This is a genomic window from Limoniibacter endophyticus (assembly GCF_014652835.1).
In the GTDB taxonomy this organism is placed as follows: Bacteria; Pseudomonadota; Alphaproteobacteria; order Rhizobiales; family Rhizobiaceae; genus Limoniibacter; species Limoniibacter endophyticus.
Map to the genome: position 1 here is coordinate 1 of NZ_BMZO01000011.1, position 177,199 is coordinate 177,199.

Below are 177,199 nucleotides of genomic sequence, written 5' to 3' on the forward strand. Positions count from 1 at the left end.
AACGTGACCGATCGTGCCGATGTTAACGTGAGGCTTAGTGCGCTCAAATTTAGCCTTAGCCATTGCTTATTCCCTTGGGCGGCATAGTTGCGATAGAGTCCAGATGCGGCGCGCTTACCCATTCGGGCGGAAAAAAACAAGCTCTTTCGCTAGCTAGCCAGCCAAAAGCCTATTTTTGCACCGATACGGACACGAGTTCCGGCGGAAGCGACGGCCCAAAACCGCCGGTCCGGCAACACTACCTATAGAGACAAGGCTCTGATAACAAGGCCCGAATGCGCACGACATGCGAATTTGCCGGCTCGCGAGCCGAACTCGATGCATTCATGCGGCTTGCCGCGGTTACAAACTTGCGTTATCGGATTAGCCATTCACCGGACCCGACCCTGATCGGGTGGCTCGACCCGGCGCCTATCCCCGGGACAACCCAAGCATCCTGCATCTTTCAGACCCACCCGAGCGGGGGCCGCCGATGCACTGTGAAACGGTTCAAATGTCATCCTTCCATTCCATCCGTCGCGATTGGTTCTCCAATCCACGTGGCGACATCCTCTCAGGTATCCTCGTGGCACTCGCCCTGATTCCGGAGGCCATCGGCTTTTCGATCATCGCGGGTGTCGATCCGCGCGTCGGCCTTTATGCATCCTTCTCGATTGCCGTAATTATTGCGCTCGTCGGTGGACGTCCCGCGATGATCTCGGCCGCCACGGCTGCCATCGCCGTTCTCGTCGTACCGCTGGTTCGTGATCATGGCATCGACTACCTTTTTGCCGCTACCATCCTTATGGGCATATTGCAGGTCGTTGCCGGTTTCCTGCGGCTCGATCTGCTGATGCAGTATGTCTCGCGCTCGGTCATCACAGGTTTCGTCAACGCGTTGGCCATCCTCATCTTTATGGCGCAACTACCGCAACTCATCGACGTGACGCCCATCACCTATGTACTGGTGGCGGTTGCCCTGGCTATCATCTACATCCTGCCGCGCTTTACGCGGGTCGTTCCCTCGCCGTTGATCGCAATCATCGTGCTGACGGCATTCACGATTAGCCAGGGCACCGATGTGAACACGGTCGGCGATATGGGTGCGCTGCCCGACTCTTTGCCTGCCTTCCTTCTTCCAGACGTGCCGCTGACGCTAGAAACCTTGCAGATTATCTTCCCTTATTCACTGGCCATGGCGGCGGTCGGTCTTCTGGAATCCATGCTGACGGCGCAGATCGTCGACGAGATGACAGATACGCCCTCCGGCAAGCGTCGCGAGATTCGCGGGCAAGGCATCGCCAATTTCATCACCGGTTTTTTCGGCGGCATGGGCGGTTGCGCCATGATCGGTCAGTCGGTCATCAATGTGAAAGCCGGCGGACGCACACGCCTCTCAACGATGATCGCCGGCCTGTTTCTGCTCTTTCTTCTCGTGGTGCTCGGTCCTCTGGTTGCGCAGATTCCCATGCCTAGTCTCGTGGCTGTGATGATCATGGTTTCGATCGGCACGTTCAACTGGCGCTCAGTCGGCGAAATCAGGACCAACCCCTGGCAATCATCGGTTGTCATGCTGACGACTGTCGCCATCGTTGTGTGGACGCATAATCTGGCCGCTGGCGTTATCGCTGGTGTGCTGCTGTCGGGAATTTTCTTCGCCTCGAAGGTGAAACGCATGTTTGCCGTCGATTCCGAAAAGAAAGCCGATGGTACACGGGTCTACACCGTTTCGGGGGCAATCTTCTTTGCCTCCTCGGAACGCTTTGTGGCCGCATTCGATTTCCAGGAAAGCGTTTCCAGGGTCATTATCGACGTAACACACGCGCATTTTTGGGATATCACCAGTATCGGCGTACTGGACAAGGTCGTCGCGAAATTCCGCAATGGAGGCATATCGATCGAAATCGTTGGCCTGAACGAAGCAAGCGCGATGATGGTCGAGCGCTTTGCCACCTATGACAAGCCGGGAACTATGCCCCTCCCAATTCATTGATCAACCTGATGAAGAAGGCGATGAACAAAAGCGCCGCCACCTTCTTTCGCTCTACGAACTTTGTCCGCAACGATTAAGCCGCTATGAGACTGAAAAGGCATCGTCTTCAGGAAGATTTGCGCAGGGCATCGCGGAGACTTCTCACTTTCCTTGCCGCGTCTTCTATTTTCTCACGGATCATCAGCCCCTCCTTGGCTTCAATAGCGAAGGCTATTGATTTTGCCGTGGCAAGAAGGGCCTCGATCTCGTTCAGGCGTATTTCATCCGAGCGCATGTTTGTGTCCTTACCACGGAGTAGAAATTCCGTTCCGACAGCTATCGCGACGCTCTTTCTTGATCGCGCGCGTGGCTATGTTACCTTTCGATTTTCTTATAGGGGAGAAATGCCGTGCAAATTCATTTGAGAGGTATTGAGCTTGTCACCGAGCTCGCTGATGCGGCAGACCACCCCGATCATTTTTCAGAAGCCGATATGGCGAAGCTCCTGAAGGAGGCTTCCGAAGTGATCGCAGTATTGCTGGAACGCGATATCGTTAAACTCCAGGCATCTGGGGACACCCGAATATCTGGCTAGTCCTCCATAGTGGACCTGAGGGCGGTCTCGTACAGAACCACCCTGCTCCCAGCCAGTTCAGATTTTAGAAGCGATTTTCTTTTGTCCCGTCACGATAGAATCCAGCCTTGGCATGAAAGGTTCAGACGCTCCTTCCGGTGATTCCTCCCGAGTTTTCTGACCTATGAGACGTTCATACTCATTTTCCGGGACACCATAGGCATTTCCCGCAATGCGCTCGAGCTTGGCCCTGTCTCTTACGGTTATGAGACTGCGCTCTGCCTTGATGGCGCCAACTCCTTCCAGATGATGGGTCGAAACCGTCACGCTTGCCCGCCTCACCCCCAGCATCAATGCCAGAAACGCATGGGTAAGCGGAAGTTCATCTCCCAGTCGATCGCTGCACATCAACAACCAGCGCGCCAGGCGCTGATTGACTGGGTAGCGGCTATCGGCCAATGCCGTCGCGGCTATCTGAATCATGAAAACATGCGTGTAAAGCAAAAGCACGCGGTGAAATGCCGGACTGAGGCTGCAAGCTGCCTTCAGCTCTGCGGCAGATATGCGAAACGCTGCGCCGCCGGCCTGCATGAACGCCCGGTGAGGCGTTCTGTCTACGCCGAGTACAAGCGGAACTCCCGAAAACCCCTCCCATCCAGTGCATCCCACTTCCGTCTTCTTGCCGTCCCGGTTGGATACAATTTCCGACGAAAGGCCTTGAAGGAAAAAGTATGCGTAGGGGATCGGATGATCCGCTTCAAACAGTACCTGTCCCTGACGCAGAACGACCCGTTGAAAAAACGGATCTACAATCGCCCGGTCTTCGGGAGAGAGGGAGGATAGAAGTCCATTGTCTCTAACCAACATGGTCGCGTCACGCTCTCGCAAGATTTCCGTCTTAAAGGCACGAATGCGAACGGAACTTGTGAGGCGATCCAAGGTTCCGAGACCTGAACGGAGACAGACCGATGCCTCGCTACTTTTTTCACATCCGGGACGGCGACACGCTGCAATACGACCTTGAAGGCGCCGACGCGCATACGCTCGACGAGGCTGAACAAGAGGCACGACTGGCTGCGCGGGAAATTCTGGCTGAGAAAATTCTGGCTGGCGACGTGATTGAGGGACAAAGCTTCGAGATCACGAATGAACACGGCACGGTATTGCGAACCGTCAAATTCCTCTCGGAGATGCGTCTATCATAATCAGTGAAGCCCTTGGCATTCGGTCGAATCGCCGATCCGCAGGAAGCACGGCTCTCCAGGCTTCGATGCGCCAGAATCTCATCAATTTTGGGGAAAGTGCTGGAGCGGGTAGCGGGAATCGAACCCGCGTATTCAGCTTGGAAGGCTGCTGCTCTACCATTGAGCTATACCCGCGCTCGCCTTGCACACTATCGGAGAAAGGCAGATGGTGGAAGAGGTTGGATTCGAACCAACGTAGACTGAGTCAACGGATTTACAGTCCGTCCCCTTTAACCACTCGGGCACTCTTCCGCCTGCCGTTCCTGCTTTACTTGCCGCCGTTTAAGGCAGCCCGTTGCAAGTCCGTGGGGGGCCTTATGGCGATATGCGCTGCTCGTGTCAACTGTCCGGCAAAGGGATTTTTGGGAAAATCGCAGAAAAGAAAATCCCCATGTGCAAAAGCCCGTTCTGGCGCTATGTAACAGCATCATGACCGACAAATTCAAAAAACAACGCAAGGACTTCGCGCCGAAGTCAGACCGCACCGCCCGCCCGCCCCGTCATGCGAGCAAGCCCGGCTTTCGCGGTGGATACGGCCGTGAGGACAATGACGGCCCTGTACGGATCTACGGCTTGCATAGCGTTCGCGCCGTGCTCGACAATCCGCGCCGCAAGATCAAGCGCCTGCTCGTGACGCGCAATGCCATGGCCCGGCTTGAAATCGCCGAAGGCCAGAAATTCAAGTTCCCTGTCGAAATGGTCGAGCCTCGTGCGCTTGATAAATTGCTTGGCTCGGAGGCGGTTCATCAGGGCGCCATGGTCGAGGCTGAGCCGCTGGTTCCCAAGCCGCTCAAATCCCTCGGCGATACGAGAATCGTTGTCGTGCTGGACGAGGTTACAGATCCGCACAATGTCGGCGCCGTCATGCGTTCGGCCGTCGCGTTCAATGCAGGCGCACTGATTACTACCAGCCGCAACAGCCCCAATGAAACCGGCGTACTCGCGAAATCGGCTTCCGGTGCGCTTGAATTTATCGACCTGATCGAGGTGCGAAATCTTGCTCAGGCACTGGAGGAACTCACCTTTCAGGGTTTTCAGACCGTCGGGCTGGATTCGGAAGGTCCCGCTATCCTCGAGGAAACTTACAAGGGCGACAAGATCGCGCTCGTCCTCGGTTCCGAAGGCAAGGGGCTACGCCAGAAGACGCGCCAAACGGTCGGTGCGCTCGCACGTCTCGATATGCCGGGAGAGATTCGTTCCCTCAACGTTTCCAACGCAGCTGCGCTGGCGCTGTATACAGCGCATGTGCATCTGACACGATGATCGCAACCCGGAGCAGTCCGAGGACACGCTCCGGGCCGCGTCAGACTATTTCTCTTCTTCAAAAGTGACGGCGACGTCACCATTGGCAGATAGTCGTACCTTGTCGCCCTCGATATCAGCGACCAGACCGAGCGAAATATAATGGTGGTGGCCCTTGTGGCTGCCTTCGCCGCTGTCCTTCTTGGTCAGCTTGATGCGGTCGCCCTCGACACGATCGACTGTCCCCACATGCACGCCGTCTGCACCGATAACTTCCGCATGCTCCTTGATCGCAGCTTTGTCCACCATTGCTCGTCTCCTTGTTGATCGAGTTACAGTAACGCATAACCTATGCTTTGGATGCACTGTGTAAAATGGCGATGGGAACGCGCCTCGAGCCCTCTCCCACATTGAAGAAACTCGCCATTCATGCGTTTATTTCTTCTGATATTCGAGCAGTAGATCGATACTCGAATTTGAATCAGAGAGGGAAAATCATGGGCATAGGCTGGATTGCAGCAATCATCATTGGCGGGCTTGCAGGCTGGATCGCCTCGAATTTCATGAAGAGCGATACCGGCGTCATCGTAAATATTATTCTGGGTATCGTCGGCGCGTCAATTGCCAGCTTCCTGTTTGGCCTTTTGGGCGTTAGCTTCGCCGGATGGCTCGGCTATCTCGTTGCGGGCTTCCTCGGTGCCTGTATCCTGATCTGGCTTGGGCGAGCCATTCGGCGATAGACTTGGGGACGGTGCGCTGGCGGGAACAACAGCATTCCGCTGGTCAAGCAATCATGATCAAGCGATCAGCTATTTGTGCTATTCACTGTTCCCAAAATCAAAACGGGGGCCTTGAGACCCCCGTTTTGTATTGCTTTACCGGCCTGCTTTCGCTGCCTTCTTCTTCGCCAGATCGGGAGGCGTTGCCTCGTCCTTCAGCATAGCGATCGCGTCGGCAAGACCCATGGAAGCCTGATCGCGCGAGCCGAAGCGACGCAGATTGACTGTTTCCTCTTCCGCCTCACGCTTGCCGCAGACGAGAATGACCGGCACCTTGGTCAGCGAATGTTCGCGGACCTTGTAATTGATCTTCTCGTTACGCAGATCGAGATCGACGGTAAGTCCCGCTTCCTTCAACTCGGCTGCGACCCGGCGCGCATAATCGTCGGCATCAGACGTAATAGTCGCCACGACCACTTGCATAGGTGCGAACCAGAGCGGGAAGCTGCCTGCGAAGTTCTCGATCAGAATGCCAAGGAAGCGCTCCATGGAGCCACAAATGGCACGATGGATCATCACCGGCTGCTTCTTTTCGGAGTCGCTGTCGATATAGAAGGCACCGAACCGTTCCGGCAGGTTGAAATCAACCTGCGTGGTACCGCACTGCCATTCGCGGCCGATTGCATCACGCAGCGTATATTCGAACTTCGGACCGTAGAAAGCGCCCTCGCCCGGCAGAATGTCTATCTTGATGCGACCGCCCGACTGAGCCTCGATCTTCTTCAAGACCTCCATCATCACGCTTTCGGCACGATCCCAAAGCGCATCGTCGCCAACGCGCTTTTCGGGACGGGTGGAGAGCTTGACGACAATTTCTTTGAAACCGAAATCCTCATAGACGGAGAGGATCAAGTCGTTGATCTTCAGGCACTCGGCTTCCATCTGCTCGTCGGTGCAGAAGATGTGTGCGTCGTCCTGAGTGAAACCGCGCACCCGCATCAGGCCATGCAAGGCACCTGACGGCTCGTAACGATGCACATTGCCGAACTCGGCAAGGCGGATCGGCAAATCACGATAGCTCTTCAGGCCATGCTTGAAGATTTGCACGTGGCCCGGGCAATTCATCGGCTTGAGCGCAAAGACGCGCTTGTCTTCAGCGTCCTTGTCCGCGCATTGGACCGAGAACATGTTCTCCTTGTACCAGTCCCAGTGGCCGGAGGTTTGCCACAGTGAGGAGTCCAGCACCTGCGGCGCATTCACTTCCTCATAGTCGCCATCAAGGCGGCGACGCATATAGGAGGTCAGGTTCTGGAACATCTTCCAGCCCTTGGAGTGCCAGAAGACGACCCCCGGTCCCTCTTCCTGGAAATGGAACAGATCCATCTCCCGACCGAGCTTGCGATGATCGCGCTTCTCCGCCTCTTCCAGCATATGAAGATAGTCGTCAAGCTGAGCCTGATCGGCAAAGGCCGTTCCGTAGATGCGCGTCAGCATCGGGTTGTTCGCGTCGCCGCGCCAGTATGCGCCGGCAACCTTCATCAGCTTGAATGCGTTGCCGATCTGGCCGGTCGAAGCCATATGCGGACCACGGCAGAGATCGAACCAGTCGCCCTGATAATAGATCTTCAGGTCCTGATCGGCCGGAATCGCATCGATCAGTTCGACCTTGTAGGCTTCGCCCTTATCCGAAAATACCTGCTTGGCCTGATCGCGTGGCCAGACCTGCTTGGTGAACGGAGCATTGCGGGCGATGATCTCGCGCATCTTCTTTTCAATGACCGGCAGATCATCGAGGGTGAAAGGCGTTTCGCGGGCGAAATCATAGTAGAAACCGTTCTCGATAACGGGACCGATAGTCACCTGCGTATCCGGCCAAAGTTCCTGCACGGCTTCTGCAAGGACATGGGCGGTGTCGTGGCGGATAAGTTCCAGCGCGCGCGGATCATCACGCGTCATGATCTCGACACGCCCGGACGCACCGAGCGTATCGGAAAGATCACGCACAGTACCATCCATGACATAAGCCACGGCCTTCTTGGCCAGCGACTTCGAAATGGAAGCGGCAAGTTCGGCACCGGTCATGTTCGCGTCATACTCGCGAATGGACCCATCCGGAAATGTAAGGGAAACGGCTTCAGACATTGTGTTCATCCTATCCAATCCCGCCAACGAGCGCGGGTGGTTCTTCTGGGTATATTGGGACTAAGCAAGCGCTTACTTACTCCGGGGTTGGTTAAGACGTTTGGATCACGATGTAAAGTACGCGCTGAGCCAGCGCTTCCCTGCTTCAGATATCTGGAAATCTTACGGTATCGTCGCTGGCAAATGCGTTCCAAAGTAACCGGATATTCTATCGTGCCTTGCCGGGTTTCTTCTTTGCGACATTCAGCGCGATCGCCGCCCGGACCAGCGCGACCAGCGCGTCCTCCTCGATCACGGTGCCTTCGTGCAGGTCGATCGCGCGCCGGACATTGCCTTCAAGGCTCGAATTGAAGAGTTTTTGCGGATCAGGCAAGGACGCCCCCTTTGGGAAGGTCATCTTTACCGCCGTCTTATAGACCTCACCCGTGCAGATAATCCCATTGTGCTCCCACACAGGTACGCCGCGCCATTTCACCGCCTCGACTATGTCCGGATCGGCGCTCTTGATGATCCGCCGGATGACCGCCAAGGTCTCGCGTCGCCAGTCGCCCAGCGCTGCAATCTTCTCGTCGATCAGATCTGCGGCAACTTTTTCTTGGGCCATCACATTTTTTCGCCGGGTAGCTTGCTGGCCTGCGATATCCAGTCCTTGAACTGGCCCTCGTCAAACACCTCACCTTCGTAGATATGCAGATAACGGACTTTCGCCTGCTTGGAAGGAACCGGCGGTTCAGGAACGAGCGCAGCACCATTATGAAAGGCAATTTTCAGATATTTGGTGAAGCAGTGGAAGCTCGCAAACCACGTCTTTCCATCCATTCCATAGAGCGGTGAGTTCCATTTCACCGCCTTTTGCACATCCGGCACAGTCTGGGAAATCAGCGTATCGACCTTGCGCGCCACATCCCTTTTCCAGCCCGGGATCGCCTGGATATAGAACTGTACGGGAGCGTCTCCCTCACCTTTTGGAATCTGCGGATTGTCGCCTGCAAGAAGTTTAGGCTTGTCGGCCATCGATCTCCCTCCCAATTCAGTGACAAGATTAGCCGATTTTCAGAAACGGTACAGATCGTCCTTCACATAGCGATTCACGTTTCTCATAAAAAGAATCATGATCTTTATGCAAGTTGTTGAAATTATTATTTCAATGGCCTCCAGTATCGCCATGGTGCCCACCATTTCAGCCGCTGCGGAAGGACTTCCGGCACCGGATCGTGACCATGACTGCCGAACGGACCGCAACGCATGACGCGAAAGCCTCCCATGAAACCGCCTGCCCATAGGCCATGGCGAGCGATCGCTTCATAGGCATATTCCGAGCAGGTTGGCAGGTGGCGGCAGGAATTGCCAACGAAGCCGGAGAGTGTCAATTGATAGAACCGGACAAAACCGGTGCCCAGTATACGTCCCGGCGTCTTTTTCCATTGTCCTTCAAAATTGCGGCTGCGTTTTATCATATCAGGCCGGGGCAAGAGGTGCCTGCTCGAGATCGTCAAGCGCCTGGTTTACGGCGTCGAAAGTAAGCATAACCGAAGGGTGACGCGCACGGTGTTCCCGAACAGGCAACAGGCATTCAAGATCGGCAAAGCGGCCGGTGGGCGGCTCCCCCGCGCCACTCAACATGTTCCGCATTTCGATTTGCACCCGGCGTAACTCCGTCACCGTTGCTCCCATGATCTGGCGCGCCATGATAGACGACGAAGCCTGACCTAATGCACAGGCTTTCACCTCATGCGCGAAATCAACAACGCGATCACCGTCCATCTTCAGATAAATCGTCACCGTCGAGCCGCAGACCCGTGAGTAGGCCTTTGCGCTTGCATCGGCAGGTTCGAGGACACCGATACGTTCTATATTACCTGCGAAGAACAGGATTTTACGATTGTAGATCTCGTCGATCATTTTTTGCCCTGCGAAGGAACAAGTCGATTGAGCTTCACCTTTTCTTGGCGCTGCCGGCGTATTATATAGGCGCATGCGTGGCTTCCTAACAGGTTTGGCCGCGTATCAAAATCACCGATTACAATTTGGGTTGGTATCGTCAAACATACCCTTCCAGGCCGTGATCCGTTCAACTCGTCGCGCCATCGAGCGGGACTACGGGAGACGCCTCAATATGGACGACATCGTCAAGAACCTTCTTCTCCGCAACGCGCCCTCCGCTCAGGCCGAGCAGCCAAGCCAGACAGAAGTCGAAGCCGCCGTGCGCACACTCTTGCGCTGGGTCGGCGAGAATCCGGACCGCGAAGGCCTGATGCAGACGCCGGAGCGTGTCGCCAAAGCCTACAAGGAAATGTTTCGCGGCTATACGCAGGATGCAAGCGAAGAGCTTGGCCGCGTTTTCGAAGAAGTGGCTGGCTATAACGATATCGTCCTGATGAACGACATTTCCTTCCATTCGCATTGCGAGCACCATATGGTACCCATCATCGGCAAGGCGCATGTCGCTTATCTGCCGGACGGCAAGGTCGTTGGCCTATCAAAAATCGCCCGTGTGGTGGATATTTTCGCGCAGCGCCTGCAAACCCAGGAAGCGATGACCGCACAGATCGCGGACGCAATCCAAAGCACCTTGAAGCCGCGCGGCGTTGCCGTGGTCATCGAGGCCGAGCACATGTGCATGGCAATGCGCGGCATTCGCAAGCAGGGTTCGACCACGACAACCTGCACCTATACGGGTATATTCAAGACAGACCGCGACGAGCAGACACGCGTCATGTCACTGCTCAATGCGAAACGGTAGAATTCATGAAAAATATAACATTTCCACCTGCCCCGCAGAGCAAGGCCGAACTCGAAGAAGGAGCAGTTTTCTCGCCGAAATTCGATGCACACGGTCTTGTAACGGCAGTGGTTACCGATGCCGATGACGGTATGATGCTGATGGTCGCGCATATGAACGAAGAAGCGTTGGCGCTCACGCTGACTACCGGCATTGCACATTACTGGTCCCGTTCGCGCCAGAAAATCTGGAAAAAGGGCGAGACCTCCGGCAATCTGCAGAATGTTATCGAAATACGTACCGACTGCGATCAGGATGCCATCTGGATTCGCGTACGTGTGGCAGGAGACAATGCCACATGCCACACAGGTCGCCGCTCCTGCTTCTACCGCTCCGTGGCGCTGGAAAATGGCGTTCCGGCGCTCTCCAAACTGTAGAGACCTACTCATTCCTCATTCTTCGTCACGCAAATTTCACATCGCGAATTAAAGTTTTCCCACAGAAGTCTGGACAAGAATTGCAAGTCCGTGATGATCTTCTGGAGGGCTTCAATGGTCCGCCGACGCAAGATGAAAGGATCACGCCGCATGATGCTTCCCTGGCCGCCGATCCCTGGACGGGGCGCAAGACGCAACGCGGCGATCGATGTCGATCAGCCTGAAATGGAAACGCCGCAGCATCCGGGCATCGCGCTGGCACTGGGCGGCGGCGCGGCGCGTGGCTGGTCGCATATCGGCGTTCTGCGAGCACTGGACGAGGCTGGCATCCGCATCGGCATGATTGCTGGAACCTCGATCGGCGCGCTCGTCGGTGGTTGCTATCTGGCGGGAAAACTAGATGAGCTGGAGGAATTTGCGCGCTCGCTCACTCGCCGCCGCTTCCTCGGCCTGCTCGATCTGCGCATCGCAGCCGGCGGCCTGTTCGGCGGAATGAAGCTGACGGCACGCATGACGGAGCACATAGGGGCGCTCAACATCGAAGATCTGCCGAAGCCATTCGTCGCTGTTGCCGCCGAGATAGGAACCGGCCATGAAATCTGGCTCACCAGCGGCTCGCTGATCACGGCGATGCGCGCGTCCTATGCGCTGCCCGGCGTTTTCGAGCCGGTGCGCTGCAACGGCCGTATCCTGGTGGATGGCGCACTCGTCAACCCGGTGCCGGTGTCCGTATGCCGTGCCATGGAGCAGCGCGTCGTCATGGCCGTCAATCTGCATTATGACGCCTTTGGCCGCTCGTCGGTTCTCAAGCATGACGCCGGGCCGCTTGTCGTCGACCAGCCGACCCCAAATCGCTTTGGCCGCAGCCAGCAGCAACAGGTCGAACAGCGCATCGGCATTACCGGCGTCATGGTCGAAGGCTACAATATCATTCAGGATCGCATTTCGCGCTCACGGATGGCAGGCGACCCCCCGGATCTGTCGATCCAGCCACGCCTCGCGCATATTGGCCTTGCCGATTTCCATCGTGCCGACGAAGCTATCACGCTGGGCTATGAAGCCGCAAAGGCGCGTCTGCACGAGGTAGAGCGTTTGCAGGCAGTGCTGGGCTAAATTCCACAAAGCGTAACGCCAGGTATGGCGCGCACAGCTGCGCGCCGGTCGGGCATGATCCCGCCGGTTTTCCGCTCCAATTTTTTGCGCCGCCGCCCGCTCCACGAGGCAAATCGGCTTTAGAGAAATGAGGGGATGGAAGCATGCGCTCCAGTCTCAATTCTAAACTCGTCATGCTCGCGCATGCTTCCAGGCAATCGCTACGGATTTTCCGAAAACAGGGATGCCACCCCCTGCTCGTACGATCTGTCACCGAGGCTCTGACCTCCCGGTGTTGCCATCGCCGCGGGTTTGTCAGACCCATCAGCGACAATGGCAAAACGCACTGCCATCGCGCTTCGCGAAAAGACTGGTGGCCAACCACGTCCCCTCAAGCGCGACGAAAACAGGATAGAGGCAGCCGTCGGGGGTGTGGACGGATCGAGCGGTTTCAGCCATCATCTTTTTCGCAAGCGCCGATTTTCATTCGGAGAAAAAGATCAGGTACAGGAAATTTTATCCACGAAAAGGGCAGTGCGAACCGCCCTTTTCGTTGGCGCGCAGGCACAAATATCAATCCTCTTCGACAAAGACCTGATCCCGCTTCCTGCGTATCGAGGGCAACAGCGCGACGATGATGGCGAGAGCCGCGAGAGCAAGCAGTGTCGCCGAGATCGGGCGCTCGATGAAGATGAGCGGATCGCCACGCGAAATAATCATTGCACGACGCAAATGCTCTTCCAGCAACGGCCCCAGCACGAAGCCAAGGAGCATCGGCGCCGGTTCGCAACCGAAGCGGATCAGCACGTAACCGAGCAGACCGAAGAACGCGATCGCATAGATATCATACACATTCTGGTTGATAGAATAGCAGCCAATACAAGCAAAAATCACAATGGCTGGAAACAATGCACGATAGGGAATCGTCAACATTTTCACCCAAAGGCCGATTAGCGGCAGGTTGAGCAGAACGAGCAAAACGTTCCCGACCCACATCGAAGCGATGATCCCCCAGAAAAGCGCCGGTTGCTCCGAGATGACATTGGGACCTGGCGTGATGCCTTGAAGGATGAAGGCCCCAACCATCAACGCCATTACCGGATGGGCAGGAATACCAAGGGTCAGCAGCGGGATGAACGAGGTTTGCGCCGCGGCATTATTGGCTGATTCCGGCCCTGCAACACCTTCGATAGCTCCATGGCCGAACTCTTCCGGATGCTTCGAGAGATTTTTCTCCGCCGAGTAGGAAGCGAAGGACGAGAGGATGTGGCCCCCGCCAGGCAAAATGCCGAGGAGCGAGCCAAGCGCCGTTCCGCGCAGCACCGGACCGACAACACGTTTGAAATCTTCCTTGGTGAGCCAGAGGTTCTTGACCGTCTTGACCATGACTTCGCGTGTGCGCTCGTTTTCCAGATTACGCAGGATTTCCGCCACGCCGAAAACGCCAACCGCCACCGACACAAAATTGAGGCCGGAATAGAGCTCAGGAATACTAAAGGTAAAGCGGGGCGTACCCGTATAAATATCCTGTCCCACCATGCCGAGCAGGAGGCCAAGCACGATCATGGCCAGCGCCTTGATAATCGACCCGTGGGCAAGCGCGATAGAAACGAGCAAGCCAAGCACAATGAGCGCGAAATATTCCGGCGCGCCGAAATTAAGGGCTGCCCGCGCCAGTGGCGGCGCGAAGAAAGCCAGCAGGAGCGTCGCCACCGATCCGGCAAAGAAGGAACCGAGAGCCGCGGTTGCGAGGGCGGGTCCGGCCCTGCCCTGCCTGGCCATCTGGTAGCCGTCGATGGCCGTCACTGCCGAGGAACTTTCGCCAGGCAGATTGATGAGGATTGCCGTCGTCGAGCCGCCATATTGCGCACCGTAGTAGATACCCGCAAGCATGATGAGCGCCGTGGTCGGCGACAGGGAAAAGGTAATCGGCAGAAGCATCGCGATCGTCGCAGTCGGCCCTATGCCCGGAAGAACGCCGACCAGCGTCCCCAACAAAACCCCGATGAAGCAGTAGAGGATGTTATAGGGATCGAGCGCAACGGAAAATCCGAGGCCGAGCGAAGCAATGATATCCATGATCTCAAGCTTTCCTAGAACGGCATCCACGGTCCGAAGACCGGAATGGTTGCGCCAAGACCGATGATGAAGACAACAAGGCAGATCAATGTCACGACGATCGCCAGCAGGATCGAGAAAAGCAGCGAGTTGAGCTTGCTTGCCATGGCCACGGCGAAGGACGAGATCAGCACGACCGGAACGAAACCGAGGCCGCGAATGGTGAGTCCGAAGAACAAGATGACGCCGCAGATAATAAGGATAGGAAGCCAGGCCGGCGGATTATCCTCCACCACTTCGGCACCTTGCATCGTCTTTGCAACACCGGACCCGGCGACAAGCAGCCCGAGAATCGCCAAGACAATGCCGAGGACGACCGGCATGTAACCCGGCCCCATGCGGAAGGCCGTGCCAAGCTCGTAACGCATGGCTTCAAGTGCGAAGTAGGCGCCGAAGGCTACGAAGATCGCTCCGGCGTAGAGATTGTGTCTTGGTGCGGATGCAGACATGATCCGTCTCTTTCCAATGTAATTGCCCCGGCCTGCTCGGTGCGATTCCCCAGCTTTTCCCGGCGCATTCAGGCGGCACGCGACGCAACCACTTGAGGTGCCCGCTGCCGCCTGTCACGAAAACCAAAGGCAGGGCGTATTTTTCCTGCCTTTCATGCGATCTGCCCTATTTCGCCAGAGGCTCGAGGATCGGCTTCCAGACGCCGATCTGCTCCTGCACGAGTGCTTGCAGCGATTCCGGCGACACGTCTTCCTGTGGGACCGGTGCAGTGCCAAGATCGGCAAACCGCTGGACCACCGTTTCGTTTTGCAGCGCCTTCTTCAGCGATTCCTGCAAACGAGCGACGATTGCCGGATCGGTGCCGGCCGGAGCGTAAAGCCCGTGCCAGACTGTGACGTTGACGTTTTCAAGGCCCGCTTCCTTGGTGGTCGGCAGATCGGGTAACGCTTCCAGACGCTCCGGCGTGGTGACGGCATAAGCCTTCACTTCGCCAGCCTTGATCTGGTTCGTTGTGTTGGTGGTTTGGTCGCAAATCATGTCGATCTGACCGCCGATAATATCGGTCATGGCCGGGCCTGCACCCTGATACGGAACTTCCGTCATCTTTACGCCGAGCGCGTTCATCAGGAGCGTGCCGCACAAATGGCTGGCGGAGCCGATGCCGGCCTGCGCATAGGTGACGTTTTCACCCTCTGCCTTGATATGCTCCCACAAAGCGGCAGCATCGGCAGGTTCGAAGTCCTTGCGTGCAACGATGGTCATCGGAACCTTGGTGATCTGACCGATCGGTGCAAAATCCTCCAGAGAATCGAATGTCAGATTCTTGTACAGGCTCGGCGCAGTTGCCATGCCGATGTGATGCAAAAGCAGTGTGTAGCCGTCATTCGAGGCCTTTGCCACCTGACCGGCGCCAAGCGTACCGCCCGCACCACCGACATTCTGCACCAGGACCTGTTTGCCGAGGTCTTCGCTCATGATCTGAGCAACGAGACGCGCAACGGTATCGGTCGGGCCGCCAGCCGAGAACGGCACGACGACGGTGATTTCTTTTGCCGGGTATTCCTGCGCCTGCAGGGGCGACGCGAACACGGCAGCAGAAAGCGCCAGGCCCAGGCCCAGCTTCATTAAAGTTTTCATAAGTTTCCTCCCAGTAGTTCCAACATCTGTGCAAACTTTCGTCACAAATGCAATCATTCCAAGGTCTGAGTTGTCACCGCACCCGGAATCATTCAGCGGCCTGCTTTTCATAAGCCTGACGCAGGTTCCGCTTGAGAATCTTGCCGCTCGGATTGCGCGGCAGATTGTCGGCGAAGATCACGCGCTTCGGCACCTTGTATCCCGCCATCCGCTCCTTGCAATGTGCCAGCACTGCCGCCTCATCGATGATGGCATCCGGCTTGCGCACGATGATCGCAGTAACAGCCTCGACCCAATATGGATCGGACAGGCCGATGACGGCGACCTCGGAAATACCGTCGAGGGTATAGATGGTTTCCTCGACTTCACGGCTGGCGACGTTTTCGCCTCCGGTCTTGATCATATCCTTCTTGCGATCGACGACGGTGATATAGCCGTCCTCGTCCATGATCCCCAGGTCGCCCGAATGGAACCAGCCTCCGGCGAAAGCGGCCGCGGTCTTTTCCGGATCGTTGTAATAGCCGGACATAAGCTGCGGCGAACGCGAGACGATCTCGCCGATCTCGCCGGTCGGCACGTCGTTGCCATCATCATCCACCAGACGCAGTTCGACATTGAGCGCAGCCTTGCCGGCCGAACCGGCCTTGCGTATCTGATCTTCCGGCATGAGCATGGAGGCAACGGGGGCGATTTCCGTCTGGCCATAGAAGTTCCAGAGCAGAAAGCCATCAAGCCGCTGCTGGATTTCCTTCAACACCGGCACCGGCATGATGGATGCGCCGTAAAAGCCTTTTTTCAGAGTGGCAAGACGTCCGGCATCGAAGGCAGGCGAACGCAACAGCGAAATCCAGATGGTGGGCGGCGCGAAGAAAGATGTTACGCCGTGCTCCTCCACCTTGGCCACGACGACATCCGGTGCCGGCGCGCCGATGATGACATTAGTGCTCCCGAGATAGACACAGGGACCGAAGAAGGCGTCGAGTTGCGCCGTATGGAAAAGCGGCAGCGCATGCAGCACGACATCGGCCGCCTCGAAGCCCCCGGATGCGATACAACTGACATACTCGGCAATGATAGCGTCATGGGTCAGCATCGCGCCTTTCGGCGCAGACTCGGTACCGCTGGTATAGAGAATCTGCAAGGTGTCGGAGCCTTGCAGGCTTTCATCCTCGGAGAAATCGCCGCTCCAGGCAGCCAGCTCGTCGAAGGTGATCATGCCCGCAGCCGGTTCGGAATGGGCTTCGCCGGGAAGCCAGATCAATGTGTCGACCGCCACTCCGTCTCCTGCCGCTGCCGCCGTTGCGGCCTCCAGCATGCTTGTATCGGTGCAGAAAAAACGAGCGCCGGAATGGCGCAGGATGAACGCGATCTCATCGGGTTTCAGCATGAAATTGATCGGCACGATGATCGCGCCCATGCGCGCCGCAGCGAAGCGCAGGGCGACGAAAGCGTGCGAATTTCGCGCCAGTATGGCGATACGCTCCCCCTTCTTCAGTCCCCTTTCGACGAGCGCGCCGGCAACGCGATCGCTGATCTCGTCGAATTCGCGATAAGTCCAGGTGGTCTCGCCGCATATGACTGCGGGTTTATCGGGGTAGCGGCGGGCAGTACGGGCTAGAAGAAGTCCAAGCGTCTGGCGTCTCGCAATAGATACGTCTGTCAAAACATCCTCCCTGTTTTGGCGCACTGATCGAAAGCAGAACAAGAAGGATGACACGAAATTTCAAGCTTGGGTAGCGCGCCGCGAACAGGTGGCGATTTGCCGCCTATCTCAGGGCTTTTGCTTCCAGGGCCGCGTCGCTAATCCGGAACTGGACCTTGCGACTGCCGTTCCAGTGATTGACTGAAAGCCCCCCCGCCAGGTGCACCTGCCGATCGCGATTGCCTATCAGGAAATCCCCCAACGGGCTACCAATGGCGCGGAACGCGATCGCTTCCAGGCGTCCGCCGGAAAGGCTTTCGAGATCGACGCGCAAATGGCCGGTGCCGACCTCCATGACGCGGGCGATCTTGTGGCGCGGCAGAACCAGTACGGGGCTCACATGCCCCTGCCCAAAGGGCCCGGCCTTTTCGAGTATGTCCATCAGAGAAAGTGTCGCGCCTTCGGAGGAAAGCGCTGCATCAATGGACAAGGAGTCTTCAGCCCGGAGCCTGGAGATGGCAGATGCGGAATTTTCCTCGAAGAATGCGCGCAGCTCACCTAATTTGGCTTTCTCGACCGTTATGCCGGCTGCCATGGCGTGCCCGCCACCCTTGGCTAACAGGCCCGCCTCAAGCGCCTTGCGTACCAGAAGACCAAGATCAAACCCGGCAATCGACCGGCCGGAGCCTGTACCCATGCCATTCTTGTTGAAGGCGATCGCGAAGGCCGGACGACGTGCATGATCTTTCAGGCGCGAGGCGAGCAGACCAACGATGCCCGGATGCCATTCTTCGCTCGCGGTCACCAGAACCGCGGGCCCGACTTTGCCCATCAACTCGGCATCCGCCTCGGCCTTGGCTTGCGCAAGCATGATCTGCTCCAGCGCTTGACGCTCCTGGTTGAGCCGATCGAGCGTTGCTGCGATCTCTTCGGCCTCGACCGGATCCTCCGTCGAAAGCAGACGCGAACCCAGTGCCGCATCCCCGATACGCCCGCCTGCATTGATGCGGGGGCCAAGCAGGAAACCGAGATGAAAGCCGTTGATAGGCTCGCCGATGCGCGCATGCTTTGCCAGCGCCGCCAGCCCGGGATTTTGCAGCTTGCGCAACTGCTCAAGCCCTTTGACGACAAAGGCGCGGTTGACGCCGACGAGCGGCACGACATCGCAGATTGTTGCGAGCGCGACGAGATCGAGCATCTCCATAAGTTTTGGCCCTTCGAGGCCGTGCTCGTCGCGCAGCACGCGCGAGACCTGAACCAGAGTGAGAAAAACGACCCCCGCGGCGCATAAATGGCCCTGCCCCGACAGATCGTCCTCGCGGTTCGGGTTGACGGTCGCAACAGCGTTCGGAAGCGGCCCGCCTTGCTGGTGATGGTCGAGGACGACGACGTGCGCACCAGCTTCGCTCGCCGCGTCTATGGAGACGGCACTGTTGGTGCCGCAATCGACGGTGACGATGAGCTTTGCACCGCGTTCGACGAGATCGCGCATGGCATCGGGGTTAGGACCGTAACCTTCGAAGATGCGGTCGGGAATATAGATTTCAGAGGAAACGCCGAAATGATCGAGATAACGCTTCATAAGCGCGGAAGAGGAAGCGCCATCGACGTCATAATCGCCGAAGATCGCCACCCGTTCACGGCGTAAGATTGCCTCGACGATCCGCGCGGCGGCGCGCTCCATTCCGGTCAGGGTCAGAGGGTCAGGCAAAAGATCGCGGATCGTCGGGGCCATGAATTGCGTTACCGTTTCAAGCCCCACGCCACGTCCTGCCAGAATGCGGGCGACCAGATCAGGCACGCCGTGCGATTGCGCAATGGCAAGCGCAACCGCCTCCTGCCGCTCATCCAGCCGGTGGTGCCACGCAATACCGTTGGCGGAGCTGCGAATGTCGAGGAAGAGGCGTTTTTGAATAGTCATGAATTTCCGGATGCCTGGCCATTGATGGCGGTACCGCCCGATTATATGCTCCCGCCGTCCATTGACAGGAGGCCGGTCCGAGGTCGGGGTGACTTTTCGTGTCGCGCGATCGCGCACCGTTCACCCCCACCCCGGGCTTTGCCAAGACCTGCCCGATCGAGAAGGAGGCGAGAGCGTCACAACCGGATGTGCACGCATATTATCCCTACATAGGGCTTGCTATCAGAACTTGTCCATATCCTGATGGCGGGCAATGATCTCGCGCACTGTCTGAGAAGACGAGCGCATGACAATCGTGTGCGTCTGCACATGCTCACGGGTGAATTTCACGCCGGAAAGCATGTTGCCATCCGTCACGCCGGTTGCCGCAAAGAGCACGTCACCCGACGCCATTTCCTCCGCGGAATAAATCTTGCGCGGGTCGGTAACGCCCATCTTCCGCGCGCGCTTGATCTGCTCCTCCGAATTGAGTTGCAAGCGTCCCTGCATCTGGCCGCCGATACAGCGAAGCGCCGCCGCTGCAAGAACACCTTCGGGGGCACCGCCTATGCCGAGATAGATGTCGATACCTGTCTCATCCGGGTCCGTCGTATGAATGACACCGGCGACATCGCCATCACCAATCAGGCGGATGGAGGCGCCGGTTGCGCGCACCTCTTCGATTAGCCGGGCATGGCGCGGCCGATCGAGAATGCAGGCAGTGACTTCGGAAACCTGAACGTTCTTGGCCCTGGCAAGTGCCTCAATGTTTTCGCGCGGCGAGAGATCCAGGCTGATGATGCCTTCAGGATAGCCTGGTCCAATGGCGATCTTTTCCATGTAGACATCCGGCGCATAGAGAAGATTCCCGCGCTCCGCAATTGCGATCACCGCCATGGAATTAGGCAGGTTCTTAGCACAGATCGTCGTCCCTTCGAGCGGATCGAGCGCGATATCAACCTCGGTACCGTCCCCTTGCCCCACCTCTTCGCCGATATAGAGCATCGGCGCTTCGTCACGCTCTCCTTCGCCGATTACGACGCGGCCGCGGATCGGCAGACGATTGAGTTCGGAGCGCATGGCATCGACGGCAGCCTGATCCGCCGCTTTCTCATCACCCCGTCCGCGCAGGCGTGCGGCAGCTACGGCCGCGCGCTCCGTAACGCGAACAAGCTCAAGAGCAAGGATGCGATCCAGACCAGATGATGCAACTTTCGACATGTGAAACCCGCCAAACAAGAGTGGCGCAGGGCATCCGGCGCCGCTCCCGTTTTGTCAAAGCATGCCGCCAGTTACAAGGCCAATTCGTCCACCTTCTGTCGCGTCTGGCGGATTAATCGTTTCATGTCAGGCCGCGCGTTCGATGCGGATAACCTGGGGCTTGTCAGTCAGGTGGCCATCCGCCGTGATATCTTCCACGGCCTTGCGAACAGCCGCCTCCGTGGTTTCATGCGTGACGAGAATGATGGTTTTCTGGCCCTCCCCCGCATGGTTCGAGGCGTGCTGAACGATCGATTCCAGAGAAATCCGGTTATCGGCCATGCGCGTCGCAATTGCTGCAAAGACGCCGAGGCGATCATCCACCGTGAGACGAATGAAATAGCCGCCTTCGTGGCTGCGCATACGGGCGCGCTGATAAGGCGTCAGTTCCCTGGCCGGACGACCGAAGACAGGACCGTGCTGGAAGCCAGGACGGCTTTTGGCTATATCGGCAATATCGCCGATGACGGCGGATGCCGTCGCATTGCCGCCAGCCCCCGGGCCGGAAAGGAGCAATTCGCCCAGAATATCGGTTTCCACCGTGACGGCATTCGTAACGCCATGCACCTGCGCGATGACGGAAGCGGTCGGCACCATGGTCGGATGCACGCGCTGTTCGATGCCGCTTTCAGTACGTACCGCAACGCCCAGAAGCTTGATGCGATAGCCCAGTTCGGAGGCTGCCTGAATATCGGCCTGCGTAATATTCGAAATGCCCTCGAGATAGATGTCGTCGGGCGAGATTTGTGTTCCAAAGGCAAGGCTCGTCAGGATCGACAGTTTGTGCGCCGTATCATTGCCTTCAATGTCGAAAGTCGGATCGGCCTCGGCATAGCCAAGACGCTGCGCATCGGCCAGGCAATCCTCGAAGGAAAGCTTTTCCTGCTCCATGCGCGTAAGGATATAATTTGCAGTACCGTTGAGAATGCCGAACACACGATTGATGGTATTGCCGGCCAACGATTCGCGCATTGTCTTGATGATAGGGATGCCGCCCGCAACCGCTGCTTCATAATTGAGAAGAACGCCTTTTTCTTCCGCAATTTCAGCCAACGCCAAGCCCTGCTGCGACAGAAGAGCCTTGTTCGCCGTAACAACGTGATGACCGGCATGCAGCGCCGCTTCCACCGCTTCCCTGGCAACGCCGTTCGCCCCGCCTATCAACTCGACGAATACGTCGATTTTACCGGAGGCAGCCAGCGCCCTGGCATCATCGAACCATTCGACCCCCGAAAGATCGATGCCGCGATCGCGGTTCTTGTCCCGCGCGGCGACGGCCGTCACGGTGATGGAGCGTCCGCATTGACGGGTAAGCTCTGCTTCTTTTTCCTTCAGCACCCGAACGACGGATGCTCCTACTGTTCCCAGGCCGGCGATACCGACGCGCAAAGTTTCGGCCATGAAATGGCACCTTTCAAATTTTGGTCTGAATAGCGGACTTCGGGAGGTGAAGGCCGCTCGATCAATTCCGCAACGCCGGAGGTAGAGTCGTTTCCAGCTCTACCGGAATTGCGACGATCAGCGATGCGCCTGCAAATTGACAACGTTGTCGGCGTTATGGCCGAGCGAGCCCATGAAGCGCTTGATGGCCCGCGCGGCCTGTCTAATTCGCTGTTCGTTTTCGACCAGTGCAATCCGAACATATTCATCGCCGCGTTCGCCGAAGCCGACGCCCGGTGCAACCGCAACATCCGCCTTCTCGATCAGGAGCTTGGAAAATTCGAGCGAACCTAGATGGCGGAAGGGTTCCGGAATCGGCGCCCAGGCAAACATTGTAGCGGCCGGCGGAGGAACCGGGAAGCCTGCCCGGCCGAAAGCCTCGACCATGACATCGCGACGGCGCGCATAGACATTGCGAATCTGCTCGATTTCCGAGCCGTCTCCGTTCAATGCAGCAGTCGCTGCAACCTGGATTGGCGTGAAGGCTCCGTAATCCAGATAGGATTTCACACGCGTCAGGGCCGAGATGAGCCGCTCGTTACCCACAGCAAACCCCATGCGCCAGCCCGGCATCGAGAATGTCTTGGACATGGAGGTGAACTCGACTGTGCAATCCATGGCACCCGGCACTTCAAGCACCGATGGCGGCGGGTTTCCGTCGAAGTAGATCTCCGCATAAGCCAGATCGGAGAGAATGATGAGATCGTTCTTTTTCGCGAAGGCAACAACGTCCTTGTAGAAGTCGAGCGTAGCGACATAGGCCGTCGGGTTGGACGGGTAGTTCAGGATCAGCGCGGTCGGCTTGGGGGTCGAGTGGCGAATGGCTCGCTCGAGTGCCGGAATGAACTGCTCGTCCGGCGCAACCGGCATGGAACGCAGCACACCGCCCGACATGATGAAGCCGAACGCGTGAATCGGATAGGTCGGATCGGGACAGAGAATCACGTCGCCCGGGGCGGTGATTGCCTGCGCCATATTGGCAAAACCTTCCTTGGACCCCAGCGTCGCGACGATCTGCGTGTCCGGGTTGAGCTTTACGTTGAAGCGGCGCGCATAATAGGCGGCCTGCGCCTTGCGCAGCCCCGGAATGCCCTTGGATGATGAATAACGATGCGTCGTCGGATCGCGCACGACTTCGACCAGCTTGTCGATCACCCTGTCCGAGGTGGGAAGATCAGGGTTACCCATCCCTAGATCCACAATATCAGCACCCCGCGCTCGGGCGGCGGCCTTCAGCCTGTTCACCTGCTCGAACACATAAGGGGGTAACCTGCGGATCTTGTGGAACTCTTCCATTGTCTTTGCCTAATCATAAATTCTGGCCATACGGCGCGCGGATTTATACATGATTGCGCCAGCAGGTCGATAGCGCAAACAAAATTGCCCGGCATTTGGTTTTATTGCGCGGAAGATATATGACAGAGCATTCAGGTGTGCAGGGTCGAAAGCTGCGCCGCCGTCTCCGATGCAGCAATCAGCCACCAATCCAGATACGCGGTTTCTCTTCTATTGGCGGACCGGAATCGCAGGGCATAACAAGAATAATGTCGTCGAAGTCATTGTCGCCGTAACGCTGCCCGTTCAGCATGTATGGCCGATCCTCCCAGCCATAGTAAAAATATTTGCCGGGTGCGCAGGCCATCTTGTCCTGCCGTGGCGTCCGGTTCGTACCTTCAGGAATAATACCGCCCTGCGACTTCGGCTTGCACTTCTCCAGGCTTGGACACATGACAGTCTCGAGTTGAGGCTGCGGCTGGTATTGTCCGTTCTCGTCCTTGCCCCCCGAAATCTGGATGGCGCCATCTTCGTCGATCCAGGTGTCGGCATATCGGATTCTGGGATTACGTTCCCAGTTCCTGCTATTGTATCGAGCATTCTCCACGCTATGCAATTTATAACTCAGAAACTCGCCATTGCCGCAGACCGGATACTCATACCGATCCTCGTAGTTCGTGTTGGCATTATCCATCACAGGTGTCTCCTGCGTTCGCGCGCCCGTCGCAGGCTTGTAACAATATGCATAGATCCGGTTATAATCCACGGCGCTACCTTCCCAGATGATCTTCTCGGGCTTCGCAGGTTCACTGAAGCGCCGTTCGAGATTGACGAGCGAGGTCACCGCAACCTTTGTCTCCCTATGAGATGGGGACACGACATGCATGATCATGCTGGAAACAGTCGCCGACACGTCGACCTGAACCTGGGTTTTGCCGATCCATACGGCTGTTGCCGAAACTGCTCCGACTAACTGGTTGTCCAGCTTCTCGGTGATCGCCATCTTGAGATCGCGCACATACTTGTCCGGTTTTTCCGTTGGATCGCTTGTTGCGGCAATCGCCACGCCGATCGCATCGGCCTCGTCCTGAAAGAAGCTCTTTGCGCTTGTCAGCCGGACATAGTCGACAGCTAAGCCGACCATTCCGAATAAAACCACCGAACAGAGCGCCGTGATAACCGCGAAGTTGCCGCGTCTATCCTTCACAAAGCGGGAAAACATGAGGAGCCCTTGAGTAAGTAAATGCGCATGACGCTACGGAAGCGGATGCACATATACCTTCAAACGCTGAAACCACGAAGATTTAAAATGTATTGATAAGCGAAATTTCGAATTATGATAAATTCGAAAATAATAAAATAAGACGATTCCAGTTCATTCGCCGCGAGTGGCGCCCCGGATCATTACTGCGCCGGCGTCTGAATTACCTTCAACGTCTCATCGCCATGAGAACGCGCAAGTGAACGAAGCTCTTCCGTCGATGCCGGGCTGGCGTCTGCGCCAGCCGCCGCGCGTGCGCCGTCCCGTGTCGCCGCAAGTTCGGCCTTGGACGCTGCCACCTGCTCCGGTGTCAGTTGCGGGGCTGCGGTCTGCGGCTTGATATTCAAATTCGGATAAGTACCAGTATTGACGACGGTTCCCGAAGTCGCACCGTCTACCCCGGATCGCGCCTGCTGGCCCGCGCAACCCGATAGTAGAATCAGCCCCGTCACCACAGCCAAACCGCTCTTGATCATCTTCCGGCCCTCTCGGTTCACAAAGCCGCCACATGTATGTGCGCTCTGGACCCATCTACTCAACAGATTATATTCGTTTCAAATTCTAAAGTTTCGGGGAACTGACCAAGCTCATGGTCGAGTCATCATCGCCAGTCGATAAAGCACGCCAGAGCGGCAATGAAAAGAGTTCGAAAGGCGATCCCTTCAGTCTCGACCCGCACACTATTCGCGACCCCGAGCGGCTTGCCGCCAATATCACGCGTCTGATGGAAGAAGCGCAGCGTGCTGCGGAAATGATTGCAGAGCGCGGTGACGCTCCATCGCGGGGCGACCTGCGTATAGAACAATTCGACGCCCTGGCGCGAATTTGGAGCTACTGGTTTGCTGACCCCGCGCGCGCCATGCAGGCGCAGGCCTCACTCTTTGCCGAACTGGCGAGACTTCTCCTGAGCCTTTCTCCCGGTGCCGATGCAGACGCCCCGCGGCAGCCGCTCTTATCCGACAAACGCTTTCGTCATGCCGACTGGAGCCGCCCGCCCTTTGACTTCCTGCGCCGCGCCTATCTGATCCTGTGCCGTTGGTCGGAAGGCCTGGTCACGCGCATGGAGGATCTCGACGAAGAGACGCGAGAGAAGCTGCATTTTCATCTGTCGCAACTGCTTGCCAGCCTTTCCCCATCCAACTTCCTGCTGACCAACCCGGAAGTGCTGCGTGAAACCCTTCTCAGTTCCGGAGATAATCTCGTCCAGGGCATGACGATGTTCAACGAAGATCTGGCGCGCGGCAACGGCCTTCTTCGCATTCGGCAGACGGACGAAAGCCAGTTCGAACTGGGACGTAACCTTGCCAACACGCCCGGCAAGGTGGTTGCGCGTAGCCCGCTTGCCGAAATCATCCAGTACGAACCGCAGACGAAGACAGTCCTGAAGCGCCCGCTCATCATCTGCCCGCCATGGATCAACAAATTCTACATTCTCGACCTCTCTCCAGAGAAGTCCTTCGTGCGCTGGGCGCTCGATCAGGGCCACACGGTCTTCATTATTTCCTGGGTCAATCCGGACGAACGACTGCGCGACAAAGGCTGGGAGGCGTATATTGCGGAAGGACTCGATCTCGCACTTGATACTGCGCAAGAGGCGACCGGTGAGGATCGGTTTAACCTGATCGGCTATTGCGTTGGCGGGACGCTCCTTGCCTCCGCCCTGGCGTACAAGGCGAAGAGCGGCGACGATCGGGTCGCGACTGCAAGCCTGTTCGCGGCAATGGTTGATTTTTCCCACCCCGGAGATCTTCGACATTTCGTCAGCCCGCCACAGGTCGAATGGCTGGAACGCGAGATGAGCGAACGCGGTCACCTGGAATCGACGCGAATGGCAGCAGCATTCAACATGCTGCGTTCCGAGGACCTGATCTGGCCCTATTGCGTGAACACTTACTTGCGCGGGCGCATGCCGCGGGCTTTCGACCTGCTTTACTGGAACAGCGACGCCACATGCATGACACCGGCCAATCACAATTTCTACCTGCGTAATTTCTACCTGGAGAACCGTTTGGCGCGCGGTGAACTGCGCCTTTTCGGCGAAAAACTGTCGCTCTCAGAGGTCGAAATTCCGATATTCTGTCTTGCAGCAAAAGAGGATCACATCGCGCCGGCACGCTCGGTTTATGCAGGCTGCGGCTATTTCGGACGAGAACCAACCTTCGTCCTTACAGGCTCAGGACATATAGCCGGCGTCATAAACCCGCCGAAGCCGCGCAAATATCGGTATTGGAGCGGGAGCCATCGCGCTACCAGCTATGAAAACTGGACTGCAGCAGCAACGGAAGAACCAGGGTCCTGGTGGCCGGTCTGGCAGAGCTGGGTCGAGACACAGGACAATGCGCGGACCGATGCGCGCAGCGTGAATTCATGCGCTGCTCTCGCCGATGCACCCGGCATCTATGTTCGATAAGTTTCGTTACAAAGCGTAATTTCCGGTGAATTGACGATTCGCTAACCATCATGATCTATGCGGGTAGCGAATCCAGTCTATTCGTTTTTTCGCACATATTGCGAAAAACCGGGAGAGACCGAGTTTTCGCGAGCATGTCGGCTTTTAACCAGGCCAACCCGAGGAAACTTAAGTGTCGCCCGACACGAACGCCAACAAGGGGGAACAGGGGTGAAATCCAGAGTGCGCACATCCGGCGTTGTACGGTCTTTGCTGTCTTCCGCCGCGATCAGCCTGTTCCTTGCAGGATGCGCCGCGACTTCCGATCCCTCCCTTTCCCTCGTTCCTTCGGCCGATCTCGGCGTTTCCTCGCCAGCTCTCGCAATGAACCGCGGTTCTGACACCATGCAGACAGAAAATGTCAGCCCGGGCGAAACCGGCGGCGCGCAAGGGTCGGAAATTGCTCAGATGGCCGCCGCGGATGCCACTGCATCGCAAGCTGTTCTGGGTACACACCAGGATGCCAGTCAGAACACGCTTCAGGCACAACAGCAGCAATTGGTAGCGAGCAATCCGCATCTTGCCCCTGTTGAAGGCGAATCGCAGATAGATCTTCCAGATACGGTGGCCTATTTGCCAACAGCCAAGCCGCAGCAGACTCCGTTCGCGCAAGGCTTGGAAAATCCTCTTCTCCAGCAAACGGCACAGCCCCCGGTTCAAACTGCCGCAGTGCAGCAGACGCAAGCGCCGACGAACGGTATTTATGGCGCGGCAAGTACAACGAAGCCCGCCGATACCAAGGCAGACGCATCCTCCTTCACATCGCTCTACGGCTCGCAGAATGGCTCGCCGCGCGCAGCCAAGGAAGCATCGAAACGTCCGACCGTTGCCGTCCCGCAGAAAAACCGGAAGCAACTTGCGAGCGCAGGTGGCGCCCTTCCCGGCGTCAGCGAAAGGAACATGTTCGAGATCACCAAGAGAGCATCGTGGGATCCGAACAGCGATATCGACATGCACGAGGAAGAGGAAGAAGCTCCGGTTCGCGTGGCATCGGCCGCAGGCCTCGCCCGACTGGTTCCCAACGGGCTTGTACGTCAGACAGACAATGTAGACATCTCCTGCCTCAAGCCCGCCCTCGTCAACACGCTGGGTATCATTGAGCGCCATTATGGCAAAAAGGTCGTCGTAACTTCCGGCTTCCGAGACGAACAGCGCAACCGTCGCGCACGTGGCGCCAGCAAATCGCTGCATATGTTCTGCGCCGCAGCCGATATTCAAGTCGAAGGCGTAAGCAAGTGGGAGCTTGCCTCCTTCATCCGCTCCATGCCGGGGCGCGGCGGTGTCGGTACCTATTGCCACACGGAGTCGGTTCACGTGGACATCGGCCCTGAGCGGGACTGGAACGCGCGCTGCCGTCGCCGATAGATTATTCTGCACGCGCGCTCTTAAGCCTCTGTCAAATCGCCTGCGGCAGTCCCCGCATCTCGCCTTCTGGAACTAAGCAGAAGGCCTGCCTTGGTTGCGCTCGAAGCCAGGGGCTCGACCTAGCAAGACATCCCCTTCCCTGCGCCTTCGCAATGTGTCCGTCCATAATTGATATGGGCGGCTTTCGCATGCACAGCAAAAATGACGGGAAAACGCAAAAAACCAGATGTGATCTCTTGCCGACTCAAAATCCCGCATCTATAAGGCCCACATCTTGAACGCGCCCATCGTCTAGCGGTTAGGACGGCGCCCTTTCACGGCGCAAACAGGGGTTCGATTCCCCTTGGGCGTACCATTTCCGTTCAAAATTATGAACAGAACGGCAAGGTATTTTCTCTTTTCTCAAAGCGTTCTCGATCCCTGCATTTAGGCCGATGATCCTCACCTCATCACTGGCACCTCGATGCGAGAAACGATGGATCGAATTAAGCCCTCCGAAGCGACATCTCGCCACTCTCGATATTTCGACGTATTGCTTGACTTAAACACGGGACCCTCCTCGGATCATTTGGCGAGAATGTCGCCCTCAGTGGTCATTTGCGTTTTCGGCCACGCACGCGCTTCGCCGAATTCTTCTTTCGTAGCGGACGCAGCACCTGGTCGAGTACGCGAAGAAGGAAGTGCTCGACCGTGGCGATTTCACCGCTCTCGACGGGGACGATCTCTGCCCAGTCGTCTGTCACCACAATCATTCGCGTAGCCAGGCCTGAGCCGACATTTGGCAAGCGAACAGCGCTGCCCCCAAGCCCCTGCGCGTGACCTCCTTATGTTTACGCCTCTACATCCAACACCTACGCGCACACTATAAAGAGCGGGCAGAACATTCTTCATGAGCACTTTTTGGGTACGCAGAACTGAGGACATAGAAGACCTGCCGCTGAATCGTGATCCATCGTCATGCCGTACCAACTCGTCGTTCTAAGCCGCATGTCGCCCGCCATGGCACATGCGCACGCGAATTGGATCACCCAATTTCAACGGTGGTCAAGTCATGTTGGAGGAACGAAACCGGAGAGACGATCTCATCGTACGCAGCTTGGAGACCTCGTTGTCGTTGCTCACATTATATGAACGAAATTTTCGGCACCAAACCTGACAATACCAATCCATACCTTATTAGAATCGACAATTTTAGAAGTAGCAAAAAATGACACGGAAAATAAACTCCAGCAAAGACGCACATACAAAGCCAGAGGAAAAATGCTGCACAATAGAAGTTGGCTTTCTTGGAGGCGGTCGTGGGCATGGCATAATATTTTAGAACGAAAAACGCCTTCTCACACCTCCCCGAATTTGTCTACGCCCCGAGGCAGGAGGATTTCCAGTTCTGAAAGAAAAACCCCTTCTTCGATATGATCGCCGAAAAGGCGATATGCCAAAGGACTTGGACGGGCCGATTAGTCATTATTGGCAGGTGTCAGAACGCCTGAAAAAAGCTTTTAAGGAAATAGACCCAGAAGGTTTTTCGTCTGTAGAATGTGACTTTTTTCGGACAATGTTAGAGGTGAGACTCATTACTTATACGAAGTAAATCTCTTGATGGACGCATTCGACGAGAATAATCTACAATAAAAATCGAATATGGCGGCTGGCCAGAAGAAAAGCACTATGATTTTTTGTTTGGTACAAAACTCATTTTGAAAGAAAATTTTCCTGATGATATGATTTTTTAGGAAAAAATTCACATTATATATTTTCTTTCGAATGCCATAGGCAAAATTTCTAATGGAGGTTAATTTTACGAAAATATTGATTAGATATCAAAAAAAAATATGATCTGATTTTCATAAAAACTAATTCAGGAATCTTCGGTGCCAACGCTATTTCAATCCCGTCATATTATTGATCAAGACATGTTTTCAAGATCACTGCTTTTAAAAAACCTGTTAAAAGCGACCTTTTGGAAAAGAACAGTGCCCGCAATTTAATTAATCTACCCTCAGACGTCGATTTGGCACAATCGCTTTCCGTGTCCCACATAACGGCGGTCCGCTTGGGACATATCCGAGCTTCATAAACGATTACCATCCAGCAGATCATTAAAGGCCAGCATACTCAGCTTCAAAGCGACAAGTGTAGTCGATATGCATCGCCAAAGCTGGCACCATAGATGCGACAACGCATGATAGTATCAGTTTTGAAAAGATCGGCCAAACCGGATTCAGAGACAGATTTGCATAGTGCGTAAATACCATCAAGCAATGGATCGAAAAGCATATCCTCATTGGCGGACAAAATATCAGGATAGTCTGTCGGCCGTTATGACGAATACTTTGCAGCAATTTCCGACATAACTCACAGACATAGCCATCTCACTCGCTGATTTTTACGTGTAGAATCCATTATTTATCTTGGTTCATGGTTTATGCGTGTTGGCGCACCATTTCCGAACAAGAGAGAGAGCGGCGGATGGGCCTTGCCAAGGCCTTGCGATTGCAGTCTTGGCCAGGATCAATTTCGACCCGCTGATCCTGATTTTCCTCATCGTTCACTCCCCGCTTCACCCATGATCATACGGGCACAGGACTGACGCAACTCCGGCGTACCGTGGCGGAGCTTGTCGCGCAGGAGATTGGCAAATCTTTCGAGCTTCTCCGGCTCGCAGGAGGGACAAGCGTTCCTTCAGCGCCTGATCGCCGGCTTCCATCAGCTCCTTTTCGACGAGCGACAACAGTCGGGTAAGAGCAGCCAGTGTGTCGCGCTGAGCCACATACCCGTCAGGAGCCAAAGGTCGCGGAGAAGCTGATCCAAGCTTGACCGATACCGCCCTGGCGCCCGCTATATCGAACGGATGCAGGTAGGAGATCTGTGCCGAGGGCTCTTCAGCCGCGACGGGCTTCGGGAGCCTCGTAGGCATTGGCGGTGTCGCGCGGTAGCCTCCCCTTAGAGATCCGCTGGGTAGGGGTCTTGTCGAAAGCCTCAATGAACTCCAGATAGCGTGGCACTTGAAAGTAAGGCATGCGTGCATGCGCCCAATCCAGAAGCTCCGCCGCGCTGGTGCGATCGCCCTCAACGCGTTTGACGAAAAGCTTCAGATCGTCGTCGCCCATCTCACCCGCAACGCCGATCAGCGCGCATTCCTCGACACCAGAATGACCTTGGAATACGCGTTCGACCTCCCAGGCGGAGATGTTGACGCCACGCCTGCGCACGCAATCCTTCAAGCGTCCTGCATAGAAATAATTGCCGCTCGCGTCGCGGCGCATCAAATCACCGGTCGAGAACCAGCCGTTGACGACCAGCTCGGCAACCGCCTCGGGTCGACCGAAATAACCGCGGAAGGCAAGACCGGGATCCAGCGACTTGGCCAGACATTCGCCGAAATCACCGTCTTGGACGCCATCGATGGGCCGCAGCCGGACTTCGTAGAAGGGCAGCGGCTTGCCGCAAGCGCCCATTGGGCTCTTGGCATCACTGACGGTGACGAAGGTGGTCAGTTCGGACATGCCGAATCCCTCTCGCATCGGAATGCCGAAACGCTCGGAGAAACGCTGAGAAACCTCGATAGAGGCCCCGCCTCCCCAGGCAAGGCGGGCACTGTGCGAGCGGTCGTCGTCGCGTTCCGGCTGCGCCAACAGGATCGGCAAGACACCACCGAGATAATGGATTAGGGTGATGCCTTCGCGATCGACATTGCTCCAGAACTGCGAGGCGCTGAAGCGCGGCACCATCACCAGAGTCAACGGACGCATCACCGCAGCGATCAGAACCGCCACTCCGGCCCCGTGGTAGAGTGGTTCCCAATGCAGAAGGACGTCCCCGCGTGTGGCTCCTGTGAGCGCGAAGATTCCCAACGGTCCGCTGCGTAGGCTTTGATCGGTCTTGAGCACCCCCTTCGGTTCCCCGGTGGTGCCCGAGCTAGGAGTGATCGCGATGACGTCGTCCGAGGCGGTAACATTGGAGCAGTCGTCCGCGGATGCCTCCGCCAGGAGACGCGAAAGCGAACAGTCAGATGCTCCCTCATGGCGCCAGATCACCACTAGCTCGGGATTCATCTCGAGGACCGGCCGCAAAACGTCGGCATAAGCCCGTTCGGCAATGAGGACCGTAGGAGCAAATCGTTCGAAGACGAAGGCGAGCGACGCGCCAATCAGGTTGACGTTAACCGGAACCCGCACAAGGCCTGCCTTCACGAGGCCGAAGATGGCGGCGGCGTGGTCGGGGTGGTTTCCCAGCATCAGCGCAACTCGGCTGCCGCGTGGGCAGAGACCGCCTAAGGCATGGGCCATACGGTTCGACCATCGGTGCATCCGGTTGATGGTCCATACCTCCTGCCCGAAGCGACAGTAGACGTGTTCGGGATCTGTCGCCGCGCGCGCAGACCAATGCTGAGCGATGGTCAATCCCGGATCAGTTGCGTCATGATCAGGCACGATAGCGGAAGAGCTTGGCATGGAACGTCTCTTGTTTGGTTTTCAATTATTATAATTAATATTCGATTGACGAAAGTGGTCAATAGCTCTGACGCTTCTCCTAGGTGGTATTGACAGCTCATGTCATTTTTATACAATTATCTCAATTGTTATTCAATCACTCTGTCGCCTGTGCGATGCTCAACGGGAAAGATCTCAATGTCTGACTTCATCCGGATCGACCGCCCAGAGCCTGGCTGCGCCCGCGTCACCATCGACCGCCCGCAGAAACGCAATGCACTGAACGAAGAAGGCTGGCGCGGTATCGGCGACGCTTTCGAGCAGTTATCGGTCGATCTCTCAATCCGCGTCATCATTCTAACCGGCGTACCCGGGGTATTTTGCGCGGGCGATGACATCCTCGCTTTTGCCGCCGTCCGCGACGACCCAGCCGCGCGCCAGCGCTATTGGGACACGATTATGCGCGCTTATGCGATGGTCAGCGCGGCGAAGGTGCCGGTGATTGCCGCGATCGACGGGCCTTCGATCGGAGGGGGATGCACGCTGGCGCTGCGGGCTGATTTCCGCATTGCGGGGCCGGGCGCGGTCTTTTCTGTACCCCCTGCCCGTCTGGGCTTGGTCTACCCGGCCGACAGCACTGCTCTTCTGGTCAATGCGGTGGGCGCAGGGCTCGCGAAATACATGCTTTTCACCGGAAACACGGTTGATGCCAAACATGCGGTGGCCTCCGGCCTGGCACTGGCCGCCAGCTCTCAGGGCGCGGTGGCGTCAGCACTGGAGCTTGCACGCGAGATGAGCGCCAGTGCGCCGCTCTCGATACAGGCAGCGAAAATCGCCGTCGACGGGATCGCGATGGGCAGGCTGGCCGAAGTGACGCCCGAAGTACGGCGCCTATCGGATCTGGCGGATGCAAGCGAGGATTACCGCGAAGGCACCGCGGCCTTCGCCACCAAGCGCCGCCCTATCTTCCAGGGCAAATGACGATGGAAAGACAGCAGATCATGAGCGCTAACCTTTATGGCAGTTTCCGGGCCGGCTTTCCCGCGCTGGAGCGCATCTTCTTGCGCCGACCCGACGGCGTCAGCGTCAGCTACGGCGAACTTGAGACCCGCACCGCGCGCCTGGCCGGCGCGTTACGGGCTGCAGACGTTGGCCAGGGTGACATCGTGGCGCTCTTGGTCGACAAGTCGCCGACCGCTATGTTGATCTATCTGGCGATGGCCCGGATCGGAGCGGTGTTTCTGCCCATCCACACAGGTCTTGCCGCGGTAGAGATCACCCATATCCTCAATGATGCAGCACCGCGGCTTGTGATCTGCGATCCGCGCTTCTCCGATCTGGTTGTCGAGGCGGGTCGGACTTGTCTGACACTGACGGCACGCGAAGAGGGCGGATTTGCCGATCTAGCCGCCGCCAGCACCTCGATTGAAGCGTTGGCCGTTGTCGCAGCTTCGGCACCCAATGCGTTGGTCTATACTTCGGGCACCACGGGACGGCCAAAAGGAGCTTGGATCACTACCGCGCAGGTGCGCTGGAACGTCGAGGCGATTCGAGAGATGTGGGCGATCGGACCCGACGACGTGCTGCTGCACATCAATCTGATTGCCTATGGCGTCTTCGCCACGATGCTGCCCATGCTGTCGGCGGGGGCTGGGCTGTTCCTCGTCGAAGATGCTGGAGTCGACACCATCCTCGATGGGCTGCCGCATGCAACGATGATGGCCTCAGTGCCCACGGTATATCAGCGTCTACTGAGCGAGCCGCGCTTTACCCGCGAGCTTTGCAGCCGGATAAGGCTCTTCATCACTGGCTCGGCCCCGATGCGTGAGGATCTGTTCGAGGCCTTCGCCGCCCACACCGGGCACCGCCTTCTCGATCGTTACGGCATGACCGAGGCGCTGCTCATCACCTCGAACCGAGCGGACCATTCGCGCGAGGCGGGCAACAGCGGTTATCCACTGCCTAAAAGCACTCTGCGCATTATCGGCTCTGACGGGCGGCCGCTACCTGCTGGAGAGGTGGGGCAGATCCAGATACTGCAGCCCGCTCCGTTCACCGGCTATCTCAACGCACCCGAAAAGACTGCGGAGAGTCTGACCGACGACGGCTGGCTGCGCACGGGGGATTTCGGATCGCTGGATCCCGAGGGGCGATTGTCGGTCATTGGGCGTGGGACGGATCTCATCATCACCGGGGGCCTCAATGTGTATCCGAAGGAAGTCGAACAGGTTCTGAACGCACAGCCGCAGATCGCCGAAAGCGCCGTGATCGGCGTTCCGCATCCCGAATATGGCGAGGCCGTCTTCGCAGCGATCGAACTGCAACCCGACGCCGCTTCTACGCTCGACACCGCGGCGCTGCGACAGTTGCTTCGTGGCGCGATTGCTGGCTATAAGGTGCCCAAACATATCGAGATCGTTCGAAAACTGCCACGCAACGCTCTGGGCAAGATCAAGAAGCAGGAGTTGCGCACTAGCTTTGCCGAGTTCTTCCGCCAAACCAGCGGGACACGGGCGGAGCCTTCGGTTCCGTGACGATGTCGACCGAGCCAGACCAGGATCGTATTTGATGAACAAACCCATTCCAAGCGACGACGGCGGCATCGATCCACGGCTTTTCGTAAGCTCCGTGCAAAAGGCCATGCTGGTGATGGAAGCCTTCACCCGTGAGGATCGCGCGATGTCGATCGCCAGGATTTCCGACAAGACCGGGATGGGCCGCAGCGCCGCACAACGTTTCGTCTATACGCTGGAGAAGATAGGTTACATCCAGCGCAACCCGGACACGCGGGAGTATCGGCTGTCTAACCGCTCCTTCCGCTTCGTACAAAGCATCCTGTCGTCCAATACGACACTCGACGCCTCGTTCCATCTACTGACTCGGCTCGCCGAGCAAATCGAAGAGACTGTCTCTTGGGTCGAGCTGAGCGATCAGGAGATCGTGGTGATCGCCAACGTACCCAGCCCTAATGTCTCGGCAGTGAATCTGCCGGTAGGCTCGCGCTTCCTTGCCCTCACGGCATCATCGGGTCTTATGTATCTGGCCGACATGCCGCCAGAGACGGTACGCCAGTATTTCGACGCCGCTGACGAGGCTGCCCATGCCCGGCTGGGCGGAGTGGATTTCGAAGGCTACCTCGCCCGGCTCGCCCATGCACGAGAGGCGGGCTATGCCATGACCGAAAAGGACGTCGATTTCAGCTCGCTCTCAGTCTCGGCGCCGGTGCGTGACTATCGCGGCAAAGTGATCGCGGCGATCAACATTTCGATCCTGCGCGCCCGGATGCAGCCTGATGAGGTACGCGCCCGGGTCGTGCCGCTGCTGCTAGACGCTGCACGGATAGCCGGAAACGCCGCTATCGGCTGATGGGGCGACGACTTTGGGATACGTGGTGATCAGGTAGTAGTCGACCACCACTCGCGCTACATCGGCGATCACCGAATTGCGGGTCGCCATGTCGGCACGTGAGGATTTGACGAAGAGCGCGAGTGCGAGAGTGCCGCGTCCCTCGGGCAACGTGACGAGGCCAGAATTGGTCGCTGTTCCGGCACCGCTGCCGGTCTTGCCCGCAAGCTTTACCCCGTGCGGCAGGCGTGCGCGCGCCCGCAGATCGGAATGGACCTCGCGCTCCATGATGTCGAGCATCGTCCGTCGCCCCAGCTTGCTCACCCCATCCGAGGCCTCGGCGATCCGGCGCATTACCTCGATCATCGCGCTTGGGCGGCAATGGTCGCGTTCTTCATGACGGAAGCGGGCATTGGGATTATTGCGCGCGTCGAGAATCTCCGGCGTAGCGTTTTGCAGCACCTCTTGCATCGAAACGCCTTCGGGCGGCAGAGGGAGGTCATGCATCACCGCCAGCGCGTAGCGCATGGTACGACTGACCTGGAAGTCGACGAGACCGATCCCGGCCATCCAAGCAGCGATCCGGTCCGCGCCGCCGGCGATACGGAAGCAGACGTCGGTCGAGGTGTTGCAACTGCGGGTGATCATCCCTTCGATGTGGTTGTAGACCGACAGCGCGATGCCGGGACGCACGAATTGCTCTCCCAGCCCCCCGGGAGCCATGGGGTTCATTTCCATTGGCAGAACCTCGACCATGTCGTCAAGGCTGATCTCGCCCCGATCGACCCGGTCGAGCACGGCCAAGGCCAGCGGCACCTTTACCGCACTACCTGGAGGGAACATCTGATCGTCGTTTACCGTGAAGCCGCGACGGCTTTCAAGATGCAGCGCGCCCACGCCAATCTCCCCCTTCGCGATGGCGGCGATGCGACGAATCTCGGCGATGAGGTTGGGAAGGTGCGGCTCGATCATAGCTGAAAATGATCCCAGGCAAGCCGCGACAGGGCGGCGATAATGGTATCGGCAATGGCGTGGCCCGAGCGGCCGTCGGGCAGCGTGACGGGCAGTTCCGAGGCATAAACAGCGATGGCATAGAGGGGAATGCCATCGCTGTAGACGATGCCCACATCCATCGCACCCTGGCGCCCTGTCCCGGTTTTGCCCGCAAAAAAGGTGGTGCGCGGCAGAAGAGCGGGGATTCGCGTACGGTATTGTTGCTGCCCGAGGACCTTGATCGCATAGGCGCAAAGATCGGGAGTAAGACCGATGCGGGCGGCCGCATCGGCATCGGCGGTCCCATCGAGGATCGCCTGCAGCAGCGTGATCTGGTCATTCGGCGTCGTCTGGCCCACGAAATCGAAATCGGAGGTGATGGGCATATGTCGCGGGGGCACGATTTCGCGGATCGTGGTGCCCTTCATGCCCAACCGCGCGGCATAGGAACTGATCGCTGGCAGCCCGACGCGCTCTCCGACCAGACTGGTGCAGACATTGTCGCTGAGGATGATCATCAGCACGATCGCGTCGCGCAAAGGAAACTTCAATCCCGGCGTCAGGAAATAGAGGATTCCGGAAACCGGCCCCTCCATCAGGTCGGGGGTGAGGGTCAGTTCTTCATCGAGCGAGAGCTTACCCTCGTTTACGGCTGCGAGCGCCGCGGCCATGAAAAGTATCTTGCGCGTGCTTGCCGAAGCTGTGACGACTTCGGCATCTCGGCCGATCTCGCTGCCCGTGGGCAGGTGACGCAGCGCGAAGGATGTCGTGAAATGCTGCGCGTCGCAGAGCGCGTTAAGCTCTTCGGCCAACGGTTCCAGCCCAGGGCTGGTAATCAAGGATGGGGTCATCTGGGGCGGGTCTCCTGCAAAATCTTCAGCACTTCCGCAGCGGGGGTCGCCGACGGCATCGCGGCGACCAATTCCCAAAGGCACGCGGCCTCCGGCCCGCCAACCATGCGGTGCAGCTTGTCAGCAATGCCCGCGTCATCGCAAGGCTCGCGGGGAAGGCTCAACGCCGCAACCGAAGTCTGCGCACGGCGGACCACTCCGTCGATCTCAATCACCACCTCGGCCGCGATCCCAGCCTCGCGATGCTCTGGCGTCAGCGCGTGAACCTGCACGCGCTCGCGCAGGGCTGTGATCGCTACTTGCGCGGCAATGCCTGGATCAAGCCAGAGCGGACCGCTTTCCACCCCGAAAAGCAGCATCGCCATCGCATGAGGCAGACTGAACTGGCGGCTTGCGAAGGTTCTGGGCGCGGGATTGGTGAACCTCGGGAGCGCAGTGTTCTCAGGGACCCAGACCTCGACCGCGCCAATGTCGCCCGGGTGCTCCGCCACGATCGCGCGGGCAGCCCACAGCGCGCCGAACAACATCCCGCAGCAGGGCCATTCCTTGTAGCGGATACCCGAGAGGCCCCAGTCTTCGCCAAGCGCAAGTGCAAGTTCATCGGGCGCGGCATTCGAAGCGGAAAGCATGGTGAAAAGACCGCCGTCGGGTTCCAGCAGGTTGGTAAGTCCGGTAGTTCCGGTCTGCGCGAGCAACACGCCCGAGACCCCCGCCGCCGCCGCCCAGCCGGTGTCGCAATATTTAGTGTCGGGCAGATCGATCATCGCCGACCATTTCGCCCCCACCGGGATCGGTGCGAAAGCCCCTGCCAGCGACAGCGCCTGCAGCGCGGTCTGCGCTGGAAGGCGCAGAAGGCGCGTGGCGGCCATTGCGGCGGCATAGACGATCGGTGTCGAAATGCCCCAGACCGGCAAGAAGCGGTCCACCCCATCAATGCGGTTGAAATAGGACCCAGTGGCGCGATGGATGCGCCCGCCTGCCTCAAAGCCCGCGATGATCGCCGTCAGAAGCTCGGCCCCATCCGCGCCTGCCGTAGGGGCGAGCGCAAGCGCCGCAGCCACCGCACCGCAGCCGAAATGGGCGCCGGCGGCGCCGTCGTCGAAATCCATCGCATCGCCTAGACGCGCCAGCCGATAGGCCGTCGCGACCGCGCCGCCACCGGGCCAGATCGCCTGCGCGCCCTCCTCGACCACTGGGCCGATCTCCGTCGCACGGGCGGCCACCACACAGGCAAGCTGATCCGCCAGCAGCCGCCGCGCCTCGGCTTGGATGCGGGGCGGCACGTCGGAAAGCGCAAGTGTAGCGAAATAGTGGATAAAATCGCCGCCGGCGATGGAGCCTTGCGCGCTCATCACGAAGTCTCGTTCAGATGGCAGGCGCTGCGGTGGCCGGGGGCGATCTGGCGCAGCACTGGCATCTCGCTACGGCAACGCGCGGTCGCAAGGGGGCAGCGCGGATGGAAGTGACACCCCGACGGAGGGTTCAGCGGGCTGGGCAGCTCTCCCTTGATGGCGACGAAGCTGCGCTTCTCCGTGTTGATCTCGGGGATCTCCTCCAGAAGGCTGCGAGTGTACGGGTGGTTCGCCCGCGCGAAGATCTCGTCCGTAGGCGCCTCTTCGACGACCTGGCCCAGATACATCACCACCACCCGATCAGAGAGATGCTTGATGACGCCCAGATCGTGGCTGATGAAGAGATAGGTGAGGTTCAGCGTCTCGCGCAGATCAGCGAGCAGGTTGATCACCTGCGCCTGAATCGAGACGTCGAGTGCGGCAACCGCTTCGTCGCAGACCAGAAATTCCGGATTGACAGCAAGGGCGCGGGCGATGCCGACGCGCTGGCGCTGACCGCCGGAGAATTCATGCGGAAGCCGGGTCTTGAGCTGTGGATCGAGACCCACACGCTGCATCTGGGCATCGATGAAATCGGCGCTTGACCCGGACACCAGCCTGTGAACCTGCGGCGCTTCGGCGATGATGTCGCCGATCGTCATCCGAGGGTTCAGCGACGCCATCGGATTTTGAAACACCATCTGCACGTTGAGCTTAGCCTGCACCCGCTCGCGGCCGCGCAGGCTGGTGCTGTCGCGCCCCTCCCAGTTCAGCCTGCCGCTGCTGGGCGGCAGAAGCCCTGCGACGATGCGGCCGAAGGTCGATTTGCCACAGCCAGATTCACCGACCAGCCCCACCACCTCGCCCCGGCGGATCGCTAGATCGACCGAATTGACTGCGCGGACCGTCGGATTGGGCTTCGACAGTCCCAGACGCTGGAAGCCGCGCTGCAGCAGATCAGCATGGTGACCGAATTCCTTGCCCACCCCTATCGCCTCGACGATGGGGGTCTGCGGCGCGAGGGCGGCTGCATTGCGGAACTCAAGCAGGCTCATGCGCTGATCCTTTGCTGATACCGGTCCCGAGGGGGTAATGGCAGCGGAACTGATGGCTATCCTCGTTCGATACGTCGGGGGCGATCTCGGAGCAGAGGCCTTGGCGAAGGGGGCAGCGCGGCGAAAAGGCGCATCCCGGAGGCGGGAACAGCATGTTGGGGGGAGTGCCCGAAATCTGACGCAGACGCTCGCCGCGCTTGGCGCCGCCCGGAAGCGATTCGATCAGGCCCCGCGTATAGGGATGGCGAGGTGCGTGGATCACCTCGCGCACCTCGCCCGCCTCGACGATGCGCCCGCCATACATCACCGCCACACGATCTGCGAGGCGCGAGACCACCGACAGGTCATGGCTGATCCAGATCAGCGCGATGTTGCGCTCGCGAGACAGACGCAATATCTCGGACAGGATCTGCGCCTGGATCGTGACGTCGAGCGCCGTCGTCGGTTCGTCCGCGATAATCAGATCGGGCTCGTTCAGAAGGGCGATGGCGATCGCCACGCGCTGGCGCATGCCCCCGGAGAACTGGTGCGGATAGCTGCGCAGCCGCTCTTCAGGAGAAGGAATGCCGACCATGGCCAGCGCGTCGCGGGCCCGCGCCAGTGCTTCGGCGTGCGACACCCTCGCATGAGCCTGGATCGCTTCGACCATCTGCACGTCGATGCGCAGCACCGGATTCAGCGTCATCATCGGATCCTGGAAGATCATCGCGATGCGCTTGCCGCGCAACTCGCGCATCTGCCTCTGTGACAGGTTGGTAAGCTCTTGCCCGTCGAACTTGATCGACCCGCCGGTGATCCGCCCGGGCGCGACAAGCTGGTTCATCACCGAAAAGCCAAGGATCGACTTGCCCGAGCCGCTTTCGCCTACGAGACCTAGGATTTCGCCGCGGTTGAGCTCAATCGTCACGTCATTTACCGCTCGCAGCATGCCATGCGGCAGGGGAAAGCTGGTTTCGAGGTTGCGTATCTGCAGAAGAGGCGGGCCGCTCATTTGATCCTCCGGGGGTTCAGGATCTCGCGCATACGGTCTCCGATGACGTTGATGATGACGACCACCAGCACTAGGGCAATGCCGGGATAGAACGAAATCCAGTACTGGCCCGACAGCATGTACTGATAGCCGTTGGCGATCAGCAGCCCCAAGCTGGGCTCGGTCACCGGAACGCCGAGCCCAAGGAAGGACAGCGTTGCCTCCAACGTGATCGCGCGCGCGACCTGTAGCGTGGCGATTACGATGAGCGACGGGATGACGTTGGGCAACAGATGTCGGAAGATGATGCGCCAGGTGGGCAACGCCAGACATTGTGCGGCCTCGACGTATTCCTTGCTGCGCTCGACCAGCGTGGCCCCGCGCGACATCCGCGCATAGGTCGCCCATTCGACGATGATGATGGCGAGGACGACATTGACGATGCCCTTGCCGAGGAAAGCAAGGATCATGAGCGCGACAAGGACCGTAGGGAACGACAGCTGCAAATCAACGAGGCGCATCACGAAGCCCTCGGTCTTGCCGCCACGGTAGGCGACGTAAAGGCCGATGCTGCCGCCGATGGCAGCCGCGAGCAACGCAGAGACCACTCCCACGCTGAGCGAGATCCGTAGACCGTAGAGGATGGCCGACAGCATGTCGCGGCCCTGATTATCAGTGCCGAACTGATAGGTCATGCCAGTGGCCGATTGCGTCCCGGGCGGCAGCCGCCCGTCGAGGAAATCGATCGCCGTGAGGTCGTAGGGGTTCTGCGGAGCGATCCAAGGGGCCAGGATCGCCGTGCCGACCACGAGCGTCAGCAGGACCGTGCATAAAACCGTACTGGGCGCCCCGAAGAACTGGCGCGCGAAGCGCCGCAGCCGGCCTTGTGGGCGCTGAGGCGCGGTGGTGGCTGGAATGGAGCCGCCGGTCATACCGAACCTCCGATGCGGATGCGCGGATCGAGAAGCGTGTAGAGAATGTCGACCAGCAGATTCACGGTGACGAAGAGCACGACCACGATCATCAGATAGGCCACAATTACGGGGCGATCGAGCTTCTCGATGCTCTCGATAATTAATTTGCCCATGCCGGGCCAAGCAAAGATCGTCTCAGTCACAACGGTGAAGGCAATCAGGGTCGCGAACTCCAGGCCGATGACAGTCACGAGGGTGATCATGATGTTGCGCAGCACATGGACCCTCAAGATCCGGCTTTCGCGCAGGCCCTTGGCGCGGGCGAATTGCACGTATTCTTGCGGCACCACCTCTTCCACCCCGGCGCGGGTAAGCCGCATCACGAAGGTGCTCATGTAGATCGAAAGGGTCGCGACCGGCAGTGCCAGATGCGATAGCCCATCCCGCGTCAGGAAGGACCACCCTATTCCCATGATTTCTATCGTCTCCCCGCGTCCAGTCGCAGGCAGCCAGCGCAGATAGACGGCGAAGACCATGATGAGCAGAAGCCCGGTCCAGAACGACGGCAGCGAAAAACCCAAGATGCTGCCGCCCATGATGACCCGGCTGCCAAGGGCATTCGGGCGAAGCCCCGAGTAAAGGCCCAGTGGCACCCCGAGCAGTACTGACAGCACCATGGTGCTGGTCGCAAGCTCCAGCGTGGCAGGCATGCGCGACAAGATTACCTTGATCGCGGATTCACCATAGACGTAGCTGGTACCGAGATCGCCCTGGAGCACGCCCTTCACAAAAGCCACATATTGCAGCGGAAGAGGCTGATCGAGACCGTAGAATTCAATCAAGCGTTGGCGCTCGGCTTGGGTGGCCTCCGGGTTGACCAACGTCTCAACGGGATCCCCGATGACGTTCACGGCGAGAAAGATGATTGCAGTCATCGCAATCAGGATAAAGATCGACTGTATAATGCGGCGTGCGATCCAGACGGTCATAGGCGCTATTCCTCCTGCCGCCAACCAGGCCGCACGGACCCAGTTCAGCGGTTCGGTCGAGGGTTAGCGGGGCGGGCTCGGACATCCGCCCCGAAAAGGTCATTTGGAAACGGGCAGGACGCGCCAGGCGATCGTCATGGCATCGGGGCGGGTATCGAGGGTCAATCCTTCGCGCGCGGCCCAGATGTTCGTAATGTGATAGAGCGGGATCACCCCGAAATCTTTCAGCATCACTCCCGTCGCCTGCCGCAACAGCTCCTCACGCTCGGCAGTGTCCATCGCTGTCATTGCGGCCGAGAGGATTTTGTCGAATTCGGCGTTGGAATAGCGACTCCAGTTGTACGATCCGGTAGCCTTTTCCTTGTCGTAGGTCTGCAGCAACGAGACAAGCGTCGCGCCCACCTCGCCGCTCGAATTACCCATGCTACCTAGATAGACAGGGATCTTCTGGCCTGCTCCCACATTGCTGTAGACGGCGGTCGGCACCGCGTTGACAGTGGCATTCACGCCGATCCTGCTCCACATCTGGACGATGGCCTGCGCCACGTCGACGTTGAGCGGTACCCGATCGCTGGCGACCGTCAGAGACAGCGAGAAGCCGTCGGGATAGCCCGCCTCGGCCAGCAGGGCCTTGGCCTTTTGGGGATCATAGCCCAGCTCGGGCAAGCCCGGGATGAAGCCATACCCCCCGGGAGGCATCATCTGACTGGTCGCCGCGCCAGTTCCGAGCATAATGCGGTCCACGAGACCCTCACGATTGATCGCAAGGGACAGCGCTTCGCGCACGCGCAAATCTTCCAGCGGCGATGGGTCCAGAACCTTGCCATCCGGTCCAGTGATCCCCTCCCCATCGGCGGCGATGGCGCGGATCGGGTTGACGTAGGCCACCCGTAATGCCGGCCCCTTGATTATTTTGTAGTTCGGATCGGCATCGATGCGCGAAAGATCGGTGGCTGGCGGCATCTGCACCACGTCAAAGTCGCCGGACAACAGCGCAGTGGTGCGCACGGCAGGGTTCGTCACCAAGGTGAACTCAACTTCAGACCAAGGCAGATCGCCGCCCCACCAATCGGGATTGGCAGCCAGCTTCACGCCGGTGCCGGGGACATAACTTGCGAATTTGTAGGGGCCGGTGCCGATCATCGCGGTACCGCTGTTATAGTCAGGGGTGGCCTTGCCTTCGTTGGCGGCTGGCACAATTGCAATCAGAGCCAAAGCCCGCGGAATGTTTGGCGCCGGGCTGGAGGTCGTGATGCGCACGGTCAAGTCATCGATCTTCTCTACGTCGGTCATGGTGTTGAGAAGGCTTGCAAAGCCGCCGGCTCCCTCGACCGTGCTCAACCGCTTCAAGCTGTAAACCACGTCGTCAGCGGTGAAAGCAGAGCCGTCATGCCATTTGACGTCTGGGCGTAGGGTGATCTGCCATTCGGTGTCGGTCACCGCCTTCCATCCGGTGGCGAGGCGACCGACCATCTCGCCCGAAGTCTCGACCCAAGTGAGGGTGTCGAAGACGTGAAAGGCGATCTCGTTATTAGGGGTGGCATTGTAGAAATGCGGGTCCATTGAGGTGACGTCCGCCGACACTCCGATGCGCAACTGCTCTGCTCCGGCGGTGCCGACGAGGCCGAGCGCAAGCACCGCGGCACCCATGAGCAGCATAATGCTGGTCCTTTTATACATTGTAACAACCCTGTTGTTGGCGTGACCGATCGACGGGTCCCCGAAGGTGGGCAGGCGTCTTTTGTAATTGATCTTCAATTGACCCAATTGAATATTGAACCGACCTATTCCGCCCTGTCAAGTCGTCCCGGACGTGCTCGCTTTGAATCGGGCTGTTTCTGGGTGAATTGTCATCAGATATGAACTATACGCCGCCGTAATCTTGATGATACAATGTTGCTCCGACGATACGCATGTCGCCAGCCAATCGGATTTCCCCCGCTGCTACATTGGACGCTGGATGAGTTTCAGCCGGGTGATCTGGTCCTCTGTCTGCCGTTTGACCAGATTGAGGCAATCGCATTCTGAGCCGTTGCTCTGTTGCAGATAACGCGGTTGGCGAATGATGCGACCAAGCTTATCGCTGGTCGGTTTATTCAAGCGTCGAGATCATCTTCAAATCTATGCCGCAGCATATCGTGAAAGCTCTCAACGACATTTCTGACCTCGACAAGGTTTGAATCAAAATCTCTGTTATTCTGCTTCCGTCAAAAGACGGCTCTGCAAACGCGATATGACGAGATCGTCTCGCCAGTCCATACCGACGGACTGGCCGACCCATTCACTTGGCCCTGCGAGCATACGCAGCGAGCAGGCATAGTATCGGTATACAGCACCCGTGCGATGTCCCCGCTCGCAATGACAACACATCGCGGCCGCGACCAACGAAACCATGTTCGCCGTCCTGAAAGATCGCTTGCCAGATACTGAAGATCTTCTTTTGCAAGACACTTCCCGGTGTGGAAATCGCCTCGGAAAATTTGCTGGCACTCTTACGCCAAGAAGCAGAGAGTACCCAAAGCGCTCGGGGGTGGCGCCTCGCATAGTAGGTACTCCTGCCGACTTACGCCCTCGGCCTCAGACGGAGAAATTGAAGTAGCGTCTAGAAGGGATCGGTATTTTCCACCGATCCCTCCCAAGTTTTCTACGCGACAATCCAGTCCAGCGATGCCTGATGCCCGAGGATTTTCACGGAGAAATCGACGTTGAGACCGCGGATGTAGCTGTCAGCACCATCGGCACCAATTGTTACGCCTGCACGACCAATCCCCAAGGGGCGAATGTCGATAGCATCCTGTCCGGGCGTGAAATCAGCGATGACGTCGAAGGCATCCATCGTGCTATCGGTCGTGACATCGAACCGAAACGTATCTCTACCAGCACCGCCAACGAGATAGTCAGCACCTGCCTGACCAACGATAATATCATTACCAGCACCACCCGTGATGCGGTCAGCACCGTAACCACCCATCACGACGTCATCGCCATTGCCGCCGTCTAGAACGTCGTTGCCAGCGCCGCCTTCAATGCGGTCATTGCCATCATCGCCCCAGATTCCATCATTGCCGTTATCGCCATAGAGCGTATCATTATCAGCGCCGCCTGAAATCCAATCGTCACCATCAGCACCATTGATCGTGTCGGCACCTGCATCTCCAGATAGACGATCGTTACCAGCTCCACCGTTGAGGATATCGCTGTTCAGGCCACCTAGAAGATAATCGCTACCTGCATCGCCGATGAGTACGTCGCACCCCGGACCACCGAAGATGAAATCGTCATCGCCGCCGCCATGGATGACATCATTGCCTTGACCACCATGAAGAAGATCTTTTCCGCCTTCGCCATAAATCAGATCATCGCCATTATTGCCTTCGATATGATCTTGTCCAGCGCCACCTTTGACGAGATCGTTGCCTACGCCACCATACATGCGATCATTACCGTCTTCGCCAAGAAGGCGGTCATTTCCGTCATCGCCATAAATTGCGTCATGGCCAGCACCACCAAGCAGATAATCGTTGCCGGCGCCACCTTTCAGGTGATCATCACCGTCGTCGCCTTGCAGTGTATCATTACCATTGCCACCATCGAGCGTGTCATTGCCAGCGCCACCTTTCAGGATGTCAGCACCATCTTCGCCGTGGAGAACATCATTGCCAACTTCGCCATGAATGGCATCGTTGCCACTATTTCCATTCAGATGATCGTTGCCGTTACCGCCCGTGATTGTGTCATTGCCTGCGCCACCAAGAACGGTATCATTCCCATTTTCGCCGTGAAGAATGTCATTGCCGCCAAGACCGCTGACGCTATCATTTCCTTCACCGCCGTAGATAAGGTCTGATCCTTCACCACCATTGAGCGTGTCATTGCCAGCTTCGCCACGGAGCGTGTCATTGCCAGCGTCACCCCACAGTTTATCGTTTCCAGGACCTCCCGACAGGTGATCATTACCATCATTGCCATGAATCGTGTCGTGACCTTCACCGCCATAAATCTCATCATCACCTGGACCGCCGTGAAGCGCATCATCCCCTAAGTGACCCCATAAAATGTCATTACCGTTTCCACCTTCGATATGATCATTTCCGGTTTGCCCCAACAGCTGATCGTTGCCATCCTCGCCATAGATGACGTCGTTGCCAGTACCGCCATCGACGTAATCATTACCCGTGCCAGCCCATACGTAGTCATCACCCTCATTTGCGAAAACGGCGTCGTGCCCTGTGAGGCTACGGATTTTCTCGTTCCAGGCGGCACCAAAAATTTTATTATTCATCGTTGGCTTTACACCAGCCATACCTCGAGCGTGAAATTGAGCTGTATGCCAGTCCATTCCACGCATTGCGTACTGTAGGGGGCCTGCAATAGCATCGATTTTTTCTTGATCACTGGGGGTGAATGCTCCCGACCAGTCACCATTGACCTCCGTTATCTCTGTATAACGCTTGCCCGTTGTAAAAAATAAAAATTTTTTCTTTTTCTGTTGTGTCGTATTTGTAGTAACAAATATTGGGACATTAGTATAATTCTCGCCCGTATTGAAATTTAGGGTTATTGGAGGTGCGCCAGCGCCAGCTGAGCCGACAGCTACCAGGTTCGTGCCGTAGTGAAAATTGGTATTGTTGTTAGCACGATAGAATTGCTTGTCTTCCGCTCCCGCAACGAGGTCCGATGCCCAGTCGTATTGCGTCGCGCCTTCAAAGCGCTTTGCTTCCATGGTCTTGTCGACGAAGGTATCAAAAATGATATCGGCGTTACTCAAAGCGGATTTACTGACATTTTCAAGCAAAAGCTTTTGCCCAACGCGAAGATGGATTAGCGTATCGCTGCCGCGTTGTTCCATGCGCAATTGCTGAACATCGATAATGTCGGCGCATTGAGACAGATTTAGCTTGTCGACGCCCGGCGTGTAGTCCGTAATCGTATCGAATGAACCTTTGTCAGCGCCGACGACGAAAAGATCCTTCCCAGCACCACCCGTTACACGATCAAAGCCCTTTCCGTCTCTGATCGTATCGTCGCCTTTTGTGCCTGTTATAATGTCGTTGCCAGCCGTGCCAGTTAGGCCTGCGACTTTTGTCAGCTGAAATTCAAAATGCTTTTCAGTAAGCTGATTGGACTTCATGCCATCAAGTGTGACTTGTTGACCACTGGCAAGGCGGATTGTTGTTCCATTTGCACTATCCTGGAAAGAAGCGCCCTGAATATGCATTTGCTTGAGTGAGACGAAATCGCGGCTAAAGGCAGTCAGGTCGATCTTATCTACAGAGCCTTTAAAATCTGCGATCGTATCGCGGTCCTTAGCATTCTTTCCGATGACGAACTTGTCGGCACCAGCACCCCCAATCATCATGTCATTGCCTGCACCACCGACGATCTGGTCGTTTCCAGCGTCGCCGACCAGAAGATCATCTTCCGACGAGCCATGCAGCACGTCGTTTCCGTCGCCACCGTAGATCGCGTCCTTGCCGGGGCCACCATCGATGAAATCATCGCCGCCTTGCCCAAGCACCGTGTCATTCCCAGCAAGCGCCAGAATGCCGTCCGACCCGTCAGTGCCGACAAGACGATCATCGCCCGCCGAACCGATGATAAGTTTGTCGAGTTGGATAGAAAAGCCATCTGAAAATTGAATTTTTTCGAGGCTCGATGTCGAAAAATGATTTTCGATAACGATGCGGGCAGCTGGCACAGCTACACTGTAGACGACGAGATTGTTACCTTCCTTGGTAAGGCTGGCATTCTTCACCGAGTGGTTTGAGGCAATGTATAGCGTATCAATGCCAGAGATATCGCTGATAACAGTATTTCCCGGCGCAAGGTGAGCGGCATACTGATCATTGCCAGTTCCCCCTTCCAATCGATTACCAGCAACGGTCGTCGTGAGAATGTCATTTCCTGCATCGCCCCGCAATGTCGTCCAGGCATAACGTGCTTCCAGGCGATCATCACCGTTGCCGCCGGACAATGTATTTTTTCCCGCCGCACCGTTTAGAACGTCGTTCCCATCACCACCCTCGAGAACATCGTCACCTGTGCCGCCAAGCAGCGTGTCGTTGCCCGCGCCGCCGCGCAAGATGTCGTTTTGTGACCCACCATTCAGCGTATCGTCACCATGTCCGCCCTCCAGCGTGTCATCGCCAATCTCACCCAGCAATCGGTCATTGCCAGCACCACCATGCAATATGTCATTGCCAGTACCGCCGAACAGAGCATCATCGCCGTCGTCACCATGCAGTGTATCGGGACCGCCTTCGCCGAATAACTGGTCGTTACCCATGCCGCCATGAAGCGCGTCATTACCTTCGCCGCCGTTCAAGGTGTCGGTACCTTCGCCGCCGCGCAGCACATCGTGACCCTCGTCGCCGAGCAAAGTGTCAGCGCCTGCGCCGCCATCAAGTGTGTCGGCACCTTCGCCACCACTAAGTGCGTCACTACCTTCGCCACCATGCAAGGTGTCATTGCCGGCACTACCGTTCAGCGTATCGGTTCCTGCGCCGCCATGAATCGTGTCATCACCATCCATGCCATCCAGCGTATCGTTGCCTTCGTCACCATACATGATGTCATTGCCGCCGCCACCATGCATGATGTCGTCACCAGTTCCACCATGCATCAGGTCATTGCCTGTTCCGGTCAGACGGACCGCGCCTTTGCCCTTTTCGGCCATGACGAAGCTGTCGCCATACAGGCGATCATCACCTTCACCACCGTAAATAGTATCGTCACCATCGCCGCCGAAGATCGTATCGTTACCCGCATCGCCATTCAGCGTGTCGGCTTCCGAGCCGGTTAAAACAAGATCATCGCCCTGCTCAACGAGTGCCCCGCCATAGAGCATATCGTTGCCTTCACCGCCATGGATGTCATCGGCACCGCCGCCACCAATAACAACATCGTCGCCGAGATTACCCTTGAGAACGTCATCACCGTCATCGCCTGAAATATTGTCGTTACCACCGCCGCCATCGACTGTATCATTGCCAGGACCCGCGGAAACTCTGTCCGCACCGCCATCAGCGCGTGCAGACTGCGCATTCGCGCCAGCATGAATAAGTTCGTCGCCGAAAATCGTGTCGTCGCCTTCGCCGCCGACAATGGTATCAACCCCAGCGCCACCGATCAGTGTGTCGAGACCTTCGCCGCCGACAAGAGTATCATTGCCCGCATTACCGAGCAGGCGGTCATTACCCCTATTACCGTGCAGCTCATTATCGGCATCTGAGCCTATCAGCACATCACTCTTGTCATGACCGATCAGCTTGTCCGCCCGGCCCGCACGCGCCTCGACAATGTGACCGTTTGGAATATTCGTGACGAAAATCTTCTGGCTGCCGTCGGGTAGATTCTCGATCTGAATGAGCGGTGGCAACTTGTTTGCCATGAAGATTTTGGTAAGCAGCTTGCCAAAAACCGCACCGAAAATGATATTCAGTCCCGGGATTGGGATTGCCGCGCTTAACAGTGCCGCGACTTTTCCTCCGAGATAACTTGAAGCAGCTGCAATCGCCGTCGACTTGACCGTATTACCAAAATCCTTGAAACCGTGATCGATAATGTTCGCAAAGAATGCGATAGCGGCGGCAGCAGCAGCCTGGCCTTCGATGGAAAGAGGCGCGGGACGCTGGAGAATTGTCAGCTTATTGCCCGCAATGCCCCACGTATTTGCAAGCTCACCGCTGGTTGCCCAGGAAAACCCGGAATTTGCCAGACTATATTGGACAACCTCTGCAACACTGACATTGGCAGCGAGCTTAAGATAGTCTTTGCTATCCATCTTGTCGCCGTTGAGCGCAGCGCCAATAGCAAAGCTGATAATGGCATTCTTGCAGGCCTCACCCGCAGGTGTGTTCAAGAACGTCGCGTCATTGAGGATAGGCGTGCCATTAGCGTGCCGTTCAACGACCGTTCCTTCGAAACCCAGCAGTTTCGACAGGCCATCAACACCGACTTTTACACCAAGCTGGATCGCATATTTCTTGGCAACGTCTTCCAGGCTATCGCCGCGAACGAGATCGGCGATGATGGACGGAGCCATATGGTTCAGGTAGCCGGGGACCTTGCTGAACGTGTCGTTCATCACCTCTTCGATGGTCACGACACGCGTTTCCATCATTTTGGCGAGGTCAGCATAGGTTGAAACCGTGCCGTCCTTCAGCGTGATGGTTTTGTTCGGATCGAAAATGTATACAAATTTGCCCTGTTCGCTTGAAGGCACGCTGATCAGATCGTCACCAAACAGACCTTTCAAAGCCGTCATCTGGCTTTCAGAAACCGTATGGTCCTGCAAGGTCGACAAGTTGTGAACACGCACGCCGCCAGCGACATAGGTGTGCAGCCCTTCGACCTCGAAATTATAGGTCTTCCATCCATTAGCAATATCTGACGCAGCGTCATTTGTTTCTGTTTTGTTCTTATTTAAAATAATCTCAAAACGGTCTGCGGTTTCCTCGCTAAAGGAAATGCGGACAACGTCCACTCGGGTCAGAGACCCATCCTCCAGCACGATCTGCGCTTTGCCGTCTGCATCAACCAGCTCATGCAATTGCTTGAACTCGCCTTCCGACGTGAAGAAGACGTGGCCCGGCGTGGCAATCAGCGGTTCGCGGTTCAAATCATCTGCAAAGCGCAGTTCCAGCCATTCGTCAGTGACGTTATTGAACGGTTTCGTGACCTTGCGTGGCTGCAAAGCCCCGAACCCGTCGAAGGCCAGCACCTCGTCACCAACCGCAATCTGCTCGATGGGTTTGCGGGAGCCATCCGCCATGGAGATAAGCGTGCCAGCGGGAAAGCAGCGAATATGCGCTTCAAGATCATTCACCGTCGGCGGATTATCATTTTGCCACTTGTGATTGATGCCCTTTTCGATCCGGATGTCACGTCTCTCGTTAAGTTCAGCTATTTTACCCGTATCCTCCAAATCGACCTGATTCAGACTTTTGTCGTGCTTGTACCAGGTCACGCTACCATCTGGGCTTACACGGGCCTTATAGCCATCGATAATATTCGGATTTCCTGCCAAACCGTTTCCCGATCCATCAAGATAGTCCAGTACACGGTTGATAATTTCAGCTTTGAGAGAATCCGAAGTCTGCGCGCCCATACCCGTCAGCACCTGCTCGATGCTGACCCCGTGTTTGGCAACCGTTTCCAGCGTTGCTTTCGCCACAACGGATACGAATTTCTCGTGTTCTCTAGGATTGCTCAACAGGCGGCTATTCACCGTATCGCCAAGTCTGGGTGTGAGCTGCAACTCGCCATAAGCAAAGCTGCCTCCCCAGCCTGCAAGCGTTTGTCCCCCTTGATCAAGAGCAGAATTAACGTCCCGCGAGAGCAAATGGCTGACGGCTGGCATTTTCTTAAGATTCAAAACATCTTTCATAACCGACTTGCCAATTAAGTCCGAATTGCCTTGAACTCTTGCTGGGTCGGAATGTTCGTTATCGTATAACCAGCCATTGTGAGTAACCGACCTGATAAACGTGTTCGCAGCGCTGTTAGGATCGTTCCGATTGATTTCAGCCGCCTTTTGCAACCAGTATGTTGCACCTTGAAGAGAAGGACGTTCCGCGCTTGTCATTGCTGAAGAAGGAATGGTGATCTGTTCTCGCATGTAATCATAAGCAGCGGCGAAATTGCCTTTGCTATTATTTGTGATGCGATTGAGTTCTTCGACTTGCGCATCAGAAAATGAAAAATGATCTGACATAAATAATCTCCCAAAATATATCTAAAATTATTGACTATTTTTCATTCCACGCAGTGAGTAAGGTATGTGTCGCATTTTTAATTTCGAACCATTGCGGCAAGGAATCGTTCGGAATGCGAAATACGATTTCTAAGCCCAAATCGCGAAGGTATAGGTTTCCATCGCAAAGAGGATTAACCACCTTGAATTGCGGGTGTGTACATCTCAAAAAAATACTGAATCGTTCATCTGATAACTGAGCATAAAAATCGAATGCCTCACGAGGATCGTATACATCCGGGACAATTCTTTTCAGACTATACTTTTCTTCAATACTATATCGAGAATCAGAAATTCTGCTGGAAACGTTTTTAAACCAAAACTCGTATTTCCCCGCATGATTTTCAGGTGAAATCGATTTAACCTCTATAACCTTGACGACATACTCGTTTTCTTGCGGAGGTTCTCTGCCCTTTTCTTGTGGCCGAAATGTCCATGGCAGCCACACATCTTCCTGCGGCGCGCGCAAGTCTGGCATCCAGAACGCAAACTCGATCTCCTCCGTTATAGGGTGGCAGTTTACGCGTTCGGGCGTTTGGCGGCCCATAAAATACGCCCATGGGATATAAAAGGTGTGAGGTCCAAGTTCTTTTCTGATCAGATACTTGCGATCCATGCTTTGCATTCGTGCCCACCGAAACCTTTCTTCGGATTCCGGCTTGCAGGGATATTTCTCTTCCGCAAAAGCATTCCCGCCAATGCACGAGGTTGCCATAAAACTGGCCAGTGCCATCAAAACAAAGCTACGCATAGCAAGCACCATCCATCTCAAAGGCGCTGCGGGTCAAAACGCCTGTTACTATGCTCCGCGCAGAAACTGAAAACGTCATCAAAAGCCTCATACAAAATGGAACGGTACGAAAAAACAGGGTTCAAAGAGCGTATTTACCCTGAGCAAATGAAGAGGCGCGATCAACTTTTACCCGGCTCAAACGTGCTTCCGTTGTGCGAGGCTTCCGGGAAGGCATAAGACGATACTGAAGCAAGCCACCTGTGCGCCAGTATCGCCAGAGCATGCTATTTCAACACGATGATTGCAGGATTGGGCTTGTGATCCTTATTGGCTCCTGTTGCAGCATCAACGCCCAAGCCGATAACGCCGCCTGCAACCACATTGCCTGCCAGGGCGACATTGCCGTTACCAGTCGCAACCGTCTCGACGCGAACCGAACCCGTCTTGTCACCCAATTTTCCTGTCGCGGTGAATGCCTTGTTTCGTGGAACTTTAAGAACACACGGCGTTTTCGGGCAGGACAACCCGATATCGGTCGTGACGCGTGCGCCACTTGGCTCGGACTCGATGCGAACAGGTTCGTTGGCACCACGGGTGATTGTGCCGCAGCCTGTAAGAGCAAGCAGGCTAACCGAAAAGAAGATTATTTTATGCATCAATTTACTCAAATAGAAATTATTAACCTAGTAATTTTCACCAGTAACTCTCTCCAATCTTGGCAAAAAACACCCGAGGCTTTGGGAGGTATGGTTACGTAGCGACTTGAATGACTATCGGAAAAGACAAGCTTGAAAAGGGCGTATTTATACGGACGGGGAGCCCAAGCCAGGCCCCCTCCTTACTCACTCTGCTCTTAAAGTGCTGACGATCAACACCGCGTCATATGCACGCGTCATGTTTCAAAAAACTTCTTAGCACACGCCTCCAACCGCCAAGCGACCTACCTCGCCAGACAAAAGATACAGCCGAGATCTCCATCCAATCGCGTGGCCTATACTGCATGTCTCGAGAAAGCATAAAAAGCTGACGTGTCAGGATGGAGCATTGCTGTCAGAGAAAATCAGGATGACCTTCCGCTTAGCCAATGAGCATGGCACACGCGAGAGGACACTCATCGACGGTGCAAGGCAGGCGCATCATTGGGAGTGAACCGGAGAATCAGATCCGGGCCTTTCCAAATAAGGGTTTGTTCTGAAAATTTGATGAAATGAACAAGTATTCTGTTCGGCACCTTGAGGGGGCTGACGGTCACTATCCACATCCCGCTGAGGCTCATGCGATTTGTCCAAACTCCTTGCCTACCCATTGCGTTTGACGCGGAATATAAAGATATGCGCGGAGAGCAACGATCAGCACTACGGGTAGCCGCCCTCATTATTCGAGAGCTGCGCATTCGCCAATTTTTACGTTTAGAAGCCAATATTTATGTGATTCATGACTATGCGTATTGGCGCAACAGGATATTTTTCCTTCATTCAAACTTATATCGTCGGAACGCGGATTTGCGGCGTTTTCCTCACAGTGGCAACTTTGCTCGTGGCCTCGATTTTCCTCTCTTTGGGTCAGCGCATTTTTCTGGCCATCGCATGATTTTCCTTCTTGCCGACGAAGAATAAGCCCTCTATAAGGCCCACATCTTGAGCGCGCCCATCGTCTAGCGGTTAGGACGGCGCCCTTTCACGGCGCAAACAGGGGTTCGATTCCCCTTGGGCGTACCATTTCCAAACAAAAGAGAGAAATGCAGGTGGGTCTTGCCAAGGCCTTGCGATTGCAACCTTCGCCAGGATCGATTCGACCCGCTGATCCTGTTTTGCCTCATTGTTCACTCCCGCTTCACTCATGATCATACGGGCACCGGCCCGACCCAGCTCCGTCGCGCAGCAGATTGGCAAATCGTTGGAGCTTCTCCGGCGTGATCTGTGTGTAGAGATGGGCCCAGCGAACCGCAGCAGCGACAGCCCCCCTGCCCGCATTCAGGTCCATCCTGGCCACAGTAATCGCAGCGCGCAACGCCGGCCAGCAGCGTCGGCATATTGTCAATGCACGAACCACCCGCCGGGGCCTCGGTCGAGGCCGTTGTCATAGGAGTCGCCAATGCTGCCCCTGACGGCACCATACCGGCCTCTACCAATTGTTCAATGTACGTGGTGAGTACCCGTTGGCTGCCTCTATCGCTGTGATGCTTCCCCATGAGCGGTTCGCGATGCACCCCATCCGGCGATTGCGGCATCGATGACGAAGTCTGTAGACCAAGCCAGCCCAGCTTGCGGATAAGGTCCGAAAGCCAAACCCTGCGGATGCCATAGACCGAGAAGGTCTCGGCAAATAGTGAACGTCCCCTATAGTGCCGAAGATGCCGAGTGCTGAAATTGCGAGGCAACGGGGAGTGAACATCGAAACAGTCAGACAAGGCCCTAAGGCACTTGTTTGTGCACAGCACTCGTGCGTTACAAAGCTTTAGGGTTCAGAGCGTCGTTTAGTCCATCGCCGACCAGATTCAGGCTTAACGTCGTCAAAAACAAAGCTAAACCAGGAAAAGCCGCCATCCACCAAGCCCTACTGAAATAGTCCTGCGCTGTGTGCAGCATTGTACCCCAGCTGATTGCATTGGGATCACCCAAACCTAAAAAAGCCAAACTGGTTTGAAGCAGGATCGCGCTTGAAATCTGAAGCGTACAATTAACGATGATCGGTGGCAGTGCGTTAGGCATTATCTCTCTGAAGACAATGTCGAAATGCGACATGCCAAGATTTCGTGCTGCATCGACATAATCTCGTTTGCGCAGGGTAAGGAACTCAGCCCTGAGAAGGCGTGCGGTAACAGGCCAGGTGAGCACGCCTATAACCAGTACGACGTTCCAAATACTGGCACCAAATAGAGCGACAATGACGATAGCAAGAAAGAATTGCGGCATTATCTGAAACATTTCGGCCAGACGCATCAGACCTGTGTCGGTATTTCCACCGAAGTATCCGGACGCAGCTCCGATTGTCACGCCGATGATCGTTGACGTGATGACTGCGCAAAGCCCGACGATAAGAGAAACACGAGCGCCATGTATGACGTTGGAAAAGACGTCCGCTCCAAGAGCGTCCGTTCCCATAGGGTGTTGGAGCGAAGGAGGAAGGAAGGAAGTCGTCAGCTGTAATGGATCGTAAATCGGAAGAGAGGGCGCCAAAATTGCCAGAACGACGATAATTCCAACAATCGTGATACCAATCATGGCGCCGACATTTACACTGAACCGTGACCAGGCCCGCGAACCGTGTGCCTGACGCAACATTGCAATAACCATCGGACAACCTACTGGTAACGAATACGTGGATCGAGAACCGCGTAGAGCAGATCAACAATCAGATTGATGATGATGACGAAAACGCTGATCGCGAGAAACATTCCCATAAGCAGCGAGTAGTCACGGGCATTGATTGCATCAAGAGTTAAGCGACCTAATCCCGGCCAACCGAATACCGTTTCCACGATCACGGCCCCCGCAATGAGGCCTGGCAAGGTATCCCCGATAACGGTAATGACGGGTAGAAGACTATTTCGAAGCGCATGTCGCGTTAACACAACTCTTTCGCTCAAGCCTTTTGCACGCGCAACCTTCACGTAGTCCTGCTCAAGGACCCCAATCATACTGCTTCGTGTTAGCCGAGTGATTAAGCCTATATTGGAAAGCGCTAGCGTCGCCGCGGGAAGAACCATGTGGTACGCTACATCAAGAACATAATCCATACCCGTGTAGCCACGACGTAGATTTGCCATTCCCTGAATCGGAAACCAGTTGAAATGGTAGGCAAGCACAAGAATCATCATCTGTCCTAACCAGAAGACTGGTATCGCGAAACTCGCCAATGAAACGAAGGTAATTACGTTGTCGGCCCTCGATCTCGGCTTGCGCGCAGCAATCACGCCCAAGGTGATACCCACGATGGCCGCCAATGCATATTGTGTAGCCATCAGTAAGATCGTTGCCGGAAATCTCTCGATGATGAGCGCGAGCACGGGCGCACCGGATGAGTATGAGAAACCCAGATTTCCGCGAAGGATCTCAAGAATGTAGGCGCCCAGCCGTACAATGAGCGGCTGATCAAGACCCAGTTGAGCGCGTAGTCGATCTATGACTGCTTGGTCGGCACCCGCTTCACCAACCATGAAATCGACCGGATCGCCCGGCGCGGCATTTATAAGAATAAAGATAATGACGATAACCGCCAGAAGCAAAGGGACGGTGTAGAACAATCGTCTGATAAGATACCCAAACAAGGTCATAACCTACCCCTGCCTTTTCGAGAACGGATTGTTAGCTCACTCAGTCCATTTGACGACATCCATTGTGCCGTATCCTGTGATGTCCTGAGTTATCCCGTCGAGGCCGGAGCGAAATGCGATTGGATAGTATCGATCCCAAAACCACCAGTGCGGAACATCTTCAGCAAGTATGGCAGCAGCCTGGTGGTAGAGATTTATCCGGTTGGCTTCGTTTAGCTCTTTCCCAGCCGCCTCGAACAGCTTGTCGAGCTCTGGGTTGCAGTAGCCGGAGGCGTTGAAACCAGATCGCGGCACAATCCGATCGCAGGTATAAAATCCAGCCGCACCCGTTGCTGGGTCTGGGCCGCTTGCATATGATCCCATCGTCACATCGAAGTCCCACTTCACATACGCTTTTTCCCGCCACGCAGACATCTCCATGCCCTCGTCGATTACCTCGACACCGACTTTGGCGAATTGCGCGCGAAGAAGTTTTGAGACATTCGCCATCGGACCTTCAGATAACGAGTAGCTCACTCGAAGTGAGAAGCGTTTCCCATCCTGCCCTCGCGGGTATCCCGCTTCGTCCAGCATCTCGTTCGCGCGAGCGACATCGTGCTGATATTGGGGAACCTGATCGGTATAAAAGATCGGCAGCTCGGACGATAAGCCGCCACCTTTTGATACAACGCCATGGCCGAAACCTGCCTTTTCAAGCAGCTCTTGACGATCCATCGCGAAATACAGCGCTTGACGGACTCGCTTGTGGGATAGCGGACCGCTTCGTGTATTCAGGAAAGCCTGATATTGTCCCGCAATCGACCGCTTTTGAAATGCAACGGTTATATCCCGTGCTTTGCTCAACCGATCAACTTCGCCCAGTGGCATAACGTGATACGGAATATAGTCGATATCCCCCTTCTCGAGCGCCAGACCTCGCGCCGCATCATTTGGAATGATCTGATAGACAAGCCTGTCCACCCACGGACCCTCCAGATGGTAATCGGGATTTCTTTCCAGGGTGATATGACTACCTTTCTTAAACTCCTTGAAAATGAATGGCCCGGTTCCGACAGGCGCGAGATTTGCTGGATTTTCCTGCGGTGCCGATCCATTATCAAAAATGTGCTTGGGGAGGATCATCGCGCTATTGAAATATGCCAACCCGCGCAAAAGCGGCGGATACGGTTGTGAGAGTTCAAAAACGACGGTCAGCGGGTCGATGACCTTCATTTCTTGAACTGCCTCCAACAGACCGCCAGCAGGCCCGTTGAATTTGCGATTCAGGTTCTGAAGACTCCAGGCAACATCCTCCGCGGTGAAGGGTGTGCCATCATGCCATTTGATCCCCTCGAAGAAACGAAATGTGTAGGTTTTTCCGTCAGGAGATATTTCCCATGATTTCGCCAAAGACGGAATTGGCTCGCCTTTGTAATTCAGTCGAACAATAGTACTGTAGACTTGGGCACCTACAACGCTGGAATTTATCTCGGTGGTAATAGCTGAGTTTATCAATGTTGGATCCCCAGCCAGACCAACTATGATGCTATTCTCCTGCGAGGAGACCGGAATTGCTGTGGACATTAGCAGAAGAGGCAAGAATGCGTATTTGTAAGCCTTCATCTTGAAATATGTCATGATCGTTCCCCATTATTTTTATGATTTTGGTATCATTGCTTCCAGCGAACGGTTTCCAACGCTCCGTAGCCCGTCAGGTCATCCACGATACCTTCAAGCTCGGAGTTGTAAGCAATCGGGTAAAGCCGATCCCACAGCCACCAGTGAGGTGCGTTTTCCGCGAGTATCCCTTGCACTTGCTGATAAAGTTCAACCCTCCGCGCCTCGTTGCTTTCCTTGCTGGCTTCTTCAAAGATTTTGTCGAGTTCGGGGTTGCAATAACCAGAAGCGTTTCTGGCCATCAGTGGCTCGATCATTCGGCACACGTACAGCCTCTCCACCCCTACCGCAGGGTCCGGCCCAGTCGAAAAGCTACCCATGGTTATGTCGAAGTTCCACTTTGTAAAAGCCGAGTCGCGCCAGGCAGCGCTCTCCATACCCTGGATTTGCAAATCGACACCGACGGCATTGAGATAGGACCGCATCAGTTGTGCGGCATTGTTCATCGGTCCTTCTTTGAGATCGTAACTCACCCGCAACTGAAGTCGCTTGCCGTCGCTCCCGCGTGGATAGCCGGCAGCATCCAGCATGGCCTCTGCCTTCGCAGGGTCATAATCATATTGCTTTACGGAATCGGTGTAGAAGATTTGTTGCTCAGACGATATCGGTCCCGCCGATACCTTGCCATAGCCGAAACCGGCCTTCTCCAGCATCTCGTCACGGTTCAATGCGTGATAAAGCGCCTGTCTAACTTCTTTTTTTCCTAAGGCCTCATGCCGGGTGTTCAAAAATGCCATATAGATTCCGGCAATCATTCTCTTGGCAAACGTGACTTCAACTTCCGGCGCTTCTCGCAACATTTCCACTTCACCCAAGGGCATAGCGTAATATGGAATGAAATCGACCTGCCCTGACTGAAGGGCCAAAGCTCGCGTGGTATCGTTTGGAATAATCTGAAAGATCACTTGATCAGCAAAGGGTAATTTATCGAGGTGATAATCTGGATTGCGATCGAACGTTATATGACTTCCTCTCACGTATTCCTTGAACTTAAAGGGCCCTGTTCCGACTGGAGCTAAGTTCGCCGGGTTCTCCAAAGGTGTCACATCGGCATCATAGAGATGTTTTGGGAGAATTGCCGAGCTGTTGAAGTATGCAAGCCCACGCAACAAAGGCGGATATGGATATTTAAGCTTGAAAACGACGGTATTTTTGTCAAGCGCTTCAATTGACTCAACTGCTGCCAAAAGCCCCGATGACGGACCATTGAACTCTTTGTTCACGTTCCACAAACTCCAGGCGACATCTTCCGCGCTGAATTCAGTACCATCATGCCACTTTACGTTGTCAAAGAGATTGAAGGTGTAATTCAACCCGTCATCGGAGATGTTCCAGCTTTCGGCGAGTGAAGGAATGACATCACCTGCTGGAGAAAGGCGCACAAGCGTACTATAGACTTGCCCAGACATGTGACTGGAAGCGATATCGGTAGTTATACCGGAGTTGATAACGGGAACGTCTCCCGGTATCGCAACAACCAGTACGTTTTTCGTCTGCGCATGCGCGCCAAATGAAAGACCAATCAGCAATAAGAATGTTGTCAGGGTCCGACTGCCCTTCCAACGATACTTTTTATGAATGGGAATTTGATCCTGCATGACTAATTCCTCTCTCATGATTTATCGTAAAGTGAGAACGTTACGCGGCGTTGATAACCGCACTTGGTTTGTCTTCTAAAGGATGATGACAAGCGATTTTGCGTTGCGCTTCAATTTCGCGCATCTCCGGTACAGCAGATACGCAGAGGTCACTCTTGAGTGGGCAGCGTGGATGAAATGTGCAACCGGACGGCGGGTTCAACGGAGACGGCAGTTCCCCTTGGAGGAACTCCCTATCGGGGTTGCTGCGCCGACCCATTTTAGGGACTGCGGATAGCAGAGACCGGGTGTACGGGTGCCGGGGTGCTCTAAACAGATCCCTCGTGTTTGCACTTTCAACGATACGCCCCAAATACATCACGCCGACGCGATCGCTAATATGTTGTACTACACCCAGATCATGCGAGATGAAGAGGTAGGCCATCCCGTGGTCTTTCTGCAGCCTCACCATCAAATTGAGAATTTGAGATTGTACAGATACATCAAGTGCGGAAACGGCCTCATCTGACACTATCAATTTGGGCTTTAGCGTGAGCGCTCGCGCGATTGAGATGCGTTGCCTTTGACCGCCGCTAAATTCGTGAGGGTGTCGCTGCGCGTGTACAGGCAAAAGGCCAACCTCGGCTAACACCTGCCCCACCTGATCCGCCCAGGCTGAGCGTGGATAGAGACTGTGAATACGCATAGGCTCTGACAAAATAGAACCAACGGTTTTACGCGGATTGAGAGAACCGTAGGGGTCCTGAAAGATCATCTGAAGATCGCGCCGTATACGACGGAGTCCTTCATTCGGTATTTTTGTAAGGTCTTGACCTTGGAAATTGATCTCACCTTCAGACGGTGTCTCCAGCATGGTAACACATCGTCCGAGAGTACTCTTTCCGCATCCGGATTCGCCGACCAGAGCGTAAGTCTCACCTTTTGCAATATCGAAGGACACATTGTTGACGGCACGCACTCCGCCGACAGGAGGACCGAAGATCTTGGAGAGATTACGTACCGAGAGAATTGGCAGATCAGACATGAAGCCAGCACCTCACTTGTCGTGTGGAAGAATGAGCCGTAAATGGGGGGTCGCTCTCCCGGCACCGCGAGAACACATTTTGGCAACGATCTTGAAAAACGCAGCCTGAAGGCAGATTAGCAAGATCAGGAACTGTTCCGGGAATTGTAGGCAGTTCCGAGACCATGCTATGGTCGGCGTCCACCTGTGGAACACAGTTCATCAATGCCACAGAATACGGGTGCAACGGCTTTTCAAAAAACTCTGTAACATCAGCGCTTTCCACGATTTGGCCAGCATACATGACCGCGACACGATCCGCCGTCTCAGAGACTACGCCCAAATCATGCGTTATCAGCAGAAGCGAGGACCCAGAACCGACCACCAGACTGCGCAAGAGGTCCAGGACCTGTGCCTGAATGGTAACATCAAGCGCCGTGGTAGGCTCATCCGCTATGATTAAGTGTGGCTTACAGGCCAGCGCCATCGCAATCATGACACGCTGCCTCATTCCTCCACTCATCTCATGGGGATAGGCATCATATCGCTTTTCCGCAGCCGGTATCCCAACATCCCGAAAGAGCTGAACAACGCGATCCTTGGCAGCTTTGACCGAAATTTTTTCATGAAGTCTGATGACCTCGGATACCTGTCTACCTACCCGTAAGACCGGGTTTAACGACGTCATCGGCTCCTGAAAAATCATCGAGATATCATTGCCACGTATCTTGCGCATGGCGGCTTCAGAGGCTTTGACTATATCCAGATTGGAGAACCGTATTTCACCTTCGGCAATACCTCCAGCTCGTGGGAGAAGACGCATAATCGAATGTGCTGTAACGCTTTTACCCGAGCCGGACTCACCGACGAGGCAAACGATTTCACTAGCGCCAATTCTAAGATCCACACCGCGCACGGATTTCACTACCCCGCGCGGTGTGTTGAAGTAGGTATGCAGCCCTTTGACTTCTAAAACGTCTTCCATGGTTGCATCCCTTAACAGACGTTACTTTTGGTCGATTGTTTTGTAGTCGACACGTTTTTCGTCGCTCAGCTGCAACCGCCAGCCGTCGGGATCGCGAAACAGGGCATTTTTACGCCCGGTAGAAGGTGACGCGTGAACGTCCTTGTAAAACCCAATTCCCTTGGACACGAGATCAGCGTGGGTGGCTTCGATATCTCGAACCTTGAAAGAAATATGATTTACGCCTGGATTTTCCTCAGCGAGAAGCTCGTGGATCTCGATGATGGGCTGGTTTTCACCGGGGAGCTGCAGCTCTGCTGAGCCGCCATGGTGCTCCGTCCAGGTTAATAGCTCAAATCCCATGTTCTGATAGAACTCAACGTGTTTCTTCACATCACGTACAATGATTTCGATGTGGTCTATACCTACGATCATCGGGTCTCTCCATTGATCAGTTTACAAAAGTCAAACGACACGAACCTCAAGAGTGCCCACACCATCAACATGCGCAACCATGATATCGCCCTGCGTTACCGCCCCTACCCCAGCTGGCGTACCCGAATAGATCAAGTCCCCTGCTGCCAGCGTGAAAAGACCGGAGAGATAGGAGATGGTTTCTGGCACTTTCCAGATCATTTGGTTCAGGTTTCCCGTCTGACGGCGAGCGCCGTTAACTTCGAGCCAGATTTCACCTTGGTCCGGGTGGCCTATCTTACTGGCCGGAACGATGACACTGCACGGCGCAGAACTTTCAAACGCCTTCCCGATTTCCCAAGGTCTCTGGAGCTTCTTTGCTTCTGCCTGAAGATCACGGCGGGTCATGTCGATGCCAACACCGTAGCCGTAGACACACTCCAATGCGGAGCCGACAGGAATATCCGCGCCGCCCTTAGCAAGAGCAACGACAAGCTCAACCTCGAAATGCACGTCTTGCGATGCCGCAGGATACGGAAAGTCAGATCCCGCAGGCAGGATGTTATCCGGGTTCTTTTGGAAGAAGAACGGGGGCTCTCTATCTGGGTCGTGCCCCATTTCGATAGCGTGCGCTGCGTAGTTGCGACCCACGCAATAGATACGTCGCACGGGAAAAGCTGCGTCCGTATCTGCAACTGATATCGTCGTTAACCTGGGAACAGGAACGACGTACTCGCTTGAAACGACTGATATGGCTGACATGTCCTACCCTGGCTATGAGTGATGCGATCAATCGTTATCTATTAAATCAATACGGTCAATATAGAAAATTGGTTATGATTGATTTTTAATCAATTGTAACTCATAGCTATGGCGGCGATAGATGAGTTCTGGTATCAGGCGCGAACGCACACCTATGACAAGGAGGATTGGAATGAGTGTGGATACTGACACCGCTGCTGTTTCAAGCCAGTTCACCGTTGATGAAGGTCGGGCCGCGTACACCCAGCTGATCGCTTACATGGGGCAAAATGATTTAGGTGACCAAACTCGGCTGCCACCAGAGAGAGAGCTGGTAGATATTTTGGGCGTCACGCGCGGTGCGTTAAGAAAGGCACTTGCTCTTGCTGAATCCGAAGGTCGAATTTGGCGGCATGTCGGGAAAGGCACATTTATTGGTTCCAAACCCACTATCTTGGAAAACCCAAAGAGCGACTTCATCAGGCAGATGAGTCCGATTGAGGTTATAAGGGCCAGATTGACACTAGAACCAGCATTAGCCAGGGAAGCGGCGTTGAACGCTTCAAAGGCTGATCTTGAAGAACTGAGCCTTTGCGCGCGCAGATGTCGCGAAGCCAAAACCTGGAGAAAGTATGAAAATTGGGATAACCAGCTCCACATCGCCGTGGCAGGAGCAACCCAAAACCGTCTGCTCGTTATTCTGTTTGATCACCTGAACACAGTTCGTCGAACCGTGGTGTGGGGTCGCACTCGCGACGATAGTTCCGGCCCACCACCTGCGCACCACTCTTTCAACGAACACGACGCAATTGTGGCTGCAATTCATGAACGTGATCCACTAACGGCTGAAGCCGCCATGCGAACGCATATTGAATCTGTTTCTGGTAAGCTTCTGCGCCACGGATAGAATTTGGATAATGACGTCACCAGAGGATTCCTGCTGCGCCTCTCGCGTTCGACAAGCTGCATGCTTATTCGACAACGTGACCTGCCACCGAATTTCATCCGACTGCAATTAAAGCTTTAGCATTATTGAGCTGCTCCCGGATTTTGGCTGACCTGCTGTCCTCGTTTTGGACCATTCCGAGCGGGAGTTTTTCCCTTATGATCCCGTGGCCGGGAACGGCCATGAAGAAGCCCAGGTTCATTAGGTGCAGATCGCCCTCTTGCTCAAGCACGCTAAAGGTCGATGAGTCGCTCTACCACTACGAATACAGGCGCGGCGAGCAGGCTGAAGCTGTTGAAGGCTTTGCGCATGAAAAGGGCGGCACGGAGCCGCCCTTCGATTGTTGCATCTAATGTCATCTCAGTAAGGCGAATTGCACTGCCGGCGGGGCCCGTTATAGGGCTGATAGGTATTATCCGACGCGCGGTAGGACCGATAGCGATTGGCACACCAGTTAACGTGAGCGCTACCGCCCGAACCTGCGCTGCTGTTGCCGACAGCCGCACCGATCGCCGCGCCGGCAGCAAACGCTGCGAGCGGGTACCAGAAGCCATCCGAGTGACGGCGATAGCCACGGCGATAATCGCGATAACCACGGTGCCCGCGCCATTCGCGGGAATCGCGACGAGTCTCGCGCCAATCACGGCGGTCTCGCCTCACATCGCGGAAATCACGGCGCGCATCGCGAAAATCACGGCGGTTGACACGTGGAATGCGGCGATCAGGAGCATCGCTGTACTGAGCGAGCTGGATTGCATCCGATATTGATGCAGCAACCGCTGGTTTCGGGGCAACAGGACCAGCAGCTGCGACCGGCACCACGCCTGACATACCCATCGCCAAACTCAAAGTGCCGGCACAGAGTACCGAAAAGAGCTTCTTCATGAATTTTCCTCCAGGGAATGAACGAAATCAATGAGCAATAACGCACGCAGGTTACAATAGTTGCGAACCTGACATTCAACTGGCGATTACGGTTACGCATACCTGCGAAATTTTGGCGCAAAACGACAGATCCGAGGCAAAAGACTTGAAGGAAAGCGTCTGTAATGTCACATCATGTCAAACACCATTTCCAAGACATGACAGGGAGCACTTCTCATGGTCACCTATATGGAAGCCGAGACAGGCCCCTTGCGAAACACCGGCCACATACGTCTCTATAATGAAGAAGGCTTTGCCGGAATGCGCAAGGCGTGTGATTTGACCACACGCTGCCTCGACGCACTGGCCGATATCGTCAAGCCGGGCGTCACCACCAATATGATCGACCGCTTCGTTTTCGAGTTCGGCATGGATCAGGGCGGCATTCCCGCGACGCTGAACTATCGCGGCTACACGAAATCGACCTGCACCTCGATCAACCACGTGGTGTGCCACGGCATTCCAGACGAAAAACCCCTCAAGGAAGGTGACATCGTCAATATCGACGTGACCTATGTCGTCGATGGCTGGTATGGCGATTCCAGCCGCATGTATACTGTTGGTACGATCCGTCGCGCATCCGAGCGCCTGCTCGAAGTGACCTATGAAAGTCTCCTGCGCGGCATCGCCGCGGTCAAGCCCGGCCACAAAACAGGTGCCATCGGTGCGGCCATCCAGCAATATGCCGAAGCGGAGCGCTGCTCGGTCGTGCGTGATTTCTGCGGCCATGGCGTTGGACGTCTGTTCCACGATGCGCCGAACATCCTGCACTATGGCACGCCGCGCGACGGAGTGGAGATGCGGCCCGGCATGATCTTCACGATCGAGCCGATGATCAATCTTGGCAAGCCGCATGTAAAGGTCCTCGCGGATGGCTGGACTGCCGTGACACGCGACCGCTCGCTCTCGGCACAATATGAACATACGGTCGGCGTGACCGAAGATGGTTGCGAAGTCTTCACGTTTTCACGCAATGGCCAGGACCGTCCGGGACTGCCGCCGCTCACTTGAGACGAGTGGTTGACAGATAGGAATAGGGTCCAGACTGCGTTTTGAGGGATTTTGGGGGGCGCATGAGCGGGCAGAGCGAAAAGCAGATTGCGGCCAATGAAATTGCGGAGGAACGCAGTTTCTTCGATCTTCCCGCACCTGATCGGGTGGAGGCCCTGCTGGAAGGTTCCGCTCCTGCCCCTCACCCTGAGCGCTCCGAGACGCCATCCCGGCGACGCACAAAAGCAGGCGAGAAGCCGCACTATCTCGGCCATCGCGAACGACTGCGCGAACGCTTCCGCGAACAAGGCGCCGCCGCGCTCGCAGATTACGAGATACTTGAAATTATCCTGTTCCGCTCCATCCCCCGCGCTGACACAAAGCAGCCTGCCAAAGCGTTGCTCAAACGCTTCGGCAGCCTTGCAGAGGTCTTCGGAGCTCCCGAGCGCCTGCTCCGCGAAGTTCCAGGAATTGGCGAAGCCGCTGCCTTCGATCTCAAGATGGTCGCGGCTGCCGCCCAGCACATGACGCGCGGCGCAGTACAAAAACGCGAACTGCTTTCTTCATGGGCACAGGTCCTGGATTATTGTCGGGCTGCAATGGCCTTTGAGCCGAAAGAGCATTTTCGCGTGCTCTTTCTCGACAAGAAAAATTATCTCATTGCCGACGAATTGCAGCAGTCAGGAACGGTCGATCATACGCCGGTCTATCCACGCGAGGTTGTGAAGCGAGCGCTCGAACTTTCCGCAAGTGCCCTGCTTCTGGTCCACAACCACCCTTCAGGCGATCCTGCTCCCTCGCGTGCCGATGTCGACATGACCCGTCAGATCGTCGACATTGCCAAGCCGCTGGGCGTAGTGGTGCACGACCACATCATCATAGGCAAGCAAGGCCACGCAAGCTTGCGTGGCCTTAATATGATGTGAGACTTTATGCGAAGAGATCGATAGCCGTTTCTGGAAAAGCCTGAATGGAATTATCCGTCAGATTATAATCATCATAAGGACTTTCCAGCAGAGCCAGCATCTTCGCGTAATAGTCGATCAGGATTTCCTCCCGTTCTTCACGCGTCGCCGCGTCCTGCGTCTCATATGAGCCGTGAACGGCATCAAACGCCGCCAACTGCGCGTCCGTCCTGCTACTCATGGCACTTATCTCGGCTTCAAATGTGGTCATCCATAGCCCCTGCTTGGTCGCTGCCGGGGATGGATCGCGAGGTGTCGCCGGTTGATAATCGGTCATGTATTGCCTCCTTGTTTGCATCCGATAATTAAAAGGGGTGCAGGAGAGCGACAATCCGGACTTATACGGGGACCCAGACAAAAAAGCCGGACATTGCTGTCCGGCTTTTCAGATGCGTGCATTATCTAAGAGCGTTATTCGGCGTCGGCCTTCTTGGCAGCAGCCTTCTTCTTTGGCGCTGGCTTTTCAGCGGCTTCTTCGCCCTCGGCAGCAACCTTCTTCTTCGGAGCCGCTTTCTTCTTTGCAGGCTTTTCGGCAGCTTCAGCTTCGTCGTCAGCCAACAGCTCTTCCTTCGAAACCTTCTGATCGGTAACCGAAACCTGCGTCAGCAGATGATCGACAACCTTTTCTTCGAAGATCGGCGCACGCAGGCTGGTAACGGCTTGCGGGTTCGAACGGTAGAACTCGAAGACCTGCTGCTGCTGGGCCGGCGGGTAGCGACGAACGACGTCGAACAGAGCGCGCTGCAGCTCTTCTTCCGAAACCTGAACATTGGCCTTTTCGCCAATATCGGCCAGAACCAGACCAAGACGAACGCGGCGTTCTGCAAGGCGCTGATATTCGGCGCGTGCTTCGTCCTCGGTCGTTTCTTCATCTTCGAAAGTGCGGTCGGCGGCAGCAAGATCAGCGGTGACCTGACCCCAGATATTGTTGAACTCGCTCTCGACCAGCTTGGATGGGGTTTCGAGCTGGTATTCACCATCAAGCGCGTCAAGAAGCTGACGCTTGATCTTCTGGCGGGTAATCTGGCTGAATTCGCCTTCGATCTGCGTACGGACGAGTTCACGCAGCTTTTCGGCGCTTTCGACGCCCAGCTTGGAAGCGGTTTCGTCGTCGATTTCAGTCGACTTCGGTGCCAGGACGTCCTTGACCTTGATTTCGAAGATCGCTTCCTTGCCCGCCAGATGCGCAGCCTGGTAATTCTCCGGGAAAGTCACTTTGATCGGCTTTTCGTCGCCGGCCTTGAAGCCAACGAGTTCTTCCTCGAAGCCGGGAATGAACTGACCCGATCCGAGGATCAGCTCGGAATCCTCAGCAGCGCCGCCGTCAAAGGGCTCGCCGTCGATCTTGCCGAGATAGTCGAGGACAACCTTATCCCAGAGCGCGGCCTTGCCCTTCTTGGTTTCGTATTCACGCGCCGAAGCGGTGATCTTGCGGGCCTGTTCTTCAATCTCTTCGGCCGGCACTTCGTAGACCGGACGATTGATCTTGATGCCGGAAACATCCTTCAGTTCGATGTTCGGCAAAACCTCATAGACCAGTTCGAACTGGAAGTCGGCATTGCCGGACAGAACCTTGTCGGCCTCTGCTTCGTCTTCCGTCATCTTAACTTCCGGCTGCATGGCGGACTTTTCGCCACGCTCTGCCAGAATGTCGCGAACCGAGTTGTTGAGGATTTCGTTGACGACTTCGGCCATGAAGGACTTGCCGTACATCTTGCGCAGATGGCCAGCCGGCACCTTGCCGGGACGGAAGCCCTTGAGCTGAACCTTGTCCTTGGCGTCGTTCAGACGCTCCTGAAGGCGCGCTTCCATGTCGGAAGCCGGAACAACAATCTTGAGCTCGCGCTTCAGACCGGAATTGAGGGTCTCAGTAACCTGCATCATCAAACCTTTGTCTCGTTATGGCAGCCACAAGAACCCTTCGTCCTGCGTCCGCCCGGATGCTTTTCCGAATTGCGCCAGAACCTCTTGTTTGGCAGCAAATACGGTTATTTTGGGCACAACCGGCGCAAATCCGGAGGATTGCGCACAGCCGAACACTCTCGGATCGCCTTTTCGTGATTACGGCAGCGATTGCAACCGCGGCGATGGATAAAGCCCGATCCTTTCACAAGAACCATAAGCTCGCCTGAAAACCTTCCGCTCGCCTTGAAGCCGCGATGCGACCGCGTGGCAAACAGGAAAGCTTCGTCACCGCCTCGTCATCGGAAGAAATCACTGACGTGCGCTTCCCGACGAAAATCACGCTCCGAACCTTCGTTTTCGCTTGGCCTTGTGTCACACGCGGTTCTTTTTTTCAACTGCATTCACAGCCATTACCTATGCAGGCCAATGATTAGCCACGCCAGTTGCCCGCCAATGCTCATACGCATGGACGTCCCTGTGCCCCGACAGCCGACAGCCGGAGGTCTATTCAGACAGCAAAATCATCGCGATAGCAGATTCGCAGCGCGGAAAATCGAGGATCACGGCGCCGTTTCATTTGTCCGGTCAAACAAGGAGCTCTGTCCCGCACTTGAAGAATGGCCTTCCAGTTGGCGTAACAAATCGGCCTTCGCCCTGATCCCATGCTGATAGGCGGAGATGAGAACGCTGGCTATTGCACTTGCCTGGACAGAATTCGGGTCGATTTTCGCCCTGTCGCAATGATGGTTGAAGACCCGATTGAGATGCGCCAGTTCCTCAGGCTCGAGAGGACGTCCCGACGATATTGCGCTCGACCCAATCATGATACACCCCGCAACGCTTTGCACCCGCAGATGCCGACCAACGCCATCAACGCCTTGTCGATTCCGGCATGCGACAACCCGCACAAACCGGCACGATCTTTAGTATTTCATGAGAATGCGACAACTATATTAGCACTTGTTGCATTTTGCGCAATTAGGCCGGTTCGGGTAATTTTACGGGGTTTCGGCCATAAACCGACGGACGGCTGGCGACATAAACTGGGCGGCCATTTGAGGCGCAGCCGGTGACCAGATCGCTTTCCCATGTGCACAAGATGAAAGAGCCCACTTGAATTGCATCAGCGAAGTGTGACATAGACTTGCCGGTCACGAACGGGCGGATGTGGCGGAACTGGTAGACGCACTGGATTTAGGTTCCAGCGCCGCAAGGCGTGGAGGTTCGATTCCTCTCATCCGCACCAAAATAAAATGCTCAGCGATTTTCTGTAAAATTCAAACTACCTGAACATTCGTGGACATTAGGAACCGAACGTCTCGGCACCTGCTAGTTTTGGACGGCTCGACGCCCTACCCTCCAGGAAACTACCAACGACGGTCTGGCAGTACGGGGATATGCATGAATTTGTGGCGATTGATGCTGAGACGGCGAATGCGAGAATGCGGCGCATCTGCCAAATCGGAATAGCGGTTTTGAAAACGGCAAAGAGGTTCGCTCCGAAAGCATCCTTGTCGATCCGCAGGAAGAGTTCGATTTCGTAAACACTAGCATCCGAGCTTGAAAAGCCCGCCGCTGCCGAAGACATGACGGGCTCTATGGGCTACGCTGCCCAAGCCTCACGCTCTTTGCGAAGCGACTTTATGTGTCGGGATTGTCAACGAGGCAGCCTACACCGTGGCAACCTTGGTAGTTCCCCTCAGTATCGAAATTCGGGTTGCCGTCCTTGTCAAACTGCGGCCTGGTATCAATATCGCGATCTCTTTGGGCATTCTTCCTGTCGCGATCACGCTGCTCATCCGCCTGCATTCTATCGAGGAAACGACGCTCATCATCCGCCCGCTGCGTATTCTGGTTCATCATGCAATTCGAAAAAGCATCCGTTCCCGGTCTGAAGCCGAATGACGAGCATTTATCCTGATCTATTTCCTGATCACTTACACACGCGGCAAGTAACAGCGATAATGACGCGACCATGCCAAAGCCAATAATCTTCATCTGATCCTGAACCCCGTAGCGAAACCTGCGCTCGAAATGACTAAAATTTGCTCGCGCCATCAACAGGAAACATATCGGATGGTTAATATCGGCAGCTCAACGGCATCTCATCCGCACCACTCATCAAGATCGGGTTGGCTTTTCCGACATCCGTATGGGGAACGAGCCGGTCGCGCAACTTCGGCATCTATAGATAAATCAGTGCGAACCTTCGCGCTTTTAATGTGTTAGCGCCCCATAGGAGGCACTAATGAAAACACCGCAATGGACGCAGCGCGCTTTTATCTTCACTGGCTCCAATCTCGAACTTCTCAGCCGGCAGACTGATTTCCTGAACGCCGATAGACGCATCCTTCAGAGCAAGGATCTGCTTGTTTACTGTCTCGATCACGGTGGCATACATATTATCGCAGGCGAATTACCGGACAATGAGACCCCCTCAGCCACACGCTCACGGTTCTGGTCGGACGCTAACCCGGAATTCGAGGCGATCATTGTCGACGAAAACGGCAAGATCAGGCGAACCTTCGAGGCGCCGGTAACCGCTGCCGAACTGGATGCATTCCTTGGTCATACCGGTTCCGACGACCAGGAAATGAGTTGATTGCGCCCGAAAGCCAGGCAAGATGGGCAACCCTGCGAGCTGCCCATCGCTTTGTTGCCTTCAGAGACTACTGGCGCAATGCGCGGCACAGCGCAGTCAGATCGCGGTCGTAACCGGAAGCAAGAGCCGCACCCGCGGCACATGTCCTAAATCCAGCTGCTAGAATACGCATGCCGGCCTCCCATAATGGATCGGACCATTCTCTATTTAGCTAATACTAATATTAATAAGAGCAACAAGTTCCGCTTGAACCTGAACCGGCTCGAACGGCATTTGGAGACGCGTATCGAACATCGTGAGCATTGCCCGCTTAGCCGTGGGCAGTGCTCCTCTCATTATTGACGGCTTTTTGCCATCCTGGTCTTGCAGCCTTGCCCGCTTGCCGCCATCACGACAGCGTGTCCGCTTATTCGCTCCGCCGTGACGGATAATCGCGTGTGTAGTATGAAGATAATACCTGCACGCGATTTCTCTGGTCTAGGCTCTGATCAACATAGCATTACAGGAGGAACTGCATGGCAAAGTTCGTGCACAGCATGATCCGCGTTCTTGACGAAAAACGTTCGGTCGATTTCTACGAGAAAGCGTTCGGCCTCAAAATTGCCGAACGTCTTGATTTTGAAGGTTTCACGCTGATCTACCTCGCCAATGCCGAGAATACATTTGAACTCGAGCTTACGGTGAACAAGGATCGTGACCAGCCCTACGATCTGGGCGACGGTTACGGTCACTCAGCCTTCGTGGTCGATGATGTCGATGCTGAGCACGCACGCTTCGAGAAGGAAGGTTTTTCACCGCGCAAGCTCGTGGATTTCCAGCACAACGGAAAGACCTTGACGCGCTTCTTCTTCGTTCAGGATCCCGACGGCTATCAGATCGAAGTCATCCAGAAGGGAGGCCGATACGTCTAACTGAACGACAGATCATATCAGTCAGCTGACTTTGGGAGGAGACACGCATGACAACAGCAACCAAGGGGCTCGTATCGCCGAGCTCCACCTCACCGACCGCCGTCGCAAAGACGGATCCGGGAGGCTTCCCGCTCGATCCTGCCAAGGACTCAGCGAGTTGCAAGCTCCTGGTGCGGATGGTTCGGGCAATGTACCCGCACAAACGTTTCGGTGATGCGCCCTACGAACGTACCGCCAACGCCATCTTCAAAGCCGCAGAAGCATCCCCCGCCCAGAAGGTCGCCTTCGCCAGCGCCCTGTATGATCTGGCCGCCGCCGGCTTCGCCGACCTCGATGAAGAGGCCGCCTATAACCATCTGAAATCCATCGAGTCTACCGCCTTCTTCAAGCTCGTGCGCAGCACTGCGGTTGTCACGCTCTATGACGATCCGGAGGTCTGGGAGTTGCTGGGCTATGAAGGCCCGAGCTTCGACAAGGGAGGCTATGTAAATCGCGGCTTCAACGATCTCGACTGGTTGCCTGAGCCACGCATCGAAGAATATCAGGGAGGTGACCAATGAAGCCGATTTCACGCGATGATGAAGCTGTGGTGATTGTTGGATCAGGTGCCGGTGGCGGTACGCTTGCCTACGAGCTCACGAAGGCTGGAATTCCTGTCGTTCTCCTGGAAGCCGGCCCCTTCCTGAAGAACGAGGATTATGAGAACAATGAATGGGAAGCCTTTCGCCAGATGGCCTGGCTCGACACCCGCACGACAAGTGGCTCCTGGCGTATCACAAAGGATTTTCCGGAATTACCCGCCTGGATCGTCAAGGCTGTGGGCGGCACGACCACCCACTGGTCTGGGGCCACGCCACGTTTTCAGGAATATGAATTCCGGGCTCTTTCCACCTACGGCAAGGTGAAAGGTGCGGCGCTTCTCGACTGGCCAATCACGCTCGAAGAGCTTTCCCCGTATTACGACAAGGCCGAGATCGCCATGGGTTCGACCCATCGTCATGGCAGAAAACCCCTGCCGGCCAATAATAATTACAAGGTTTTCGCCAATGGCGCGGAACGTGTCGGCTACAAGATGTATGCGACCGGTCCTTACGCCACCAATGCCGAGCCTTATGACGGGCGACCGGCTTCCATTCAGGACGGCTTCAATTTTCAGGGCGACAAGAACAAGTCGAAATGGTCGATCCTTGTCCGCGAAATCCCGCGCGCGCTGGAAACCGGCTTGCTCGATCTGCGGCCAGAAAGCCATGTCGTGCGCATCACGCATGACAGGACCGGCAAGGTCGATGCCGTGCTTTACGTCGACAAGAACGGTGATCTGCATCGACAGGCTGCAAAGATCGTCTGCGTCGCAGGTAATTCCATCGAGACACCACGTCTTCTTCTGATGAGCGAAAGCGGTCAATTCCCCAACGGTCTGGCCAACAGTTCCGACCAAGTGGGCCGGAACTACATGCGTCATCTCACCGGCTCCGTATATGCGCGCTTTGACAAGCCCGTGCGCATGTACCGCGGCGAGACGATGGCCGGAATTATAGCCGACGAGGCAAAGCACGATCCCGCGCGCGGTTTCGTCGGCGGCTATTACATGGAGACGCTGGCACTCGGCCCTGCATTTCTCGCTGCCTTCGCCGAACCCGGCGGCTGGGGACCGGAGTTCGCCGAGATCATGGAATCTTATGCCAATACTGCGGGCATGTGGATCGTCGGCGAGGACATGCCTCAGGCCACCAACCGCGTCACGCTTTCCGACAGCGTGAAGGATCAATGGGGCCTGCCCGCACCGAATGTGCATTTCGATGACCACGAAAATGACATCGCCATGCGTACCTATGCCTACGAGCATGCGGAGAAGCTCTACGAGGCGGTCGGGGCGACAGGTTCGCACCGCACCCCGCCCTACCCGTCCACGCATAATCTCGGCACGTGCCGCATGAGCGAGAAGGCGGAAGATGGTGTGGTCGACAAGTGGGGTCGCGCGCATGACGTGCCGAACCTGTTCGTCTCAGATGGGTCGGTCATGACGACCGGTGCGGCGGCCAATCCAACGCTGACCATTGTTGCGCTGGCGATCCGGCAGGCCGAATATATTGCCGGGCAACTGAAGCGCGGAGATTTGTAGAAGACAGCTCCCACCCGTCCGGTACTGGAAGGTGGGAGCGCAGTCGCCACGACGACGCAGGAGGAATGCATGTGCAGATTGTTTGTCGGGGCCGATTGCGCCCTGTGGGAGAGCCAGACGCGCTCGATCCGTATGGACGGCATGGTCACCAGCGTACGGCTGGAGAAGATGTTCTGGATGGTTCTGGAAGAAATTGCAGCGCGGGACGACATGAACGTGCCGCAGCTTCTGCACCAGCTCTATAATGAGTCCATCGACGAGGGCCATGACCTCGGTAATTTCACCTCTTTCCTCCGCGTCTGCTGCATGCGCTTTATCGATTTACAGCTACAAGGCATGCTCCTGCCGGGTGGGCGAGAAAGCCTCTACACGACCGAGGAAATCCTGACGATGGAAGCGAAACGTCACCGTGAAAGTGGCGCCGCCGTCCGTAGTATCCGTACCAACTAGACTTTCGCCAAAGACCTTTCGATCGGGTTTTCAGGTCGCGTGCATGCGCACGCGGCAATGGCCCTTTGCAACTTGAGTGGAGGAATGCATGAGCAAGAACGAAGACACACGTAATATTATCGTCACCGGCGCGGCACGGGGTATCGGCAAAGCCATTGCTCTGCGGCTGGCGCAGGATGGGCATAATGTCTCGGTCAATGATATTGATGCAAACCGGGATGAAGTCGAAGCCGTCAAGAGCGAAATCGAGAAGATCGGCCGAAAGAGCCATGCGGTGACGGGCGACGTCTCGGTCGAATCCGACGTACGGAAAGTGATAGACGAGAGCGTGAGCGCGCTCGGCAGCCTCGACGTAATGGTCGCCAATGCCGGCATTGCGCAGGTCAAGCCGCTTCTGGAAGTCACGCAGGAGGATTGGGATCGCATGATGGCGATCAACCTGCGCGGCGTCTTTCTTTCCTACCAGCTTGCGGCCAAGCAGATGATAAGCCAGGGCAAAGGTGGCAAGATCATCGGTGCCGCATCCATCGTCGCCTATCGACCCTTCGCGCTTCTTTCGCCCTACTCTGCTTCAAAATGGGCGGTGCGTGGCCTTACCCAGGGAGCCGCTATGGAATGGGCGCAGTATGGCATCACCGTCAATGCCTACTGCCCGGGCATTGTCGGCACGGCGATGTGGGATCTGATCGACGAGAAGTTGGCGCAGAACGAAGGGCTCAAGAAGGGGCAGGCCATTGAGAAATATTCCGATCTCATCCATCTCGGGCGCGTATCCGTGCCGGAAGACGTGGCGAATTTCGTTTCCTACCTCGCTTCCTCCGATTCCGATTACATGACCGGCCAATCCGTCATGATCGATGGAGGTATCCAGTTCTCATAAATCCGTCCACAACCGATAAAATAGTGGACCCAAAACGTCGGCCTCACCATAAATCTGTTCCCAAACAAACGGGCGCGCGAATATGGTGGGGCTAATCGATTGCCTCATGGACTGACGAAATGACCCAGACGCTGCTCGACGATTTGCGAGCCATTGTCGGAACAAGACATCTCCTGACCACACCTTCGCAGATGCGGCGTTTCACCCACGGCTACCGATGGGGTGAAGGCAATGCACTCGCCGTGGCCCAGCCGGGAACGCTTGTTGAGATGTGGAAGGTCATCGAGGCAAGTATCGCAGCCGATGCAGCGGTGATCGCCCAAGCCGCCAATACAGGGCTTACCGGCGGATCTACGCCCTTTGGCAATGATTATGATCGCCCGGTCGTGCTGGTAAACACAATGCGCATCAAGTCGCTGCACATGCTGGGCGGTGGGCGACAGGTATTGGCCTTTCCCGGCACGACGCTGGACGAGCTGGAAACCGCCCTCCAGCCGCTCGGCCGCGAGCCGCATTCGGTTATCGGCTCATCCTGCCTTGGCGCGTCGGTCATTGGCGGCATCTGCAATAATTCGGGCGGTTCGCTGATACGGCGCGGCCCGGCCTATACGGAGCTGGCCCTTTATGCTCGTGTCACCGATAACGGACGCCTCGAGCTCGTCAATAATCTGGGCATTTCGCTCGGCAACGACCCGGCCGATATTCTCCGACGCATCGAGACGAAAGCTTATTCCGAGAACGACATCGACTGGAGCGATGATAAAGCGGCCTCCGATCCGGATTACGTGCGTTATGTGCGTGAGATCGATGCGGCGACGCCTGCGCGCTACAATGCAGATCAGCGGTGCCTGCATGAGGCATCCGGCTCCGCCGGCAAGGTCATAGTCTTCGCCGTGCGTCTCGACACGTTTGAAGCCGAAAAGGAAACCGAGGTCTTCTATATCGGAACCAACGACCCGAACGATCTGACCGAAATCAGACGCGGCATGCTGGCCGACGGCGCCTCATTGCCGATAGCCGCCGAATATATCCACCGCGAAGCCTTCGATATTTCCGCCCGCTATGGCAAGGACACCTATTACCTCGTGCAGAGGCTCGGCACGCGCAGGCTGCCGAAGCTCTTTAGCCTGAAAAGCCGGATCGAAGCCTTTTTCGACCGCATGCCCTTTACCTCCGCCAGCCAGGTCGATCGCATCATGCAGAAGATCGCCGATCTCCTGCCCTCTCCGCTACCCGAACGCCTGAAGCAATTTCGCGACCGCTTCGAGCATCACCTGATGATCAAGGTCTCGGCGGCTGATGCGCCTGCCTTGCAGACCCTGCTATCGCAACTTTATCCGAAAGTGTCTGGCGACTGGTTCGAGTGCACCAAAGCCGAAGGTGCTGCGGCCTTCCTGCACCGCTTCGCCACGGCCGGTGCTGCCGTGCGCTACGATTCCGTGCATGGCAAAAGGACCGGCGGCGTTATCGCGCTCGATATCGCCCTTGCCCGCAACGATCGCGAGTGGATGGAGAAACTCCCGGCTGAAATCGATAGCCGCTTCATCCACAAGCTCTATTACGGGCACTTCTTCTGTCACGTCTTTCACCAGGATTATCTCCTGAAGCCCGGTTTTGACTGGATGGCGACGAAGAATGCAATGTTGGAACTCCTGGAAAAGCGCAATGCGCGCTATCCCGCCGAACATAATGTCGGTCACCTCTACAAGGCGGAAGAGACGCTCACCGCGCATTATCGCGCTCTCGACCCCTGCAACTGCTTCAATCCAGGTATCGGCAAGACATCCAAGCTAAAATACTGGAAATAGGTCACTCGCGCAGTTCCGGCTGGCGACAGCCGTTCTGCGAGAACCGGACCTAGATGCAGAGGCGAGCCTGGAAAAGCACGTTCTGCCATCGCTCCCACATGTCCGACCGTTCCAGCATTGCCCGGTTATTATCCCTTACTCGTCATGGCTGCCCGTCCGCTAGACTATCGCGGATTTCCTTTATTTCGATGACGGACATGTCGAGCAGATAGCCGAGCATGGGGAACCCATTGGTGCGCGCGTTACGGCGCATCTCCATCAGCAAGGACTGCATATGCTCGAGCGAGCTCAATTTTAGCTCATCATCAAGCGGAAAGCGCTCGACACGAGGCCGGCCTCTCTTCTCCGTCGACGACAATGCCGCCTCGCGATAAAATCTAGTCATTTTCCCCTCATCCCAGTTTCCCTCTAATATAACGAAGGTAAACCTGTTCCTACCGCAGAATCTTCTTATTGATTTTGTCTATTTCTCGGTAATGCGGTGTGCGATGATAGAAATGTTTCTGTAATTCCTGCATCTTGCGACAAACGCTTCGTATCGAGAAATATCTCGCCCAAGGAAATCTTCTGCGCGACTATTTGATGCACTGCCGCGTCAGCGCCGGTGCATCAAACGAGATGCGATTGCCCCCGTGCCCACGCGATCACGGCCTGATATCACCCGACAGGATCGCGTGCGCGACAGCTTGCGTCGTCGTGGTTACCTCCATCTTTCGACGGATATTGCATAGATGGTTCTGAACCGTTCCTTCGGCGATCGAAAGGATTTCCGAGGTTTCCCAGGCGGTCTTGCCGGAGGCCGCCCAGTGAAGAACTTCCCGCTCACGATTGGTCAGCGGTGCTTTCCCATCGCACCCCAGTCGGTCGAGGGCCATGTTCAGATAGGCGGTCATCATGACAAGGCCAAGTTCGGTTCGCGGACTGAAGTCGATCTTGTGCCGACTTGATACGGAGATCACGTGACGGGATCCGACGTAAGGGATGACAGCACCATCCACCAGACCGTGTTCTCGGGCTTCTCCATTCAGACGGTGAACTGTCTTCGAGAAAGAACTCGCCCGACGGGCCACCTCCCATTCGAAAGGACGCGAGCGTAGAACAGCCCATTGTGCAACCGGGTCATGAAGGACATAACGCTGCGAAAGATAGCGTGCCTTCCACTCTTCCGGCCAGTTCGTCGCTATGATCAAGGGTTGCGCGGCGGTTCCGCACGTCTTGAGGCTAGAGATAATGTAGTGCTCGAAACCAAACCTGCGAATACCGGCGCCGAATTCCGATATGGCCTGCTCTCGCGAGCTGAATGTGTTACTGCCGTCGATGAAATCGACTATATTTTTAATACCATGCAGTCCCATGTTGCCCCCAGTGCTGCGTGACGATATTAGATATAGCTACTCCGACAAGACGTTAATACTATAATATTACTTTCGTACTTATTCTTTATGCGTAACCAATATGGCTTAAGACACACATAAAGTCATCTATAGATTTTTCCCTCTACTTTTCGAACCTGCTACTAAATTGAACTCTCAAGCAGCCCGAACAGAGCCAGTATATACGATTTTTCCTGCGTTGTTTATTACGCGATCGCGTACCATGATTTGGGTGTTTTTAGTGCCTGAATTCATGTTCTTCAGCGCGAACTATCTAATGTTTTCAGACAGTTCCAATTAACACACTGGGCCAAAACAGGGCAATGTCGCAAATGCGCCATGTTGCGTTGCACAATCAGCAAGGCTGCCATGCATTCTTATGTGTTTTTGACTAGGCCCGGCGTAGCTATATAGCGGCCATACAAAGAATAGAGCGAATAAAACGCACAAACGAGAGCCATACACGATGAACCTGATCCGCAACTACCGTAATTGGCGCCGTTATCGCGACACCGTTAACGAGCTGAACCGTCTTTCGAACCGCGAGCTGAGCGACATCGGCATTGCCCGCAGCGATATTCCTTTCGTCGCACGCCGTTCGGTCTAAGAAATTTCGCGGAGCCGTTCCTCCTCCCCAGGCTCTGTGAATACGACCAGTATCTCCTCCTCCCGATCGCTGGTCGGACCCAAACGATACCCGCCGGACCTCCTCCCCCGGCGGGTATTGTTTTATGAAGATTTCACTCCCGCAACCCCGCAAACGGCAAAGCCGCCACACCCTACGATGCAGCGGCTCAAAGCATGCGATCCTCCCCAGAATCAGTCGGTCAGCGCCTGATCGATGTCGGCCTTCAGATCGGCCACATCCTCGATCCCTACCGAAAGACGAATGACGTCCGGACCTGCGCCTGCAGCGACTTTCTGCTCATCCGTCAACTGACGGTGCGTGGTCGATGCCGGATGAATGACGAGTGAGCGCGTGTCTCCAATGTTGGCGAGGTGCGAGAAAAGCTTGAGTTTTTCGACGAATTTCACACCAGCCTCAAATCCGCCCTTCACGCCGAATGTGAAGACGGCGCCCGCGCCCTTGGGCGAGTAGCGCTGTTGGAGCGCGTGGTTCGGATCATCCGGAAGTCCCGGATAGGAGACCCAGCTCACCTTCTCATGCGCTTTCAGATGTTGTGCGACGCCAAGCGCATTATCGCTATGGCGCTGAACACGTAGGCCGAGCGTTTCCACGCCGTTGAGGATCAGGAAGGCGTTGAACGGCGAAATTGCAGGTCCGAAATCACGCAAACCGACCACGCGTGCGGCATAAGCAAACGCGGCATTGCCAAATGCCTTGTGCAGGATGACGCCGCCATAATCCGGGCGCGGCTCGGAAAGGATCGGATAATTGTCGCTTTTCGACCAGTTGAAGGTCCCGGCATCGATGATGATGCCGCCCATCGAATTGCCATGGCCACCGATGAACTTGGTAAGCGAATGCAAAACAATATCCGCCCCATACTCGATGGGACGCAGGAGGTAAGGCGTGGCCAGCGTATTATCGACGATGAAGGGGAGGTCATGCTTGCGGGCAATGGCCGAAATTGCTTCAAGATCGACGAATTCGCCATTCGGATTGGCAAGGCTCTCTACATAGATGGCGCGCGTGCGCTCGTCGATCTGACTTTCAAATTCCTCGGGATTGCGCGGCTCTGCCCATCGCACATGCCAGTCGAAACTCTTGAAGGCGTTGTTGAACTGATTGATGCTGCCGCCATAGAGCCGCCTCGAAGCAATGAAATTGTCGCCAGGCCGCAGGATCGTGTGAAACGTCAGAAGCTGCGCGGCATGTCCGGAAGCAACAGCCACCGCCGCCGTGCCGCCTTCCAGTCCCGCAATACGTTCTTCGAGCACGCCCTGGGTTGGATTCATGATGCGAGTGTAGATATTGCCCGCCTCCTGAAGGCCAAACAGATTGCCCGCATGCTCCGTGTCGCGAAATACATAGGCCGTCGTCTGATAGATCGGCGTCGCGCGCGCGCCCGTTGCGGGATCAGGCTTTGCGCCTGCATGAATGGCCAATGTATCGAAGCCCGGGATTTTTTCTGACATGCTCTCTCCTCACCTTACTCTTGGCGCACAAGCGCCGGGATCCTGAACAGGCGCAAGATGCCCCGCCCCTGAACGCTTGATAAGAAATTTTGTTCTCCGCAACGGCGTATTTGCGAACGGGATTACCCTATTCGATCAAGACCAAGGCGCGGCGTCTCGATTGCCGGGCAGCGGTTCATCACCACCTTGATCCCGGCCCTTTCCGCCGCGCTTGCAGCCGCGTCGTCACGCACGCCAAGCTGCGTCCAGATCACCTTCGGCCTGGTTCCAAGTGCCAAGGCTTCATCGACGACGCTCTGCATGGCAGCCGACTCGCGAAACACGTCGATCATGTCAATCGGCACGGGTACATCAGCCAGGGAGGCGATGATCGTTCTGCCCGCGATTTCCTTGCCGGCCTGCCCCGGATTGATCGGATAGACCTCGTAACCACGCGATACGAGAAAGCGTGTCACGCCGTGGCTGGGGCGTTCCGGCTTGATCGAGGCGCCGACGACGGCAATTGTGCGCGCGGAGCGGAGAATGTCACGGATATACTCGTCGGAATAATTATCGTGGTTCATGGCTCATGAATCCTTCCAATGCGGATGACGCTTTTCGATGAAGGCTGAAATTCCTTCGCACGCATCGTCGTAGAGCATATTCTCCACCATGATCCCGGCAGTATAATCATATGCCTCCGCCAGGCCCATCTCTGCCTGGAGATAGAAGGCTTCCTTGCCGGTCTTCAGTGTGCGCGCGGATTTCGAAGCGATCCTGACGGCAAGAGCGCTCGCCTCGGCACGCAGCTTATCAAGCGGCACGACTCTGTTGACGAGGCCGATACGCAGGGCATCCTGGGCCGAAACCGTATCTCCGGTCACAAGCATCTCCATCGCGTGCTTGCGTCCGACATTGCGCGAAAGCGCCACCATCGGCGTCGAGCAGAAAAGCCCTATATTCACACCCGGTGTGCAGAAGCCGGCATTATCCGCGGCGACGGCGAGATCGCAGCTCGCTACAAGCTGGCATCCGGCAGCCGTGGCCAGCGCATGGACCTCTGCGATGATGATTTTCGGATGACGGATGATCTGCTGCATGAGTGTTGCGCAATATCCCATTGTCTTTGAAAAGAAATCGCGTCCACCGTCTTCATCGCTCCGATGTGCCGTCATCTCCTTCAGATCATGTCCCGCGCAGAAGACCTTGCCTTCCGCCGCGAGAATAATGACACGCACCTCGGCACTTTCGGCCGCCGCAACCAGCGCATCCGAAAGCTCGGCCATCATGGCGATGGAAAGCGCATTGGCTGGCGGCGCGGCGAGTTTCAAGCGCAGAACGCCGTTTTCCAGCTCCTGCTTGACCCGCGTGCCAACCACCGTCTCGACCGGACTATCCATGCCAACTCCTCCCTTTCGATAAAAGAAGACTAGCACCGGAAAGAAACAGATCAACGATCACGGTCTTCAACGCCGACCTATCCAATGCTACGCATGCAAGGATATGTAAGGATATGTAAGGGGGGACCTATGCCGCATCATACCGACTTGCAGCCGCGACTTTCGATCGCAGACGTAAATTTGCTGCTCCATCGCGAATATCCGCAACTTGCGAACGGCTTTGAAAGCTTGCGCGCCGAAACGCTGGGCGACGGCACCGCGCTCGTGACCATGGAGGCGGATGAGCGCCACCTGCGCCCCGGCAATACGATTTCCGGCCCGACTCTGTTTACGCTTGCCGATGTGGCGGCTTATATCTGTATCCTGGCCTTCGGTGGACCGGATACGCTATCGGTAACCACCAATCTCAATATCAATTTCATGCGCAAGGCCGCAGCCGGAAAATTGTGCGCGCATACGCGCATCCTGAAGCTCGGGAAGAGCCTCATGGTCTTTGACTGCGATCTCGTCGGACCGGATGGGAAGACCGCTGCCCACGCCACGGGCACCTATTCAATCCCGCCAACGCCTGCTCTCCCCGCGTCATCACGCTAGATCTGGCCTCTCTGGCGATAAGATTCGATAAAGCGCTTCATTTGCTGCTTGCGAAAGGACTTTTCATGGTTCGTTTTATCGATCTTTCCGTTGCCATAGATAACGACACCCCTGCCGATCCGCCTATCCAGAAACCTGTGATCGAATATTTCGATCACAGCCAGAGTCTTGGCCAGCTCCTGCCCTTCTTTCCCGGACTTGATGCGGCACACCTGCCGGATGGAAAGGGCTGGGCTGTCGAGAAAATTATGTTAACGACGCATAATGGGACGCATCTGGACGCGCCCTGGCATTACCATCCCACCATGGAGGACGGTATGCGGGCGACAACAATCGATGAAATACCGCTTGAGTGGTGCTTTCAGAAGGGTGTGAAGCTGGATTTCCGCCACCTGGAAGACGGCTATGTGGTTACGGCACAGGACGTCGAAAACGAGCTGCGACGGATCGGACACATGCTCTCACCACTCGACATCGTGCTCATCAACACTGCCGCAGCGGCACATTACGGCGAGCCAGACTATATTCACCGCGGATGTGGCATGGGGCGTGAGGCAACGCTCTATCTGCTGAATCGCGGTGTCCGGGTGGCCGGCACCGATGCGTGGAGCTGGGACGCTCCATTCCTGCACACGGCACGCCGGTTCGCGGAAACAAACGACGCCTCGATTATCTGGGAAGGACACAAGGCCGGTCGCTTCAAGGCCTATTGCCACATGGAGAAATTGTGCAATCTCGACCTGCTCCCCAGCGCAGGTTTTACCGTTTCGTGCTTTCCGGTGAAGATAAAGGCTGCTTCGGCTGGATGGATTCGCGCCGTCGCTATCCTCGATGATCAATAATAATTGCGGTATTCCTATACCATATTATCAAGCCGTTGATTTCATTGATTTATTTTATAACTAGATAGTTTCAAGCGCTTGACGCCCTGTTTCTTTTTATCTATAGACTGCGCCGGACGCTGGAATGATATCCGTCGTTCTTTTTGTTGGCGCGAAAGCTGCCAATACAAGCAACAAGAAATGCCTTCCATCGAGGAAGGTCTTTTGAAAGAGCACGAACCATGAAAACTTTTTCGCAGAAGCCTGCAGAAGTTGAGAAGAAGTGGGTGCTGATCGACGCCGAAGGTCTCGTCGTTGGTCGTCTAGCAACCCTCGTCGCCAACCGTCTGCGCGGCAAGCATAAGCCGACCTTCACCCCCCACGTCGACGATGGCGACAATGTCATCATCATCAACGCCGACAAGGTCGAGCTGACCGGCAAGAAGTACACCGACAAGGTTTACTACTGGCACACCGGCCACCCGGGCGGCATCAAGGAGCGCACCGCTCGCCAGATTCTCGAGGGTCGCTTCCCGGAGCGTGTTCTTGAAAAGGCTATCGAGCGCATGATCCCGCGCGGTCCTCTCGGCCGTCGCCAGATGAAGAACCTCCGCGTCTATGCCGGCGCAGAGCATCCGCATGAAGCACAGCAGCCTACGACGCTTGATGTCGGCGCGCTGAACGCCAAGAACAAGAGGGTCAAATAATCATGGCTGAGCTCAACTCGCTCGCAGATCTCGGCTCCGCAGTCGAAGCCAAGGAAGTCGAAGCCGCTCCGGTTCACGTCCAGAAGCTCGACAAGCAGGGCCGCGCCTATGCTACCGGCAAGCGCAAGGACGCCATTGCACGCGTCTGGGTCAAGCCGGGCTCCGGCAAGATCATCATCAACAAGAAGGAATACAACGCCTACTTCGCGCGTCCGGTCCTTCAGATGATCCTGCAGCAGCCGCTGGTCGCTGCCAACCGCTCCGGCCAGTTCGACATCATCGCCACTGTTGCTGGCGGCGGTCTCTCGGGCCAGGCTGGTGCCGTTCGTCACGGTATCTCCAAGGCGCTGACCTATTATGAACCCGCTCTGCGCGGCGTTCTCAAGAAGGGCGGCTTCCTGACCCGCGACAGCCGTGTCGTTGAACGTAAGAAGTACGGTAAAGCCAAGGCTCGCCGCTCCTTCCAGTTCTCGAAGCGCTAATCGCTTCTGTCACACTCTTCGAAAAGGCGGGCTTCGGTCCGCCTTTTTCGTTATTGTATCCCGCAGCATTTGCTTTACCGCTGTAAAACCTGCGGGAGAAAAGAAATGCCATCGACCTCGATCGACAATGCCTTCGTCCCCGGCCCGATTACCGGCGCCGCCAGTGATCCGACCTACGCGGGCGCACTGTCCTTCATGCGACGCAAGTTTTCGAAGCGCGTCGCAGGCGCCGACGTCATCATCTGGGGCATCCCATTCGACAGCGCCGTCTCCAACCGACCCGGCGCGCGTTTCGGCCCTCAAGCCATGCGGCGCGCCTCCACAATCTTCGACAATGATCCGCAATATCCGTTCGAGCGGGATCTGTTCGACAAGCTAGCCGTGATCGATTATGGCGACTTTCTCCATGATTACGGCTATCCCAACCGCGTGCCTCGCCTGGTCGAGAAGGAAGCAGCAAAGCTGCTGCGCACCGACGCTCTTCTCATCTCCCTCGGCGGCGACCATTCCGTCACATATCCCCTTCTCAAGGCGCATGCCGCGCGCCACGGGCCGTTGGCACTGGTGCATTTCGATGCGCATCAGGATACATGGCCTGACGATGGCAAGCGTGTCGATCATGGTTCCTTTGTCACGCGTGCCGTACGCGAAGGGCTGATCGTCCCGGATTACTCGATCCAGATCGGCATTCGTACCCACGCGCCGGAAAGCCACGGAATCAGGATCGTGCACGGCTACGAGTTGGAAGACATGACGGTTGCCGAGATTGCCACGGCGATTGAACGGCGCGTCGATGGTCGTCAGGCCTATATCACCTTCGACATAGATTGCCTCGATCCTGCATTTGCACCAGGCACAGGCACGCCGGTTGCAGGCGGCCCCTCCAGCGCAAAGATGCTTGGCGTGTTGCGCAGGCTCACCCATCTGCATATTGTCGGCGCGGACATTGTCGAGGTCTCACCGCCCTACGACCACGCCGATATCACGGCAATCGCCGGTGCAACGGTTGCAATGCATTATCTGGGTCTGGCCGCAGAACGAAAGGTACGCAGGAAGCCCTGATTGCCGCTGGAAATTGCGCAGCTTCCCCAGTATGACCTGTTAACGGTTCAGAGAAATATAGGACAAGACATGAGCGCGAAAATTTTCATCGACGGCGAACACGGAACCACGGGCCTGCAGATTCGCACACGTCTTGCCGCGCGCGATGATATCGAAGTCCTGTCCATTCCTCATGCCGAACGTCATAACAGGGCCATGCGCGAAGATCTGCTGAATTCAGCGGACGTCGCCATTCTCTGTCTGCCGGACGATGCCTCGCGCGAGGCGGTCGGCATGCTTTCCGGCAACAGCCGTACCAAAGTGATCGACACCTCGACCGCCTATCGTATCAATGCAGATTGGGTCTATGGGTTTGCCGAAATGGAAAGGTCGCAGGCCGGGCGCATTGCAGACGCCCGCTACGTGTCCAATCCCGGTTGCTACCCGACCGGCGCAATCGCTTTGCTGCGCCCGCTGGTACTGGCGGATATTCTGAATGCCGACTATCCGGTCAGCGTCAATGCCGTCTCAGGCTATACCGGAGGAGGCAAGCAGATGATCGCGCAGATGGAAGATACGACCCGCGAGGACGCAATCAGCGCCCCGCATTTTCTGTATGGCCTGACGCTCAAGCACAAGCACGTGCCGGAAATGCGTCAGCATGGCCTGCTGGCAAAAGATCCGATCTTCGCGCCCAGTGTTGGAAGGTTCGACCAGGGTATGCTGGTCCAGGTGCCGCTGCATCTCGACGCCCTGTCCGGTCGCCCCTCGCTTGCGAAGGTGCATGAAGCGCTCACCGCCCATTATGCTGGACAGGACATCGTCGAAGTCGTTCCGCTTGAAACCAGCTCCACCCTGGCGCGCGTCGACCCTACTGAGTTGCGCAATTCCAACCGCCTGAAGATTTACGTTTTCGGCACGGAGGGCACCGGGCTCGTCAATCTCGTCGCCTCCCTCGACAATCTGGGCAAAGGCGCTTCGGGTGCCGCCGTGCAGAACATGGATCTGATGATCGGTCGTACCAAGGGGTGAAGCCGCGGATAGCCGCGACAGGAGCGCCATTCCCACTTATCCCCGCATGCATACGTGCCTCTCCGCGAGCTGGCATACCGGGGATGTACATGCCGGAAGAGGAACGCAAGCCTGCGCGTCGCGCAGACAATCCCCCTCTTCCGCTCGGCCTTTATCGCGCCAGCTTGATCTGCGTTTCCAGCGGATAAGGCCCCTTGGTACCGCGCCAGTGCGCCACTGCGAAGGCCAGCACGACAAGCGCCATTGCCTGATGAGCCAGGGCCGTATGGATTTGCACGTGTGTGAGCAGCGTCGCAATTCCAACAATCGCCTGGATCAACACCAGGTGGAAAAGCAGCAGCGCGCGACGTGCATGCGTCGAACCTGGATCGGCGCGGCGAGCGGCGACCATGTGCCAAAGCGCGACGAAGAAGATCAGATAGGCACCGGTGCGGTGCACGAACTGCACCGTCTTCACATTCTCAAAGAAATTCACCCACCAGGGACTCTGGATCAGCAGATCCGAAGGAATGAGCGCACTGTCCATCAACGGCCAGGTATTGAAGGTGTAGCCTGCATTCAGACCGGCAACTAGTCCGCCCAGGTAGATCTGAAAGAGCACGAGCGCGACCAGCCAACCAGCCGCCTTGCGCGTCTGCGCTGATGCGGGATCAGCATGGTGCGGAGCAATGCCGCGCGCCACATACATGATCGCCGCAAAGATGACGCAGGCGAGCGTCAGATGCGTGGCCAGACGGTACTGCGATACGTCCGTGCGCTCAACGAGCCCAGACGCCACCATCCACCAGCCAACGGCACCTTGCAGCCCGCCAAGGGCCAGAAGCACCAAAAGCCGTGGTTTCAACGCTTTTTCGATACGGCCGGTGAACCAGAACCAGGCGAGCGGAAGCGCGAAGAGAACGCCGAGTGCTCGCGCCAGGAAGCGATGTGCCCATTCCCACCAGAAGATAGTTTTGAACTCTTCGAGGGACATGCCCTTGTTGATCTGCTGATACTGCGGGATCTGGCGATATTTTTCGAATTCTTCCTGCCATTCCGCGCCATTGAGTGGCGGGACGACGCCATGGATGGGTTTCCATTCCGTGATTGAAAGACCCGATTCGGTAAGGCGCGTAGCGCCGCCGACGACGACAAGCGAGAAAAGAACGAGAAGGACGAGATAGAGCCACCAGCGCAGCGCCGTTCGATTTTTCTCTTCTCTCCTCTGCAGGGAGATCGGGTCGATCGTGCTATCTTCTGCCAAAATGCTCATATTTGCTTCATCCCACTCGGTTCGCTTCCCCATCATACGTTTTGGGAAACGGCCTCGTCCGTGCATATGCTGATCGGACAACGGTGCTTCAAGCGCTGCCCCCGCGTTCGCATGCGCAGTCAATGATACAAATGCGGCATGGGTGCAAGCGTGCAACAGTAGCGACATGCCGTCGCGGTTGACGCCCCGCTGCAGATCGTCTTCAATCGATCATCTTTGCAGGAGGGAAGTCCGCCGATGAATATACGTATAAAAAAACTGATCGGAACGGTGCTTCTCGTCGCCTTGGTTGTGATCTATGCGATCATGGCAACTGCAATTGCCGTCGCACAGCTGGCCGAATCCGGTCCCGTCGCGCATATGCTCTATTTCCTGACCACCGGGCTGCTCTGGGTCCTTCCCGCCATGGGAATCATCAAATGGATGGCAAGCGATCGGCGCGGGCTGAAGAAGGCGTCAGCCATTTCCGATCGCTAGGCCGATGAATCAAATTTCGGCCCAGACAAGATAAGGCGTCGGATAACCCAGCTGGACCATCGAGTATTTCAATTCCATTGCGCGTTTGCGGTCCCGCACGACCGAGATGCAAATCGAACAGCTTTTGTCTGCCAGCCGATGCAAGCCTTCCGCAGATGATGCGCCACATTCGATCACAACGACGTCATAAGCGACTGCCAGTGCATTCAGAATGATCGGCAGACGGTCTGCATCCCGCATCGCACGCTCGGGATCGACGCGGCCCAGCGGCACAATATGGGTATCCGAGTAGAGATCGGCATGGATTGCGTCAGCATAACGCGCGCTGCCGGACAGGAGGTCGGTGATGCCGGCCTTCACGCTACCTTCCAGGGTCGGACGTGCAATGACGCCTTCAGTGGTCATGTCTACGAGAACAACGCGGCCGCCCTTGTCTGCCCGTTCACGCGCATAGCGGATGGAAGCGGCGGAACCGCCCTCGCCATCGGGCGAAACAAAAAGGATGCGCTTTGTCTCTTCGTCCTCGAGCTTCCTGGCCGCCTCGGAAAGCTTGAGGACCGGATCAAGCTCTTCTGTAACAAGGTTGTCTCGTTTTATTTGAAGGGACTGAGTTACAGGACGCGGCTCCACCTTTTCAGCCGCTGGAATGTGGAGCTGAGTTTCTCCTCCGAATTCCTTGGGTTCATCCCGCGCCCTTAGACGGCGACTGCGCATCGCAACCAGAGCCGCCATCAGGAGCGCAAACAGCGCAATGGCCGCTTCGACTAAAAGACCTTTCGTGAAAAGCCAGCCGATCACCGCCAATGCCACGATTGCCAGGATAAGAAAGATCGCAAAGACCAACGTCCTCAGCGAAGATGCAGCGCTCCCCTTTGGACTTTCGTCGTTCATTGCATTCTGCGCGCCCATTCGTCGCTCCCGCCAATCATCGTGCGACTCGCTATGGCTTACAATTCTTTAAGAAACTCGAAAAATCCAGTGCGGCCACGTCTCACGGGGTTTCATAGGGCACCACGCCGACGGCCATATGCAACAGGCTGTGTGAAAACAGCCTGTTTTCCGGGCCCGCCCGGAAGAGGCCTATCTTTTGGCGATCTGACTTATAAACAGATGAAGCGCTTGATGCATTGCCTCGGATGAAGGCTCGGTAACATTCCACTCTGGAAAATGTCCGTCGATTGCCATACGGGCCAAACCATAGACCAGAGCACGGGCGCCGAGGACGAGGTCATCGAAATCCAGATCACCGACGATCTGGCCCCGCTCTCTGGCGTCGGTCAACAGATCGATCATCTGGCGACGAATGGCCTCGTTCTGGTTCCTCAGGATCTCGGACGAATTGAAGTCGATCAGCGTTCGCGAACTGATGATCTCGAAATGCGTCGGGTTGGCAATGGCCCAACGCAGGTAACCATGGCCAATGGTCTCGAAGATCGCCAGTGGATCGGAACTGTCCGCGTTCGTGTGCGCCAGTGCGACGGCTTCGGTTAACCGGGTCATCGCTTGCTCCGCGACGGCGGTCATCAAAGCCGTTTTGGAGCGGAAATGCCGAAACGGTGCACCGGGCGAAACACCGGCTCGCTTGGCGGCTTCACGCACGGAGACATGCTCGACGCCGCGTTCCTCTATGATCTCTATTGTCGCAGCGACGAGCGCCTCGACGAGGTTCCCGTGGTGGTAGCGCTTGGCATGCGGGTCATTTGTGGGCTGGTCTGTATCCATGTCTGACGCTTAGCATGAAGGAGGCATGTAATCATCGATTATTTTATTGCATATAGGCCGATTTCTGTGTAATCGTTGATTACATCATCAGGAGGTTTTGCATGCTCCGTTCTATCCTCGCAATCGGCCTGACATGTGCCGCCCTCTCGCTCTCCGCCGCGCAGGCTCAGGATAATCCGACACTTGAAATCGTCTGGCCCAAAGCTGGAACCACCGTTGCATTAGGTGACGATACGGAACGTGCGATCGGTGTTGTCGTCAGGAGCAACTTCAAGCTGCTTCCCGCCGGGCAATGCGGGGAAGACCGTCGATGTGGGCACGTCCATATGAAGATCGATCCCGACGGTGATACGTGCAATATTCCGGGTCGCCCCTATAACAGCATGAACAGCGACTTCGGCGGCGATCTGATCAGGGCGCGCTTCGGCCACTGCCCCAGTGCGACCGGACGCCACGTCATCGGCATTCTGCTGGCCGACGACCACCACCGGCCCATTCTTGTGAGCGGCAAGCCGGTGACGGCTCTGGTCGAGGTGACGACGAAATAACTATCGGAGCGGGCGGATGCGCTATGTTGCCGGGATGATCGCCATCAATCCATGCTTTTACCCGCCCAATCGATGATTATGTCGACGCGAATGCTCCAGTCAGGGTCATTAGACGCCTTCGTTGGCAATCTGGACTTTGCGGCTCTCGGGTTTGATCGGGCCGTTCCTGCGAATATACGCCGGCCCAGCTATGATCCGCGCGACATGCTGCGCCCTTATATTTTCGGTTATGTCAATGAACTGCGTTCATCGTGGAAACTCGAGCGGGAGTGCCACCGTAACCTCGAACTGATGTGGTTGCTACGCAGGCTTGCGCCGACTTCAAAACCATCGCCGACTTTCGCCGTGACAACGGACCTGCCATCATTGCGGCGTGCCGGGCACTTGTCCTGCTATGCCGTGGCCAGGACCTGTTCCAGGGTAAACCGGTCGCGATCGACGGCTCGAAGTTCCGCGCGGCGGCAAGCTACAAGAAAGTACTTGGCAGAAAGTCGATCTGGATCGGCGAATTACTGCTTACCTTTCCAACCTTGATGAGGCCGATACGGCAGAAGCGGACGATCGTCCGGAGGCGACTGCGAAGTTGCTGCTTGACCTGCAATCACGAAAGAAGGAACTCAACGCCCGGCGATCCGTCTTGGCGTTGAGGAACGCAGTTATGTAGGCGAAGACGATGCCCGCCCGACGGGAGTCAGGCATGGAAAGAAGCCGCCATCCGTCAAAGTACAGACAGCAGTCGATACCGAAACGGGCCTCATTTTGCATCGTGAAGTGACGACGGAATTCAATGATACCCGGATGCTGCATCCCGTCGCCTTTGCTGCAAAAGAGGTTCTTGCGGGGAATTTGCTGACCTACGAGTCCCCGACAAAGAAAGGACTCCGGTTGGTTTACGAGGCGCAGGCACAGTCCTGCGCAAACTGCCCACTGGAAAGCAGATGCACCGCCAGTCGTCGCCGTACCATCGCACGGCAGTCATGAGGACGCCCTCGAACGGATGAACCAACGCGTTGAAGCCGACCGTGATCTCATGCGGCAGCGGCGATGCTCGGTCGAACACCCTTTCGGTACGATCAAGCGTATGACGGCGGCGGACGCTTCCTCACACGTAACCTCAAGGGCACAAAGACCGAAATGGCGCTCTCGGTCATCGCCTATAATCTGCTGCGCCGCATCAACATCCAGGCAGCGGCCAGCTGATCTTCAGCGCAAGAGACGCTTCGTTCGGAAACGGAACCTCTCTATTCTCACGCAGCCTGGCGATCGGGGCCGCTGCGTCAGCTTCCCCGCAATTCTACCTGTTACGCGCTCCCCTGCTCCATGCTTAGCTTGATAACGTAAAGTCACTTTCAGGTTCATCTTGATTGCGAAGGAGAGAACATGCCGCTTGAGCAGATTATCCTCAGGAACGTGGATTACACGCCGCTGCACCTCGTCATCGTTGAAGACAACGGACGTCATCACACGCTGAGCCTGATGAAAGGGCAACAATTCATTATCAATGTCATCGAGACGCTCCACGGCTACAATTTTGAGGCGCAGCAAAGGCTCGAAGGTCGCAGCATTCCAGTCTCCAAGCTTGATCTGAACGCGGGCGACAAGGCAGATGATCTCATTTTCGGAAGCAGCGGCTCAATCCACTATTACGAGCGTTCCACCCTCTTCGGACGAAATTGGCTCGCCTCTGTGGATACGGGGGAATTCCGATCCCATATCACCGATGATGACGGGATCAACAAAAGCGGTTCCGCCTATCTCACCCAGCGCCCGCAGGACAATGGTCTCGTCATCAATGTTCACAGCACGGAGAGCGGCAATCTGTCGGCGCTTCTAGAAGCGCCCACAGCGCCACCGGAATATGAGATAGCCGCCTAGAGCTATCGCCGTATCTTTCTGCGGCCTGCCCGCGATCAGGGAGCGCAGGTTTATATTTCTACGCCGCCGAAATTCTCCAGAAGAACCGCTGAATTTACCCGGCATTAACCTTGATAGACGAAATCTATGACAAATAACTGTTCAAGTTTCGTCTATCAAAGGTAGCGCGTTTCTCATGAAATTCCCGGTAGCTCTCAGTCTGGCAATTGGCGTTTCCATCGCCCTTTCCGCCTGTTCAAGCTATCGCCCGGCACCTCCTGCCTTCCATGAGGCACTTAATGCTCCGTATCGCCTCGGCGCAGGCGATCGAATCCGCGTTACGGTTTTCGAACAGGACAGCCTCACCAACACCTACGTCGTCGATCAGGGCGGCTATATCGCCTTCCCGTTGGTTGGCGCCATTGCAGCCCGGGGAAAGACGGTCAAGCAGATCGAGCAAGGCCTCGCTTTTTCGCTTGCAAACGGCTTTTTACGTAATCCGGACGTCTCAGTCGAGATAGATACATACCGTCCCGTCTTCGTCATGGGCGAAGTCGGTTCGTCCGGCCAATACTCCTACGTTCCCGGCATGACCGCGCAAAAGGCCATTGCATCGGCTGGCGGGTTCTCGCCACGCGCCAATCAGACGGATGTCGATATCACCCGCGATATAAATGGCGAGGTAATGACCGGACGGGTGCGGATCACTGATCCGCTGCTTCCCGGCGATACTGTCTATGTTCGTGAAAGGCTCTTCTGATCGTTGAGAGACAAGGCCGTCCTCCACGGCTCCAGTTGCGGGATCCCAGGTAGTGCGTGGCCCGCCCCCTAACGACCCGGCAAGCGTGGCTTTCCGGGTCGTTTCTTTCGCTCTAGCATTCACCAAACCGCCAGTTTCATCTTTCCTTGCGTCAGGTTTCGACGCATTGTGACGTCACGGTCGTACATTGCAGGGGAACAGATTGGTACGCGAAGAGAATTTCCGTCGGTTCATCAGTCATGGCGATGCAGCCAGACCCAGGGCGGAAGAGGTTCAACTCAACGAAATCGCCAAACAGGTCGCCGCGCAATATCGCAATGACACGCTTTCACCATCCATGGTCAGCGGTCTCCTGCGCATCTATGAATTCCTGTTGATCGCAGCCTCCGGCTTCCTCGTCTTCTACCATTATGTCGGGGTTCCTGGACCTCTGACCGCTTATTATTTCGGTGCGATACTATGCTGCGCATCTCTCAGCGTTGCATTGCTCGAATTCGCAAGGTGCTATTCCGTGCACTCCCTGTTTCACCCCTTCAGGCGGATTGGCCTGGTGGCGGGCCTGCTTGCGCTTTCCTTCGCCCTGCTTGCTGTAATCGGCTTCTTTCTAAAGATTTCCGACGTTTTCTCGCGTGTCTGGCTTGCGGGATGGTTCGCCATGTCGCTCATCAGCGTAGGTACAAGCCGGATCATCCTTTCCCGCCTTTTTCAACGCTGGGCGCGCAACGGGCGCATTGAGCGCCGCGCCGTCATCGTCGGAGGCGGCAAGAATGCGGAAACTCTCATCAGGGCGCTTGAGGAACAGCCCTACAACGACATCCGCATATGCGGCATGTTCGACGATCGCGATGACCGACGCTCTCCGCCACTTGTCGCTGGCTATCCGAAGCTGGGGACGGTTTCGGAATTGATCGAATTCGCCCGCATCGCCCATATCGACCTGCTGATCGTGGCGATCCCAATCACGGCAGAAGAGCGCGTGCTGACAATGCTGAAGAAGCTCTGGGTGCTGCCGGTGGACATTCGGCTTTCGGCCCATTCGACCGAGCTGACCTTCCGCCCCCGTGCATATTCCTATATTGGCGCCGTACCGATGCTCGATGTCATGGACAAGCCAATCAACGACTGGGATTCAGTTGCCAAGCGCATCTTCGATATTGTCTTCTCGCTGATCGGCATCATCCTTTTCTCACCGATCATGGTCGCCACGGCAATTGCCATCAAGCTCGACAGCAAGGGGCCGATCCTCTTCAAACAGAAGCGCCACGGCTTCAACAATGAAGAGATCGACGTCTATAAGTTCCGCTCCATGTACACGGAGATGAGCGATCCGACCGCCAAGAAGGCTGTGACCAGGAACGATCCGCGCGTGACGCGTGTTGGACGCATCATTCGCAAGACGTCGATCGACGAGCTGCCGCAATTCTTCAATGCTCTGCTGGGCTCGCTTTCATTGGTCGGCCCACGCCCACATGCAGTCAGCGCGCAGACGCACAACCTGCTCTATAACGAGGTTATCGACGGCTATTTCGCCCGCCACCGCGTCAAACCAGGTGTGACTGGCTGGGCGCAGATCAATGGCTTCCGCGGTGAAATGGACACTAATGAGAAGATCCGTCTGCGCACCGAATACGACCTGTTCTATATCGAGAACTGGTCGCTCTGGTTCGATTTGAAGATTCTCGTTCTCACACCGGTTCGCCTTTTGAACACGGAAAATGCCTACTGATTGCATATGTTTACAGCAATTGACTGAGACTCATATTCATCTAATCGATTTGCACGCGCAAACAGCGTTGCGCGCTCTTGCGAAGTTTTCACGCGAGTGTAATCGAAGTGCGAAATAGCTTCCAATGATGGTAATCGCGGAGAATATTGCATGCGCACGACCCTAAGCCAGTTTCTCATCGAGCAGCAGCGCAAGGAGGGCGTCATTCCACCGGAACTGCGCCTGCTGATCGAAATCGTGGCGCGTGCCTGCAAGGTGATCGCCCACAATGTCAACAAAGGTGCAATTTCCGGTACGCTTGGCTCGCTCGGCACGGAGAATGTTCAGGGCGAAGTACAGAAGAAGCTTGACGTTATCGCCAACGAGATTCTCATCCAGACCAATGAATGGGGCGGGCATCTCGCGGCGCTCGCTTCAGAGGAAATGGAAGCCATACATCCGATCCCGAATCGCTATCCGAAGGGCGAATATCTGCTGGTCTATGATCCGATCGACGGCTCCAGCAATATCGATGTGAATGGCTGCGTCGGAACGATCTTTTCGGTCCTGAAAGCTCCCGCTGATTCCACCGGGCGCGAGATGCAGGAGAAAGATTTCCTCCAGGCCGGCTCCAGGCAGGTCGCTGCCGGCTATACGATCTATGGCCCGCAAACGCTGCTCATCCTCACTGTCGGCACCGGTGTCTATGTCTTCGCGCTCGATCGCGAACTCGGTTCCTGGATCATGGTGGAGGAAAAGCTCACCATTCCGGAAGACACAAATGAATTCTCGATCAATATGTCGAACCAGCGCCATTGGCACGCGCCGGTTGCGAAATATATCGACGAATGCCTCGCCGGCAGGGAAGGCCCTCGCGGCCGTGATTTCAACATGCGCTGGTGCGCCTCGATGGTGGCGGACGTGCATCGCATTCTGACGCGCGGTGGTATCTTCATGTATCCGGCTGATCGCCGGGAGAAGGTCAAGAGCGGCAAGCTGCGCCTCATGTATGAGGCCAATCCGATGGCCTTCATCATCGAGCAGGCGGGTGGCGTCGCCACCGACGGAACCAATCGCATCCTCGAAATCGCTCCCGTCGGCCTGCATCAGCGCACAGGCGTAGTGCTTGGCTCGAGGAACGAAGTCGAGCGCGTCCGCGATCTGCACCGCGAACTGGTCTAAACCCGGGAGTTGTCGCAACAAAGCGGCTCTTTACGGCACGATACCGGAGATGAGGGGCGGGTGAGCACCCGCCTCATCTGTCTTTAAGACCGGCAGTAATCTGTCCGCGGAATGACCGGTTTGTCGGGTTTTCTTCCTCCTAAAAATACACGAACAGGCAAACCACCGACCTTCTCCAGGTTGGACGACGAGGTTGTCGCCGCAACTCCTGGCTCGCGTTTTTTGAGTACCTGGCACAGACAATCCGTAACTTTCCTACCGTCACGGTTTTCATCAACGTCCATGTGTGATTGAAGACACCGTCCTTACGCACATAAATCACTCCACCCGACCGGACTTTTCGCCCATGACTTACGCCGTCAAAGAACTATTCAAGACATTGCAGGGCGAAGGCGCGCAGGCCGGGCGCACCTCCGTCTTCTGCCGCTTTGCTGGCTGCAATCTGTGGAGCGGACGCGAACAGGATCGCGACAACGCCGTCTGCACCTTCTGCGACACTGATTTCGTCGGTACGGACGGTCCCGGCGGAGGCAAGTTCAAGACGGCGGAGCAACTCGCGCAAAGAATCTCCGATTGCTGGGGCGAGAGCAAGCATCGGCGTTATGTCGTGTTCACCGGAGGCGAGCCGCTATTGCAGCTGGACGGAGCCTTGATCAACGCTGTGCACGCGCACGGCTTTGAAATTGCCGTTGAAACCAACGGCACTATTCCGGCACCTGACGGAATAGACTGGATCTGCGTCAGTCCGAAAGCGGATAGCAAGATCGTGCAGCGCAAGGGCGACGAATTGAAGCTCGTCTTTCCGCAAACGGGCGTCGACCCGAAGCGCTTTGTCGATTTCGACTTTCAACACCACTTCCTGCAACCACTGGACGGTCCCGACCTGGCGGGGAATACTATTGCCACCACCGAATATTGTCTGGCACACCCGCAGTGGCGTTTGAGCCTGCAAACCCATAAACTAATTGGAATCCCATGAAGATCACGCAATCCTTTACGTTCGAGGCAGCCCATCATCTGCCCAATGTGCCCCAAACGCATCGCTGCCATCGGATGCATGGTCACTCCTATCGGGTCGAGCTGCAACTTGAGGGCCCCGTCGATCCGCAGAGTGGCTTCGTTGTGGATTTTTTTGACGTGGAGAAAGCATTCGGTCCTCTTCTTTCGCAGCTCGATCATCATACGCTGAATGACATCGAAGGGCTGAAGAACCCTACTGCCGAAAACATTTCGATCTGGATATGGGAGCGTACCAAACCGCTCCTGCCGCAACTCGTCCAGGTCAGGGTCTTTGAAACGTCGATGTGCTGGGCCGAATATGATGGCCAATAAGGTCGATCCCAATGGAGCGCTGGTTCTCTTCTCCGGGGGCCAGGACTCGACGACGTGCCTGGCGTGGGCACTGGCGCGCTACGAGAGGGTCGAGACGCTTGGATTTGACTATGGCCAGCGGCATCGCATCGAACTCGATTGCCGTCAGAACCTGCGCGACAAGATGCTCGCGATCAAACCGGAATGGCGCGGACGTCTGGGCGATGATCACACCGTGGATCTGGCTTCGCTTGGCGCTATTTCGGACACTGCGCTCACAAGCAACGTGGCCATCGAAATGCAGGCAAACGGTCTTCCGAACACATTCGTGCCAGGTCGCAACATCATCTTCCTGACATTTGCGGCTGCCCTCGCCTATCGGCGAGGCCTGAAGCATCTTGTCGGCGGAATGTGCGAGACGGACTTCTCGGGATATCCGGATTGCCGCGACGACACGATCAAAGCGCTGCAAGTCGCGCTTAATCTAGGTATGGACAGTCGCTTCGTCCTTGAGACGCCGCTCATGTGGATTGACAAGGCGCAGACATGGGAGCTGGCAGAGGAAACAGGCGGTCAGGCATTGATCGACCTCATCATCGAAGACAGCCACACCTGCTATCTCGGCGAACGTGGCGGCCGGCATGAATGGGGGCACGGCTGCGGCACCTGTCCTGCCTGTGAGTTGCGGGCTGCGGGATATCGTCGCTACCGCTCAAGAAAGACAGTATAGAGAAAAGAGGCCCGGCGTAGGCATGTCGGGCCTCTGGAACAAGAGCCTGCGAATTAGGCTCTATATTGCTCCTCATCCAACAAGAGTCTTTTATCCTTCAGTCTTGCCGTTATGGACTTGGCCTCCTGCAACCCCATCGCCAGGCAATACGCCAAGCTGAAATGCCCGGATTGCAACATCTTGAAATTTATCTTTTCAAGATAAATGATTAGGTCGTTCAGCTCCTTGCCGTGTTCCACCGCATCCCCCTTCGAGATTAAGAAAGCGCGAGATATATATACGCAAATATATTTTACTATTATAAGATACGCATATTGAAATATAAGAGAAACGTGCAAATATCGAAGTTTTGATTTATGAAATCCTTCATCCTCAACGCTTCAAAGAATTGTCACGTAAGTGTCACGTGAGGAGAGTAATCGGGCTGCAACTATAGCCTGAGGCACTTCCCTTCATGATGATCGCATCCCCGTCCCTGCCAACCATCCGTGCCAGCGCGGTCAAATTCCGCTATGGCGATGCGACGATTCTGGACGGGATCGATTTTGAGCTGATGCGCGGCAAGACTTTATCCCTGCTCGGCCCTTCCGGCTGCGGCAAGACGACTTTGCTGCGTCTCATTGCAGGTCTGTTGGCTCCCAGCGAAGGCTCTCTATCCATCGGCGGCGAGATTGTTGCGGATGCGGCGCAAAACAAGTTTCTTCCGCCCGAGAAGCGCAATCTCGGCATGGTCTTTCAGGATTACGCGCTGTGGCCGCATTTAAGTGTCGCGGAAAATGTATCCTTCCCGCTTGAAATGCGCGGCGGCATAGGCAAGGCCGAGCGCGAGACGCGCACGCTTTCGGCCTTGCAGCGTGTCGGGCTTGAGGCCATGCGTGATCGGCGTCCAAGCGATCTTTCCGGTGGTCAGCAGCAACGTGTGGCTATTGCGCGTGCACTCGTAGCGGAACCCCAGATCATCCTGTTTGACGAGCCACTCTCCAATCTCGACCGCGAACTACGCGAAAGCATGGTTGGCGAACTCGCACATCTGATCGCTTCGCTCGATCTGACTGCCGTCTATGTCACTCATGACCATTCGGAAGCCATGACGCTTGCTGACGAAATTGCTGTCATGCGCGGTGGCCAAATCGTTCAACTCGCCTCACCCGACACGCTGATCGAGCGCCCCGCGACGCCCGAAATCGCAGAATTCCTTCGTCTAGGCACAATTGTCGACCTGGAGTGGCGCTCCAGCCATTGGTACCTTATTGGCGGCGAGGAAGCGCTGTGGCCAGGCGGGCCGCGCCATTCGGCAAAGGCGAAGGTGCTTCTGCCGTTGCGCAGTGTCACTTTGCGCGAAATCTCTGCAGGCGGCCTCCCCGCCATCGTTCTTCGATCTCATTTTCGCGGCGACGCGCATCTCGTCACGGTACAGCCCACGAATGCGCAAGGAATAGAGTTGCAACTCTTGAGTCCAACGCGCCTGAAGCCCGGCGATATGATCGGCGTTTCGATCGATCCTCAATCCGTTCTCTGGTTTGACGGCGGCGTCCCGGCATCGAGATCGAGCCGCACGCCTGCTCTCGAACCAGTTTGAACACCTGAAAAATCATCCGCCAACGAGAGGGAAAACCATGGTTGGATTTTTGAAGAGCGCGGCACTTGCCACGCTGACCAGCGTCCTGATGGCAACGGCCGCACACGCCGATGTCACCGTCTACACGGCAGGTCCGAAAGGCCTCATCGACAAGCTGTCTGCCGGCTTTACGGAGAAGACAGGTGTCAAGGTCAATGTGTTTCAGGCGACGACCGGCAAGGTCATGGCCCGCATCGAAGCCGAAGCCGCTAATCCGTCTGTTGACGTTGTTATTTCGGCATCCTGGGACACCGCACAAGACTTCGCCGAACGCGACTGGCTCCTTTCCTACACGAGTCCGAACGCTGAAAATGTGCCGGCAATGCTGAAAACCGACATGGCCGTCGCCCAAGGTGTTTCCGCCCTTGGTATTGTCTGGAACACCAAGAGCGGTACTCCCAAACCGAATGACTGGGCAGATCTGGCCAAGCCGGAGTTCAAGGGGCTGGTCAACATACCGGATCCGGCGCAGTCCGGCTCCTCCTTCGAGCTGAGCGCCGCGCTCGGGGAGAAGGACGATTTTGCCCTGTTCACGCAGCTTCAGCAAAACGGCGCGATCATCGCCGGTGCAAACGCAGAAGCGCTCAATCCTGTTCTTCAGGGAGCCAAGGCGGCCGTGTTCGGCGCAGTCGATTACATCGCGCTCGGCAACAAGGCAAAGGGCGAAAGCATCGAAGTGATCTTTCCTGCATCCGGAACCGTCGTTGCGCCGCGCCCGGCAATGATCATGAACTGGTCCAAAAATCAGGAAGAGGCCAAGCAGTTCATCGATTATATGCTGTCGGACGAAGGTCAGAAGATGGTCGCAGCCACCTATCTCATGCCTGCTCGTAGCGATATTGCTGCGGAACGTCCGCTCATGAGCGATCTAAAACTGCTCGACTACAATTCGGCAGAAGTCTATGGCAAGCGCAAGGAGATCCTTTCGCAGGTCGGCTCCATCTTCGGCACCAACTGAGGACGGATCGACATGAACGCGAAGGGCATGGCCGGCGCATCCGGCACCGCCTGGGCAGCAATTGCCGGGCTTCTTCTGATCGTCGCCGTGCCCTTCGCGGCTATTTTGCTACAGGCAAGCTTTCCGCAACTCAGCCAGGGGAATTTCGGGGAATTCCTGACGCCTGTCGTCTCGGCCTTTTCTGACACGTCGCTGCTGCGCATGGGGCGCAACACCGTCATCCTCGGCCTGCTCGTGGTTCTCGCCTCGGCCATCCTCGCCGTTCCCCTCGGCGTAATCCGTGCGCTCTATCGCGTGCCTTTTGCCCGGGTCTGGGATGTGCTGCTGCTCGTTCCCTTCATGATCCCGCCCTATATCGCCACACTCGGCTGGATCATGACATTGCAGCCGCGCGGTTATGCTCAGCAACTCTTCGGCTTCAATCTGGCGCCTGTCCTCTTTTCCGTGTTCGGCATGACCATCATCATGACCTTCAACACGTTTCCGGTTGTCTATTTTGCCGTGTCGCGCACAGTCGAGGCCGTGGGCGCGCGCTACGCGGATGTCGGGCGCGTCTTCGGTGCATCACCGCGGCGTGCGTTCTGGCGTATAACCCTGCCTCTTTCCGCGCCTGGCCTGACTGCGAGTCTCCTGCTTGTCTTCGCCTCATCCATTGAGGAATACGGCACACCGGCGGCGCTGGGCGGACGTGCGGGCTTTCCGGTCCTGGTCAACGGCATAGATACGCGCGTGAGCGATTGGCCGATCGACCTTGCGGGAGCCGCGGCACTGTCCCTCGCCCTGGTGGCGCTTTCGCTTGTGGCCTTCCTTGTTCAGCGCTGGATCATAAATCGCCGTTCCTACCAGACCGTCAGCGGCAAGCCACAGAGCAAGGACAAGCGCGAGCTTGGCCGTGCCAGGCTCCCGGTTCTCCTGATTTTCGGAGCGATTGCCTTTCTTGCAACCGGCGTGCCGATGCTGGCAATTCTGGCGACGGCGCTCTCCAGAACAATCTCCGGTGGTCTGGCCCTCGATAATATGGGCCTGCAGAATTTTGTCGCCGTTTTCTCCAATTCGGCCGGTGCGCTTGGAGCGCTGGGTAACAGCCTGTCGCTTGGCATCGGGGCAGCTCTTGTCACCGGACTTGTCGGTGTCGTCGCGGCCTATACGGTGGTCAAGACCAAGACGCGCGGACGCAATGTCGTCGATGTCATGACGGTGCTTCCCAACGCATTGCCCGGAATCGTGGTTGCCGTCGGGCTGATCCTTGCCTGGAACATGCCTGCCTTGCCTTTCACGGCCTATAATACGCCACTGATCCTCCTCCTCGCCTATTGCTGCATCCTTCTGCCGCAAACCTCGCGCTACGCGACTGCCGCCTTCCAGCAGGTTGGCGACAATCTGGAAGCGGCAGCGCGCGTCTGCGGGGCGTCTGCTTCCACCGCGTTCCGCCGCATCATGCTACCGCTGGTCATGCCAAGCCTGGCCTCGGCAATGCTTCTTGTCTTCGCGCTCGCCTCCCGCGAACTCGTCGCATCGATCATTCTGGCGCCTGTCGGCATGCAAACCATCGCGACCTTTATCTGGCGCCAGTTCGAGCAGGGCTCCATGGGTCTTGGAATGGCAATGGCCTTCGTCACCATCATCCTGACGACACTCATCCCGCTCGTCCTGCTCAAACTTCTTCAGCGCACAGGCCTCGTCGCGGAATGACCGCCGCTACTCATCGATGAAGCGATAGCGCGCGTGGGCGGGCGGCACGAAGCAGGCTTGTTTGCGGTCAAACCAGCGATAGCGATTCCGGGCGATTCGCTCATATATTCCATCCCGAATAAAAAGAGGAACAAGACGGAGGCTGCCAAGAAACGACCAGGGAAATTTCAGATGCGACACAAGCGCCAGAACGGCATCGGAGCGCATCAGCGCCTGCCCGTTCTTAATGAGCAGAAACGTGTTTTGCAGATCGGATCTATCCAAGCCACGTTTCTCGGCCTGATCGAGACCCGTTTTGGACAACGCACTGACGAAAGAGATCGATGCGTCCCGTTCATGACGCAGGATGAAATGTATCCAACTGCTACACAGGACGCACTCAGCGTCAAAGATCAATACGCTATTCATTGGCCTGCCCGAGCCGTCGGTTTGTAGCAGTTCTATTCTCAATACACGCCTTTTCTATGTTTAGGGCTTGCGTGCAGTGCGCGGGCATTATAAACGCAACCTCGGTCGCGGAATGTAGCGCAGCCCGGTAGCGCACTTGACTGGGGGAAATGATCCCCAATTTTCATTCCACTATAATAATCATGTACTTGTCGGAATTTGCAAATAGTCCGTGGGACTTTTCGTGGTGATCTTTGTCACGTGGTATTTTGCGCGCACGCTACACGACTCCAAACGTGAACAAAAAAAGAACATTTAGGATTGAGCGGCGGTAATGAGTCATGCAATCAGTCTCCGAAAAGGAGATGGATCATGGCACGTCGAAAACCGATTGAGGCACCCGAAGCCGTTCAGAAGCTTCTTGATCAGTATGAAGGTAATCACGTTCGGGCGATTGAGGATCTGATCGCGCACGTTGAGCATCTTGAACGCGAAATCACGTTTGCCAGTCTGGCTATGAGCTATGGTTTCTCCCGCGGCTGGAAGCCCGATGTCGGCGCGCGGTGAAGATCTTCACATTTCCGAAGGCAATTATCGTATTGAACTTTGGAAACAAGATCGGTCGGAGATGATTGCCAATGTAAACACAGCGGCCAATCACGCGATCCATACTGCTGCATGGCAAGAAGCGATCCATGAATTTCCCGGATTTCTCCTGATTGCCTATAATGGACGCTTCAAGACTGATGAATTTGAAACACCAACGCGTCCAGCGGGTCGCCGTGAAGCCACGTTTGGTGATTTAAGCCGCTTTCATTTAGTTCAGACTTGGTGCGGTATCTGCAAGCGAAGCAATATGTTTGAAGCAGGCAACTTCGCTGAGCGCTTTGGAAAGGACACTACCATTAAGTCCGTTGAAGGTAGGTTGAAATGCAAGCAGTGTGGTTCACGCGAGCACGTGTCGCTCCGCATATTCAAGAAGCCAAGGTGATAAATGAAACGACCCATAAGCCCGCCGCATGATCGCGAGTACCAGGACGAATGCCGCGACATGCTCCGCGAAGAGCTGGAACAGCTGCGCGACACAGCCATACAGAACGGCTGGGACGAAGATCATGTCGCAGAGGCAATGGTAGAAATCGCCGGTGAGATGTTTCGCAACCGGGTGATGCAGATAATTCCGAAAAACTGAAAATAACTGTTGCATTATGTACCGATTTTCGGTACAAATAAGTCATCAACAACGCGGGGCGGTTCGCCACCTGCAAGAGGCAAGAAAGGCCTAAGACCATGACTAACGCAATCATCCGCAATCGCCATATCGTCTTCATCTCCGAGGGCGGATCGGAAACATCGACCACCCGTGCACAGCTTGAAAAAGACACGGCTGAGCTGGTTCATCGCATCGAAACCAAGATCAAGTCAGAAAGCCAGTTGGCCATTGCACGCGAAACCCTGGCTCTTTATGGTCGCGCTCTTGAACTCGCAAAGGCAAACGGACTGTGACCAGCTTCAAAACAGCGATTGCTATCTGCGGCCTCTCTCAAAAGGAGGCCGCAGAGTTTTTCGATGTCAGCCATGAAACCGTGGCTAGTTGGTGCAAAGGTCGGCGCGCCGTCTCAAACGGCGTTTGGAACATGCTGGCAGAGCTTTACGAGCAAATCCAAGACGCCGCCGACATGGCTGCCGATCATATGGCTGAAAACGGCATTCTGCCTGATGCGCTTTTGAGCATTGAGGCGGAAACACGCGGCAATGACATTCCTCAGCCTGCGGCAAAAGCCGCTGGGGTTGCAGGTCTGCTAATGGCCATCAAAGATCAAGGTGGCCTGCAATGAGCGACGAACCAAACGCAGCGCAGAAGACACCTACCAGCTTGCTTGGGAACAAAACGGGTCAAAAAAAGTATGTAAAGACAATTTTAGTCTAATTGATGCTCGCCACAGGCTGTGCATTCATTAAGCTTCTACTTGGGGGCAGAGCATTGAGTGATTCTTCAGATTTAACCGCGTCGAACAACTATATCGACAGTGAACTCGTTGAACGATTAAAAAAGGTAGAAGACTGCTTTGAAGCTGATCTTATAACCTGCATTCATCCGATTTTTGCGCCATTTGACGATATCATAAGGCAGCAGATGGATGACCTGAAGGACAAGCGTGATAACCTTCTCGTTCTCTTAGAAACCGAAGGCGGATCGATCGAAACAGCCGAACGAATTGTAACAATTTTGCGCCATCACTATTCTGGCGAGATATCTTTCATTATTCCAAATCACGCCATGTCAGCCGGAACGATATTGGTGATGTCGGGTGACAGAATCCTGATGGACTATTACAGCATTTTGGGTCCCATTGACCCTCAAATTCAGAACCGAAATGGCGACTGGGTTCCAGGTCTGGGCTACTTAGAAAAGTACAATCAAATCATTGCAAAATCTAAACGAGGCGAATTGTCTCATGCAGAATTAGCATTTCTCTTGGACAAGTTTGACCCGGCTCACCTCCATTGGCTTGAGCAAGCACGCGAGCACAGCGTTGATTTGTTGAAAGAATGGCTCGTTAATTTTAAATTCAAAAATTGGAATGTAACCAAAGATCGGCAACTTACGGTCACGCAAGAAATGAGAGTATCTCGAGCAGAAGAGATCGCCAACGCTCTAAATGAAACTACGCGATGGAGATCGCATGGTCGAGGCCTGTCGATCATGACCGTGAGAAATGATTTGAAGCTTGAGGTCGAGGATTTTGGATCAGACGCGGACCTGTCTGACCTGAACAAAAAAGTTTCGGGATACTATCGCCTTTTGAAGGATTATATGGGAAGACGCGGCTGGCAGTATGCGGTTCAAACGCGCGATAGCCGTGCCGTTTACTAGGAGGTCATATGGTCAATCTAACTGAAATATTGCGCACGAACCCCGGCGCGGCAGATGGTTACGATGCTGTCCGGCAGGTTCTTGATGACATGAAGGCGCTGCGAGAAGGTGGGGTCGTTCGTGAGAATGATTTGATCCGCCCGGCAAGTGAACGACAGTCTCTCAGTGACATAAAGTCCGGATTCAGATATCCGTCGATGCCAAGAATTTCTGTAAGATAAAAACAACCCCGCTTCGGCGGGGTTTTTCATTGCCGCGAACAAAAAGCCCGCCACCTCCGGAGAGATGACGGGCTGATAATGGCGATGGAACAAAGCGCAGTGGCAGAAGGCTATCAAGGCTGCCGCGGCGAGGACTTCGCTACAGAGTGATCACCTCGCGGAGGGTTAACCCAAGTGGTAATTAACGTTTCGTTGGACACTTTAGGCGGATGAGCCTAACCTCACGTAGAGCTTAGTTGAGCAGCTCATGCAAGTGATTTGTATCTACCTCTTGCATAGATCCGACCAAGTCTTTCGCGGTAAACAATAGCGCTTCCGCATCTGAGAGTCGATTTTCCGTGTTCTGCAATAAATGAGACATTCGGTACTTCTAGCCGCAATAATCAATCTTAGATTACCAATTGTTTGTGTCATTACCAGACACAATTTTCCGACTGTGAGGAACCAAGGGGACGGCCGATGCATATCCCAGAGCGTGCCTTTGAATTAGTTAGCGAATTGGCAGATGCCTCAGACTTTCTTGACGACTATCACCCTGTGGAAATCGCTTCCCTTCTAAAAGAAGCGTCTAATGTACTCGCCAAACTTATCGAGAACCAACTTGAATACCGAAAATTGCCAGAGAGCAGGTGACAATACAGGGACGTCTGCCTAACGCTGACGGAAGCGCGTTAGCGCATCCTTGCCTTGCGGTGTGAGGCGATAGGTCGGCTGACCAAAACGAACCTCATCCATCCTCTCAATGAGGCCCTTTTCCAGAAGCTTAGCGACGGTGGTTCTTGCTATACCGGGGATGTTCTCCCTATCCGCAGTTCCCACCGCGATGGTATGAAGTGCAACTAATTCATATCGGCTGATCTGAACGCCAGTTGAACTGTCTTTCATGGCTCCCTCTCCCTGGGAAAAATCAATCGCTAGCAGGAAGACATGTCAAGGCGAAGTCAGACACTAAAGCCCCCGCGCATGATAAACGCCACCATGCCCGTGATGATGCCGCCGATGATCAGCCACATAATCTTTGCTAACGTCTGGCTGATCTTCTCAAGATCCCCTTCGATCCGCGAGAAGCGATCATCCATGGCCTTGAATTGTTCGGACTTCCGCGCCTCGGCAATATCTGCCATCCGTTGCCAGTTCTCGACATTGACCAAGCGTTGTTCTCTCGCCTGGCCCTGTTGTTCGAGAGCGACCACGCGAGATCGTAGATCAGCAGCGGTTTCCATCGTTTCAGTCCTATCGTTCAATGTCCCGCCCTCTTATTTCCAGCATCCCCGCGATGCCCCAAACCTGTTATGTGCTGCGACCTGATTGGCAAATGGCCGATCATCGCGAACTATATTCACGCTCGTCTCAAGGTTCGGGCTGAGCTTCTGCCAGCCGTCGCATACACTCGCTGAGTTCGTCGCTGAGCAAGCCGAGATCGTCACAAAGAGCACCGGCATCAGAAGCATTGACTTGCGCATCGATCTTTCCCCTTTCGCGGAGAACTTGAACTGAGGTTTCCAGAGCGGAGGTGGCGGCATTACGCCTGCCCTCCACCTTCCCAAGATGATAAGACCCGACAACGGCCAGCAGGCCGACGACAGATGCACCGGCCCAAATCTTCAACGACCCGAACATCACGAACGGACCTTGCGATAGATGCCATAAAGCGTCAGAGCGAGGATGAAAGCAGCTATGGTAATGCGCGTCCAATCTCCGCTCGTAAGCTCACGCTGTTGACTGGAGACCGCATCCACCAAATCTGGAACGATCGGCGCAATTGCGGTACCGGCACCAGCCGCACCAGTGCCACCAATGACTGCAACGTCGGTAGATGGCACTTTCGTTGAAGCCTCGACCGTATTCGAAGACACGAATTCGCCTTTGGCCCACAGGCCTGCTTCGGACGCGCGGCGATTGACCAAACCCTGCACGCGCTTCCCGCCCGCATTCACCCACTTCATCAGCTCGACGGGCACAGCGTCATAGTCGCCTGCATTGAGCTTCTTGAGCAGCGTTGATTTGTGCAGCGCGCCGGTATTGAAGTCGAAGCTCACCAGAGCGGCGAATTGATTATCGTTCAACGGCACTTTGACCAGCTCGGATACGCGCTTTTCGAACTTACGAAGATCAGTTTGAAGAATGCGCTCAGCTTCAGCCTCTGTAATCTTCATGCCTGGCGTGACCTTGGGTGCACCAGCGTTCGACGTGTGCCCATACCCAATAGTGAGAACACCGGCCACATCGCGATAGGCGACGAGACGCACACCCTCCCATCGCTTTATGTGGTCCAAGCCTTCACGATTGATCTGGCGGTCACGCAAAAGCGCGCCACCGGTTACGGTTGCGTTCATGTGATTTTCCTTACCTGTGGGAAGCGGGTTGCGGTGCTTGCACATTTGCTTGCAAGCAATCATGCTTGCTTCTGGTTATTGCAAGCAAAGGACTTGATATGAAAGACCCAAAGAAGAGCGCTGGAGGGAAGGCCCGCGCCGAAAAACTTTCGCCTTCCAAGCGCAGCGAGATAGCAAGGCACGCTGCGAATGCCCGCCACATGCGCGGCCTGCCTAAAGCAATTTATGGTGACGACGACAGCCCGCTGAAAATTGGCGACATGGAAATCCCCTGTTTCGTCTTGGATGACGAACGTCGCGTCCTCATCACTGGCGGGATGCAGGATGCGCTTCAGATGGCCCGTGGCGGCAGCATGGTGCCGGGCATGAATCGTTTTGAACTTTTTGCCAGCCGCGAGCGCATAAACCCGTATATTTCCAATGAGTTAATGGATCGAATCCGGTCGCCTATTATCTTCCTCACACCGCGCGGACAGAAGGCGCATGGCTATGAGGCTGAAGTTCTGGTTGAGCTATGCGAAGCAATCCTTGCCGCACGAGCAGACGGGAAGCTTCAAAAGCAACAGCTCGGGTTTGCGAAGCAGGCTGAACTGATAATGCGCGGCCTCGCACGCGTAGGTATTGTCGCGCTTGTTGATGAGGCAACAGGCTTCCAGGAAGTTCGTAGGCGGGACGCTCTTCACAAGATTCTGGAAGCGTACATCTCACCCGAGTTGATGAAGTGGGCGAAGCGGTTCCCCGATTCATTCTATGAAGAGATGTTCCGACTGCACGGATGGGAGTACGACCCAGAATCGGTGAAGCGCCCAGGCGTCGTCGGGAAGTTCACCAACACATACATCTATGAGCAACTACCGCCCGGCGTCGTTGAAGAACTCCAGACTGTGAACCCAAAGGATGAACATGGTCGCCGCAAAAACCGACACCATCAGTTTTTAACCGCAGAAGTCGGCAATCCACATTTGGAGCGCCAGATTGCTGCTACGACAACTATCATGAGGGTTTCTGACGACTGGCCCACTTTCAAGCGCCTTTTCGCCAAAGCATTCCCGCGCAATGGCGACCAGATGGAACTCCTGCCTGATTGATGAGAAAAGGCCCGAACGAGCCGAGTTACACATGCGCGCGGTACGCGATGGCGACAGGCCACTCAAAGGCTGGCAGCTCAGCTATAAATTCTTCGATTGTTGGAATTTCGCGCTCACCCGCCTCCACCTTCGAAAGCTCCGTCAGCGCATGAGACCAGACCTGATCTCGCCAAGCGACGAAGGTTTGCGCCTCTTGCGCCCATTGAGGAATCGTCGAGTTGACGTAACTGGCAAGCGTTGCGCCGCTATCGTACTGTCGCTCATTGGCTTTCTCATCCAGCATTGCCTGCGTGGCTACACGATAGGAATCAACTGACGGCGCTACAGGTGGCGGGACGTATTCAACAAACTTCTTCAGGTTTGCGTCCCACTGACGCTGCCCCTGATTGTCAAGGAAATCGCAATATTCCTCGTCGCTGATCTCTATTGCGGTTTCAGGAATAGCCGGATTGCGTTCGTAGCCGTCAATTACCTCAACCTCGCCGATTTGTACCGGATCGCCATCTTCGCCAATAAGTAAGGAACCGTCTTCTTTTACATGATAGACGGGTTCTTTTCGCATAATTGGGATGGGCGGGTAGATTGCGTCGTTCGTAAAGCCAACGAAATCGCCTAGATCATCTACAAGAACGAAATTTTGCATCACGCGGCCCCCACAGCTAGCCAGTTTATACGGATGTTGACAGCGCCGGGGCTTGGTCGCACTGACACGTTAAAGCTTGTTGTCGTCAACTCACCAAGGTTGAACATACCAACAATTCTACCAGACGAAGATGTTCCCATGTCACCATCAAGTGCCTGAACTATAGGCACGGCGGCGAACGCTGTTGGGAATGGAATTACAACATTGCCGCCTGCTGAAAGCGTCATCACAGAACTGCCCATCTGGACCAACATATTGTTAGGCAATTTCCACCATCGTTGTGATCCGCTGCCGCCAGCCGACGCACGGGCATCCGTCCATGCCCCGCTAAGTGCAGTCTGTAATGGTACGACTGTGCCGTCAGTATGTCGCGTGTAAGGCGAAGCCTTATTACCTGAAATAAACCCATGCGTAACCGCTTGGTCTGCGCCAATAGTGTTTATCGCACTACGTGCGTCTGCTGTACTTGCAGCAGTAAATACGTTTCTACCTGCCGCACCCCCGCCTAGAGCTGACTGAGCCGCACCCGCCGTACTAGCCGTAAGGAAGGTATTCATGAACGCCTGTATCTGACGTTGCGTGGGCTGGCCCGCAGCGTCAAAGCCCAGCAGTGATGAAGCGGCAGGCGGCAATGTTGCAAGCCCAGGCAAGACACCAGCGCGCAAAAGCCGGATCATCTCGCGCACATCTTGATCAAGCGTCACATTGTATGGCGTGAAACCGATAATATAAGCGGCGGCTGTCTGCGCAGGACCCTTATATTGCGTCTCAAGCGTCAACTGGGTTGGCGCAACAGTTTTGATGATCGTCGGAAAGCCGGAGTGCATGCCGAACACGTCGCCTGGCCGGATCGGACCATTGATGCCGTCGCCCCATGCGGTGCCTTGTCCGGTAACGACAGTGCCGTTGGCGGCAACGGTGGCGGTGCCAGTATTATAGAAGCTATTCGCCATTTTCAGCCTCGACTATTTCTTGCGGCTTAAGCTCGGCTAGCTCAGCTTCCAGCTCCTTCACACGCGCCTCGAGCGCCATGTTGAGCTGTGATAGCTGCGAGCACCGCATGCTTTTGACCTGATAATCGATCTGCAATTCGCGCAGTTGTGCCTCAGCCGACACCATGAAAGGTGCCGGCTGTTGTGCCTGATTTGCCATGTGATGATTTCCCTTGACGCGCGATCAGCGTTTCCAGAGGAGGTTTTTGAAGGTGGGACCTGTGAAGGAGAATCTTAACTCATAACCGACAAGCACTTCTGTCTCGACGTACAACTGGTATGTGTTATTCGCCGCAGACGAGAGCGAAGGATCGATTTGATAAGTATCGATAGGGCTGGTGGCCGTTTCAGCGGTGCCTCCGGTCCCTCCGGGTGGAGAAAGATCTATGTAAGAACTACGATAAACCAAAACACCCGTTGTTGCGTTTCGAATGACAAGTGAAACTCTTCCTCGCGATCCGGCCCCGACGTACAACTGTAACGTTCCAGTAGTCGAGAGCTGAGAGCCAACGCCTGGCGGAACCGTAATTGTGGAAACGGGCCATGTCTGGACAGGCGCTCCACCCGAGCCAGCTGGGACAGTCCATTGCTGCGAATACGCCGTACAAACACCCGTTGTCGTCTGTGTTACTGCATTAAAATCCAGGTTGGAGGTTCCGACTGTCAGATTGGCAATCTGCGCATTGGTAATCTGAACATCGGTGATTTTTGCCCAAGCAACCCGCAAATTGTCAGCGATAACGACCCCATCCTGAATTATGAATGGCCGCAGGAGCTGGTTGGCCGCCGAGTAGACATAGAACTGCGAAGCAAGGATACCGACGCGGTTTTGACCATTCGAAAGCGCCTCAAGAAAGATCGCCGCGGTTGCACTATTCGCGCCTGCACTGGCCTCTGCCGCAAGCACGACACGCGAAACAGCACCAGATCCCGATGCCTCGGACGATGCTCTGAACAAGCCACTTGCAGAGAAGCGGCCCAATTGCACGTTGGTCTGCGTCAATGCGTTGGCGACAGCCGTAACATCTTCACCAAGCACCGTGACTTGCGTTTGCAGTAACTGCACAACGTCAGCATTGGCTTTGCCGTCCAGCTCGACAGTTAGCCTTGTCAGCTCCTGCACAATGGCGGAATCTGGCCCGACAGCGGCGTCAATGGCCTTTATATAGCTTGCTGTTAAACCGCCTGCTGTCACCTTGAGTTCAGTTCGCATCCCGTCACGCTCAATGAAATTGCCTGCGTCCTGATCCGACAACGAGTTCATCAACCGATAGGCTTCTTCCAGAAGTGAGCGCGTATCGATGAACTCCACCGCATCACGCACCGATTCCGTCACCTCTTCGACCAGGCCGGGGAGATAGATGTTCACCGGGTTCGTCGTAGAAGTGGTCGAGGACCACGGGGTCCAAGTTTTGAATCGATCTGGTCGCGTCGTGATCGTTGCGCGAGCGCTGTAGAATAGCCCCGGCGCGACGTTCTTGCTGGTGATGTATTCGCCCCGCTCAACGTCCTCGGTAGCGTCTACATAGACTGGTCCGTTTGCGGGGTTAACATCTCCCACATATTCGAAGCGAACGCTTGTGATAGTGGGATCGGCTGGGGGCGTCCACGTGAAGCGAAGCGATGGAACCTGGTAGCCATCAGGACCTTCGATCAGCCCAACCTCAACCGCAAAATTCTGGACCGTCGAGAGAAGGAGAGGATTAACAGGCGGCGGGCTTGGGATGATGATCGGGCCGGGTTCGATCCCTGCTTCCGAATATACATCCGCACCCGTCTCAGCTAATGAGAGGGTAACTTCGAAAGCTTCGCTGAGGCTCCATCGTTTGATGAGCCAGGTGACCCCTTCGAACGTAATCCATTCACCCTCGGAAACCTTCAACCCAAGACGGCGCGACACAGGCACAGTAGCCTGCCCGCCCTTGCGGTTCTGGCGATAGCGAATGTTAAGAAGGTATTGCGCGATGTCCGGGTCAGTTACTTGCAGGAAGTCGTTCGCGGTTTGCCTCGTCTTTCCATCGGCTGCGATATCCGCATTGACATAAATCGGCTTGAGGCTTGCCGGGTTCCACTGATCCTCCTTCGAGGTGAACTGGCCAGACATATGATTGTAGAGATCAAACGATGACTTACGGCGCTGCAAGTCCTGAGCGCGTGCAAGAGGAATATCAGCCGCAGTGATATTTGCTACCGGTATCTGTGGCGCACCAACGAGGAGCCCCGAAAGCCCACGCCGATTGAGGCCATAGCCGGCAACCGCATCGTCAAACTCTTTCAGCACTTCCGTATGATCATCGTCGCCAGTGACGTAGATTGCAGCCTGGTAGGTCGGCTTTCCGTTGCGCAGTGTGTCGGCAACGTTCATAGCTGCAAAGTATGTACCTAGATCAAGCTGCCCGAGGCTCTTTCCTTCGCCTATCAGCGTACGGTTCGAAATGCGCCCACGCAGACCCAGCTGATAGTTTAAGCGCTGCAAAGCCGGGTTCTGGCTGAACTGCCATGTAGCTGGATCAGACCAGCGATGCGTACCAGAGCCTCCTACAACCGTGCTATCTTTGCGGGGATCATAAAGACGAAGACCACGAAGAATGAAACCAATATCCGGCACGCCCTGCTCAAACAGATTGCCATCGTACTCGCGCTCGACAATTGCATACGCATAGCCGGTTAGCCGCGATGTCACTTTCCACGGTGTGCCGCTGTTTGCCGAAACCTCGACCAGACGCATGTCTACCTGTTGGCCCGGTCGGCCATCGTAGAACCGGATCGTGAGCTTGTTGCCGAAGCCTTCCACCTGATACCGAGCGGCCTCATTTGAGATCGTCGCAACCGGTACGAGGACATGCTTCTTGCCCCAGAAGTAGACCTCTGGCTCCAGCCCATCGCACCATCCGTTCGACAGCAGGAATAGCTCGGCATTGAACTTGTTGCCACCGCCCCACTTTGCGTAGAAAGCGCGCTGCCCCTTCACCAAGCCGATGCCGAACATCGAGCCTACAGCAACATTGCCGCCGAACTGCACTTCACCTTGAACAGCCGTGTATGCACGCTGCTTCTTGCGGTTCAGATAGTAGTTCAGACCTGCTTGCGCGCCGTATGCCAATGCGCCGCCAATAAGCGCAGCTGCAAGCGCAGAGCCGCCGAAGAGCGCGCCAGCAATGGCGGCTCCTATAGCAGTGAAAATTGCCATGCTTGATTATCCAGCGAGAAAGGCGGCTTTGACGCGGGACACGTCATGAAAGCTTGCGCCGGTTTCTGTCTTGGTCAGGAATTTGCTGCCGACGCACACGCCGACATGCTCGGCATCGCCAAGCTGAATGATAGCGATATCACCTAGCCGCGCAGCAGCCGGTGCGCATGGCTCCAGATGGGCTGAAAAGAACGTTACGAGAGAAGTATGTCCCTCGCGCCGCAAAGTGCGCTGTGCGCCCGCCAGCGTGCGATAGCGACCTTTGTATGTCTCGCACATGGAGGTACCTGACAGCGTGTCTGCTACGCGGCAACCGAGAAAGAAGCAGTCCGAGACGCCATAGGAGTAGACCTTGGCAAGCTCCGCTTCGATCACGGGCTGCACGATCTCATAGCGTGATTTCATCAGCGCTGCCCCCACTCAAGCGTCCAATTGGCATTGACTGCCACGTACTCCAAACCCGTATCGGTCGCGTCGTTGTCGAAGTTCTGCTCCGCCGGCGAACGCTTCACTAGCGTTGCACCGCGCGCTGAGCGCCCTGGCGGCTGAAGATCAATCGTAATCGATAGAGTTCGAATACCCTTGGCGTCGGCAGCGCCTTTCGAATACCGTACCTGATCAATCTCGTAGATTGAGGATGCGAGTATGCCGATTGGCTCGTCGGTGACTGGATCACCGGCCAAATGAGCTATAATCACCGGTGCGTTTTGATACGCGTAGCTTTCAATCTGTGCGATGGCATCATCAGGATCAGCCGTTGGAATGTTTGAGAACCCAATAGTGCGGGTAGTGACAGCTACGCCCAAGTCAGAAGACATCTCGCCAGTCTGGAGCCAACGGTTCGGCTTATAGACCAGTCCATTGTAAGTGAACGGTCTGCCGCCTCGATGGTAACCCACGGTTTTGCCCGGTAAATCGAAGCGGATCAGGTCAAGACGTCTGATCTGCCCACTTTCAAGTTGTGATTCAACGGCAGGGCCTAAGCTCATGAAAAAAATACCTCTTGCGCACTGAACGATGGGGATCGATCAGACCAAGACTTGCGTGCGCTGTATGATCCGGGGTCAATCTGCATCAGACAGGACGGCTTTTCGAAATTAGCAACAAGCGGGAGCGTGAATACGCCGATATCGAGATTGTGCCGTATCGATAGAGTGACGATCCCGGCTGTGCTGGCTGCCACATCGACCAGGATCCGGTGAAGCGAAACTACAGACGCCGACTGACGCACCTCGACATAATCACCAGCACGGAACTGAAACAGCGCAGGAAGGCCAGAGACGATTAGGGAGTTTGCAGATCGGCTGGTGATCGTCGCCGTGCCATCGAACGCGCCACCGCCTGCCCTAGCGCCAGACAGGGGCCGGTTGCCATTCGCCTCGCTCCAGGCAATTGGACGCATGCGGAAAGGGTCATAGGCCCGAAACACTTCAAGCCCATCGCCTGCCCTCATCATGAAAGCGTCCATCTTGCCGAAGTCGCGCTCATCAAGCCAACCGGGCGTGTACTGCGCCACCCAATAGTGAGTGCCGTAGATTTGCACCTCTGTGCGACGCCCTTCCATGCGATCAACGTTGCGAGGTTGGATCGGGTCGAAATCCACCGCCTGCCAACCGCGAATGGCCGGAAGCTCGATTACTGTCGCCATCAACCGAACTCCGCGCCGTTTTGATATCGCACCTGGCGTGCAGCTTCATTCGCCTGCACGATCTTGACTGACTGCTGCCCGGACTGCTCAAGAATGCGCGCTTCCAGATCAGGAGAGAGGCGAACCTCAACCGTCGAGCTTCCGCCATTTTGATTTGCGGCAGCCGGCTGATTGTTGTTCGCGCCGATCGCCCGTCCAGCATTCATTGCCTCAAGCATCTGGCGATGCTGTGCCGCTGGACCAGCCCGGACAACAAACTCCTGACCGTGGGTATAATGGCCCGACATTTGGTTAGCAGCCATGTTGCCGGTCCAACCGCCCGACGACATACCGCGCATGCCAGCCCACGGGTCATTTTTGACGCCAAACAAACCGCCAACAGCACCGAGCAAACCGCCAAGGAAGCCGCCACCGCTCGAACCCGATGTGAAGAAGTTGTCGATTGCTAAATCCATCATCTTGTCGATGATCTTGTTTAGTGCGTTCAAAGCCGCATCCGCAAACGATTGAAAGAAGCCCTTGCCCTGCTCCAAACCAGAGCGAAGGTCGGTCATAAAGCCCTTGGTCGTATCTTTTGCGAAATCGAAAGCATCGCGCAGGCGGTTCGTCCGGTCCTCCGTGTTCGCCATCGAAACAGCCAAACCCTCAAGCTCCTGGCGTTGCTTTGGCGTCAGCTTGATATTGTCGTTTGCTGCCTGATTTAGGAGGTCTTGGGTATAGCGAAGTCGGTTTGCCTCACGTTCGGTCATGCCAAGGACACGGGCCTCAAGCTCTTGTTGTGCGATGAACTGCTGAGCATCCTGCACAAGCCTCTGATATGCCTTGGCAGCACGCTGCGCAGCTTTATCGACCTTATCCAGTTCCGAGCCGAACTGACGGCTAGGCAAAGCTGCCTTGGTCATTCCTGCATCAACTTTGGCGAGTTGATCTTCAAGCCGACCAAGAGCGAAATCGAGAGCGTTCACTTCCTTGAGGGAAGCATCGGCGCTGTATTCGAATGGTGCGAAGCTCATTCCGGTAGCGCCTCGGAACGCATCACGCCGACCGACCGCGCTTTCCCACTGTGCATTTGCGGTGATCAACGCAGTGCGCGCCGCTTCAACCTGCATGGCTATCTGGTCACGCAACGCGGCGGTGTAGGTTCGGGACGCGCTTGTGCTGTTGCCAAGAGCCTGCTCGTTCGTGCGATACGCCTGATTTGCAATCTGCGCAGCACTCGCCGCCTCAGAAGTGTTATTGCGCAAGACGAGGTAAGCGGCAGCAACGGCCATGACAGCGGCACCGATCGGGCCACCAAGAAACGCCATAGCTACGGACAACGCACGTGCTGAAACGGTTGCCAAATTCATCGCCCCGTTCATCGCGAAGATGGAGGCCGTAATGCTCGTAATGCCAGAGATGATATGCCCAGCAGCGAAAATACCAAGCGCTGTGGTGATCCCGCCAATGTTATCAGTCAACAGCCGTGAGATGGTTGCGATTGCGTTGAGAGTGCCGATGATGGCATCGCCAGCCCCCTTACTCGAGACAAGCGCCTGGAAGAAATCTTCAACAGACTTGCGGGCAGCATCTTGAGCGCGCTGGAGCGGCGTGTAACCAGCCTCTGCGATGCCCTTCACCTGGCTCTCAAGGGCCTCGAAAACTACGCCCTGCGCTTCAAGTCCGCGGTTCGTCTCCATCAGCGATTTAACAAGCTTCTTCTGGTCCGCATCAAGCTGGATGCCGCGCTGAGAAAGCATGGCAAAGCCTTTCACCGGATCTGCTAGAGCGCGTGCGAGGCCTTCGAAGTTCTGCTGCAGATTGCCGCCCCATGCTGCGCTCATGTCATCGGCAAGCTGGATCGACCGAAGCGCTACCTGCTCGGTGAACTGGAAGCTGGCAAGGTTCGGAGCCAGATCGAGAATTTCCTGTGCCGAACGCCCCGTAAGCTTCTCCTGCGCAGATGCGAAGTCGAGTATTTTTCGCGTCGTCAAATCCCATGTGTAGCCATTCAGCTTCAAGGCCGCGTCAATCTTCCGCGTCGATGCGGCGACCGCATCAAGACGTGTCTGAGCATTCATTGCGGCATTGACAAAGGCACCTATGCCAAATGCCGCACCAAGCCCTGTAGCAAGCGCGGCGAACGCACCACGCATGCCGACAGCGGCTAGCTCAAGACGACGCGACCGCGCTTCTGCTCTATCCGCAGCGCCTGAAAACTGGTCAAGGTTCTTTTCAGCACGGGCGACTTCTGCCGAATCCACACGCAAGCCTAAGGTCGCGATATCCATCGGCGTTGATCCTTCTGAAACTGTGAGGTAAGTTCGCGCCCAGATTTTCGGGGGCATGAATGATCATCAAACAGCGCTGGACACTATTCGGATATCTCGGAATAGTTTTCGTATTCGCTGGCCCGGCCCTTGCAGGGTATGGCTATTTGCAGATCGCCGATGCCGTCAGCGCCACATTAACCAACCCCTATTCCGCGCAATATCTAAACGTGAGAACCAGCTACTGGATGATTGGAGCCGGCGGGATAATGTCTTTGGCGTCACTGCCTATGATGCTGATTGGCCGATCACTGGAAACAGAGCCTGACGAGTTCACAACTCACGCTCCAGGGGGGCGCGATCCGAACTTCTAAGCCTTTCGGATAACTGGACTCAGCCGTATCCCTCTGTTTCATGCATCATGTAGTAGGGGGCATCATGAAACATTTCTATATCGCGCTAGCCGCAGGGCTGGCGTTAACTGGTTGCCAATACAAGGCCGAACCAGTCGCAATCGGCGCATTTAACGTCTACTCGTCTTACGAGAACAAATTGCCGGGAAAGTATCTTCTCTACGTTGATGCTTCTGCGCTCAATCAGAACGTCAAGCCATCGGATATGAACTGCGCCGCCCATTCGTATCCGCTTGAGCTTGCAGCGAGTTTCAAATCTTCGACGCGTCAGACACTCTCCAACCTTGTGGGCGAGTTAGAGTTGGTTGACACCCCACTTGATCGGTCAAAGCTTGCAGAACGCAACGCTCGCGGGATGATCATAGTCAAAGGCGAACAAACGATAGCTCGCATCCGTGTGATGCCGGGCTTCTGGTCGGCTACGCTTGAGGCAGACGTTGAAATTGTCTCATCCATCACCGTCGACGGGAAGAATGGACGCTTACTTGGCAATACCGTGTCGGGGCGCGGTGTTGCACAAGCTGATGCTGGAGCGTTCTGCGAAGGCGGTGCGAAGTCACTCTCGCAAGCCGCAAGCGATGCAGCACGCCAGGCACTTACAAGACTTGGAGAGGCGCTCAATAATTCTGATCGTGTCAGAACAGGCATGTAGAACGCACTTCCCGATGAGGAAAGACGATAGTGAGAAAGCTTATATTCCTTCTATGCTTAGTAGGGTGCGGTACCAATCAAGCGCCAGTAGCGGCCCCTGTTCATGTGCAACGCTTCACCGTGACAAGTGATGACGAGAAACTTGCCTGTCACGGAATATACATGCTCTTTGAAAGACAACATGAAATAGTCGCCGGGGTAACATGCGCTGATGGACGACAAGGCCGTCTAGCAATCTTTATCCACCCTGATGGGCATCCAACGACTGCCACTATGTCTTTGAGCGACGGATCAACGTCACATGCGACGTTTCAACCCGTCTCAAGAGGCGAAATCGCATACGGCAAGTCTACGAACCTGCGTGCCGCAGTGAAACCAGCATTTACAAGGGCGAGCACCCAAAACGATTATAAGCCAAAGCCTCGACAATTTACGAGCCGCAGCTACATACGGGGCCCCCGAGGCGGATGCTACTACTGGAACTCTAACGGCAACAAAACTTATGCAGACCGAAATCTCTGTCGCTAACCGAATATCGCATCGAACAACTCCGGCGTTAGAGGCCTGCTAGAAACAGTTGGCCGCTGATCCTCTGGTTTGTTCGCATACTCAAGATAGGCTTTATCCATCTCTCGGACGGCGTATTTGAAACACTCGCCGTCCACTTCATCCAGATCGTTGTGGCCTATCCAATTATCGATGGACGCTAGGGGTATAGGCCCAACACCCATCGATAATTGTCTGTCAGTCGATAGCTCCCAGAACGCAGACAGCCATCCGTATGTCCCAGGCATCAGATCTCCGTCGAGGATCAGATCATCGCCCGCGAGCGAGCGAGCTACGACTTCTTTGAGCCGTTTCCCACCATCTCCTTGTCAGCAGCGCGGCTATTATCAACGATGCGGGCTGCATAGATAACGGCATCCTGAACCACACCGAAATCAGGATCAGTGAGCCACTTCCTTGCCAGTTCGGCATCGTAAGCGATCAGCTTGCCACCTTCCGTGAACCCGTTCCAGTCCAAAAGTACAGCTTCGTAGAGGGTTTCACCCAAGACACGTAGCGAAGCTTCCTGTTTCAACGTGCCGTCTGGTTCGCGCTCATCACGTGTGATCTTCCGTTCCTTGCGAGAACGGATGGCGGAGACAGTCGGGCTGGACATGCCGCGCACGCGAAGACGCACGTCCCCCATACCGGGAATGTCGCCCACCCACTCGCCTGCCTCGACCTTCTTGCTGTCACGCTTAAGACCACCGATATCCATTATGCGCCTCCGATTGGGCCACCAGTTTCCGAAGCTGGCAAGCGAACCGTATTGCGATATTTGACGAGAGGGATTTCCACCATGCCGGTGGTATTGGCCTCACCGCCCTGCTCGACAGGCTCCTTCACGTAAGCCGCAAAGAGGCGGATAGAACCGTGAGCGTTGGCACCGACCGGAGCATCGGGAAACACGATCATGAACTCGCGCAGCCGCTTGTCACCAGCCGCGGCATAGCACTTGATCTGACCCGGATCCTCAGCGATCACACCAAAGGTATTTGACATTGTGCCAGGGTTCTTCGTTCCCATCTGCACGTCTTCATAGTCTTCATTGATATAGGGCTGAGTGATGGTTTGCTGGTCACCACCTAACGCGCCAGTGGAGGCCCATTTCGCGATAGGTGTCCAGTCACCAGATGTAACGTCGGAGAAGTCGTCAGCGGTGAGAAGCCCCATTGCTGGTGGAACGAAGAGGCCGCCCATGAAAATAAGCCTACCCGCCACAGGATACGTCTGAGCCATCGTACTGTCCTTTGATTGAGAGCTTGCCTAAGGCTCGGTCAGGCGAAGGCCTCGTATGAGACCGAGACGGGAACGAGCCACGATGGATCGTCCCTGATTGCTGTCGCGATATCCGGCTCTTTGGTGACACGAACGATCCTGCCGCCCGCCGTCATGCGGAAATCCATCGGAAAGTGTTCAGCGACTTTGCCGGCCAGCCTCGTTGCAGCTGATGCGCCACCATTCAGAGGCGTTGCTATCGTGATCTGGAGAATGCCCGGACGCCGATGCGTCGGATTGTTGATGAATAAGCGCTGCGATACATTCGGGAGATGATTGATCCGCAGATAGCTTGGAGGCTTCGGAAATTCCTTGCCTGTGGCGTCCTTGCCGGGAAAAGCGACGTTCGGCCATGCAATCGTCAGCCCGGTTACCTGTGCCAGCCCGGCAGCCCTTGCAAAAAGCGCTGTGTCGATATCTTCCGCAATGCTCGGCATGATGCTACCTGTCGATAATGGATAATCAGACCGCCCTTGACGATCATGAAGTCGCAGACCGCCTCCACCGGATGGCGTTCGAGCTTGAGGGTTTGCGTGGTCAGACGACGCGGGGCGATACCGCTCTCAAGACGAGTAAAGCGGCTCTGCTACTGACGATGGCTGGCCTTATCCACGCGAGCGAACAGCACTCTTCGCCTCCGCAGTCGCGCGATTGACATGGCTTTGCCAGTTCTGAACCGATAGGCGAACCATCCCGGCCCCTTGCCGCCCTTGCGCGCCGTATTCGACGGCAGCGGCATAGTTGGCAACGAACGAGGCGTAGATCGTGTCTCCGAGGTCAGCACCAGCGATAACCGCGGCATAGGGTGGCGCTTGGTAGCCATCACCCTCTGAACCTCGCATCGGAAGCGGACCATCCAGTGAGAGCGTCAAAGAGTTTCGAAGATAGCCGGTATCGATAGGCGTCCGCTCTCGCACGTCCTCGACGACATATTGCGCAGCGGTCTTGAATACAGCGATCATGCGCGTCTGAGTTTTGGCTACCCAATCATCAATCGTTGCTGAAAAGTTTTGCTGTACCATGGCGTTACGCCAGGTTGGTAAAGTATTCGATCCGGTAGTCTACGGCGCAACGGCAGTTGATCACTTCCCGCGCCGATCCGCTTGGATCACATGGGTACTGCAAGCCATTCGAGAACAGCTCATTGATGCCGACGCTTTCGCTATCAAGGTTGCGGTGGCTGTCTCTGGTACGATTGTCCTTCGTAGCGCGCCATATCTTCCGCACTTGGTTCGCCTGAACATTGCCTGAGGCGACAAGCTGATCGAACGTATCGCGATGCGAGGCATTGAGCGCGCCGATGGTTTCGGTTCTGGTAATCGTCTCACCACGCAGAAGCAGATAGCTATCGGACAGCTTGCCAATCATTCTGTCGATCAAATGAAGAGGAATTGGCTTGGCGTCACGGATGGCATCCTCAACAGCCTTTTCGAACTGTCTGCGACGATCCCTTCGCTTGAGTGTCAGATAATGCCGCAGCCGATCTGGATCACCAGACAGCAAGTCTTGTCGCGCCGTGGTAACGTATTCCTCTTGCTTTGACGTAAGGCCCAGTATACCGCCCGTACGCCGCCCAGTGGAGCGATCCACGCGTCCTACTATGTCGAGCGCCACCGAGCGAGGGTTTCGCCCGTATATGAGTCCCTGTGTCATGTGCTGGCGCGCAGCGAGAAGAACATCCTCGACAACCTGTACATTGCGACCAGATAGCTCGCGCATGAATTGCTCCGCACCCGGCGAACGGGCATCAAACCTCGCCACCAATCGAGCGCCATTCGGCTCACGCAGTATCGGCAACGCAGCAGTGGCAGCGATCCCGCCACCCACGAAAGCCTCTCTGACACCTTCCTCAAATAGCCGGAAAGCAACCGCATCAACATTCAGCGCGCGCAAGGCACCGTCGATATCACCACGCTCCAAGCGTTCAGCAATCCGTGTGATCTGCGCATTGCTTCGAAGATCATCAATAGCCGCGAGGAATGCAGCCTGTAGCAACGGCTCGAACTTCTCCGACAACAGACGCAAGCGCTGCCGCGCGTTGGGTTTACGAGCCATTTCAGTTCCTATGCTGCGACGAAAGCGATGTATGCGACGGGCAAACCAGCACCGGGTAGTGGTCGGAGGTCTTTGAGCACCCTCACCTTGCCGTCGACGGTGAACTCGTCAGACAGGGACGGCTCAAAGCTTGGGACCGCGAAGGTGATCTGATCCTCGGTGCCGACGATTAGCGTGCCGTCGATGAATTTCTGCTCGACGCGCTTCACCGTGGCTTGCAGCGTCTCTGTGGTGATAGTCGGTTCGCCTGGCACCCAAGGCGTTGTAGGATCAGGCTCACCCTGCACAATGCGAGATATCGTCACCATGCCCTGATTGAACCGGGTAAGCAGACGCGCGGCAGAGCCAGCCATTTTCGCATAGTCGAAGCCAGTCATCACACCACCATGATTGCCGGAACGTGCGTGTCTGTTTTCAGGAACGGTGCAACGAGTCCTTCGATGACGGTCAGTACTGGTTTTGCGTCCGCTACAGCATCGCCACCGGGGTTTGCGTATTGAACCTCGATCTCGCCAACCTTTTCACGAACGACCCGCCCTGCTCCGGTCACGATGATTGACAGCGAACCGGGCGTACGTAGCTCAGCCAGCGCGGCTTCGTACGCCGCATATTCGATGCGAGGCGGCACTTGATCCACGGCGATGCCCGGAACGCCTGTACGCGGCCAAGCGCGATCCTGAGTGGGGTCCGCAGGCTGACCTACGAACTTTGAGCCATAGGTGCCGTCAACGTACACGGAGCCGCGCATGAGCGCAGGAGCAACCGCACCAACTGGCACGTCATAGCCCATCGCCTCGGCATAGGCTGAAAATCCGTCTAGCGAACCATAGGGCGTCATATAAGCCTCGCAAATTCAGTGAGTTGTTCTTAAATCCAGCACAAACACTGGCTCACTTTTAAGGAACCGATTATGTCGCTAATGACGCTGATTGTTGCAGACCACAGTTCTCACACCTTCTCAGTCGAAGGGCCTATGAGTGATGATACAACTTGGACAGCCGCCGTTGCAGCCGCGATACACGAAGCCAAAAACGTAAGCTGCACCACGGGCTCAGAAAACCCGCGGAACGAAGCCGATGAATATATGAAACTGATGAGATACACTCAGGTAGCCAAGGGATCGATTGTAGCTAGACCGCTTTGAATAGAGTCTCGTTGGGAGCCACCCCTTTTGGCAATCCGCTACGCCGGGGACACAACCCCCATAGGTTTGTACTCATTATTTTCGATTTTATACCAAATGACCGACTGCGGAGGCATCACTTCAGCGATTTTGCGCGATATCTTTGAGAAATTCATCGCTTCGTCAGCTATTAGAATTGAAGCTACTGCCTCCCCTTCTGTACTCAGCACGTATGTCGGTATCGCCGCATTATTGCCAGTAATTCTGATAGGATCGGTATTTTCGAAAGAATTAGTATCTTTAATCTTGGTCCGCAGGATACCTATTGCCCAAATCCCTATATGTCGAAGAAACAGCCCTTCGCCATTTTGCATTTCCTCCTCGGAAAAGGGCAAAGACTGCCCCAAAGAAGCGGGCACTATCAAACCTGAAGCGCTCAACTCCTCTAGCTGCATTGTTGGTATTTCTTCCACTAAACATTTTGGGATGAATTTACCTATCCGCCTTTGAACCAACCCTTCGAATAGTTGAGCAACGTCTGGAGATAGTTCGTCAACGATGCGCATAACTTTACCAGTGAAAGTACCCGGCCTTTTAGCCTCGGCTGCTAGCACCTTACCCCAGCGCTGGCGAAGCTCCTCGGTCGAAGCGTTTTCACTGTAAGTCTCAAGCTTGTCCAAAAACTCTGACGAGAGAGGAACATCCGTTTCCGGTCCTCCGTCATCGGGATTGGCTTTCAATTCCAAGAAAGCTTCGAGTGCAACGGCGTCTTTGTTCTCTTGCTGTCTAGCAATTTTGTTCAGATGAGTTTCAAGAGCACGGTCTGCGAAAGCCTTGTCCTTCCCCATCCGCGAGACGAACTCGCCCAATAGGACTTCGCTCAGCATCTTCTCCCCTTCTATACGTAACCTGCGTCGTTGATTGCGCTCTTCCATGGGAAGGTTGACCATGTCGACAAAATTTCCAAGAAGACGATCTAGGCCCGCAACGGATCGGCTATTTGTAGTAGCCTTCACACCATTTTCTGTAAGCTCAGCCGATATTGAAGTTTCGCGATTAAGCGGATCATTAGACATACTGGTTTCCCCCATAGACATTGGGAGAAAAGAGAGATTCGCGTACGCCGTCGAGTCAACAATTCGGATTATCCCGAACGAGTGATGGGAAGGGGCGGTTCATCACCGCCCCCTCTTTCATTCAGGCTTGGTCAGTTCCACGACTTTGGCAGCTTTAGCTTCGTCATCGAGAGCGTTGAAGGCGTCGGCTTCATCCGTGCGGAAGTTCTTGCCGATTGACTGTCCGTTCGTGTCGACAATGCCCCACCAGCCGCCGCCCTTATCATGGGCAGTGAATGGGGGAACCGGCTCAGATGGAGGCGTCTGCTCTTTCTCAGGCTTACCCTTCGAAATCAGCTTCACCTTCACGCCATCACGCGCGAAGGTATCGATCTGGGCCTCCGAAAGCTCGCGTGCGTTGAGCACGTCCGCTTCCTTGCCAGCCGCGACGACCTGATGACCGCCCCGAACCTTGAAGGCCTTATGAACGGGGCTGGTGTTGTTGACGTGGTAGGATTTCGTCATCACTTGACCCCTTTGCGCAGCACGTCAGGACGCTGGCAGAAATAGAGCGGGTAGCTGTAAAGCTCACCACGCGTCCACGCCTGCCGGTCGCGATCTGGGATGTTCATGGCATAGGTATCCTGACCCAAGGTGTTGACATATGGCCCGAACTCAGCCGGTGCCATCGCCTTCTTGAAGATGTCGCGCGCGCCGACCGGGAAGAACTTCGCTTCTTCCGGATCGATTGCCACGGTCGAATTATCATCCGTGCCACGATAATTGTGCCAGGTGATGCCGCCGAAGGTGAATGCTTCGAACGAACGATCCTGACGCAAATCGGCAGCAGCAGACCAGTTGAGATAGGTCTTCTCGACTTCGGCATGACTGATGAGCGCATCGTAGAAGTCGTCACCTGCCAGAGCATGCACGGTCGTACCCGGAGTGAACGCACCACCTGCGGATCGCGCCATTCCGCGGATAACCTCGGCACACTTGGCACGAAGCGCACCACGGCCCGGATTGGCATTATCCAGATCGAAGTCGATTGCAGCAGGCTCGGTGACGCCGAACTCGTTGAAGTAGTTGTAGATCACCGAAGTACCGTCTGCATCGAGCAGCAAGCCTTGCAGAGCGCCTAGGCGATGATACTCATGCGTCAGGTCCATGTCGTCACGAACCGATGCCATGCGGCGGAGATATTCAGTCTGCACCTGCGCAAACTCTGTTTCCGAGCCGAATGCACGAATGCCCTGAATTTCTTCCGCATAGAGCGTGAAGCCTTCCGCAAGACGAACGGTCTTGAGCGGCACGGCGTTGCGGGGATCAACGACCAGTTCCTTAGGCGGTGCGCCGATGGGGCTGGAAGGGATCAGCGTCAGCTTGCCGTCGCGACGATCAACGAAGACCGTGCGCGTGCGGACAGGCATCGGCTCAAAGATGTTGAGTGAGCCGAGCAGCTGCGCTTTATAGCCGACCTTGTTGACCGCGCCGGTAAGCGAAGTCATCGAGAAGGCCGAGCCGTTGAAGATATCCATAGATGCCATGGTAGTGGCCTCCTTTAGCGAACGATGATGCCGAGCGCAGCAAGCGCAGCGTTGGCGGTGGCCTTCGCAGCGTCGTCAGCGCCTTCGGGATAGATGAGATGCGCGCCGTTCACTTCGCAGTCGCGGGTGACGATGGTGCGTTTGACTGTGCCGATAGCAGCCTCGAACAGGATGCCTGCGACTTCCTCCGCGCCGGTCGACGCCGCAGCGTTGTATCGGACGAAGTTGCCGCCTGCCGTGAGCTTGCCGAGGATCGTGCCAGCGAGAAGACCAGGAGCCGCACCAGCAGCCACGGTGGCCTCATCGCGGGAGCGATACATGCCGTTGGCTTCCGACACGAGGAAGGTCGCCGTGCCGCGATTTTCGTTGAGCTGTGCCATGGGTTAGGCTCCCTTTTTTAGGTTCACGCCAGCAGCAGCGAACACGTTCTCGTTCCACGCATCACCGGTGACCACGGAGTGATCTTGCGTGCGCAGCGCTTCGCGTACGTTGTCGTTTGGCTGGGCGTCGTTGGTGAGCGCCTTGAACATGCCGGAGATTTCGGCTTCGGACGCATCCTTGACCGCTGCATCACCGAGGCGCGCCGTGACGGCTGCCTTGCGGATATCCGCATCGGACTTACCATCCGTGACGATGTTGCTGTCCAACGCCTTTGCGGAGGTCACCAGAGAGGCACGACCCGTCACCAGACGATCAATGTCTTCTGGCTTGAGGGCAGCATCTTCCAGCTTCTTCTTGTCGGCTTTGAGGGTGCCGATTTCTTCGTCCTTCTTGTCGAGATCGGTTTTGGCTTTGGTTTCCGCGTCAGCCAGCTTCTTGACGGCATCAGCGACAGCCTTTTGAAGCTTATCGATGGCCTGAGCGCCTTGATCGGTGGTCTGCACCGACAAGCCGTCCACGACCACAGTGCGAAGTGCATCACTCATCGTGATGGTCTCCTTATCGATGGTTGCAGGGATCGGGGCAGCGCCCCAGGTATTCGCGCTGTCGCCAACGCGAGCTTGAGACCCGGCACGGGCCTTTGTGACCAGCGCCAAGTGATTGATGCGGATAGACCGCTGAGACGCGTCGTAGGCCTCGCCAGCAGGCGTGACACCGGGCGTGAAATCGAACTCAGCGACATAACCGGCTGAAAGCTCACGCTTGCCGGCCTCGATTTGAGTGATTGCCGCAGCGTCCTTGAAAATTAGTGGAAGCTCTATCCAGTCATCCACCTGCTTTGCAGCAGTGCTGACCTCGCCTACCGAAAGCTCTTTCCAGTTATCAGCAGTCACCTGATCCTTCGGATGGTCGATGGTGATCGGCGTGTGACTGAAGCTTTGCAAGCTGTCCTTGGCGAAGACTTCCTCTGGCGCACGATAAACGCGCACCAGCTTCATTTCGGGCTTGCCAAGCTCATCGCCGGTGTACATCTGAATGCCGGTTCGAACGCATTTGGCAGTGACGATCAAATAGCCGTCATCAGTCCGGCGCGGCTTCCCCGCGACAGTGACACTATCCGTAAACTTCATTTAAACTGCTCCAGCAGGTAACAAGGCGAGGAGGATTAATGGAACCGCCAGTTAAGAGAACAAAAGAGGATTTTGCTGTTGCCGTGGCACGCGGAACGATAGCGTCCATTCCTATAGTTGGAGGTGGCGCTGTTGAATTCTTCAACCTCGTCGTTGGAGACCCTGCGCAGAAGCGTAGAGACGAATTCTATGAGAAACTTGTAACGCGACTTGGAGAGATTGAGGGGTCAATTGACGCCATCTCTCCTGAGAAACTTGCTAGTAACGAGCAGTTTCAAGCTACATTCATCGAATGCGCGCAAATATCTGCTCGGACAGTACACGAGTCGAAAAAGGAACTCTTACGAAACGCGATAATCAATTCGGCTATCGCGACGAATATGAACGAAACAGTCCGCGCATTGTTCGTGCAATTCACAGACCGGTTCACAGTTGATCACATCCGGTTGCTACGCATTTACAATGACCCCAAATCTGTCCCAGCGGCGGCGAAGCGGCTTGAAACATTAGGCATGGGTTCGACATTCGAAATTATCCGAGCAGCAGCTCCCGACCTAGCAAGAAACCAAGCAATATGCGAAATACTACTTAAAGACTTACAAGGGGCTGGCCTCATGGATGACGCGGGCTTACACACAACGATGAGCAGAGATGGCGTTGCAAGTTCGAGGACAACCGCGTTAGGAAAACTCTACATTGAGTTCCTCAGCGATCCAGAAACTAACAAGTTACCCAGTGGCATAGAATCCACTCCTTCTTAATCGCGAAGATCTTCGAAAATCTCCGGCCCAAGAATGATGCGACCCTGATATGGCTTGACCGTAGACAGGTCGATATCGCCGCCGATCTGGATTGAGATATGGGGCTGGTAATCAGGCCAGTCCCACGATGCCCCGGCCTCGATCATCGCCTTGTGTCGCCAGACAAGCTCGTTGGCCGTGATCAGCAGGGCTTTGTATTCCCCTTCCCGTCCCAAAGCCTCCACCTGACGCGGACCGCCTGCACTGATCTCCAAACGTGGCGACCAGCTTTCACCCATCTTGAACCAGTCAACGGCCTCGCGTGAGTAGGCAATGGTGACGTGCAGGTCTGGCACGATATCCGTGAAGCCCTGCTCCTTCGCCCACCGGACAATCTCGTCACGGTTCAGAACATCACGACGAACATAGAGTGTGCGTGGCGCGGCATCGTTGGCAGCTAGCCGTAGCTGTTGATCGCCATTGGCAGGAGTTGGAGTAATTGCAGCCGCTGCATCCTCACTGTCTTCATCTTCCTTGCTCTGCTTCGAGAGAGAGCCGTATTCGTCGATGGCCTTATCCAGACCGGGTAATGAGGCATCCTCCACGATCGCATTGACCAGACCATCGCTGAGAGCTTCGATAGGCATCAGTGCTGGCGACAGACCACCAGTACCGGCGATAGATCGTGCAGCGTCCGCCTTGTTCTTGAAGATTTCCGCCTTTTCCTTTTCGCTCATCTGCCAGAGCGGCGACCACGTGTAATAGATTTCGGCATCACGCTGGCCGAGAGCCGAGCGAATGATTGCTTCATCCAGATTGAACATGGCTGGCTGCATCTCCAGCGACTGCGACGAGGCGATACGATCATAGTAATTCTTCAGGTCGCTTTCGCCACTGGCGTTCAATCCACCTGGAGACTGACCAAATAGGCGCGTCATCGGGATATCAGCTGCACCAGACACATTCTGGAAGAATCGATCCATCAAATCAGGCAGTGATGCGAAACTCGCACTCTTGCGCTCATACGTCTCCTTGCCATCCAGAATGAGCATGCGGTTGATGCCCTTGGCCGTGGCAGCAAGGCGATAGCGCTCCGTTACCTTCCTCTCACCATCAGGCGTACCGACATAGGCCATGAGGCCTTCCATCGTGACCACGTCCACGTTCGCCTCAAAGATCAGGCTGGCGATATTGGCATTGGTGGCATCGGCCTGCTTCACAGCTTCGAATACTGAGGTCAGGACGCTATCACCCCAGGCAAACGATGCGCCGTTGGTGAAATCCTCGTCTGGCATCTCATTGCCATAGAAGATCACCAGTCGCGATGGATGGATGCGCGTGGCAGCACGATTGCCCGACACCACGACATAATCCTTTGGACGGCCATGCTCTGGCTGCAAGGGATCTGTTTCGATCTCGCCGGGCTGCAACTGCCGTGCCGACAGCACAGTGACAAACCGAATGCCGCGCTGCTTCACCTTCTCCAGATTAACCGGCTGGCTGGCATCGTCTCCAAGGTCGAAATACAGCGCAGCGCCGCCGAATAAGCGTGCCTTCTTGCGCGCCTTCAAAACCTTCGACTGGATACCGAGGCGCTTCTCTTCTGCCTCAATCTTTTCGATCTGCTCCTTGCCAGCCTGCCAAGCGCGCCATGCACGACAGCTATCAAGTGCCGGAATATCCACGATCTTGCGCGGCAGCCATGATCCACGGTAAGCGGCCACCAGTTGACGCTCATCATGTAGCGGGTCAGCATAGTATACAGACGCGGCTTTATCGCGCTCAGTACCCAAACCAGCCATAGCGTTTGCAAGTCCATCACCGACACGCCGAAGCACACCGCCATCTGGGCCATAGATCACAGGTGCCGACATGCGGGCCTCATAGGTTGTCTAGGTTCATGCCGAGGAACCCGCAGATATCCATCGCGGCATCAATGAATGGGTCCACCTGATCGTCAAACTGACCATCGGGAAACGCCGCTAGCTCGTTCTCGAACTCTTCCAGCCATGGAGCCGACTTTGGAAGAACGATCAAACCGGCAGCAGCGGCAGGCACAACGTCGAGCGCTCTGGTGTATTTGTCCCTGTCACGCTGGATCGCGATAACCGGGATTGCCTTACGACCAAGCGACTGGATCAAACCGGTGCCGGACACCTTGTCTTCGATCATCATCTTGCGAAGATGCCCGTAGCGATTGGCATCCATGTCTTTGCAACGCGACCACAGCGCATAGGCCGTCTTTTCAAGCTCCGGCGCTTCAAACCGACCGCGAACAACCTCCAGAAGATACGCGCGGTTATCGACGCCAGCCCCCCAATGCTCGAATACCGTAAAGTCGTTCCGTTCTTTGGTCTTTTGAGCCGTATCGGCATAGATCGCACGCCATGACAGGCGCGGGATTTCCTCGTAGCGCGGCATCAGCATGGGCTTGAACAGGTTCCCGCCTTCTACGGTCGGCTCCTGTGCGTATTGCCCTGAATAGACGTGCGGTGCAGCCTTGAGCGTATCGATCTGTGCAAGTGTGTGCTTCTGGTCCCATAGCGGGCCATTAGGCAGCCCATGCGGGATCATGGTCACCTCACCGGCAGGCGCTTGGCACTCCCCATCAATCAGGACAGGAAGCTTAAGCAGATGCCAGTGCTCGCCGGAATTCTTCAGCAGGTGCGCCACGAAGTCATCGATGTGCAGGCGCTGCATAATTACGATGACCGGCACATCCTCATGCGCAAGACGCGACTTGAAGGTGTTCTCCCATCGCGCATTGATGAACTTGCGCTTGGCATCCGAACTGGCGTCGTCTGGCTTTAGCGGGTCGTCGATGACCAGCGCGCCAGTGAAACCCGGCTCTGCAAGAATGCCAGCACGGAAACCAGTGATAGGCTCACCCGATGCAGCGGCGCGTAGATGCCCACCGTCAGTTGTGCGCCATAGGCCTTTCGCATCCGTGTCCGAACGCATTGAGACAGGCCAGTGAGCCTGGTAGCCCGGCAGGTTGATGACGTCCTTCGCTTTGCTCGAATTGTCGAGTGCCAGCGTCTGGGCGTAGCTCGCATGGATGAAGCGAGAGCGCGGGTTGATGGCAAAGCCGCGTGCGATGAAGTTGATAACCGCAAGCTCTGTCTTACCGTAGCCAGGCGGCACGTTGATGATCAGGCGCTTTATCTCACCGGAGAAAACCCGATCGAGTGTGTTGCAGATGACGCCATGGAACGGCGCTACCGAGAATGCCTGCCCCTCTTTTTCCAAAAAAAACTTCTTGGTAAAGTGGGCATGCGAACCGAGCAGCCCTTCCCGCTCAGCTTTACGATCCTCCTCAGACCGCCTCGCCTCCTTCTCCTGGCGTATCGCCGTCAACAAGGCCAATCTGGACAAGTGCACGTTCAAGAAGGTCTAGCTCCTCGTTGCTCATGCCCTTGAGCTTGGTTACGTCGACAGACGCAATGTGGCCGGAGTGCTGGTGCTTGGCAGGCGCATGACTGCCCTGCATCTTATTTGCCTCGCTGATGGCAGAGACAGCCACACGAGGGTCGTCTTTCTCCGCGGCATCAGTGATGCGCTTTAGGGCAGCAAGCCTGTCAGCGGCGTTCCATTCGGCTTTCTCGGACATCCTATTTCGTATCTCGTCAATCCTGCGAATGATGTTGACATTTGTTGACAACCTAGACGCTGCGGTCCTGTCCCCCTTGTAGCCTGCTTGAGCATAAGCTTCTGTCGCAGAAGCGCCCGCTGCAACTGCCTGAGCAAACTTCTCGTGACGTGTATTCGCAAGGACAGCCATGATCGATCCGTATGTCGCATTGGACAGAGAGACAGCACTCGCCTACTTAGATTTGGCAGCCCAACAAACCATGGCAAAGTGGGCCATGTGGACAGTAATTGTTTCAGGTGCGAGCGCATTGGTCAGCGCAGGGGCGCTGCTTGGACTCTTTCTATCTCTTCGCCAAACCCGACGTGCTATGCTGGAAGCTCGTTTCGCAAACGAAATACAAAGCCAGGCGTATGCGTTTGTCGAAGCCATCGAGCATGGGACTACAACCCCGTTTACAGCCCGCGTTACCAATACCGGTGCCACCCCGGCAACTCACTTTTTGATTGGCGCAAAGGCAGAAATTATCAAACGTGGATCGAAGCCCGCATCTGTGAAGGTTGACGAAATAAAGTTGAACATATGGACGCGTCTAGGAGCGCAAGAAAAAACTACTGTAGGCCTCGATGTTGAGGACCGGACGGATATCGAAGCGTTTAACCGCAACCATGTCGGAGACGACGAAATCTTATTAGTTTCAGGTCGATTGATTTACACGACGGTCCATAACCACGATCACCAAAGCCATTTCATGTTTTACGCCGATCGACAAAACAGTTCTGTCTTCAGGCGTCCAAATTCGAATCTTCCTACTTTCGAGCGGATGAAACTATCCAAAGCCGACAAGCAGAAGTTTCGGACCATTTGGGATGACGCAGTCTAGATAATCGGTGACGAGACCAGGCGACCGCCGGGCCGCTTATAAGTGTGTGGTTGACAGCGATGGCTGCTATCTCCGGTACAGCCCCGCACACTATCGCCTGAGTTTCCGCTGTTGCAGGATATGCAACACGCCGAAATGTAAATTGAAACTAGCGTTCACACTGAACCGTCTAGCGATGGTGTACTCCTGTTCCGTCACTAACAGGTCAATGAGGAATACACCTATGAAAGCTTATCTTTTGACTGCTGCTCTCGTTCTCGCCGCAACTCCTGCTGCCTTTGCTTGCACCGCAGAAGAAGCGACCGCTAAAGCTACGGAGGTATCTCAGAAGATGCAGGAGCTGGCTGCGAAGGACCCGCAGAAAGCAAGTGAAGTCGCTCAGAAGATGGCATCCGCCCAATCTCAGACCGCTACCGACCTAGCCGGTGCGTGCAAGGTTTACGACGATCTCCTTGCCGAGCTTAACTAAGCCTTTCGGAATTGGCGGCGCGATCGAGGCGCGCCGCCATCACATTAGTGATTTCACATACGTCGAATGTAGCACGAACGCCTCCTGAACAAGCAGAGAATATCGGGAGGAACCTTACAAGAACTTCTTTCGATAAAACATGCGTAAATTTAATCGAACTAAAGTTCTTAAGTTACTACGCGATGTTTTCATCAATTTTATCGGCAGCATTTCTATATTTCTTCACGCTGCTCTGGCAAAGTGATCATGACCACGATCCATTCAAGCCGCAGTCTTTCGTTGCCTATACTGCTCTCGACGTTTGGCGTTTCGAGCCTCAGCCCAGTCAAAATCGTGAAGACCATCATCGAAGTGCAAGGGCTTAGCATCAGGTGCCATCCAGTGCCGCTCAGTCCGCCTTTCGTCCGGCGCACCTTCGCCTAGTGTAATTGCTTTATGCTCGAAATCAGCCTCGTCCTGCAAGGTGCAGGTTTCATGATTTCCTTTATGCTGCAATGGCTTACAATCAACAAAGAGTAAAATTTCCTCGACTGCACGGTCAGCACACGCTTTTCCGTAATTTCGATGGATACCTTCATCCTTCTTGCACCAGGCACTGAATGAGCGAGGTCGTTCCATCTTGGACCGGGCATAGGCCCAGAGGCATCGGCGATCACGCTCCCGCCTCACCTGCTTCATCAGATCGTTGCAAAGCTCCCATGACGACACATCCTCCGCGCTCACACGACCGTTCATGCCTGTCCAGAACGCCCGTCGATGCTCTTCAAGACGCTCTGTTCCCCATTGACGCATGTCCTCAAAGCTATGGACATAGCCAAAGCTTTGCGACTTGACCTTCTTCGGTCGTTCACCGTTGGCCGGCATCTTCGCTTCCGTTTCAGCACCTTTGATGAAGAGTTCCAGAATGAAGCCGGCGTCCATCATAGTCTCCTGTCATCCAAAAGATCGGGCTGAGCCGATAAGGCGCTGAATTTACGAACCATTCTTTCAAATATCATACCGCCAAGGGCGTGTCTTTTAGAGATCACCCCCTCAAGCCCGAGACACCAATATTGTAGCTGTCCTAGCGGCAAACTATCGAAGAACGCATACCACTGCTCCACATCGTTCTGAATGATCGAAGGGAAGTTGCGCTCCGCTGCAATAAGCATGTCCGATACGCACCAAAGCGCCGTCTCATCGAGCTGCGCCTTATTGTTAGCTGTTTCTGCCAGAGTGCCTAACACCATCCGAGCATGGGGTTCACCCCTTCGCTTTATGATGCGCTCGATTGTTGTAGGTGCACGTGTTTCTCCTACCCCCGGCACCACGTTCGCCGGGATGATGCGGATGCCAAACTCCTCACAAATATCCGGCGCAGAGATCATGCGGCGCTCGCGTGGGAACGTTCGACGGTTACCTCGGTTGATTTCGACAGGAGGTAACCATGCAATCTAACCAAAACACACCGCCCACCCGTGGCCCCGGCGCTGCCGGCGTACCAGAAAGCGATGAACGCGATACCACGGATACCGAGCGCGCCGAGGATAGCCCGGCACCGAAAACGAGCGGTGCTGCTCCGCAAGGTAAAGAACCGCTCCCGAATCCAATAGCCGACCGCAACCCGCAAGGCCCGCGGGAGGCAGGCATAACCCCTCGGCCAACTGACAAGCCAGTTATTGGCGGCGACAACGTTCCGGAGGAGGCTGATCCAAGGGATGTTTGAATTTTGTGAGGGCATCATGGCGGTGCCCTCTTCAACTTTTGCTCGGCCGATCATCGGGCATTCCTTAAACGACGGCCCATTGCTGCACGTCGCTCCTGGTGAGCGCGTATGCCGTGTAGGATGGTCGTGTGATCACGATCCATTCGCCTCCCAATTTCTGGCTTTGAAAGGGTCGTTAGTCGAACAGTCCAGTACATGACGAATTGTCGTGCCTGGACGATCCGAACCTCACGTCCACGTGCATGAAGCTGCACGCGAGTTAGCCCGAAGAGCTTACAAGCGCGGGCTTCGATGCGCGCATAGGTCGGGCGATACGTCTTTCTCGGCTTATGTGGACGAAGATCAACCTCGATTATCCTAAAACTCGCCACAGCGGCCTTGATACGCAATGCCCTCTGCTTACGATCATCTTCCAGTCGCGATGTCTCTCTCTGCGCTGCAAGGGCTGCCTGATGGCGCTCAAGAGCTTTACGGCGGATGCCTGCCTCTGTGTGGCTGTAGGATAGCGCGCGGGTCATCTCCGCTTCCTCCGCATTTCTACCTCAACCTGACGACCACCCTTTGCGAATACCGTTTTGGATGGCGCCGAAAACACACGCTGGCGCTCTGCTAAAGCTTCCTGCTCCCGCCGTTCACGCCAGCCGATGATTTCAGCGGCCAATACGTTGCTTTCATCGGTCGCCATTTGTTCAGAGCGGATTTGAGGATTGAGCAATGCTGTCAGGTGGCGCTTTGCCTCTTCGCGCGCTGCGTGGGCTGTGTCGAACTCGACAGGCACTTTGTTCCGGATGATGAAGCGCCAGCGCTCACCTACGAATAAGCGATACAATGGCCGGTACTTCGACCCGTATGGCATCTGCGAATGTTCGGGCATGAATTCTTTGGTCATAGGAAGCCCTCGAATGCTTCATCCAACTGTTCGGACGTGGAAAGGAATTGCGTGTATTCGCCGTCGAACCTGATCTCAGGCGATTTGCCTGGCTCGCCTCTTCGGCGCTTGTGATTGATGATCCATGCTCGGCTTCGGCACTGCTCGAGCTTGCCAAGCATGACCTGCTTCTTTGTGAGTTCGCCTTCCCTGACGCGCTCGGGCGGCATGGTCGGTATAAGCTCCTGATAAAGAGGTTCAGGTCGATACAATGAGAACCAAACATCCAGGTTCTGCTTCACAGAGCTGCCGCCGTAGGCATCGCCCATGATCGGACGGATTGAGCCGCCAGCCTTCCAACGGCCTTTCCATTCGTCGTTACGCTGAATGAGGATGACGATCGCCACGTTCAGATTTTTGGCGATGGCTTTGAGGCCGCGATAGAGCGCGTTGACACGCTCCGCGAACATATCCTTTGGGTTTGGCAGGCTGATCATCTTGGCATGATCGATAACGATCAGATCCAATCCGTGGCTCTTCACCATCGCTTCCGCTTTGATGCGGATGTCCGACAATGAACACTCACCAAAGCCGACGATGTAAAAGGGCAGATCGGTTGATGATGCGATTTCGCGCTCAAGGTTCGCAGTTTCCTGAGTATCGAGCGTGTAGTTGTCGATCCTCGAAAGTGAGATGCGCGTGCTTTGTGCCGCGGCCTGCAGAGCTGCTTCTTCCTCAGTAACTTCGATCGAGAACAGTGCCGATTTGAAGCCGCGTTCCGCCGCAAAACGGCATTGCTGCAAGCTCAAAGAAGTCTTGCCGCCGCCACTATCAGACATGAACCCGATCAGGTTGCCGCGGCGGATATCGCCAAGCGCACCAGACATTTCCGGAAGAACCCAAGGAATGCGCGCGGCGGTATTGTCGCTGTCCTGCGCTGCCTTCGTTACCGCTGCTGGTAGCAAAACCCCGTACTTTGTCGATCCGGCGCGCTCGTTGCCTTCCTGCGCAATCCTTGTCAGTTCCCCGGCGGCGTGCGCGATGATCTTTTCCGGTGTCATGTCGATCGGCATGGTGCGCGCCATTTGGATAATATCTTCCATCTGGCTGATGATCTGGCTTCGCGCCCACACCTCGATGATTGCACGGCCATAGTCATATGCATTGATGACCGTCACGGCCTCCGCCACGAGCTGCACGAGATACTGCGCAACGGTAATGCCACCGATCATTTCAGATGCAGGAAGATATGGCTTGAGCGTGATCGGGTTAGCTGATCGACCTTGTGAAACCATCGTGCCGATCGTCTCATAGATACGCTTGTGAATGTCTTCCATGAAGTGGATCGGCTTGAGAAAAGCAGCCACGCGCCAGTAAGCGTCCGAGTTCTGCATCAGTGCGCCCAACAGGGCCTGTTCAGCCTCAAGTGCGTCGGGTAGAGCTGGTTTCACATTACCGGAATAGGCGTTCATAAAGCCTGCCCTTCCCGCAAAAGTGTTGATCGAGGGATAATATGTTTGGTCACAAGTTCAGCGTAGCGGCCTTTTGGGCCCTCGCATTGCTCGGAATCATTTTGATTGGCCACACATGGTTTGGACTGTACGGCTATAAGCCGTCTTGGTGCCTCGAAGGTGAAACTCCGACGCTTTGTACGAGAGAATGGCTTTCTGCTTTTAGTGGATGGGCAGCAGCGATCGTAGCAGGAGCATCGATAATTGCGATTATTGGCCAGCTCGATCAACAGCGCAAACAGACCGCCTATCTTCTTGGCGAAGCAGAACCTTCGATAGATATCGAGCGCCTCGCGCCTCTCAGCCTGAGCATCAGGGTAGTAAACTGGAACCGACGCAAACTGACATTTAGATTTGATGTCTCTAACGAGAGTGAAAAAATCGAACTTCGAAGCATGAAGAAAAAGACGGAAACAGAGCCTAGTTTTCGTGACGCTTCCTTCCTTTACCCCACCCTCCTTCCAGGGTGGGAGGACAAGCAGCAAAGGCCTTCGTTTGCTGAGCTCCAGATTGAATTGGAGGACCCAATTGACGACAATTTGGTGGACGTCGAGCTTAGGATAGAAACTAAGTGCGAGTTCAGTGGTCGCAGCCTGGCGAAAATTAGCCAATCCCACGCCATCCCACCCTGGGGAAATAAAGAGTGACACTACGCCGCCCTCCTCTCGACTTCGAGCATCTTGGCTGCTTGAAGCTGGGAGCCTGCGAAAGCCACGCCCACGGCATCAGCCATGTCGTCATTCGTGACGATGATTTTCAGTTGTGAGCACCGGTCGCGAACGGCTTTCTTCCAGTCCGTCCGCTGCCAGCCCCTGCGGGTACCAAACCCTAGGAACTGCTTTCGCCAAGAGACTGATGGGATTGTGGCAAATGGCAGATTGTAGGCACCAATGATTGCAGACACAGCCCCAACCATCTGATTGCTCGAGATCACTGCGTTTAGGCCTGATCCTGCCGCTTCCTCGACTGTCTCCTCGCCCATGAACTTCATGCTGCGTTTTTGTTTCGTAGGCTGCGTGCGGATTGGCATTTCGATCACTACGAAGTCGGGGCGCTTCTCTTTTATGAGCTTCACCAAGCCACGGCCGAGCGTGGCAGCCTTGTGCTCGTAATCATCGCCAGTCGCCTTGATGGTACCGGCGCGGATTGCGCTCAATGATGCTTGAGTGTCGTAATACGCCCAGCCAGTGGCTTGAGCAGCGTCAAGGCCCAGAATGATCATGCTGCAGCCTTCTCTACGTCCAGAGCATCGAACAGGCTTGGCGTGGTGACATGCCGGGCAGCGGCTTCGACGTATTTCACGCCGTCGAGGAAGTAGCCCTTGTTCAACTCGACGCCGACGCCCTTGCGGCCGAGCTTCACGGCACGGAACGGTACCGTCATCAGTCCGCCAAATGGATCGAAGACGGTTTCGCCCTTCTCGGTGTATTGCGCGATTGCTCGGTCTACGATGTCGTATTGAAGCGGACAGAGATGCATTTCCTGCCCCTTGCGCGCCTGCTCTGCGTTGATCGTGAGCATTCGTGCAACATCGGTCCAAATCTCAGGGTGAACACTATGCGGCGGGAGAAGCATGAAAGTTGGCGGAAGCCGCCCGCTCATCTCGAGGTTTTCGGCAATCGTCACATGATGCTCGAAATCGTAGACTGCGGTTAGGTTATAGGCCTTCCAGACCTTGTAGACCTGATCGGCTTCGAGGCCATCCATGTCGCCAGGAAGAAGAGACCGATCACCACTCGAGCGCATGTAGCCGTGAGCATCGATCTGCCAGCGCGCGCGGCTGTAACCAAGCTCGTTCTTCCAATCCTTGGCTTCTGGGTCCCATTCCTTCTTTGGCTTGCGCACCTGGTTGTCGGCATAGCCATTGCTCCGATCCGTAGGAGGTTTGCGGAAGATCAGAAGATACTCCGGCACTCCACAGCCCATACGTGAGCCATCCTTGCACTGTTCAGACCAACCCAGACGATAGGTCTGGTTGTTCTCGCGCACCACGTCTGTCGTGATGGTCTTCATGCCGAGATATGCGAAGCCATGGCGCTGAAACTCGCGGATGCAATCGCAGTGGAGTGTCGAAAGCGTCTGGAAGCCGAAACCGTTGATGCCGCCCGGCACGATGCGATCTTTCACATGAATTGCAGCTATGCGACCAGGCTCAAGCACGCGAAGCAGTTCAGGGATAAGAAAACCCATCTGGTGCCAGAAATGCGGATCATCGTCGGTATGGCCGAAGTCTGCATAGTTCGGGCTGTATTCGTACTGCGTGGAGAACGGGATCGACGTTACGATGAGCTGCACCGATCCATCAGCCATACGTCGCGTTTCGTCTACGCAGTCATTATGCACGATCCGGTACTGACCGCCTTTCACTTCGATCCGTTCGACGCCCAGTGCACGAACAAGCGCCTGCTGCATTGCGATCTCTGACAGACCGTATTGCTTCACGATGTCGATCATCTTTTGAACCATCTCGTTGTGCTGACGCCATTTACGCTCAAGCGACCGTCGAACTTCGCGCTCTGCCTCGGTGTAGATGAGGTCCAAGCGAACAGCGGCCGATGCCTGGCCAAACCTGCGCAGGCGGTGAACTGCCTGAATGAAGTCGTTGAATTTGAAGCCGATGCCGAGGAACACGGACCATGCGCAGTGACGCTGCAGATTCGTACCCGACCCGAGCATGACCGGCTTTGCCCCTAGCTCTGCGATATAACCGTCAGCGAACTTACCGATCAGATCTTCTCGTTCGTCCAAGTCCTGCGAGCCGTAGACCGTGGCGAGGTTCGGAATGGAGCGCTCGAGGGCGTTTCTCTCAGCTTCCAGATCGTGCCAGATGAGACGATGTGCACCGGGTTCTTCCGCGCGCAATTCCATCAGCTTGTTAATTCGATCCGGCAGGCTGTCCCGTTTTTCACGCGCCATTGTCGAGAGATCGATCGTAGCTGTGCGGAACATACGCCCCTGCCCGTCACGCTCGTTTCCAGCACCGGCCAGATGATCAACGGGAAGCTCATGCCATCGGACATCAAGAGGTGGAAGATCGTAGCCTTCATCCGAGAAGGTCGGATCGAGGTCTGAGGGCTTGGTGACGAACAAGGCCCAGGATGCGACCCACAGCCAGAACTCTCGTTCCTTGTGCTGCATCAGGGTCAGATTGTCGGCCTTCTCGCTGTTCCGCTTGAAGAATCGTGTCTTCGCCTGACCAATATCCATCACATCGAGGAACCCGGCATAGCTAAGAAGCTCGATGTAATCATTCGGGCTTGGGGTGGCCGTCGCGACGAAGCGATACGGCACGTCCATGAATGTCCGAATAAACGTGCGGAACGTTTTTGTCCCTCCCATGCCACGCAGCACGGCCGCTTCATCCAAAGAAACACCCTCGAACTGCTCCGGGCTGATCTTGGCGTCTCGCACGCTCTCGTAGTTGGTCAGATAGACCGCAGGCCCGTCGATTTCGGCATCGGACTTGATAAACCGGAGGTCGATCGAGAATTTACCAGTGAAGCGCGTTGCTGCCTCGGTGATGAACTCCCGGCGAACACCGAGAGGAATAACGATCAGTACCGGCTTGTTTGTCTTGCGCCAGATGACACGCATTGCCTCGAGTTGCGTTGAGGTCTTGTGAAGACCAAAGCTTGCAAACCAAGCGCGACGGCCACCATTCAAACCCCAGGCCACCATGCGGCGCGTGTGAGGCTTGAGCGCGGGGTTCAATTCGCGCTCATCAATATCAAGCCCCCCAAACTTGGGAGCAATCGCCGCCTTAGCCTGTAGGAACTCATTATATCCCATGATCAGGCTGCCTCGTCTTCGACCGGGAAAGGCTCTTCGCCACCGCTGATCAGCTCGTCACCATCAACTGCCGTGTTTCGCTTTTCCATGGCGGATGCGAGATCGCGCAGCATCTGGCCCTGCGCATCGTGCCAGCCGGCAATCCATGCCTCACGGGCCTCGCCATCGTAATCAGTGGCGCAATCCTTGGCGGCATAACCGGCGGCTTCACCTTCGCGACGTGCGCGGTCCACCAGTGGTTCACGATCAGTGCCGCCGAACATATCGGACTGGAAATGAACTGGGAGGGCAAACCAAGACATGATCTCGGCTTCGCGTCGGGCCTTGTCGGTGATGACCGCATCATCTTCAACCGCAGCGCATTTCATCATGAAATCCAGATCGGAAAGTATGATGGTGTCAGCCTTTGCGAGCTTACGGAGACGCTTGTATTCTGCCTGCTCCGCTTCAACCTTCGCCTTCTGAGCAGAAATCGCCTTGTAATGGTGAAACTTGAGCGCCTTCAGTTCGGCTGGCGTCAGGTCTGAGTTATGGCCTGCGTTCATTGCTGCGTTCTCCTCTGTTTACCAAGCGACGGGGTTGGCGAGATGTGTTCGGGCTGGTCGGGCGATCAGGCCCATTTCGGCGGACGCGCTGTAGGCGACGGTCAAAGCGATGGCAGCGACGCAGGCAGCCAAGGCAAAGGCAAAGCGACGGCTATGCTTCGGGCTGGCGAGAAGGTTTCCCAGCGATAAAATCAGCGAGGCCAGCCAGTACCGGATGGGCTTGAGTATCATTTCGCTTTTCCTCGTAATTGGCTTCGGCTCGGTTGCCGAACTCCTGCAAATGCGCGCGAAAGACTGCCATCCAGCGCGAAACCTTCATTTCGCGCGGTGGTCTGTTCCAGCATTGGAGGATGATTGCTGATGGAACCCGGAGACGGGTTTGAAGACGATCCGCAGCTGCTTCGATGGTGTCACCGGGTCCGCGATGCTCCTTGCGAAGCAGTTCCGCAGACATCCGTTTTGCCTCTTCACCGAGCCACGTAGGGTCTTCGATACGCGTTACTGACATTTTGACGCCCCTGTCGGAGAACTTGTCACGCATGACATTTCCTTCTCGCTATCTCTGTCCTCGTCAGAGGCAGGGGCCACGAAGCGGGTCATGTCGTAAGTGAGAAAAGGGATCGAGAATGTGCCGACCTGAGAACCGCAAATTTCGTAGATCGGTGCAGTTGGAACTTGATTTGGGAGGGTCATTAGCGCCCTCCCCAATACGTGGTGAACTCGGAAGGCCCAGACTGGTCGTTGACAACACCGGTCTGAGCTTTGCCGACCTTTTGGCTAGATGCCCGCCCTACCGCGATCCCGACGACGAATGAGAGAAGCGCCCAGATCATGCCGCCAACTCCTCGATATCGACGCGAACGTCATCGACGTAGACGACATCAATCAGGAACCGTCGAAGATCGACCACATCCTTCCAGATCGCTTCTTCTGCCTCGTCATTCGATGCGCCACCGAAACAATCACAGTGGCGGATGTCGATCCGATAGGCAGCTTGCAGCTTCTGCCGGTCGAGAATGAGCACGGCACCACGTTCGTCTTCGTCATCGCGTGGCAGGGATGCGAAATAGATAGCGGTTTCAGGCCTACGGGTGAGAGACACGCAGGTGTCTCCATAGGGTGCGCAGAGGATCGAATTGCTTTCGACAATGGCGTCTATGTAGCGCGTGCCATGGTAGAGAACTGGTCGATTGCGCACCCACCTATCACGAAGGCGGATTGCCGTGTCTGTAGCGATGCTGAGTAACTTGCTCATGCCGCTGCCCTCAAAACCGTGAGGGAGCGCGCTCTGTTCGAGAGCTTGAGCAGACACCCACGCTCGATCAACGCATCAACGAGACGGGAAACGCCGCTGCGTGAATGCAGACCTAGCCCATGCTGGATATCTTCGAACGAAGGAGAGACGCCATTCTTCGCTGCGTAATCCGATATGAATTTCAGAGCGTCACGCTGGCGTGGGGTCAGTCCGGTCTTAGGCGCAAGCTGACGCGCCACCTCGTTCGCGAGTGCTGGGTCAGTCTTGATGAAATCACAGGCGATTTCAGAGAGGCTGGACATTCAAGCCGCCTCCCCCGTCGCCGTAGAGCGTTTGCACTCCACACAGTGGTTCTTGCCATAACCGCCACAGGTTACTTCTCCTGGACGTTTGCAGTTTGGACGCACAGCGAGAATTGCATCAGCTTTGGATTTGTGTTGCTGACCAGACTTGATGATCTGGTGCGCAGCACGCTCCGGAAGATTGGGGGTGGCCAGCGCGACAGGGAGGCCGTCAGCCGCACTGGCCTGTTCGTCTGCAACGGGGGCAACAGACGAAACTTCGCCGTGAACTGGTCGAAGGACTACCGGGTCAGCGGCGTCTACCTCGGCCTTCTGCGGCACTGCGAACGTGACAGGTGGACGAAACCCGTCGTGTCGCTTTTCTTGTGCCATTTCTGGCGAATTGAAATCCAAGCGCAAGTTATCGCCGCTCACAACGAAATCAGACTGGCCTGGAATGGAGATGATGATCGAAGACATTACGCAGCCTCCATCAAAGCTGGACTCTCACTGCTGAGCGGTTCATCGTTTTTTGCTAATGGAAGGGGTGGGAAATGGTACAGTTTGCAGTCACTGAGGGCTTCGCTCCCGTTCTGGTTTGGACCGAACAGAATTACGAAAGAGCACGTCAAATCAGCGAGGATTACATGCCGCAAACCTACACTGGCTGGCAGATCATCTTTGCAATCGCAAAAGCGCGGATCCCGAAGAACCTCGAGATCGTCTGTGTGTACGCTGACCCCGATGATGTCGCTCGCTGGTGCCGTTCCAATAATCGCAAGGTCACGATCGGAAACCGAGCCGCTTACGCTCTGGCTCACTATCAGCGACAGAAACTGCAATGAGTTGATCATGCTGCCTCTCCCCTAACGTCGGGGCGCACAACATCGACAGGCCAATCAATACCCTCTGGCCAATTGGCAGAGAGCCACTGCATAGCAGCCTCATACCGACTGGTCGTCAGGTCTGAGTTGCCTTCCAGACGAGACAGAACCTTCCCGTCGCCGAATACGATAGTCGAAACACGCGAAAGGCTAAGCTTCCGTGCATCTGCGTATGCGGTACACACCGCTATGAGGCGCTCTTTAAGGGTCATACCGCACTAATGGGATATCTTTACCGCAGTGTCAACGATAAATTTACCGCTATGCGGTATTCACGCAGTGCGGTTAATTAACCGCATGAAGATGGACCTTAAAACGCGAATCCAGCGTCGGCTTGACGCGACTAGAAAGACAGCCCGTGGCGCTTCGCTCGAAGCTGGTCTCAGCGATGCGTTCATCCGAAACATTCTCACGGACAAATCAGAGAACCCGCGTTCGGACACGCTTGCACGATTAGCCCCTGTTCTTCGAACAACGGAGGCTTGGCTGCTTCGCGGCGAAGGCCCAGAAGAAAACGGTAAGTCGTCGGTTATCGACTCCTTCGACCCCGATCACCACGACGACCATCCGCACGATGACCACATGTCCATTGGCAGTGAAACTGGCGTGCGCGGTATACCAGAAGGCACTTCGCCTCAGGTCGATATCGTTGGCGGAATGGGTGGCGGCGGTCTGTCAGTTATCAATGACGGCGTGCCGGGCAAGCATGGCATGACGTTTGCCGCTGAAAGTATCCGCGACTATTGGCGGTTGCCTCCAATGATGCTGGTCACGCTTGGCCTCGCAGCTCAGGACGTCGCCATCGTGCCGGTGCAAGGCGATTCAATGCATCCAACACTGAATGAAGGCGACGTGGTATTCATCGACACGCGCCATCGCACTCCCTCGCCCGCCGGCATATATGCAATCATCGATGAAATCGGCGGTTTGGTGATCAAACGCCTCGAAGTTCTGAGCCCCCCAGGATCAGAGGAAGTTCGTGTCAAAGTGATCTCGGACAATCCGAGACATGGGCCGAAAGAATGGAACATTGACGATCTACGTGTCGTCGGTCGCGTGCTGAGGAAATTCAGCACAGTATCATAGTCGTAGAAAGGTTTTTGGGGGCAATGTCACTATCTACTCAGCAACAAATTCTGATCGAGCAGCGAGTATCTAACGAAGCGAAATCTGTAGGCGCCGCCTATCTTCTTTGGTTCTTTCTTTGGTTCGTATCAGGTCACCGATTTTACCTCGGTCGTCCCGGCACTGCGGTACTTCAAATCCTCTCATACTTCATCCTCGTCGGCTTCATATGGCTGATCGTTGATGCGTTTTTAATTCCCGGCATGGTCCAGAAGCAAAAGGACAAAGTCCGCAGAGATCTCTCACATCAAGCGATGATGATGTCCGGATCGCGTGACTAACAAGTGCCGGTGGGATACTAAAATTCGTGATCTTTGGGGGCAAAGAAATGAAAATGAAACTCATAGCAATACTGGCTGCAACTCTAGCCATAAGTGGTTGCGGGGCGGAGATCGCCGCAATGCACGGTATTGCCATTATCCAGCCTACCGATTTCACAAAGGTGTATGAAGCTACGAAAGTAAGTAGCGATGCTCATACAGGGTCAACGACGGTCGAAGGACCGACGATCTTTCACGACAACCACCTACTCAAAAACACTTATGCGGTTCGCAGTTGGATAAACAAAAACAACAGTCTGCTTAACGATCGCTTCCAAGTTTATGTGGTAGGAAATTTCAACGAGTGGGCCTTCCTAAACCAAGCGTATTCCAACGGACAGATGTTGGACACCACCCTCATTTCCAGAAAAGTCGGGCACTGCTCTTCATCTGGATGCAGCGTTAGTGAGACTGTTGGCGTGAACCTTTCGCGTGAACGGGTGAAGGAACTCGCTGGAACCGGCTTGTCGTTCAAAATAGCTGGGCAGCGCGGCGATGTTACCATGCTCATCCCCGCAACCTACTTCGGCGCTATCCAGAAAAGGCACGAAGAAGCACGCGGCACCCCTAACGAAGCAGTTGTGCCAACTACGGGTAAGATTCAGGGGGATTTTCCAACAGCACCTAGAAGCTAAACACGTCGCGTTTCAGCACGGTATCGCAATTGACATCGATGCGCATGCGGCTGCGCATAAAGGGGCAGGAATTGGCTTGAGAGACCCGACATCAATTTCAGAATGGCTTGCGCTTGTCTCTCACAGCTCAAAGCTATTTGACTTCTCAACTTTCGCTTGCGGCTCTCGAGACACCGAAGAAATCGGATGCACTCTCGGGTTCTTTTCGTAGAGCCTTCTGAAAACTCGACCAATCACCTTCATGCGTATCTCCTACCTATCTTCTCTTGCTCTGAACCTATCCTGTTATCCTCCAGAACCTTGGTTTGAACCCGAGTGGAGGGAGTGAGCGGTAAAGACCCCCCTACCCCCAGAAGCCAAATAGCTCCCAAGAGTAGGGAGATCAGTACCAGGCGTGAACCGTCGTTTCGGTCGTTCGCATGGCAGGACGCCTCTCGACTATCCGTCCTCTGTTTCTGGCAGCACCGTAGGACTTTCGACCCCCGCGCTTGTGGTTCGACCAGCAAAGGGAATTGCACCCTCGTCACCACGACTGGAACCACTACACGGTTCAAATACCGCATACAAGGTATTTTTATCGCATAATGTATTGACGCGGTATTTTTATCGCGGTATATCTGCATCCATCAATGATCACGAAGAAGCCCCGGCCGATCTGATCGAACAACTGATGGAGAGGCACATGCGCATTTCCCAACAACCCAAATCTGATCGCTACGATTGGACATACACGCACATCTGCAAGCTTTCCGGTGCGCAGCCTGTCGTCGATCTTGATGTCGAACTCTCTATCGACGTTGAGCTTTCGGGCGGCGAACTGACCATTGATGTGCGGTCGGTCTATGTCGAAGGCGTGAACCTTGCGACTGGCGACATCATCTGCCGTCAGCTTGGTGCTGCGATAATCGAAGCCGCTGACAAGGAAATCGCTGACGGCGGTTGGCTGTTTGGTGAGATTTCGGAGCGTGAAGGTTATAGCCTGCGTGGCCACCCGTCTGACCCTGACGCTTATGTGGTGAGGGCCGCGTGATGAACCTGTCGAACATCAAGGCACTGGCAGAGCAGCTTATCCGAGACGTTGAAGGCGTAGAGGCCAGCAATCCAACATCGTTCAAACGCGTCGATTGCCAACTTGGCATTCACAAGGGGTTTGGCCGTCTTTCGCGTGAGCTTGGCTATCGCGTCGAACGTATCGAGCCTGAGAAGGAGGCAGCGTGATGGTTACTCCTCTCGAAGATGTAGAACGCCTATTCAACGCAGTGAAAAACCTCCGTAACGAGCGCCGCAAGATGCAGAAACTCTCACAAAGGGCGCTTCACGCAAACGGTCCAAAGGCATCTCAAAAAGCGAACGTGGATCTGAACTGGCAAGCATTTCACATCAACAAGATTGAGCATTTGGTCCATGCGGTTGCTGTAGATTGTGGGTTTGCAGACCTACGAGAGCCTAATCATTACAAACCGTATTCAGTGAAGCTAACCGGCTTCCACGAATATGAAGTCGTACCGGAAAAACCCCGAGATTTGCGACTACCGTCGGTGGCACTCACATGACCGAGCCTCGCAACCGCCTGTGCAGGCCTACGCCGCCTACCGTCTTCCTGACTGATAGCCAGATCATCGTTCTCGGCATCTCACTCTTAATCGCAATAGCCGCCGCCACTGCCCTGTTTCTCTGGGTGGCATGGGAGTTTCTGTCATGAGCCTGCTTATCCGCGACCTCTGCGGTCTCGCCGTTCTCTCAGCATCCATTTTGATCCTCGGCATCATGATCGGAGCGATCCAATGGATGTGATCGACCCTGAACGCGATTATCTCGCCGGCGCAGTGAGCGCGCTCGAATCTCCATCCTGCCTCCAAGCATTCCGGCCAGACCGCGACGAGCAAATGGCCGCAATCGAAATCCTACTCTCCTCCCGGCTACCAGCAGAGCTGCGGTGCCAATTGCGAGAGTTCGAGCAATCCCTAGTTCTGAGAAAGGACGCAGCATGAGCCGTCAACCAGCACACGCCCACGACAGCACCACCGACACGTTCACTCAAGTTGGCGTTTATGCTGTGGATGTTGCCCGGAAAGCCGGACAGTCCCTATCCGCACGCAAAGCGCAAGACAATGACCCTTATACGTTTTGGCGAAACGGACTTGCGATCGGTCAGGGCCGACAACTAACCAGGCAGGAACAGCAATCATTGGGCCTCTCGATGGAGCCGCAGCTCGGCTTCTTTCGAAAGCGCAATAAGGGTGGCACCGACATCCCGGTTGCCATTTGGATGAGCGGGGGAGAAATGGTTGCTCTTGCCGGTGATCGCGACGTTGATGCTGCAGAGATTTGGACGTGGTGCTGCAACTGGCCGATCAGCCATGGGCAATACACCGCCGTCACTGGTGGAGCATCATGGCCGGACGAACCACCCGTTGCAGATGCTGTGATCGGCCACAACATCAGCGACGATCCGTTTGAGGCGCTACGCATTGAATTTGAAGGTGATCGCGAGCTTGCCAAAGCGTTTCTGAAAGAACCTGTGAAAACACAGGAGCAAGCGGATCGCGCGGCAGTTTGGTCAAAAAAGCTTGCCGCTATCGCGAAGAAGGCGACCGACCTGCACAAGGTCGAGAAGCAGCCAAGTTTGGACGAAAGCCGACGCGTCGACGACAAATGGCGCGACCTCAAAGACGAACCTAAGGCTCTCTCAACAGCGCTTAAACGGGCGATGGACGTCTTCTTGAACGAGCAAGCGCGGATCGAAGCCGAGCGCCAGAAGAGGGCACGGGAAGAAGCTGACCGCATTCGACGTGAAGCGGAAGAAGCTGCACGCCAGGCCAATGCAAATGATGCCGCAGCCCAAGCCGAAGCGGATCGCCTCAAGCGGGAAGCAGATCAGGCCGAGAAAGATACTCAAACACGCAACGCTCAGGCTGGACGGACTGGCGCGAAAGTATCGCTGCGCACCTTCGTATCGGCTGAAATCACTGATTACGACGCGTTGCTAGTCGCTCTCAAAGACAGACCTGAAATTCGTGAAGTGGTTCAGTCGCTTGCGAACCGCGCAGCTAAATCCGGCGTCAATCTCCCCGGCATGAAAATTCACGAAGAAAAGAGGGCAGCGTAATGAATGCCATAGTTCAAGCGGATGCACCGCGCCTTCCCTCACTGCAATCCGGTGGCGCTGTTCGCGCCATTGTCCCGCAGGATTTCGACGGAGCATGGCGCATAGCAACTGCCGTTTGCAAAGCCGGCATGGCACCAAAGGGTTTGGATACACCCGAAAAGGCTATGGTCGCTATCATGCATGGTATGGAAGTTGGCATGACGCCTATGGCTGCTCTACAATCGATCGCGGTCGTGAACGGCCGTCCAACGATCTGGGGTGATGGCGCAATCGGCCTCGTGCGCGGTTCCGGCAAATGCGAATGGATCAAAGAACGCATCGATGGCGAAGGCGACGGCGCGGTCGCTGTTTGCGAGGTGAAGCGTAAAGGTGAAGCCGATGCCATCAAGGCAACTTTTTCTGTCTTAGACGCAAAGAAGGCTTCTCTTTGGGGCAAGGCTGGACCGTGGCAACAGTACCCGAAGCGAATGCTTGCTATGCGCGCCCGCGCCTTCGCTCTTCGCGATGGGTTCGCAGATGTGCTTCGCGGTCTTGGCATTGCTGAGGAAGTGCAGGACACGCCGCAACGTGACAGCACAGTGCAAGCAACTCGACCACCAGCGCCACCCGCTCCGCCATCGATCGATCATCAGGCCGAAGAGATCGACCATCGCGAAATCGTTCAGGAGACTGGTGAATCGGTCGATGCGATCATGGGAGATGGCGAACCGTTCGATATCGAGAACTACGTTCAGGAACTGGAGGACGCACTTGCCATTGGCCAGGATGAAGCAACTCTGACTGAAATCTGGGATAGCTTTGATGTTGAAGCCACCCTGACCGATGATCAGATGGCTATGCAGCGCGCCTTCGATATTCGCAAAAAGCATGTCGCAAGAATTGGCGGAGGTCAGTAATGGGCCGCGCTCTTCTCATTTTGAATGGGCCTGCGGATAGAACCAAGGCCATCCATTGGATCAGTAAGGCCCCTGTAGGAACGCGCGTAGAGTTCAAAGCCTCCAAACGGACACTTCCCCAAAACGATAAGCTCTGGGCGATCCTAACTGACGTTGCCACGCACATGAAGAAACTCGGCCGAGATTACACGACCGAGGAATGGAAGCTGCTTTTCATGCATGCATGGGGCCGCGAGGTTCGCTTCCTGCCCGGGCTTGACCAGAAGAGCGTCGTGCCGGTCGGTCAATCATCGTCAGATCTATCGAAAGACGAGATGGCCGATCTCATTGAGTTCATTTTCGCTTGGGGCGCTGAGAACGGCATCGTCTTCAATGATCCCCGTGAGGAGGCTGCGTAATGGCGCACAAAGCGTTCACCAAGAAAACGATGCGCCTTGCTCTAGAGCGCTCTGGACTGAAGTGCGAAGCGGTTGGCAAAATGTATGGTCTGGCCAATGGTTCTCGTTGTAACGCACCTCTCTCCTATGGCGTAGAGTTCGATCACATCATCCTCGACGCCAACTCTCACGATAACAGCCTCGATAACTGCGCGGCGGTTTGTATCAAATGCCATAAGCACAAGACGGCTAAGCACGACATTCCGATGGCTGCGAAAACAGTTCGCCAGCAGGACAAGCACCTTGGTGTCAAAAGTCCTCGCCGCAAGCCCATCCAAAGCCAAGGTTTCCCAAAGTACGCGAAAACCGCAAAAGGCAGCACGAAAAGCTTGCCTCCACGCTTGATGTTTCAGGAGAGACAGAATGGATAAGCCACTGGACGAGAAGGGCATAGAGGCGGCACGAAAGCAGCTAGGATTTTCTCCTGCCGACGATATTCGAATTGCCGCTGCGATTCGGGCCTATCTGGAGGCCGCGCAGGCAGGCGAGAGCGAGGTGCCCAAGCACGTAGAAAATGCGATGCGGGCGAAGCGTCGAGAACTCATTGCTATTCCGCTCGAACGCGCTTGGCCGGAACTAGCTCGCGTTGCTGTTGAGGCGATGCAGGCAGGTGAGAGCGAGGCGGCTGCCGAGCCACCGATTGCGGCGCATGAAGGTCGCGATGTCGATTGGAAGGACGTAACTGGATGGGGTGTATTCAACGGACATGCTATCCCCGTTGCCGTCGCCCGTAAGATTGCTGAACGTATAAATCTATACCACACATGGCGATCATCCACCCTGAAAGTCGAGAACGAACGACTGCGGGAGCAGCTTGTACGAATGGTTGATATAGCCGAGGCGCGCTTGATTTTGCTGACAGAAAACAATGTGCCTGACGTGTCAGTCAGCGCCGCCCTCGCAGAACAGAAAGGCGGTGCGTGATGGCAAAGCCAAAGGTCGTCTATGCCAGACCGGGTGATATGTTCGAAATCCGTATGGTTTGCAACGAGGATTTTGATTTGAGTTCTCGCGATTGGAGAGAGCAGGTTTACCCTACGAGCATGTTGGTCATGACCGTAAGACCCGGCGAGATCGCTTTCGCCGATCCCATGACACGTCAAGTTCCTTGGCCGCGCACCCTCGCAGAACAGGAGAAGCAGGGATGAGCCTTTTGACACCGGACCAAGCCGCCGAGGCCCTTTCTATCTCTACGCGCCATCTTCTTCATTTGACAGATGACGGCGCTTTGCCCTTCATTAACATTGGTCGAGGGGCGCGAACGATAAGACGCTACGAGCCTGCTGACATTGAGGCGTTCAAGAACTTGAGGAAGCAAACCACGTGTCAGTCTACATTCGAAAGGACAGCGCGTCCGGAACGTATTCGTACGAGTTTCAAATCGCCGGTCGCAGATTTTCAGGCAGCACTGGAGCGTCGTCGGAGCGGGAAGCGCGCCGGGTAGAGAAGGTCAAGCGCAAAGAGGCTGAGGCTCAATTAGCAAATGAAGCGGCTGGCGCTGGTCAGGATATGACTGTTGAAGATGCAGTCAGCCGCTATTGGTCTGAGATAGGCCAGCACCACGTTAACAGCGATGCCACGCTCTGGAGTCTAGATTGGCTATGCACAAACCTTGGCCGACGCACAAAACTCAACACGATTACGGATAAACAAGTCGCGGAGATCGTAGCCAAACGCCGCAATGACCTGATCCCACGTAGAAAGACCCCTACCCGCATATCCCCAACCACAGTCAATCGGACAGTAACGCAGCCCTTGCGAGAGATCATGCTTCGGGCATCGAACGTCTGGAATGTGCGAACGCAGAAAGTGGATTGGTCCGAGCATCTGTTGCGAGAACCGGGGGAACGCGTCAGGGAGGCATCTGCCGTTGAAGAAGCCAAGATAATGAGTGAACTTGAGCGCGGCTATGATGTAGCAGTGCGTTTTGCGTTCCTCTCAGGTTGCCGACGCATGGAGATACTCGGTTTAACCTGGGATAAGGTGGACTTCTTTGGGAGAACATTCACTGTTATAGGCAAAGGCAACAAGCCGCGCGTCATCCCAATGTCCCAAGCCATCTTCGATTTGCTCTGGCAGGAAAAAGACCATCACCCGCGCGTCGTCTTCACCTTCGTCGCAAAGCGAGTGGTCAAGAAGCAAGGCTATGCCAGAGGCTCGCGCTACCCTTTAACCGAACATGGTCTAAAGACCGCGATGCGGCGCGGCGTTGCCAATTCAGGCGTGACCAATTTTCGGTTTCACGACACGCGTCACACGGCTGCAACCCGCATCCTGCGCAAGAGCAATTTGCGAGTTGCGCAACAGCTACTCGGTCACGAAGATATCTCAACTACAACGAAATACGCACATGCGATGGTGGACGATGTGCGCTCTGCGATGGACGCAATGAGTGCCGCAGAGATTGGGGTAGAGGTAGATCATCTGACAGCACGAAAAAACCAGAACAAGACGTAAACACCGGTGGGACTTTTCGTGGGACTTTTGGTTCCGAAACATCCCACGACATTCATCTGTGTTCATTATGTTCTTTTTAGCCGTTTCGGGGCTTGCACGTTAAACCCCTTCAATATAAACGGTTTCTTGGTCGCGGAATGTAGCGCAGCCCGGTAGCGCACTTGACTGGGGGTCAAGGGGTCGTCGGTTCGAATCCGGCCATTCCGACCATTATCTCAAAAACTTAGTATTCCTCACTCGAGCTACAGCGCTCGTAGTCACGTCCTGTCAGCCAGGTAAACGGTTGCGGGACGATTGCGTCTCATAACGGCGCAGATCACAAGTTCACGCGGGTTTGCTGCGAGGTGCGGAAGGACGCATTCCCCAAACCGGTCTTGCAGACCCACCAAGCCTTAGCTTCCGGTCTTTATGCCTACTCTTGAAGAGTCCGGGGACCGTTCTCCCGCCGCGCGCTAATGTCATGCATCGGGTTTCGCTGTCTGTCTTCGGCTCACGCGAATAGCTGGCGAAAGAAATGGCGCGAAGGTGGCAGCAATGTGTTGCAATTGCGATACAGACATTCTGCGTCTGCAAGGGTACGATAAATTAGATAAACCTTGTGGAGAGAGCCATGAAGAAGATTTTGCTTGCATCTGTCGCAGTATTCTTTGTCGGCGCAGCACATGCGGCCGACGTTGTTTACGACGCACCGCCCGCAGCTCCAGTTGCCGAAATTCCGGCATGGTCCTGGGCTGGCGGCTATCTCGGCATTCAGGGAGGTGGCGTATTTTCTGAAGGCACAGCAAGCATTCCCGGCGCAAGTTTCAGCGATGATTTCAACGGCGGCTATGTGGGAGGCTTCGTCGGCTGGAACTTCGAGCTTGGTAACAGCTTCATCCTTGGTCTTGAGGGTGATGTGAATTACAATTTCAACGAGAACTCCTATGCCGGCGGAATCGACGCTGGACAGGACTGGTCATACGGCATCCGGGCTCGCGCTGGTTATGCAGTAGATCGCGCCTTGATTTTCATTTCCGGCGGTTGGGCAGCGACGAACGCCTATGTTGACATCCCGGGCGTTGGCGATTTCGACGAGACCTTCAACGGCTGGTCCGTTGGTGCCGGTGTGGACTATGCCTTCACCGACACGATGTTCGGTCGTCTCGAATATCGTTACTCAGACTTCGGCGACAAGGATATCGCCGGCTTCAATGTCGAAATCGACCAGCACACCGTCGGCGTCGCCCTCGGCGTAAAGTTCTGATAGCGGCTTTCCCTGCCCTATTTGTTAAACCCCGCTTTGGCGGGGTTTTTCATTGGCTGAATGCGATCAAGCTTCGGATAGTCGCAAGCGGGCGCAACGCGCTCGGCATATTTCAGCCCATTCAGCGCACAAGCTGCTGCTCGAGCGCCACGAGATAGCTGTTTACGAGCCCAATGGCATTTTCAGTGAGTCTAACGAACTGTCTGCGTTTATCGGTAGGGTCGAGCCAACGCCCGACCAGTCCAGCCTGTTCCATCTCATCGAGGCGGCGCGAGGCGGTCGCGGGCGCTACTCCTGAAGCCAGATACAGGGAAGACACCGAGACGTTGCGGTCCAACAGGTGATTTTCCATAAGGTCGAGAACCATGTGCCATGCCGGATCCGCGAAAAGGCGATCAGAAAAATAACGTGTTTTTATATCCCGCGTTCGAAGGAGCTCCAGAAGGCGCTGCGTATCGAGTTCCTCTGTCGGGCGCGTCTCCAGGAGATTATCCTCGACAGGCGCAGCCGGTGTTTTCCCATGACCGGGCAGCGAACTGTTGAAACTGCCCAGGACATCGCTGAGTTTCTGCACCTCTTCGATCAGCCGGGCCAGCCGTTCATGCCCCTCAGACAAATGACGCTGCGCGGCACCCTTTTCGCAGGCCCTTCCGACAGCTTCCAGCAAATGTTGGCGACGCACCGGCTTATAGAGGAAATCGACCGCGTTCAAACGCAAGGCCTCGATGGATTTTTCGAGGGTGGCATGGCCGGTGATAAAAATGACTTGCAGCCACGTTCGGTCGCCATACCGGTTTCGAACGTTTCGCAACAGCTCGATACCGTCCATTCCGGGCATGCGAATGTCGCTGACGATGACGTCGATTTCAGGCGTCCTGTCCAATATCCTCAGGGCACTTGCCGCATTCGAGGCCCGCAGGCAGAAATAACCGCTGTCGGTAAGCGCCGCGCCCAGCACCTCCAGCAATGGCTCTTCGTCATCAATCAGCAGGACAGTTGCTTTTGTCGCCATCTCGTTTCTCGCTGTTCACTGTCTTCGATGCATGGCGCAGCACAAGTCTGAACTCGGCCCCTTCTGCTACCTCTCCAAGTTCCAGACGCCCTCCCATATCCCGGGCCATGCCGTGGCTGAGTGACAAGCCAAGGCCCGTTCCTTTGCCGACCGGCTTGGTGCTGAAGAACGGTTCGAACAGCTTGTTCCTGATTGCATCGGGAATGCCGATCCCCGTATCGGAAATAGCGATCGCCGTCATATCCGGATCTTCTTTCATCAACCGGATGCGTATGCGCTCTTTCGACATGGAACCAGACCCGTTCTTTTCAAGTATCGCGTCGCGGGCGTTGAGAAGCAGGTTGAGGATGATCTGCTCCGTAAGTAAAAGGTCGGCGGACACAAGAGCCCTATCCGCACCGTATTCACGTATTATATCTATGCCTTCGGCAGCGATCTGCGCCCCCGCTATGGCCAGGGCACCCTCGATGGCGTCAGCGGGATCGACCGGCTGCGCACCTCCGCCTTGGCGGTGCCCATATATCCGCATGTGCCGGACGATATTGGCTGCCCTGTCAATCTGGCTGCTTACAAGGTCGAGCTGCCCAGAAACCATTTCGAGATCAGTGCGCCCGCTTTCTATATTAGCCTGGATATTATCGACGGCCATTGCGAGAGTAGCAAGCGGCTGGTTGATTTCGTGCGCAATGCCAGTGGCCATTTCACCCAATGTCACCAGTTTTGCCGACTGGTAAATCGCAAGCTCCGCCTCACGGCGGTCGGTGATATCCAGTCCGACGACCACGAGATTTTTCACGCCCTCCGACTTGTCCCGGATCGGTGATATCGACCATGAAAGCGCGCGTTTCGCGCCATTTTGGAGAACCACCTCCCGCACGCCCTGCCACGGCAAGGAAGCGACGATCTTTTCAAAAGGCTCGCCCAATATACGCGACATTGAGCTGGCATCAGCTCGGGCGAAATCAACATCGGGGAAGAGAGTTTGCAATGCCTGATTTGCAACCACGACCTGCCCGTCCGGGCCTGTAACCGACATGAGGAGCCCGCCGGTGTTCACGATCGTCTCAAGGAATTCCTTTTCCTGGCGCTGTTGGGCCGTTTCCAGCATGCTTTGCATCAGTGAATCGCGGTTACGAAAATACCTTCCCAGGATGAGGCCAAGCGCGATCAGTGTGGCAAGCAGAGCAGCCAGGGCAATGGCGATAACGGATGAGGAAATGAGCCAGGCCTGGTAAATTGGTGCAACAGGCACCCCGACATAAGCCAGAAGCGGTGCTGCTGAAGACCGGTAATAGGCGAAGATACGCTGTATGCCGGTTCGCACCGAAGGGCTGATCTTTATGCCTTCACCGGCGGCAAGTTCGTCGCGAATGGTGGGTTCAACGTTACTGCCAATGACTTCCGGCGCATTGGATGCCCGGATAATTCCGTCTTTTCCCATGAGGCCCAGAACCATACCGGGACCTTCAACGAGCCGGCTGTAAAACCCGTACAAATACGCTTCGTCAACGACGAGGAGCACATAGCCGTTGAACCGGTTATTCGCGCCGTTAATTCGACGGGCATAGCTCATGGTCCAGCCACTATAATCACCGGGGACGCTCAGATCCGAAAGATAGGGCTTACTTATGTAGAAATTTGGCGCATCTTCGCGCTGCAGTTCCTGGAAGTCTGCGGTTTTGCTCATATCCCTGCCGATGGGATAGCTTTCCATACCGCTGGCCCGGATAACGCCATCAGGGCCGACAATTGCGATTCCCATTGCAGCAGGTTCGGCAGCGGCGCGACGACGCATGACTTCGGAGAGCAAAGCTTCGTCGACAATGCGATCCGTTGCGTCCTCGACAATTGCGCGGCTGAGCGCATCAAGCTTCACGAAGATCTGCGTAGTGTGCTCTGCAAGCGCCTGTGCGAGATACATGAGATGCTGACCGGCATCGTCCATTCTGTCTCTGTAGTCACGTGAAATAATGGTTGCAGCTCCAGAAAGAGCTATCACCATGACAATCGATGCGGAGAGCCAGTAGGCGCGTAGTGTCCGACGTTCGATCTTTCCAAACCTTTTCAAATAAAATCGTGACGATCCAAAGCATTTTAAACGGGAAGAAGACTACCAGACAGTGGCTTCCACTGTCCTCACCGGTAATCTTTTGTACTATCTCTCACAGAAGACTGGTCCGTGCAGTCAACGAGAGCCCATGTTTCAAAACATGTCCTCCGGTCGAAATCGGCACAGTGAAACTTGGCGGTCTACCAGCTGATTTTAAGACCGCCTGAAACCTTGCCCGCCACCTCGGTGGAGCCGCCGAACTCGACAGAGCCACGGCCAAACAGGCTGACATTTTCCGACACACGAGCAACCGCGCCCAGTCCCACATCATAGCGCGTGCCGCTCATGTCGTTGCCGATTGCCGTCTCGGAAGCAACCGGGCCGTTCTTGCCCTTGAACTCATGCTTCACATTGGCGTCCGCATAGACCGTGGCCGACTTTACGAAGTTCTTCTTGTCCTTCGCCTGTCTCCGCTGCTTCTTCGCAGGCGCAGGTGCTGCCTCGACCGTCTCTTCCGTGACGCCGAAGTAAAAAGTCCTCTCCAGCCGTACACCGACACGTCCGACGAGCGATTTTGCTTCCTGACCATAGACGACGATGCCGTAAGGATCGGTAAAGTCATCGGCCGCAACATTTGACCAGGTCAGTTGAGCCTGTGGCTGCAAGACGACATTGCTGCCGAGATCGCTTGAGGTTTCCAGTCCATCGTCACCGAGAGTTGAGTTAATCCGGACGGGTTGCGTATCTGGCGGAATAGCAACCCTTCCAGCCAACATCCGCCCTTAAAAGGAACGGAAACTGTGAGCTTGAGCGGTTAGTTCATCAGTTCACCAACGCGGTTCATGGCGTCCTGAAAGCCATTAATCGAGATTGCGAGAATGGCATTCCTGCCTTTAGCCGTGACGGCCTTGAGCGTGACGAACCTGCCGCGGCGAGCGCCGTCGCCACTACCAAGCCAGCCCTGAAATCGGTCACGCAACCCGCCAAAACGCAGATACGGAACAGGGTTGCATCAAGGGCTTTGCCGTCGTCGATCTGCAACGTCACGCGCTCGTCGAGCTTGTGGCCAAGTGGCAGAACCAGAGCGCCTTCAATACCCTTTTCCTTCGGCTTCAACTCAATGGCCAGCACACGCATCAGAGGCCAATCAGGAGAAAATACGAGAGTGCCCCCCCAGAACAGCAGGCAGAACGCCGTGAGACTGGCCCAGATCAGGATGAGCAGAGGCGCGCTGAGAGGCTCTCGCGCTCCTGCTCCGTTCCAGACCTGGATTCGGATGGAGGATTCCGTTTTGCATTTATCGAGACAACAATCGACATTGCCCATCAGCCTTTCCGCAAGGAGCTTCCTGCTCCAGTCCGGCTCTAATGGCTCTGAATCGGGCGGCGTTCACGCAGAACTGTTTTCAACTTGAAGCAAAATTGCCGCAACGACACGTGACGCTCCGTTAATCATCAGAATTTACTGCAAGTTAACGTTTTCAAAACGGGCGCATCTTTTCCCGCAACAACGGAAACAAGGAGCTGATCAGCGTTGGCGCTCGGCCCACCTTCGGTTTGAAACGGGAATATGAACTCAGTGGTCGCATTTTTCGCATGATGCGCGCGAATGACATAGCACTCAATCAAATGGAAGGCGACGCGTAGAAAGTACCGGATTGATCATACTGGACGGGCTTGACCGACATTGGCCATCGACAGCCTCCAAAACACCGCCTTACCTGAAAGCCGTGATCGCGCAGTTTCCGGAGAGGCGTTCAAGCCCCCTCCTGCGCCATGGCCGTGTCCGCATCCGTCTCCAGCCTGAAGATCAGACCTTTCTGCGCATAATCTACCGTGCTGGTTCCACCGAATTCGGCCTTCAGTACCTGCTCGATCATGCGCGAGCCAAACCCTCGGCTACTCGGTTGTTCAACCGCGGGGCCATCATGCTCTTCCCATTTCATCCAGAAATTTCCGAGGGGATTGCGGTCCCAATTGAAGACGACATATCCCTTGTCATTGGACAAGGCGCCATACTTGACAGCGTTGGTCGCCAGTTCGTGGATAGCGAGCGACAGAGAAGTTGCTGCACGTGGAGCAAGTCGAATGGTCGGGCCGCCGAAACGCAGGCGCTCGCCATTGCCGCTCCGGAATGGCGCAAGCGCGCCTTTCACGACATCCTCGACATTAACGCTCGTCCAGGCTTCACCCGTCAGCACATCATGCGTGCTTGCCAGCGCCTGCATCCGACCGAAGACAACCTCCTGCGCCTCCTCCAGCGATGTGGCGCTGCGCAGCGTCTGGCTGAAAATCGACTGTACGGTGGCGAGCGTATTCTTCACGCGATGATTAAGCTCGCGCACCAGAAGAGTACGATGCTCCTCGGCCTTCTTGCGAGCGGTAATGTCAAGGAGAACACCCGCAACGCTTAGCGGTGTACCGTCGTCAGCATAGCTTGTCTGCCCGCGCACTTCGATCCAGCGCATCTCGCCTGCTGGCGTCTTTATGCGATGTTCGATATGCAAATCCGAGCGATTGCGAACGCAGTCCTCGACGGTTTCCCGCCAGCGCCTGCGATCTTCCGGCCAGATGCTTTCGCGCATGTCATTATAGTTGAACGCATCGCCGATCCGGCGTCCGAACGTTTCCTTGCATATGGCTGAAGCAACAAAGCGATTATCGGAAAGATCAAGCGTCCACGAGCCAAGCTTGCCCGCCTCGAGCACGAAACGCAGGCGATCCTCGCTGCGTGTAAGGTCGGCAATGCGCCGCTCGATCTCGAATTCCAGCGAATCATGGTCGTAACTCAGACGCGAAATCTTCTCGCGCTCTGGCGTGACGTCGAATTGCGACGCGAAAAAATAAGTCAATTCAGTGCCCTGGAAGACAGGTGAAATCAGCACGCGATTCCAGAAGCTCGTGCCGTCCTTGCGATAGTTGAGAAGCTCTATTTCGATAGATACGCGGCGCGCAATGGCGTCCCGCACTTTCGCGACGTCTTCCTGGTTTGTTCCGGTGCCTTGCAGCAACCGGCAGTTCTGCCCCATCACCTCGTCACGGGTATATTGGGTGAGACGAAGAAAGGCGTCATTGGCGAACACGATCGGATTGTCAGGCAGATTCGGGTCCGTAATCAACATCGGCATGCGTGTTGCGCGGACGGCAGCAACGAAAGGGTCGGAAGAAGGTTCGCCTTCACGGTGGATCTCGCGATCGATCCGCAACTCTTCCTGACTGTCCGACATTCACATTCCTCATTGCGGCAATTCTTGAGGTGCTCCCATTATGCATGGAAGCAGACATGTCAGACGCTAGACGTTTTTCTTTTTCATCGCAATGACCGACGATCATCTTCCCAAGCACTCGCCTATTCGATCACCGCGCAGGCCAGTCGGTCCCCGGCATCACCAGTCGGCTGCGTTTTATAATCATCCGGCTTGGCATGGATCATGAGCGCGCGCCCCTTGATATCATTACCCTCTCCCAGCCTGACCATGCTGTTGAAAACCTGCGCGCGCAGTACGCCATCGGCTGGAACATACTGGTTCGGCATGTCTCCGGCATGCGGGCCGTCCGGATCCGCATAGCCATGGTTCTTGTCACCGGGGTTATAATGGCCACCGGCAGATTCATGCTGGCCCTCATGATCGCATGTGCCGGTTTCGTGAACATGGAATGCAACCCATTGACTGGCCGGCAGTCCAGTGACCTCCACATTGATCACAACGCCTTGAGGCGTGCCGGTCAGCGTTGCCATTCCGACCGTCTTTCCTTCCAGGTCGAGGAATTGCGCATCAGCATCCGTTTGCTGCTGCGAAAAGGAGGGTGTCGCCAGGAAGCAGAGCGCGACGGTTGCGAGGGTTGAGCTTTTCATGGCGGATCTCCCGATTTTTCCATTGCTAGGGGAAGCGGAAAAAGCCACGGGCGTTCCATGACATTGCAAAAAAGGTGCATTGTGAACGTTCACCAAGGGACACATCGGCCGCACCATCCGTAGAAATACCCGCGTAAGAATCGCATTTTTCGGTCTAGTGGAATATGGGGCATTCTTCAGGGAGAAGCCTTCAACGGTTGCCAAAGGGCCGGGAGTAAAGAGAGGGTGACAATCGCAACGAAGATTTGTTGCCGGCCTTCTCAAACCGGACAAGAAGCACACCAAGGCACATCTCCCAGCAGAGCGCTGCAAGCCCCCCGGGCGAAAACTAATATAAACCGCAGGGAGCCTCGGGCATTTTACACCCGCACCACAACCCTGACATTATAGCGGGCGAGCGACATTTTAGACATAACCACTAGACGGGAGGACCGGCGCCACGGCGGGGCCTAACGTCTATTTTTTAGTCGTTTAATAGGTTTGCCATGATCTTTCAAACGCATGATGTCTTTGAGTTTATTGATCACAGCCGCAATTTTGGCGATGTTGATCACCTTGTTAGAAATTTCCAGAATTTGATCAAGAAAAACGGGTTCGACTTCTTCATAATGGCAGCTAATCCGTCTGCCTCTGGAAGCAGCCTTTCCAATATTCACGCCTCGACCTGGCCAGAGAATTGGCTCCTGCGCTATACGGAAAATGAATATCACAAAGTCGATCCCATTGTTCACTGCGCACTGATCAAGGAACGCCCGTTCTTGTGGTCGGTCGCGAAGCAGAGGGGGGTTGAGGTGAAGCGCGTCCAAAACTTCTATTACGAGGCCCATAGTGTAGGTCTGGTAGACGGTATCTGCTTTCCTTTTCATAGCAAAAATCTCGGACACAGCCTCATGTCGCTGGCCAGTTCCTACTGCCGCCCAGTCGATGAAACCCAAACCAGCCTGCTCTATCTTGCTGCCGCCTATTTCAACGCCACGATCAGCGAAAATTGTGATGCGCACGCGCCCAGCGTCCACCTGACGGAGCGGGAGCGCGAAGTTCTGCGATGGACTGCCGCAGGTAAAACCGCGTGGGAGACAAGCGAAATTCTCGCCATTTCGGAACGGACCGTGCAGGGCCACCTCGCTGCCGTCCGGCAGAAACTCGATGTCGCGACGACAACGCAGGCAGTCGCCCGGGCGTGTCGCTTCGGCTACATAAATATGTAATTACAGTAGGTTAAACGCGATATTTTATGTGGATTACGAATAATTCTTCTTTTGCAAAAACGCTCTACGAGAACCATGTCGTACACGAGGGATCTCCACGCCCCTTCACGAACCTCGGGGCGAGTGCCTGTGCCAAACCCGCAAGCTGAACGACACAAGCGTCTCGCTTACATCGCAGAAATGCTTGCGCAACTGCGTCTGATGGCATTGCAGGACGGGCACGACCTCGTCGCACATCTGATCAGCATGGCACAAATGGAGGCCAGAACGAACGTCCTTACGGCAAAGGACCATGACGATCCTTCGTCACGGTCCTGAGATGATCCCAGGTTTGAACGTCAGAGGAAACCCGCGCCCAAATGGCGTTCCGTGAAGCCGATCAGCGTGCCTGATCGAGCAAACGTTTACATTCGAGCAGATCGAACAGCGCTTCCTGCAACAGAGCACGATTATCGCGGGTAAGCTTGCCCTGATCCGCGGAGATCGGGTTGTCCGCTTCCGCGCCACTGCGTCCCAGGCTGAAAAAGCGCTTGTTGGGCTTGGCCTTTGCTTCGCCAACCAGCATTTCCTCTTCCAGGGCAGGTTCGGCCACCTTGCCCTCAGCCGCTGCCTTGCGCTGGGCGATCGCTTCCATTGCATGCAGGTCGCCATTGCCAATCGCTATGACGAACTGAATACCATTATCCTTGAGAAGCTTCTGAACACCCTTGATCGTGTAGCCTTGCTCATAGAGCATGTAGCGAATGCCCTTGATCAGCTCCACGTCCTGCGGACGATAGTAACGACGCCCGCCGCCGCGCTTCATCGGCTTGATTTGCGTAAAGCGGGTTTCCCAGAAACGCAGCACGTGTTGAGGAAGATCAAGGTCTTCGGCAACTTCGGAAATGGTACGAAACGCGTCGGGGCTCTTTTCCATCATTCACCATTGTCGGTAAGAGATTGCGCTTAGGAGGTTCAGGATTCAGACATCGTTGCGCCCGAATCCAAAGCATCCTAGTCAGGACGGCCGGCCAGCCCAATGGGCACTATTGGACAGACGCCCCCACGATCCGTCCATTGACACGGCTATTCTTTCCCGTTCTTCAGGCGCTGCTGATGCGCACGAAGAATCTTGCTCTTCAAAACATTGGAAGCCTTGAAGGTCATCACACGGCGTGGAGAGATCGGCACCTCTTCGCCCGTTTTCGGATTGCGGCCAATTCGCTCATTCTTATCGCGGACCTGGAAGGTCGCAAACGACGAAAGCTTGACGGTCTGTCCGTCGACGATAGCGTCGCAGATTTCATCGAGAATGGCTTCAACCAGAGCCGCAGATTCCGTGCGGGAAAGGCCGACTTTTCGATAAACCGCCTCAGCGAGATCGGCACGCGTCAATGTCTTTGCCCCCATGAGACGTCCGCCACCTTTCGATTTTATTTGGCACTATTCCCGACGTTAGAAAATTGATGCTATCTGGTCAAGCAGGACCTTTATAACACCTTGTTTTACCAGCGTAGTAGCACGGCACCCCAGGTAAATCCACCGCCCATCGCCTCCAGCATAACGAGGTCCCCGGGCTTGATGCGCCCATCTTCCACCGCAACCGATAGCGCCAGCGGAACGGAAGCTGCCGAAGTATTGCCGTGTTGGTCGACAGTGATGACGACTTTTTCCGGCGCGATCTCCATTTTCTTGGCGGAAGCATCGATGATGCGGCGGTTCGCCTGATGGGGCACGAACCAATCTAGATCATCGCCAGTAACCCCTGCCTGCGCAAAGGCATTCTCCACCACGTCGGTGATCATGCCAACGGCGTGCTTGAAGACCTCCCGGCCTTCCATGCGCAGCTTGCCGACCGTTTGCGTACTGGAGGGCCCGCCATCGACGTAGAGCTTTTCCTTGTGCGACCCGTCGGAGCGCAGCGACGCCGCAATGATACCGCGATCGGCGATTGTTCCCTCGCCTTCCTGCGCTTCAAGAACGAGTGCGCCGGCGCCATCACCGAAGAGAACGCAGGTGGTGCGATCTTCCCAATCGATAATACGCGAGAAGGTTTCGGCACCAATCAGGAGGACGCGCTTGGCCTGCCCACCCCTAATATACAGATCGGCCGTATTGATCGCATAGACGAAGCCAGAGCATACCGCCTGCAGGTCGAAGGCGAAACCATGCGTCATGCCCAGCCGCTGCTGGATTTCAACGGCCGTTGCTGGAAATGTGTTGTTCGGCGTGGATGTCGCCAGAATGATGAGATCGATGTCGGCAGACGTCAGGCCAGCATTGTCGAGTGCCGCGCGCGCTGCGGCTTCCCCGAGTGATGCCGTCGTTTCGTCGGCCTCGGCGATGTAACGCTGTTTGATGCCCGTACGCTGTACGATCCATTCGTCGGACGTCTCGACGATCTTTTCCAGGTCGGCATTCGTCACCTTGTTACGGGGAAGCGCCTTCCCAATGCCGCGAACAACCGTCCTGATCATTTTTCTTCCTGCTTTCCTGTCGAAGTCGCATCGTCTTGCGCGATGCTTGCCGCATGTGCGGCATCGGACGCCTGGAAGGCGTCGATATCATGGCCGATACGTTCCATGACGCGATTGCGCGCCATATCATAGGCAAGCTCAACTGCCGCCGCAAACCCTTCCTCATCGGCCCCGCCATGGCTCTTCACCACGATTCCGTTGAGGCCGAGAAACACGCCACCATTGACCTTCCGCACATCCATGCGCTCACGAAGACGGTTAAATGCACCGCGCGCCAAGACGTAGCCCATCTTGGAGAGCAGCGACCGCGACATCGCCTCACGCAGATATTGCGCGATCTGACGTGCCGTGCCTTCCGCGGTCTTCAGGGCGATATTGCCGGAAAAACCCTCCGTCACAACGACGTCAACGGTACCCTTGCCGATATCGTTACCCTCGACGAAGCCGTGGTAGGTCAGCGAGGAAAGTTGCGCCTCCTTGATCATCTGCCCGGCCTTCTTGACTTCTTCCTGGCCCTTGATCTCCTCCGTGCCGACATTGAGAAGCCCTACTGTCGGCTTGTCCGCGCCAAGCGTGGCGCGCGCCATGGCAGCGCCAAGAATGGCGTAATCAACCAGCTGGCGAGCATCGGCACCAATGGTGGCGCCAACATCGAGCACGATGCTTTCACCCTTTACCGTAGGCCAGAGTGCAGCGATGGCCGGCCGCGAAATACCGGGGCGTGTGCGAAGACAGAAGGTTGCCATAGCCATCAGCGCGCCGGTATTTCCAGCCGAAACGCAGACATCCGCCTCACCATTCTTCACTGCTTCAATCGCCTGCCACATTGACGACTTTCCCCTGCCCTGGCGCAAAGCCTGACTGGGTTTTTCATCCATGCGAATGGCAATTTCACTGTCGAAGAACTTGACCTTGCCCTTCAGTCGCGCATGCTTCTCGATAATCGGCTGCACAATGGCGGCCTGCCCAAAAACGAGGAATGTTGCATCGGGGCGTCGTTCGGCCACTCGGGCCAGAGCCGGAATGACGACTTCCGGTCCGTGATCGCCTCCCATGGCATCGACAGAAATTCTTGTCACTTTGGAAAAATCTCGCTGTTAACCGCATAAATGGATTGCACAAGCGCAAGGCCGCAGCGGATATGTGTGTGAGCAGCATGGATGAAGAAAGAATGACGAGGCATGACCGAAGTGTATATTTCCTCACCTGGATGAGAGCAGCTTAAGTCCATCGTCTCCGAACCCGTCGGCCTTCCACCATACGTGCCATGCGGCGTGGTTAATGCGGCTCTATCACCTTGCCCTGTCATCGACAAGCGGCGTTGGTCACTTGTCTTGCGCCTTTGTTTTCAAAGCGGCCAGTTTTGCAAAAGGTGACTCTTCCCGCAGCTCTTCGACCTCCTGCTGGACTTCCGCGCCTTCCTTGCGTGGATAAGGATCTATTGCGAGAACGAAGTTTTCCTCGGCGAAGGCGCCGACATCGACCGTTGTCCCAGCGAACTCTTCTGGCGCATCCGGGCCTTCCGCATCCAGCAGCATCTCTCCGTCGACAATGCTGGCCGGGCGGGAAAGCGGCGAATTCTCCGGCACGAACAGGCCTTCAAAATCATCTTCGAGAAGGGTTTCGAGCGGCTCCAGCGTCACCACGCATTCCTGTACGATTCTTGCCGAAAAGCGCCCGGAAACCTTGGCACCCTTCTTCTTCCACTGCGTCACAACCATTTCGGCATAGAAAGAATCCACACTGATCAGCTCGTGTATCTTCGCCAGAGCGGTGCGCTGCGCCTCGTCAGCCTCGATTCGCACACGTATGCCCTTGGACGGAAGACGTACGACATCGACGTCGTAATGGATCGGGCTTTTCTCGGTTTCGTTCATCGCATCATTCTTTCAATCAGTCCGCAACGACCTGCATGGCGCCGGCCGCATCGGGAAAAACCAACCGCCCTCGCACAATCTGGGCCGCGCTCTGCTCATCAAGATTTCGGACTGCGGCAAAGGCATATTGCGTCAAAGCAGGTGCTTGCGGCCATTTTTCGTCATCAGGCCTGATATTGCGTTTGAGCGCCCGCGTCATCCCTTCGATATCATTATCCTCAAGTGCCGCGCCATAGCTCTCACCACGCCCGTAGAACATGCGCGCAAGCTTTTTCATGCGCTTTGGCACACTGGAATCGCCAATTCCCAACTCGCGCAGCGAGTGGTCTATATCCTTGAAAAACTCTTCGACCACCGCTTGCGTCAACTCCTGTGCGGCTGGATCGGTTTCCCGTTTCATGCGACGAAGGAAAAGCAGCATGTGCAGAGAAAGCATCTCGTAACGCCCGAGCGGAATGTCCGGCACCTGGGCCTGCGCATAAAACGGCTCTTGCCGTGCTGCCGCCACGATTGCTTCATAAAGCGCTTCAACGATCTTTTCGTTGGACGCGCGGCGCTGGCCGAACAAGGCTCGTAACATCGTGATTCCCGGCGGTTTCCTCAAGGGGCATGATGGCATTTTTAAGCCGGCGCGCAAGCGGCAGAACTGATGAGGCCTGAAGCGAGCGCGGCAGGTGGGAAAAGAAACAGACCTTTGGGAAAAGGCAGTTGCATGGACTAAGGAACAGTCGATGCAGCAATTATAGCCACAACGCCCTTACGCGTCATATATGACGGCTGGCGCTGTAGTGTGTTGCATCGGAGACAAAGCTGGTTTACCGCTTTGGCCCACAGGTTAAGCATATTGTGAGGACGATCGTTTGTCGACGCAGAAGAAAGCAACTTCCGTTTCCTTCCCCGCCCGTTCGGGTGTGTTGGCGCTTCTTGCATGCGCCGGTCTCATCGCCGGCTGCAACACGTCGAACCTCGACCTTGTGCCTGGAGAGACATTGAGCTCCGGCTATATCCTCGACGAGAAGTCGCTTGAACTGGTCCCGGTCGGATCAAGCCGCGAACAGGTAATCCTGACGCTCGGTACGCCCTCCACCACCGCAACCTTCGACAATGAAGTGTTTTATTACATCTCGCAGACGCGGTCCCGCCCCGTCGCCTTCATGAAGCCACGTCTGGTCGATCAGCGCATTCTGGCCGTTTATTTCAACGGAGAAGGCCGCGTTGAGCATATTGCCAATTACGGCTTGCAGGACGGCAAGGTCTTCGATTTCATCTCTCGCACCACGCCAACCGGCGGCAAGGACCAGAACTTCCTGGGCCAGTTGCTTTCGGGAACGCGTGAAGGCGGCTTGCCGGCTGGCTTGAGCCAGTAAAGCGAAAAGAATTTCATAAAAACGCCGGACGGGATTTCTCGTCCGGCGTTTTTTTTATTCAAGCAATTCGGATTGTACTCCCGCTAGTCATCAAAGATGCGCCAGCACCGCCAGTAGAAGAAGAGCGACAATATTGGTGATCTTGATCGCCGGATTGACGGCCGGGCCTGCGGTGTCCTTGTAGGGATCGCCGACTGTATCGCCCGTGACGGAAGCCTTATGTGCGTCCGACCCTTTCAGATGTTTGACCCCATCCTTGTCGGTGAAGCCGTCCTCGAAGCTCTTCTTGGCATTATCCCATGCCCCGCCGCCGGAAGTCATGGAAATTGCAACGAAAAGCCCGTTAATGATAACGCCCAGAAGCGATGCGCCAAGCGCTGCGAAGGCTGCTGATTTCGAGCCTGAAATCGCCAGAACGCCGAAATAGACGACGATGGGAGCGAGCACCGGCAGCAATGACGGGATGATCATCTCCTTGATCGCTGCCTTGGTCAAAAGATCGACCGCGCGTGCATAATCGGGTTTCTGCGTACCTTCCATAATGGCCGGATTGGCCCGGAACTGCCTGCGCACCTCTTCCACGATAGCGCCGGCCGCCCGGCCAACCGAAGTCATGGCCATGCCGCCGAACAGATAGGGAATCATGCCGCCGAAGATCAGCCCCGCCACGACGTAAGGATTGGACAGGTCGAAGGAGATGGCCCCGACATCGGCAAAATAGGGATAAGTAGCCGCATTCTGCGTAAAATACTGAAGATCGTAGGAATAGGCAGCGAAAAGAACCAGCGCACCAAGACCCGCCGAGCCAATGGCATAGCCCTTGGTGACGGCTTTGGTCGTGTTTCCTACCGCGTCGAGCGCATCGGTCGAATGACGCACACTCTCGGGCAGGCCCGCCATCTCGGCGATACCGCCCGCATTATCCGTGACCGGCCCGAAGGCGTCGAGCGCGACGATCATGCCGGCAAGACCGAGCATCGTGGTGACGGCGATGGCCGTGCCGAACAGACCGGCGAGCTGGAAGGTCGAGATAATGCCTGCGACAATGACGATGGCGGGAAGCGCCGTTGCCTCCAGCGAGACGGCGAGACCCTGGATCACGTTGGTGCCGTGGCCGGTAACGGAGGCTTGCGAAATCGAGTTGACCGGGCGCTTGTTGGTGCCTGTGTAATACTCGGTAATCACGACGATCAGTCCGGTGACAATGAGGCCGACGATACCGCACAGAAACAGGTTGAAGGCCGAAAGCGCCTGCCCGCCCGCCGTCATCACCGTTCCCCAGCCAATAGTAAACGTGTTGGCAATGGCCAGGCCCACGATGGATAGAAGGCCGGTGACAATAAGCCCCTTGTAAAGCGCCCCCATGATCGTCCCGTTGGGCGCCAGCTTCACAAAGAAGGTGCCAGCGATAGAGGTGATGATACAGGCCCCGCAGATCATCAGCGGATAGAGTATGACGGATGTCAGCGCGGGCGTGCCTATAAAGAAAATTGCAGCCAGGACCATGGTTGCAACGACGGTGACGGCATAGGTTTCGAAAAGATCGGCTGCCATGCCGGCACAATCACCTACATTGTCCCCGACATTGTCGGCAATGGTCGCAGGGTTGCGCGGATCATCCTCCGGAATTCCAGCCTCGACCTTGCCGACCATATCGCCGCCTACATCCGCCCCTTTGGTGAAGATGCCGCCGCCGAGACGCGCGAAGATCGAGATTAGCGACGCACCGAAACCCAGTGAAACGAGGGCATCGATGACGACGCGGTCGGACGGTGCATGTCCCATGACAACGACGAGCACCCAGAAATAGACGGACACGCCCAACAGCGCCAGACCGGCCACCAGAAGCCCGGTGATCGCGCCGGACTTGAATGCGATATCCAGTCCCGCTGCGATGGACCCGATGGCCGCCTGCGCCGTGCGAACATTGGCGCGCACCGAAACATGCATACCAATGAAGCCCGCAACACCCGAAAGCATTGCCCCGACCAGAAAGCCGAATGCAGCACTGGCTGACAGAAGCCACCAGGCGAGTGCGAAGACGACGATGCCGACGATGGCGATGGTCGTATATTGCCGGGTTAGATAAGCCTGCGCGCCCTCACGGATGGCACTGGCGATTTCCTGCATACGCGCATTGCCCTGATCGGCTGCAAGCACGGATTGCGTCGCCCATGCGGCATAAAGAATAGAAAGCAGTCCGCATGCGATAACGACATAAAGCATGATCATTGCGGTTCCTCCCTCCGCAGATCCCGCGCCAATCGCGACATCTGCCGCTCCTGCACCGCATCGGAAACCGAAATGTTCTTTCGGACTTGCGATGCAGCAAATTTAAAACTTTCCTCTGACCAATCCTCCTCCGTCAGATGAAGAACTAGAGGCTATGGTAATTCCGGCGCGCGTCAAGCGCGACCTTTCGGTGCCCTTACCTGCCGCGTGAATGGGTCGCACGTGCAGCAGCGCGCTCGGCCCAGGAGAAGGCGTCATAGATAAGGATAGCAAGGGCCGCGACGATCAGACCGCCTTGCAGGATGAAGGCAAGATTGTTCGATTGCAGGCCCGCAATGATGACTTCCCCCAAGGTCTTGGCTGCCACCGTCGAGCCAATCGTAGCCGTCGACAGCGAGATTACCGCTGTAAGCTGGATGCCCGCCAGAATGACCGGTGCGCTCAAGGGGAGCTCGATTTTCCATAGGCGTTGCCAACCTGTCATGCCGACACCACGTGCTGCCTCCATGACGTTCTTGGGCAGCGTCGTGAGCGCCGTCAGCGCATTCTCGAAGACGGGGAGAAGTCCGTAAAGAAGCAGTGCTATGAAGGTCGGCTTCTCGCCGAATCCTACTGCCGGAACAGCGAGAGCCAGAACGGCGACGGGCGGGAAAGTCTGGCCAATATTGACGATGGAGCGCGACAGCGGCAGGAACTCGCGACCGAATGGTCGCGTGACGAGGATCGCAAACACCAGCGCAACGAGACTGGCCCCGAAGGTTGCGATTGCGACGATACGCAGATGCTGGAGTGTGAGTGACCAAAGCTCGCCCTGATTATAGATGACAGGGGCGTCTGGGTGATTGAACCGGCTCAAAAATGACGCAAAACTCTGCGGGTTCGCCAAAAAGGCGACCAGCGCAATCAGCAAGAATAGTCTGAACAGGTTTGGTACGACGCGCCTCACCGGCGGCGCTCCGCGGCATTCAGCAGGCTATCGCGCGAGACGATGCCAACTTCTGCTCCTTCTTCACCCACGACGGGCAAGGCCTGCGTACCGCGCCAGAGTATCTCTGACAGAGCATCGCGTTGCGACGTTTCCGTCGTGATAGGATCGCCGTCGACGTGGCCGTTCTCGACCAGCGGGTCGACCGAACGCAGAGCGAGGAGGCGCAGCGCCTTGTCGCCGCTACCCACCAGCTGTTCAACGAAAGGCGTTGCGGGCTTGAGCAGAATGTCGTCGGGTACGGAATATTGCACGAGTTTGCCGCCATCCATGACCGCCACCTTGTCACCAAGGCCGAGCGCCTCATCCATATCATGGGTGACGAGCACCACGGTCGTATCGGTCTGACGTTGGATATGCTTCAAATCCTCCTGGGCTTTTGCCCGGATAATCGGGTCGAGCGCGCCGAAAGGCTCGTCCATCAGAAGAATGTTGGGCTTTGCTGCAAGCGCGCGTGCAACGCCAACCCGTTGCTGCTGACCGCCGGAAAGCTCATGCGGATAACGACCGGCAAAGTCGGCCGGATCGAGCTGGAAGAGCGCAAGAAGTTCATCGACGCGCGCGGCGATCCGGTTACGGTCCCATTTAAGCAGTTGCGGAACCGTTGCGATATTCTCAGCCACAGTGCGATGCGGGAAAAGGCCATAGCCTTGAATGGCGTAGCCGATCCGGCGACGCAGCTCGTACGGAGCAACATCGCGAACATTTGCTCCGTCGATGAGAATATCGCCCGAGGTCGGCTCGACCAGCCGGTTGATCATTCGAAGAAGCGTCGTCTTGCCGGAACCGGAAGTGCCCACGATAGCCGTCAGCGTGCGCGGCTCGATCGTCATGCTGACGCTATCGACGACAATGTTCTCGCCATAAATCTTGGTGATGCTGCGCAATTCGATCATGATGCGCGTCCTTTCGATTTATCGAGCGTCTCCGTCAGTGCATCCAGCAGAATAGCGGCTGAAAACGCAAGCGCGACCGTCGGCGCAGCACCGAGCAGAACGAGATCCATCGCGGTCTGTCCGATGCCCTGAAACACGAAGACGCCAAGTCCACCACCGCCAATGAGAGCGGCGATCGTCGCCAGACCGATATTTTGGACGAGGACGATCCGGATCCCGGTGAGAATAACCGGAAAAGCCAGCGGAAACTCTATCCGCGCCAGGCGTTGCCCGGCAGTCATGCCCATCCCGCGTGCCGCCTCCTTCGTGGCGCGTCGCACGGATTGCAGCCCGATAACGGTGTTCGAGGTGATAGGCAGCAGCGCGTAGAGGAAAAGAGCCACGAAAGCAGGCGCCTTGCCAATGCCCGAAATGCCGATTGCAGAAGCACCAGGAACATTCGCCGCCGCCCAGGCAAGTGGTGCAATCAGAATTCCGAAAAGCGCAATAGATGGAATCGTTTGCACGATGTTCAAAATGTTCAGAATCAAGCCGCGCAAGCGCTCGATCTTGTAGCAGACCAGGCCGAACGGAATGCCGATCACAACGGCAGCCAGCGTGGAACCAAGGGCGAGAACCAAGTGGGCGACGATTTCAGCGTGAAAGCGTCCGGCTTGGCTTGCATACTCCTTCATGACCGAAATATCGGCGAGGTTGCCGCTTGCAACGACAATGGTGAAGGCGGCAAGCGCCGCGATTAGTGCCGCAACGCGCCAGAACGGCTTCAACCTAAGCCGGCCGATAGCGTCGGCAGCGACCAGAACGAAGGCGAAGGAAGTCAACCAGAAACCGCTGGCGGGCGAAACGCGGGCGAAGCTGTTATTCTCCGGCGTCAGGAACGTTGCACTTGCGCCGAGCACTACGAGCGTCGCCAGAACGGCGAGAAGGCTCACGACGAGCCGCAAGATCAGATTACTGCGAAGAAGCGCGGCGATCATGAGGAGACCACCAAGTCCGAGCGCAATATAGCCCCAAGGCGCGGCAAGCGCCTCATGCAGGGGGATGCCCTGCCCCTGAACGATGCGATTGGGCTTGGCGATGACGAAGGGCGCAACCAGCATACTGTAAAGACCGATCAGCGCGACAGCGACGCCCAGCTTGTCGAAGCGTTCGGCAAGAACCATCGATCTGGCAGGGGATGCAGCGAGGCTCACTTCTTGACGAAACCGTTCTTGGTGAGGAAGTCGTCAGCCACCGCCTTGGCCGTTTCGCCACCGAGCTGCACACGTGCGTTCAAGTCCTGCAAGGTCACCAGATCGAGCTTTTCGAAGATCGGCTTGAGGATTTCCTCAATCTGCGGATGCTCTTGCAGAACAGCTTCGCGAATGATCGGCGCCGGCTGATAGACTGGCTGTACGGCCTTGTCGTCCTCCAGCACGACCAGACCAGAGGGCTTGATGCCGCCATCCGTGCCATAGACCATGGCGGCGTTTGCGCCGTTCGTCTGATTTGCCGCAGCGGCAATCGTCGCAGCCGTATCGCCACCCGAGAGCGTGATGAGCTGATTACCGGAGAGCTGGAAGCCGTAGGCCGTCTGGAAAGCCGGGAGTGCAGCAGCCGAGTTTACGAATTCGGAAGATGCCGCTAGAACGACTTCGCCGCCATCGGCGACATATTTGCCGAAATCCGACAGCGTCCTGAGGCTATGTTCCTCGGCCAACTCGCCGCGCACGGCAATGCCCCAGGTATTATTCGCAGAAGAAGGCGTCAGCCAGACGATCTTGTTGGCATCGTAATCGAGCTTCTTGGCTGTCTCATATGCCTGTGTGGCATCCTTCCAGACAGGATCCTGCGCCTTTTCGAAGAAGAAGGCTGCGTTACCGGTATACTCCGGATAGATGTCGATTTCGCCAGCCGTTATGGCCTGACGAACGACTGGTGTCGCGCCAAGCTGGATGCGATCTGTGGTCGGAATGTCATGGGCATTAAGCGCAGACTGGAGGATATTGCCGAGGACGCCGCCTTCCGTATCAATTTTGGATGAAACAACAACCTGTGCGGCCGCCAGCTGCGTGGAAATCGCAAACGCAAATCCTGCTGCGGCCAAACTCTTGATGAAAAACATCGCGCCCTCTCCTGTCTCAGATGGCAATCCCCGATTCTGACATGAACGTAACAGGCGCGGAACAGGTTCCGAAGACGATCCAGACGAAAATATCGGCATTCTTGGGCAAGAATCGGCCGCGCGCCCGGCTCCGCCATCCAGGGAGGCAGTAGACGTTATCCTGAAACCGAAAGCAGCAGCTTTGCCCCGCAGCGGATTTCCGCGCGAGGGAGAAAGGCCGGGAGGTGATCGCCAATCCCTGGAAAGCATCGGCCTTCCCATGTTTGGCGATGAATGCGAGGGGGACATGAAGCCCGTCTCGGTATGCGGATGAATGAGGAAGTC

Annotated in this window: 189 protein-coding genes, 6 tRNA genes, 5 pseudogenes and 1 other annotated feature; of the genes and pseudogenes, 85 read left to right on the forward strand and 115 right to left on the reverse strand. The window is 55.9% G+C overall.

The window, feature by feature from the left end:
* Positions 1-63 (reverse strand): annotated as a pseudogene (locus IE151_RS15310) (GTP-binding protein); the annotation flags it as partial.
* A gap of 310 nt (positions 64-373) precedes the next feature.
* Positions 374-428 (forward strand) — a sequence feature (sul1 is cis-regulatory element that is thought to sense ions involved in sulfur or methionine metabolism; They are found in Alphaproteobacteria).
* 65 nt (positions 429-493) lie between these two features.
* Here IE151_RS15310 and IE151_RS15315 point away from each other — a divergent pair.
* Positions 494-1,972, forward strand: coding sequence for a SulP family inorganic anion transporter (locus IE151_RS15315; protein ID WP_189492132.1), 1,479 nt, complete (start codon positions 494-496; stop codon positions 1,970-1,972).
* 106 nt (positions 1,973-2,078) lie between these two features.
* On the opposite strand, the gene IE151_RS15320 is transcribed toward IE151_RS15315, so the two are convergent.
* Complete coding sequence (locus tag IE151_RS15320) at positions 2,079-2,246, reverse strand: hypothetical protein (RefSeq protein WP_189492135.1); 168 nt, start codon at positions 2,244-2,246, stop codon at positions 2,079-2,081.
* A gap of 114 nt (positions 2,247-2,360) precedes the next feature.
* Between IE151_RS15320 and IE151_RS15325 the strand changes: the two genes are divergently transcribed.
* Positions 2,361-2,546: a hypothetical protein gene (locus tag IE151_RS15325; protein WP_189492139.1), complete on the forward strand. Its 186-nt coding sequence runs from the start codon at positions 2,361-2,363 to the stop codon at positions 2,544-2,546.
* Between the two features lie 57 nt (positions 2,547-2,603).
* On the opposite strand, the gene IE151_RS15330 is transcribed toward IE151_RS15325, so the two are convergent.
* The gene (locus IE151_RS15330; protein ID WP_189492142.1) at positions 2,604-3,392 is read right to left on the reverse strand and encodes a Crp/Fnr family transcriptional regulator; all 789 of its coding nucleotides are present in this window, start codon (positions 3,390-3,392) and stop codon (positions 2,604-2,606) included.
* 101 nt (positions 3,393-3,493) lie between these two features.
* Between IE151_RS15330 and IE151_RS15335 the strand changes: the two genes are divergently transcribed.
* Positions 3,494-3,730, forward strand: coding sequence for a DUF6894 family protein (locus IE151_RS15335; RefSeq protein WP_189492145.1), 237 nt, complete (start codon positions 3,494-3,496; stop codon positions 3,728-3,730).
* Positions 3,731-3,830: 100 nt separating this feature from the next.
* Here IE151_RS15335 and IE151_RS15340 read toward each other — a convergent pair.
* A tRNA-Gly gene (locus tag IE151_RS15340) sits at positions 3,831-3,904 on the reverse strand.
* Positions 3,905-3,936: 32 nt separating this feature from the next.
* Positions 3,937-4,021: transfer RNA gene (locus IE151_RS15345), tRNA-Tyr, on the reverse strand.
* Between the two features lie 177 nt (positions 4,022-4,198).
* On the opposite strand from IE151_RS15345, the gene IE151_RS15350 reads away from it, so the two are divergent.
* A complete protein-coding gene (locus IE151_RS15350; RefSeq protein WP_189492147.1) occupies positions 4,199-5,032 on the forward strand; it encodes a TrmH family RNA methyltransferase in 834 nt (277 codons plus the stop codon).
* A gap of 45 nt (positions 5,033-5,077) precedes the next feature.
* On the opposite strand, the gene IE151_RS15355 is transcribed toward IE151_RS15350, so the two are convergent.
* Positions 5,078-5,320: a DUF2171 domain-containing protein gene (locus IE151_RS15355; RefSeq protein ID WP_189492150.1), complete on the reverse strand. Its 243-nt coding sequence runs from the start codon at positions 5,318-5,320 to the stop codon at positions 5,078-5,080.
* A 188-nt stretch (positions 5,321-5,508) separates the two neighbouring features.
* On the opposite strand from IE151_RS15355, the gene IE151_RS15360 reads away from it, so the two are divergent.
* Complete coding sequence (locus IE151_RS15360) at positions 5,509-5,751, forward strand: GlsB/YeaQ/YmgE family stress response membrane protein (protein WP_189492153.1); 243 nt, start codon at positions 5,509-5,511, stop codon at positions 5,749-5,751.
* A gap of 135 nt (positions 5,752-5,886) precedes the next feature.
* Here IE151_RS15360 and thrS read toward each other — a convergent pair whose 3' ends face one another.
* From thrS to IE151_RS15385, 5 genes are all read right to left on the reverse strand, one after another.
* Positions 5,887-7,872, reverse strand: coding sequence for a threonine--tRNA ligase (gene thrS, locus IE151_RS15365; protein ID WP_189492156.1), 1,986 nt, complete (start codon positions 7,870-7,872; stop codon positions 5,887-5,889).
* Between the two features lie 208 nt (positions 7,873-8,080).
* Positions 8,081-8,476 carry a DUF1801 domain-containing protein gene (locus IE151_RS15370; RefSeq protein ID WP_189492158.1) on the reverse strand — a complete coding sequence of 132 codons (396 nt, stop codon included), beginning with the start codon at positions 8,474-8,476 and terminating at the stop codon, positions 8,081-8,083.
* Positions 8,476-8,886, reverse strand: coding sequence for a DUF1801 domain-containing protein (locus IE151_RS15375; RefSeq protein WP_189492161.1), 411 nt, complete (start codon positions 8,884-8,886; stop codon positions 8,476-8,478). The genes IE151_RS15370 and IE151_RS15375 overlap by 1 nt, the downstream gene beginning before the upstream one ends.
* 125 nt (positions 8,887-9,011) lie before the next feature.
* On the reverse strand, positions 9,012-9,329 hold the full coding sequence (gene yidD / locus IE151_RS15380; protein ID WP_189492166.1) for a membrane protein insertion efficiency factor YidD: 318 nt from the start codon (positions 9,327-9,329) through the stop codon (positions 9,012-9,014).
* Position 9,330: 1 nt separating this feature from the next.
* On the reverse strand, positions 9,331-9,774 hold the full coding sequence (locus IE151_RS15385) for an iron-sulfur cluster assembly scaffold protein (protein WP_189492169.1): 444 nt from the start codon (positions 9,772-9,774) through the stop codon (positions 9,331-9,333).
* Between the two features lie 214 nt (positions 9,775-9,988).
* Here IE151_RS15385 and folE point away from each other — a divergent pair, with 214 nt between their 5' ends.
* From folE to IE151_RS15400, 3 genes are all read left to right on the forward strand, one after another.
* Positions 9,989-10,615 carry a GTP cyclohydrolase I FolE gene (gene folE / locus IE151_RS15390; protein ID WP_189492172.1) on the forward strand — a complete coding sequence of 209 codons (627 nt, stop codon included), beginning with the start codon at positions 9,989-9,991 and terminating at the stop codon, positions 10,613-10,615.
* A gap of 5 nt (positions 10,616-10,620) precedes the next feature.
* A complete protein-coding gene (gene hisI / locus IE151_RS15395; protein ID WP_189492175.1) occupies positions 10,621-11,031 on the forward strand; it encodes a phosphoribosyl-AMP cyclohydrolase in 411 nt (136 codons plus the stop codon).
* Between the two features lie 153 nt (positions 11,032-11,184).
* Positions 11,185-12,144, forward strand: a complete 960-nt coding sequence (locus IE151_RS15400; protein WP_382344697.1) for a patatin-like phospholipase family protein — start codon at positions 11,185-11,187, stop codon at positions 12,142-12,144.
* 552 nt (positions 12,145-12,696) lie between these two features.
* On the opposite strand, the gene IE151_RS15405 is transcribed toward IE151_RS15400, so the two are convergent.
* The 10 genes from IE151_RS15405 to IE151_RS15450 form a co-directional block, all read right to left on the reverse strand.
* Positions 12,697-14,202 (reverse strand): tripartite tricarboxylate transporter permease, encoded by a 1,506-nt coding sequence (locus IE151_RS15405; protein ID WP_189492181.1) that lies wholly within the window; start codon positions 14,200-14,202, stop codon positions 12,697-12,699.
* 14 nt (positions 14,203-14,216) lie between these two features.
* Positions 14,217-14,690: a tripartite tricarboxylate transporter TctB family protein gene (locus IE151_RS15410; RefSeq protein ID WP_189492184.1), complete on the reverse strand. Its 474-nt coding sequence runs from the start codon at positions 14,688-14,690 to the stop codon at positions 14,217-14,219.
* A gap of 166 nt (positions 14,691-14,856) precedes the next feature.
* Positions 14,857-15,828: a tripartite tricarboxylate transporter substrate-binding protein gene (locus tag IE151_RS15415; RefSeq protein ID WP_210310902.1), complete on the reverse strand. Its 972-nt coding sequence runs from the start codon at positions 15,826-15,828 to the stop codon at positions 14,857-14,859.
* An 88-nt stretch (positions 15,829-15,916) separates the two neighbouring features.
* Complete coding sequence (locus IE151_RS15420; protein WP_189492191.1) at positions 15,917-17,491, reverse strand: acyl-CoA synthetase; 1,575 nt, start codon at positions 17,489-17,491, stop codon at positions 15,917-15,919.
* 103 nt (positions 17,492-17,594) lie between these two features.
* The gene (gene recJ, locus IE151_RS15425) at positions 17,595-19,391 is read right to left on the reverse strand and encodes a single-stranded-DNA-specific exonuclease RecJ (RefSeq protein WP_189492194.1); all 1,797 of its coding nucleotides are present in this window, start codon (positions 19,389-19,391) and stop codon (positions 17,595-17,597) included.
* Between the two features lie 222 nt (positions 19,392-19,613).
* Positions 19,614-20,591: a class II fructose-bisphosphatase gene (gene glpX, locus IE151_RS15430; RefSeq protein ID WP_189492197.1), complete on the reverse strand. Its 978-nt coding sequence runs from the start codon at positions 20,589-20,591 to the stop codon at positions 19,614-19,616.
* Between the two features lie 126 nt (positions 20,592-20,717).
* On the reverse strand, positions 20,718-22,031 hold the full coding sequence (locus IE151_RS15435; protein ID WP_189492200.1) for a homoserine dehydrogenase: 1,314 nt from the start codon (positions 22,029-22,031) through the stop codon (positions 20,718-20,720).
* A 117-nt stretch (positions 22,032-22,148) separates the two neighbouring features.
* Complete coding sequence (locus IE151_RS15440; protein ID WP_189492203.1) at positions 22,149-23,366, reverse strand: LL-diaminopimelate aminotransferase; 1,218 nt, start codon at positions 23,364-23,366, stop codon at positions 22,149-22,151.
* A 178-nt stretch (positions 23,367-23,544) separates the two neighbouring features.
* Positions 23,545-24,567, reverse strand: coding sequence for a TadE/TadG family type IV pilus assembly protein (locus IE151_RS15445; RefSeq protein WP_189492206.1), 1,023 nt, complete (start codon positions 24,565-24,567; stop codon positions 23,545-23,547).
* 182 nt (positions 24,568-24,749) lie between these two features.
* Entirely contained in the window at positions 24,750-25,082 is a 333-nt protein-coding gene (locus IE151_RS15450) for a hypothetical protein (RefSeq protein ID WP_189492208.1), read from the reverse strand.
* Between the two features lie 113 nt (positions 25,083-25,195).
* Between IE151_RS15450 and IE151_RS15455 the strand changes: the two genes are divergently transcribed.
* From IE151_RS15455 to IE151_RS15465, 3 genes are all read left to right on the forward strand, one after another.
* A complete protein-coding gene (locus IE151_RS15455; protein ID WP_189492211.1) occupies positions 25,196-27,016 on the forward strand; it encodes a PHA/PHB synthase family protein in 1,821 nt (606 codons plus the stop codon).
* Between the two features lie 210 nt (positions 27,017-27,226).
* The gene (locus IE151_RS15460) at positions 27,227-28,420 is read left to right on the forward strand and encodes a YcbK family protein (protein WP_244636824.1); all 1,194 of its coding nucleotides are present in this window, start codon (positions 27,227-27,229) and stop codon (positions 28,418-28,420) included.
* Between the two features lie 280 nt (positions 28,421-28,700).
* Positions 28,701-28,775 (forward strand) — tRNA-Glu (locus tag IE151_RS15465).
* Positions 28,776-29,013: 238 nt separating this feature from the next.
* On the opposite strand, the gene IE151_RS15470 is transcribed toward IE151_RS15465, so the two are convergent.
* Positions 29,014-29,172, reverse strand: coding sequence for a hypothetical protein (locus IE151_RS15470; RefSeq protein ID WP_189492214.1), 159 nt, complete (start codon positions 29,170-29,172; stop codon positions 29,014-29,016).
* Positions 29,173-29,753: 581 nt separating this feature from the next.
* Here IE151_RS15470 and IE151_RS17985 point away from each other — a divergent pair.
* A pseudogene (locus IE151_RS17985) lies at positions 29,754-30,011 on the forward strand (imm11 family protein); the annotation flags it as partial.
* A gap of 969 nt (positions 30,012-30,980) precedes the next feature.
* Here IE151_RS17985 and IE151_RS15480 read toward each other — a convergent pair.
* Entirely contained in the window at positions 30,981-31,337 is a 357-nt protein-coding gene (locus IE151_RS15480) for a hypothetical protein (protein WP_189492216.1), read from the reverse strand.
* The gene (locus IE151_RS15485) at positions 31,303-32,874 is read right to left on the reverse strand and encodes an AMP-binding protein (protein ID WP_189492219.1); all 1,572 of its coding nucleotides are present in this window, start codon (positions 32,872-32,874) and stop codon (positions 31,303-31,305) included. Before IE151_RS15485 ends, IE151_RS15480 begins: the two co-directional genes overlap by 35 nt.
* Before the next feature lie 177 nt (positions 32,875-33,051).
* Here IE151_RS15485 and IE151_RS15490 point away from each other — a divergent pair, with 177 nt between their 5' ends.
* Genes IE151_RS15490 through IE151_RS15500 form a run of 3 tightly spaced genes read left to right on the forward strand, consistent with a single transcriptional unit; the run spans position 33,052 to position 36,219 of the window.
* Positions 33,052-33,834: an enoyl-CoA hydratase/isomerase family protein gene (locus IE151_RS15490; RefSeq protein ID WP_189492222.1), complete on the forward strand. Its 783-nt coding sequence runs from the start codon at positions 33,052-33,054 to the stop codon at positions 33,832-33,834.
* 20 nt (positions 33,835-33,854) lie between these two features.
* The gene (locus tag IE151_RS15495; protein ID WP_189492225.1) at positions 33,855-35,387 is read left to right on the forward strand and encodes an AMP-binding protein; all 1,533 of its coding nucleotides are present in this window, start codon (positions 33,855-33,857) and stop codon (positions 35,385-35,387) included.
* A 34-nt stretch (positions 35,388-35,421) separates the two neighbouring features.
* A complete protein-coding gene (locus IE151_RS15500) occupies positions 35,422-36,219 on the forward strand; it encodes an IclR family transcriptional regulator (RefSeq protein WP_189492228.1) in 798 nt (265 codons plus the stop codon).
* On the opposite strand, the gene IE151_RS15505 is transcribed toward IE151_RS15500, so the two are convergent.
* The 11 genes from IE151_RS15505 to IE151_RS15555 all read right to left on the reverse strand — a co-directional run bounded on the left by IE151_RS15505 (position 36,178) and on the right by IE151_RS15555 (position 54,444).
* The gene (locus IE151_RS15505; protein ID WP_189492230.1) at positions 36,178-37,170 is read right to left on the reverse strand and encodes a serine hydrolase; all 993 of its coding nucleotides are present in this window, start codon (positions 37,168-37,170) and stop codon (positions 36,178-36,180) included. The genes IE151_RS15500 and IE151_RS15505 overlap by 42 nt on opposite strands.
* Complete coding sequence (locus IE151_RS15510) at positions 37,167-38,042, reverse strand: serine hydrolase (protein WP_189492233.1); 876 nt, start codon at positions 38,040-38,042, stop codon at positions 37,167-37,169. Before IE151_RS15510 ends, IE151_RS15505 begins: the two co-directional genes overlap by 4 nt.
* Complete coding sequence (locus IE151_RS15515) at positions 38,039-39,394, reverse strand: MmgE/PrpD family protein (protein ID WP_189492235.1); 1,356 nt, start codon at positions 39,392-39,394, stop codon at positions 38,039-38,041. Before IE151_RS15515 ends, IE151_RS15510 begins: the two co-directional genes overlap by 4 nt.
* Positions 39,394-40,428 carry an ABC transporter ATP-binding protein gene (locus tag IE151_RS15520; RefSeq protein WP_189492238.1) on the reverse strand — a complete coding sequence of 345 codons (1,035 nt, stop codon included), beginning with the start codon at positions 40,426-40,428 and terminating at the stop codon, positions 39,394-39,396. Before IE151_RS15520 ends, IE151_RS15515 begins: the two co-directional genes overlap by 1 nt.
* On the reverse strand, positions 40,415-41,419 hold the full coding sequence (locus IE151_RS15525) for an ABC transporter ATP-binding protein (protein WP_189492241.1): 1,005 nt from the start codon (positions 41,417-41,419) through the stop codon (positions 40,415-40,417). The genes IE151_RS15520 and IE151_RS15525 overlap by 14 nt, the downstream gene beginning before the upstream one ends.
* Entirely contained in the window at positions 41,416-42,330 is a 915-nt protein-coding gene (locus IE151_RS15530) for an ABC transporter permease (protein ID WP_189492244.1), read from the reverse strand. The genes IE151_RS15525 and IE151_RS15530 overlap by 4 nt, the downstream gene beginning before the upstream one ends.
* Complete coding sequence (locus IE151_RS15535; RefSeq protein ID WP_189492247.1) at positions 42,327-43,301, reverse strand: ABC transporter permease; 975 nt, start codon at positions 43,299-43,301, stop codon at positions 42,327-42,329. The genes IE151_RS15530 and IE151_RS15535 overlap by 4 nt, the downstream gene beginning before the upstream one ends.
* 99 nt (positions 43,302-43,400) lie before the next feature.
* Positions 43,401-44,960, reverse strand: coding sequence for an ABC transporter substrate-binding protein (locus IE151_RS15540; RefSeq protein ID WP_189492250.1), 1,560 nt, complete (start codon positions 44,958-44,960; stop codon positions 43,401-43,403).
* A gap of 985 nt (positions 44,961-45,945) precedes the next feature.
* Positions 45,946-52,689, reverse strand: a complete 6,744-nt coding sequence (locus IE151_RS17835) for a hypothetical protein (protein ID WP_189492253.1) — start codon at positions 52,687-52,689, stop codon at positions 45,946-45,948.
* Between the two features lie 361 nt (positions 52,690-53,050).
* Positions 53,051-53,806 (reverse strand): hypothetical protein, encoded by a 756-nt coding sequence (locus tag IE151_RS15550; protein WP_189492256.1) that lies wholly within the window; start codon positions 53,804-53,806, stop codon positions 53,051-53,053.
* 266 nt (positions 53,807-54,072) lie between these two features.
* The gene (locus IE151_RS15555) at positions 54,073-54,444 is read right to left on the reverse strand and encodes a translation initiation factor 2 (RefSeq protein ID WP_189492259.1); all 372 of its coding nucleotides are present in this window, start codon (positions 54,442-54,444) and stop codon (positions 54,073-54,075) included.
* 675 nt (positions 54,445-55,119) lie between these two features.
* Between IE151_RS15555 and IE151_RS15560 the strand changes: the two genes are divergently transcribed.
* Both IE151_RS15560 and IE151_RS15565 read left to right on the forward strand, forming a co-directional pair.
* Positions 55,120-55,404, forward strand: a complete 285-nt coding sequence (locus IE151_RS15560; protein WP_189492261.1) for a hypothetical protein — start codon at positions 55,120-55,122, stop codon at positions 55,402-55,404.
* 27 nt (positions 55,405-55,431) lie between these two features.
* Positions 55,432-55,506, forward strand: a tRNA-Glu gene (locus tag IE151_RS15565).
* A 729-nt stretch (positions 55,507-56,235) separates the two neighbouring features.
* On the opposite strand, the gene IE151_RS15570 is transcribed toward IE151_RS15565, so the two are convergent.
* From IE151_RS15570 to IE151_RS15605, 8 genes are read right to left on the reverse strand one after another with little or no spacing between them, the layout of a single operon-like run.
* Positions 56,236-57,084: an ABC transporter permease gene (locus IE151_RS15570; protein WP_210310903.1), complete on the reverse strand. Its 849-nt coding sequence runs from the start codon at positions 57,082-57,084 to the stop codon at positions 56,236-56,238.
* Positions 57,085-57,092: 8 nt separating this feature from the next.
* Positions 57,093-58,064 carry an ABC transporter permease gene (locus IE151_RS15575; RefSeq protein WP_189492263.1) on the reverse strand — a complete coding sequence of 324 codons (972 nt, stop codon included), beginning with the start codon at positions 58,062-58,064 and terminating at the stop codon, positions 57,093-57,095.
* 36 nt (positions 58,065-58,100) lie between these two features.
* Entirely contained in the window at positions 58,101-59,681 is a 1,581-nt protein-coding gene (locus tag IE151_RS15580; protein WP_189492266.1) for an ABC transporter substrate-binding protein, read from the reverse strand.
* 32 nt (positions 59,682-59,713) lie between these two features.
* Positions 59,714-61,318 carry an ABC transporter substrate-binding protein gene (locus IE151_RS15585; RefSeq protein ID WP_189492270.1) on the reverse strand — a complete coding sequence of 535 codons (1,605 nt, stop codon included), beginning with the start codon at positions 61,316-61,318 and terminating at the stop codon, positions 59,714-59,716.
* 40 nt (positions 61,319-61,358) lie between these two features.
* The gene (locus tag IE151_RS15590; RefSeq protein WP_189492274.1) at positions 61,359-62,342 is read right to left on the reverse strand and encodes an ABC transporter ATP-binding protein; all 984 of its coding nucleotides are present in this window, start codon (positions 62,340-62,342) and stop codon (positions 61,359-61,361) included.
* Positions 62,335-63,306 carry an ABC transporter ATP-binding protein gene (locus IE151_RS15595; protein ID WP_189492277.1) on the reverse strand — a complete coding sequence of 324 codons (972 nt, stop codon included), beginning with the start codon at positions 63,304-63,306 and terminating at the stop codon, positions 62,335-62,337. The genes IE151_RS15590 and IE151_RS15595 overlap by 8 nt, the downstream gene beginning before the upstream one ends.
* 21 nt (positions 63,307-63,327) lie before the next feature.
* Positions 63,328-63,720, reverse strand: coding sequence for a VOC family protein (locus IE151_RS15600; RefSeq protein ID WP_189492280.1), 393 nt, complete (start codon positions 63,718-63,720; stop codon positions 63,328-63,330).
* A gap of 30 nt (positions 63,721-63,750) precedes the next feature.
* A complete protein-coding gene (locus IE151_RS15605; protein ID WP_189492283.1) occupies positions 63,751-64,461 on the reverse strand; it encodes a fumarylacetoacetate hydrolase family protein in 711 nt (236 codons plus the stop codon).
* A gap of 172 nt (positions 64,462-64,633) precedes the next feature.
* Here IE151_RS15605 and IE151_RS15610 point away from each other — a divergent pair, with 172 nt between their 5' ends.
* Positions 64,634-65,347: a FadR/GntR family transcriptional regulator gene (locus IE151_RS15610; protein WP_189492287.1), complete on the forward strand. Its 714-nt coding sequence runs from the start codon at positions 64,634-64,636 to the stop codon at positions 65,345-65,347.
* Between the two features lie 399 nt (positions 65,348-65,746).
* Here the strand turns inward: IE151_RS15610 and IE151_RS17885 are convergent, their stop codons facing one another.
* On the reverse strand, positions 65,747-66,271 hold the full coding sequence (locus IE151_RS17885) for a BA14K family protein (RefSeq protein WP_189492290.1): 525 nt from the start codon (positions 66,269-66,271) through the stop codon (positions 65,747-65,749).
* 216 nt (positions 66,272-66,487) lie between these two features.
* Between IE151_RS17885 and map the strand changes: the two genes are divergently transcribed.
* Both map and radC read left to right on the forward strand, forming a co-directional pair.
* On the forward strand, positions 66,488-67,321 hold the full coding sequence (gene map, locus IE151_RS15620; RefSeq protein WP_189492292.1) for a type I methionyl aminopeptidase: 834 nt from the start codon (positions 66,488-66,490) through the stop codon (positions 67,319-67,321).
* Between the two features lie 62 nt (positions 67,322-67,383).
* Positions 67,384-68,226: a RadC family protein gene (gene radC / locus IE151_RS15625; RefSeq protein ID WP_189492296.1), complete on the forward strand. Its 843-nt coding sequence runs from the start codon at positions 67,384-67,386 to the stop codon at positions 68,224-68,226.
* A gap of 4 nt (positions 68,227-68,230) precedes the next feature.
* Here radC and IE151_RS15630 read toward each other — a convergent pair whose 3' ends face one another.
* Complete coding sequence (locus IE151_RS15630) at positions 68,231-68,542, reverse strand: hypothetical protein (protein WP_189492299.1); 312 nt, start codon at positions 68,540-68,542, stop codon at positions 68,231-68,233.
* Between the two features lie 134 nt (positions 68,543-68,676).
* Positions 68,677-70,146 carry a trigger factor gene (gene tig / locus IE151_RS15635; protein WP_189492651.1) on the reverse strand — a complete coding sequence of 490 codons (1,470 nt, stop codon included), beginning with the start codon at positions 70,144-70,146 and terminating at the stop codon, positions 68,677-68,679.
* Positions 70,147-71,331: 1,185 nt separating this feature from the next.
* On the opposite strand from tig, the gene IE151_RS15640 reads away from it, so the two are divergent.
* Positions 71,332-71,416 (forward strand) — tRNA-Leu (locus IE151_RS15640).
* A 395-nt stretch (positions 71,417-71,811) separates the two neighbouring features.
* Here IE151_RS15640 and IE151_RS15645 read toward each other — a convergent pair.
* Complete coding sequence (locus IE151_RS15645) at positions 71,812-72,168, reverse strand: hypothetical protein (protein WP_189492301.1); 357 nt, start codon at positions 72,166-72,168, stop codon at positions 71,812-71,814.
* A gap of 250 nt (positions 72,169-72,418) precedes the next feature.
* On the opposite strand from IE151_RS15645, the gene IE151_RS15650 reads away from it, so the two are divergent.
* The 7 genes and pseudogenes from IE151_RS15650 (at position 72,419) to dld (ending at position 78,943) form a co-directional block, all read left to right on the forward strand.
* Complete coding sequence (locus tag IE151_RS15650) at positions 72,419-72,772, forward strand: hypothetical protein (protein ID WP_189492304.1); 354 nt, start codon at positions 72,419-72,421, stop codon at positions 72,770-72,772.
* A gap of 515 nt (positions 72,773-73,287) precedes the next feature.
* Entirely contained in the window at positions 73,288-73,683 is a 396-nt protein-coding gene (locus IE151_RS15655) for a VOC family protein (protein ID WP_189492307.1), read from the forward strand.
* 47 nt (positions 73,684-73,730) lie between these two features.
* A complete protein-coding gene (locus IE151_RS15660) occupies positions 73,731-74,243 on the forward strand; it encodes a hypothetical protein (RefSeq protein WP_210310904.1) in 513 nt (170 codons plus the stop codon).
* On the forward strand, positions 74,240-75,805 hold the full coding sequence (locus IE151_RS15665; RefSeq protein ID WP_189492310.1) for a GMC family oxidoreductase: 1,566 nt from the start codon (positions 74,240-74,242) through the stop codon (positions 75,803-75,805). Before IE151_RS15660 ends, IE151_RS15665 begins: the two co-directional genes overlap by 4 nt.
* Before the next feature lie 69 nt (positions 75,806-75,874).
* Positions 75,875-76,145 (forward strand): annotated as a pseudogene (locus tag IE151_RS15670) (ribbon-helix-helix domain-containing protein); the annotation flags it as partial.
* Between the two features lie 198 nt (positions 76,146-76,343).
* Entirely contained in the window at positions 76,344-77,135 is a 792-nt protein-coding gene (locus IE151_RS15675) for an acetoin reductase (protein ID WP_189492316.1), read from the forward strand.
* A gap of 119 nt (positions 77,136-77,254) precedes the next feature.
* Positions 77,255-78,943: a D-lactate dehydrogenase gene (gene dld, locus IE151_RS15680; RefSeq protein ID WP_189492319.1), complete on the forward strand. Its 1,689-nt coding sequence runs from the start codon at positions 77,255-77,257 to the stop codon at positions 78,941-78,943.
* A gap of 142 nt (positions 78,944-79,085) precedes the next feature.
* On the opposite strand, the gene IE151_RS15685 is transcribed toward dld, so the two are convergent.
* Together IE151_RS15685 and IE151_RS15690 are read right to left on the reverse strand one after the other, a co-directional pair.
* Positions 79,086-79,328, reverse strand: coding sequence for a hypothetical protein (locus tag IE151_RS15685; RefSeq protein ID WP_189492322.1), 243 nt, complete (start codon positions 79,326-79,328; stop codon positions 79,086-79,088).
* A 259-nt stretch (positions 79,329-79,587) separates the two neighbouring features.
* Entirely contained in the window at positions 79,588-80,298 is a 711-nt protein-coding gene (locus IE151_RS15690) for a LuxR family transcriptional regulator (RefSeq protein ID WP_189492325.1), read from the reverse strand.
* 484 nt (positions 80,299-80,782) lie between these two features.
* Here IE151_RS15690 and IE151_RS15695 point away from each other — a divergent pair, with 484 nt between their 5' ends.
* Positions 80,783-80,923 carry a DUF1127 domain-containing protein gene (locus IE151_RS15695; RefSeq protein ID WP_189492329.1) on the forward strand — a complete coding sequence of 47 codons (141 nt, stop codon included), beginning with the start codon at positions 80,783-80,785 and terminating at the stop codon, positions 80,921-80,923.
* Positions 80,924-81,135: 212 nt separating this feature from the next.
* Here the strand turns inward: IE151_RS15695 and IE151_RS15700 are convergent, their stop codons facing one another.
* From IE151_RS15700 to IE151_RS15710, 3 genes are all read right to left on the reverse strand, one after another.
* On the reverse strand, positions 81,136-82,416 hold the full coding sequence (locus IE151_RS15700; RefSeq protein ID WP_189492332.1) for an O-acetylhomoserine aminocarboxypropyltransferase: 1,281 nt from the start codon (positions 82,414-82,416) through the stop codon (positions 81,136-81,138).
* A gap of 122 nt (positions 82,417-82,538) precedes the next feature.
* Positions 82,539-82,979: a CoA-binding protein gene (locus IE151_RS15705; RefSeq protein WP_189492335.1), complete on the reverse strand. Its 441-nt coding sequence runs from the start codon at positions 82,977-82,979 to the stop codon at positions 82,539-82,541.
* Positions 82,980-82,982: 3 nt separating this feature from the next.
* Positions 82,983-83,795, reverse strand: coding sequence for an enoyl-CoA hydratase (locus IE151_RS15710; protein WP_189492338.1), 813 nt, complete (start codon positions 83,793-83,795; stop codon positions 82,983-82,985).
* A 129-nt stretch (positions 83,796-83,924) separates the two neighbouring features.
* Between IE151_RS15710 and IE151_RS15715 the strand changes: the two genes are divergently transcribed.
* From IE151_RS15715 to argC, 6 genes are all read left to right on the forward strand, one after another.
* On the forward strand, positions 83,925-84,389 hold the full coding sequence (locus IE151_RS15715) for a PaaI family thioesterase (RefSeq protein ID WP_189492341.1): 465 nt from the start codon (positions 83,925-83,927) through the stop codon (positions 84,387-84,389).
* 65 nt (positions 84,390-84,454) lie between these two features.
* On the forward strand, positions 84,455-85,231 hold the full coding sequence (locus tag IE151_RS15720) for a cyclase family protein (RefSeq protein WP_189492344.1): 777 nt from the start codon (positions 84,455-84,457) through the stop codon (positions 85,229-85,231).
* Between the two features lie 221 nt (positions 85,232-85,452).
* Complete coding sequence (gene rplM / locus IE151_RS15725) at positions 85,453-85,917, forward strand: 50S ribosomal protein L13 (protein WP_189492348.1); 465 nt, start codon at positions 85,453-85,455, stop codon at positions 85,915-85,917.
* A gap of 2 nt (positions 85,918-85,919) precedes the next feature.
* Positions 85,920-86,399: a 30S ribosomal protein S9 gene (gene rpsI / locus IE151_RS15730; protein ID WP_189492351.1), complete on the forward strand. Its 480-nt coding sequence runs from the start codon at positions 85,920-85,922 to the stop codon at positions 86,397-86,399.
* A 105-nt stretch (positions 86,400-86,504) separates the two neighbouring features.
* Positions 86,505-87,461 carry an agmatinase gene (speB, locus tag IE151_RS15735; protein WP_189492355.1) on the forward strand — a complete coding sequence of 319 codons (957 nt, stop codon included), beginning with the start codon at positions 86,505-86,507 and terminating at the stop codon, positions 87,459-87,461.
* Between the two features lie 69 nt (positions 87,462-87,530).
* On the forward strand, positions 87,531-88,472 hold the full coding sequence (gene argC, locus IE151_RS15740) for an N-acetyl-gamma-glutamyl-phosphate reductase (protein WP_189492358.1): 942 nt from the start codon (positions 87,531-87,533) through the stop codon (positions 88,470-88,472).
* A gap of 151 nt (positions 88,473-88,623) precedes the next feature.
* On the opposite strand, the gene IE151_RS15745 is transcribed toward argC, so the two are convergent.
* Complete coding sequence (locus IE151_RS15745; protein ID WP_189492361.1) at positions 88,624-89,724, reverse strand: COX15/CtaA family protein; 1,101 nt, start codon at positions 89,722-89,724, stop codon at positions 88,624-88,626.
* A gap of 237 nt (positions 89,725-89,961) precedes the next feature.
* Here IE151_RS15745 and IE151_RS15750 point away from each other — a divergent pair, with 237 nt between their 5' ends.
* Complete coding sequence (locus tag IE151_RS15750) at positions 89,962-90,201, forward strand: DUF2842 domain-containing protein (protein WP_189492365.1); 240 nt, start codon at positions 89,962-89,964, stop codon at positions 90,199-90,201.
* A gap of 9 nt (positions 90,202-90,210) precedes the next feature.
* On the opposite strand, the gene IE151_RS15755 is transcribed toward IE151_RS15750, so the two are convergent.
* Both IE151_RS15755 and IE151_RS15760 read right to left on the reverse strand, forming a co-directional pair.
* Entirely contained in the window at positions 90,211-91,110 is a 900-nt protein-coding gene (locus tag IE151_RS15755; RefSeq protein ID WP_189492368.1) for a tyrosine-protein kinase family protein, read from the reverse strand.
* Positions 91,111-91,281: 171 nt separating this feature from the next.
* Positions 91,282-91,923: a TetR/AcrR family transcriptional regulator gene (locus IE151_RS15760; protein ID WP_189492371.1), complete on the reverse strand. Its 642-nt coding sequence runs from the start codon at positions 91,921-91,923 to the stop codon at positions 91,282-91,284.
* Positions 91,924-92,024: 101 nt separating this feature from the next.
* Between IE151_RS15760 and IE151_RS15765 the strand changes: the two genes are divergently transcribed.
* From IE151_RS15765 to queC, 10 genes and pseudogenes are all read left to right on the forward strand, one after another.
* Entirely contained in the window at positions 92,025-92,471 is a 447-nt protein-coding gene (locus IE151_RS15765; protein WP_189492374.1) for a hypothetical protein, read from the forward strand.
* Between the two features lie 51 nt (positions 92,472-92,522).
* A pseudogene (locus tag IE151_RS15770) lies at positions 92,523-92,938 on the forward strand (transposase); the annotation flags it as partial.
* Positions 92,939-93,515: 577 nt separating this feature from the next.
* Positions 93,516-93,671: a hypothetical protein gene (locus IE151_RS15775; protein WP_189492381.1), complete on the forward strand. Its 156-nt coding sequence runs from the start codon at positions 93,516-93,518 to the stop codon at positions 93,669-93,671.
* 180 nt (positions 93,672-93,851) lie between these two features.
* A complete protein-coding gene (locus IE151_RS15780; RefSeq protein ID WP_189492384.1) occupies positions 93,852-94,346 on the forward strand; it encodes a hypothetical protein in 495 nt (164 codons plus the stop codon).
* A 175-nt stretch (positions 94,347-94,521) separates the two neighbouring features.
* A complete protein-coding gene (locus IE151_RS15785; protein ID WP_189492388.1) occupies positions 94,522-95,085 on the forward strand; it encodes a polysaccharide biosynthesis/export family protein in 564 nt (187 codons plus the stop codon).
* A gap of 232 nt (positions 95,086-95,317) precedes the next feature.
* Complete coding sequence (locus IE151_RS15790) at positions 95,318-96,811, forward strand: undecaprenyl-phosphate glucose phosphotransferase (RefSeq protein WP_244636836.1); 1,494 nt, start codon at positions 95,318-95,320, stop codon at positions 96,809-96,811.
* Positions 96,812-96,961: 150 nt separating this feature from the next.
* On the forward strand, positions 96,962-97,972 hold the full coding sequence (locus IE151_RS15795; protein WP_189492391.1) for a class 1 fructose-bisphosphatase: 1,011 nt from the start codon (positions 96,962-96,964) through the stop codon (positions 97,970-97,972).
* Between the two features lie 346 nt (positions 97,973-98,318).
* The gene (gene queE / locus IE151_RS15800) at positions 98,319-98,951 is read left to right on the forward strand and encodes a 7-carboxy-7-deazaguanine synthase (protein ID WP_189492394.1); all 633 of its coding nucleotides are present in this window, start codon (positions 98,319-98,321) and stop codon (positions 98,949-98,951) included.
* Positions 98,948-99,304: a 6-carboxytetrahydropterin synthase QueD gene (gene queD, locus IE151_RS15805; protein ID WP_189492397.1), complete on the forward strand. Its 357-nt coding sequence runs from the start codon at positions 98,948-98,950 to the stop codon at positions 99,302-99,304. The genes queE and queD overlap by 4 nt, the downstream gene beginning before the upstream one ends.
* Complete coding sequence (gene queC, locus IE151_RS15810) at positions 99,294-100,013, forward strand: 7-cyano-7-deazaguanine synthase QueC (RefSeq protein WP_189492660.1); 720 nt, start codon at positions 99,294-99,296, stop codon at positions 100,011-100,013. The genes queD and queC overlap by 11 nt, the downstream gene beginning before the upstream one ends.
* 53 nt (positions 100,014-100,066) lie before the next feature.
* On the opposite strand, the gene IE151_RS15815 is transcribed toward queC, so the two are convergent.
* On the reverse strand, positions 100,067-100,252 hold the full coding sequence (locus IE151_RS15815; RefSeq protein WP_189492400.1) for a hypothetical protein: 186 nt from the start codon (positions 100,250-100,252) through the stop codon (positions 100,067-100,069).
* 215 nt (positions 100,253-100,467) lie between these two features.
* Between IE151_RS15815 and IE151_RS15820 the strand changes: the two genes are divergently transcribed.
* From IE151_RS15820 to IE151_RS15830, 3 genes are read left to right on the forward strand one after another with little or no spacing between them, the layout of a single operon-like run.
* A complete protein-coding gene (locus IE151_RS15820) occupies positions 100,468-101,592 on the forward strand; it encodes an ABC transporter ATP-binding protein (protein ID WP_382344676.1) in 1,125 nt (374 codons plus the stop codon).
* Positions 101,593-101,629: 37 nt separating this feature from the next.
* The gene (locus tag IE151_RS15825) at positions 101,630-102,589 is read left to right on the forward strand and encodes an ABC transporter substrate-binding protein (RefSeq protein ID WP_189492403.1); all 960 of its coding nucleotides are present in this window, start codon (positions 101,630-101,632) and stop codon (positions 102,587-102,589) included.
* Positions 102,590-102,601: 12 nt separating this feature from the next.
* Positions 102,602-104,281 carry an ABC transporter permease gene (locus IE151_RS15830; protein WP_189492405.1) on the forward strand — a complete coding sequence of 560 codons (1,680 nt, stop codon included), beginning with the start codon at positions 102,602-102,604 and terminating at the stop codon, positions 104,279-104,281.
* Positions 104,282-104,287: 6 nt separating this feature from the next.
* Here IE151_RS15830 and IE151_RS17990 read toward each other — a convergent pair whose 3' ends face one another.
* A complete protein-coding gene (locus IE151_RS17990; protein ID WP_189492408.1) occupies positions 104,288-104,689 on the reverse strand; it encodes a thiol-disulfide oxidoreductase DCC family protein in 402 nt (133 codons plus the stop codon).
* A gap of 351 nt (positions 104,690-105,040) precedes the next feature.
* Between IE151_RS17990 and IE151_RS15840 the strand changes: the two genes are divergently transcribed.
* The 7 genes from IE151_RS15840 to IE151_RS15870 all read left to right on the forward strand — a co-directional run bounded on the left by IE151_RS15840 (position 105,041) and on the right by IE151_RS15870 (position 108,400).
* Positions 105,041-105,235 (forward strand): hypothetical protein, encoded by a 195-nt coding sequence (locus IE151_RS15840; RefSeq protein ID WP_189492412.1) that lies wholly within the window; start codon positions 105,041-105,043, stop codon positions 105,233-105,235.
* A complete protein-coding gene (locus IE151_RS15845; RefSeq protein WP_189492415.1) occupies positions 105,219-105,659 on the forward strand; it encodes a hypothetical protein in 441 nt (146 codons plus the stop codon). Before IE151_RS15840 ends, IE151_RS15845 begins: the two co-directional genes overlap by 17 nt.
* 3 nt (positions 105,660-105,662) lie before the next feature.
* Positions 105,663-105,860, forward strand: coding sequence for a hypothetical protein (locus IE151_RS15850; protein WP_189492418.1), 198 nt, complete (start codon positions 105,663-105,665; stop codon positions 105,858-105,860).
* A 98-nt stretch (positions 105,861-105,958) separates the two neighbouring features.
* The gene (locus tag IE151_RS15855) at positions 105,959-106,174 is read left to right on the forward strand and encodes a hypothetical protein (protein WP_189492421.1); all 216 of its coding nucleotides are present in this window, start codon (positions 105,959-105,961) and stop codon (positions 106,172-106,174) included.
* Complete coding sequence (locus IE151_RS15860) at positions 106,171-106,506, forward strand: helix-turn-helix domain-containing protein (protein WP_189492423.1); 336 nt, start codon at positions 106,171-106,173, stop codon at positions 106,504-106,506. Before IE151_RS15855 ends, IE151_RS15860 begins: the two co-directional genes overlap by 4 nt.
* Before the next feature lie 146 nt (positions 106,507-106,652).
* On the forward strand, positions 106,653-107,546 hold the full coding sequence (locus IE151_RS15865; protein ID WP_189492426.1) for an SDH family Clp fold serine proteinase: 894 nt from the start codon (positions 106,653-106,655) through the stop codon (positions 107,544-107,546).
* Between the two features lie 680 nt (positions 107,547-108,226).
* Entirely contained in the window at positions 108,227-108,400 is a 174-nt protein-coding gene (locus IE151_RS15870) for a hypothetical protein (RefSeq protein WP_189492429.1), read from the forward strand.
* 18 nt (positions 108,401-108,418) lie between these two features.
* On the opposite strand, the gene IE151_RS15875 is transcribed toward IE151_RS15870, so the two are convergent.
* From IE151_RS15875 to IE151_RS15890, 4 genes are all read right to left on the reverse strand, one after another.
* Entirely contained in the window at positions 108,419-108,652 is a 234-nt protein-coding gene (locus tag IE151_RS15875) for a hypothetical protein (protein WP_189492431.1), read from the reverse strand.
* Between the two features lie 56 nt (positions 108,653-108,708).
* Complete coding sequence (locus IE151_RS15880; protein WP_189492434.1) at positions 108,709-108,990, reverse strand: hypothetical protein; 282 nt, start codon at positions 108,988-108,990, stop codon at positions 108,709-108,711.
* 127 nt (positions 108,991-109,117) lie between these two features.
* A complete protein-coding gene (locus IE151_RS15885) occupies positions 109,118-109,387 on the reverse strand; it encodes a hypothetical protein (RefSeq protein WP_210310905.1) in 270 nt (89 codons plus the stop codon).
* Entirely contained in the window at positions 109,387-110,103 is a 717-nt protein-coding gene (locus IE151_RS15890) for a lysozyme (RefSeq protein ID WP_189492438.1), read from the reverse strand. Before IE151_RS15890 ends, IE151_RS15885 begins: the two co-directional genes overlap by 1 nt.
* A 200-nt stretch (positions 110,104-110,303) precedes the next feature.
* Here IE151_RS15890 and IE151_RS15895 point away from each other — a divergent pair, with 200 nt between their 5' ends.
* Positions 110,304-111,191 carry a P63C domain-containing protein gene (locus tag IE151_RS15895; protein WP_210310906.1) on the forward strand — a complete coding sequence of 296 codons (888 nt, stop codon included), beginning with the start codon at positions 110,304-110,306 and terminating at the stop codon, positions 111,189-111,191.
* Between the two features lie 25 nt (positions 111,192-111,216).
* Here the strand turns inward: IE151_RS15895 and IE151_RS15900 are convergent, their stop codons facing one another.
* From IE151_RS15900 to IE151_RS15935, 8 genes are read right to left on the reverse strand one after another with little or no spacing between them, the layout of a single operon-like run.
* A complete protein-coding gene (locus tag IE151_RS15900; protein ID WP_189492442.1) occupies positions 111,217-111,834 on the reverse strand; it encodes a hypothetical protein in 618 nt (205 codons plus the stop codon).
* Entirely contained in the window at positions 111,834-112,787 is a 954-nt protein-coding gene (locus IE151_RS15905) for a gp53-like domain-containing protein (RefSeq protein ID WP_189492445.1), read from the reverse strand. Before IE151_RS15905 ends, IE151_RS15900 begins: the two co-directional genes overlap by 1 nt.
* Complete coding sequence (locus IE151_RS15910; RefSeq protein WP_189492447.1) at positions 112,777-112,986, reverse strand: hypothetical protein; 210 nt, start codon at positions 112,984-112,986, stop codon at positions 112,777-112,779. Before IE151_RS15910 ends, IE151_RS15905 begins: the two co-directional genes overlap by 11 nt.
* Before the next feature lie 24 nt (positions 112,987-113,010).
* Positions 113,011-116,016, reverse strand: coding sequence for a phage tail protein (locus tag IE151_RS15915; RefSeq protein WP_189492449.1), 3,006 nt, complete (start codon positions 116,014-116,016; stop codon positions 113,011-113,013).
* A gap of 6 nt (positions 116,017-116,022) precedes the next feature.
* Complete coding sequence (locus IE151_RS15920) at positions 116,023-116,421, reverse strand: DUF6950 family protein (protein ID WP_189492451.1); 399 nt, start codon at positions 116,419-116,421, stop codon at positions 116,023-116,025.
* Positions 116,421-117,005, reverse strand: a complete 585-nt coding sequence (locus IE151_RS15925; RefSeq protein ID WP_189492454.1) for a DUF2163 domain-containing protein — start codon at positions 117,003-117,005, stop codon at positions 116,421-116,423. The genes IE151_RS15920 and IE151_RS15925 overlap by 1 nt, the downstream gene beginning before the upstream one ends.
* Positions 117,002-117,664 (reverse strand): hypothetical protein, encoded by a 663-nt coding sequence (locus IE151_RS15930; RefSeq protein ID WP_189492457.1) that lies wholly within the window; start codon positions 117,662-117,664, stop codon positions 117,002-117,004. The genes IE151_RS15925 and IE151_RS15930 overlap by 4 nt, the downstream gene beginning before the upstream one ends.
* On the reverse strand, positions 117,664-119,934 hold the full coding sequence (locus tag IE151_RS15935) for a hypothetical protein (protein ID WP_189492460.1): 2,271 nt from the start codon (positions 119,932-119,934) through the stop codon (positions 117,664-117,666). The genes IE151_RS15930 and IE151_RS15935 overlap by 1 nt, the downstream gene beginning before the upstream one ends.
* Positions 119,935-119,993: 59 nt before the next feature.
* On the opposite strand from IE151_RS15935, the gene IE151_RS15940 reads away from it, so the two are divergent.
* Complete coding sequence (locus tag IE151_RS15940; protein ID WP_189492463.1) at positions 119,994-120,287, forward strand: hypothetical protein; 294 nt, start codon at positions 119,994-119,996, stop codon at positions 120,285-120,287.
* A 64-nt stretch (positions 120,288-120,351) separates the two neighbouring features.
* Entirely contained in the window at positions 120,352-120,978 is a 627-nt protein-coding gene (locus IE151_RS15945; protein ID WP_189492466.1) for a hypothetical protein, read from the forward strand.
* Positions 120,979-121,034: 56 nt separating this feature from the next.
* On the opposite strand, the gene IE151_RS17840 is transcribed toward IE151_RS15945, so the two are convergent.
* From IE151_RS17840 to IE151_RS16005, 14 genes are all read right to left on the reverse strand, one after another.
* Positions 121,035-121,160 carry a hypothetical protein gene (locus IE151_RS17840; protein WP_280517248.1) on the reverse strand — a complete coding sequence of 42 codons (126 nt, stop codon included), beginning with the start codon at positions 121,158-121,160 and terminating at the stop codon, positions 121,035-121,037.
* A gap of 341 nt (positions 121,161-121,501) precedes the next feature.
* Positions 121,502-121,771, reverse strand: a complete 270-nt coding sequence (locus tag IE151_RS17995) for a phage tail assembly chaperone (protein WP_428978141.1) — start codon at positions 121,769-121,771, stop codon at positions 121,502-121,504.
* A 44-nt stretch (positions 121,772-121,815) separates the two neighbouring features.
* A complete protein-coding gene (locus tag IE151_RS15950; RefSeq protein ID WP_189492468.1) occupies positions 121,816-122,241 on the reverse strand; it encodes a hypothetical protein in 426 nt (141 codons plus the stop codon).
* The gene (locus tag IE151_RS15955; RefSeq protein WP_189492470.1) at positions 122,241-122,762 is read right to left on the reverse strand and encodes a hypothetical protein; all 522 of its coding nucleotides are present in this window, start codon (positions 122,760-122,762) and stop codon (positions 122,241-122,243) included. Before IE151_RS15955 ends, IE151_RS15950 begins: the two co-directional genes overlap by 1 nt.
* A 38-nt stretch (positions 122,763-122,800) precedes the next feature.
* Positions 122,801-123,238 (reverse strand): phage tail terminator-like protein, encoded by a 438-nt coding sequence (locus IE151_RS15960; protein ID WP_189492472.1) that lies wholly within the window; start codon positions 123,236-123,238, stop codon positions 122,801-122,803.
* A 168-nt stretch (positions 123,239-123,406) separates the two neighbouring features.
* Positions 123,407-123,823 carry an HK97 gp10 family phage protein gene (locus IE151_RS15965; RefSeq protein ID WP_189492474.1) on the reverse strand — a complete coding sequence of 139 codons (417 nt, stop codon included), beginning with the start codon at positions 123,821-123,823 and terminating at the stop codon, positions 123,407-123,409.
* A gap of 4 nt (positions 123,824-123,827) precedes the next feature.
* Positions 123,828-124,856, reverse strand: coding sequence for a phage minor head protein (locus IE151_RS15970; RefSeq protein WP_189492476.1), 1,029 nt, complete (start codon positions 124,854-124,856; stop codon positions 123,828-123,830).
* An 8-nt stretch (positions 124,857-124,864) separates the two neighbouring features.
* On the reverse strand, positions 124,865-125,233 hold the full coding sequence (locus tag IE151_RS15975; RefSeq protein ID WP_189492478.1) for a hypothetical protein: 369 nt from the start codon (positions 125,231-125,233) through the stop codon (positions 124,865-124,867).
* Positions 125,233-125,694 carry a DnaT-like ssDNA-binding protein gene (locus tag IE151_RS15980; protein WP_189492480.1) on the reverse strand — a complete coding sequence of 154 codons (462 nt, stop codon included), beginning with the start codon at positions 125,692-125,694 and terminating at the stop codon, positions 125,233-125,235. Before IE151_RS15980 ends, IE151_RS15975 begins: the two co-directional genes overlap by 1 nt.
* 344 nt (positions 125,695-126,038) lie before the next feature.
* Positions 126,039-127,055, reverse strand: coding sequence for a DUF2806 domain-containing protein (locus IE151_RS15985; protein WP_189492483.1), 1,017 nt, complete (start codon positions 127,053-127,055; stop codon positions 126,039-126,041).
* A 117-nt stretch (positions 127,056-127,172) separates the two neighbouring features.
* Positions 127,173-127,559: a hypothetical protein gene (locus IE151_RS15990; protein ID WP_189492486.1), complete on the reverse strand. Its 387-nt coding sequence runs from the start codon at positions 127,557-127,559 to the stop codon at positions 127,173-127,175.
* Positions 127,559-128,581 (reverse strand): major capsid protein, encoded by a 1,023-nt coding sequence (locus IE151_RS15995; protein ID WP_189492489.1) that lies wholly within the window; start codon positions 128,579-128,581, stop codon positions 127,559-127,561. The genes IE151_RS15990 and IE151_RS15995 overlap by 1 nt, the downstream gene beginning before the upstream one ends.
* Positions 128,582-128,595: 14 nt before the next feature.
* Positions 128,596-128,961 carry a head decoration protein gene (locus IE151_RS16000; protein ID WP_189492492.1) on the reverse strand — a complete coding sequence of 122 codons (366 nt, stop codon included), beginning with the start codon at positions 128,959-128,961 and terminating at the stop codon, positions 128,596-128,598.
* A gap of 3 nt (positions 128,962-128,964) precedes the next feature.
* Positions 128,965-130,092 carry a DUF2213 domain-containing protein gene (locus IE151_RS16005; RefSeq protein ID WP_189492494.1) on the reverse strand — a complete coding sequence of 376 codons (1,128 nt, stop codon included), beginning with the start codon at positions 130,090-130,092 and terminating at the stop codon, positions 128,965-128,967.
* Between the two features lie 38 nt (positions 130,093-130,130).
* On the opposite strand from IE151_RS16005, the gene IE151_RS16010 reads away from it, so the two are divergent.
* The gene (locus IE151_RS16010; RefSeq protein ID WP_189492497.1) at positions 130,131-130,853 is read left to right on the forward strand and encodes a hypothetical protein; all 723 of its coding nucleotides are present in this window, start codon (positions 130,131-130,133) and stop codon (positions 130,851-130,853) included.
* Here the strand turns inward: IE151_RS16010 and IE151_RS16015 are convergent.
* From IE151_RS16015 to IE151_RS16025, 3 genes are all read right to left on the reverse strand, one after another.
* A complete protein-coding gene (locus IE151_RS16015; RefSeq protein ID WP_189492501.1) occupies positions 130,850-132,706 on the reverse strand; it encodes an anti-CBASS protein Acb1 family protein in 1,857 nt (618 codons plus the stop codon). The genes IE151_RS16010 and IE151_RS16015 overlap by 4 nt on opposite strands.
* Positions 132,707-132,713: 7 nt before the next feature.
* Positions 132,714-134,081, reverse strand: a complete 1,368-nt coding sequence (gene terL, locus IE151_RS16020) for a phage terminase large subunit (protein ID WP_244636827.1) — start codon at positions 134,079-134,081, stop codon at positions 132,714-132,716.
* Between the two features lie 67 nt (positions 134,082-134,148).
* On the reverse strand, positions 134,149-134,613 hold the full coding sequence (locus IE151_RS16025) for a terminase small subunit (RefSeq protein WP_189492504.1): 465 nt from the start codon (positions 134,611-134,613) through the stop codon (positions 134,149-134,151).
* On the opposite strand from IE151_RS16025, the gene IE151_RS16030 reads away from it, so the two are divergent.
* The gene (locus IE151_RS16030) at positions 134,612-135,304 is read left to right on the forward strand and encodes a hypothetical protein (protein ID WP_189492507.1); all 693 of its coding nucleotides are present in this window, start codon (positions 134,612-134,614) and stop codon (positions 135,302-135,304) included. The genes IE151_RS16025 and IE151_RS16030 overlap by 2 nt on opposite strands.
* A gap of 223 nt (positions 135,305-135,527) precedes the next feature.
* Positions 135,528-135,773 (forward strand): hypothetical protein, encoded by a 246-nt coding sequence (locus IE151_RS16035; protein ID WP_189492510.1) that lies wholly within the window; start codon positions 135,528-135,530, stop codon positions 135,771-135,773.
* A gap of 261 nt (positions 135,774-136,034) precedes the next feature.
* Here the strand turns inward: IE151_RS16035 and IE151_RS16040 are convergent, their stop codons facing one another.
* Positions 136,035-136,694 (reverse strand): hypothetical protein, encoded by a 660-nt coding sequence (locus tag IE151_RS16040; protein WP_210310907.1) that lies wholly within the window; start codon positions 136,692-136,694, stop codon positions 136,035-136,037.
* Positions 136,694-137,140 (reverse strand): hypothetical protein, encoded by a 447-nt coding sequence (locus tag IE151_RS16045; RefSeq protein WP_189492516.1) that lies wholly within the window; start codon positions 137,138-137,140, stop codon positions 136,694-136,696. Before IE151_RS16045 ends, IE151_RS16040 begins: the two co-directional genes overlap by 1 nt.
* Positions 137,141-137,199: 59 nt before the next feature.
* Here IE151_RS16045 and IE151_RS16050 point away from each other — a divergent pair, with 59 nt between their 5' ends.
* Entirely contained in the window at positions 137,200-137,478 is a 279-nt protein-coding gene (locus IE151_RS16050) for a hypothetical protein (protein WP_189492519.1), read from the forward strand.
* Positions 137,479-137,528: 50 nt separating this feature from the next.
* Here IE151_RS16050 and IE151_RS16055 read toward each other — a convergent pair whose 3' ends face one another.
* The 3 genes from IE151_RS16055 to IE151_RS16065 are packed head-to-tail and all read right to left on the reverse strand — an operon-like array spanning position 137,529 to position 139,818.
* Positions 137,529-137,996 (reverse strand): helix-turn-helix domain-containing protein, encoded by a 468-nt coding sequence (locus tag IE151_RS16055; RefSeq protein WP_189492520.1) that lies wholly within the window; start codon positions 137,994-137,996, stop codon positions 137,529-137,531.
* Positions 137,993-138,367, reverse strand: a complete 375-nt coding sequence (locus IE151_RS16060; protein ID WP_189492523.1) for a hypothetical protein — start codon at positions 138,365-138,367, stop codon at positions 137,993-137,995. Before IE151_RS16060 ends, IE151_RS16055 begins: the two co-directional genes overlap by 4 nt.
* The gene (locus IE151_RS16065; RefSeq protein ID WP_189492525.1) at positions 138,364-139,818 is read right to left on the reverse strand and encodes a DnaB-like helicase C-terminal domain-containing protein; all 1,455 of its coding nucleotides are present in this window, start codon (positions 139,816-139,818) and stop codon (positions 138,364-138,366) included. Before IE151_RS16065 ends, IE151_RS16060 begins: the two co-directional genes overlap by 4 nt.
* 41 nt (positions 139,819-139,859) lie before the next feature.
* Here IE151_RS16065 and IE151_RS16070 point away from each other — a divergent pair, with 41 nt between their 5' ends.
* Entirely contained in the window at positions 139,860-140,504 is a 645-nt protein-coding gene (locus IE151_RS16070; RefSeq protein ID WP_189492528.1) for a hypothetical protein, read from the forward strand.
* 2 nt (positions 140,505-140,506) lie between these two features.
* Here IE151_RS16070 and IE151_RS16075 read toward each other — a convergent pair whose 3' ends face one another.
* The 7 genes from IE151_RS16075 to IE151_RS16105 form a co-directional block, all read right to left on the reverse strand.
* Complete coding sequence (locus IE151_RS16075; RefSeq protein ID WP_189492531.1) at positions 140,507-141,079, reverse strand: RuvC family protein; 573 nt, start codon at positions 141,077-141,079, stop codon at positions 140,507-140,509.
* Positions 141,076-143,646, reverse strand: coding sequence for a DNA methyltransferase (locus tag IE151_RS16080; protein WP_189492534.1), 2,571 nt, complete (start codon positions 143,644-143,646; stop codon positions 141,076-141,078). Before IE151_RS16080 ends, IE151_RS16075 begins: the two co-directional genes overlap by 4 nt.
* A 2-nt stretch (positions 143,647-143,648) precedes the next feature.
* Complete coding sequence (locus IE151_RS16085; protein ID WP_189492538.1) at positions 143,649-144,191, reverse strand: hypothetical protein; 543 nt, start codon at positions 144,189-144,191, stop codon at positions 143,649-143,651.
* 151 nt (positions 144,192-144,342) lie between these two features.
* Positions 144,343-144,732 carry a hypothetical protein gene (locus IE151_RS16090; RefSeq protein WP_189492541.1) on the reverse strand — a complete coding sequence of 130 codons (390 nt, stop codon included), beginning with the start codon at positions 144,730-144,732 and terminating at the stop codon, positions 144,343-144,345.
* 288 nt (positions 144,733-145,020) lie between these two features.
* Positions 145,021-145,446: a hypothetical protein gene (locus tag IE151_RS16095; protein WP_189492543.1), complete on the reverse strand. Its 426-nt coding sequence runs from the start codon at positions 145,444-145,446 to the stop codon at positions 145,021-145,023.
* Complete coding sequence (locus IE151_RS16100) at positions 145,443-145,748, reverse strand: LexA family protein (protein ID WP_189492546.1); 306 nt, start codon at positions 145,746-145,748, stop codon at positions 145,443-145,445. The genes IE151_RS16095 and IE151_RS16100 overlap by 4 nt, the downstream gene beginning before the upstream one ends.
* Positions 145,749-146,207, reverse strand: coding sequence for a hypothetical protein (locus tag IE151_RS16105; protein WP_189492547.1), 459 nt, complete (start codon positions 146,205-146,207; stop codon positions 145,749-145,751).
* Positions 146,208-146,281: 74 nt separating this feature from the next.
* Between IE151_RS16105 and IE151_RS16110 the strand changes: the two genes are divergently transcribed.
* From IE151_RS16110 to IE151_RS16195, 18 genes and pseudogenes are all read left to right on the forward strand, one after another.
* On the forward strand, positions 146,282-146,572 hold the full coding sequence (locus tag IE151_RS16110) for a hypothetical protein (protein ID WP_189492550.1): 291 nt from the start codon (positions 146,282-146,284) through the stop codon (positions 146,570-146,572).
* A 336-nt stretch (positions 146,573-146,908) separates the two neighbouring features.
* Positions 146,909-147,697: a S24 family peptidase gene (locus IE151_RS16115; protein ID WP_189492552.1), complete on the forward strand. Its 789-nt coding sequence runs from the start codon at positions 146,909-146,911 to the stop codon at positions 147,695-147,697.
* 23 nt (positions 147,698-147,720) lie between these two features.
* Entirely contained in the window at positions 147,721-148,017 is a 297-nt protein-coding gene (locus IE151_RS16120) for a TM2 domain-containing protein (protein ID WP_189492555.1), read from the forward strand.
* Positions 148,018-148,064: 47 nt separating this feature from the next.
* The gene (locus IE151_RS16125) at positions 148,065-148,691 is read left to right on the forward strand and encodes a hypothetical protein (RefSeq protein ID WP_189492558.1); all 627 of its coding nucleotides are present in this window, start codon (positions 148,065-148,067) and stop codon (positions 148,689-148,691) included.
* Positions 148,692-149,373: 682 nt separating this feature from the next.
* Positions 149,374-149,721, forward strand: coding sequence for a hypothetical protein (locus IE151_RS16130; RefSeq protein WP_189492561.1), 348 nt, complete (start codon positions 149,374-149,376; stop codon positions 149,719-149,721).
* Positions 149,721-149,909, forward strand: coding sequence for a hypothetical protein (locus IE151_RS16135; RefSeq protein ID WP_189492565.1), 189 nt, complete (start codon positions 149,721-149,723; stop codon positions 149,907-149,909). The genes IE151_RS16130 and IE151_RS16135 overlap by 1 nt, the downstream gene beginning before the upstream one ends.
* Positions 149,909-150,244: a hypothetical protein gene (locus IE151_RS16140; RefSeq protein WP_189492567.1), complete on the forward strand. Its 336-nt coding sequence runs from the start codon at positions 149,909-149,911 to the stop codon at positions 150,242-150,244. Before IE151_RS16135 ends, IE151_RS16140 begins: the two co-directional genes overlap by 1 nt.
* On the forward strand, positions 150,241-150,393 hold the full coding sequence (locus tag IE151_RS16145) for a hypothetical protein (protein ID WP_189492570.1): 153 nt from the start codon (positions 150,241-150,243) through the stop codon (positions 150,391-150,393). The genes IE151_RS16140 and IE151_RS16145 overlap by 4 nt, the downstream gene beginning before the upstream one ends.
* A gap of 285 nt (positions 150,394-150,678) precedes the next feature.
* A complete protein-coding gene (locus IE151_RS16150; RefSeq protein ID WP_189492573.1) occupies positions 150,679-151,800 on the forward strand; it encodes a hypothetical protein in 1,122 nt (373 codons plus the stop codon).
* Positions 151,800-152,696 carry a recombinase RecT gene (locus tag IE151_RS16155; RefSeq protein ID WP_244636829.1) on the forward strand — a complete coding sequence of 299 codons (897 nt, stop codon included), beginning with the start codon at positions 151,800-151,802 and terminating at the stop codon, positions 152,694-152,696. Before IE151_RS16150 ends, IE151_RS16155 begins: the two co-directional genes overlap by 1 nt.
* On the forward strand, positions 152,696-153,094 hold the full coding sequence (locus IE151_RS16160) for a recombination protein NinB (protein ID WP_189492576.1): 399 nt from the start codon (positions 152,696-152,698) through the stop codon (positions 153,092-153,094). The genes IE151_RS16155 and IE151_RS16160 overlap by 1 nt, the downstream gene beginning before the upstream one ends.
* Positions 153,094-153,504 (forward strand): HNH endonuclease signature motif containing protein, encoded by a 411-nt coding sequence (locus IE151_RS16165; RefSeq protein ID WP_189492579.1) that lies wholly within the window; start codon positions 153,094-153,096, stop codon positions 153,502-153,504. Before IE151_RS16160 ends, IE151_RS16165 begins: the two co-directional genes overlap by 1 nt.
* Complete coding sequence (locus IE151_RS16170; RefSeq protein WP_189492582.1) at positions 153,497-154,057, forward strand: hypothetical protein; 561 nt, start codon at positions 153,497-153,499, stop codon at positions 154,055-154,057. Before IE151_RS16165 ends, IE151_RS16170 begins: the two co-directional genes overlap by 8 nt.
* Positions 154,057-154,281, forward strand: coding sequence for a hypothetical protein (locus IE151_RS16175; protein WP_189492584.1), 225 nt, complete (start codon positions 154,057-154,059; stop codon positions 154,279-154,281). Before IE151_RS16170 ends, IE151_RS16175 begins: the two co-directional genes overlap by 1 nt.
* Positions 154,278-154,424: pseudogene (locus IE151_RS17780) on the forward strand (helix-turn-helix domain-containing protein); the annotation flags it as partial. The gene IE151_RS16175 and the pseudogene IE151_RS17780, both read left to right, overlap by 4 nt.
* Positions 154,425-154,456: 32 nt before the next feature.
* A complete protein-coding gene (locus tag IE151_RS17785) occupies positions 154,457-155,590 on the forward strand; it encodes a tyrosine-type recombinase/integrase (protein WP_244636832.1) in 1,134 nt (377 codons plus the stop codon).
* A gap of 133 nt (positions 155,591-155,723) precedes the next feature.
* Positions 155,724-155,800 (forward strand) — tRNA-Pro (locus tag IE151_RS16190).
* A 400-nt stretch (positions 155,801-156,200) separates the two neighbouring features.
* Positions 156,201-156,833 carry an outer membrane protein gene (locus tag IE151_RS16195; RefSeq protein WP_189492593.1) on the forward strand — a complete coding sequence of 211 codons (633 nt, stop codon included), beginning with the start codon at positions 156,201-156,203 and terminating at the stop codon, positions 156,831-156,833.
* Positions 156,834-156,954: 121 nt separating this feature from the next.
* On the opposite strand, the gene IE151_RS16200 is transcribed toward IE151_RS16195, so the two are convergent.
* From IE151_RS16200 to IE151_RS16225, 6 genes are all read right to left on the reverse strand, one after another.
* The gene (locus tag IE151_RS16200; RefSeq protein ID WP_189492596.1) at positions 156,955-157,845 is read right to left on the reverse strand and encodes a response regulator; all 891 of its coding nucleotides are present in this window, start codon (positions 157,843-157,845) and stop codon (positions 156,955-156,957) included.
* Positions 157,814-159,913 carry an ATP-binding protein gene (locus tag IE151_RS16205; RefSeq protein ID WP_189492598.1) on the reverse strand — a complete coding sequence of 700 codons (2,100 nt, stop codon included), beginning with the start codon at positions 159,911-159,913 and terminating at the stop codon, positions 157,814-157,816. The genes IE151_RS16200 and IE151_RS16205 overlap by 32 nt, the downstream gene beginning before the upstream one ends.
* A gap of 182 nt (positions 159,914-160,095) precedes the next feature.
* Positions 160,096-160,668 carry an autotransporter outer membrane beta-barrel domain-containing protein gene (locus tag IE151_RS16210; RefSeq protein ID WP_189492600.1) on the reverse strand — a complete coding sequence of 191 codons (573 nt, stop codon included), beginning with the start codon at positions 160,666-160,668 and terminating at the stop codon, positions 160,096-160,098.
* Between the two features lie 67 nt (positions 160,669-160,735).
* Positions 160,736-161,221 carry an invasion associated locus B family protein gene (locus IE151_RS16215; protein WP_189492602.1) on the reverse strand — a complete coding sequence of 162 codons (486 nt, stop codon included), beginning with the start codon at positions 161,219-161,221 and terminating at the stop codon, positions 160,736-160,738.
* 430 nt (positions 161,222-161,651) lie between these two features.
* Positions 161,652-163,121 carry an HWE histidine kinase domain-containing protein gene (locus IE151_RS16220; protein ID WP_189492604.1) on the reverse strand — a complete coding sequence of 490 codons (1,470 nt, stop codon included), beginning with the start codon at positions 163,119-163,121 and terminating at the stop codon, positions 161,652-161,654.
* Between the two features lie 122 nt (positions 163,122-163,243).
* Entirely contained in the window at positions 163,244-163,750 is a 507-nt protein-coding gene (locus tag IE151_RS16225) for a superoxide dismutase family protein (RefSeq protein WP_189492606.1), read from the reverse strand.
* A 608-nt stretch (positions 163,751-164,358) separates the two neighbouring features.
* Here IE151_RS16225 and IE151_RS16230 point away from each other — a divergent pair.
* Both IE151_RS16230 and IE151_RS16235 read left to right on the forward strand, forming a co-directional pair.
* Positions 164,359-164,958, forward strand: a complete 600-nt coding sequence (locus IE151_RS16230) for a helix-turn-helix transcriptional regulator (protein ID WP_244636839.1) — start codon at positions 164,359-164,361, stop codon at positions 164,956-164,958.
* Between the two features lie 129 nt (positions 164,959-165,087).
* Entirely contained in the window at positions 165,088-165,276 is a 189-nt protein-coding gene (locus IE151_RS16235; RefSeq protein ID WP_189492611.1) for a hypothetical protein, read from the forward strand.
* A 61-nt stretch (positions 165,277-165,337) separates the two neighbouring features.
* Here the strand turns inward: IE151_RS16235 and IE151_RS16240 are convergent, their stop codons facing one another.
* The 6 genes from IE151_RS16240 to IE151_RS16265 form a co-directional block, all read right to left on the reverse strand.
* Positions 165,338-165,874 (reverse strand): MerR family transcriptional regulator, encoded by a 537-nt coding sequence (locus tag IE151_RS16240; protein ID WP_189492669.1) that lies wholly within the window; start codon positions 165,872-165,874, stop codon positions 165,338-165,340.
* A gap of 149 nt (positions 165,875-166,023) precedes the next feature.
* A complete protein-coding gene (locus tag IE151_RS16245; protein ID WP_189492613.1) occupies positions 166,024-166,347 on the reverse strand; it encodes an integration host factor subunit alpha in 324 nt (107 codons plus the stop codon).
* Positions 166,348-166,442: 95 nt separating this feature from the next.
* Positions 166,443-167,414, reverse strand: a complete 972-nt coding sequence (locus IE151_RS16250; RefSeq protein WP_189492616.1) for a beta-ketoacyl-ACP synthase III — start codon at positions 167,412-167,414, stop codon at positions 166,443-166,445.
* Positions 167,411-168,493, reverse strand: a complete 1,083-nt coding sequence (gene plsX / locus IE151_RS16255; RefSeq protein WP_189492619.1) for a phosphate acyltransferase PlsX — start codon at positions 168,491-168,493, stop codon at positions 167,411-167,413. Before plsX ends, IE151_RS16250 begins: the two co-directional genes overlap by 4 nt.
* A gap of 246 nt (positions 168,494-168,739) precedes the next feature.
* The gene (locus tag IE151_RS16260) at positions 168,740-169,291 is read right to left on the reverse strand and encodes a YceD family protein (protein WP_189492622.1); all 552 of its coding nucleotides are present in this window, start codon (positions 169,289-169,291) and stop codon (positions 168,740-168,742) included.
* Between the two features lie 16 nt (positions 169,292-169,307).
* Positions 169,308-169,871 carry a ubiquinol-cytochrome C chaperone family protein gene (locus tag IE151_RS16265; protein WP_189492625.1) on the reverse strand — a complete coding sequence of 188 codons (564 nt, stop codon included), beginning with the start codon at positions 169,869-169,871 and terminating at the stop codon, positions 169,308-169,310.
* 280 nt (positions 169,872-170,151) lie between these two features.
* Here IE151_RS16265 and IE151_RS16270 point away from each other — a divergent pair, with 280 nt between their 5' ends.
* On the forward strand, positions 170,152-170,658 hold the full coding sequence (locus tag IE151_RS16270; protein WP_189492628.1) for an outer membrane protein assembly factor BamE: 507 nt from the start codon (positions 170,152-170,154) through the stop codon (positions 170,656-170,658).
* 90 nt (positions 170,659-170,748) lie between these two features.
* Here IE151_RS16270 and IE151_RS16275 read toward each other — a convergent pair whose 3' ends face one another.
* From IE151_RS16275 to osmF, 5 genes are all read right to left on the reverse strand, one after another.
* Complete coding sequence (locus IE151_RS16275) at positions 170,749-172,890, reverse strand: sodium-translocating pyrophosphatase (protein WP_189492631.1); 2,142 nt, start codon at positions 172,888-172,890, stop codon at positions 170,749-170,751.
* 196 nt (positions 172,891-173,086) lie between these two features.
* Positions 173,087-173,836 (reverse strand): ABC transporter permease, encoded by a 750-nt coding sequence (locus IE151_RS16280; RefSeq protein WP_189492634.1) that lies wholly within the window; start codon positions 173,834-173,836, stop codon positions 173,087-173,089.
* Positions 173,833-174,771: an ABC transporter ATP-binding protein gene (locus IE151_RS16285; protein WP_189492637.1), complete on the reverse strand. Its 939-nt coding sequence runs from the start codon at positions 174,769-174,771 to the stop codon at positions 173,833-173,835. Before IE151_RS16285 ends, IE151_RS16280 begins: the two co-directional genes overlap by 4 nt.
* Entirely contained in the window at positions 174,768-175,934 is a 1,167-nt protein-coding gene (locus IE151_RS16290) for an ABC transporter permease (RefSeq protein ID WP_189492672.1), read from the reverse strand. The genes IE151_RS16285 and IE151_RS16290 overlap by 4 nt, the downstream gene beginning before the upstream one ends.
* 26 nt (positions 175,935-175,960) lie before the next feature.
* The gene (gene osmF / locus IE151_RS16295) at positions 175,961-176,875 is read right to left on the reverse strand and encodes a glycine betaine ABC transporter substrate-binding protein OsmF (protein WP_189492640.1); all 915 of its coding nucleotides are present in this window, start codon (positions 176,873-176,875) and stop codon (positions 175,961-175,963) included.
* Positions 176,876-177,199 lie beyond the last annotated feature (324 nt).

What these genes read in the sequence shown, in the direction of transcription:
- IE151_RS15315 (WP_189492132.1), top strand. Translation starts at nt 494, where the DNA reads ATGTCATCCTTCCATTCCATCCGTCGCGATTGGTTCTCCAATCCACGT.
- IE151_RS15320 (WP_189492135.1), bottom strand. Translation starts at nt 2,246, where the DNA reads ATGCGCTCGGATGAAATACGCCTGAACGAGATCGAGGCCCTTCTTGCC.
- IE151_RS15330 (WP_189492142.1), bottom strand. Translation starts at nt 3,392, where the DNA reads ATGTTGGTTAGAGACAATGGACTTCTATCCTCCCTCTCTCCCGAAGAC.
- IE151_RS15335 (WP_189492145.1), top strand. Translation starts at nt 3,494, where the DNA reads ATGCCTCGCTACTTTTTTCACATCCGGGACGGCGACACGCTGCAATAC.
- IE151_RS15350 (WP_189492147.1), top strand. Translation starts at nt 4,199, where the DNA reads ATGACCGACAAATTCAAAAAACAACGCAAGGACTTCGCGCCGAAGTCA.
- IE151_RS15355 (WP_189492150.1), bottom strand. Translation starts at nt 5,320, where the DNA reads ATGGTGGACAAAGCTGCGATCAAGGAGCATGCGGAAGTTATCGGTGCA.
- IE151_RS15360 (WP_189492153.1), top strand. Translation starts at nt 5,509, where the DNA reads ATGGGCATAGGCTGGATTGCAGCAATCATCATTGGCGGGCTTGCAGGC.
- thrS (WP_189492156.1), bottom strand. Translation starts at nt 7,872, where the DNA reads ATGTCTGAAGCCGTTTCCCTTACATTTCCGGATGGGTCCATTCGCGAG.
- IE151_RS15370 (WP_189492158.1), bottom strand. Translation starts at nt 8,476, where the DNA reads ATGGCCCAAGAAAAAGTTGCCGCAGATCTGATCGACGAGAAGATTGCA.
- IE151_RS15375 (WP_189492161.1), bottom strand. Translation starts at nt 8,886, where the DNA reads ATGGCCGACAAGCCTAAACTTCTTGCAGGCGACAATCCGCAGATTCCA.
- yidD (WP_189492166.1), bottom strand. Translation starts at nt 9,329, where the DNA reads ATGATAAAACGCAGCCGCAATTTTGAAGGACAATGGAAAAAGACGCCG.
- IE151_RS15385 (WP_189492169.1), bottom strand. Translation starts at nt 9,774, where the DNA reads ATGATCGACGAGATCTACAATCGTAAAATCCTGTTCTTCGCAGGTAAT.
- folE (WP_189492172.1), top strand. Translation starts at nt 9,989, where the DNA reads ATGGACGACATCGTCAAGAACCTTCTTCTCCGCAACGCGCCCTCCGCT.
- hisI (WP_189492175.1), top strand. Translation starts at nt 10,621, where the DNA reads ATGAAAAATATAACATTTCCACCTGCCCCGCAGAGCAAGGCCGAACTC.
- IE151_RS15400 (WP_382344697.1), top strand. Translation starts at nt 11,185, where the DNA reads ATGCTTCCCTGGCCGCCGATCCCTGGACGGGGCGCAAGACGCAACGCG.
- IE151_RS15405 (WP_189492181.1), bottom strand. Translation starts at nt 14,202, where the DNA reads ATGGATATCATTGCTTCGCTCGGCCTCGGATTTTCCGTTGCGCTCGAT.
- IE151_RS15410 (WP_189492184.1), bottom strand. Translation starts at nt 14,690, where the DNA reads ATGTCTGCATCCGCACCAAGACACAATCTCTACGCCGGAGCGATCTTC.
- IE151_RS15415 (WP_210310902.1), bottom strand. Translation starts at nt 15,828, where the DNA reads ATGAAAACTTTAATGAAGCTGGGCCTGGGCCTGGCGCTTTCTGCTGCC.
- recJ (WP_189492194.1), bottom strand. Translation starts at nt 19,391, where the DNA reads ATGACTATTCAAAAACGCCTCTTCCTCGACATTCGCAGCTCCGCCAAC.
- glpX (WP_189492197.1), bottom strand. Translation starts at nt 20,591, where the DNA reads ATGTCGAAAGTTGCATCATCTGGTCTGGATCGCATCCTTGCTCTTGAG.
- IE151_RS15435 (WP_189492200.1), bottom strand. Translation starts at nt 22,031, where the DNA reads ATGGCCGAAACTTTGCGCGTCGGTATCGCCGGCCTGGGAACAGTAGGA.
- IE151_RS15440 (WP_189492203.1), bottom strand. Translation starts at nt 23,366, where the DNA reads ATGGAAGAGTTCCACAAGATCCGCAGGTTACCCCCTTATGTGTTCGAG.
- IE151_RS15445 (WP_189492206.1), bottom strand. Translation starts at nt 24,567, where the DNA reads ATGTTTTCCCGCTTTGTGAAGGATAGACGCGGCAACTTCGCGGTTATC.
- IE151_RS15450 (WP_189492208.1), bottom strand. Translation starts at nt 25,082, where the DNA reads ATGATCAAGAGCGGTTTGGCTGTGGTGACGGGGCTGATTCTACTATCG.
- IE151_RS15455 (WP_189492211.1), top strand. Translation starts at nt 25,196, where the DNA reads ATGGTCGAGTCATCATCGCCAGTCGATAAAGCACGCCAGAGCGGCAAT.
- IE151_RS15470 (WP_189492214.1), bottom strand. Translation starts at nt 29,172, where the DNA reads ATGATTGTGGTGACAGACGACTGGGCAGAGATCGTCCCCGTCGAGAGC.
- IE151_RS15480 (WP_189492216.1), bottom strand. Translation starts at nt 31,337, where the DNA reads ATGCCTACGAGGCTCCCGAAGCCCGTCGCGGCTGAAGAGCCCTCGGCA.
- IE151_RS15485 (WP_189492219.1), bottom strand. Translation starts at nt 32,874, where the DNA reads ATGCCAAGCTCTTCCGCTATCGTGCCTGATCATGACGCAACTGATCCG.
- IE151_RS15490 (WP_189492222.1), top strand. Translation starts at nt 33,052, where the DNA reads ATGTCTGACTTCATCCGGATCGACCGCCCAGAGCCTGGCTGCGCCCGC.
- IE151_RS15495 (WP_189492225.1), top strand. Translation starts at nt 33,855, where the DNA reads ATGAGCGCTAACCTTTATGGCAGTTTCCGGGCCGGCTTTCCCGCGCTG.
- IE151_RS15500 (WP_189492228.1), top strand. Translation starts at nt 35,422, where the DNA reads ATGAACAAACCCATTCCAAGCGACGACGGCGGCATCGATCCACGGCTT.
- IE151_RS15505 (WP_189492230.1), bottom strand. Translation starts at nt 37,170, where the DNA reads ATGATCGAGCCGCACCTTCCCAACCTCATCGCCGAGATTCGTCGCATC.
- IE151_RS15510 (WP_189492233.1), bottom strand. Translation starts at nt 38,042, where the DNA reads ATGACCCCATCCTTGATTACCAGCCCTGGGCTGGAACCGTTGGCCGAA.
- IE151_RS15515 (WP_189492235.1), bottom strand. Translation starts at nt 39,394, where the DNA reads ATGAGCGCGCAAGGCTCCATCGCCGGCGGCGATTTTATCCACTATTTC.
- IE151_RS15520 (WP_189492238.1), bottom strand. Translation starts at nt 40,428, where the DNA reads ATGAGCCTGCTTGAGTTCCGCAATGCAGCCGCCCTCGCGCCGCAGACC.
- IE151_RS15525 (WP_189492241.1), bottom strand. Translation starts at nt 41,419, where the DNA reads ATGAGCGGCCCGCCTCTTCTGCAGATACGCAACCTCGAAACCAGCTTT.
- IE151_RS15530 (WP_189492244.1), bottom strand. Translation starts at nt 42,330, where the DNA reads ATGACCGGCGGCTCCATTCCAGCCACCACCGCGCCTCAGCGCCCACAA.
- IE151_RS15535 (WP_189492247.1), bottom strand. Translation starts at nt 43,301, where the DNA reads ATGACCGTCTGGATCGCACGCCGCATTATACAGTCGATCTTTATCCTG.
- IE151_RS15540 (WP_189492250.1), bottom strand. Translation starts at nt 44,960, where the DNA reads ATGCTGCTCATGGGTGCCGCGGTGCTTGCGCTCGGCCTCGTCGGCACC.
- IE151_RS17835 (WP_189492253.1), bottom strand. Translation starts at nt 52,689, where the DNA reads ATGAAAGATGTTTTGAATCTTAAGAAAATGCCAGCCGTCAGCCATTTG.
- IE151_RS15550 (WP_189492256.1), bottom strand. Translation starts at nt 53,806, where the DNA reads ATGCGTAGCTTTGTTTTGATGGCACTGGCCAGTTTTATGGCAACCTCG.
- IE151_RS15555 (WP_189492259.1), bottom strand. Translation starts at nt 54,444, where the DNA reads ATGCATAAAATAATCTTCTTTTCGGTTAGCCTGCTTGCTCTTACAGGC.
- IE151_RS15560 (WP_189492261.1), top strand. Translation starts at nt 55,120, where the DNA reads ATGCGCGGAGAGCAACGATCAGCACTACGGGTAGCCGCCCTCATTATT.
- IE151_RS15570 (WP_210310903.1), bottom strand. Translation starts at nt 57,084, where the DNA reads ATGGTTATTGCAATGTTGCGTCAGGCACACGGTTCGCGGGCCTGGTCA.
- IE151_RS15575 (WP_189492263.1), bottom strand. Translation starts at nt 58,064, where the DNA reads ATGACCTTGTTTGGGTATCTTATCAGACGATTGTTCTACACCGTCCCT.
- IE151_RS15580 (WP_189492266.1), bottom strand. Translation starts at nt 59,681, where the DNA reads ATGACATATTTCAAGATGAAGGCTTACAAATACGCATTCTTGCCTCTT.
- IE151_RS15585 (WP_189492270.1), bottom strand. Translation starts at nt 61,318, where the DNA reads ATGCAGGATCAAATTCCCATTCATAAAAAGTATCGTTGGAAGGGCAGT.
- IE151_RS15590 (WP_189492274.1), bottom strand. Translation starts at nt 62,342, where the DNA reads ATGTCTGATCTGCCAATTCTCTCGGTACGTAATCTCTCCAAGATCTTC.
- IE151_RS15595 (WP_189492277.1), bottom strand. Translation starts at nt 63,306, where the DNA reads ATGGAAGACGTTTTAGAAGTCAAAGGGCTGCATACCTACTTCAACACA.
- IE151_RS15600 (WP_189492280.1), bottom strand. Translation starts at nt 63,720, where the DNA reads ATGATCGTAGGTATAGACCACATCGAAATCATTGTACGTGATGTGAAG.
- IE151_RS15605 (WP_189492283.1), bottom strand. Translation starts at nt 64,461, where the DNA reads ATGTCAGCCATATCAGTCGTTTCAAGCGAGTACGTCGTTCCTGTTCCC.
- IE151_RS15610 (WP_189492287.1), top strand. Translation starts at nt 64,634, where the DNA reads ATGAGTGTGGATACTGACACCGCTGCTGTTTCAAGCCAGTTCACCGTT.
- IE151_RS17885 (WP_189492290.1), bottom strand. Translation starts at nt 66,271, where the DNA reads ATGAAGAAGCTCTTTTCGGTACTCTGTGCCGGCACTTTGAGTTTGGCG.
- map (WP_189492292.1), top strand. Translation starts at nt 66,488, where the DNA reads ATGGTCACCTATATGGAAGCCGAGACAGGCCCCTTGCGAAACACCGGC.
- radC (WP_189492296.1), top strand. Translation starts at nt 67,384, where the DNA reads ATGAGCGGGCAGAGCGAAAAGCAGATTGCGGCCAATGAAATTGCGGAG.
- IE151_RS15630 (WP_189492299.1), bottom strand. Translation starts at nt 68,542, where the DNA reads ATGACCGATTATCAACCGGCGACACCTCGCGATCCATCCCCGGCAGCG.
- tig (WP_189492651.1), bottom strand. Translation starts at nt 70,146, where the DNA reads ATGCAGGTTACTGAGACCCTCAATTCCGGTCTGAAGCGCGAGCTCAAG.
- IE151_RS15645 (WP_189492301.1), bottom strand. Translation starts at nt 72,168, where the DNA reads ATGAAGATTATTGGCTTTGGCATGGTCGCGTCATTATCGCTGTTACTT.
- IE151_RS15650 (WP_189492304.1), top strand. Translation starts at nt 72,419, where the DNA reads ATGAAAACACCGCAATGGACGCAGCGCGCTTTTATCTTCACTGGCTCC.
- IE151_RS15655 (WP_189492307.1), top strand. Translation starts at nt 73,288, where the DNA reads ATGGCAAAGTTCGTGCACAGCATGATCCGCGTTCTTGACGAAAAACGT.
- IE151_RS15660 (WP_210310904.1), top strand. Translation starts at nt 73,731, where the DNA reads ATGACAACAGCAACCAAGGGGCTCGTATCGCCGAGCTCCACCTCACCG.
- IE151_RS15665 (WP_189492310.1), top strand. Translation starts at nt 74,240, where the DNA reads ATGAAGCCGATTTCACGCGATGATGAAGCTGTGGTGATTGTTGGATCA.
- IE151_RS15675 (WP_189492316.1), top strand. Translation starts at nt 76,344, where the DNA reads ATGAGCAAGAACGAAGACACACGTAATATTATCGTCACCGGCGCGGCA.
- dld (WP_189492319.1), top strand. Translation starts at nt 77,255, where the DNA reads ATGACCCAGACGCTGCTCGACGATTTGCGAGCCATTGTCGGAACAAGA.
- IE151_RS15685 (WP_189492322.1), bottom strand. Translation starts at nt 79,328, where the DNA reads ATGACTAGATTTTATCGCGAGGCGGCATTGTCGTCGACGGAGAAGAGA.
- IE151_RS15690 (WP_189492325.1), bottom strand. Translation starts at nt 80,298, where the DNA reads ATGGGACTGCATGGTATTAAAAATATAGTCGATTTCATCGACGGCAGT.
- IE151_RS15695 (WP_189492329.1), top strand. Translation starts at nt 80,783, where the DNA reads ATGAACCTGATCCGCAACTACCGTAATTGGCGCCGTTATCGCGACACC.
- IE151_RS15700 (WP_189492332.1), bottom strand. Translation starts at nt 82,416, where the DNA reads ATGTCAGAAAAAATCCCGGGCTTCGATACATTGGCCATTCATGCAGGC.
- IE151_RS15705 (WP_189492335.1), bottom strand. Translation starts at nt 82,979, where the DNA reads ATGAACCACGATAATTATTCCGACGAGTATATCCGTGACATTCTCCGC.
- IE151_RS15710 (WP_189492338.1), bottom strand. Translation starts at nt 83,795, where the DNA reads ATGGATAGTCCGGTCGAGACGGTGGTTGGCACGCGGGTCAAGCAGGAG.
- IE151_RS15715 (WP_189492341.1), top strand. Translation starts at nt 83,925, where the DNA reads ATGCCGCATCATACCGACTTGCAGCCGCGACTTTCGATCGCAGACGTA.
- IE151_RS15720 (WP_189492344.1), top strand. Translation starts at nt 84,455, where the DNA reads ATGGTTCGTTTTATCGATCTTTCCGTTGCCATAGATAACGACACCCCT.
- rplM (WP_189492348.1), top strand. Translation starts at nt 85,453, where the DNA reads ATGAAAACTTTTTCGCAGAAGCCTGCAGAAGTTGAGAAGAAGTGGGTG.
- rpsI (WP_189492351.1), top strand. Translation starts at nt 85,920, where the DNA reads ATGGCTGAGCTCAACTCGCTCGCAGATCTCGGCTCCGCAGTCGAAGCC.
- speB (WP_189492355.1), top strand. Translation starts at nt 86,505, where the DNA reads ATGCCATCGACCTCGATCGACAATGCCTTCGTCCCCGGCCCGATTACC.
- argC (WP_189492358.1), top strand. Translation starts at nt 87,531, where the DNA reads ATGAGCGCGAAAATTTTCATCGACGGCGAACACGGAACCACGGGCCTG.
- IE151_RS15745 (WP_189492361.1), bottom strand. Translation starts at nt 89,724, where the DNA reads ATGAGCATTTTGGCAGAAGATAGCACGATCGACCCGATCTCCCTGCAG.
- IE151_RS15750 (WP_189492365.1), top strand. Translation starts at nt 89,962, where the DNA reads ATGAATATACGTATAAAAAAACTGATCGGAACGGTGCTTCTCGTCGCC.
- IE151_RS15755 (WP_189492368.1), bottom strand. Translation starts at nt 91,110, where the DNA reads ATGGGCGCGCAGAATGCAATGAACGACGAAAGTCCAAAGGGGAGCGCT.
- IE151_RS15760 (WP_189492371.1), bottom strand. Translation starts at nt 91,923, where the DNA reads ATGGATACAGACCAGCCCACAAATGACCCGCATGCCAAGCGCTACCAC.
- IE151_RS15765 (WP_189492374.1), top strand. Translation starts at nt 92,025, where the DNA reads ATGCTCCGTTCTATCCTCGCAATCGGCCTGACATGTGCCGCCCTCTCG.
- IE151_RS15775 (WP_189492381.1), top strand. Translation starts at nt 93,516, where the DNA reads ATGCTCGGTCGAACACCCTTTCGGTACGATCAAGCGTATGACGGCGGC.
- IE151_RS15780 (WP_189492384.1), top strand. Translation starts at nt 93,852, where the DNA reads ATGCCGCTTGAGCAGATTATCCTCAGGAACGTGGATTACACGCCGCTG.
- IE151_RS15785 (WP_189492388.1), top strand. Translation starts at nt 94,522, where the DNA reads ATGAAATTCCCGGTAGCTCTCAGTCTGGCAATTGGCGTTTCCATCGCC.
- IE151_RS15795 (WP_189492391.1), top strand. Translation starts at nt 96,962, where the DNA reads ATGCGCACGACCCTAAGCCAGTTTCTCATCGAGCAGCAGCGCAAGGAG.
- queE (WP_189492394.1), top strand. Translation starts at nt 98,319, where the DNA reads ATGACTTACGCCGTCAAAGAACTATTCAAGACATTGCAGGGCGAAGGC.
- queD (WP_189492397.1), top strand. Translation starts at nt 98,948, where the DNA reads ATGAAGATCACGCAATCCTTTACGTTCGAGGCAGCCCATCATCTGCCC.
- queC (WP_189492660.1), top strand. Translation starts at nt 99,294, where the DNA reads ATGGCCAATAAGGTCGATCCCAATGGAGCGCTGGTTCTCTTCTCCGGG.
- IE151_RS15820 (WP_382344676.1), top strand. Translation starts at nt 100,468, where the DNA reads ATGATGATCGCATCCCCGTCCCTGCCAACCATCCGTGCCAGCGCGGTC.
- IE151_RS15825 (WP_189492403.1), top strand. Translation starts at nt 101,630, where the DNA reads ATGGTTGGATTTTTGAAGAGCGCGGCACTTGCCACGCTGACCAGCGTC.
- IE151_RS15830 (WP_189492405.1), top strand. Translation starts at nt 102,602, where the DNA reads ATGAACGCGAAGGGCATGGCCGGCGCATCCGGCACCGCCTGGGCAGCA.
- IE151_RS17990 (WP_189492408.1), bottom strand. Translation starts at nt 104,689, where the DNA reads ATGAATAGCGTATTGATCTTTGACGCTGAGTGCGTCCTGTGTAGCAGT.
- IE151_RS15840 (WP_189492412.1), top strand. Translation starts at nt 105,041, where the DNA reads ATGGCACGTCGAAAACCGATTGAGGCACCCGAAGCCGTTCAGAAGCTT.
- IE151_RS15845 (WP_189492415.1), top strand. Translation starts at nt 105,219, where the DNA reads ATGTCGGCGCGCGGTGAAGATCTTCACATTTCCGAAGGCAATTATCGT.
- IE151_RS15850 (WP_189492418.1), top strand. Translation starts at nt 105,663, where the DNA reads ATGAAACGACCCATAAGCCCGCCGCATGATCGCGAGTACCAGGACGAA.
- IE151_RS15855 (WP_189492421.1), top strand. Translation starts at nt 105,959, where the DNA reads ATGACTAACGCAATCATCCGCAATCGCCATATCGTCTTCATCTCCGAG.
- IE151_RS15870 (WP_189492429.1), top strand. Translation starts at nt 108,227, where the DNA reads ATGCATATCCCAGAGCGTGCCTTTGAATTAGTTAGCGAATTGGCAGAT.
- IE151_RS15875 (WP_189492431.1), bottom strand. Translation starts at nt 108,652, where the DNA reads ATGAAAGACAGTTCAACTGGCGTTCAGATCAGCCGATATGAATTAGTT.
- IE151_RS15880 (WP_189492434.1), bottom strand. Translation starts at nt 108,990, where the DNA reads ATGGAAACCGCTGCTGATCTACGATCTCGCGTGGTCGCTCTCGAACAA.
- IE151_RS15885 (WP_210310905.1), bottom strand. Translation starts at nt 109,387, where the DNA reads ATGTTCGGGTCGTTGAAGATTTGGGCCGGTGCATCTGTCGTCGGCCTG.
- IE151_RS15890 (WP_189492438.1), bottom strand. Translation starts at nt 110,103, where the DNA reads ATGAACGCAACCGTAACCGGTGGCGCGCTTTTGCGTGACCGCCAGATC.
- IE151_RS15895 (WP_210310906.1), top strand. Translation starts at nt 110,304, where the DNA reads ATGCGCGGCCTGCCTAAAGCAATTTATGGTGACGACGACAGCCCGCTG.
- IE151_RS15900 (WP_189492442.1), bottom strand. Translation starts at nt 111,834, where the DNA reads ATGCAAAATTTCGTTCTTGTAGATGATCTAGGCGATTTCGTTGGCTTT.
- IE151_RS15905 (WP_189492445.1), bottom strand. Translation starts at nt 112,787, where the DNA reads ATGGCGAATAGCTTCTATAATACTGGCACCGCCACCGTTGCCGCCAAC.
- IE151_RS15910 (WP_189492447.1), bottom strand. Translation starts at nt 112,986, where the DNA reads ATGGCAAATCAGGCACAACAGCCGGCACCTTTCATGGTGTCGGCTGAG.
- IE151_RS15915 (WP_189492449.1), bottom strand. Translation starts at nt 116,016, where the DNA reads ATGGCAATTTTCACTGCTATAGGAGCCGCCATTGCTGGCGCGCTCTTC.
- IE151_RS15920 (WP_189492451.1), bottom strand. Translation starts at nt 116,421, where the DNA reads ATGAAATCACGCTATGAGATCGTGCAGCCCGTGATCGAAGCGGAGCTT.
- IE151_RS15925 (WP_189492454.1), bottom strand. Translation starts at nt 117,005, where the DNA reads ATGAGCTTAGGCCCTGCCGTTGAATCACAACTTGAAAGTGGGCAGATC.
- IE151_RS15930 (WP_189492457.1), bottom strand. Translation starts at nt 117,664, where the DNA reads ATGGCGACAGTAATCGAGCTTCCGGCCATTCGCGGTTGGCAGGCGGTG.
- IE151_RS15935 (WP_189492460.1), bottom strand. Translation starts at nt 119,934, where the DNA reads ATGGATATCGCGACCTTAGGCTTGCGTGTGGATTCGGCAGAAGTCGCC.
- IE151_RS15940 (WP_189492463.1), top strand. Translation starts at nt 119,994, where the DNA reads ATGATCATCAAACAGCGCTGGACACTATTCGGATATCTCGGAATAGTT.
- IE151_RS15945 (WP_189492466.1), top strand. Translation starts at nt 120,352, where the DNA reads ATGAAACATTTCTATATCGCGCTAGCCGCAGGGCTGGCGTTAACTGGT.
- IE151_RS17840 (WP_280517248.1), bottom strand. Translation starts at nt 121,160, where the DNA reads ATGTTGTCTTTCAAAGAGCATGTATATTCCGTGACAGGCAAGTTTCTC.
- IE151_RS17995 (WP_428978141.1), bottom strand. Translation starts at nt 121,771, where the DNA reads ATGCCTGGGACATACGGATGGCTGTCTGCGTTCTGGGAGCTATCGACT.
- IE151_RS15950 (WP_189492468.1), bottom strand. Translation starts at nt 122,241, where the DNA reads ATGGATATCGGTGGTCTTAAGCGTGACAGCAAGAAGGTCGAGGCAGGC.
- IE151_RS15955 (WP_189492470.1), bottom strand. Translation starts at nt 122,762, where the DNA reads ATGGCTCAGACGTATCCTGTGGCGGGTAGGCTTATTTTCATGGGCGGC.
- IE151_RS15960 (WP_189492472.1), bottom strand. Translation starts at nt 123,238, where the DNA reads ATGCCGAGCATTGCGGAAGATATCGACACAGCGCTTTTTGCAAGGGCT.
- IE151_RS15965 (WP_189492474.1), bottom strand. Translation starts at nt 123,823, where the DNA reads ATGGTACAGCAAAACTTTTCAGCAACGATTGATGATTGGGTAGCCAAA.
- IE151_RS15970 (WP_189492476.1), bottom strand. Translation starts at nt 124,856, where the DNA reads ATGGCTCGTAAACCCAACGCGCGGCAGCGCTTGCGTCTGTTGTCGGAG.
- IE151_RS15975 (WP_189492478.1), bottom strand. Translation starts at nt 125,233, where the DNA reads ATGACTGGCTTCGACTATGCGAAAATGGCTGGCTCTGCCGCGCGTCTG.
- IE151_RS15980 (WP_189492480.1), bottom strand. Translation starts at nt 125,694, where the DNA reads ATGACGCCCTATGGTTCGCTAGACGGATTTTCAGCCTATGCCGAGGCG.
- IE151_RS15985 (WP_189492483.1), bottom strand. Translation starts at nt 127,055, where the DNA reads ATGTCTAATGATCCGCTTAATCGCGAAACTTCAATATCGGCTGAGCTT.
- IE151_RS15990 (WP_189492486.1), bottom strand. Translation starts at nt 127,559, where the DNA reads ATGACGAAATCCTACCACGTCAACAACACCAGCCCCGTTCATAAGGCC.
- IE151_RS15995 (WP_189492489.1), bottom strand. Translation starts at nt 128,581, where the DNA reads ATGGCATCTATGGATATCTTCAACGGCTCGGCCTTCTCGATGACTTCG.
- IE151_RS16000 (WP_189492492.1), bottom strand. Translation starts at nt 128,961, where the DNA reads ATGGCACAGCTCAACGAAAATCGCGGCACGGCGACCTTCCTCGTGTCG.
- IE151_RS16005 (WP_189492494.1), bottom strand. Translation starts at nt 130,092, where the DNA reads ATGAAGTTTACGGATAGTGTCACTGTCGCGGGGAAGCCGCGCCGGACT.
- IE151_RS16010 (WP_189492497.1), top strand. Translation starts at nt 130,131, where the DNA reads ATGGAACCGCCAGTTAAGAGAACAAAAGAGGATTTTGCTGTTGCCGTG.
- IE151_RS16015 (WP_189492501.1), bottom strand. Translation starts at nt 132,706, where the DNA reads ATGTCGGCACCTGTGATCTATGGCCCAGATGGCGGTGTGCTTCGGCGT.
- IE151_RS16030 (WP_189492507.1), top strand. Translation starts at nt 134,612, where the DNA reads ATGATCGATCCGTATGTCGCATTGGACAGAGAGACAGCACTCGCCTAC.
- IE151_RS16025 (WP_189492504.1), bottom strand. Translation starts at nt 134,613, where the DNA reads ATGGCTGTCCTTGCGAATACACGTCACGAGAAGTTTGCTCAGGCAGTT.
- IE151_RS16035 (WP_189492510.1), top strand. Translation starts at nt 135,528, where the DNA reads ATGAAAGCTTATCTTTTGACTGCTGCTCTCGTTCTCGCCGCAACTCCT.
- IE151_RS16040 (WP_210310907.1), bottom strand. Translation starts at nt 136,694, where the DNA reads ATGGACGCCGGCTTCATTCTGGAACTCTTCATCAAAGGTGCTGAAACG.
- IE151_RS16045 (WP_189492516.1), bottom strand. Translation starts at nt 137,140, where the DNA reads ATGATCTCTGCGCCGGATATTTGTGAGGAGTTTGGCATCCGCATCATC.
- IE151_RS16050 (WP_189492519.1), top strand. Translation starts at nt 137,200, where the DNA reads ATGCAATCTAACCAAAACACACCGCCCACCCGTGGCCCCGGCGCTGCC.
- IE151_RS16055 (WP_189492520.1), bottom strand. Translation starts at nt 137,996, where the DNA reads ATGACCCGCGCGCTATCCTACAGCCACACAGAGGCAGGCATCCGCCGT.
- IE151_RS16060 (WP_189492523.1), bottom strand. Translation starts at nt 138,367, where the DNA reads ATGACCAAAGAATTCATGCCCGAACATTCGCAGATGCCATACGGGTCG.
- IE151_RS16065 (WP_189492525.1), bottom strand. Translation starts at nt 139,818, where the DNA reads ATGAACGCCTATTCCGGTAATGTGAAACCAGCTCTACCCGACGCACTT.
- IE151_RS16070 (WP_189492528.1), top strand. Translation starts at nt 139,860, where the DNA reads ATGTTTGGTCACAAGTTCAGCGTAGCGGCCTTTTGGGCCCTCGCATTG.
- IE151_RS16075 (WP_189492531.1), bottom strand. Translation starts at nt 141,079, where the DNA reads ATGATCATTCTGGGCCTTGACGCTGCTCAAGCCACTGGCTGGGCGTAT.
- IE151_RS16080 (WP_189492534.1), bottom strand. Translation starts at nt 143,646, where the DNA reads ATGGGATATAATGAGTTCCTACAGGCTAAGGCGGCGATTGCTCCCAAG.
- IE151_RS16085 (WP_189492538.1), bottom strand. Translation starts at nt 144,191, where the DNA reads ATGAACGCAGGCCATAACTCAGACCTGACGCCAGCCGAACTGAAGGCG.
- IE151_RS16090 (WP_189492541.1), bottom strand. Translation starts at nt 144,732, where the DNA reads ATGCGTGACAAGTTCTCCGACAGGGGCGTCAAAATGTCAGTAACGCGT.
- IE151_RS16095 (WP_189492543.1), bottom strand. Translation starts at nt 145,446, where the DNA reads ATGAGCAAGTTACTCAGCATCGCTACAGACACGGCAATCCGCCTTCGT.
- IE151_RS16100 (WP_189492546.1), bottom strand. Translation starts at nt 145,748, where the DNA reads ATGTCCAGCCTCTCTGAAATCGCCTGTGATTTCATCAAGACTGACCCA.
- IE151_RS16105 (WP_189492547.1), bottom strand. Translation starts at nt 146,207, where the DNA reads ATGTCTTCGATCATCATCTCCATTCCAGGCCAGTCTGATTTCGTTGTG.
- IE151_RS16110 (WP_189492550.1), top strand. Translation starts at nt 146,282, where the DNA reads ATGGTACAGTTTGCAGTCACTGAGGGCTTCGCTCCCGTTCTGGTTTGG.
- IE151_RS16115 (WP_189492552.1), top strand. Translation starts at nt 146,909, where the DNA reads ATGAAGATGGACCTTAAAACGCGAATCCAGCGTCGGCTTGACGCGACT.
- IE151_RS16120 (WP_189492555.1), top strand. Translation starts at nt 147,721, where the DNA reads ATGTCACTATCTACTCAGCAACAAATTCTGATCGAGCAGCGAGTATCT.
- IE151_RS16125 (WP_189492558.1), top strand. Translation starts at nt 148,065, where the DNA reads ATGAAAATGAAACTCATAGCAATACTGGCTGCAACTCTAGCCATAAGT.
- IE151_RS16130 (WP_189492561.1), top strand. Translation starts at nt 149,374, where the DNA reads ATGCGCATTTCCCAACAACCCAAATCTGATCGCTACGATTGGACATAC.
- IE151_RS16135 (WP_189492565.1), top strand. Translation starts at nt 149,721, where the DNA reads ATGAACCTGTCGAACATCAAGGCACTGGCAGAGCAGCTTATCCGAGAC.
- IE151_RS16140 (WP_189492567.1), top strand. Translation starts at nt 149,909, where the DNA reads ATGGTTACTCCTCTCGAAGATGTAGAACGCCTATTCAACGCAGTGAAA.
- IE151_RS16145 (WP_189492570.1), top strand. Translation starts at nt 150,241, where the DNA reads ATGACCGAGCCTCGCAACCGCCTGTGCAGGCCTACGCCGCCTACCGTC.
- IE151_RS16150 (WP_189492573.1), top strand. Translation starts at nt 150,679, where the DNA reads ATGAGCCGTCAACCAGCACACGCCCACGACAGCACCACCGACACGTTC.
- IE151_RS16155 (WP_244636829.1), top strand. Translation starts at nt 151,800, where the DNA reads ATGAATGCCATAGTTCAAGCGGATGCACCGCGCCTTCCCTCACTGCAA.
- IE151_RS16160 (WP_189492576.1), top strand. Translation starts at nt 152,696, where the DNA reads ATGGGCCGCGCTCTTCTCATTTTGAATGGGCCTGCGGATAGAACCAAG.
- IE151_RS16165 (WP_189492579.1), top strand. Translation starts at nt 153,094, where the DNA reads ATGGCGCACAAAGCGTTCACCAAGAAAACGATGCGCCTTGCTCTAGAG.
- IE151_RS16170 (WP_189492582.1), top strand. Translation starts at nt 153,497, where the DNA reads ATGGATAAGCCACTGGACGAGAAGGGCATAGAGGCGGCACGAAAGCAG.
- IE151_RS16175 (WP_189492584.1), top strand. Translation starts at nt 154,057, where the DNA reads ATGGCAAAGCCAAAGGTCGTCTATGCCAGACCGGGTGATATGTTCGAA.
- IE151_RS16195 (WP_189492593.1), top strand. Translation starts at nt 156,201, where the DNA reads ATGAAGAAGATTTTGCTTGCATCTGTCGCAGTATTCTTTGTCGGCGCA.
- IE151_RS16200 (WP_189492596.1), bottom strand. Translation starts at nt 157,845, where the DNA reads ATGGCGACAAAAGCAACTGTCCTGCTGATTGATGACGAAGAGCCATTG.
- IE151_RS16215 (WP_189492602.1), bottom strand. Translation starts at nt 161,221, where the DNA reads ATGGGCAATGTCGATTGTTGTCTCGATAAATGCAAAACGGAATCCTCC.
- IE151_RS16220 (WP_189492604.1), bottom strand. Translation starts at nt 163,121, where the DNA reads ATGTCGGACAGTCAGGAAGAGTTGCGGATCGATCGCGAGATCCACCGT.
- IE151_RS16225 (WP_189492606.1), bottom strand. Translation starts at nt 163,750, where the DNA reads ATGAAAAGCTCAACCCTCGCAACCGTCGCGCTCTGCTTCCTGGCGACA.
- IE151_RS16230 (WP_244636839.1), top strand. Translation starts at nt 164,359, where the DNA reads ATGGCAGCTAATCCGTCTGCCTCTGGAAGCAGCCTTTCCAATATTCAC.
- IE151_RS16240 (WP_189492669.1), bottom strand. Translation starts at nt 165,874, where the DNA reads ATGGAAAAGAGCCCCGACGCGTTTCGTACCATTTCCGAAGTTGCCGAA.
- IE151_RS16245 (WP_189492613.1), bottom strand. Translation starts at nt 166,347, where the DNA reads ATGGGGGCAAAGACATTGACGCGTGCCGATCTCGCTGAGGCGGTTTAT.
- IE151_RS16250 (WP_189492616.1), bottom strand. Translation starts at nt 167,414, where the DNA reads ATGATCAGGACGGTTGTTCGCGGCATTGGGAAGGCGCTTCCCCGTAAC.
- IE151_RS16260 (WP_189492622.1), bottom strand. Translation starts at nt 169,291, where the DNA reads ATGAACGAAACCGAGAAAAGCCCGATCCATTACGACGTCGATGTCGTA.
- IE151_RS16265 (WP_189492625.1), bottom strand. Translation starts at nt 169,871, where the DNA reads ATGTTACGAGCCTTGTTCGGCCAGCGCCGCGCGTCCAACGAAAAGATC.
- IE151_RS16275 (WP_189492631.1), bottom strand. Translation starts at nt 172,890, where the DNA reads ATGATCATGCTTTATGTCGTTATCGCATGCGGACTGCTTTCTATTCTT.
- IE151_RS16285 (WP_189492637.1), bottom strand. Translation starts at nt 174,771, where the DNA reads ATGATCGAATTGCGCAGCATCACCAAGATTTATGGCGAGAACATTGTC.
- IE151_RS16290 (WP_189492672.1), bottom strand. Translation starts at nt 175,934, where the DNA reads ATGGTTCTTGCCGAACGCTTCGACAAGCTGGGCGTCGCTGTCGCGCTG.
- osmF (WP_189492640.1), bottom strand. Translation starts at nt 176,875, where the DNA reads ATGTTTTTCATCAAGAGTTTGGCCGCAGCAGGATTTGCGTTTGCGATT.